Annotated in this window: 200 protein-coding genes, 6 tRNA genes, 1 pseudogene and 1 riboswitch (2 of these 208 cut by a window edge); of the genes and pseudogenes, 80 read left to right on the forward strand and 127 right to left on the reverse strand. The window is 39.9% G+C overall.

Translation table 11 applies throughout. The annotated features are described in order from the left end of the window. Nucleotides 1-959, reverse strand: the start of a protein-coding gene (locus FK004_RS01065) for a TonB-dependent receptor (RefSeq protein WP_108735576.1). It extends 1,438 nt beyond the left edge of the window; only the first 959 of its 2,397 coding nucleotides appear in the window; the start codon lies at nt 957-959; its stop codon lies beyond the left edge, outside the window. 299 nt (nt 960-1,258) lie between these two features. Between FK004_RS01065 and FK004_RS01070 the strand changes: the two genes are divergently transcribed. The 4 genes from FK004_RS01070 to FK004_RS01085 all read left to right on the forward strand — a co-directional run bounded on the left by FK004_RS01070 (nt 1,259) and on the right by FK004_RS01085 (nt 4,498). Continuing rightward, on the forward strand, nt 1,259-2,620 hold the full coding sequence (locus tag FK004_RS01070; protein WP_108735577.1) for a sensor histidine kinase: 1,362 nt from the start codon (nt 1,259-1,261) through the stop codon (nt 2,618-2,620). Then, complete coding sequence (locus FK004_RS01075; protein WP_108735578.1) at nt 2,617-3,306, forward strand: response regulator transcription factor; 690 nt, start codon at nt 2,617-2,619, stop codon at nt 3,304-3,306. Before FK004_RS01070 ends, FK004_RS01075 begins: the two co-directional genes overlap by 4 nt. 12 nt (nt 3,307-3,318) lie before the next feature. Beyond that, entirely contained in the window at nt 3,319-3,846 is a 528-nt protein-coding gene (locus FK004_RS01080; RefSeq protein WP_108735579.1) for a hypothetical protein, read from the forward strand. A gap of 232 nt (nt 3,847-4,078) precedes the next feature. Then, nucleotides 4,079-4,498 carry a hypothetical protein gene (locus FK004_RS01085; protein ID WP_108735580.1) on the forward strand — a complete coding sequence of 140 codons (420 nt, stop codon included), beginning with the start codon at nt 4,079-4,081 and terminating at the stop codon, nt 4,496-4,498. Between the two features lie 165 nt (nt 4,499-4,663). Here the strand turns inward: FK004_RS01085 and FK004_RS01090 are convergent, their stop codons facing one another. After that, nucleotides 4,664-5,875 carry an IS256 family transposase gene (locus FK004_RS01090; RefSeq protein WP_108735429.1) on the reverse strand — a complete coding sequence of 404 codons (1,212 nt, stop codon included), beginning with the start codon at nt 5,873-5,875 and terminating at the stop codon, nt 4,664-4,666. Between the two features lie 124 nt (nt 5,876-5,999). After that, nucleotides 6,000-6,365, reverse strand: a complete 366-nt coding sequence (locus FK004_RS01095; protein WP_108735581.1) for a hypothetical protein — start codon at nt 6,363-6,365, stop codon at nt 6,000-6,002. 293 nt (nt 6,366-6,658) lie between these two features. On the opposite strand from FK004_RS01095, the gene FK004_RS01100 reads away from it, so the two are divergent. Beyond that, a complete protein-coding gene (locus FK004_RS01100; protein ID WP_108735582.1) occupies nt 6,659-7,087 on the forward strand; it encodes a helix-turn-helix domain-containing protein in 429 nt (142 codons plus the stop codon). A gap of 358 nt (nt 7,088-7,445) precedes the next feature. Next, complete coding sequence (locus FK004_RS01105; RefSeq protein WP_108735583.1) at nt 7,446-7,880, forward strand: helix-turn-helix domain-containing protein; 435 nt, start codon at nt 7,446-7,448, stop codon at nt 7,878-7,880. Nucleotides 7,881-8,027: 147 nt separating this feature from the next. Here the strand turns inward: FK004_RS01105 and FK004_RS01110 are convergent, their stop codons facing one another. The 16 genes from FK004_RS01110 to mraZ all read right to left on the reverse strand — a co-directional run bounded on the left by FK004_RS01110 (nt 8,028) and on the right by mraZ (nt 25,665). Continuing rightward, complete coding sequence (locus tag FK004_RS01110) at nt 8,028-8,831, reverse strand: zinc-dependent peptidase (protein WP_108735584.1); 804 nt, start codon at nt 8,829-8,831, stop codon at nt 8,028-8,030. Between the two features lie 242 nt (nt 8,832-9,073). Further along, nucleotides 9,074-9,147: transfer RNA gene (locus FK004_RS01115), tRNA-Arg, on the reverse strand. 45 nt (nt 9,148-9,192) lie between these two features. Next, nucleotides 9,193-9,642 (reverse strand): GatB/YqeY domain-containing protein, encoded by a 450-nt coding sequence (locus FK004_RS01120; protein ID WP_108735585.1) that lies wholly within the window; start codon nt 9,640-9,642, stop codon nt 9,193-9,195. Between the two features lie 208 nt (nt 9,643-9,850). After that, entirely contained in the window at nt 9,851-11,785 is a 1,935-nt protein-coding gene (gene ftsZ / locus FK004_RS01125; RefSeq protein ID WP_108735586.1) for a cell division protein FtsZ, read from the reverse strand. Between the two features lie 88 nt (nt 11,786-11,873). Beyond that, nucleotides 11,874-13,277, reverse strand: a complete 1,404-nt coding sequence (ftsA, locus tag FK004_RS01130) for a cell division protein FtsA (RefSeq protein WP_108735587.1) — start codon at nt 13,275-13,277, stop codon at nt 11,874-11,876. Between the two features lie 3 nt (nt 13,278-13,280). After that, nucleotides 13,281-14,006 (reverse strand): cell division protein FtsQ/DivIB, encoded by a 726-nt coding sequence (locus FK004_RS01135; RefSeq protein ID WP_108735588.1) that lies wholly within the window; start codon nt 14,004-14,006, stop codon nt 13,281-13,283. Then, nucleotides 13,993-15,342: a UDP-N-acetylmuramate--L-alanine ligase gene (gene murC, locus FK004_RS01140; RefSeq protein WP_108735589.1), complete on the reverse strand. Its 1,350-nt coding sequence runs from the start codon at nt 15,340-15,342 to the stop codon at nt 13,993-13,995. Before murC ends, FK004_RS01135 begins: the two co-directional genes overlap by 14 nt. A 42-nt stretch (nt 15,343-15,384) precedes the next feature. Further along, the gene (gene murG / locus FK004_RS01145) at nt 15,385-16,476 is read right to left on the reverse strand and encodes an undecaprenyldiphospho-muramoylpentapeptide beta-N-acetylglucosaminyltransferase (protein ID WP_108735590.1); all 1,092 of its coding nucleotides are present in this window, start codon (nt 16,474-16,476) and stop codon (nt 15,385-15,387) included. A gap of 27 nt (nt 16,477-16,503) precedes the next feature. Then, nucleotides 16,504-17,841: an FtsW/RodA/SpoVE family cell cycle protein gene (locus FK004_RS01150; protein ID WP_108735591.1), complete on the reverse strand. Its 1,338-nt coding sequence runs from the start codon at nt 17,839-17,841 to the stop codon at nt 16,504-16,506. Between the two features lie 43 nt (nt 17,842-17,884). Next, a complete protein-coding gene (murD, locus tag FK004_RS01155; RefSeq protein ID WP_108735592.1) occupies nt 17,885-19,216 on the reverse strand; it encodes a UDP-N-acetylmuramoyl-L-alanine--D-glutamate ligase in 1,332 nt (443 codons plus the stop codon). Between the two features lie 2 nt (nt 19,217-19,218). After that, a complete protein-coding gene (gene mraY / locus FK004_RS01160; protein ID WP_108735593.1) occupies nt 19,219-20,448 on the reverse strand; it encodes a phospho-N-acetylmuramoyl-pentapeptide-transferase in 1,230 nt (409 codons plus the stop codon). 6 nt (nt 20,449-20,454) lie between these two features. After that, entirely contained in the window at nt 20,455-21,918 is a 1,464-nt protein-coding gene (locus FK004_RS01165) for a UDP-N-acetylmuramoyl-L-alanyl-D-glutamate--2,6-diaminopimelate ligase (protein ID WP_170108534.1), read from the reverse strand. Continuing rightward, on the reverse strand, nt 21,915-23,921 hold the full coding sequence (locus FK004_RS01170; RefSeq protein ID WP_108735594.1) for a penicillin-binding protein: 2,007 nt from the start codon (nt 23,919-23,921) through the stop codon (nt 21,915-21,917). The genes FK004_RS01165 and FK004_RS01170 overlap by 4 nt, the downstream gene beginning before the upstream one ends. After that, the gene (locus FK004_RS01175) at nt 23,915-24,259 is read right to left on the reverse strand and encodes an FtsL-like putative cell division protein (RefSeq protein WP_108738708.1); all 345 of its coding nucleotides are present in this window, start codon (nt 24,257-24,259) and stop codon (nt 23,915-23,917) included. Before FK004_RS01175 ends, FK004_RS01170 begins: the two co-directional genes overlap by 7 nt. 46 nt (nt 24,260-24,305) lie before the next feature. Beyond that, complete coding sequence (gene rsmH / locus FK004_RS01180; RefSeq protein ID WP_193844346.1) at nt 24,306-25,217, reverse strand: 16S rRNA (cytosine(1402)-N(4))-methyltransferase RsmH; 912 nt, start codon at nt 25,215-25,217, stop codon at nt 24,306-24,308. Beyond that, nucleotides 25,192-25,665, reverse strand: coding sequence for a division/cell wall cluster transcriptional repressor MraZ (gene mraZ / locus FK004_RS01185; RefSeq protein ID WP_108735596.1), 474 nt, complete (start codon nt 25,663-25,665; stop codon nt 25,192-25,194). The genes rsmH and mraZ overlap by 26 nt, the downstream gene beginning before the upstream one ends. Before the next feature lie 428 nt (nt 25,666-26,093). Here mraZ and FK004_RS01190 point away from each other — a divergent pair, with 428 nt between their 5' ends. Continuing rightward, nucleotides 26,094-26,858, forward strand: coding sequence for an alpha/beta fold hydrolase (locus tag FK004_RS01190; protein WP_108735597.1), 765 nt, complete (start codon nt 26,094-26,096; stop codon nt 26,856-26,858). Between the two features lie 132 nt (nt 26,859-26,990). Next, a complete protein-coding gene (yihA, locus tag FK004_RS01195) occupies nt 26,991-27,611 on the forward strand; it encodes a ribosome biogenesis GTP-binding protein YihA/YsxC (protein ID WP_108735598.1) in 621 nt (206 codons plus the stop codon). 82 nt (nt 27,612-27,693) lie between these two features. Here yihA and gldC read toward each other — a convergent pair whose 3' ends face one another. Then, entirely contained in the window at nt 27,694-28,029 is a 336-nt protein-coding gene (gene gldC, locus FK004_RS01200; RefSeq protein ID WP_108735599.1) for a gliding motility protein GldC, read from the reverse strand. After that, nucleotides 28,029-28,985, reverse strand: a complete 957-nt coding sequence (gene gldB / locus FK004_RS01205; protein ID WP_108738709.1) for a gliding motility lipoprotein GldB — start codon at nt 28,983-28,985, stop codon at nt 28,029-28,031. The genes gldC and gldB overlap by 1 nt, the downstream gene beginning before the upstream one ends. A 236-nt stretch (nt 28,986-29,221) precedes the next feature. Between gldB and nadE the strand changes: the two genes are divergently transcribed. Further along, entirely contained in the window at nt 29,222-30,031 is an 810-nt protein-coding gene (nadE, locus tag FK004_RS01210) for an NAD(+) synthase (protein WP_108735600.1), read from the forward strand. Between the two features lie 89 nt (nt 30,032-30,120). Further along, complete coding sequence (locus FK004_RS01215; RefSeq protein ID WP_108735601.1) at nt 30,121-30,750, forward strand: LuxR C-terminal-related transcriptional regulator; 630 nt, start codon at nt 30,121-30,123, stop codon at nt 30,748-30,750. A 3-nt stretch (nt 30,751-30,753) separates the two neighbouring features. Here FK004_RS01215 and dnaG read toward each other — a convergent pair whose 3' ends face one another. The 6 genes from dnaG to rlmN all read right to left on the reverse strand — a co-directional run bounded on the left by dnaG (nt 30,754) and on the right by rlmN (nt 37,806). Beyond that, nucleotides 30,754-32,733: a DNA primase gene (gene dnaG / locus FK004_RS01220; RefSeq protein WP_108735602.1), complete on the reverse strand. Its 1,980-nt coding sequence runs from the start codon at nt 32,731-32,733 to the stop codon at nt 30,754-30,756. A gap of 235 nt (nt 32,734-32,968) precedes the next feature. Further along, nucleotides 32,969-33,997: a hypothetical protein gene (locus FK004_RS01225; protein ID WP_108735603.1), complete on the reverse strand. Its 1,029-nt coding sequence runs from the start codon at nt 33,995-33,997 to the stop codon at nt 32,969-32,971. Between the two features lie 43 nt (nt 33,998-34,040). Beyond that, a complete protein-coding gene (locus FK004_RS01230) occupies nt 34,041-34,706 on the reverse strand; it encodes a hypothetical protein (RefSeq protein WP_170108535.1) in 666 nt (221 codons plus the stop codon). Next, nucleotides 34,693-35,253: an RNA polymerase sigma factor gene (locus FK004_RS01235; RefSeq protein WP_108735605.1), complete on the reverse strand. Its 561-nt coding sequence runs from the start codon at nt 35,251-35,253 to the stop codon at nt 34,693-34,695. Before FK004_RS01235 ends, FK004_RS01230 begins: the two co-directional genes overlap by 14 nt. Before the next feature lie 450 nt (nt 35,254-35,703). Next, entirely contained in the window at nt 35,704-36,681 is a 978-nt protein-coding gene (locus FK004_RS01240) for a polyprenyl synthetase family protein (RefSeq protein ID WP_108735606.1), read from the reverse strand. A 75-nt stretch (nt 36,682-36,756) separates the two neighbouring features. Beyond that, nucleotides 36,757-37,806, reverse strand: coding sequence for a dual-specificity RNA methyltransferase RlmN (gene rlmN / locus FK004_RS01245; RefSeq protein ID WP_108735607.1), 1,050 nt, complete (start codon nt 37,804-37,806; stop codon nt 36,757-36,759). Between the two features lie 114 nt (nt 37,807-37,920). Here rlmN and FK004_RS01250 point away from each other — a divergent pair, with 114 nt between their 5' ends. Beyond that, nucleotides 37,921-38,562, forward strand: coding sequence for an O-methyltransferase (locus FK004_RS01250; RefSeq protein ID WP_108735608.1), 642 nt, complete (start codon nt 37,921-37,923; stop codon nt 38,560-38,562). Here FK004_RS01250 and FK004_RS01255 read toward each other — a convergent pair. The 9 genes from FK004_RS01255 to FK004_RS19135 form a co-directional block, all read right to left on the reverse strand. Next, entirely contained in the window at nt 38,539-39,135 is a 597-nt protein-coding gene (locus FK004_RS01255; RefSeq protein ID WP_108735609.1) for a phosphatase PAP2 family protein, read from the reverse strand. The genes FK004_RS01250 and FK004_RS01255 overlap by 24 nt on opposite strands. A 1-nt stretch (nt 39,136) precedes the next feature. Continuing rightward, nucleotides 39,137-39,436, reverse strand: coding sequence for a Sec-independent protein translocase subunit TatA/TatB (locus tag FK004_RS01260; protein ID WP_193844347.1), 300 nt, complete (start codon nt 39,434-39,436; stop codon nt 39,137-39,139). Nucleotides 39,437-39,545: 109 nt separating this feature from the next. Next, the gene (locus FK004_RS01265; RefSeq protein WP_108735610.1) at nt 39,546-41,816 is read right to left on the reverse strand and encodes a M1 family metallopeptidase; all 2,271 of its coding nucleotides are present in this window, start codon (nt 41,814-41,816) and stop codon (nt 39,546-39,548) included. A 61-nt stretch (nt 41,817-41,877) separates the two neighbouring features. Continuing rightward, nucleotides 41,878-42,381, reverse strand: coding sequence for a DUF6702 family protein (locus FK004_RS01270; protein ID WP_227871651.1), 504 nt, complete (start codon nt 42,379-42,381; stop codon nt 41,878-41,880). A gap of 59 nt (nt 42,382-42,440) precedes the next feature. Beyond that, nucleotides 42,441-43,241, reverse strand: a complete 801-nt coding sequence (locus tag FK004_RS01275) for a hypothetical protein (protein WP_157955995.1) — start codon at nt 43,239-43,241, stop codon at nt 42,441-42,443. A gap of 120 nt (nt 43,242-43,361) precedes the next feature. Beyond that, entirely contained in the window at nt 43,362-44,066 is a 705-nt protein-coding gene (locus FK004_RS01280; protein WP_108735612.1) for a hypothetical protein, read from the reverse strand. Then, nucleotides 44,067-44,789 carry a hypothetical protein gene (locus FK004_RS01285; RefSeq protein ID WP_108735613.1) on the reverse strand — a complete coding sequence of 241 codons (723 nt, stop codon included), beginning with the start codon at nt 44,787-44,789 and terminating at the stop codon, nt 44,067-44,069. Next, the gene (locus FK004_RS01290; protein ID WP_157955996.1) at nt 44,782-45,429 is read right to left on the reverse strand and encodes a carboxypeptidase-like regulatory domain-containing protein; all 648 of its coding nucleotides are present in this window, start codon (nt 45,427-45,429) and stop codon (nt 44,782-44,784) included. The genes FK004_RS01285 and FK004_RS01290 overlap by 8 nt, the downstream gene beginning before the upstream one ends. Next, a complete protein-coding gene (locus FK004_RS19135) occupies nt 45,419-46,177 on the reverse strand; it encodes a hypothetical protein (RefSeq protein WP_157955997.1) in 759 nt (252 codons plus the stop codon). Before FK004_RS19135 ends, FK004_RS01290 begins: the two co-directional genes overlap by 11 nt. 264 nt (nt 46,178-46,441) lie before the next feature. Between FK004_RS19135 and pepE the strand changes: the two genes are divergently transcribed. Further along, complete coding sequence (gene pepE / locus FK004_RS01295; protein WP_108735615.1) at nt 46,442-47,152, forward strand: dipeptidase PepE; 711 nt, start codon at nt 46,442-46,444, stop codon at nt 47,150-47,152. A 92-nt stretch (nt 47,153-47,244) separates the two neighbouring features. Here the strand turns inward: pepE and FK004_RS01300 are convergent, their stop codons facing one another. Together FK004_RS01300 and FK004_RS01305 are read right to left on the reverse strand one after the other, a co-directional pair. Beyond that, nucleotides 47,245-48,105: a hypothetical protein gene (locus tag FK004_RS01300; protein WP_108735616.1), complete on the reverse strand. Its 861-nt coding sequence runs from the start codon at nt 48,103-48,105 to the stop codon at nt 47,245-47,247. A 90-nt stretch (nt 48,106-48,195) separates the two neighbouring features. Next, nucleotides 48,196-48,268, reverse strand: a tRNA-Gly gene (locus FK004_RS01305). Nucleotides 48,269-48,477: 209 nt separating this feature from the next. Here FK004_RS01305 and FK004_RS19365 point away from each other — a divergent pair. From FK004_RS19365 to FK004_RS01315, 3 genes are all read left to right on the forward strand, one after another. Beyond that, nucleotides 48,478-48,630, forward strand: a complete 153-nt coding sequence (locus tag FK004_RS19365; RefSeq protein WP_227871652.1) for a hypothetical protein — start codon at nt 48,478-48,480, stop codon at nt 48,628-48,630. Beyond that, nucleotides 48,630-48,920 carry a GNAT family N-acetyltransferase gene (locus FK004_RS01310; RefSeq protein ID WP_262497660.1) on the forward strand — a complete coding sequence of 97 codons (291 nt, stop codon included), beginning with the start codon at nt 48,630-48,632 and terminating at the stop codon, nt 48,918-48,920. The genes FK004_RS19365 and FK004_RS01310 overlap by 1 nt, the downstream gene beginning before the upstream one ends. 124 nt (nt 48,921-49,044) lie before the next feature. Next, nucleotides 49,045-50,628: a L,D-transpeptidase family protein gene (locus tag FK004_RS01315; protein ID WP_108735617.1), complete on the forward strand. Its 1,584-nt coding sequence runs from the start codon at nt 49,045-49,047 to the stop codon at nt 50,626-50,628. Here the strand turns inward: FK004_RS01315 and FK004_RS01320 are convergent. Further along, on the reverse strand, nt 50,617-51,387 hold the full coding sequence (locus tag FK004_RS01320) for a murein L,D-transpeptidase catalytic domain family protein (protein ID WP_317046961.1): 771 nt from the start codon (nt 51,385-51,387) through the stop codon (nt 50,617-50,619). The genes FK004_RS01315 and FK004_RS01320 overlap by 12 nt on opposite strands. A gap of 337 nt (nt 51,388-51,724) precedes the next feature. On the opposite strand from FK004_RS01320, the gene gpmI reads away from it, so the two are divergent. The 6 genes from gpmI (at nt 51,725) to apaG (ending at nt 57,406) form a co-directional block, all read left to right on the forward strand. Continuing rightward, nucleotides 51,725-53,245 (forward strand): 2,3-bisphosphoglycerate-independent phosphoglycerate mutase, encoded by a 1,521-nt coding sequence (gene gpmI, locus FK004_RS01325; RefSeq protein ID WP_108735618.1) that lies wholly within the window; start codon nt 51,725-51,727, stop codon nt 53,243-53,245. 106 nt (nt 53,246-53,351) lie between these two features. Further along, nucleotides 53,352-53,783 carry a thioredoxin family protein gene (locus FK004_RS01330; RefSeq protein WP_108735619.1) on the forward strand — a complete coding sequence of 144 codons (432 nt, stop codon included), beginning with the start codon at nt 53,352-53,354 and terminating at the stop codon, nt 53,781-53,783. Nucleotides 53,784-53,889: 106 nt separating this feature from the next. Further along, nucleotides 53,890-54,708 (forward strand): type I methionyl aminopeptidase, encoded by an 819-nt coding sequence (gene map, locus FK004_RS01335; protein ID WP_108735620.1) that lies wholly within the window; start codon nt 53,890-53,892, stop codon nt 54,706-54,708. A gap of 23 nt (nt 54,709-54,731) precedes the next feature. Next, nucleotides 54,732-55,496 (forward strand): class I SAM-dependent methyltransferase, encoded by a 765-nt coding sequence (locus FK004_RS01340; RefSeq protein WP_108735621.1) that lies wholly within the window; start codon nt 54,732-54,734, stop codon nt 55,494-55,496. Nucleotides 55,497-55,598: 102 nt separating this feature from the next. Further along, nucleotides 55,599-56,864, forward strand: coding sequence for a type IX secretion system plug protein (locus FK004_RS01345; RefSeq protein ID WP_108735622.1), 1,266 nt, complete (start codon nt 55,599-55,601; stop codon nt 56,862-56,864). 155 nt (nt 56,865-57,019) lie between these two features. Further along, nucleotides 57,020-57,406 (forward strand): Co2+/Mg2+ efflux protein ApaG, encoded by a 387-nt coding sequence (gene apaG / locus FK004_RS01350; protein WP_108735623.1) that lies wholly within the window; start codon nt 57,020-57,022, stop codon nt 57,404-57,406. A gap of 1 nt (nt 57,407) precedes the next feature. Here the strand turns inward: apaG and pdeM are convergent, their stop codons facing one another. From pdeM to FK004_RS01370, 4 genes are read right to left on the reverse strand one after another with little or no spacing between them, the layout of a single operon-like run. After that, nucleotides 57,408-58,046: a ligase-associated DNA damage response endonuclease PdeM gene (gene pdeM, locus FK004_RS01355; RefSeq protein ID WP_108735624.1), complete on the reverse strand. Its 639-nt coding sequence runs from the start codon at nt 58,044-58,046 to the stop codon at nt 57,408-57,410. Next, the gene (locus FK004_RS01360) at nt 58,046-60,514 is read right to left on the reverse strand and encodes a ligase-associated DNA damage response DEXH box helicase (protein WP_108735625.1); all 2,469 of its coding nucleotides are present in this window, start codon (nt 60,512-60,514) and stop codon (nt 58,046-58,048) included. Before FK004_RS01360 ends, pdeM begins: the two co-directional genes overlap by 1 nt. After that, nucleotides 60,515-62,116: an ATP-dependent DNA ligase gene (locus tag FK004_RS01365; RefSeq protein WP_108735626.1), complete on the reverse strand. Its 1,602-nt coding sequence runs from the start codon at nt 62,114-62,116 to the stop codon at nt 60,515-60,517. Next, the gene (locus FK004_RS01370) at nt 62,113-63,138 is read right to left on the reverse strand and encodes a ligase-associated DNA damage response exonuclease (protein ID WP_108735627.1); all 1,026 of its coding nucleotides are present in this window, start codon (nt 63,136-63,138) and stop codon (nt 62,113-62,115) included. The genes FK004_RS01365 and FK004_RS01370 overlap by 4 nt, the downstream gene beginning before the upstream one ends. 281 nt (nt 63,139-63,419) lie before the next feature. Between FK004_RS01370 and pruA the strand changes: the two genes are divergently transcribed. Then, nucleotides 63,420-65,054, forward strand: a complete 1,635-nt coding sequence (gene pruA, locus FK004_RS01375) for an L-glutamate gamma-semialdehyde dehydrogenase (RefSeq protein WP_108735628.1) — start codon at nt 63,420-63,422, stop codon at nt 65,052-65,054. Between the two features lie 75 nt (nt 65,055-65,129). On the opposite strand, the gene rsmG is transcribed toward pruA, so the two are convergent. Then, nucleotides 65,130-65,759 (reverse strand): 16S rRNA (guanine(527)-N(7))-methyltransferase RsmG, encoded by a 630-nt coding sequence (gene rsmG / locus FK004_RS01380; protein WP_108735629.1) that lies wholly within the window; start codon nt 65,757-65,759, stop codon nt 65,130-65,132. A 111-nt stretch (nt 65,760-65,870) separates the two neighbouring features. On the opposite strand from rsmG, the gene FK004_RS01385 reads away from it, so the two are divergent. From FK004_RS01385 to FK004_RS01415, 7 genes are all read left to right on the forward strand, one after another. After that, entirely contained in the window at nt 65,871-66,965 is a 1,095-nt protein-coding gene (locus FK004_RS01385) for a fatty acid desaturase family protein (RefSeq protein WP_108735630.1), read from the forward strand. Nucleotides 66,966-67,001: 36 nt separating this feature from the next. Beyond that, a complete protein-coding gene (locus FK004_RS01390; RefSeq protein ID WP_108735631.1) occupies nt 67,002-68,186 on the forward strand; it encodes a pyridoxal phosphate-dependent aminotransferase in 1,185 nt (394 codons plus the stop codon). Between the two features lie 84 nt (nt 68,187-68,270). Continuing rightward, nucleotides 68,271-69,434, forward strand: a complete 1,164-nt coding sequence (purT, locus tag FK004_RS01395; protein WP_108735632.1) for a formate-dependent phosphoribosylglycinamide formyltransferase — start codon at nt 68,271-68,273, stop codon at nt 69,432-69,434. 160 nt (nt 69,435-69,594) lie between these two features. Further along, nucleotides 69,595-70,269 carry a response regulator transcription factor gene (locus tag FK004_RS01400; protein WP_108735633.1) on the forward strand — a complete coding sequence of 225 codons (675 nt, stop codon included), beginning with the start codon at nt 69,595-69,597 and terminating at the stop codon, nt 70,267-70,269. A gap of 3 nt (nt 70,270-70,272) precedes the next feature. Further along, nucleotides 70,273-71,661 (forward strand): HAMP domain-containing sensor histidine kinase, encoded by a 1,389-nt coding sequence (locus FK004_RS01405; RefSeq protein ID WP_108735634.1) that lies wholly within the window; start codon nt 70,273-70,275, stop codon nt 71,659-71,661. Nucleotides 71,662-71,740: 79 nt separating this feature from the next. Next, nucleotides 71,741-72,466, forward strand: a complete 726-nt coding sequence (locus tag FK004_RS01410; protein ID WP_108735635.1) for a hypothetical protein — start codon at nt 71,741-71,743, stop codon at nt 72,464-72,466. 68 nt (nt 72,467-72,534) lie between these two features. Continuing rightward, nucleotides 72,535-73,458 (forward strand): bestrophin family protein, encoded by a 924-nt coding sequence (locus tag FK004_RS01415; protein ID WP_227871653.1) that lies wholly within the window; start codon nt 72,535-72,537, stop codon nt 73,456-73,458. A 103-nt stretch (nt 73,459-73,561) separates the two neighbouring features. Here the strand turns inward: FK004_RS01415 and FK004_RS01420 are convergent, their stop codons facing one another. Then, on the reverse strand, nt 73,562-75,190 hold the full coding sequence (locus tag FK004_RS01420) for a hypothetical protein (protein WP_108735637.1): 1,629 nt from the start codon (nt 75,188-75,190) through the stop codon (nt 73,562-73,564). 130 nt (nt 75,191-75,320) lie between these two features. Here FK004_RS01420 and fabD point away from each other — a divergent pair, with 130 nt between their 5' ends. Next, nucleotides 75,321-76,196 carry an ACP S-malonyltransferase gene (fabD, locus tag FK004_RS01425; protein WP_108735638.1) on the forward strand — a complete coding sequence of 292 codons (876 nt, stop codon included), beginning with the start codon at nt 75,321-75,323 and terminating at the stop codon, nt 76,194-76,196. A 51-nt stretch (nt 76,197-76,247) separates the two neighbouring features. On the opposite strand, the gene galE is transcribed toward fabD, so the two are convergent. Both galE and FK004_RS01435 read right to left on the reverse strand, forming a co-directional pair. Continuing rightward, nucleotides 76,248-77,270 (reverse strand): UDP-glucose 4-epimerase GalE, encoded by a 1,023-nt coding sequence (gene galE, locus FK004_RS01430; RefSeq protein WP_108735639.1) that lies wholly within the window; start codon nt 77,268-77,270, stop codon nt 76,248-76,250. Between the two features lie 53 nt (nt 77,271-77,323). Beyond that, complete coding sequence (locus FK004_RS01435; RefSeq protein ID WP_108735640.1) at nt 77,324-78,454, reverse strand: DegT/DnrJ/EryC1/StrS family aminotransferase; 1,131 nt, start codon at nt 78,452-78,454, stop codon at nt 77,324-77,326. A gap of 100 nt (nt 78,455-78,554) precedes the next feature. Here FK004_RS01435 and FK004_RS01440 point away from each other — a divergent pair, with 100 nt between their 5' ends. The 4 genes from FK004_RS01440 to FK004_RS01455 all read left to right on the forward strand — a co-directional run bounded on the left by FK004_RS01440 (nt 78,555) and on the right by FK004_RS01455 (nt 83,006). Further along, a complete protein-coding gene (locus FK004_RS01440; protein WP_108735641.1) occupies nt 78,555-79,796 on the forward strand; it encodes a 3-deoxy-D-manno-octulosonic acid transferase in 1,242 nt (413 codons plus the stop codon). A gap of 12 nt (nt 79,797-79,808) precedes the next feature. Further along, nucleotides 79,809-80,252, forward strand: a complete 444-nt coding sequence (locus FK004_RS01445; RefSeq protein WP_227871654.1) for a GNAT family N-acetyltransferase — start codon at nt 79,809-79,811, stop codon at nt 80,250-80,252. Between the two features lie 162 nt (nt 80,253-80,414). After that, nucleotides 80,415-82,547: a S46 family peptidase gene (locus FK004_RS01450; RefSeq protein ID WP_108735642.1), complete on the forward strand. Its 2,133-nt coding sequence runs from the start codon at nt 80,415-80,417 to the stop codon at nt 82,545-82,547. 249 nt (nt 82,548-82,796) lie between these two features. Then, nucleotides 82,797-83,006: a hypothetical protein gene (locus FK004_RS01455; protein ID WP_108735643.1), complete on the forward strand. Its 210-nt coding sequence runs from the start codon at nt 82,797-82,799 to the stop codon at nt 83,004-83,006. Nucleotides 83,007-83,194: 188 nt separating this feature from the next. On the opposite strand, the gene FK004_RS01460 is transcribed toward FK004_RS01455, so the two are convergent. From FK004_RS01460 to FK004_RS01480, 5 genes are all read right to left on the reverse strand, one after another. Next, on the reverse strand, nt 83,195-83,539 hold the full coding sequence (locus tag FK004_RS01460) for a YegP family protein (RefSeq protein WP_108735644.1): 345 nt from the start codon (nt 83,537-83,539) through the stop codon (nt 83,195-83,197). Between the two features lie 63 nt (nt 83,540-83,602). Next, nucleotides 83,603-83,688 (reverse strand) — tRNA-Leu (locus FK004_RS01465). Between the two features lie 3 nt (nt 83,689-83,691). Continuing rightward, nucleotides 83,692-83,767: transfer RNA gene (locus FK004_RS01470), tRNA-Gly, on the reverse strand. Between the two features lie 150 nt (nt 83,768-83,917). Then, nucleotides 83,918-86,485 carry a DNA mismatch repair protein MutS gene (mutS, locus tag FK004_RS01475; protein ID WP_108738714.1) on the reverse strand — a complete coding sequence of 856 codons (2,568 nt, stop codon included), beginning with the start codon at nt 86,483-86,485 and terminating at the stop codon, nt 83,918-83,920. Between the two features lie 199 nt (nt 86,486-86,684). After that, a complete protein-coding gene (locus FK004_RS01480; RefSeq protein WP_227871655.1) occupies nt 86,685-87,512 on the reverse strand; it encodes a tetratricopeptide repeat protein in 828 nt (275 codons plus the stop codon). 165 nt (nt 87,513-87,677) lie between these two features. On the opposite strand from FK004_RS01480, the gene FK004_RS01485 reads away from it, so the two are divergent. Next, nucleotides 87,678-88,217, forward strand: a complete 540-nt coding sequence (locus FK004_RS01485) for an RNA methyltransferase (protein WP_108735646.1) — start codon at nt 87,678-87,680, stop codon at nt 88,215-88,217. Between the two features lie 12 nt (nt 88,218-88,229). Here FK004_RS01485 and folK read toward each other — a convergent pair whose 3' ends face one another. Then, nucleotides 88,230-89,360 carry a 2-amino-4-hydroxy-6-hydroxymethyldihydropteridine diphosphokinase gene (folK, locus tag FK004_RS01490; protein WP_108735647.1) on the reverse strand — a complete coding sequence of 377 codons (1,131 nt, stop codon included), beginning with the start codon at nt 89,358-89,360 and terminating at the stop codon, nt 88,230-88,232. 163 nt (nt 89,361-89,523) lie between these two features. On the opposite strand from folK, the gene sppA reads away from it, so the two are divergent. Both sppA and FK004_RS01500 read left to right on the forward strand, forming a co-directional pair. Further along, complete coding sequence (gene sppA, locus FK004_RS01495) at nt 89,524-91,281, forward strand: signal peptide peptidase SppA (protein WP_108738715.1); 1,758 nt, start codon at nt 89,524-89,526, stop codon at nt 91,279-91,281. A gap of 147 nt (nt 91,282-91,428) precedes the next feature. Continuing rightward, nucleotides 91,429-94,053 carry an AsmA family protein gene (locus FK004_RS01500; RefSeq protein WP_108735648.1) on the forward strand — a complete coding sequence of 875 codons (2,625 nt, stop codon included), beginning with the start codon at nt 91,429-91,431 and terminating at the stop codon, nt 94,051-94,053. 409 nt (nt 94,054-94,462) lie between these two features. Here the strand turns inward: FK004_RS01500 and FK004_RS01505 are convergent, their stop codons facing one another. Next, nucleotides 94,463-95,257, reverse strand: a complete 795-nt coding sequence (locus FK004_RS01505; RefSeq protein WP_108735649.1) for a DUF2797 domain-containing protein — start codon at nt 95,255-95,257, stop codon at nt 94,463-94,465. 41 nt (nt 95,258-95,298) lie between these two features. On the opposite strand from FK004_RS01505, the gene FK004_RS01510 reads away from it, so the two are divergent. After that, entirely contained in the window at nt 95,299-96,828 is a 1,530-nt protein-coding gene (locus FK004_RS01510; RefSeq protein ID WP_108735650.1) for a GH3 auxin-responsive promoter family protein, read from the forward strand. A gap of 57 nt (nt 96,829-96,885) precedes the next feature. On the opposite strand, the gene clpX is transcribed toward FK004_RS01510, so the two are convergent. The 8 genes from clpX to FK004_RS01550 form a co-directional block, all read right to left on the reverse strand. After that, nucleotides 96,886-98,118 (reverse strand): ATP-dependent Clp protease ATP-binding subunit ClpX, encoded by a 1,233-nt coding sequence (clpX, locus tag FK004_RS01515; protein WP_108735651.1) that lies wholly within the window; start codon nt 98,116-98,118, stop codon nt 96,886-96,888. Between the two features lie 66 nt (nt 98,119-98,184). After that, nucleotides 98,185-98,865 (reverse strand): ATP-dependent Clp endopeptidase proteolytic subunit ClpP, encoded by a 681-nt coding sequence (gene clpP, locus FK004_RS01520; protein ID WP_108735652.1) that lies wholly within the window; start codon nt 98,863-98,865, stop codon nt 98,185-98,187. Nucleotides 98,866-99,015: 150 nt separating this feature from the next. Continuing rightward, a complete protein-coding gene (gene tig, locus FK004_RS01525; protein WP_108738716.1) occupies nt 99,016-100,341 on the reverse strand; it encodes a trigger factor in 1,326 nt (441 codons plus the stop codon). A 126-nt stretch (nt 100,342-100,467) separates the two neighbouring features. Next, on the reverse strand, nt 100,468-100,809 hold the full coding sequence (locus FK004_RS01530) for a phage holin family protein (RefSeq protein WP_108735653.1): 342 nt from the start codon (nt 100,807-100,809) through the stop codon (nt 100,468-100,470). A gap of 85 nt (nt 100,810-100,894) precedes the next feature. Continuing rightward, nucleotides 100,895-102,469, reverse strand: coding sequence for a G-D-S-L family lipolytic protein (locus tag FK004_RS01535; protein WP_108735654.1), 1,575 nt, complete (start codon nt 102,467-102,469; stop codon nt 100,895-100,897). Nucleotides 102,470-102,489: 20 nt separating this feature from the next. Next, a complete protein-coding gene (locus FK004_RS01540; protein ID WP_193844348.1) occupies nt 102,490-103,734 on the reverse strand; it encodes an OmpP1/FadL family transporter in 1,245 nt (414 codons plus the stop codon). Between the two features lie 288 nt (nt 103,735-104,022). After that, nucleotides 104,023-104,790, reverse strand: a complete 768-nt coding sequence (locus FK004_RS01545) for an alpha/beta fold hydrolase (protein WP_108735656.1) — start codon at nt 104,788-104,790, stop codon at nt 104,023-104,025. Between the two features lie 56 nt (nt 104,791-104,846). Further along, nucleotides 104,847-105,560, reverse strand: coding sequence for a pyridoxine 5'-phosphate synthase (locus FK004_RS01550; protein WP_108735657.1), 714 nt, complete (start codon nt 105,558-105,560; stop codon nt 104,847-104,849). A gap of 125 nt (nt 105,561-105,685) precedes the next feature. Here FK004_RS01550 and FK004_RS01555 point away from each other — a divergent pair, with 125 nt between their 5' ends. The 8 genes from FK004_RS01555 (at nt 105,686) to murI (ending at nt 113,969) form a co-directional block, all read left to right on the forward strand. Continuing rightward, nucleotides 105,686-106,345: a CBS domain-containing protein gene (locus FK004_RS01555; protein WP_108735658.1), complete on the forward strand. Its 660-nt coding sequence runs from the start codon at nt 105,686-105,688 to the stop codon at nt 106,343-106,345. Between the two features lie 46 nt (nt 106,346-106,391). Beyond that, entirely contained in the window at nt 106,392-107,273 is an 882-nt protein-coding gene (locus FK004_RS01560; RefSeq protein ID WP_108735659.1) for an NAD kinase, read from the forward strand. Nucleotides 107,274-107,417: 144 nt separating this feature from the next. Next, the gene (gene porG, locus FK004_RS01565) at nt 107,418-108,101 is read left to right on the forward strand and encodes a type IX secretion system protein PorG (protein WP_108735660.1); all 684 of its coding nucleotides are present in this window, start codon (nt 107,418-107,420) and stop codon (nt 108,099-108,101) included. Nucleotides 108,102-108,105: 4 nt separating this feature from the next. Next, complete coding sequence (locus FK004_RS01570; RefSeq protein WP_108735661.1) at nt 108,106-108,846, forward strand: isoprenyl transferase; 741 nt, start codon at nt 108,106-108,108, stop codon at nt 108,844-108,846. 10 nt (nt 108,847-108,856) lie between these two features. Further along, on the forward strand, nt 108,857-111,502 hold the full coding sequence (locus FK004_RS01575) for a BamA/OMP85 family outer membrane protein (RefSeq protein WP_420358884.1): 2,646 nt from the start codon (nt 108,857-108,859) through the stop codon (nt 111,500-111,502). 38 nt (nt 111,503-111,540) lie between these two features. Beyond that, nucleotides 111,541-112,584 (forward strand): OmpH/Skp family outer membrane protein, encoded by a 1,044-nt coding sequence (locus tag FK004_RS01580; RefSeq protein ID WP_108735663.1) that lies wholly within the window; start codon nt 111,541-111,543, stop codon nt 112,582-112,584. A gap of 26 nt (nt 112,585-112,610) precedes the next feature. Then, entirely contained in the window at nt 112,611-113,120 is a 510-nt protein-coding gene (locus tag FK004_RS01585) for an OmpH/Skp family outer membrane protein (RefSeq protein WP_108738717.1), read from the forward strand. Between the two features lie 66 nt (nt 113,121-113,186). Further along, nucleotides 113,187-113,969 carry a glutamate racemase gene (gene murI / locus FK004_RS01590; RefSeq protein WP_108735664.1) on the forward strand — a complete coding sequence of 261 codons (783 nt, stop codon included), beginning with the start codon at nt 113,187-113,189 and terminating at the stop codon, nt 113,967-113,969. A gap of 133 nt (nt 113,970-114,102) precedes the next feature. On the opposite strand, the gene FK004_RS01595 is transcribed toward murI, so the two are convergent. The 3 genes from FK004_RS01595 to FK004_RS01605 form a co-directional block, all read right to left on the reverse strand. After that, entirely contained in the window at nt 114,103-114,618 is a 516-nt protein-coding gene (locus FK004_RS01595) for a gamma carbonic anhydrase family protein (protein ID WP_108735665.1), read from the reverse strand. Between the two features lie 62 nt (nt 114,619-114,680). Beyond that, nucleotides 114,681-115,670, reverse strand: coding sequence for a PorP/SprF family type IX secretion system membrane protein (locus FK004_RS01600; RefSeq protein WP_108735666.1), 990 nt, complete (start codon nt 115,668-115,670; stop codon nt 114,681-114,683). Between the two features lie 3 nt (nt 115,671-115,673). Beyond that, entirely contained in the window at nt 115,674-121,619 is a 5,946-nt protein-coding gene (locus tag FK004_RS01605) for a T9SS type B sorting domain-containing protein (RefSeq protein WP_108735667.1), read from the reverse strand. 152 nt (nt 121,620-121,771) lie between these two features. On the opposite strand from FK004_RS01605, the gene FK004_RS01610 reads away from it, so the two are divergent. From FK004_RS01610 to FK004_RS01625, 4 genes are read left to right on the forward strand one after another with little or no spacing between them, the layout of a single operon-like run. Further along, nucleotides 121,772-122,671 (forward strand): NifU family protein, encoded by a 900-nt coding sequence (locus FK004_RS01610; RefSeq protein WP_108735668.1) that lies wholly within the window; start codon nt 121,772-121,774, stop codon nt 122,669-122,671. Between the two features lie 56 nt (nt 122,672-122,727). Then, nucleotides 122,728-124,755 carry a thioredoxin domain-containing protein gene (locus FK004_RS01615; RefSeq protein ID WP_108735669.1) on the forward strand — a complete coding sequence of 676 codons (2,028 nt, stop codon included), beginning with the start codon at nt 122,728-122,730 and terminating at the stop codon, nt 124,753-124,755. Nucleotides 124,756-124,759: 4 nt separating this feature from the next. Further along, nucleotides 124,760-125,578: a mechanosensitive ion channel family protein gene (locus FK004_RS01620; RefSeq protein ID WP_108735670.1), complete on the forward strand. Its 819-nt coding sequence runs from the start codon at nt 124,760-124,762 to the stop codon at nt 125,576-125,578. 41 nt (nt 125,579-125,619) lie between these two features. Next, entirely contained in the window at nt 125,620-126,315 is a 696-nt protein-coding gene (locus tag FK004_RS01625) for a hypothetical protein (protein WP_108735671.1), read from the forward strand. Here FK004_RS01625 and tsaB read toward each other — a convergent pair. The 7 genes from tsaB to FK004_RS01660 all read right to left on the reverse strand — a co-directional run bounded on the left by tsaB (nt 126,237) and on the right by FK004_RS01660 (nt 134,101). Next, entirely contained in the window at nt 126,237-126,974 is a 738-nt protein-coding gene (gene tsaB, locus FK004_RS01630) for a tRNA (adenosine(37)-N6)-threonylcarbamoyltransferase complex dimerization subunit type 1 TsaB (RefSeq protein ID WP_108735672.1), read from the reverse strand. The two genes, FK004_RS01625 and tsaB, sit on opposite strands and share 79 nt — an antisense overlap. A gap of 20 nt (nt 126,975-126,994) precedes the next feature. Beyond that, nucleotides 126,995-128,296 (reverse strand): efflux RND transporter periplasmic adaptor subunit, encoded by a 1,302-nt coding sequence (locus tag FK004_RS01635; protein ID WP_108735673.1) that lies wholly within the window; start codon nt 128,294-128,296, stop codon nt 126,995-126,997. Between the two features lie 7 nt (nt 128,297-128,303). Continuing rightward, nucleotides 128,304-129,677, reverse strand: coding sequence for a TolC family protein (locus tag FK004_RS01640; protein WP_108738718.1), 1,374 nt, complete (start codon nt 129,675-129,677; stop codon nt 128,304-128,306). Nucleotides 129,678-129,724: 47 nt separating this feature from the next. Further along, nucleotides 129,725-130,822, reverse strand: a complete 1,098-nt coding sequence (locus tag FK004_RS01645) for an efflux RND transporter periplasmic adaptor subunit (RefSeq protein WP_108735674.1) — start codon at nt 130,820-130,822, stop codon at nt 129,725-129,727. Nucleotides 130,823-130,888: 66 nt separating this feature from the next. Continuing rightward, a complete protein-coding gene (locus FK004_RS01650) occupies nt 130,889-132,157 on the reverse strand; it encodes an ABC transporter permease (protein WP_108735675.1) in 1,269 nt (422 codons plus the stop codon). A gap of 2 nt (nt 132,158-132,159) precedes the next feature. Then, a complete protein-coding gene (locus FK004_RS01655; protein WP_108735676.1) occupies nt 132,160-133,407 on the reverse strand; it encodes an ABC transporter permease in 1,248 nt (415 codons plus the stop codon). Continuing rightward, nucleotides 133,400-134,101 (reverse strand): ABC transporter ATP-binding protein, encoded by a 702-nt coding sequence (locus tag FK004_RS01660; protein ID WP_108735677.1) that lies wholly within the window; start codon nt 134,099-134,101, stop codon nt 133,400-133,402. Before FK004_RS01660 ends, FK004_RS01655 begins: the two co-directional genes overlap by 8 nt. A gap of 273 nt (nt 134,102-134,374) precedes the next feature. On the opposite strand from FK004_RS01660, the gene FK004_RS01665 reads away from it, so the two are divergent. Continuing rightward, a complete protein-coding gene (locus tag FK004_RS01665; protein WP_108735678.1) occupies nt 134,375-135,760 on the forward strand; it encodes a DUF4403 family protein in 1,386 nt (461 codons plus the stop codon). A gap of 65 nt (nt 135,761-135,825) precedes the next feature. Here the strand turns inward: FK004_RS01665 and FK004_RS01670 are convergent, their stop codons facing one another. The 19 genes from FK004_RS01670 to FK004_RS01760 all read right to left on the reverse strand — a co-directional run bounded on the left by FK004_RS01670 (nt 135,826) and on the right by FK004_RS01760 (nt 158,069). Further along, nucleotides 135,826-136,035, reverse strand: coding sequence for a hypothetical protein (locus tag FK004_RS01670; RefSeq protein ID WP_193844349.1), 210 nt, complete (start codon nt 136,033-136,035; stop codon nt 135,826-135,828). A gap of 28 nt (nt 136,036-136,063) precedes the next feature. After that, nucleotides 136,064-136,606: a DUF420 domain-containing protein gene (locus FK004_RS01675; protein WP_108735680.1), complete on the reverse strand. Its 543-nt coding sequence runs from the start codon at nt 136,604-136,606 to the stop codon at nt 136,064-136,066. 1 nt (nt 136,607) lies between these two features. Beyond that, the gene (locus tag FK004_RS01680; protein ID WP_170108573.1) at nt 136,608-137,303 is read right to left on the reverse strand and encodes an SCO family protein; all 696 of its coding nucleotides are present in this window, start codon (nt 137,301-137,303) and stop codon (nt 136,608-136,610) included. A gap of 7 nt (nt 137,304-137,310) precedes the next feature. Next, nucleotides 137,311-137,952 carry a hypothetical protein gene (locus tag FK004_RS01685; RefSeq protein ID WP_108735682.1) on the reverse strand — a complete coding sequence of 214 codons (642 nt, stop codon included), beginning with the start codon at nt 137,950-137,952 and terminating at the stop codon, nt 137,311-137,313. A gap of 77 nt (nt 137,953-138,029) precedes the next feature. Continuing rightward, nucleotides 138,030-138,380 (reverse strand): cytochrome C oxidase subunit IV family protein, encoded by a 351-nt coding sequence (locus FK004_RS01690; protein WP_108735683.1) that lies wholly within the window; start codon nt 138,378-138,380, stop codon nt 138,030-138,032. 20 nt (nt 138,381-138,400) lie between these two features. Beyond that, a complete protein-coding gene (locus tag FK004_RS01695; protein WP_108735684.1) occupies nt 138,401-139,381 on the reverse strand; it encodes a cytochrome c oxidase subunit 3 in 981 nt (326 codons plus the stop codon). A gap of 41 nt (nt 139,382-139,422) precedes the next feature. Then, nucleotides 139,423-140,004, reverse strand: coding sequence for a cytochrome c oxidase subunit 3 (locus FK004_RS01700; RefSeq protein ID WP_108735685.1), 582 nt, complete (start codon nt 140,002-140,004; stop codon nt 139,423-139,425). 2 nt (nt 140,005-140,006) lie between these two features. Continuing rightward, complete coding sequence (gene cyoE / locus FK004_RS01705; protein ID WP_108735686.1) at nt 140,007-140,921, reverse strand: heme o synthase; 915 nt, start codon at nt 140,919-140,921, stop codon at nt 140,007-140,009. Nucleotides 140,922-141,063: 142 nt separating this feature from the next. Next, the gene (locus FK004_RS01710; RefSeq protein WP_108735687.1) at nt 141,064-143,172 is read right to left on the reverse strand and encodes a gliding motility protein RemB; all 2,109 of its coding nucleotides are present in this window, start codon (nt 143,170-143,172) and stop codon (nt 141,064-141,066) included. Nucleotides 143,173-143,194: 22 nt separating this feature from the next. Next, on the reverse strand, nt 143,195-143,938 hold the full coding sequence (gene deoC, locus FK004_RS01715; RefSeq protein ID WP_108738719.1) for a deoxyribose-phosphate aldolase: 744 nt from the start codon (nt 143,936-143,938) through the stop codon (nt 143,195-143,197). A gap of 92 nt (nt 143,939-144,030) precedes the next feature. After that, entirely contained in the window at nt 144,031-144,396 is a 366-nt protein-coding gene (locus FK004_RS01720; RefSeq protein WP_157955998.1) for a VanZ family protein, read from the reverse strand. After that, nucleotides 144,389-144,769: a glycine cleavage system protein GcvH gene (gcvH, locus tag FK004_RS01725; RefSeq protein WP_108735688.1), complete on the reverse strand. Its 381-nt coding sequence runs from the start codon at nt 144,767-144,769 to the stop codon at nt 144,389-144,391. Before gcvH ends, FK004_RS01720 begins: the two co-directional genes overlap by 8 nt. Nucleotides 144,770-144,827: 58 nt before the next feature. Next, on the reverse strand, nt 144,828-152,102 hold the full coding sequence (gene sov / locus FK004_RS01730) for a T9SS outer membrane translocon Sov/SprA (RefSeq protein ID WP_108735689.1): 7,275 nt from the start codon (nt 152,100-152,102) through the stop codon (nt 144,828-144,830). A gap of 18 nt (nt 152,103-152,120) precedes the next feature. Further along, a complete protein-coding gene (gene ruvA / locus FK004_RS01735; protein WP_108735690.1) occupies nt 152,121-152,702 on the reverse strand; it encodes a Holliday junction branch migration protein RuvA in 582 nt (193 codons plus the stop codon). Between the two features lie 94 nt (nt 152,703-152,796). Continuing rightward, nucleotides 152,797-155,091, reverse strand: a complete 2,295-nt coding sequence (locus FK004_RS01740) for an NADP-dependent malic enzyme (RefSeq protein WP_108735691.1) — start codon at nt 155,089-155,091, stop codon at nt 152,797-152,799. Between the two features lie 245 nt (nt 155,092-155,336). After that, the gene (gene queG / locus FK004_RS01745) at nt 155,337-156,263 is read right to left on the reverse strand and encodes a tRNA epoxyqueuosine(34) reductase QueG (protein WP_108735692.1); all 927 of its coding nucleotides are present in this window, start codon (nt 156,261-156,263) and stop codon (nt 155,337-155,339) included. Nucleotides 156,264-156,349: 86 nt separating this feature from the next. Beyond that, nucleotides 156,350-157,372, reverse strand: coding sequence for a Holliday junction branch migration DNA helicase RuvB (ruvB, locus tag FK004_RS01750; protein WP_108735693.1), 1,023 nt, complete (start codon nt 157,370-157,372; stop codon nt 156,350-156,352). Nucleotides 157,373-157,438: 66 nt separating this feature from the next. After that, nucleotides 157,439-157,747: a GNAT family N-acetyltransferase gene (locus FK004_RS01755; protein WP_108735694.1), complete on the reverse strand. Its 309-nt coding sequence runs from the start codon at nt 157,745-157,747 to the stop codon at nt 157,439-157,441. 16 nt (nt 157,748-157,763) lie between these two features. Then, nucleotides 157,764-158,069, reverse strand: a complete 306-nt coding sequence (locus FK004_RS01760) for a GNAT family N-acetyltransferase (RefSeq protein ID WP_108735695.1) — start codon at nt 158,067-158,069, stop codon at nt 157,764-157,766. 164 nt (nt 158,070-158,233) lie between these two features. Here FK004_RS01760 and FK004_RS01765 point away from each other — a divergent pair, with 164 nt between their 5' ends. Further along, nucleotides 158,234-159,655: an APC family permease gene (locus FK004_RS01765; protein WP_108735696.1), complete on the forward strand. Its 1,422-nt coding sequence runs from the start codon at nt 158,234-158,236 to the stop codon at nt 159,653-159,655. A gap of 413 nt (nt 159,656-160,068) precedes the next feature. Then, nucleotides 160,069-161,280, forward strand: coding sequence for an IS256 family transposase (locus tag FK004_RS01770; protein WP_108735429.1), 1,212 nt, complete (start codon nt 160,069-160,071; stop codon nt 161,278-161,280). Between the two features lie 186 nt (nt 161,281-161,466). On the opposite strand, the gene FK004_RS01775 is transcribed toward FK004_RS01770, so the two are convergent. The 8 genes from FK004_RS01775 to FK004_RS01810 are packed head-to-tail and all read right to left on the reverse strand — an operon-like array spanning nt 161,467 to nt 172,895. Then, nucleotides 161,467-163,269: a cytochrome c oxidase subunit I gene (locus FK004_RS01775; RefSeq protein WP_108735697.1), complete on the reverse strand. Its 1,803-nt coding sequence runs from the start codon at nt 163,267-163,269 to the stop codon at nt 161,467-161,469. Between the two features lie 30 nt (nt 163,270-163,299). Continuing rightward, nucleotides 163,300-164,427 carry a cytochrome c oxidase subunit II gene (locus tag FK004_RS01780; RefSeq protein WP_108735698.1) on the reverse strand — a complete coding sequence of 376 codons (1,128 nt, stop codon included), beginning with the start codon at nt 164,425-164,427 and terminating at the stop codon, nt 163,300-163,302. A gap of 18 nt (nt 164,428-164,445) precedes the next feature. After that, a complete protein-coding gene (locus FK004_RS01785) occupies nt 164,446-165,936 on the reverse strand; it encodes a quinol:cytochrome C oxidoreductase (protein WP_108735699.1) in 1,491 nt (496 codons plus the stop codon). A 27-nt stretch (nt 165,937-165,963) separates the two neighbouring features. Further along, a complete protein-coding gene (locus FK004_RS01790; RefSeq protein ID WP_108735700.1) occupies nt 165,964-166,509 on the reverse strand; it encodes a c-type cytochrome in 546 nt (181 codons plus the stop codon). 9 nt (nt 166,510-166,518) lie between these two features. After that, nucleotides 166,519-167,043, reverse strand: coding sequence for a DUF3341 domain-containing protein (locus FK004_RS01795; protein WP_108735701.1), 525 nt, complete (start codon nt 167,041-167,043; stop codon nt 166,519-166,521). Next, nucleotides 167,036-168,439: an NrfD/PsrC family molybdoenzyme membrane anchor subunit gene (gene nrfD / locus FK004_RS01800; protein ID WP_108735702.1), complete on the reverse strand. Its 1,404-nt coding sequence runs from the start codon at nt 168,437-168,439 to the stop codon at nt 167,036-167,038. Before nrfD ends, FK004_RS01795 begins: the two co-directional genes overlap by 8 nt. 35 nt (nt 168,440-168,474) lie before the next feature. After that, nucleotides 168,475-171,540 (reverse strand): TAT-variant-translocated molybdopterin oxidoreductase, encoded by a 3,066-nt coding sequence (locus FK004_RS01805; RefSeq protein WP_108735703.1) that lies wholly within the window; start codon nt 171,538-171,540, stop codon nt 168,475-168,477. Nucleotides 171,541-171,572: 32 nt separating this feature from the next. Then, a complete protein-coding gene (locus FK004_RS01810; protein WP_108735704.1) occupies nt 171,573-172,895 on the reverse strand; it encodes a cytochrome c3 family protein in 1,323 nt (440 codons plus the stop codon). 216 nt (nt 172,896-173,111) lie between these two features. Between FK004_RS01810 and FK004_RS01815 the strand changes: the two genes are divergently transcribed. Further along, nucleotides 173,112-173,501 (forward strand): SPOR domain-containing protein, encoded by a 390-nt coding sequence (locus FK004_RS01815; protein WP_108735705.1) that lies wholly within the window; start codon nt 173,112-173,114, stop codon nt 173,499-173,501. A 177-nt stretch (nt 173,502-173,678) separates the two neighbouring features. On the opposite strand, the pseudogene FK004_RS19655 reads toward FK004_RS01815, so the two are convergent. Next, a pseudogene (locus FK004_RS19655) lies at nt 173,679-173,801 on the reverse strand (transposase); the annotation flags it as partial. Between the two features lie 192 nt (nt 173,802-173,993). On the opposite strand from FK004_RS19655, the gene istA reads away from it, so the two are divergent. Beyond that, nucleotides 173,994-175,541, forward strand: a complete 1,548-nt coding sequence (gene istA / locus FK004_RS01825; protein ID WP_108735486.1) for an IS21 family transposase — start codon at nt 173,994-173,996, stop codon at nt 175,539-175,541. Nucleotides 175,542-175,557: 16 nt separating this feature from the next. Continuing rightward, nucleotides 175,558-176,295, forward strand: a complete 738-nt coding sequence (gene istB / locus FK004_RS01830; protein WP_056251131.1) for an IS21-like element helper ATPase IstB — start codon at nt 175,558-175,560, stop codon at nt 176,293-176,295. Between the two features lie 139 nt (nt 176,296-176,434). Here the strand turns inward: istB and FK004_RS01835 are convergent, their stop codons facing one another. From FK004_RS01835 to rimP, 4 genes are all read right to left on the reverse strand, one after another. Then, a complete protein-coding gene (locus FK004_RS01835) occupies nt 176,435-177,865 on the reverse strand; it encodes an IS1182 family transposase (RefSeq protein WP_108735706.1) in 1,431 nt (476 codons plus the stop codon). Nucleotides 177,866-177,983: 118 nt separating this feature from the next. Then, complete coding sequence (infB, locus tag FK004_RS01840) at nt 177,984-180,911, reverse strand: translation initiation factor IF-2 (protein ID WP_108735707.1); 2,928 nt, start codon at nt 180,909-180,911, stop codon at nt 177,984-177,986. Nucleotides 180,912-180,945: 34 nt separating this feature from the next. Further along, entirely contained in the window at nt 180,946-182,187 is a 1,242-nt protein-coding gene (gene nusA / locus FK004_RS01845) for a transcription termination factor NusA (RefSeq protein ID WP_108735708.1), read from the reverse strand. 12 nt (nt 182,188-182,199) lie between these two features. Further along, the gene (rimP, locus tag FK004_RS01850) at nt 182,200-182,664 is read right to left on the reverse strand and encodes a ribosome assembly cofactor RimP (protein WP_108738721.1); all 465 of its coding nucleotides are present in this window, start codon (nt 182,662-182,664) and stop codon (nt 182,200-182,202) included. Between the two features lie 173 nt (nt 182,665-182,837). Here rimP and FK004_RS01855 point away from each other — a divergent pair, with 173 nt between their 5' ends. Further along, entirely contained in the window at nt 182,838-183,662 is an 825-nt protein-coding gene (locus FK004_RS01855; RefSeq protein ID WP_108735709.1) for a universal stress protein, read from the forward strand. 91 nt (nt 183,663-183,753) lie between these two features. On the opposite strand, the gene FK004_RS01860 is transcribed toward FK004_RS01855, so the two are convergent. Both FK004_RS01860 and FK004_RS01865 read right to left on the reverse strand, forming a co-directional pair. Then, a tRNA-Gln gene (locus FK004_RS01860) sits at nt 183,754-183,824 on the reverse strand. A gap of 56 nt (nt 183,825-183,880) precedes the next feature. Beyond that, a tRNA-Gln gene (locus FK004_RS01865) sits at nt 183,881-183,951 on the reverse strand. Nucleotides 183,952-184,103: 152 nt separating this feature from the next. Between FK004_RS01865 and FK004_RS01870 the strand changes: the two genes are divergently transcribed. Both FK004_RS01870 and FK004_RS01880 read left to right on the forward strand, forming a co-directional pair. Further along, nucleotides 184,104-187,319 (forward strand): DUF2723 domain-containing protein, encoded by a 3,216-nt coding sequence (locus tag FK004_RS01870; RefSeq protein ID WP_108735710.1) that lies wholly within the window; start codon nt 184,104-184,106, stop codon nt 187,317-187,319. A gap of 73 nt (nt 187,320-187,392) precedes the next feature. After that, nucleotides 187,393-188,052 carry a polysaccharide deacetylase family protein gene (locus FK004_RS01880; RefSeq protein ID WP_108735711.1) on the forward strand — a complete coding sequence of 220 codons (660 nt, stop codon included), beginning with the start codon at nt 187,393-187,395 and terminating at the stop codon, nt 188,050-188,052. Nucleotides 188,053-188,072: 20 nt separating this feature from the next. On the opposite strand, the gene FK004_RS01885 is transcribed toward FK004_RS01880, so the two are convergent. Then, nucleotides 188,073-188,369, reverse strand: a complete 297-nt coding sequence (locus FK004_RS01885) for a thioredoxin family protein (protein ID WP_108735712.1) — start codon at nt 188,367-188,369, stop codon at nt 188,073-188,075. A gap of 75 nt (nt 188,370-188,444) precedes the next feature. After that, nucleotides 188,445-189,677 (reverse strand): metallophosphoesterase, encoded by a 1,233-nt coding sequence (locus FK004_RS01890; RefSeq protein WP_108735713.1) that lies wholly within the window; start codon nt 189,675-189,677, stop codon nt 188,445-188,447. A 285-nt stretch (nt 189,678-189,962) separates the two neighbouring features. Between FK004_RS01890 and FK004_RS01895 the strand changes: the two genes are divergently transcribed. From FK004_RS01895 to FK004_RS01905, 3 genes are all read left to right on the forward strand, one after another. Continuing rightward, complete coding sequence (locus tag FK004_RS01895; protein WP_170108537.1) at nt 189,963-192,551, forward strand: T9SS type A sorting domain-containing protein; 2,589 nt, start codon at nt 189,963-189,965, stop codon at nt 192,549-192,551. A 130-nt stretch (nt 192,552-192,681) separates the two neighbouring features. Next, nucleotides 192,682-195,519, forward strand: coding sequence for a DNA polymerase I (gene polA, locus FK004_RS01900; protein WP_108735715.1), 2,838 nt, complete (start codon nt 192,682-192,684; stop codon nt 195,517-195,519). Nucleotides 195,520-195,548: 29 nt separating this feature from the next. Continuing rightward, on the forward strand, nt 195,549-196,865 hold the full coding sequence (locus FK004_RS01905; RefSeq protein ID WP_108735716.1) for a serine hydrolase domain-containing protein: 1,317 nt from the start codon (nt 195,549-195,551) through the stop codon (nt 196,863-196,865). 66 nt (nt 196,866-196,931) lie between these two features. On the opposite strand, the gene FK004_RS01910 is transcribed toward FK004_RS01905, so the two are convergent. After that, nucleotides 196,932-197,954: a LacI family DNA-binding transcriptional regulator gene (locus FK004_RS01910; RefSeq protein WP_108735717.1), complete on the reverse strand. Its 1,023-nt coding sequence runs from the start codon at nt 197,952-197,954 to the stop codon at nt 196,932-196,934. Nucleotides 197,955-198,299: 345 nt separating this feature from the next. Here FK004_RS01910 and FK004_RS01915 point away from each other — a divergent pair, with 345 nt between their 5' ends. The 15 genes from FK004_RS01915 (at nt 198,300) to FK004_RS01985 (ending at nt 210,368) form a co-directional block, all read left to right on the forward strand. Then, nucleotides 198,300-199,049, forward strand: coding sequence for a ferritin-like domain-containing protein (locus FK004_RS01915; protein ID WP_108735718.1), 750 nt, complete (start codon nt 198,300-198,302; stop codon nt 199,047-199,049). A gap of 27 nt (nt 199,050-199,076) precedes the next feature. Next, nucleotides 199,077-199,895, forward strand: coding sequence for a ferritin-like domain-containing protein (locus tag FK004_RS01920; RefSeq protein WP_108735719.1), 819 nt, complete (start codon nt 199,077-199,079; stop codon nt 199,893-199,895). 247 nt (nt 199,896-200,142) lie between these two features. Then, nucleotides 200,143-200,598 carry a 50S ribosomal protein L13 gene (gene rplM, locus FK004_RS01925; protein WP_108735720.1) on the forward strand — a complete coding sequence of 152 codons (456 nt, stop codon included), beginning with the start codon at nt 200,143-200,145 and terminating at the stop codon, nt 200,596-200,598. Then, nucleotides 200,598-200,984: a 30S ribosomal protein S9 gene (gene rpsI, locus FK004_RS01930; protein WP_108735721.1), complete on the forward strand. Its 387-nt coding sequence runs from the start codon at nt 200,598-200,600 to the stop codon at nt 200,982-200,984. The genes rplM and rpsI overlap by 1 nt, the downstream gene beginning before the upstream one ends. 179 nt (nt 200,985-201,163) lie before the next feature. Beyond that, entirely contained in the window at nt 201,164-201,928 is a 765-nt protein-coding gene (rpsB, locus tag FK004_RS01935) for a 30S ribosomal protein S2 (RefSeq protein ID WP_108735722.1), read from the forward strand. Nucleotides 201,929-202,032: 104 nt separating this feature from the next. Then, a complete protein-coding gene (gene tsf / locus FK004_RS01940; protein WP_108735723.1) occupies nt 202,033-202,857 on the forward strand; it encodes a translation elongation factor Ts in 825 nt (274 codons plus the stop codon). Nucleotides 202,858-202,948: 91 nt separating this feature from the next. Next, nucleotides 202,949-203,512, forward strand: coding sequence for a DNA-3-methyladenine glycosylase I (locus FK004_RS01945; protein ID WP_108735724.1), 564 nt, complete (start codon nt 202,949-202,951; stop codon nt 203,510-203,512). Between the two features lie 75 nt (nt 203,513-203,587). Continuing rightward, nucleotides 203,588-203,685: riboswitch (TPP riboswitch) on the forward strand. A gap of 44 nt (nt 203,686-203,729) precedes the next feature. Next, nucleotides 203,730-203,933, forward strand: a complete 204-nt coding sequence (gene thiS / locus FK004_RS01950; protein WP_108735725.1) for a sulfur carrier protein ThiS — start codon at nt 203,730-203,732, stop codon at nt 203,931-203,933. Nucleotides 203,934-203,962: 29 nt separating this feature from the next. Then, on the forward strand, nt 203,963-205,783 hold the full coding sequence (gene thiC / locus FK004_RS01955) for a phosphomethylpyrimidine synthase ThiC (protein WP_108735726.1): 1,821 nt from the start codon (nt 203,963-203,965) through the stop codon (nt 205,781-205,783). 10 nt (nt 205,784-205,793) lie between these two features. Then, nucleotides 205,794-206,402: a thiamine phosphate synthase gene (locus FK004_RS01960; protein WP_157955999.1), complete on the forward strand. Its 609-nt coding sequence runs from the start codon at nt 205,794-205,796 to the stop codon at nt 206,400-206,402. Then, a complete protein-coding gene (locus FK004_RS01965) occupies nt 206,375-207,130 on the forward strand; it encodes a hydroxymethylpyrimidine/phosphomethylpyrimidine kinase (protein ID WP_108735727.1) in 756 nt (251 codons plus the stop codon). Before FK004_RS01960 ends, FK004_RS01965 begins: the two co-directional genes overlap by 28 nt. After that, on the forward strand, nt 207,120-207,743 hold the full coding sequence (thiE, locus tag FK004_RS01970) for a thiamine phosphate synthase (protein WP_108735728.1): 624 nt from the start codon (nt 207,120-207,122) through the stop codon (nt 207,741-207,743). Before FK004_RS01965 ends, thiE begins: the two co-directional genes overlap by 11 nt. Beyond that, the gene (locus FK004_RS01975; protein ID WP_108735729.1) at nt 207,730-208,500 is read left to right on the forward strand and encodes a thiazole synthase; all 771 of its coding nucleotides are present in this window, start codon (nt 207,730-207,732) and stop codon (nt 208,498-208,500) included. The genes thiE and FK004_RS01975 overlap by 14 nt, the downstream gene beginning before the upstream one ends. Before the next feature lie 21 nt (nt 208,501-208,521). Then, nucleotides 208,522-209,640: a 2-iminoacetate synthase ThiH gene (gene thiH, locus FK004_RS01980; RefSeq protein WP_108735730.1), complete on the forward strand. Its 1,119-nt coding sequence runs from the start codon at nt 208,522-208,524 to the stop codon at nt 209,638-209,640. Nucleotides 209,641-209,657: 17 nt separating this feature from the next. Further along, nucleotides 209,658-210,368 carry a HesA/MoeB/ThiF family protein gene (locus FK004_RS01985; protein WP_108735731.1) on the forward strand — a complete coding sequence of 237 codons (711 nt, stop codon included), beginning with the start codon at nt 209,658-209,660 and terminating at the stop codon, nt 210,366-210,368. Here the strand turns inward: FK004_RS01985 and aat are convergent. The 3 genes from aat to FK004_RS02000 form a co-directional block, all read right to left on the reverse strand. Then, complete coding sequence (gene aat, locus FK004_RS01990; RefSeq protein WP_108735732.1) at nt 210,352-210,993, reverse strand: leucyl/phenylalanyl-tRNA--protein transferase; 642 nt, start codon at nt 210,991-210,993, stop codon at nt 210,352-210,354. The genes FK004_RS01985 and aat overlap by 17 nt on opposite strands. 68 nt (nt 210,994-211,061) lie before the next feature. Further along, complete coding sequence (locus FK004_RS01995) at nt 211,062-211,439, reverse strand: DUF3127 domain-containing protein (RefSeq protein ID WP_108735733.1); 378 nt, start codon at nt 211,437-211,439, stop codon at nt 211,062-211,064. Between the two features lie 36 nt (nt 211,440-211,475). Then, the gene (locus FK004_RS02000) at nt 211,476-212,351 is read right to left on the reverse strand and encodes a flavin reductase family protein (RefSeq protein WP_108735734.1); all 876 of its coding nucleotides are present in this window, start codon (nt 212,349-212,351) and stop codon (nt 211,476-211,478) included. 184 nt (nt 212,352-212,535) lie between these two features. Here FK004_RS02000 and FK004_RS02005 point away from each other — a divergent pair, with 184 nt between their 5' ends. After that, nucleotides 212,536-213,681 (forward strand): sensor histidine kinase, encoded by a 1,146-nt coding sequence (locus FK004_RS02005; protein ID WP_108735735.1) that lies wholly within the window; start codon nt 212,536-212,538, stop codon nt 213,679-213,681. 47 nt (nt 213,682-213,728) lie between these two features. Here FK004_RS02005 and FK004_RS02010 read toward each other — a convergent pair whose 3' ends face one another. Beyond that, nucleotides 213,729-214,118 (reverse strand): HIT family protein, encoded by a 390-nt coding sequence (locus FK004_RS02010; protein ID WP_108735736.1) that lies wholly within the window; start codon nt 214,116-214,118, stop codon nt 213,729-213,731. Between the two features lie 54 nt (nt 214,119-214,172). Beyond that, nucleotides 214,173-214,649 carry a transcription elongation factor GreA gene (greA, locus tag FK004_RS02015; protein ID WP_108735737.1) on the reverse strand — a complete coding sequence of 159 codons (477 nt, stop codon included), beginning with the start codon at nt 214,647-214,649 and terminating at the stop codon, nt 214,173-214,175. Nucleotides 214,650-214,810: 161 nt separating this feature from the next. Between greA and FK004_RS02020 the strand changes: the two genes are divergently transcribed. After that, nucleotides 214,811-215,242, forward strand: coding sequence for a Rieske (2Fe-2S) protein (locus tag FK004_RS02020; protein ID WP_108735738.1), 432 nt, complete (start codon nt 214,811-214,813; stop codon nt 215,240-215,242). Nucleotides 215,243-215,285: 43 nt separating this feature from the next. Here the strand turns inward: FK004_RS02020 and FK004_RS02025 are convergent, their stop codons facing one another. From FK004_RS02025 to FK004_RS02050, 6 genes are all read right to left on the reverse strand, one after another. Beyond that, complete coding sequence (locus FK004_RS02025) at nt 215,286-217,475, reverse strand: TonB-dependent receptor (protein ID WP_108735739.1); 2,190 nt, start codon at nt 217,473-217,475, stop codon at nt 215,286-215,288. Nucleotides 217,476-217,724: 249 nt separating this feature from the next. After that, complete coding sequence (gene arfB, locus FK004_RS02030; protein WP_108735740.1) at nt 217,725-218,126, reverse strand: alternative ribosome rescue aminoacyl-tRNA hydrolase ArfB; 402 nt, start codon at nt 218,124-218,126, stop codon at nt 217,725-217,727. Nucleotides 218,127-218,135: 9 nt separating this feature from the next. Further along, nucleotides 218,136-220,247 carry a DUF4301 family protein gene (locus FK004_RS02035; RefSeq protein WP_108735741.1) on the reverse strand — a complete coding sequence of 704 codons (2,112 nt, stop codon included), beginning with the start codon at nt 220,245-220,247 and terminating at the stop codon, nt 218,136-218,138. Next, nucleotides 220,208-220,831 (reverse strand): nicotinamide riboside transporter PnuC, encoded by a 624-nt coding sequence (gene pnuC / locus FK004_RS02040; RefSeq protein WP_108735742.1) that lies wholly within the window; start codon nt 220,829-220,831, stop codon nt 220,208-220,210. The genes FK004_RS02035 and pnuC overlap by 40 nt, the downstream gene beginning before the upstream one ends. A gap of 2 nt (nt 220,832-220,833) precedes the next feature. Then, on the reverse strand, nt 220,834-221,559 hold the full coding sequence (locus tag FK004_RS02045) for a phosphoglycerol geranylgeranyltransferase (protein ID WP_108735743.1): 726 nt from the start codon (nt 221,557-221,559) through the stop codon (nt 220,834-220,836). A 1-nt stretch (nt 221,560) separates the two neighbouring features. Further along, complete coding sequence (locus FK004_RS02050) at nt 221,561-222,187, reverse strand: 4'-phosphopantetheinyl transferase family protein (protein ID WP_108735744.1); 627 nt, start codon at nt 222,185-222,187, stop codon at nt 221,561-221,563. Nucleotides 222,188-222,349: 162 nt separating this feature from the next. Between FK004_RS02050 and ahcY the strand changes: the two genes are divergently transcribed. After that, the gene (ahcY, locus tag FK004_RS02055; RefSeq protein WP_108735745.1) at nt 222,350-223,666 is read left to right on the forward strand and encodes an adenosylhomocysteinase; all 1,317 of its coding nucleotides are present in this window, start codon (nt 222,350-222,352) and stop codon (nt 223,664-223,666) included. A gap of 102 nt (nt 223,667-223,768) precedes the next feature. On the opposite strand, the gene FK004_RS02060 is transcribed toward ahcY, so the two are convergent. The 7 genes from FK004_RS02060 to FK004_RS02090 all read right to left on the reverse strand — a co-directional run. Further along, nucleotides 223,769-224,380 carry a hypothetical protein gene (locus tag FK004_RS02060; RefSeq protein WP_108735746.1) on the reverse strand — a complete coding sequence of 204 codons (612 nt, stop codon included), beginning with the start codon at nt 224,378-224,380 and terminating at the stop codon, nt 223,769-223,771. Beyond that, a complete protein-coding gene (locus FK004_RS02065; RefSeq protein ID WP_108735747.1) occupies nt 224,365-225,432 on the reverse strand; it encodes a hypothetical protein in 1,068 nt (355 codons plus the stop codon). Before FK004_RS02065 ends, FK004_RS02060 begins: the two co-directional genes overlap by 16 nt. Before the next feature lie 41 nt (nt 225,433-225,473). Further along, on the reverse strand, nt 225,474-226,256 hold the full coding sequence (locus FK004_RS02070; protein ID WP_108735748.1) for a DUF4280 domain-containing protein: 783 nt from the start codon (nt 226,254-226,256) through the stop codon (nt 225,474-225,476). Nucleotides 226,257-226,320: 64 nt separating this feature from the next. Further along, complete coding sequence (locus tag FK004_RS02075; protein ID WP_108735749.1) at nt 226,321-227,010, reverse strand: hypothetical protein; 690 nt, start codon at nt 227,008-227,010, stop codon at nt 226,321-226,323. Nucleotides 227,011-227,046: 36 nt separating this feature from the next. After that, nucleotides 227,047-228,678, reverse strand: coding sequence for a DUF4280 domain-containing protein (locus FK004_RS02080; RefSeq protein WP_108735750.1), 1,632 nt, complete (start codon nt 228,676-228,678; stop codon nt 227,047-227,049). Nucleotides 228,679-228,750: 72 nt separating this feature from the next. Beyond that, the gene (locus FK004_RS02085) at nt 228,751-229,353 is read right to left on the reverse strand and encodes a hypothetical protein (protein ID WP_157956000.1); all 603 of its coding nucleotides are present in this window, start codon (nt 229,351-229,353) and stop codon (nt 228,751-228,753) included. Next, nucleotides 229,295-230,686 carry the 3' portion of a PAAR-like protein gene (locus FK004_RS02090; RefSeq protein ID WP_108735752.1) on the reverse strand. 282 nt of this gene lie beyond the right edge of the window, so the window shows 1,392 of its 1,674 coding nt (coding positions 283-1,674); its start codon lies beyond the right edge, outside the window — the gene reads right to left on this strand; the stop codon is at nt 229,295-229,297. The genes FK004_RS02085 and FK004_RS02090 overlap by 59 nt, the downstream gene beginning before the upstream one ends.

Consider the following 230,686-nt stretch of genomic DNA (forward strand, 5'->3'; position numbering starts at 1 on the left):
ACCGTATTCAGGCTGTCAATCTCATAGGTAAGATTGAGCCGGTAATTGTTTTGTGCCAGGGCTTTGTTTTTACGGTTCATAATACTTTTCCACTCGGAATCCGGCTGCCCTTCGGCATTCAGGTAATAGACCACATCTTCCCCCTGGCGGTAATAGGTACCACTACCAAAACTGTAATTCCCGGAAACGGATAACTTCTCCCCTTTGTAATAGTGGCTGGTAGCCACAATGCCTTTAGGATACATGGACTGTACATAGGCGGCACTGGCGGTTCCTTTATACCCCCGCATATTGTTTTTCTTCATTTTGATATTCAGGACTGCACTACCCTGCGCTTCATATTTTGCAGGCGGATTGGTAATCACTTCTACGGACTGTATGTCTTCCCCACTCGTGTTTTCCAGGAACTGCTTCAGTTCTTCTCCGCTCAGGTATACTTTTTTATCATTGATCGTTACCAGTATGCTCGTACTCCCCCGGACAGCAATAGCCCCAGTGCCTCCCGCTATAACTCCCGGGGTTTTCTTTAGGATCTCCCAGGCATTGCTGGACGAAAGGATACTATTGGCAACCGTAAATTCAAGGCGGTCGATTTTGCGCTTTACGATAGGCCGTTTGGAATTGATCTCTACGTTATCCAGCATTTCTGCCTGTTGTTTGAGTACAATCACCGGTAATACGAGGGATTGCTGTAAGTCAATTTGTTCATAATAATCATCATAACCGATCGTAGTCACACGCAACAGGTAGGCTCCGGCAGGAATTTCGTCCAGGACGAATGTACCCTCTTCGGTAGCGGTAACCACTTTTACCACCAGGGAATCAGAAGGCTGCAATAAGGCAACTTCGGTAAAGGCTACAGGCTTTTTTGCCGTATCGGCTATCTTTCCCGAAAGGGTTACTTGTTGCCCAAAAACAGCAACGGGAAAGAGTACTAAAAAAAGGATATATTTATTCATGGTTAGGGTTTTGTTGGGAACAAATTTCCATAAAGCCTTTGTACCTGCGGGTTAATGATGGGTTAATGATGGGTTAAACCCAAATGAAACAAGGACAGCAGTCTTCCTTACAAAATAACAGTCGATGGAAATTTCGTGTAAAATCAGCCTTTCGCAAAGTGTACCCCGATCCTATTCGGTTAACGGAGGGTTAATCCTTTTTTATTTCACGCTCAGTATTCTGGAATCTGTTAGCTTTGTCACTGCTAGTATTCCTTAGCCTATTCCGGCAACTGTAGGGTTGTCCAAAAACAAAAACAATGAAGAAGAAAATTTTAGCCTTAAGCATCGGATGCATTATCACTGTAGCGGCACTGGCCACTATACAGGGGTACTTTATCTATAATACCTATAAGCTAAAAGAAAAAGAAGCCAATACTGTCGTCAAAGAACAGCTGCAGGAATTGGAGAACACGGAAGAATGGGATTCTATCCTGGAGATTTCCGAATCGGCTTCAGAGCGTTTTATAGAAGCCTATAAGAAAAATAAGACTACCAAAGCAGATTATATACGCCTGATTGAAAAGAATCGGGATACGTTATCCCAACTCATGGCAGCCTATATCGAAAAGAATAAAACCGAAAAGAAATATGCAATAGATTATTCTATCTATATGGTTTCGGCCACTGTACGGCAGGATGGAAAAATGGACACCCTCCTGAACGGAAAAGTATTGCTGCTGGGCGGCGCGGGAAAGGAAAAAGATGAAATCTATTCCGGTCAAGGCCGGTGGGAAACGGCTTTTACAACTCGTGACGATACGCTCAAGGGTATAAAAAAACATTATAATATTGAAATAAAAACCAAACGCTATTACAGTATTGAAGACTGGGAGAAAAAGATCATCAACCAAATGGCAGGATTGCTTGTCTTTTCGATAGTGTTGGTACTCATTGTCATTTGCCTGTTCTATATGTCGATTAAAAGCCTGATTTCCCAGAAGAAAATTGCCGACATCAAAACGGACTTCATCAATAACATCACCCATGAATTCCAGACACCACTGGCTACCATGGATATTGCGATAAAAACAGTAACCCGAAAAAAGAGCGAAATGTCCAAAACCGATTTTGAGCATACGCTTTCACTGATCGAGCGCCAGAATGAACGCCTCCAGAAGTTGTTCCGCCAGGTAGCAGAGGTATCGGTAACCCGAACCCCATCGGCAACAGCAGAGAGCCTCATTACAGATGAAAACAGCCTAAAACAGATTATCGAGGACTTTCAGTTTTCCCGTCCCGATATCCAGATTAACTATACTCCTGTTCCCCCTGTACCGGAACTTCCTATTGAGTTATTCCACCTGAGCACGATGGTGATCAACCTGCTGGACAATGCGGTAAAATATGGGGCTACACAAATTAATGTTGGTATCCATACGTCCGGTCCTGCTTTTCACATTACGGTACAGGATAATGGGATTGGCATTAACAAAAAGGAGCAATCGGCTATATTTGATAAATTCTACCGGGTCGAAAAAGGAAACATCCACATGACGAAAGGCCTCGGGCTGGGCTTATTTTACATCCACCAGATTGCCACTTCCTACCACGGAACGGTCACTGTAAGCAGTGAAGAAAGCAAAGGTGCTTTATTTACCCTCTCAATCCCATTACCATGAAACACATACTTTTAGCCGAAGATGATTTTGACTATGCCTCTGTACTGAAGCAATACCTCCAGATCTCGGGATTCCAGGTAAGCTGGGCGAAGGATGGACGCGAAGCGCTTTCGATGTTTGGCACTGCCCATCCGGATATTTGCGTCTTTGATGTGATGATGCCCCATTTGGATGGTTTTACCCTGGCGGAGAAGATCATTGCCGAAAATCCGGATACGCCTATCATTTTCCTAACCGCCAAAGGGATGAAGGAAGACAAGATAAAAGGGCTAAAGCTGGGTGCCGATGATTATGTGGTCAAGCCTTTTGAAGTCGACGAGCTGATTTTACGGATTACGAATATCCTGAAACGCAGCCAGAAGACTACTCCTGTGAAGGATATCGAAAGCCCGATGCCCATTGGCAGTTATCTGTTCAATCCGGCCAATCACACGCTCGTACACGAAAAAATAACCCACCGGATTACAGACAAAGAAGTGCAATTGATCCGATACCTGTATGCCAATAAAAATCAACTGGTAAAACGGGATGAGATCCTGCGCGAAATATGGGGCAGCGATGATTTCTTTTCCGGACGCAGCATGGATGTTTTTATCAGCCGCTTGCGGAAATATTTTAATGAAGACCCTACGATTTCCATTCCCAGTGTCAGGGGGATTGGTTTTGAATTTAATATTAATCACTAAATACAGTGTATCATGAGATTTTTTATCCTCCTTACTTTTTTGGTATTCAGTATGCTGGTGAGTGCGCAGTATAAAACACCCAATACGCCCACCCCACCTACACCGCCGAATGTAACTGGTGTAACGATGCCTCCCCCATCCAGTGCGGATGGTGCCGCATCGGGAAGGACGACTTCCACCACCAGGACTTCGTCCTCTTCTTCTTCGCACGTTAGCACCAGCCGTAGCCGTAGTTCAAGAAGTACGATTTCTGTCCATGAATCGGATTTGTCCTATAGCCTGAAAGCGGAATTTGATTCCAACAAATGGCATGAACTGCAGGAATTCCTGACAGATACTATGGACAATACCTACAAAATAGAATCGAACAAGAGCCTGCAATGGTGGAAAAAAGGGAATGGGGATAGTGTTGCCTACAGTTTCCTGCTTACTACCAATTCGCTTAAGATCACTATCGATAAAAAATTAAATTCGAAAGCGGCAACAGAACGCTTAGTCGAAGTCGCCGAAACCCTTTCCAATACTATTTCATCCCACTAATACAGAACAATATTCCCTGTACATAATCCATATACCTTACCTGTAATTTTGCCCCGCGTGAGGGATGGCAGCAAGCTGCCCCGCAGCGCGAACAGCCCGACGCTTTTGGAATAGCAGCCCCCTGACGCCAATCTTATTTTGGGCTGCTGTTCCAAAAGGGACACGCCCCATTATAGGGTAAATTCTGGAAAATGAAACGAAATTCAATTACTAATTTTAAACTATAATTATTATGAAAACAATTCTTTTAAGCGCATTTCTATTGGCCAGCATGGCTATGAGCGCACAGACCAGCTCTAAAAGCTCTACAAATGTAGCGACTACGACCAAAAAGGATGGCCAGAGGACCTCACACAATTCGGTATCAATAGCGGATTCCAATGGTTCGTATGCCCTTAGTGCGCAATTTGATGCCAACAAAATGGAGCAGGTAAAAAAGATTTTGCTCAAAGGCCTGGGCTCCAATTATGAAAAAACAGCTACCGGGCTACAGTGGAATAGCGAAGGTAACAAATCAAATCCTAACGTGTCCCTTACTGGAACTATGGTGAACATGGCATTTGATGCTGACGAGTATAAAGGATCGGATGTGAAACACTTTAAGGCTATCGGGCAGGAAATTTCGGATTTGCTTTCTAATAACAAGCAATAAAAGAGGGAATCTATATGTGAACGATTGAAGGTAAAAGGCTGTAGGCCCGTAGTATTACTGCGGGCCTACAGGCGTATTTAGTATCTGTAGAAAAAAAGTAAAATGGGGGCCGTAAACGGTCGCCATAATACGGTGAGACTGGTCGAAATTTTGTGTAAACAGTTCTTAGTGTTTAATATTACACCTTTCTCCAAATATGACCAAGAACTGATTCATGATTAATCCCCAGCTTGGTATTGCATTTATCCAGCTTTTTTCACAATTTTGTATTGCTAAATAGACTGATTTCTTGACGCTTTTTTCATCTGGGAACTGCACTTTTGTTTTGGTATATTTTCTAATTCCCCTGTTTAAGTTTTCTATTGTATTTGTGGTGTACATTATTTTCCTGATTTCAGCAGGATAGGCCAAAAAAGGCATGAGATTTTCCCAATTCTTTTCCCAGGAGCAAACGGCATATTTATATTTTGCTTCCCAGTTTTTTTTAAATTCAGCCAGAGCTAAAACGGCTTCTTCCTGATTTATTGCAGTATATACTTCTTTCATTGCACTGCAAAATGCTTTTCTATCCTTAACTACTACAAACTTAAGGCTATTCCTTATTTGATGAACAATGCAAAGCTGGGATTCTGTATTTGGAAAAACACCTCTGATAGCTTTTGTAAATCCGGTAAGGTTATCTGTACAGGCAATGAGAATATCCTTTACTCCACGAGATTTTATGTCAGAGAGTACAGTCATCCAAAATGAAGCCGACTCTTCTTTATTTAGCCACATTCCTAATACTTCTTTCTTACCATCTGTTTTTAGTCCGATTACAATGTAAATTGCATGGTTTTCATATTTCCCATCTGTTCTTACTTTCATATGCACAGCATCCATCCAAACAATCAGATACTGTGGTTCTAAAGCCCTTTTAGTCCATAAATCAACATCAGCCAGTATTCTATCAGAGATGGTCGAAATCGTGGACTCACTTACTGATATCCCATAAACTTCTTTAACTTGTTCTACAATATCACTACGGGTCATTCCACGACTGTACATTCCTAAAATAGCATCTTCAATCTTTTCACTCATCGATTGGCCTTTTCCGATGACCTGAGGCTCGAATTCACCATTTCTATCCCGGGGAATAGCCAGGACCATATTGCCCAAAGTCTCTGATTTTATATTCTTTGAGAAAGAACCATTACGGCTATTGCCTGTATTGTATCCGTCAATATTATGCTTCTCATATCCCAGATGAGCATCCAATTCTCCCTGGAGTAGCTGTTCAATGCCTTGTTTATACAGGTCTTGAAAAAAAGTATGGAAGTCTTCTTTGTTTTTAAATTGCTTTGCAAAATCTTTGGGTAATTTACCATCTTCGATCATAATCCGCTCTTTTTAAATTATTTAAATGTAGTTCTTTTAAATTCTATACTTAATGATCTGTTGTTTTTTGGCTAAGCCTTAAAATCTCAAATCAAATTAAAATCAATTTCTACGTTTACACAATCTAACGACTACTCCCCTGTGCGGTTTCATTTGCCACGCCTTCTACGCCTCTTGTCACGTCTTCTACGCTTCTTGCCACGCCTTCTTTGCTTCTTGTCACGCACTCTTTACCTCTTGTCACGCCTTCTTTACCTCTTGTCACGCACTCTTTGCTTCTTGCCACGCCTTCTTTGCTTCTTGCCACGCATTCTTTGCTTTTGGTCACGCCTTCTTTGCTTCTTGTCACGCCTTCTTTACCTCTTGTCACGCCTTCTTTGCTTCTGGACACTGGAGTAAAAGGTAAAAAGTAAAAGGTAAAATCTATTTTGGTCGAAATAGCTTGCGGCGATTCGGAACCATTTGTCGCGTTGCCTAAGCTTCTGGTCACGTCATCTTTGCTTCTTGTTACTGATCTACAAGGTAAAATCTTTGTGGGGTCCGTTGCAACGCAACGGGCCTACGGCCATTTCACCTTTTACGTTTTACCGCTTACTTCTCACTTCTCCCCTCTTACTTTTTATTCCGCTACTAACTTTTACTTCCCATCTCCTACTTTTTTCACACAGGCTACATTAAAAAGTGTATTTTTGTAATTCCCCTACAAGTAAATAGTATTTTTATTGTGTAAACTACCCCAAGTTATGAGTGGCTTATACATCCCAAATTTTTAATTTATTTATCATGACAAATCCCGTAACACCACCACACTACATTGGCCGTAAAATCAGTCGTATCCGAGAAATGCGAGGAATAAACCAGGACACTTTGGCTATTAAACTGGGAACAAGCCAACAATCTGTGAGCCGAATGGAACAAAGTGAAGAGATTGACGAAGAAAAATTGGTGGAAATTGCAAAAATATTAGGCGTAACCCCGGAAGCTATCAAAAATTACTCGGAGGAAGCTGCAATCAATTACTTTAACGATATTCATGACATTACCATAACAGACAGTGATGGTACCAATATCGGAACTGATAACAATAGTACTTTTAATCCGTTGGAGAAACTTGTTGAAATGGTGGACGAAAACAAGAAGTTATACGAACGCCTGCTGCAATCGGAACAGGACAAAATTGCCTACTTGGAACAATTGCTTAAAAATAAATAAGGGAAGCCAAATTCCCTATCCTTCTTCTATATTTCCCGACAGTAAGCTGTCGGGATTTTTTTTGATGTATTGGGAACATATGTGTGTGAATCCAAGTGGGTCTGTTGTTGTGGGGCCGTTGCAGTGCAACGGGCCTACGGCTATTTCACCTTTTACGTTTTACCGCTTCCTTCTCACTTCTCCCCTCTTACTTTTTATTCCGCTACTAACTTTTACTTCCCATCTCCTACTTTTTTCACACAGGCTACATTAAAAAGTGTATTTTTGTAATTCCCCTACGAGTAAATAGTATTTTTATTGTGTAAACTACCCCAAGTTATGAGTGGCTTATACATCCCAAATTTTTAATTTATTTATCATGACAAATCCCGTAACACCACCACATTACATTGGCCGTAAAATCAGTCGTATCCGAGAAATGCGAGGAATAAACCAGGACACTTTGGCTATTAAACTGGGAACAAGCCAACAATCTGTGAGCCGAATGGAACAAAGTGAAGAGATTGACGAAGAAAAATTGGTGGAAATTGCAAAAATATTAGGCGTAACCCCGGAAGCTATCAAAAATTACTCGGAGGAAGCTGCAATCAATTACTTTAACGATATTCATGACAATACCGTAACTGGCGGCAGTAGCAATGCTTGGAACATCGGAACAGCTAACAATAGCACTTTTAATCCGTTGGAGAAACTTATTGAAATGGTGGACGAAAACAAGAAGTTATACGAACGCCTGCTGCAATCGGAACAGGACAAAATTGCCTACTTGGAACAATTGCTTAAAAATAAATAAGGGAAGCCAAATTCCCTATCCTTCTTCTATATTTCCCGACAGTAAGCTGTCGGGATTTTTTTTGATGTATTGGGAACATATGCGTGTGAATCCAAGTGGGTCCGTTGTTGTGGGTCCGTTGTTGTGCAACGGACCCACGGGGGAATTTCATTCCCCCTCATAATTGATCATGGTCTTTACATTGTGGTATAGCTCAGGAAAGGTACTTTTGAAGGTGTCGGGAGTTTCAAAGAAATGTTCCAGCAGGACAGCGAGGAATTCGAATTGGTTTTCGTAGGCATATTCCCGAAAATAATTCTTGCTTACTAATTGGCGTTGCAGTTCGTGATCTTTGTAGTATTGGAGTATTTTATTGAATTCGTCGGTGAATATAGCGGCGGATGTATCATTGCTTTTTAGGGCATTCAGGTGTAGTGCATGACCAAATTCGTGCAGCCCGAGGTTAATATTGTCGTTGGAGTTCCGGAGTCCGGACAGGAAATCGGCCCAGGAAAGAACAACGGCCTTGTTTTTAGGGCTGTATTCGCCTTTGTGGTACTGTTGGGTGTTTACGGAATAATACGTCCCCGGATAGAGGATGATATAACGGAAGACATTGATCAGGTACCGCCGCATGCCAAAGGAAAGCATGATATAGGTCGCGGCAACCAGAATTTTCATTTCCTGGGTCACCACAAGGTTTTCGCGCCCTACAAACCGGTAGTGCAACAGGAACGCTTTTACTCGGTGTTCGAAATAGACTTTGTTCTTATCGGAAAGCTTCCTATAAAAAGGAAATTCACGTAGCAGTATCTGGCGTTGCTCGTGGCGCAGTTTGTTTATAAAAGGATACCAGTGCAGGAACAATGGTTTTTTGAAAATCAGTGCATAGAGTGGGTCAATTACCATACTCACCATAAAAGTGACCACCACAGCGGCGATAATAAGTAATACAACAGTAATAATATTCATAAGCAGTTGCAGGCTTTTTAAGTAAGGGATACTGCAATATACTATAAAAGGCTTAAAAGTGATGGATAGGTATTAGAAATTGGTGCGTAATTATTGATAATTCTAACTTTTGTAGAAAAAAGGAATATACTTTAACTAAAAAACATAGCCTTCAGTTTTTTTGAACTTATACATTTTAAGTACAGCTTGAGTTAAACCAAATAAAAATGGGACAAAGAAGAAAACTTCTTTATCCCATTTTGTGACCGCGGAGGGGTTCGAACCCCCAACCCTCAGAGCCGAAATCTGATATTCTATCCAGTTGAACTACGCAGCCATTTATGTATTGTGCTTTACCGTTACCGGTGGAAGCCTCTTTATTTTATGTCAATAATTTCTTTACGATAGTAGAGATGGTTTTACCATCTGCTTTTCCTGCTAATTCTGCAGAAGCCAATCCCATCACTTTACCCATAGCTGCCATACCAGCAGCGCCATTGTCAGCGATAATTTTAGCAACTATTGTTTCAACTTCTGCTTCTGATAACTGAGCTGGAAGGAATTTTTCAATTACTGCAGCCTGTGCTATTTCCGGTTCAGCAAGATCAGGACGTCCTTGCTCAATGTAAATTGCAGCACTGTCTTTTCTTTGTTTTACCAAACGCTGAAGCAATTTGATTTCATCTTCTTCAGAAACTTCTTCTTTCGCACCACTTTCTGTTTGCGCCAGCAATAAAGCAGATTTTACCGCTCTTAACGATTCCAAAGTTACGGTATCTTTTGCTTTCATCGCTGTTTTGATATCGTCCATTATTCGTACTTGCAGGCTCATATAATTATAGGTGTTACGTTAGTATTATGTACACAACATTTTTTTCCGGGTTGCCTTCTGCATCAATCGGGGCTCATTCTTAAACTGCACGAGGCCGTTTTTGACACCCTGCCCAAAAGCATTTGTGTTATGTGAGTGCGAAGATAAAAAAATAACCCGAAAATTTCAAGGAAATTTTCGGGTTATCGGGTTTTTTGGTTGGGATAGTCTAATCTACATTGTCATGCAGATAAGAATTATTTGAACGCAGTTGTAAATCATCATTGCTGTCTGTACCCAAAGACATTCTTGATTTTGCGCTAGTTGGCTGATTGTTAGAAAGATCTATACCCATCCTTTTGTACGCTGGTTCTTTTTCGAACTCATCGACGCGGGAAGCGTTGTTGTGGAATTTATAATTAAATTCTTTCATCTTTCTTCTTCTTTCGTCGGCTCTCATCCTTAAAGTATCCTCAATTGTCATTTCAACTGGTGATATTTCTTCAAAAACGGTAGCTGATTGTGCCGCAGGCTCCACTTTTTTAATGGTGATGTTTAATTCTTCTGCGATTGGCTCTTCTACTTTAGCCGCTGGTTTGGACGAAACAAGTTCGTTTTCCACTTCCATATATTCTTCCAGGGAATAGCGTACGATACCATTTTGGTTCAGTTCGGTCATTGGGACTACCTGTACCGGTTCGTTAACTTTGATATCTCTGGTTTCCTGAGTCAGTTCAAAAAGTAATTTTTCTTCCTGTCTCGCTACCGGTTCCTGTTTTACAATTGGCAGGTCAAAAGAAAAAGTAACTTGTTCTTCCTGTACAATTGTCTGCTGCGGCTTGGCAACTTCCGCTTCTCTTACTTCCGGCGTAGTGATAAAAAACTGAGTCTCTCTTACAGGGGATACAATTTCAAATGTCACATCAAGGTTCTTGATAAATTCAGATGTAGGAACAAGATTCATTTCGAATTTTGGTTTCTCTTCAACTACATCTTCTTCAAGGGAAAAAATGATTTTTTCCTCAATTTTTGGTTCTTCAGCCGGAGTATTTTCCGATTTAGCAGAAAAATCAAACGCAGGGACTACGTTTCTATGTGATAATTCGTGAACGATTTTCTGTTCATCTTCCAGGGAGTGGATGATTTTCTTAGGTTCTGTATTCACGATACCATTTTGTTGCTCCACGTTAAAACCTGTTGCAATGATAGTAACCGCTACGGCATCTCCTAAAGACTCATCTTCTCCAACCCCCATAATGATATTGGCATTAAAGCCCGCTTCATTCTGGATGTGGTCATTGATCTCTCCCATTTCGTCCATGGTGATCTCGCTGGTTCCTGAAACGATAAGCAACAATACGTTCTTGGCACCTGTAATCTTATTGTCATTCAGCAATGGCGAATCCAAAGCACTTACGATAGCCTCTTTAGCTCTGTTTTCACCAGAAGCTGTGGCAGATCCCATGATTGCCGTTCCGCTGTTGGACAATACTGTCTTAGCGTCACGTAAATCGATGTTCAGTGCGTAGTGGTTCGTAATTACTTCGGCAATACCCCTGGAGGCAGTGGCCAAAACTTCATCGGCTTTGGAGAATCCGGATTTGAATCCCAGGTTTCCATACACCTCTCTTAATTTATTGTTGTTGATTACAATTAAGGAATCTACCTGTTTTCTCAATCGTTCTACACCCAGTAAAGCCTGCTCCTGGCGTACTTTACCTTCGAACTGGAAAGGAATGGTCACGATCCCTACGGTAAGGATATCGCGTTCTTTAGCCAGTTGTGCAATTACGGGAGCTGCACCGGTTCCGGTTCCGCCGCCCATACCTGCCGTAATGAATACCATTTTGGTATTCGTATCCAGCATTTTCTCAATTTCAGCTATGCTTTCAATCGCAGACTGCTGTCCTACTTCAGGATTAGCACCTGCTCCGAGCCCTTCGGTAAGGCTCACACCCAATTGTATCTTGTTTGGTACTGAACTACTTTGTAATGCCTGAGAATCGGTATTGCAGACGATAAAGTCTACTCCTTTGATTCCCTGCTTAAACATGTGATTAATCGCGTTGCTTCCGCCCCCGCCTACACCAATTACTTTGATCACATTTGATTGATTTTTGGGTAAATCAAATGAGATGCTTCCAAATTCTGAGTTGCCTGTCATAATATTGGTTTTTAAATTACTTTTTCAATTTTTTTTTCCTTTTCATTTGCCGTTTCCGGGGAATTGGCCTGCTGCTTTTTATAAACGCTTATTCCGCGTTATCCAAAAAGTCTTTTATTTTGTCAATATACTTGTCAAAGAATGACCTGCGTACCTTTTTCTCCGTCGATTCGGAATCATTCCTAACACTGGCAGTTGTTGTTGCCACGGCTACTTTTACTTCTTCATAGACTTCCACTGGAGGCGCTACCGGCTCCGGCTGTCTTGGCTGCTGGTACACTACTTTCTCCGGAACAACTACTGTTTCATGCATCGGGATAGCACTTCGGGTATTATTTCGGATGCTGTTCATCACCAATCCTACTGCAGTTGCATACAATGGGCTACTGATCTCTTCGCTGGAATTCCCTGCCAGATGCTCGTTTGGATATCCGATACGGGTATCCATTCCGGTGATGTATTCTACCAGTTGCTTGATGTGCATTAACTGCGCACCACCTCCGGTGAGTACGATCCCTGCAATTAATTTCTTGCGGGGGTCTTCGTGTCCGTATGCTTTGATTTCAGAAAATACCTGCTCAATAATTTCCACCACACGGGCATGGATAATTTTCGAAAGGTTTTTCAGCGAAATCTCTTTCGGCTCTCTTCCTCTTAATCCTGGAATAGAAACGATTTCATTGTCTTTATTTTCTCCTGGCCATGCTGATCCAAATTTTACTTTAAGCAATTCTGCCTGTTTTTCAATTATGGAACATCCTTCCTTGATATCTTCAGTAATTACATTGCCTCCAAAAGGAATAACCGCCGTATGACGGATAATACCGTCTTTAAAAATAGCCAGGTCTGTAGTACCGCCACCGATATCGATAAGGGCTACACCTGCTTCTTTTTCTTCCTGGCTCAATACAGCATCTGCCGAAGCAAGGGGCTCCAAAGTGAGTCCTGATAAATCAAGGCCTGCACTTTTAATACATCTTCCTACATTCCTGATAGAAGATGCCTGTCCCACAACTACGTGAAAACTACTTTCCAGTCGTCCGCCATACATACCAATAGGCTCACTAATCTCGGATTGCCCGTCGATTTTGAATTCCTGTGGCAATACATGGATGATTTCCTCTCCTGGCAGCATCGCCAGTTTGTGCACCTGGTTGATCAACAGGTCGATATCATTATCGCCAATAACCTCTTCAGGATTACTCCTGCTGATGTAGTCACTGTGCTGGATGCTTCTGATATGCTGTCCTGCGATTCCCACAACAACATCTTTAATCTGGTAACCTGAATTAGCTTCCGCCTCTACAATTGCCTGTTGGATGGATTGGATGGTTTGTGTGATATTATTCACCACGCCCCGGGCTACACCTAAACTTTTAGATTTACCGATACCCAAAATCTCCAATTTTCCATACTCATTTTTCTTGCCTATCATGGCGACAATCTTCGTTGTGCCAATGTCAAGACCTACTGCAATACTTTCTTTTTCCATATTCTAATTTTTGGTACACACTACTTGTTGCGTAAACTTCAAATTCACTTTTTTATAATCATAAATCAGACTGTCCTGGACAGCTTTCTGAAAAAACGCTTTATAGTTGTTGAACTTCTTCTCTATATTCACGGTTTTCCCGAATTCTATTTCATAATCATAATTCCTGTTCATCATTTTTACGCTTCCACTCGGCAGAATCTGAATGCCAATGATGTTTTGGTGTAAAAATTTATCCTCAAAAATGTATTTCAATAATGTATTGAAACCCGCCTGATTTTCGGGCTTAATTTCTCCCGAAACCAGGAGCACCCGCGCAGCATAATTGTTTGACAAAGGCATTCTATTTCCTTCTGAATCAATATAAAACGAATCTTCCCCACCCGACACACGGGCAATAGGAGTCTTCTGTTTTACTTCGGCTTTCAGGATACCATCAACCGTAACGAATACTTCAGCTTTCTGAATCATTTCGTTAGTATCAAGGGCTTTTTCTAATCTATTCAAATCTAATTTATCTTTAGCAATTGTTTTTGAACCACCAAAATTTTGTATTAACAAGTTATCAACCGTTTCACGGGTCACAAAAAGCTTCTCCTGATTGGTAAAACTGATCACCGGACCAGTCACTTTCCGGTGTTCATTCCGGTTTGAAGTGAATGAATACAGAAAAATAACCACGCCAAAAAGAGCGATTAATTTTACGTTTATCCAGTTAAATTTTTTCATTTAATGCTTTTTTTATACCACTTACCATTTCTCCAATATCGCCTGCCCCGATCGTAATAATTACACTCGCATCACTGGCTAAAATGGCAGCCGTCAATTCTTCTTTTCCGACTAATTTTTTATTCTCCATCTGGATTTTATCCAAAAGCCATTGTGAATCTACTCCTTTAATCGGAAGCTCCCGGGCCGGATAGATATCCAATAGGATCACTTCATCAAAAGCGGCAAGGCTTTCGGCAAAACCATCGATAAAATCACGGGTCCTGCTGAATAAATGAGGCTGGAATATTGCCAGTTTTTTCTGGTTGGGATACAACTCCGAAACCGCCTGGTGTACCGCATTTATTTCCGTGGGATGGTGTGCATAATCATCAATATATACCAAACCCCCTGTTTTAATCTGATAGGAAAATCGCCTTCTGACGCCCTTGAAAGAGGCGAGTGCCGCGATACAATCCTTATTTTCAATACCGTAGCTTTTCGCCATAGCCAAAGCTAGTAGCGCATTGGTAAGATTGTGCCTGCCCGGAAGCGCAAACCGGATATCGGCTATGGTTTCCGTTGGCGTTTTTACATCAAAAACATAACTGCCGTTTTCAATTTTTATATTGAGTGCTGTAAAATCAGCCGACTCTCCAACAGCAACCGTCAGGCCTTCCAATGGAAGTTCTTTGGTAATGAACAAATTCTTTTTATCTGTAATCTTATCGGCAAACTCTACAAATGAAGCCTGTATGGATGCTGCGTCGCCATAGATGTCCAAATGATCGGAATCCATTGACGTAATGCACGCAATATTAGGATGCAAATGCAGGAAGGAGCGATCAAATTCATCTGCTTCTACGACAGTTACCGATTTACCATTTCCGATCAGGTTAGAGTTGTAATTTTCTACAATCCCACCTACAAAAGCGGTAACATCCACACCACTCTGAAACAAGATATGCCCCAAAATACTGGAAGTGGTTGTTTTGCCATGCGTTCCCGCTACAGCAAAACAAAAGGTATCCTGGGTAATAATGCCCAGCACTTCTGCTCTTTTACGGATCTGGTAGTCTCTTTCAATGAAGAAATTCCACTCCGAATGGGTCACCGGTACCGCAGGGGTAATAATGACGATTGTATCTTCTTTATAGAACGTCTCCGGAATTAAGTCAATACGATCTTCAAAATGAATTGAAATCCCGGATTCCTGCAACTCCCGTGTCAGGGCGGTTTCCGTTTTATCGTATCCAGATACGTTTTTGCCCAGGGTTTTGAAATACCGTGCCAACGCACTCATCCCAATCCCTCCGATGCCTATAAAATAAACGTTATGTATCTGACTTAAATTCATGTTCTTTTCTTTTTATTACCGTTAAAAGCGGTTTACTGTATGCTATTTTATTAATTTCTCAATCTCGTCGACAATGTCTTTTGTCGCATGAACCTTAGCCAGTTTTCTGAGATTGTTGCTCAATTCCTGCTGCTGCCCTTTATCCTCCAGCAACTTGGTAAAGGAAGGCCCAAACTGGGTATCCAATTCCGATTCCCGGATCATCAGCGCCCCTTTCTTATCGACTACTGCCTGAGCATTCTTCGTCTGATGGTCTTCTGCAACATTGGGTGACGGGATAAAGATCACTGGTTTCCCTACAATACTGAGTTCGGAAACCGAGGATGCCCCAGCGCGTGAAATAATCACATCTGCTGCTGCATATACCAAATCCATACGGTCGATAAAAGCGACCACCTGGACATTCTCAGTATCATTGAAATGGCTGTATTCTTCAAAATACAGTTTCCCACATTGCCAGATCACCTGTATGCCCTGTGCTTTAAAATTGACCATTTCTTTTGCCACCAATTGGTTTACCCTCCGGGCTCCGAGGCTACCGCCCAGGACCAATAGTGTTTTCTTTTCCGGATCCAGCTTGAAATAGTCCAGTGCTTCCGCTCTTTTTGAATCGATTGCCAATAAATCCTGGCGCACCGGATTACCGGTAAAAACGATTTTATACGCTGGAAAAAAACGCTCCAGATTTTCATAAGCTACGCATATTTTGCTGGCTACCCTACTTAATATTTTATTAGTAATCCCCGGAAACGAATTCTGTTCCTGGATTACAATAGGCACATCGGCCATAGCAGCGACACGCAACAGCGGCCCACTGGCAAATCCACCCGTACCAATTACGACATCAGGTTTGAATTCGCGGATTATCGTTCTTGATTTCAACAGGCTGTCCAGCAATTTCACCGGGAATAAGGTATTATCCAGGGTCAGTTTGCGTTGCAATCCTGCAATCCACAATCCTTTTATTTTATAGCCGGCCTGGGGCACCTTTTGCATCTCCATTTTATCCTTGGCTCCCACAAAAAGAATTTCACAGTCGGGAAAACGTACTTTCAATTCATTGGCAATAGAAATTGCAGGATAGATATGCCCTCCTGTTCCTCCGCCGCTTAATATGAATTTCAATGTCCTCATCCTGTTCCTTTTTTATTATCTGCTATATTATTTGTGCAACACCGCATTCATCGGGTTGTCTATACTCTTATCTTCAATTGTAAAATCATTCTCGAAAGTCTCAAATTTGCGATCGGCACCTTCCAGTACATTCGGCACCAGCGTTTCATCCGTTTCGGCAAGCTGCTTATCAATAAGTTCCTGCAAAGCGGCTTCTCTTTTGGCTTTCTCTGCTTCTTCCTCTGCAATCTCCTCTTCTTTTTTGGTCACACTGATGATAATCCCCAGGGAGACACAGGTCATCCAAATGGAACTTCCCCCGCTACTCACCAAAGGCAACGTTTGTCCGGTAACTGGCAATAACTCTACGGCAACCGCCATATTGATTAATGCCTGGAATACTATTGGAAACCCTAATCCGACGACCAAGAGCTTTCCAAACATTGTTGGGGACTTATGTGCCGCAACCAGGAACCGGATGAATAACATCATGTACAAAAACATGATAGAGAATCCTCCCAAAAGCCCGTATTCTTCAATGATTATCGCGAATATAAAATCCGAGGAAGACTGGGGTAGAAAATTCCGCTGCACACTTTTCCCCGGCCCTAAACCGTATATACCACCGGTGGCAATTGCAATTTTAGCTTTTTCAATCTGGTAATCATCTTCATCCGGATTATCGCTTGTGAAGTTATCCACCCTGCTGATCCAGGTATCTACCCTATTGGGAAAGGCATCCGGAAACGCTTTGGCTACCAGGATGAAAAATGTCAACCCTACAATCCCGGCACCAATGATGATTCCGAGGTATTTCAGGGGATATTTCCCTATAAAAACCAACATAACGACCATGGAGAATATCAACGCGGCAGTAGAAAAGTTGGCTGGCAAAATCAGCATAATAATCAGGAAAACCGGTAACCACAATTCCAATACAGAGGACTGGAATGTCATTTCCTTATCCCTCATTTTTGCGAGATAGCGGGAAACATACATCATCAATATCAAGGAAGCCAGTGTAGAGGTCTGGAATGAAATACCAGTAAACGGCACTTCGATCCAACGGCTGGCATTGGCGCCTCCTATGGTTTTACCCTGAAAGAGCGTGTACAATAACAGCAATCCTACCAAAGGCAACAACATAATTGATATCCCTTTGAAATAATGATATGGAATCTTATGCACGATATAGATAATACAGAAACCAATGCCCACATGTGCAAAATGCTTTAGCAAAAAGCTAATGGTATTGCCACTTCCGTGTGCCCCGTAGGCCAGGTTGCTACTCGCGCTGTAAACAGGCATAAAAGAAATTAATGCCAGCAAAGCCACGAATGACCAGATAACCTTGTCCCCTTTCAAATTGTTTAACAGCTCTTTCATATCTCTTTTTCTTATAATTTTAACCTACTGTATTCTTAAAGAATTACAGGTTTTGTACCGCCAGTTTAAACTGTCGCCCACGATCTTCATAACTTTCAAAAAGGTCAAAACTGGCACAGGCTGGTGACAGCAATACCGTATCTCCTTTTTCAGCTAATTTCTGCGCTACTTTAACCGCCTCATCCATTGCAGCAACTTCTACCACAACATCCACCACATTGGCAAAAGCATCGATGATCTTATGGTTGTCTACACCCAGGCAAACAATGGCTTTTACTTTTTCACGTACCAAAGCCATCAGCTCGGTATAATCATTTCCTTTATCCACACCACCTACGATCCATACGGTTGGTGTATTCATGCTATCCAGTGCATAAAATGTCGCATTGACATTTGTCGCTTTTGAATCGTTGATATATTGTACATTCTGGATTTTCAGCACTTTTTCCAAACGGTGTTCTACCCCCTGGAAGTCCGACAGACTTTCTCTGATCGTAGCTTTTCTGATTCGCATTAACTGAGCAACTGTAGTAGCTGCCATTGCGTTTTTAACATTGTGTTTTCCTTCTAAAGCTAAGTTGTCTGTTGGCATAACAAATTTTTCGTTATTGATGTTGGTAATAATAGTGTTGTTTTCTAAATAAGCGCCTTTTTCGAGTTTCTTCGTCAGCGAAAAAGGTATTAATTGTGCTTTTACGGTATTCTTTTCGAGCCATTTATTGATGGCCTCATCATCTGCATCATAAATCAGGTAATCCTCTTCCGTCTGGTTCATGGTAATCCGGAACTTGGCGTCAATATAATTCTGGTATTCGTAATTGTAGCGATCCAAATGATCCGGGCTTAAATTCGTAACTACAGCAATATGTGGCCTGTAATCGATAATCCCATCCAACTGAAAGCTACTCAGCTCCAAAACATAACTGTCGTATTTATCCTCTGCTACCTGCCAGGCAAAACTTTTACCGATATTCCCGGCAATCCCCACATTCAGCCCACCGGATTTTAAAAGATGGTGTGTCAGTAATGTCGTTGTTGTTTTCCCGTTGCTTCCGGTAATTCCAATAGTAACTGCCTTGGTAAAACGGGATGCCAGTTCAATTTCTGAAAGGACACTGATTCCTTTTTCTTTCAATTGCACCACAATGGGTGATTTGTCGGGTATCCCAGGACTTTTCATCACGATGTCCGCATTGAAAAGCAGTTCAGGAGTATGTTTTTCTTCTTCCCACTCAATCTTATTGATCAGGAGGATTTCTTTGTAATTGTTCTTTATTTTCCCGAAATCGGACAGAAAGACATCATATCCTAATTTCTTTCCCAGGATCGCGGTTCCTACGCCGCTTTCGCCTCCACCTAAAATTACTAATCTCATAATTATCTTAATTTTAGGGTTACTATTGAAACAATGGCCAATAAAATACCTACAATCCAAAAACGGGTTACGATTTTACTTTCGTGGTATCCTTTTTTCTGATAATGGTGGTGCAAAGGAGACATCAGGAAAATCCTGCGGCCTTCGCCAAAACGTTTTTTGGTATATTTAAAATAACTCACCTGCAGGATTACTGAAAAATTCTCTGCCAGGAAGACTCCGCATAAAACAGGAATCAGCATTTCTTTACGCACTGCAATGGCCAGCACCGCAATAATTCCCCCGATGGTAAGGCTTCCGGTATCTCCCATAAAAACCGAGGCCGGATAGGTATTGTACCACAGGAACCCCACGAGTGCCCCTACAAAAGCAGCTATATAAACGGTCATCTCCCCCGAGTTGGGGATATACATAATATTCAGGTAATTGGAAAATATAATATTCCCCGAAACAAAGGCAAAAAGCCCAAGTGTGAGCACCGATATCGCCGATGTCCCGGCAGCGAGCCCATCAATTCCATCCGTTAGGTTGGCTCCATTGGAAACCGCCGTAATAATAAAAATCACGATCGGGATAAAGATCAGCCACGCATAACTGCGGTAGTCATCTCCGGTCCAGGCCAATAATTCGGCATAATCAAATTCATTATTTTTAAAGAACGGAATCGTTGTTGCTGTAGACTTCTCTTCAACTGGCGCTTTGAAATAAGCATTTTCTACCGGCGCTGCGAAAATATTCATCTTCTCTGTATCGGTTCTTACTGTTACCGAGGGATGGAAATACAATACCGACCCTACAATAATCCCAAGCCCTACCTGGCCAATGACCTTAAACTTGCCTTTCAGCCCGTCTTTATCCTTTTTGAAAATCTTAATATAATCATCTATAAAACCAATGGTTCCCATCCAAAGCGTAGTCACGATAAGCAGCATGATATAGATATTATGCAGCTTGGCAAAAAGCAATACCGGTACCAGTGTAGCAATGATGATAATCAGTCCACCCATCGTAGGTGTCCCTGCTTTTTCTACTTGTCCTTCCAGACCCAGCTCCCGAACCGTTTCCCCTACTTGTTGCTTTTTCAGGAAGTTGATAATCTTTTTACCAAATACAGTCGATATAAATAGCGACATTAAAATCGCCAATGCTGATCTGAAAGTGATGTACTGGAAAACTCCGGTTCCCGGAATATCCAGTGTCTTGTCAAAATATTCAAATAGGTAGTACAGCATATATTCTTATTTACTCAATTGGTCTAAAATTTCTTTTACGATTTTCATATCATCAAAATCGTGTTTCACTCCTTCTATTTCCTGATAGGTCTCATGCCCTTTTCCGGCAATCAATATGATATCATTCGGCTGTGCCAACTGGCAAGCGATTTTGATAGCCTGTTTCCTGTCGGTAATTGCTACCATCTTTTTAAAGTTTTGTGGCTCAACTCCCGCTTCCATTTCAGCAATAATCGTTTCAGGATTCTCATTCCTTGGATTATCTGAAGTCAGGACTACCTTATCACTCAGGGTAGTTGCGATATTGGCCATAACCGGACGTTTCGCCTTATCCCGGTTACCACCACAACCTACAACAGTAATTAACTGCTCGTTTTTTGTACGGATATCATTAATGGTCTTCAGCACATTATCCAGCGCATCCGGTGTGTGTGCATAATCTACAATAGCTGTAATATTCTGGCTGGAAACAATAAACTGGAATCGTCCTGAAACACTTTCCAATTCGCTCAATAAGCGTAATACTTCCAGGTTATCCAATCCGAGCTGTACGGCAGTTCCGTAAATTGCCAACAGGTTGTAAGCATTAAATGTCCCTATCAAACGTACCCATACTTCCTGCTCATTGATCTTCAGCAATAATCCGGACAATTGATTTTCCAGTATGAATGCTTTATAATCGGCATAGGTTTTTAAGGCGTATGTCAACTTTGTGGCTTTGGTATTTTGCAACATCACCACACCATTTTTATCATCTACATTGGACAAGGCAAATGCATTTTTAGGCAAATTGTCAAAGAATGATTTTTTTACATCCCGGTATTCTGCAAACGTTGCATGATAGTCCAAATGATCATGAGACAGGTTGGTAAACACCCCACCTGCGAATTCAAGACCTTCTGTCCTGGACTGATGAATTCCGTGAGAACTCACTTCCATGAAGCAAAATTCTACTCCTACATCATTCATCTCTCTCAGGTACCGGTTGATTGTAATGGAATCCGGCGTGGTATGTGTCGCAGGATATTCAACCTCATCTACCAGAATTTTCACGGTAGACAATAATCCTACTTTGTATCCTGCTTTTTTAAACAGCTGGTATAACAATGACGCAACTGTAGTTTTACCATTGGTTCCGGTAATCCCCACAAGCTTTAAATTCCGGGAAGGATTCTCGTAATAATTAGCAGCCATCAATGCCAGTGCCTTCTTAGTATCTTTTACCACTACATAGGTCACTCCATTCACCAGGATTTCCGGAAACTTATCACAAACGATAACAATAGCCCCAAGGTTTATTGCTTTTTCGATATACTCATGCCCATCGGAAAGCGTTCCGCGTATGGCCACAAAAACATCATTGAATTCAATATGCCTGGAGTCAAATTCGATTTTATTAATATCAAATTCGGTCGTCCCATGAACGGCTTCAATAGCTACTTTATATAATATGTCTTTTAAAACAATCACGATAATTCAAGTATTATAGTTTGGGTCTTATCTAATCGCTGTCCGGCGCCAATGGATTGTTTTTTCACTTTCCCTACACCTACCGCTTTTACTTTTAATCCTAAATTTTCCAACAATGCGACCGCATCCATTCCGGAGAGCCCACATACATTTGGAATTATATTTGTTTTATTTTCAACCTGGGCAAAATAACTATTGTAATTCGCTTCTTGCTTGGCATTTTTCTTATTCAGCGTTTTGATCTCATTCGTAGAAGGAGAATCTGTATAAATCTTTTGGGCAATCCTTTTAAACACCGGCCCGGAAACATCGCCTCCAAAATAGCCCTGTGCCACATTAGGCTTGTGCACTACAATAATGCAGGAATACTTTGGATTATCTGCCGGAAAATAGCCTACAAAAGAAGACGTATAATACATCTCCGTCCCTGCCCCTTTTCCTTTTCCATAATTTGCCTGAGCCGTTCCTGTTTTCCCCGCCATGGAGAAATTCTTATTGTATAATTTTTTACCGGTTCCTTTGACAATCACATTTTCCAGCACTTTCTGAACTTTCGCCAGCGTTTCATCAGAACATATTTTAGGATTAATTACCTCTTTATCATATCGCTTAATCACTTTATTCCATTCTTTCACTTCTTTCACGAACTTAGGCTTCACCATTTCTCCATTATTCGCTACTGCATTGTATAATGTGAGTGTTTGCAATGGCGTTACCGAAACTCCGTAACCAAAAGCCATCCATGGCAGTGTAATACCCGACCAGTCTTTGTCTTTTCGCTGTGGAATCCTTGGAATCCCTTCTCCTTTGAAAGGCAATCCTAAAGGCTTGTTCAATCCAAAAGCATTGATATGGTCTATAAACTGCTGCGGATTATCTTTATAATTATCATATACCGCCTGTACCATCACGGTATTAGAAGAAAGCTCAAAACCTCTTGCTAACGATATTTTACCATATCCGCCCCTATGCGAATCACGCACATGACTTCCCCTGTATACCACATCACCACCTTTACTATCAAATACAGCACTAGTATCTATTTTTTTATCGTCCAGTAACGCAATAAGATCAACCAGTTTAAATGTTGATCCTGGCTCATGGGATTCTCCAACGGCATAATTGATCGTTTCATAATAAGAACCATCAGTGGCACGCCCAAGATTGGATATCGCCTTTACATCTCCGGTATGCGTTTCCATTACGACCACACAACCGTGATCTGCCTCATATTTTTCCAATTGTTTGAGCAACGCATGATGGGCAATATCCTGGATGTATACATCGATAGTAGAAATCACATCATAACCGTCCTGAGGCTCTACTTCGTTATTATCACTAATAGGTTTCCATTGGTTCTTGGCAATTTTCTGTTTCAGGATTTTACCATCTTTACCAGTCAGGTAATTGCTGAAAGCCCCTTCAATCCCTACTTCAAGGTTTTCGCCTTCATGATCAATCCGCTCATAACCAATGGTACGTTCTGCAATCTTTCCTATCGGATGTTCCCGTATGGTTTTCTGTTCTGTGATGATACCGCCTTTGTAAGGACCGAGATTAAAAAGCGGAAAACTTTTGATTCTCATGTACTGGGTATAACTCAGGTCACGTGCTACTAAAAAATAGCGGTTTTTATGTTTTTTCGCTTTCGTCAGTTCGTTCTGGTAATAACCAGAAGATTTCCCAAACATCACGGCAAGGGAATCGGAAAGCGCATTAATATTATTTTTAAAATCCTCCTCTTTGGGCGCTACAGCATCAAAGCGTATTTTGTAGCTCGGTATCGAAATCGCCAATAAGCTACCATCAGCAGAATAGATATTCCCTTTATTTGCAGGGATTACGAAATTCTTAACCGTTCTTTCTTTCGCCAGGTTACGATAAAAATCACCCTCTACCCACTGAATGTTAGTGAGTTTAATGACGATCCCTATTGCCATTACCAGAATGAAGGCAGCAACAATAAAAATCCTGTAGGAAATATTTTTATCTTCGTTTACCATAAGTTGCTGAACATTGTTTTCTTTTCTTCTTTCTTTACCATAATCTTAACCGGAGGAACACAGGAAGGAACAATTCCTTTGGACTCCATTTTCGCCGAGATAGTGGATTCCATTTTTAGCTTCATCAGTTCCGAACGAACATCTGCAAACTCTGAACGCAATTCCTTCACCTCGGTACCCAGCTCATTTATCCGAAATACTTTCTCTTCAAAACTATGTGTATTCGCAATCATTACTATCGCAAGCAAAATCACAAAGACGATAAACCGCCAATTCTTTAGCGCATCGTCATTCAGTAAGAATTTTGCTTTTAATATTCCGTAAACCCCGTTCTTCATCATGCTCTTAGATTTTTAAAAACCGTATAGCCTTCCTATCTTGATATTATTTCTTTTCTGCTATTCTCAACTTGGCACTGCGTGCGCGGTTGTTTATTTTTATTTCCGCATCCGAAGGGACAATCAGCTTTCCAATAGTTTTAAAAGGCACGGAGAAATTCCCGAAGAAATCACGTTCCGGCTCTCCCACAAACATCCCATTCTTCACAAAACGCTTTACCAGCCTGTCCTCGAGTGAATGGTACGAAATCACACTCAGCCTTCCACCTTCCGGCTTCAGGATTTCGAGACTTTGCTCCAAAAATTCCTTTAAGACATCCATCTCCTGATTTACCTCAATCCGTATGGCCTGATAAATCTGAGCCAGGATCTTATGGCTTTTATGATTTGGAAGAAAACGGCTCAACGCCAGTTTCAACTGTTCTGTATTTTTAATCGGTGCTTCTTCACGTGTTTCTACGATTACTTTAGCAATAGCAGCACTATTACTCAACTCACCGTATTCTGAAAACATCCTTTTTAAGTCAGCCTCCGAATATTCATTTACTACCTTATAAGCATTCAGGTCATTCTTTTGACTCATCCGCATGTCCAGCAATGCATCGAACCGGGTTGAAAAACCACGTTCCGCTACATCAAACTGATGGGACGAAACACCAAGATCTGCCAAAATCCCATCCACCTGTTTTACATTATTAAATCGTAAGAACCGCTTCAGGAACCTGAAATTCTCATTAATCAATACGAACCGTTCATCCGGAAGCGCATTCGCCAGTGCATCTTCATCCTGATCAAAAGCAAACAAACGCCCATCAGGACCCAATCTGCTCAAAATCTCTTTTGAATGCCCGCCACCGCCAAAAGTCACATCCACATATATTCCGTCCGGTTTGATATCCAAACCATCAACCGTTTCTTTCAGCAAAACCGGATTATGATATTCCATTGTCATCATCATTTAAATTACCCATTACGTCCTCTGCCAAATCAGCAAAATCGATATCATCGCCAGAAATTGATTTCTCATACAAGTCCTTATCCCAGATTTCGATTATATTCACTGCCGAAGACAAGACTACATCTTTATCAACCTGTGCAAAAACCACCAAATCCTTTGGGATCAGCAATCTTCCGGTAGCATCAATTTCTACCACTTTCACACCTGCAGTAAATCTTCTGATAAAATCATTGTTCTTTTTCACAAAACGATTCAACTTGTTGATTTTCTGCATCATTAAATTCCATTCTGCCATTGGATACAATTCCAGGCACTGTTGAAAAACGGAACGCTTTAAAACAAAACCATCGTTGAGCGAATCCATAAGTTGCTTCTTCAAAGGGGCAGGCACCATCAGCCTTCCCTTGGAATCAACTTTACATTCATATGCTCCTACTATGGTATTCAATGAGTTAGGTTTTTAATGGATTTATAGCAAATGTAGAAAATATTTTACCACAATTTACCACAATCTACCACTTTGTTGATAAGTTTTACCACTCACAGCTCTGTTTTTAGCCTTTAATGACCTAAATCTTACAAAGAAATTCCAACTAATTATCCGGTATTAAAGGCACAACCCTACTAATCTGCAACAAAGTCCCTACTTTGTACCCTAAACCTGCGGATTTACAAAAAAGCTATCTACCTGATTTAAAGCACTAAAAATGAAACAGGTAATTCACAATAGTGTACCACAAAAAAGCATTTATCGCTTTTTCCGTATCATTTTAACAATTATTTAATGTTGGTTTTCCTCGAAAAAAAGAAGCTAAAAATGCATTTTCATGTTTAATATCTTATATTTGTCGGAATTTGAAATGCCAGATAAACTAAATGGAAGAACAGTTAAAAAAGGAAGGTAAATACAAATATCTTGAAATTGGGGAAGGCATTCCCATCATCATTCTACATGGACTGATGGGCGGTTTAAGCAATTTTGACGGTGTTGCAAACTATTTTCCTGAGAAAGGGTATAAAATTGTTATTCCTGAATTACCGATTTACACTCAAAACATCTTAAAAACCAATGTCAAGGCTTTTGCAAAATATGTAAAAGACTTCATCACTTATAAAGGATACGACCGTGTCATTCTTTTAGGAAACTCCTTAGGCGGACATATCGGGCTTTACCATACTAAAATGTATCCTGAAAAAATGCTCGGACTTATTATTACCGGAAGTTCTGGTTTATATGAAAGTGCAATGGGAGACAGTTATCCGCGAAGAGGCGATTATGAATACATCAAAAAGAAAGCAGAAGATGTTTTTTATGATCCCGCGATTGCAACCAAAGAAATCATCGACGAAGTATACACCATGGCAAACGACAGGATTAAGCTAATTAAAACCCTGACCATCGCCAAAAGTGCTATTCGCCATAATATGGCTAAAGATTTAGCCAAAATGCACGTTCCTACCTGCATCATCTGGGGAAAAAATGACAAGGTAACACCTCCGGATGTTGCCGAAGAATTCCACAGGCTTCTACCCAATTCCGACCTGTACTGGATCGACAAATGTGGACATGCAGCCATGATGGAACATCCGGACGAGTTTAATGAAATTATGTATGCCTGGCTGAAAAAATCCAATTTATAGCCTTCATTCAACAAATTCTGACCACAAAGAGACTAAGAACACTACAGCGACTTACCAATAGGTATTCCCTGTCATCTTAATCTCTTTGTGGTTATTTTTTTTAACTACCTTTGCACAAATTAAAATTTTATCATGAAAATCAATACCGCTGAATTTATTATAAGTAATTCCGAAGTAAGCAAATGTCCCAAAGACTTTTTGCCGGAATATGCTTTTATCGGACGATCTAATGTGGGAAAATCATCATTAATCAACATGCTGACCAACCATAAAAATCTGGCCAAAACTTCAGGAAGACCTGGTAAAACACAATTGATCAATCATTTTAAAATCAACAACAACTGGTTTCTTGTCGATTTGCCCGGCTATGGCTATGCTAAAGTTTCAAAAAAGACCAAATCTGTTTTCCAGCAATTTATCACTGATTATTTTGAAAAAAGAGAACAATTAGTTTGTGCCTTTGTCTTAATTGACATTCGCCATGAAGCGCAGAATATCGATTTGGAATTTCTGGAATATCTTGGAGAAAGTGAAATTCCTTTTTGCATTATCTTCACCAAAGCGGATAAAATCAGTAAAACAAAAATTGACTCACACATTTCGGCTTATCGAAAACAAATGTTTGCTAATAACTGGGCAGAAATGCCACAATACTTCGTTACCTCTTCTACCGAAACCACAGGAAAAGAAGTACTCTTGGAGTATATTGGTGCCGTAAATGAAGAAGTTTTTAAAAACGATAATAAATTCTAAGAGCAACTTCCTCGCTACTATAAAACAAAAAAAATCCCGAAGTTACCTTCGGGATTTTTTTGTTTTTGATGCGGATCTGATTTTATTTATTCAACTCCAGTTTTTCTGCAAAATAGTCACAAAAATCTTTCATCGTATCGGACATTTTTTCGTCATTGGTCGCTCTTTTAAAGGTATCAGACATCGCCACCAGGGTTTGGTGAAAGAATACTTTCATCTCGTCAACCGGCATATCTTTCGTCCACAGATCAATCCTAAGGCTTTCCTGTGTATTGCTATCCCATACCGAAAGAAGCAATGCTTTAGCTTCTTCTTTTTGAACACCACCATCACGGGCAGACCAGAATAATTTTTCCGGAACACGGTTTTCATCCAGCTCCACAAGCACATTTATCTCTGAGGTAATCTTTTTAGTCATTACTTTTTAGGTTTGTATTTTGAATTTTCGAATAGTTCTTTTGCATCCATTTGCAATAATTGCTGCAAAGATACATCATTATTCTTCATATAAGAACGTACAATCTGCCAACCGATCCAAGCCCCAGCCTTTCCGGGTGAAGCATTATCGATATCCAATCCAAATTTTGTAAAAGGTGCCGGATCAATAAAACGCGCTGCCATCCTCGGATTATTGTCAAACAGGATGTCTTTATCGACCAGGAAGCGCCACATTTGCGCTTCGTTGGATTGTACCCATTTCACCTGTTCGCTGGTATAGGCGATTTTTTCTGCATCGGAATAATCCGGCAATAATACATCTTTCAGATACAGGAGCTTGCCTTCATGTATCATCAATGCTAAAAGTGTCTTATTAGCTGCAGGCTGCAGGTAGCGCTGAGAGAAAGAGGTTACCAAATCCGGCATCATCTGCCGTGGCTCGAAAGTGATCTTTAAATATTCCGGAAGCTCATAGAAACGATGCTCTTTCCCTAAGTAAAGGTCCAAAGCAATCAAGACCAGCCCCTTTTCATAAATTACACGACTCTCCAGGTCCATTTCCGAGACCAGTGTAATCACCCGCGGTGTTTGTTCCTCAGGAAAATAGTACCGGATGTGCTGGACTACTTTTTCCAACTCTTCTTTTACAAGCGAAATATCGGAGTATTTTTTCTGCACTTCATCGTAAAGCTCTTTCATGATCGGATCATGTTTCTTCTCCAGCCATACTGCATCGTCAAATTGTTTTGGAAACAAAAACGGATACTGTCTTTCAAGATCCGGCAATCCTGCATCGGGTGCTTCAAAGAATAACTTATCGAACCGCTCAATCTTTAATGTTACAGGAATTGCAGCCACAGCCTGCTCCGTTTCGCTTTTTTCCTTACACGAAACCAAAAACAACGTTAAAAATGTAAGGATAAGAATTTTCTTCATTAATGAATTATTAAATTTACTATGCATTCAGAATGTTTTTTATAATTTTATGCTGTACTATGCGATGTCATACCCTACTACTACGTTTCTGATCCCAAATGACGACTCCAAAAATAGAAAATCTCATCGATAAGAACAGCTCAAAATGATTCTATTTCGTAATAAAAGACCTTTAAATACGCATTATTATTTTTGCAAATATACAGTTCCCATTTTAAAAATATCATAAAAACACAATGACTCCAAAAACTACTTTCCCCGCTGAAAAAATAAACGAACACATTGTGCACTGGCTTAAGGATTATGCCCTTACCGCCAAAGTGAATGGTTTTGTTGTAGGAATTTCAGGCGGCATCGATTCTGCCGTTACCTCTACCCTCTGCGCACAAACCGGCTTACCAACACTCTGTGTGGAAATGCCTATTCATCAGGCCGAAAGCCATGTGAGCCGTGCTAAAGAACATGTGGCACAATTGAAAAAAAGATTCCCGAATGTGAGCAGTGCTGAAACCAACCTGACTTCGGTATTTGAGCTATTCACTACCGTAGTACCAACAGAAGGTGCTGACGAAGCCAAACTGCATTTATCACTGGCCAATACCAGAGCCCGCCTTAGAATGACTACCTTGTACTATTACGCAGGCATACACGGATTATTGGTTGCTGGAACTGGCAATAAAGTTGAAGATTTTGGAGTTGGTTTTTATACAAAATACGGCGATGGCGGTGTCGATCTTAGCCCGATAGCCGATTTGATGAAATCGGAAGTCTATGCTTTGGCACAGTACCTAGACGTACCCAATGCCATCCAGGCTGCAGCACCTACAGATGGATTATTTGGCGATGACCGTTCTGACGAAGCCCAGTTGGGTGCGAGTTATGACGAACTCGAGCAGGCGATGCGCTATGATGAAAGCGGAAAAAACGAAACAGCACTAACCGGGCGTGAAGCTGAGGTTTTTAAGATATATAAACGACTGAACCGGATTAATCAGCACAAAATGAATCCAATACCGGTTTGCTTAATACCAGAAAATTTGAGATAATTTAACATAATTAATTGCTTTATATTAATTAACTTTACATAATAGGTGTGTTTTTTTTTAATAATATTGTCTAACTAAAATTTCATATGATGATTAAAGTATTTTTAGCCGATAATCAGCCCGTTGTCCGATATGGGGTAAAATCATTTTTTGAAGGCCATAGTGAAATTAAGATTTCTGATACGGCTTCAAATTTTGAAGAAGTCACTTCCACCCTTCCCAAGAAGAATTTCGACATCCTCGTTATTGACCTGGAACTGGAAGGGCTCGCGAGCATCAACTATATTAAGTCCCTGATTAAGGACTATCCAAAGGTAAAATTTATCATTTATACCAATTTATCCGAACAGATGTTTGCCCCAAATGCACTCAAAACAGGCGTATCCGCTTATGTGCATAAAAATGCAGAGCTGCAGGCACTTGAGTCAGCGATTCTAAAAGTAAATGAAGGAGAAATTGTATATAGTGACCTCGTAAAGAAAAATTTGGCACTGATTACGAAACAGCGTAAAAATGAACGCCTGTACCGTAAACTTTCCACACGCGAAATTGAGGTTTTACGCTATTTGAGTGAAGGACGCAAAAACAAGGAAATTGCAAAAACGCTGAACCTCAACGAAAAAACGATCAGTACGTACAAATTACGCTTATTGACAAAATTGCATGTTACCAACTTAGTTGACCTCGTCAACAAAGCCAAAACACTGGATATTGTCTAATCGTTAATTGCTATAACGCGACATCACACGCCCCAGTTTTGAAGAAAAGGAATTGATGAGTTTATGATAATCCATTGCCATGATTAATATTTCCGAATTATCGGAATCAGGCTCTGCAGAAAGCGAACTTTTGAGCTCGTCGATAATCTTGTCCACCAAATACCAACGCATTGTCAAAATTGTTTCTGACACATATTGTGCTGTATTCTCACTTTTATAAATCGGGATAATATTTTGCCCTTCCCAGTTGTGCAATTTATAAAGCTCATCTTCCATTAGGATATCGGTAACTTCCTGAGCCAACTCTACCGGAAGATGCATCAGATATTGTTCTATATTGAATACCTCATTCTGATGATAAAAAGCCACCAGGTCATTATAAATAGCACGGAATAGCCCATTGGCCAATTCCACTTCATCTTCCTGGAGACTAAGGTAAATCCGTTGAAAAACCTTGTAATTATTTTTCTCGGAAACCTCCATCGGTTCCCCATATTCGTTGGTTTTAATCAATACGTCTTCAAACTCCTCTTCTACATTGCCATACAATAATAAAATCTCTATAATTTTACGTTCCAGCTGGTAGAGGATGTCAATTTTTGAAGTTTGCGATTCCGGCTCTTTAACAACTTCCATCGGTTTTTGATAGGGTTGCTTGCCTTTCTTATCGGTTTCTACGCTATCTTTTTCAACCAATTGCGCCAGTGTATTCACCAATACCTGCTCTGAGATATCCATGATCCTCGCAGTTTCCTGAATGTAAACTTCGCGCTGAATCCTATCCGGTATCTTCGCAATACTAGTCACCATATCCCGGATTAATCCTGCTTTTTTCACAGGATCATTTTTGGATTCATCCATTAACATCGAAGCTTTGAACTGGATAAAATCCTTTGCATTATGCTCTAAGTAATGCACCAGGTCATCGTAGGAATTCTTTTTGGCAAAACTATCCGGATCTTCCCCGTCTGGAAAAGTACAAACCTTCACATTCATCCCTTCTTCCAGGATAAGGTCAATCCCACGGATTGATGCTCGCAAACCTGCAGCATCACCATCAAACAGAACCGTAATATTCTTAGTCAGCCTATTGATCAATCGGATTTGGTCCGGAGTTAAAGCTGTTCCCGACGATGCTACTACGTTTTCAATTCCTGCCTGATGAAACTGGATCACATCCGTATATCCTTCTACCAGGTAACAGTTGTCTAACTTGGCTATTGATTGTTTTGCATGATAAATACCATACAAAACTTTACTCTTATGGTAAATATCGCTCTCCGGAGAGTTCAGGTATTTTGCCGCTTTTTTATCATTGGTCAGGATTCGTCCTCCAAAACCCAATACCCTGCCGGACATGCTCTGGATCGGAAACATCACACGGCCTTTAAAACGATCAAATTGTTTATCCTCTTTTACAATGGTCAAACCTGTTTTATCCAAATATTGCAATTGGTAACCTTTCCCGAGTGCCTCTTTAGTCAGGGCATCCCAGGATTCCGGTGAATAACCCAACTCAAACTTTTTGATGGTCTCTGCTGTGAATCCCCTTTCTTTAAAATAAGTATACCCGATCGCCTTTCCTTCTTCCGAATTAAGGAGTGTAGTGTGGAAGTATTTTTTAGCAAATTCAGAGACCAGATACATGGACTCCCTTTCGTTAGTCTGTTCTTTTTCCTCATTGCTTTGTTCCGTTTCCTCGATTTCGATATTGTATTTTCGGGCGAGGTACCGAATCGCTTCAGGATAGGTAAAATGTTCGTGCTCCATGATAAAAGCGATCGCATTCCCGCCTTTCCCGGAACTGAAATCCTTCCAGATTTGCTTTACCGGTGATACCATAAAGGAAGGGGAGCGCTCATCCGAAAACGGGCTCAGTCCCTTAAAATTGCTTCCTGCACGCTTGAGCTGCACGAAATCTCCAATGACCTCTTCTACTCTTGCGGTTTCAAAAACTTTATCTATGGTATTCTTTGTAATCAATGTACTGGATTTGGATTTTATAACTTGTACAAAGATACAAAGGAATAACGAGCTTCAAAATTGGTCCACAACAAAGTTACCAACGTTTTAAGCCCTGTTTACCTCCTTACACTCACAAGACGCTTCCTTACACTCATGCTATCTTATAATCGCCCTATTTACACTATGGTAAAAACAAGAAAGGCATTTCACTACTGAAATGCCTTTTCTGGACAAACTAACAACTTTAACTAAATCAATTGAAATCAAATCGTAATCCTAATGAGATATTGTTCTGATCTACTGTATTATTTTCAAACAATGGATTCAGATCATATTTTAAATATAAACTTGTTGATTTATATCCAACATAAGCACCAAGCCCATATACAAAATCATTGGTATTAAAACTGCCACGGGTACGTTCTTCCACGTCATTCCCATTGATTTCATAATCCAGGATTTGTTTTGTTTTGATGTTGGCTCCTGCAAATCCTCCTAATCCCAATCGGAATCCTTGCTGAATCTTGAAGTAGGTTTTGTCTCCTTTTACTTCTTTTTTACCAAAGTCAAACTCCAAATATACCGGCACTACAAGGTTCACATTTCTAAGTCTTGAATCTTTCAAATGGATTGCCGAAGTTTCCAGGTTAGTCTGATCTCCATTTTCTACAAAAAAACGATTATCTGTAGCTCTCAGGTTATTGTACTGTAGGGAAAGTCCGTATTTAACATGCAGCAGGTTATTGTTTTTCAGCAATCGGGTGTTGTAAGATATTCCCCATTCGTAGAAGTGAGACCCCCAATACCTGAAATCGGAATTGGCAATAGCGCCGTCAGTAGCCAGGTTATTTGCCCCTAAAGCAAACACCAGTTGGGAAGTAGTTCTGGAATACACTCTTACACTATCTTTTTTCTTGGAATCATAATTAAACGTAAAGCTGTGTTTTTTGGATTTGGTAGAATCCACCAGTGTACCATCGACTTTATTTTTTACCAGAGCTGTCAGTTTTGACTCTTCCAGTGCTACTCTTCGCTCGATGCTCTCGGCTCTTTTTACAGCTGCATCTTTTTTGGATTGTTCTGCAGCCTGCGCAGTTATCTTTCCACTTTCTAATTGCTGGTTGATGGCATCAATTTCCTCTTTCAGGGCAGCTTTCTCTTCTTTGGTAATACTCTCTATTTTATCACCAATAGTTTTGGCTCTGGTTTCGAAATCCTGTGCATAGATTTTGGTTAGAAAAAGGCACAAGAAGATTGATAAGTAAACGGTCAGGTTTCTCATGATAGTAATGTTTTAAATGTTATGGATTGTTTTTAAGTTTCTATTAATTGTAATTTCGATTCACTACTGCAGTTTTCACTGTATTAAAGTTCTTACCTACAGAATGGATTACTTTTTCCCGGAAGGTTTCATCGAGCTCGCCTTCAACTTCAGAAAGCATTTTGGCAGGATCAACCTTTACGGTCACTTTTGGGGATTTGACACTTGGCTGGCCAGTTGTCATTACAGCAGCCAGAAGTTCATCAGCAGATATATATTTTCCTTTTACATCCTGTGGCTTATCTGTTATATCCCCGAGACCGGCATGTTCCTCTTTCGCTGCATTGTTTTCTTTTTGTATTTCAGGCTTCTGTAGTGGCTTTCGCACTATTGCAGCAACAGCTTTTTCATTTTTTTGCAGGATGATTGCCGCTTCCGGTGCTACAGTACTCTTTTCTTCCGGTTGTGCTGCTTTTTCAATAGGGCTGTCTTTTACGACTACCGTTTTCTCTATTGTTGTATTATCGTTCATGGTCAGGAAAACGGTACCCAAAAAAAGAAAACCCAGCAAACCCGCAGCAATGTATAACCATTTGAAATTTCGCTTTGGTTTTTTCCCTTCTGCAACACTCAACATCGCATCCAGTCTATCCCATGCATTTTCAGAGGGAGCCAACGTCCTTTGACCCAGCTTTTCCCTAAACTGTTGCTCTATATTATTCTGTTCCATTTTCATAATTCTTTGCCTTATTAATTTGTTGCTGCAGCACTTTACGTGCATGTGACAATTGCGATTTCGAAGTTCCTTCACTAATACCCAACATCTCCCCAATTTCCTTGTGCATATACCCTTCAATCGCATACAGGTTAAACACCATTTTATAGCCTTCCGGCAAAGCATCAATCAGGTATTGGATATCTGCCACACTCAGCTCACTTTCAATACCATTAAATCCTTCTTCTTTATAATATTCGTCTTCGGAATAACTCACCTTTTTATGTACCCGGATATATGAAATACATTCATTCACCATGATCCTTCTGATCCATCCTTCAAAACTCCCTTTGTTTTCGAAATTTTTCAGGTTGGTAAACACTTTCATAAAAGCCGTAATCATCAAATCTTCGGCATGATGCAAATCTTTTATGTACTGCCGGCACACGCCTAACATCTTAGGTGCAAACTGCGTATAAATCTTCTGCTGTGCCTGTCGGTTGTTGTCGACGGCCATCCGGATTAAATCGCTTTCCTGTTGATGTAGTTTGATTACTTTCAAAATAATGCTTTGGGGTTATTATTACGGTTTAAAATTACAACAAGTAAAATTAATAACCGACTTCTATTAGCATAGACGAGGATCGTTTCGAAAAGGTTGCATCAGGGTTGTATTTTTTTTAAATTTATTTCAAAAAATAATACCGTAACAGACCAAAAAATAAATAACAACCTTATTTACAGCTATTTAAAACCAAATTAAATTTGCTTTGCATTATTTTAAAAAATGCCTTTTCTTTATTTGTAGGAAATAAATAGCCCATAATAAAACAGACAATGCCATAGCTAATGCACAAATACTGGCTTCACAACATATACAAGCTATTAAAGGCAACAACAATTTCTAAGTGTGTGTCCGAACTTTTGGAAGTTCTGATATAGGTTGAATAAAGAAATCTCTTTGAATACTGGTAGAAAATTTCAAAGAAGGTATTGGTGGATAGCGGTGCAGTTACTTTTTTCGCTCAATTACATAATTCACCATCAACACGAGGGCGTCTTTGTATACCGAGTCCGGATAATGCTGCAAAAGCACTAATGCTTCCTGCTGAAAAGCAGCCATTTTTTGTTCGGCATACTGCAATCCGTTTTTTTCTTTGACGAATGCAATGACCTCACGAACCCTTTTCTTGTCTTTGTTATGGTTCTTTATGGAATTGATAGTCCATTTTTTTTCGGAAGGCGAACAGTTGTTCAGGGCATAAATCAAAGGCAATGTCATTTTCTGCTCCTTAATATCAATTCCGGTAGGTTTACCGATAGCATCATCGGTATAATCGAATAAGTCATCTTTAATTTGGAAAGCCATTCCGATCAGTTCCCCAAACTTGCGCATATTCTCTACCTGCACTTCATCTTCAATCATCGATTTTGCCCCTAACGCACAACAGGCAGCGATAAGTGTTGCTGTTTTTTGGCGGATGATTTCGTAATAAATCGCTTCTGTAATATCAAGCCGTCTGGCTTTTTCAATCTGGAGCAGTTCGCCTTCGCTCATTTCACGAACGGCGACGGAGATAATTTTGAGTAAATCAAAATCACCATTATCAATAGAAAGCAGTAGTCCTTTTGATAGCAGGTAATCCCCAACAAGAACGGCGATTTTATTTTTCCAGAGTGCATTTATGGAGAAAAAACCCCTTCTTCGATTGCTGTCATCAACGACATCATCATGTACAAGGGTAGCAGTATGGATCAATTCGATTACAGAAGCACCGCGATAGGTCCTTTCATTCACTGATCCCTGAGAAACCATCTTAGCCGTTAGGAAGACAAACATCGGGCGCATTTGTTTTCCCTTACGGTTGACTATATAATAGGTAATCCTGTTAAGAAGCGCCACTTTGGAGGACATCGACTGATGAAACTTTTTCTCAAAAAGTTCCATTTCATCATATATTGGCTGCTTGATCTGTTCTACTATTTTCATCGATGTTCAAAGATAGCATTTCTTTAATGAGATGCAAAATAAACTGTTTAAGTTAAGCTTGATACTATTTTTACATTATGCATCGGCTTCTTTATTGGCCAATTGCCCACAAGCGGCATCAATATCCTTACCACGGCTTCGTCGTACTTTTGCTACAATCCCGTTGTTTTCGAGCGCACGGATATAGGCATCAATCGCTTCCGGATCAGCCTGTTGAAATTCGCCGTCATCGATTGGGTTGTATTCAATCAAATTGACTTTGCAGGGTACATATTTACAAAATTTCACCAAAGCATCTATGGCTTCTTTTGTATCATTAATCCCTTTCCAGACTACATATTCATAGGTAATCTTACTTTGGGTTTTTCGATACCAGTATTCCAGCGACTCCCGCAATTCTGCCAGGGGAAAATTAGCACTAAATGGCATAATCCTGGAACGCACAGCATCAATCGCGGAATGCAATGAAACCGCAAGCCTGAATTTCACTTCATCATCAGCTAATTTCTTGATCATTTTTGGCACACCGGAAGTAGAAACGGTTATTCTTTTAGGCGACATACCCAGTCCTTCCGGAGCGGTTATTTTTTCTATGGCTTTGAGGACATTATTGTAATTCATTAAAGGTTCGCCCATTCCCATAAATACGATATTTGACAAAGGCCTATTATAATAGAGCTTGCTTTCATTATCAATAGCCAACACCTGATCGTAAATTTCATCCGGATTCAGGTTACGCATCCTTTTAAGTTTTGCAGTAGCACAGAAATTACAATCCAGGCTACACCCCACCTGACTGGACACACAGGCAGTAGTCCGGGTATTCGTAGGAATCAACACAGATTCCACCACCAGTCCGTCATGAAGACGCACTGCATTTTTGACCGTACCGTCAGAGCTGCGCTGCATCTGGTCGACCTTGATATGGTTGATCACAAAATTATCCTCCAGCATCTGGCGGGTACTTTTGGCAACATTGGTCATATCCCCGAATTGGTGTGCTCCTTTGCTCCAAAGCCATTCATAGACCTGATTTCCGCGAAATGCCTTATCGCCATTGGCGGTAAAAAAATCACGCAATTGGTCTTTTGTCAGAGCTCGTATATCTTTCTTTTCCGTTTGCATGGTGCAAATTTAGATATTAGTATTGACAAGTTCACAATCGGAGTTAATATTTTAAGTTTTAGCGCCCTCAAAAACAGCACTATTTTCTTTACTTTTGCACAAAACTTTTACAAAATGCACTTTATCTCTCCTGAATTAGAATTATATGCTGAAAAAAATTCCGAGCAAGAACCGGAATTACTGGCCCGCCTGAACAAAGAAACGCACCAGAAAGTATTACAGCCAAGGATGCTGAGCGGCCATTTTCAGGGAAGGGTATTGAGTATGCTGTCGAAGATCATCCGTCCTGCTGCAATATTAGAAATCGGCACCTTTACGGGATATGCTACATTATGCCTTGCAGAAGGGCTTGCACCCAATGGCGTATTACACACCATCGATATTAAGGAAGAACTTGTTGATTTTCAGCGTAAATATTTTGATCTTTCCCCGTGGGGCGGGCAAATACACCAGCATTTAGGAGAGGCCCTGGCTATTATTCCTAAACTGGATACGCGGTTTGATCTTGTTTTTATTGATGCTGACAAAGAGAATTACCTCAATTATTTTAACCTTATTGTCCCGATGATGAATCCGGGCGGGATCCTATTATCAGACAATGTATTATGGAGTGGCAAAGTACTGGAAGCTGTTGACCCTAAAGACAAAAGCACCGTTAGCCTTCTGGAATACAATACTGTCATTAACAATGACCCCAGAGTAGCAACGGTACTTCTACCTATTCGTGATGGATTAACGGTTAGTCGGGTGATCTAAATTTTCCTTCTGTAATGGAAAAAAGTGATTACGGGCATATTTATAAACCTGCCACATAATCAGGGACATTGAAATCCCCCACACATACCCACACAATATATCGCCCGGATAATGCAGCCCTAAATAAATACGGCTATAGGCAAATATCAAAGGCCATAGAAAAATAAAGCCCATGTATTTCAAATACGGTTTCATTACGAGATACAGGAATAGGGCTACTGCCATTGAGTTGGAGGCATGCCCGGAGACGAAACTAAAGGAGCTTCTTTTTTGTACAATGCGTATAAAGTGACTGATTTCGGGATTATTGCCCGGACGTAGCCGCTCGAAGCCTCTTTTAAAAATATTGGTTGTCTGGTCGGTGAGCGTAATTAAAAGGGCAATAATAACCACTACCAATAGGGCATGCTTCCATCCAAGGTGTTTGAACACCAGGTAAAATATTATAGCAAATATGGGAATCCAATTGAACTGTTTGGTAATAAAAAGCCATAATGGATCAAATGTTTCGGATCCCATGCCATTCAGAAAAACAAAAAGATTTTTATCGAGTTCTAATAAGTATTCCAGCATATTACATGTTTCGTTTAATCGGTCCTGTTATATCACCTGCAACATCAGTTACATCTTCCTTGATTTTATCAATTTCAGCGGTAAAATTACGGGTCAGGTTTTCTTTAGAAAATTCATTGGTAAACGAAGTATCAATACCGCTACTCTCGGCACTTTTCTGGATCTCGCTCTTAATTTCGTTAGTTGCATCTTTTAGTTGACGCATTCCTTTACCCATCATACGTGCGATTTCCGGCAATTTATCAGAGCCAAAAAACATCACAACGACAAATAAAATAAAAGCAATTTCAGACATTCCCATAAGACGAATATGTTTTAGATTGTACGCTCGCAAAGTTACAAAGTAGTTCATGTTTATTGTCTCTCAACAAACAAATTAACACAATTTTTAAAACTTGCAGCGCTTAGTATTATTCAAACTGATCAAATTTAGACTTTACCGCCGTCTGAGGCCATACATTATTTGTTATATCAATATCCGCTGTAAGCTGTTTCGGATCTACTTCAATTTTTGTTATTTTTTTTGCCACTGCAAAAACACGGGATACCCTAAGGTCGTTCATCCTCCAGACCTGAGCCGGAAAAGTCTGTGTTTCTGTAGTCCCATCTTCAAATGTAAGCGCGACAATGATGGGCATTGGCATTCCTCCCGGTTTTTCAAAAGTCACTTCATAGAAATATTTAGGTGCTTTTAACTGGGCTTTTTCATCGGCATTAAAATTCTCATTTACATAGTCTGCCAGCGTTTTGTTATCAGAGACCTGAAAAGGTTTTTCGAGTTTCTTATCAAAATCTTTTCCATCATCCGGAAGTAGGTAAACCATTGGTACTTCCTGTTCTTTGCTTTTGCGCACGCTCTTTTCTTTTGCGCCTGCTTTTTCTTCCACTACCAGTGCAGTCGGGCTAACATAATATCGTTTTACTTCTTTAATTCCTATATCCACGTAATCCGTAGTATAGAACCATCCCCTCCAAAACCAGTCAAGGTCTACTGCCGAAGCATCCTCCATTGTCCTGAAGAAATCTTCGGGGGTAGGATGTTTGAATTTCCAACGCTGAGCATAGGTTTTAAAGGCATAGTCAAATAATTCATGGCCCATTATAATTTCACGCAATATATTAAGTCCTGTTGCTGGTTTAGCATAGGCATTACTTCCAAACTGGACAATATTCTCCGAATTGGACATGATCGGCTCTAAAAATTTCTGGTCACCACTCATGTAGGGGACTATTTTTGCCGCCGGCCCACGTCGTGATGGATAGCCCGGCATGTAATCCTGTTCTGCCAGGTATTGCATAAAAGTATTAAACCCTTCGTCCATCCAGGTCCATTGGCGCTCATCACTATTGACAATCATAGGGAAAAAATTATGCCCTACTTCATGCACCACCACACTGATCATTCCATTTTTAAGCCCTTCGCTTACAAATCCATTTTCATCCGGGCGTCCGAAATTAAAACAGATCATCGGATATTCCATTCCCTGGTCATCGGCATTTACGGAAATGGCTTTAGGATAAGGATAATCAAAAGTGCGGGAAGAATACGACTTCAGAGTACTTGCTACCACACGTGTTGAATATTGTTCCCAAAGCGGATTTCCTTCTTTAGGATAGAGTGAAATAGCCATTACTGTTTTTCCACCCAACTTTACCGCCATAGCATCATAGATAAATTTACGGGAGGTGGCAAAGGCAAAATCCCGAACGTTTTCGGCTTTGAATTTCCAGGTTTTTTTTTGGTCAGAAAAACCCTTTTCAGCTTTTTCGGCCTCTGCCTGTGTCACAACTATCACAGGATTATCAAAGGTCTTTTCAGCCAACTGATAACGTTTCAATTGTTCCGCCGTCAATACCTGTTTACGGTTTTGCAATTCCCCGGTAGCATCCATAATATGATCGGCCGGTACGGTAATATTCACTTCATAATTCCCAAAAGGCAAAGCAAATTCACCAGCGCCCCAAAACTGCATGTTCTGCCATCCTTCAACATCATTATAAACGGCCATACGTGGAAAAAACTGCGCAATTACATACAGCTTATTGCCTTCTTTTGGAAAATTCTCATATCCGGAACGAAATCCTTCTGCCCGGTAATCGATGATATTGTGCCACCACTTGATATTGAATGTTATTTTCTCGCCACCATTCAGCGGTTTTGGAAGGTCAATACGCATCATGGTATGGTTGATGGTATAGGATATTGGATTTCCCTTGCTGTCCCGGACATGCTCAATATGAAATCCACGATCCGGTTGTTCCTGAAGGTATTCTTTTGCGAAAGCATTTACCTCTTTTGAGGTTGCCATCCGTTGATTATTGACCAACGGTGACTGCGATGTTTTGGCTTTTTGGTTTTGATCCAGCTGTACCCACAAATAATCCAGTCTGTCTTTGGAATTATTATGGTAGGTGATGGTTTCTTCTCCGTAAATCTTAGCATTTTTATCATCCAACTCAATATTCATCTTATAATCTGCCTGCTGCTGGTAATAGGCAGGTCCCGGTGCTCCGGAAGCGGTTCTGTACATATTGGGTGTTGCCATTTCGGAATACATCTGACGGAATTTATTCGTCTCTCCATGACCTTGTTCGCGTACTACCGCCGGCTTGGCATCCTGAGCATTACTTCCGACAGGAAATAACAGGGACACCATCATAAGTGAAATTATTCTTTTCATATACTGAATTGCTCTTTTACTCTAATTATCTATACGGGAATCCGTATGCTTTAGTTTCATTTTAAAATTTTAAACTGCCTTTTGTTGTATCCTCTGTCAAAAGCAGGCTCGTGCGTACACCGGCAACATTGGCATGGATGATGTTCTGCTGCTCAGAAATATAATCCAGCAGCAATGTACATTTTACGTCGAGTGTCCTGGGCTGCTCCACATCCTTTATGGAATAATAACAAATTAGGACATCGTCTTCCATTTCTTTCCCCAAATAACGTATATTTTTTTCTTGCCCATTGATTTTTACCGCTAATTTTTCAAGCAGGTACTGCTGCATGGCAAGCACCTCTTCATTGGATTCTTTTGAAGTCCCGAGATAATATTTCTTCTTATATTTTTTACCTAATGCTGCATTGAAATCATCGATGAAAATGCGGGAAGTAATATGAAGTGCTTTTTTCTCCGGGCTATAATCCATCTGATACACCGCTACATAAAACTTGTGCACGTCCATTGCAGTCAATCCAATGAGCATCAGAAACAGAAACAGGACGGTCGCTATTTTTTTCATTTACCAAAAATAGGTATTTTACCAAAAAAAAGCACAACGGTTTGTTGTGCTTTAGTATATTATTCCTGTTTTTTAAATTCTTTGCGTTTGTCAATCAGAAAATCAATAAGCTCAAACTCTTTATCGGGAGCTAAAAGCGGCTTTGCTTTGGGATCTGATTCTGCAAATGCAAGAAAAAGTGCGGTTTCATTAGTATCTTTCAATTGGAGGACATCCATAAAAAAGTAGGTTGTGAATTTTTCTTTCACTGCTTCCGGAAATATCTTAGGGCTCACATATTCTTTTGTTTTCTTTTTATCATTCTTGCCAATTCCTAAAGCCTTACCGGCGGTCTTGAATATACGTACAAAGTCTAAACCGTCTTCAATACTCCCATCCGCAGGCATCGTTCGGTTTTTAACTGATGACTGCTGATCACCAATATATTTCTTGTCGATAATGGTCTGGTTATTATTTCCTAAAATATTATTATTGATGGTTTTAACTTTCATCCTTTTACTGTCTTTTTCCAGATTCCCGGATAAGGAGTTCACCACTACTTCATCCAGTTCTTCCACAGAAAGATTGAGTTGTATGGTCATCGTCTCCACATCCATATCGAGTTGCTTCACGACCAAGACACCGGGTTTAAAGTTTACTCCGGAAAGGAGGAGCGTATCATTGGCACGTGCCGCAATGGTGAAATAGCCTAGTTCATCAGAAATGGAACTGAGGTTGGTATTTAAGTTTTTTACATTTACATTTTCGGTAATCATACCATCAGAGACTAATTTGCCACGAATCATTTCCCGTGGCTTTTGCTGGGCAGACATTATAAATGTTAGTAAAAAAAAGAGGCATGTAAGTGTAGTTTTTTTCATGGGGCTAAAGATCACAGAAAGTAAGTATTAAAAAATTAAGGTCTTTCGTTTGAGTGTTCAATTTAAGGATTTTAGCCGAAAGCGAAATGCCCTTTTAGGGAAATTTAGCATATTAAACCATTAGTTCCCTACTGTTCTGATTGTATTGTACTTATCGGCAAGCCCACCCATCAAAAAGATCATCATATTTTTATTATTGGCTTTTAGTACCCGTACAAATTCCTGGTCTTCAATACAAAAATGTTTAAACCCAGCAATATACTCTGCCGGTATGTGTAGTTTTTCAATATAGAATTCATCTTCAAACAGGTATTGGAATTTTTCATAGACCACTTCCTGTTTTTCAATTTCAGCTTGTTTTTTCAGTTTTCGGGTCTGCCCTGTGATAGCATTAATAATGGCATCTGTTCCACTGTTTGAAGTTTTCACTTTGCGTTCTGCAGGCGTATATACCTTTTGACCTTTAGCAACAAGCCCAAGATCTTCCGGATTAATGGATGTTTTTTTATCAACCACTACTTCATCGAGCTGATTTAGTGCAGCTTCCATTTTTACAGAAAATACCTGCTGGAAATCAAAATCCTGGACACGGATCCGCTTTTCCCGGAACTGGACTGCCGTCAAAACCAGTACATCTCCTGTTTTTGCCATGATGCTAAAATTACCACCGGCATCCGTTTGTGTTTCTTTTCCAGCAGTCAGGTTGACCACAAGGATACTCTCTACTCCAAGTCGGTCGGAAACTAATTTACCTTTAAGCAGTTGTTGTGAGGATACCGAATTCGCCATAAAGAGGAGAAGCAGTAGTATAATCTTATTCGGCATTTACTGTTTTTTATTATATTCCAGCGCCAACTCCATAATAATGAAAGAGGCGAGTGTTTTATTTTTCATCTGCATCGCTTCTGCAAATTTACTGTTTTCAATACTGTAATATTTAAAAGCGTCTACGTAATCTTTCTGTATTTTGAGCCTTTCCTGAATATACTCATCACTAAAATAGACTTCCAATTTTCTCAGCAGCAACTCTTTGCGTTCAACCACAAGTTTACTTTTAAGCATAGCGGTTCTTCCAGAAATCAGGTTCAGCAAGGGATCCAGACCAATTGAGAAACCGGTTCCTACTGTAATCACATTTCCTGTCGCCACCAGCAATCGCCTTTCTGCCGGAGTATATGTTTTTTGCCCTCTTGGCACCAGCCCCAAATCTTCGGGATTAATACGGGTATTATTCACCTCAACTTCATCGAGTTGATTGGCATATACCTCAACCTGGATTTCCAGTACCTTTCCAAAATCAGACTGATCTACTACCAATCTTGTTTTCCGGAATTGTGGTGCCGTAAAAATCAGCAAATCCCCTTCGGAAGCCGTTATGGCAAAATTTCCGTCGGCATCTGTCTGCGTCTCCTTCTGAACACTCAGGTTAACGACCATAATTTGTCCGATCCCAGCCTTATTAGCCACAACTTTACCTTTGATCTGCTGTTGGGAAAACGCAGTGCCAAAACTGAGCAGCAATAACATAAAGACAATCTGACTATTCATCGGCAAGCATTTTTTTATATTTTTCAGCGAGACGGAGCACGCATGTGTTAATAGTTACACTATTGTTATTATTCATTGCCTGTACAAATTCCGGATTCTCTATAATAAAATATTTATAGCCTTCCACATATTCTTTAGGGATTCCAAGATTCTGTATGATCATGCTATCTTTAAAATAGCTTTCGAATTTGGCTCGAAGTTTGTCTTTTCTTTCAACAATCAATGCATCCCCATTTCCACGTAATGCTTTTCGTTCGCCCGGCGTATAGACCTTTTGCCCTTTTGGTACCAGCCCCAGATCTTCAGGATTGATCCGGTAGCGTTCCACCACAACTTCTTCGAGTTGGTTCGGATTGGTTTCCATCACTATCTCTAAGGTTTTTTCAAAGTCCGTTTCCTCCAGCACAATCCTTTTTTTATACAGTTCATAGGAAAACAATATCAGGAGATCACCTGGTTTTGCCCTGATCGTAAAATCACCCTGCAGATTTGTTTTTGTTTCCTTTTCGGTCGTTAGGTTTACAACCAACACCCCTTCGGCAGCGGAATTTTCGGCAATCACCTTTCCTTTCAGAAGTTGCTGCGCCAATACGTCGCTAAAACTAAGACAAAATAAGATAAGGGTAAATTTATTTAACATCGGCAAGCACTTTTTTATACTCTTCTGCGAGTTCTCCCATAACAAATGCTGCTGTTGTTTTGTCTTTTTTGCCCATGGCTTCCACAAATTTAGGATCATCCACAATGTAATATTTGAAACCATCCACAAATGCTTCTTCGATCTGAAGTTTTTCCCGGATGAATTCATCGCTGAAATAGGCTTCAATTTTACGCAATAACTTGTCTTTCTTTTCTACTACCAAAGCTTTCTCTAACATTTTCGTCCTTCCGGAAAAAACATTAAATAAAGGATCCAATGAGAATGAGGTATTTAGTCCCAAGGTAGCGTCATATCCTGATGCTGCTTTGAGTTTGCGTTCTGCCGGTGTATATTTTTTTTGATTTTTGGGCACAATTCCCAGGCTTTCAGGATTAATATGATCATAACGCATGACCATAACTTCATCCAGATAATGCACAATTATTTCCATTTGTACCAACAAAAGATCCTTCTCCAGATCTTCTTCGGTCACTACAATCCGTTTGCCTTTAAACTGAAAAGCAGAAAACATGAGTGTGTCATTTACCCTGACCTTAATATCGAAATAACCACCTGCGATAGTCTTTACTCCTTTTTCGGTATTTAAATTGATTACATCCATACCTTCTAAATGAGAATACTGGGATACAATCTTTCCTTTTAAGTGTGTACGCTCTTTCTGCTGCGCTAATAATGAAGCTGTTGTTGTCAGAAAAAAGAATGGGAGAATAAGCATAATCCTTTGCATAATGGTGGTTTTGGGAAAACGTCCCAATGGCTTGTTATTTGTTTATGAAAACTCCCAATTCCTGCGTTATCCTTAAACTTTTAAAATAGTAAAGACAAACAATTAAACTTTAAGAAGATTTTGTAAATATATCTTTAGTGTTTCCAAAATTAATCCTAATGACCTTATAATATTATGTTAATATAATTCAGACCCTTACTCTTTCTATTTTTTGGCGCTAAAAAAGAAGGAAGATTTGTAATTTTACCCCTCAAAAAGCAATCCATGAGAAATATCATTATTGCCAGTACTTCTACACTACATGATGGAAGTTACCTGGAATACCTGCTCCCTACATTACAATCGCATTTTGAAAATGCCAAAACAATATTATTTATTCCTTATGCACGCCCAGGTGGTATTTCGCATGAAGACTACACACAAAAAGTACGCCAGGCATTTAGCCCACTTGGAATTTCCGTAACCGGAATCCATGAATATGACAATCCTGCTGAAGCCATAACGAATGCCGAAGCCTTATTTACCGGAGGCGGAAACACCTTTGTATTGGTCACCCAACTGTACAAAAACAATTGTATGGAAGCCCTCGAAATAACAGTAAAAAATGGAACCCCTTATTTAGGAACCAGTGCCGGCAGTAATATTTGCGGCCTTAGCATGCAAACCACCAACGATATGCCAATTGTATATCCACCGAGCTTTAAAACCTTAGGATTCGTTCCGTTTAACATCAACCCTCATTATTTGGATCCTATTGCAGGTTCTACACACATGGGCGAAACCCGCGAAACCCGCATCCTGGAGTTCCATGCTTACAATAACATCCCGGTAGTAGGGCTGCGTGAAGGAAGCTGGCTTGAAGTAAAAGGAAATCACGTCACCCTGAAAGGTAGTTTACCTGCACGGATTTTCACAGCACAACACCTCCCTGAAGAAATAGCACCGGAAAGCGACTTAAGCACATTAGGCCGATAAACCACCGGTAGTCCAAAACAAAAAAGTTTCCCGAATCTTGTAGTATCCGGGAAACTTTTTTATTCTAAAATCATGCAGTATGCTGCTTAATATTATAATGGGGCAGTATAACGGTAGGCCTTTTTCACAGTGACCAATTTCCCATTTTCTTCTTTCAGGTACTCGACAGTGGTTCCTTCGGCTCCAGCCCAATCGGTGACCATCTCAAAGCTGCCTTTATTTTCAAAAATAGTACTGATCGTAAACCATTCAAAACCAAAATCACCGCCATCATCTACCCCCCAGGTACTCATCTCATCATATTCAGCAGGGAAATCTTTATAACTGATTTTAGTTGGCGTTATTGCTGCCAGGACTACCAATGCCTGGTTACCTTTCATTTCAAACTCGACCAGGGCAATTTTTACTTTTTCTTTTACAGTAGCAATTACTGCACTCCTTTTTATCGTTCGTCCTTTATCCCGCTCTATTTTAGATCGCAAATCATTCGCTAATGTACCCTTCGTCTTGGAATCAAATTGCAAAGCCTGATGTTGTTTTAGAAATGCATCAGTACAAAGCACAACGGTCTGATCATTTGGCAATGTAGCTTTTTCAACCTCATAGCGATGCCCACCGCTATTACTGAAATTAAAATAATTCTGCCTTCCGCTATCCTGATCGTTGGCTTTTTGGGTTCCTGTAAAAGCAACATGGAGCACCACACCCGCAGCGGAGAGGACATTCTTTATGTGTTTGGGTTGCTGGATACTATCGGAATCCAATAGCAGGATAACAGTACCCGGCTCATTGGTATAGCCAAAAAAGAGGCCATCTTCCATTGTATTTATTACTGTAGCAGGCTGTTCTTTTTCTGTTTTTTGCCCTGAAGGCACTTCGGTAGTTTTTTTATTAGTTTCTGATCCACAAGCGATGCTTATTACAGCCAAGAGTAATCCTATAAATTGTTTCATTCTAATCGAGTATTAGGTGGTACAATATGATGAAGAAAGTGTTCTGTTTTGGACAAAAAAAAACCTCAAACTTTCGTTTGAGGTTTGCAGAGCGGAAGACGAGGCTCGAACTCGCGACAACCAGCTTGGAAGGCTGGAGCTCTACCAACTGAGCTACTTCCGCTTATCAACGGTGCAAATATACGCAATGTTTTTACTTTCCTGCAAGCTTTTTTTGAAAAAAAATTAATTTTTATCCGCTTTTCTGTCTTACAAAATTGTAATTTATTTAATATGAAATATTTACGTTTTTATATTTTTTATCAGGTTTTATCTTTTTTTTCCATTGTTAAAAGAAAAGCTTAACTTTAAACCATAAAGCGTTCAAAAAATATGTCCAAAACGATTAAAAAAATAACCAGCGAAGCTACTTATGCAGTACGCCAACCTGTTTTACGAGCCGGTATGCCTCTTGAAAGTTGTATTTTTGATGGTGATGACCTCAATACAACAGAACATTTCGGATATTTGAAACGGAGGCCCTAATGGGAATCATTTCACTATTCGAAAATAACAATACAGCCTTTGACCTACCCAAGCAATTTCAGATCCGTGGTATGGCCGTTTTGGAGCAATTTCAGAAGCGGGGCCTGGGAGAAGAATTGATACGATATACTGAAAATAGGGTGCGTCAAAAAAATGGGCAGCTAATTTGGTTTAATGCACGGGAAACCGCAGTAGGATTTTATCAAAAATTAGGCTACGCCATAACCGGCGAAGCTTTCGAAATCCCAACAGCAGGCACTCATTATATTATGAGCAAAAAAGTGGCTTAACTACTCATCGGTTGATCAAAAAACCGGGACAACAGGATTGTCACTATAATATACAGGCAAGGCATTGGAAAAAAAACAGTGCCCTGCCCTTTTCTGAGAAATACTACTATTAAAACATGTTGCTATGAATGTATTGTATTCCCTCGCTATCGTCATCAGCCTTTCCGGAAGCCTTACACCGGTCCAGGCCAGCCCAAGCGTTGCACCAACAATCGCGATCAGCATTCCACAGGACCTCCAAAGCATTCCAATTGACACTACTCTCATTTATGCTACTGCAAATGATAGCCTTATTGCACTTTATCGCAAAGCAGGCAATAAAACGATCTGGAACACCACCTCCAACCGGGAAGCCTATATCGCAGCCTTACGGACTCTTTCGACGGAAGGCCTGCAACCGGATGATTTTTGGATGGCTCAAATTATGGAGACAGAAACCCGAAATACACCCCTGGACACTACCGAACAGATGATCTACGATGTGTTATTAAGCCAGAGCTTTTACAGCTATATTGGACAAATTTCGAATGGCAAAGCAGATCCTAAAGAACTCTACACCGATTGGGACCTTAAACCGAATTCCGGATATTCTGCCATCTTATTATTAGATACCCTAAGCCACAATACGATCACAAAAACAATTGAAGACCATAAGCAAAAACACCCGATCTACCTGCAGCTCCAAAGAGCATTACAATTATTAGACGGTTATCCGGAAGACCATACAAAAACAATAGTCCTTAAAACCCGAAAAATCCTCCCTAAGGAATCAAATGCTGCTTTAATTACCATCAAAAAGAAATTAGTATACTGGCATGACCTCAACACAACAGATACCACCAGCAACTACTATGACAATACCACAGCGAAGGCCGTAAAACAATTTCAAAAGCGGCATGGGTTAAAAGCAGATGGCATCATTGGCAATAATACCGTAGTAGCCCTGAATATTTCAAAAGCAACACGGCGGGAACAGCTTATCGCCAATCTGGAACGCTGGCGTTGGTATCCGAGATCGATGGGGCAAAATTACCTGATCATTAATATTCCAGACTACTCCCTGTATGCGATAAAAAACGAGGATACCCTTCGGATACATAAAGTCATCGTAGGAAAACCAGAGCGTAAAACTCCGATCCTATCTTCAAAGCTCAATTATATCGTCTACAATCCTACCTGGACTGTACCACCCACTATCCTCAATGAAGATATCATTCCGGCTACTTCCCGTAATTTTTATTATTTGCAACAGAAAAACATTAAGGTCTATGACCAAAACAACAACCGGATTACAGCTTCAACCTGGAAGAAAGATCAGGCAAAAAATTACCGCTATGTCCAAAGCCCCGGAGATTTCAATTCATTAGGCAGAATGAAGATCAATTTCCCGAATCCTTATATGGTCTACCTGCATGATACCAATCACCGCAGTAGTTTTGGGAATAGCTATCGCGCCTTAAGTTCAGGCTGCGTGCGTGTGGAAGATCCAATCGCACTTTCGGAATATCTATTGGACACTAAAAACTGGAGTAAAGAAAAAATACAGAGCACACTGGATACCCATAAAACCAAAAACGCCAGTATAACAGATGACATTTATGTACATCAGTTATACTGGACGGCCTGGATGGATGATTCGGAAAAATTGCAATTTCGTGAAGATATTTACAATCTGGATTCCGAACTATTCCATTATCTAAACCATTGAATGGCTTTCATTCGACACTAATTTGGTAGATGCCTCATAACTTTTTGAAGGGTGGTAGATAAAAAGACATGATTTTCCTTTTATCGCCTTAATAATATCATCCCTCATACTCATCGGAATGGCTGGACAGCCCTGGCTTCTTCCTAATCTTCCATGAGCTTTAATAAAGCTTTCATCGGCATAATCAGCCCCATGAATAACAATAGCTCTGGATTTGGCCCTGTCATTAATCCCTTTTTCAAGGCCTTCTAATTGTAATGACATTCCGTGTTTTCCGGTATAAGTATTACCAGTTGCGTAAAAACCTAAACTACTTTGATACGATTCGGGAACATTAGAGAATTTTTCAGCAAATTCATCCCCAGAATTTCTTCCGTGCGAAACTAAAGATTGATACAGAATGGTATTGGTTGCGAGATCGATTACCCACATCCGTTTTTTGTTCGACGAAAGGCTAAAATCTACCAAGGTTAAAATATCCTTGGTTACTACCCCCTTTGCTTTAAGCAGGTAAAATCCTTCAAGAGCTTTTTTAAAACTCTCCAATCTTGGAAGTGCAAAATTTTGCGTGTGTAAGCTGTTGTAAACATTTTCAACGACCATAGCGTTGTTTGTTGTTGATGTTTTAACAATTTCTTTTACATTGTTTGTTTTTGGAGCATTCGTTGAGAACGACAATAAAAAAAATACTACAAGCGGCATAAATCTGTAAATCATTGAATTTCTTTCTGTTGTGTGGTTAATAATCAAGGTTGCCAAAAATATAAAATTAAACTTCTTATACAAATTCAAAAATCATAAAAATCAGAATTTTAACACATTAGCTGACTTTAACATTAAGATCAGCAGGTATAGTACTAACGCTTCATTTTAGCATTTGTTGTGTAAAAAAGCAAAAAATATATTTTTTAACAATACAGTCTGTTGCGCTTATAAACAATCTTCGTGCCAAAAAAAGAGATCAAAAACATGATTTACAATATATTAACACATCATCATTGTGAATTGTTTAACATACGCTATCAGAAAAGTTAGCAGGACAATACTATTTTAAAACCTTAAAAATTGTATTTTTACATTACTTTAAATTAAAATCATGAACAAGAAAGTAATCCTAATGATCCTTGACGGCTGGGGTAAATCTCCAGACCCAAAAGTATCTGCCATTGACAATGCCAATACGCCTTTCATTGACAGCCTGTATACTAAATACCCCAATGCTTCCCTACGAACGGACGGCTTAAATGTTGGACTTCCCGAAGGGCAAATGGGAAATTCTGAAGTAGGACATATGAATCTTGGTGCCGGAAGAATTATCTACCAGGATCTTGCCAAGATCAACCTTGCAGTAGCCAACAAAACCCTGAACACCGAAAAAGTGCTTGTTGATGCTTTCCAATATGCGAAAGACAACAATAAGGATGTCCATTTTCTCGGCCTGGTTTCGGATGGTGGCGTGCATTCCCATATTGACCACCTAAAAGGGCTTATAGACGCTACTCAGGATTTTGGCCTTAAAAAAGTTTTCGTCCATGCCTTTACTGATGGCCGTGACGTCGATCCTAAATCCGGCGGATTCTTTATTTCTTCTCTTGAAAACCACATCAAAAACACTTCTGCAAAACTAGCTTCGATTATCGGTCGCTACTATGCAATGGATCGGGACAAACGCTGGGAAAGAGTAAAATTAGCCTATGACCTGCTCGTAAATGGAGAAGGTACTCACGCTACTAATGCATTGGATGCTATTCATAACAATTACAATGCAGACATTACGGACGAATTTATCAAACCTATTGTTATGGTCGATGAAAATGACCAGCCGGTAGCCAAGATCAAACCGGATGATGTCGTGATTTTCTTCAATTTCAGAACCGATCGCGGAAGACAGCTAACGGAAGTCCTTACACAAGAAGACCACCACGAACAGAACATGCACAAACTCAAACTGTATTTTGTGACCTTAACGAATTACGACGAGAGCTATAAAAACATTAAAGTGGTTTACAACAAAGACAACATCTCAGAAACCCTTGGTGAAGTCCTGGAGAAAAACCATAAAAAACAAATCAGGATTGCCGAAACCGAAAAGTACCCGCACGTTACGTTCTTCTTTTCGGGTGGACGCGAAGTACCTTTTGAAGGAGAAACAAGACTTCTTTGCCCTTCCCCAAAAGTGGCTACTTACGACCTGAAACCTGAAATGAGTGCTTTTGATTTAAAAGACGCACTGATTCCCGAACTCCAAAAAGGTGAGGTTGATTTTGTATGCCTTAATTTTGCCAATGGCGACATGGTAGGACATACCGGTGTTATGGCAGCAGCTATCAAAGCCTGTGAGGCGGTAGACACCTGTGCGAAAGCCGTAATCGAAACAGCCTTAGCCAATGGCTACACAACCATTGTAATTGCAGATCACGGTAATTGTGAAACGATGATCAATCCAGACGGAAGCCCAAATACAGCACACACCACCAATCCGGTGCCAATCATATTGGTTGACAATGACATAAAACATATCAAGGATGGCATCCTGGGCGATATCGCTCCAACTATCCTGGATTTAATGGGCATCCCACAACCGGAAGTCATGACACAACATTCGTTGATTTCATAATTTTACATTACATCCATTATCCATAAAAGGGAGCAATCAACAGTGTTGATGGCTCCTTTTTTAAATTCCGAAAACACATTCATTATCATCCTTTCATTTTAATCTTATGGGCACTAAAATGTTCCTGGGTAAAATTTCCCGTCACGACCTTCAGGCCGATCCGGATGCCAACTGGTTTATCCCCACCTATCGGGATTATACACCAGATGCCGCAACCGTCACACTACTCCAACAGTATATCCATACTATACAAATTGTAATTTATATGGGAAACTGGTGCCAGGATTGCCGGGAACAGGTACCTGCGTTTTACAAAATCCTTGACGGTATTTCATTTGAAGAGGGCAAGCTGTTGGTAGTTGGAATGGATCGTGATAAAAATATTCCCGGTAAGGAAATACCACTTCCGGACATTCAGCGCATCCCTACATTTATCGTCCTTCAGCAAGGAAAAGAAATCGGCCGTATTGTTGAAAAACCAGTTATTAGCCTTGAAAATGACCTTTTGAACATCCTGGTGCCGAATCGTATGGTTTAAAGCGCTAAAAAACACATTTTTAAAACGAGCTGTCCCCAACAATTATGATAGTTTTAATCCTGATAATTAAAAAAATCGTATTTTTGCACTTCGAAAAAAATTGATTATGATAATTCCGAAAACCCGCGAACAAATTGAATTAATGCGTGAAAGCGCCCTGATTGTTTCCAAAACATTAGGAATGATTGCCAGGGAAATTAAACCGGGGATCACCACACAATACTTAGATAAACTAGCAGAAGAATTTATACGCGATCATGGTGCTGAACCAGGATTTTTAGGGCTATACGATTGCCCATGTACTTTATTAGCCAGTGTTAATGAAGCTATCGTACATGGCCTTCCTACCAATCGCCCTCTTGAAGAAGGTGATATTGTTTCTGCAGATTGTGGTGCTTTTAAAAATGGTTTCTATGGAGATCATGCCTATACATTTGAAGTGGGCGAAGTAGCTCCTGAAGTAAAAAAATTACTTCAGATCACCAAAGAATCACTTTATACCGGTATCCGCGAATTCAAAGCTGGAAACCGTGTTGAAGATGTAGGCAGCGCGATTCAAAAATATACCGAAGCCCATGGCTATGGTGTTGTTCGGGAACTTGTAGGACATGGCCTTGGCCAAAAAATGCATGAAGAACCTGAAATGCCTAACTATGGAAAACGGGGTCGTGGAAAATTATTCGTAGAAGGAATGGTTGTCGCTATCGAACCTATGATTAACCTGGGTACCAAAAACATCAAACAACTGAATGATGGGTGGACGATCGTAACCCGTGATGGCAAACCGAGCGCACACTTCGAGCATGATGTGGCACTCGTTGATGGAAAACCAGAATTGCTTTCTACTTTTGCTTACGTATATGAAGCACTGGGAATCGTTTCTAATGAAGAAGACGAATTCCGGAAACTGCCTTTCGTACTTTAATCCGGTTTATTGGCCACTTCCGAATGAAGAAAATTTTCAGGTTTATCCTAAATACTATTCCCCGTCCCTTGCTGATACGGCTGAGCTATGTAGCCCGACCGGTTTTGGCATTGGCCCTGAAGGGAACTAATTATACCGATCCTATAGACGGCAGGAGTTTCAAAAGCTTCCTGCCGTATGGATATGGTACACAGCGCTCCAATGTACTTTCACCAAGCACACTTTCACTGGAAAGACACCGATTGCTTTGGCTTTACCTGAACAACGAGACCGATTTTTTTACCGCTCCCAAAAAAGTGTTGCATTTTGCACCGGAACAGGCATTTTATAAACTATTCCGCAAGCAAAAAAACCTGGACTATACCACTACCGATTTATTCTCACCGTTAGCGGATGTAAAAGCCGACATTTGTAATCTTCCGTTTGAAGACAATACCTACGATCTTATTTTGTGCAACCATGTACTGGAACACATCCCGGATGATACCAAAGCCATGGAAGAATTATACCGTGTACTCAAACCCGGAGGGATGGGGATCTTCCAGATCCCACAGGATTTAAAGCGGGAAACTACCTTTGAAGACAACTCTATTACCGATCCGAAAGAGCGGGCAAAAATATTTGGGCAATACGACCATGTGCGCGTTTATGGAAGAGATTATTTCACCAAATTACGAAGCATTGGCTTTACCGTTATTGAAGAAGATTACACCCGGAAATTATCGGCCGAAAGTGTGGAAAAATATTGTCTTGCCAAAGGAGAAATCATTCCCATATGTTATAAATAAATCCGGATTTAGTGCAAATTCTACCCAAAAGGTAATTTAAAGTTTAAAACACTGGAAGTTAAGCATATTTATTTTATTTTTGGAAAAAGAATCTTTCCCGATATGATAAACAACTATAGAATCCCCTTAGTATTTCTATTCGTCCTTTTCATCCACCAGATCTCACAGGCACAGGCAGAAACTGAAACGCCACCGCCTTATAATATAAAAACTATTTCGTTCGTACAAAACAACCAAAATATCATTCCACTGATTCAGTTAGGAGACTCATTCCAACTTCAGTTTGATGATCTTTTCGGAAATGAAGCCAACTATTATTATGTGATTCAGCATTGCGATTACGACTGGAAACCTTCACAACTTTCTAAAGGAGAATACTTGCAGGGATTCGATAATCAAAGGATACGGACGTATGAGAATTCTTTCAATACACTCCAACTTTATTCCCATTACACCCTGAGCATCCCCAATCCACAAACTCAGGGGCTGATCGTTACCGGAAACTATGTTATAAAAATCCTTAACGAAGACCAGACAGTCGTCTTCTCCAGAAAATTTATTGTTTTTCAGGATGAAGTGTCGGTTCCGGTACAGGTGAAACGCTCGCGGACTATTGAAAATATCAATGAAATGCAAAACCTGGATTTCGCAGTAAAATCACAAACACTCCAATTTCAAACGCCGCTCACCAATGTGAAAGTACTATTGATGAAAAACGGCCAGATCAGCACAGGCATTACCAATATCAGGCCCCAATATACAATCGGCAATGACCTCATTTACAAATACAATACCGAAACCCAGTTTTTTGGAGGCAATGAATACCTGTACGTAGAAACAAAAGATATCCGTAGCCCTAACAGCACTGTAAGTTATGTGACTGCCGGGGAAATTTACGTTTCCAATTTGTACACGAATGAAGCACGCGCCAATAAGCCTTACACCTATTTCCCGGACATTGATGGTAATTTTTTGGTCAACCTGACCAATGTCACTGCCAATGTAAACCTGGAAGCAGACTATACCTGGGTTGCTTTCAGCTTAAGCGCTCCAGCCTATTTCGGTAAAAAAGACATTTATGTGTCCGGAATGTTTAACAACTATTCCCTGACACCCGAATTCAAAATGGACTATAATGCCGATAAAGCACTTTATGAAAAATCCATCCTGATAAAACAGGGATTCACTAACTTCTGTTATACCATAGCAGATAAAAACGGCCGTATTGACGAGAAGAATGCGGTAGATGGTAACTTCTACCAAACCGAAAATAATTATTTTGTAGTGGTATATTATAGAGCAAACAACGAGCGCTATGATCGTGTAATTGGTAAAGGAGTCGCGAGCTCTGTGGATATAATTAACTGATAACGAATACTTTTTAACACATTTTAAAAAATATTTTTTTTCAGTACTTTGTTATTTCAAACAAAAAAATTGTAATTTTGAATAAATCTAACTTTGTAAAATAAATTTCTTTTCTTTACAAAATTATATATTACTTTATTTTTTAGAATCAGCCTATGGTTTCTCAAATAACAAGTGGCATAAAAATCACCGTACTTACTAGTTTTGAAGGCACCTACTTCAAGAACTACAAACTGCACTTTGCTTTTAGTTATGAAATCACCATTGAAAACCAAAGTAAAGATTCCGTACAGCTTACCTCACGGCATTGGGAAATCTATGATTCCCTAAATGATCTTGAAACTGTTGATGGCGAAGGTGTCATTGGAAAAAAACCCGTTTTAAAACCGGGAGAAAAACACAGCTATAGCTCAGGATGCCTTTTGTCTTCGCCTTTTGGAGCGATGCGAGGTTACTTTAATATGGTAAATTTCACTTCTACGAAAAGTTTCCGGGTGATTGTACCTACTTTTAAACTAAGCACCCCTTTCGCCCTGAATTAAGCTACACTACAAGTATCACCGCATCTTTAGTGACTGCATATACCACATCTGTTTCAGATGGGGCTAAGATGTGTTTGCCTGTGAATGCCCCAAAAGCTGGTAATATAATCTGATGTTCTTTTCGGAAAAAACACGGCAAATTTAGAAATTGCCGACCTATTCCTTTTAACTGGACACCGGGATGGACATGACCGGAAAAATTATAATAGCCCAGCCTTTCTTCGGGATGGTGCGTTAGTAAAAAACCATCAATGATCATTTCGTCACAGACACGAATTTCTATGGCTTCGTAATGGATTCTATCGATAATATCATGATTTCCGGCAATGAGGATACAATCAGCCGGACAATTCGCTGTCCAGTTCCGGAATAAATTCCATTCACGGTTCAGGCTGCTGTGAAATAAATCGCCTAAAAACAATATCGTACCGGGATTAAAATAGGCAACCACAGCAGTCAATTGTTCAAAATTCTTACCAATCGCTTCTTCGGGCACTGCGACGCCATGTTTTCTAAAATGGCTTATTTTACCAAAATGGACATCCGAAATCAGAAGCAGCCCGTAGGCCTTCCAAAATACTGCCCCAGAAGGATGTAATATAAAGTTGTGATTTTTAATTTTTATCTCAAGTGTCGTCATCAATTTTCATTTTTCATATAGGAAGCTGTCATCTTCCTGATTCGTTCTGCCAGGCTTTCACTGGATAGTTTTTCCCGCAGTCGGTCGGTAATAATTGGAAAACTAAACGGTGTTGGTTTTTGGCATCGTTTCCAGACAATTTCCTGCCCTTCGATCCGTTCCAATGCCATCAGCAAACGGCCTTCTTCCAACTGGTGCTCAAACGTTTCCCGATAGGCCTGTTGAAACAATAGATTATCGGGCTCATAATCCCGGAATACCTCAAACAGCAATTGAGAACTGCTTTGCAGGTGCTTCGTTTTAATAATCTTTCCGGGAAAACCTGTAAAAACAAGCCCCGCAATTACAGCAATATCCCGGAATTTTCTTCGTGCCATTTCGGTAGCATTCAGGCTCGCCTGCAGATCCTGATGGACATACGCCGTGGTAAACAGATTGTTATCCAGCACTTCAATCATATTAATCTCCTGATCCGAAAGCAATTCAAACCCGTAATCATTATAGGCCAGCGAAAATGTAATTGGCGATAGCAAACTAATCCTGTAGGCCAATAAACTGGCTAATGCCTCATGCACAAACCGTCCTTCGAAAGGATAGAAAATAGCATGAAAGCCCTCCCTTGTTTTAAACGTTTCAATCAGGAACTCATTGGCATTGGGCACTATGGATTCTTTACGCTGCCGCTTAAAAACCGGAGCTAACGCTTTTAATTCTGGGGTTAATTTTTCAGTGTTCGCAGCATATAATTCCTGACGTAACAATTCGCTCATTTGTGCCGATAAGGTCATACGGCCTCCCATCCAGCTGGCAAACTTTGAAGTTTTTCCGGATTCAGCCTTTTTAACAAGCACCTGCATGTTTTTTACACGGTACAATTCCAGTTTTTTACCTGCAAAAGTAAAGACATCACCGGGTTTGAGCTTGGAAATAAACCATTCTTCAATACTGCCGATATAACCGCCTGTAAGGTATTTCACATTGAGTACCGCATCACCGACAATGGTACCAATTTGCATCCTGTGGTGCATGGCAATCGAACGGCTGTTAATCTTATAGCAGCCATCCTCCATAATTTCTACTTTTTTATATTCATCATAAGCCCTCAGGCTCTGGCTCCCTTTTGTGATAAAATTCAAAATCCATTGCCAGTTCTCCGGTGTCATATCCTGATAGCAAAAGGTACTTTTCACTTCTTTATAAATGTCATCGGAAAAAAAACCATCGGAAACTGCAAGCGTATTGAGGTATTGCACTAATACATCCCAGCTGTTGAGGTAAGGCGTCCGGTCTTCAACTACCGTTTCTGCCACGGCTTTTTTCAGGGCGGAAGCTTCGACCAGCTCTATCGCATGTGTAGCCAGGAAATAGATTACACTTTCTTTACCGGGCTGATGGCCGCTTCTTCCGGCGCGCTGCAGAAAACGGGCCACTCCTTTGGGACCGCCTACCTGAATAATGGTTTCTACTGGGGCAAAATCCACTCCTAAATCAAGGCTGGAAGTACAGACGACCACTTTCAATTCTTCGTTTCGGATGGCCTGTTCCACCCAAAGCCGGGTTTCCCGGTTGATACTCCCATGATGCATGGCCATTTCCCCGGCAAATTCGGGATAGCGTTCCAATAAGCGCTGGTACCAGATTTCACAGGCAGACCGGACATTCGTAAACAATAATGTTGTTTTACTGTTGCGGATGATTTGCGCGACGTCATCAATTAGGTGAAGCCCCATGTGTCCCCGCCACGGATAACTTTCCATTTTTTCAGGAATAATCGAGATCACTTTTATCTTTTTATGGATATTGGCGCGTATCAGGACGGAATTCTCCAATGCTTTGGAATCCATCCCCAATAACACTTGCTGTGCCTGTTCCAGATTGCCAATTGTAGCGGAAATTCCCCAGATGCGCATTTTAGCCGCTACAGTCTTTAGCCTGGACAGTGCCAATTCCATCTGCACACCCCTTTTGGTTCCCAGCAATTCGTGCCATTCATCTACAACAATCGCTGTACAACTTTTAAATATCTTATCATATCCTTTGGAAGCAAGCAGCAGCTGAAGGCTTTCCGGGGTTGTAATCAGCAGGTCCGGCATTTTTGTCTTTTGTTGTGCCCGTTCTTTATTACTGGTATCCCCAGATCGTATCCCCACCGTCATTTTAAGTCCCATATCCTGCACAACACGCTCTGCAGCCTGCTTAATTTCTACTGATAAAGCCCGTAACGGTGTAATCCAAATGGCTTTAATACCGGGTTTATGGCGGGTTGCATAATCGGGATTGTTTTTGATATAATCCAACACGATCGGAGCCCAGAGCGCGTAGGTCTTTCCACTGCCGGTGGGCGCATTCAGCAGGCCATTTTTACCCTGCAGAAAAGCCGTCCACGTTTGCGTCTGAAAGGGAAAAGCCTTCCAGCCTTGCTTGTGGAACCAATTTTCAGCTACTTCAAAAAGTTGGGTTCTGTTCATTTACACAATCATGTTTTTTAAGTCCTCAATAGAATTCGCCTCTTCCATTTTTTTGTCCTGCCGCCAGCGTAATATGCGGGGAAATCGTGTCGCGATTCCGCTTTTATGCCTTTTTGAAAGTGCAATTCCTTCAAAGCCAATTTCAAAAACGAGCTGTGGCGTAACACTGCGTACAGGGCCAAAGCGTTCCAGCGTATTTTTTTTGATCCAGTCGTCTACTTTTCGGAATTCTGCATCGGTAAGCCCGGAATAGGCCTTTGCAAATGTCACCAACTCCCGATTGCCGTTTTCATCTGTTTGCCACAAGGCAAAAGTATAATCGGTAAAGAGGTTGGATCTCCGCCCATGCCCTCGCATCGCATAGGTCAATACCGCGTCGATTACCAGAGGTTCAATTTTCCATTTCCACCAATCGCCTTTTTTACGCCCCACCTGATAGGAGGAATCTTTGCGTTTGATCATCAGGCCTTCACTTTTGACTTCGCGGGCACGCATTCGTTCTGTAGCCACGGTATCCCAGCCTGAAAATGAAAAGCGCTCCGAAAGCAGTAATGGCAGATTTTCGTCCTTTACATTTTGATACATTTCCTCTAATAAAAATCGTCTTTCAATAAAGGGAAGATTCCGAATATCCTGCCCTTTCCATTCCAGCAAGTCATAGGCCATAAGGAGCACCGGTGTTTTCTTAAGCAATGCCGCACTAACTGTTTTGCGTCCAATACGCGTCTGCAAATCATTGAAAGTACCAATTGCCCCCTCAGGATAAGGAAGAATCTCCCCGTCAATCACTGTCCCATCCGGGATCTTTCCCAGGAAAGCCGTAAATTCCGGATATTTATCTGTCACCAGTTCTTCCCCACGACTCCAGACATAGAGTTCATTTTCACGTATAATCGTCTGGGAACGGATACCATCCCATTTATGCTCTACACTCCAATCCTCCGGATTGCCTAACCCTGAAACATCCCCTTCTATCGGATAGGCCAAATAGAACGGATAGGGCTTGGAAAGGAAATCCTGACTTCTTTCATCTACAATCAATTCCTGGAATGATATTGTATTGGGATCCCAATCCCCCATAAGCTTATAAGCCAAAATATCCTCATCGATATCCTCCGCTTTGGAAAGCGCCCGAGTCATTAGCTTTTGGCTGACTCCAATCCGGAAACTGCCGGTAATTAATTTGGTAAACACAAAACGCTCATAGTAATTGAGTGCCAGCCAATTTTGCTGTAGGTATTCTTTTTTTTCTTCTTCCGTTTTTTTCTTTAGGGCAATAATTTCTTCGAGGTATTCCGTGAGGCTCTTATCTGAATGCTCCTTAGTCGTCGGGATTATCAGCGCAATAGTTTCCGCCAAATCTCCAACAATATGATAACTCTCTTCAAACAACCATACGGGAATACCCGCTAATTCATTGGCCCAAAGCCGTAGCAAGGTTGTATTCACAGGTCGCGGTGGCCTTCGATGAGATAAAATGGCGATCGTCCATACTTTATCTTCGGGACTGGCATGCTGGAAGTAACTGGTCAGTGCGGCTACTTTCACAGAGGTTTTATTGGAACTGTCCAGCGTTTTGATAAGTTCAGCAAAATTTCTCATACTTCGTCCTCACTTTCCTTTTTAGCATCCATTTCTCCCAATTCCCCTTCATATTGTGTATGTTCGGTACGCGCATCATATCCCTGTTCCCGGAGGTATCTCGAAAATATATCGGCATAACCATGGGTACAAATTATCTTTTCGGCTCCGGTAGCTTTGATACTTTCCAAAAGCCCGGCCCAGTCACAATGGTCGCTGAGTACAAAACCACGATCTACCGCCCTGCGCCTGCGTGCACCTCGAAAAGCCATCCAGCCGCTGGCCGAACCGGTTACAAAAGGTGCCATCTTACGAATCCAGACACTTCCATGCGCACTTGGCGGCGCCAATACAATATTGCCTATGAGTTCCTCTTTTTTGGTTTCCCGTGTAATGAGCGTTGTCGGTGGAAAATCTACCATCGGGCGTAATACCTCAGTCATGTTTTCAATTGCGCCATGGGTATAAATTTTACCATTATCGGTATCCAAATATTTTAATAACCGCTGTGCTTTACCCAGTGAATACCCGAAGAGTACTGACGTTTTTCCATCGGCTTTGTTTTCGGCCCACCAATTATTAATATCGGTCATCACTTCCGCCTGTGGCAACCATTTAAAAGCAGGCAACCCAAAGGTACATTCGGTAATAAAGGCATCACATTTTACCACATCATAAGGCACTGAAATGCCATCATCTTCTGTTTTATAATCTCCTGTAAATACCCAAACTTCCCCTTTGTACTCGACTCGGATTTGGGCACTCCCGATAATATGCCCGGCCGGATGCAGTGAAAATTTGACTCCATTAATTGTAAAAGTCTCATTCCAGTCTTTTCCGGTGACATTTATAGGCCCAAGCCGGTGCCGGATAATCGGGACGTTAGTATGATGGGTAATGTAATTCTGGTGCCCCCAACGGGAATGGTCGGCATGGCCGTGGGTAATGATGGCATTTGTAACAGGACGCCACGGATCAAGGTAGACATCTGCCTGCTGGCAATAAATGCCTTTATCATTAAAAGCCAAAAGTGGTATTTTCATATTTTTTTACGGGTATAAAAAATAATTAGCAGCAGTAACTTCTCTTATAAATTTACAATCCGATCGATACATTCAAAAAGCAATTGTAAGAAGTTTAACGTTTTAACAGCAATACCACCAAGAATCAAAAAGACAAAAAAATCCCTGTAAATTCCATTTTTATTATTTTATACCGCCTTGAAGTTGTAATAGTTATCAAATCCTTAATATCCTATAATATCCCGTTACATTTTGTATCTTTGCAGCGCAAAAAATTGATTATTCATTAAAAATAAATCGTCATGCCAAAAGGAATTTTTCACGTACCTACACCTATCAATGAACCGGTAAAAACGTACGCCCCTAATAGCCCGGAAAGAAAAGCGGTTCAAGAAGCATATAAAGCCATGTGGAATTCACAAATTGAAGTCCCTCTTTATATCGGAAGCGAAGAAATAAAAACCGGAACGACTAAAAACCTGACGTCTCCTCATGATCACAAACATGTGGTTGGAACGTACCATTTAGCAGAAAAAGCCCATGTTGAGAAAGCGATCTCAAGTGCTTTGGAAGCGCGTAAAAAATGGGCAGCTTTACACTGGGAGCAAAGAGCAGCAATTTTCCTGAAAGCGGCTGAATTAATTGCAGGCCCTTACCGTGCAAAAATCAATGCGGCCACTATGATTGGCCAATCCAAAAATATCCATCAGGCAGAAATTGATTCTGCATGTGAACTTATTGACTTCCTGCGTTTCAACGTAGCTTTCATGACCCAAATCTATAACGATCAGCCAAAATCGGACGCTACTATGTGGAACCGTGTGGAATATCGTCCATTGGAAGGTTTTGTCTATGCAGTAACACCATTCAACTTTACGGCTATTGCGGGTAACCTTCCTGCAAGTGCTGCTTTAATGGGAAATGTGGTGGTATGGAAACCAAGTTTCAGCCAGATTTATTCGGCAAAAGTAATCATCGATGTTTTCAAAGAAGCAGGAGTTCCTGCCGGAGTAATCAATGTTGTTTTAGGAGATGCTAAAATGATTACTGATACCCTTTTGGACAGCCCTGATTTTGCAGGAATCCACTTTACAGGATCTACCGGTGTATTCCGTGATATCTGGACAAAAATTGGTGCTAACATTGGAATCTACAAAACCTATCCTCGTATCGTAGGAGAAACTGGCGGAAAAGATTTTATCGTAGCACACCCAAGCGCCAATCCAAAACAAGTGGCTACAGGAATTGTTCGTGGCGCTTTTGAATTCCAGGGACAAAAATGTTCTGCTGCTTCTAGAGCTTATATCCCACAAAGCATCTGGAACACTGTAAAAGAGCAGGTCATTGCTGATGTTAAATCCTTTAAAATGGGATCTCCGGAAGACTTTGGTAATTTCGTTACTGCTGTTATCCACGAAGGATCATTTGACAAATTGGCCCGTTTTATCGACCAGGCTAAAAAAGATACAGATGCTGAAATCATCGTTGGAGGAAATTATGACAAATCTGTTGGTTACTTTATTGAGCCTACGGTTATCGTAACATCCAATCCACATTATATCACCATGAAAGAAGAATTGTTCGGGCCTGTTATGACCATTTTCGTATATGAAGATGCTAAATGGAACGAAACACTTCACTTAGTTGATGAAACTTCAGAATACGCATTAACCGGAGCTATTTTCAGCCAGGATCGTTATGCTATCCAGGAGGCTACTACCGTTTTGGAAAATGCTGCAGGTAACTTCTACATCAATGACAAACCTACCGGAGCTATTGTGGGCATGCAGCCTTTTGGCGGTGCAAGAGGATCAGGCACTAATGACAAGGCAGGTTCTGCATTAAACTTAATGCGTTGGGTTTCTGCCCGTACCATTAAAGAAACTTTTATTCCTGCAGAGGACTACAGGTATCCATTTTTATCAGAAGAGAAATAATATTCCGTTACGGTCTATATAAAAAGCCGGACTAACACAAAGTTAGTCCGGCTTTCTTTTTTACTATCCAAAATCTTACGCCTTGAACTTCAATGGAAGGTACACGACTTTTTTAGTTTCAAAAAACTCATTGCTGAAAAAATCAGCTATATTATATTCTGTTGCTTTTGGAAAATCCTGCAATTCTTCGGTCAGATCACCGCCTTTGAGGTATAAAATTCCATTTTTCAATGCATGTTTTTGCTGTTTTTTAATTTTGGTTTTCACCCATAACACAAAATCCGGCATGTTGGTCACTGCACGACTGACAATAAAATCAAAGTCGCCTTTTACATTTTCTGCACGAATTTGTTCTGCTTTTACATTTTTAAGCTCCAGCGCTTCAGCAACTGCCTCAACCACTTTTATCTTTTTTGCAATTACATCAATCAGGTAAAATCGGGTCTCTGGAAATAGAATGGCAAGCGGGATTCCGGGGAAACCACCACCAGTGCCCACATCCAGTATAAAAGTCCCGGGCTCAAAGGGTTGCACTTTTGCAATCGCCAGAGAATGAAGTACATGCTTCGTATATAACTCCTCTATATCCTTTCGGGATATTACATTAATTTTCGCATTCCAATCCTCATATAATTCTTTTAGTTTTTGAAACTGTTCTTTCTGATTATCAGACAGGTTAGGAAAATGCGTAAGGATTTCTTCCATTTTTTAAATTTTCACAAAAGTAATCATTTTGGGAATGAAATTTTTAATGATTTTCCACGTTTATATAGTTAATAAATTTTTATCTTTGAATCTCTAATTTAGAATGATTATATGAATAATGCACCCACCTTTTCAAGGCAGGATACTCTAAAGTTCTTTCGAACTCTGAATACCCGCGTAAATAACTACTTTAAAGAAAATAACATACAAAAAACCGGAAACTGGAAACTACACCTCAAAGCGATTGTAATGTTTACCATTTTCCTTACGCCTTATTTTTTAATATTGACCCTTAATCTTCCGGTTTGGCTGTACCTTTTACTTTCGATTGTTATCGGGGTGGGAATGGCGGGAGTGGGAATGAACGTAATGCATGATGGGAACCACGGCTCCTATTCGAATCGTTCCTGGCTGAATAAATTTATGGGCGGAAGCATTTATATCCTGGCAGGAAATGTATACAATTGGCAGGTTCAGCACAACGTGCTTCATCATACGTATACTAACATCCACGGCCATGATGAAGATCTTGATGCCGGTAGGATTATCCGTTTCACCAAAGAAGCGCAATGGTATCGATTTCACAAATTCCAGCATTATTATTCCGTATTCCTGTATGGATTGCTGACATTTAACTGGGCGATCACTACGGATTTCAAACAAATGAAAAGTTACCTGAAACGAAAATTATCGTACGGAGAACCTCAAAGCCCAGCGCGTTTATGGACCGTATTGGTGATTACTAAAGTCATCTATATTTCAATCTGGTTAGTTCTTCCTATGATTATCGGAATTGCATGGTGGAAAGTTTTACTGGGCTTCTTTATCATGCACTATACCGCGGGCTTGATCCTGAGCATTGTTTTCCAATTGGCGCATGTGGTAGAAGACACTACCAATCCTATTCCAGATGAAAATGGAGAGATTGAAAATACGTGGGCCATTCACCAATTGTATACTACCGCTAATTTTGCCCCTAAAAATAAGATTGTAAATTGGTTTACCGGAGGCTTAAATCATCAGATTGAGCACCATATTTTCCCAAACATCAGCCATGTGCATTATGGCAAAATTGCAGAGATCGTAAAAGCGACAGCCAAAGAGTGTAATTTGCCTTACCATGAGTTTGATACTATGAGAGGGGCTGTAATTGCGCACTTCAAGCACCTGAAAGAATTAGGCATGAATCCGGCACTTACCGTTTAACCAAACTAAAATAACTACAAACATTAAATACATACAATGAACCAATTATCGGATAGAATTAACAATTTATCTACTTCTCAAACCCTGGCTATGGCAGCATTGGCAAGAGAATTAAAAGCACAGGGAAAAGATATTATCAGTTTAAGCTTGGGAGAACCCGATTTTAATACTCCCGATTTCATAAAAGAAGCCGCAAAAAAAGCAATTGACGAAAATTACAGCACCTATTCTCCTGTAGATGGTTATGCTGACCTAAAAGAAGCCATTTGTCGAAAATTCAAAAGAGATAATAATTTAGACTATACTCCGGCAAACGTAGTAGTTTCTACAGGTGCAAAACAGTCTTTATACAATATTGCACAAGTGATGCTAAATGAAGGAGACGAAGTAATCCTTCCTGCTCCTTACTGGGTAAGTTATTTTGAAATCATCAAAATGTCCGGTGGTATTCCTGTTGAGGTAGCTACAAGCGTAGATACTGATTTTAAAATCACCGCTGCACAACTGGAAAAAGCCATTACCCCAAAAACAAAAATGATCTGGTACAGCTCTCCTTGTAATCCAAGTGGTTCTGTATACAGCCGTGAAGAGTTAACTGCTTTAGCTGAAGTTTTGGCAAAGCATCCCAATATTTATGTGGTTGCTGATGAGATCTATGAGCACATAAATTTCTCAGGGACTTTTTGCAGCATCGCTTCCATCCCGGGAATGTTCGAAAGAACCATCACCGTTAATGGTGTTGCCAAGGCTTTTGCTATGACAGGCTGGAGAATAGGTTATATTGGAGCACCAGAATTTATTGCAAAAGCCTGTACTAAAATGCAGGGACAGGTAACGAGTGGTGCCAATTCTATTGCACAGCGCGCTACTATTGCAGCGGTAGATGCCGATCCGAAAGTACTACACCACATGGTGGAAGCCTTCCATAAAAGAAGGGATTTAGTAGTAGGATTGATCAAAGCGATCCCCGGATTAAAAATTAATGTACCGGAAGGTGCTTTTTATGTATTCCCGGACGTTTCTTCTTTCTTCGGAAAGACGTTACGTGGCACAGAGATCAAAAATGCTGATGACTTCTCCATGTACCTTTTATCTGAAGCTAATGTCGCTACAGTGACCGGAGATGCATTTGGAAACCCTGACTGTATCCGTTTCTCCTATGCCACCAGCGAAGAACAGCTGACAGAAGCACTCAAAAGAATCAAAGAAGCCCTGGCTTAAAAAATACTGCCCCAAGTTTTTCTTGGGGCTTTTTTAATAGTAAACAGTATTAGCAATAATACGGTCAAAAAACGCAACACTACAATGTCAAAAATAGTATTACTCGGTTCCGGAGAACTCGGAAAAGAATTTGTGATTGCCGCACAGCGCATCGGGCAAACCGTTATCGCAGTGGACAGCTATGAAAACGCTCCTGCCATGCAGGTTGCCCACGGATTTGAAGTCATCAATATGATGGATGGTGCCGCACTGGACGCTGTCATAGCAAAACACCAACCCGATTTTATTGTACCTGAAATTGAAGCGATACGGACGGAACGCTTTTATGAGTATGAAAAACAGGGTATCGTTGTTGTTCCTTCGGCCAAAGCAGCAAATTTTACCATGAACCGGAAAGCCATACGCGATCTTGCCGCTCAGGAGCTGGGATTAAAAACGGCCAACTACCGTTATGCGACCTCAGCGGAAACACTACAGGAAGCTGTTGCCATAGTAGGGATGCCGTGCGTGGTTAAACCTTTAATGTCATCTTCCGGAAAAGGGCAATCTACCATAAAAACAACTGAAGATATTGCAAAAGCCTGGGACTATGCTGTGGCAGGATCCCGTGGTGATGTGGTTGAGTTAATCGTGGAAGCATTCGTAAAATTCAATTCCGAAATAACGCTGCTTACAGTGACCCAAAATAACCAACCTACCCTGTTTTGTGCCCCAATTGGTCACCGTCAGGAACGTGGCGATTACCAGGAAAGCTGGCAACCGGCACGGGTTTCCGATAAGGATCTTTTTGAAGCACAGGATATGGCCGAAAAAGTAACGGAAGCATTGGGTGGCGCAGGCCTATTTGGTGTGGAATTTTTCTTAGCCGATGATGGGGTTTATTTCTCCGAATTATCGCCAAGACCTCACGATACCGGTATGGTTACATTGGCCAACACTCAAAACTTCAATGAATTTGAGCTACACCTCCGGGCTATCTTAAGCCTGCCAATTGCGGAAATCACTTTAGAAAAAGCAGGAGCCAGTGCTGTAATTGCCGCTACTGCAGACAGTACAGCGCCTACCTACAGCGGAATTGAAAAAATAGCTGCACTTCCAAAAACCGATTTCAGAATTTTCGGCAAGCCTACTTCAAGGCCCTACCGCAGGATGGGCGTTGCTTTGGTCACAGAGTCACTCGAAACACCTATAGAATCCGTTATCGAGAAAGCAAAAGCAGCTGCGAAGCTGGTCACCGTACATCCATAATTCCTATATAAAAGCGGTTTTCATAAACCGCTTTTCTTTTTTGTTGCAAATCGGTTTTTTAAACTGCTAAATCCTATCATTTTCATAATTAAATCATAGCGTGTTTCTTTTTTAAAATTCTATCAGTATTTTTGCAGTACTGCCAATAGAACAGCCACCCATGAAATTATTAATCATAGAAGACGAACCCCATCTTTTGTCGATAATCCGAAAAGGTTTTTCGGAGAACAACCATGAGGTTAGTGCTGCGATGGATGGTACGACAGGACTGGATATGATTGCCGCCCATCCTTTTGATGTGATCATCCTGGATATCATGTTACCGGATATCAATGGCATCGAAATCTGCAGACGGCTAAGGGCTGCCAAAAATTTCGTACCTGTCCTCTTGCTCACTGCATTAGGAAGCACCGAAAATATCGTCAATGGCCTCAATTCCGGCGCTGATGACTACATGGTCAAGCCATTCAAGTTTTCAGAACTCGATGCACGGGTCAATGCACTCGCACGTCGTGCCGGCCAGGAACACAAACAACAGGATACCATCACAATCGATGACCTGGTCATCAACCGAAAAACAAAATCGGTACAACGCAGCGGCGATACCATTCTTCTTACGGCAAAAGAATTTAAACTACTGTATTACCTCGCTAAAAATTCAGGGATTATCTTATCGCGGGAACAGATTTTAGACAATGTCTGGGATATTAATTTTGACATGAATACAAATGTCATTGACGTCTATATCAATTACCTCCGTAAAAAGATCGATAAACCTTACGAGCAAAAGCTCATTCATACCATAAAAGGATTAGGCTACACCATCAAGCCTTAATATATGCAAATCAGAAAAAAAATAACCATTACCTATATCGGGCTTTCCAGCTTGAGTACACTGCTATTGTGCCTTGTGGTTTTTTTCCTGTTCCGAAAAAACAATCAATATTATTTCCTGAAAAGACTGGAAGACCGTGCTAAAATCGTGGCCTCCATCCATTACCAAAATGATCCTGAAAAAGCACGCTACTATCGGGAACTGAAGAAAAATGGCCTGGAAGAACTTGTTGACGAGAATGATTTTGTACTTAAAATCAGCGGTACCAATACCTTTGAATACAATACCAGCCTGAGCCTTCCTCCTGAATTTTACAGTGGCGTAATGAAAAGCGGTACCGGGTGGATCGAAAAAGACCACAAATATTACTATGCCCAGGTTTTCAAAGAAGCAGACCAGGAATATATGGTGATTATAACGGCCAAAGACCGCCGTGGCGATGTAAGTACAATTTACATCACCCGCATTCTCGTTTTTGGCGGATTAGGATTCATACTATTAGCCTATCTGTTTGGTAGTTTCCTGGCACGCCGGGTAATCAATCCTGTATCACGGATTACAAATGAGGTAAAACGCATTAGCGCTTCCAACCTCAACAACCGGCTTCCGTACACGGACAGTTCTGATGAAATTTCCGACCTTAACCGTACCTTTAATGATATGCTGGACCGATTGGAAACTTCGTTCGAGATACAGGCTAATTTCATCAATAATGCCTCGCATGAATTAAAAACCCCAATCACCACTATCATCGCAGAAACTGAAATTATGCTCCTTAAAGAACGGGAGACTTCAGAATACATTACAACGCTGCAGAATATCCATACGCAGGCTTCCCGCCTGGGCAATCTTACAGAAAGCATGCTAAAACTTACCCAAACCGGTTATGATGGCAAAAAACAGGTATTGGATATTGCCCGTATGGATGAATTATTAATGGAAGCCAAATGTGATTTGGACAAATTGTATCCCAATAATCGCGTCACCATCAAGTTGAACAATATTCCAGAAGATGATTCACTATTAATGATTCCGTGTAATCGCCCTTTACTGGAACTTGCCCTGACCAATATTATTACAAATGGCGTCAAGTATTCTGACAACAATGAAGTTTTTGTAACCCTCACCGCTGACCGCTCCACCATTAAAATTCTAATTACCGATATTGGTATTGGAATACCCCCGGAAGATATCCCATACCTCTACGAACCCTTTTTCAGGGGTAAAAAAGCGTCTAAGTATACTGGATATGGACTTGGACTACCATTGGCCATGAAAATCATCCGCATGCATGATGGCGAACTCCTCATCCAGTCAGAACCGGACAAAGGAACTGTAGTCACAATAGTATTTAAGAAAAACAACATTAGAAATTCTAATCTTAATTCTTAGAATATTTTAATTTTAGTTTAAGTTCCCTATTAGATTGCAGTAGTTCTTTTGTAAGTATAAAATCAATACGATTATACTTATGAAAAACATACTCATCCCCACACAGCTACAACAGGATACGATCAGCGCCGTTAAAACTGCCGCTGGCTATTCCGGAGGTAAAAAATGTGACATCATATTACTGCTGGTATCAGAAGTTCCAGAATCGTATTCCAGTGCTTATATGCTTCGGAAAATGAAACATGAACTTGCTCCTTCACAAGCAAAAGTACTCCAAAACTGCAGGTCGATCGCTGCAGAATTCAAAAACTGCACGCTGAAAGTCCACAATCAATATGGTATTTCGGCTCCGCTACTGCGTAATCTGACAGAGCATTTTTCTATTGGGCTGACCATATTAGCCCCCAGCTATAAAACTTCCCAGAATAAAATGCACAGTTACCTGCTGCAACTTCTTTTGAATTCCAAATGCCCCATATTACACCTGGGCACGAGTGAGACCTACCAGGATTTTAATAAGGCACTGTATTTAGAACATACTTCCTCCCGGATACAGGTCGAAGATTTACAATCGTTGGTAAAGGAGCAATTTTCCTTCCGGATCGTAAGCCAGGCCAAAGTTCACAACGAACTCAGCGCTGAAGCACTAAATCCTATGCTTACTGAAGCGATATCAAAAAACAATATCGATATCCTGATTGAAACCCGGAAACCGGAAAAAATAAAATTACGCCGAAAAGAAGGCAACACCTCACACTTATCTCTTGGATTACCTGTGCTTTCCTTATATGAAGAAGCTATCTAATCCTTACAAGATTAAAACGATTTCTGAATTTAATTCCACACACTATGCTACTGAAAAAGAAAATACCCATGAAATATGTCCTGGGAAAAATAAAAGTTGAACTGTTACTGGTGATCATCTATGCGACTACTTTTTCGTTGATCCATCAATATTACCAGACCATTTCTATTAATATTCCCATCGCGCTACCTACTATTATAGGTACGATTATCTCTTTGCTACTGGCTTTCAAATCCAATCAGGCTTATGATCGCTGGTGGGAAGCCCGAATTGTATGGGGCGCTATTGTAAATGATTCCCGAACGCTGATCCGTCAGGTAATCTCTTTCTACAAAGACCCTGATTTTTCGGTAGAAGCAAATAACTTCAAAGAAAATTTTGCACGCCGACAAGCCTCCTGGTGTTATAGCCTTGGACAATCGTTACGGGACAAAGACCCTATAAAACCAATAAAACATCTATTACAGGAAGAAGAATTGCGTTTTGTAAAGAAACACAAGCACGTACCGAATGCCATTTTATCGTTGCATGCCAAAGAATTGACCAAAGCGACTTTGAGTGGAAAAATAAATGTATACCAACAGGTAGAAATTGACAATACCATTACACGCCTATGTGATTCTATGGGAAAATGCGAGCGTATTAAAAATACCATTTTCCCAACTACCTACAGTATGTACATCCGATTCACGCTTTGCCTCTTCATCCTAATGTTGCCATTTGGCCTTATCGATTACCTCGGATGGCTGCAGGTTCCCTTGGTGACTACTATGGCAGCAGCATTTTTCCTGATTGAAAAAATGGCCATCCATTTACAGGATCCATTTGAAAACAGACCAACGGATACTCCGGTTACTGCTATTGCGAATAATATTGAGAGAAACCTAATGCAAATGGTGAATGAGTACCGCGATGAATTTGCAGAAGAAGCTAATTCTTTAGCCGAAGCTCAACATATTGTTCCGGTCAAAAACACCTATTTTGTATTATAATAAGTAGTTTGTTTTGTTTGTGGCTGTTCCTCTGAGATCAGTCAATATTAAAAATCCCCTGAATGATCTGGTTTCAGGGGATTTTATTTTTTGTATACCGGATTTATTTGGTGATATTCCGGTTATCAAAAGTAGACACATCAATCACCTGTTCCAAATCGACATCAAAAGCAATCCGAACACTATCCCCTACCCTTGTTACCGGTAATTCATTCGACAATTGCGAAGAGCCGACAAAAACATTCGGGTAGTCTTTTACCGTAAAATAATAAAAGCTATTTCCGTTTTTGACATCAATTCCTATTCGTGTTACTATGGAATTGACGGTCTTTTTGGAAGTAATACTTTCCGGATTAATTCCATTATCTGCCATATTATATACGTTTTTATAAGCCATGAGCGTTTCCCGCATGGTATTACCAACTCCAACAATAGTATAGTCACTAATATCAACCATCGCAAACATCTTTACCAGCCCACCATCATCTTTTAATGTCATCACATAAGTCGGTATATTGTTGATAATATACGGAATCGGTAACGAGGCATAATAACCTTTTTCCTGGACTTTACCCTGTGCGGAACTTTGGGCTGCAAATTCCGTTGCCCCACTTTGCTTGTAATACGTAGTTTCTTTTGTACGTGTATCCACCAGGACAAATCCTACAGTCGATTCTTCTTTCCCAACAGACGACAGTCCGGTATACCAATAGGATTTATGATTTTCTCCATATACCAGCGTTAGCCCTTCCGTAATCTGCAATTTATTTTCATTGGAGAAATTCCAGAATCCATGTACATATTCTCCCCAGTCATTCAACTGAGACTCGATAAAGCTAATGGGCTGTATACGATCGACCCAAAGCGGCGTATCGGCAACACCATATTCTTTAATCTCTCCGGTTTGGGCATTTACCGTCAGTATTCCTGTAGCATCATTTCCCGCAAAACCAATTTCCTTTTTATATCGGGTAACAATCCAATAAGGTATTCCGGCATCATCAATTTCAAAGTTATAATCAGCCAGGCCAGTAGTACTATAACCGTTCAGATAAACATACCGTTCAATTTCTTCATTAAAAAAAGCTGCAGGCTGGTATTTGATCCGTATGGGTTTTCCATCCACATGCTGGATTAATTTCACATCTCTTTCATTCGTAGCAGAAACCATAACATAACCCGATGTACCTTCGGTATTACTGATCCATTTAAAAAAACCGGTATGCAGTAAAGGAGCAACCCAATACAATTCATTATTTACTTTTTGAATGGTAAATTCCCCAATTTCTACCTGGCTCCCCAAAGCAGGTTGCGATCCCAGGATTTTTTCTCCCAGCAACATGGCAAGACTTTCATCCACGACCCGGATTTCATCGAGGGAAATAGGCGCCATATGATTGGACAATTTATTCCCGTTTTCCACTTTTCCAATCAACGCCCTGTAAGCTTTATTACGAAAAACGGGCAAGCTCGTCAATAATGGTCCCAGGGTCATGTAAGCAAAAATCAAAAATGCCGTGATCACCAATAAACGATTGGGTTTGGACAACACTTTTACTTTTTTATACTGATCCGAAAATTCCAGCTTAAAGCTTAGCACAATGGCTACAACAGCCAGAAGAAACAACACAAATGGCAAACCCATAAAACCGAAATTCAAAACAGGCTGCACAAAATAAAACAGTAGAAATGCAAGAACAAAAAGCACTACAACAATGGTAATTTTTTTCATAGTAAATAAAAGTGATTACCATATAAGTCATTAAATTGATAAATTGTTACAGCCAAAGGGATAATAATTTTGAAATAAAATTCCAAAAAAAGGTTATTTTTGTACCCGATTCAATTTTTAAAGAACACTTATGAAAGCATACATATTCCCGGGCCAGGGAGCTCAATTCACCGGAATGGGGAAAGATTTATACGAAAACTCCGCATTGGCAAAAGAGCTATTTGAAAAAGCCAATACTATTTTAGGATTCAGGATTACCGATATTATGTTTGAAGGCACTGCCGAAGCCCTGAAAGAAACAAAAGTAACCCAGCCAGCAGTATTCCTACATTCGGTAATACTTGCTAAGACATTAGGTGAAGACTTTAAGCCTGAAATGGTAGCCGGTCATTCACTGGGTGAATTTTCAGCACTGGTAGCCAATGGGACATTATCTTTTGAAGATGGACTAACATTAGTCTCAAAAAGAGCATTGGCCATGCAAAAAGCCTGTGAAATTAAACCTTCTACTATGGCGGCAGTTTTAGGCCTGGAGGACAAAATTGTGGAAGAGGTATGTGCTTCTATTGATGGTATTGTAGTCGCTGCAAATTATAACTGTCCGGGGCAGCTTGTAATTTCCGGTGAAACATCTGCAGTAGAAAAAGCCTGTGAAGCGATGAAAGCAGCAGGAGCCAAACGTGCCCTGATTCTTCCTGTAGGAGGTGCTTTCCACTCTCCTATGATGGAGCCTGCAAGGGAAGAACTGGCAACAGCTATTGAAAATACTGCATTTTCAGAACCCCTTTGTCCGGTATATCAAAATGTAACGGCAGCTGCAGTATCTGATCCTGCAGAAATCAAAAAAAACCTGATCACACAACTTACGGCTCCCGTTCGATGGACGCAATCGGTACAACAAATGATCGCGGATGGCGCGACTTCATTTACCGAAGTAGGACCTGGTAAAGTCCTGATTGGATTAGTCGGTAAAATTGATAAAAATGCAGCTACTTTCTCAGCATAAGCAATAATTATAAAACAAAAAAATCCCCGTAAATAATTTACGGGGATTTTTTTATACTGTCACTTGTCTGATTTTCTGTTCCCATTTCCAGGCATCGTCCATAGCATCCTGTAATGAATATAACGCCTGCCATCCTAAAACCGTATTGGCTTTTTCGGTATCCGCAAAGGCCTCGATAACATCACCATCCCTTCGTTCAGTCAATCTATAAGGTAATTTTTGACCGCTGGCTTTTTCAAATGCATGAATGACCTCCAATACAGTACTTCCCGTTCCGGTACCAATATTAAACGTTTCTACTTTTTCTGTATTATTCCCATCAATAAGACGCTGTAATGCTACAACATGAGCCTTCGCTAAATCCATTACATGAATGTAATCCCGGACACAGGTACCATCAGAAGTAGGATAATCCGATCCGAAAACAGCAAGCTCTTTCCGCAATCCCATTCCGGTCTGGGTGATAAAAGGCACCAGGTTTTGGGGAACCCCATTAGGCAACTCACCGATATAGGCAGAAGGATGCGCACCAATCGGATTAAAGTAACGCAATAATATTGAATTGATATTGGAAACATTAGCAATATCCATAATAATTTCCTCTCCAATTTGTTTGGTATTCCCATAAGGGGAAGAGGCTGGCTGTATCGGTGCGTTTTCTGTAATAGGCATTGACGCAGCTTGTCCGTATACGGTACAAGAAGAACTGAAAATAAAATTCATCCGTTCTTTTTTCTGCAAATGCTGTAACAGATAGATTAATGTAGTCAGGTTGTTTTCATAGTACAATAAAGGATCTTTTACGCTTTCCCCTACCGCTTTGGAAGCAGCAAAGTGAATTACTCCTCCAATATCAGTATATCTTTGAAAAAAATCCGCAACAACAGCTTTCTCTCTTAGGTCAACATTTTCAAATACCGGTTCTTTCCCTGTAATGGCGGCAATACCTTTTAGTACTTCTTCTGAAGCATTGGAAAGATTGTCTATTATTACAACTTCGAAGCCTTCATTCTGAAGTTCCACAACGGTATGTGACCCTATAAATCCTAAACCACCTGTTACAACTATTTTCATATTATACTAATCTACTGATTCTTAATTAAAAACATTTTACACTATCGATACGCCTATTTTAAAAAATCCAAAATAGCATCCGTAATAAACTTGATTTGCTCCTCATCCAGTTCCGTATGCATCGGTAAAGAAAGTACTTCTTTTACCAATTGGTTGGTCACTGGGAAATCGGATTCTTTATAACGTTCATCGCGATAGGCTTTCTGGCTGTGTAAAGGAATTGGGTAATAGATTGCACATGGAATGCCTTTATCCAGTAAATGTTGCATTAATCCATTGCGATCAGCGTCCACAATCCTGAGGGTATACTGATGGAAGACATGGCTGTCTTTATCTCCAGCAATAAAAGGAGTGATAATATTTTTATGTCCGGCCAGTGCAGCGGAATATTGTGCAGCAGCAGCCTGGCGTGCATCATTATAAGTATCCAGAAGTGGTAATTTTGCGTTCAGGACAGCTGCCTGAATACTATCCAAACGGGAATTGACCCCAACAACATCATGGTGGTACCGTTCATACATCCCATGATTTACAACCCCTCTTAAAGTATGTGCCAATTCATCATCATTCGTAAAAATAGCCCCACCGTCCCCATAACAACCTAAATTCTTAGAAGGAAAGAAAGAAGTAGAAGCAACATGACCAATTACCCCAGCTTTCGTTTTAGTACCATCGGCCCATTTGTAATTGGCTCCAATAGCCTGTGCATTGTCTTCAATCACATATAGGTTATGCGCCTCCGCCAATTGCATGATTGCTTCCATATTAGCCGCCTGTCCAAAGAGGTGTACCGGCACTATCGCTTTTGTTTTGGGCGTAATGGCTTTTTCTATTGCAGCTATGGAGATATTAAAAGTATCTTCTTCTACATCTACCAATACCGGAGTCAATTGCAGCAGTGCAATCACTTCCACCGTCGCAGCAAAAGTAAAATCGGCCGTAATTACTTCATCGCCTGGCTTTAAGTTGAGTCCCATCATGGCAATTTGCAACGCATCAGTACCATTAGCACATGGGATTACATGCTTGGCATCGAGGTATTGCTCCAGGGAAGCCTGGAATTTATGAACCTCAGGCCCATTAATATAAGCATTCGTATCCAATACATTTTGGATGGAATGATTAACCGTTTCTTTTATATTTTCGTATTGCCCTTTCAGGTCAACCATTTGTATTTTTTTCATCTAAATAAAAATTTAAAACAGGCAAAATTACTAATAAATTGGTCCACGACCAATGAAATTCCTACAAACTAACGTATTTTAGCCATTCAAAATATATGTTATGCTTTATGTCTATAATCTACTGGTAATCACAGCTGGTTTTCTATTGAAAATCGTTGCTTTTTTCAGTCCAAAAATAAAACTTTTCGTAGACGGCCGAAAAACTGTTTTCAGGGCGTTAGCCCATAGAATAAAGCCTTCCGACAAAACGATATGGTTTCATGCTGCTTCGCTTGGCGAATACGAACAGGGCCTTCCTGTAATGGAAAAAATGAAAAAGAAATTCCCCGACCACAAAATCATACTTACTTTTTTCTCACCCTCAGGATATGAAGTGCGTAAAAATGCAGCCATTGCCGATGTGGTGGTTTACCTTCCCCTGGACACCCACAGCAATGCCAAACAATTCCTGAAACTGGCACATCCCGAAATGGCTTTTTTTATCAAATATGAATACTGGCCCAACTACCTCAATGAACTCAAAAAATCAGGTATTCCCACTTACCTTATTTCCGGTATTTTCAGGAAAACGCAATCCTTTTTCAAGTGGTATGGTGGATTTTACAGAAATGCCCTAAAAGCCTTTAATTATTTCTTTGTACAAAACGAATCATCGAAGTTATTATTGCAAAAAATTGGTTATCAAAACGTAAAAATAAGTGGCGATACGCGTTTCGATCGCGTCTCCGGGATTTTAAAACGGGACAACACTTTGAATTTTATTGCGAAATTCAAAGGCAGTAAGCCTGTAATTGTCGTAGGGAGTTCCTGGCCTAAGGATGAATTATTGCTGAGCACTTATATCAATTCCGCTACTTCAGCTGTAAAATTCATCATCGCCCCGCACAATATCAAGCCAGAACAATTACACGAACTCAATAAAAGTATCCGAAAAAAAGTGGTTTTCTTTTCTGAAATGAAAAATAAAAACCTGGCTGATTTTGATGTTTTCGTCATCGATACTGTAGGGATACTGACTAAGATTTATGCGTATGCAGATATTGCCTATGTGGGAGGGGGATTCGGAAACCCGGGTATCCATAATATTCTGGAACCAGCCGCATTTGGCATTCCAATTGTAATTGGCCCCAACTACAGCCATTTTGCCGAGGCAGAAGCCTTAGTACACATGGGTGGGTGTACCAGTATCAACACCCAAAAAGAACTGAACGAAGCCTTCGATCTATTGCTTCAAAATGAAGACGTACGTTATGAAAAAGGACACATCTGCAGCACATTTGTACAGATGAATCAAAATGCCACCGCTATCATTATAAATCACATTTGCCCGGAAAACGATTAATCTCTCCTTACTATGATCACATTCCAACCTTTAGAAAGCGCCGATATTGAAACAATTGTTCCGATGATGCAGGATTTTTATGCCATTGACAATTACCCTATTGACGTTGCCATTTCCAAGGCCCTGTTCCTGGAGTTTTTAGAAAATGAACACCTCGGTAGAGCATGGCTTATTTATTTCGATAACGAAGTGGTCGGGTATATCATCCTGACTTTTATATTCAGTTTTGAATACAAAGGCACAATTGCTTTTCTGGATGAATTATATCTTTCTGAAAAAGCCCGTGGAAAAGGCATCGGAAAAGCGGCCGTTGATTTTATACAGTCGGAAGCCCGAAACCTTTCCCTAAAAATCATTTACCTTGAAGTCGAGGGACACAACCAGAATGCACAACAACTTTACTTATCCAAAGACTTCACGGTACACAACAGAAAGCTGATGAAATTCATTCTCTGATACAACTTCTACCTGCCCGAATGAAATGATTTGAATTCTTACAGTATTAAATTTCTTCGGGCCGGAACACCACCAATACCGCAATTTTTTTAATCGAAAATTGTATCTTGCCAACGATTTCGCAATCGCGCGTAATTTTTTATTAAACTTAAATTGACTGATATGAAATTTTTAAAACTGCTTGTACTATTGTTTGCCCTGCCAATGGCCGCACAACAAGGTGGCATGTGGATCCCTTCTTTGCTAAAAGGGATGAACGAAAAAGAAATGAAGAGTTTGGGCATGAAAATGTCAGCTTCCGATATTTACGATGTAAATAAATCGAGCCTCAAAGATGCTGTACCACAATTTAATGGCGGTTGTACTTCTGAGGTTATTTCTTCAAAAGGGCTTTTGCTTACCAACCACCATTGTGGATTCGGCGAAATTCAATCCCACTCCACAGTAGAACACGACTACCTGACCAATGGATTCTGGGCGATGAACCAGGCAGAAGAATTGCCAAACCCGGGATTGGAAGTGACCTTCATTGTAAAAATTGAAGATGTGTCTGCCAAAGTTTTGGACGGTACTACTTCTTTAACTTCAGAAGCAGAAAAACAAAAGAAAATTGCCAGCAATATCGCTTCCCTGACCAATACACTTCCAAAAGAAGCATGGCAGGAAAACAGGATCCGTACTTTTTATGAAGGCAACCAGTATATTCTTTTCGTAATCGAAAGTTATAAGGATGTACGTTTGGTAGGAGCACCACCTTCCTCTATTGGTAAATTCGGATCGGATACCGACAACTGGGTATGGCCAAGACATACCGGAGATTTTTCATTATTCCGCATCTATGCCGATAAAAACAACAGGCCTGCAGAATATTCTAAGGACAATGTACCCTACACCCCGAAACATTTCTTCCCGGTTTCCCTGAAAGGAATTGAAGAGGATGACTTTACCTTGGTATTTGGATATCCTGGAAGAACCACAGAATACCTTCCTTCTATTGCTGTCGAACAAATTGTAAACAGCCTGAACCCAGCCAAAATTGAAGTACGCGATCGCGCATTAAAAGTAGCGGATGGTTTTATGCGAAAAGACAACGCTATCAAAATTCAATACGCTTCTAAATATGCCAGCATTGCCAACTATTGGAAAAAATGGATTGGTGAAACTCAGGGATTAAAAAAATCGAATGCGATTGAAGTAAAGCAAAAATTTGAAAAGAACTTCCTCGATCAGGTTCAGAAAGCACATAAAGAAGAGGAATACGGACAACTATTCGAAGACTTCCAAAAAAACTATACTGAAATAGCGCCTTATGCATTAAGCAGAGATTATTTTATGGAAGTAGTACTGAGAAATACCGAATTATTAAGCATTGGCTACAAACTGTTCCAACTGGAACAGGTATACAACAGCAAAGGCGAACAATCGTTCACAGACCGTAAAAACAATACGCTGGAAAACCTGAAAGAAACGTATAAGGATTTCAATAAAAATGTAGACGAGAAAGTTTTTGAACAGTTAATAGAACTGTACGCAACAAAATCTCCACAACAATTCCTTCCGGAACAAATCCTGAAAAAGGACTATAAGAAAATGACCGCGGAGATCTACAGCCAATCTGACCTTACAAGCTACAAAGGCATGGAAAGCCTGTTAACCGGAAATCCAAAAGCGGTAATTGCAAAATTAAACAAAGACAAAGGTTACCAATTAGTAAAAGTATTGGCAGAAGCCTACCTTAAAAATGTAAATCCGAAATACGACGAAATCAATTTAAAGATTTCTGCGCTGCAACGCACTTACATGAAAGGCATCTTAGAACTTAGCCCTAAAGACGCACGCATCTTCCCGGACGCCAACAGTACACTACGTGTTACTTACGGAAAAGTAAAAGGATATGAGCCTGCTGACGCAGTATCTTATGGCTACGGTACGTATTTGGATGGCGTCATGGAAAAGTATATCCCGGGCGACTATGAATTCGATGTACCACAAAAATTAATTGACCTCTACAATACCAAAGATTACGGCCCTTATGACATGAAAGGAAAAATGCCGGTTTGCTTCATAGGCACTAACCACACTACAGGAGGAAATTCCGGTAGCCCTGCTATTGATGCCAAAGGAAATCTTATCGGCCTTAATTTTGACCGCGTATGGGAAGGTACTATGAGCGATATCTACTATGACCCTGCTATTTGCAGAAATATTATGGTTGACATCCGTTATGTATTGTTCATTATAGACAAATATGCCGGTGCGAAACATTTGGTGGACGAAATGAAGATTGTCAAATAACAAAAAAATAAAGAAAATTTCTGTTTTTATGCTGCTCAAAGCCTAAAATTTGTAAGGAAAACATAATTACAAAGCAATTTAGAGCCTAACAGATTTTTTTACGGTGATGAAAAACGCTGTAAAGCCTTGATTTACAAAGGATTTTTGGTCGAAAAAAAATATTTAAAAAAAACATTAGATTTTTTTAAACATATCAAAAATTGTATATCTTTGCCTCGAATTAATAATTAACCTTTATAATTTAGTAAGATGAAAAAAGTTGTATTAAGCTTAGCACTTGTTGCTACTATGGCATTCGTTTCTTGTAAAGATGCTGCTACTGAGCCTGCAGTTGAAGAAACTACAGTTGAAACTCCAGCTGAAGAAGTAGCACCAGTTGCTGCTGACACTACAGTTGTTACAGAAACTACTACTACTACTGAGACTCCAGCTGCTACACCAGCTGCACCAGCTCACTAATATTTAGTAAGTAAGTACACTAAGCCACGCATTGCGTGGCTTTTTTATTTATATCACTTTTTTCAAAAGGCCTAAAATCGGTATTTCCCAAATCAATACCACAAAAAAAATCAACCTTTCCAGGATATAAAATCCAGAAAGATTGACACTATAATAAAGCTGCATTAAATCAGCACCACATCTTTTTCTTAATCTAAAAAGATCGCATCGGAAGAAAAATCCAGGAGTTCCGCCACTGACGCACTTCGCACCACCTCATCTATTCCTTTTTGCACCCGCAATGCCGTAGTATATTTCCTGCTGATCGCCAGCACTTCGTTTTCAAAAACCAATTTAAAAAAGAACTTCCCACTTGGCGTCTTAAACTTCAGGTAACCGATGTTTTCTGCATTGATTTTAACGACCCCTACGCCCTTTTCACACGCTTCCTTATCCTCGTAGCTCGGACTAAGAAAAATCGTCTTACCGCGTCTGGAAGTGAATTCAAATTTATATTTTCCGTTATCTCTTTTGCTGATCACAAATGCACCCATAAAATTCTGCTGTAGTTTTGAAAAGTATTAAAAACAAAAAAGCCCGTAAATTACGGGCTTTTGTACTCAGAGCGGGACTTGAACCCGCACGAACATTACTGTTCACTGGATTTTAAGTCCAGCGTGTCTACCAATTTCACCATCCGAGCGAATGGAGCGAAAAACGGGATTCGAACCCGCGACCTCGACCTTGGCAAGGTCGCGCTCTACCAACTGAGCTATTTTCGCATATTTTCTTCTAAAGAACGTCGCAGTACTGCTGTATTGCGGATGCAAATGTAGCACTTTTATTTACTTCTGCAAACGTTTTTTAGAAAAAAATCCAATAAAAAACCTAACCTTCTGATAACGTTAGTTTTAATTTTTAGATTATTCCAGTTATTTTTTAACCAGCATCCTTTTGATCTCGTTCAGCTTCATCAGTGCTTCTACCGGAGTTAGCGTATTGATGTCCAAACCGAGTATTTCCTCCTTGATTTCTTCCAGTAACGGATCGTCTAAATTAAAAATATTAAGCTGCATCTCATCTTTCGCCTGCCGGATTCCGTTCAGGGCTTCTCCCGAATGATCCTTCTCTAATTTCTTCAACAGCTTTTGTGCTTTCTGGATTACCGTTTGTGGCATGCCGGCCATTTTAGCCACATGAATACCAAAACTATGCGCACTGCCGCCTTCTACCAGCTTCCGGATAAAAAGCACATTGTCTTTTAATTCTTTGACTGACACATTATAATTCCGGATACGCTCCAGGATGTCCGTCATTTCATTCAGCTCATGGTAATGGGTCGCAAATAAGGTTTTCGGCCGCCCCGGATGCTCATGCAGGTATTCTGCAATCGCCCAAGCAATCGAAATTCCATCATACGTACTCGTTCCCCTGCCAATCTCATCCAGAAGCACCAGACTTCGGTCGGAAAGGTTATTCAGGATGGAAGCTGTTTCATTCATTTCAACCATAAATGTAGATTCTCCCATCGAAATATTATCAGAAGCTCCTACCCTGGTAAAAATCTTATCGATAATTCCCATTCTTGCGCTATCTGCGGGAACAAAACTACCCATCTGGGCCAGGAGCACAATCAGCGCTGTTTGGCGCAGTATAGCCGACTTACCGGACATATTGGGTCCGGTAATCATGATCAGCTGTTGTTTTTCCCGATCCAAGAAAACATCATTCGCAATATATGGCACACCCAATGGAAGTTGTTTTTCAATTACCGGGTGGCGCCCATTTTTAATATCCAGTTCAAAAGTATCATCCAATTCTGGGCATACATAGTTATTTTCAATCGCCAGTTGCGCAAATGATGTTAGGCAATCGAGTTGTGCTACTAAATTCGCATTAATCTGCACGGGCTTAATATACGTCCCAATCCAACTTACCAACTGTTCGAATAACTGCACTTCCAACTGATGGATTTTTTCTTCCGCCCCAAGGATCTTCGCTTCATATTCTTCTAATTCTTCGGTAATATAACGTTCCGCATTCACCAGGGTCTGTTTCCGGATCCATTCCGCCGGAACTTTATCCTTATGGCTGTTTCGCACTTCAATATAATATCCGAAAACATTATTAAAAGAAATTTTCAAAGACGAAATACCAGTACGCTCCGATTCTCTTTTTTCAATCCCATCGAGGTATTCTTTTCCGGTATTCGAAATATCACGCAGTTCGTCGAGCTCTGCATGGATACCCCGCGCAATAGCATTCCCTTTATTTACCGACACCGGAGCCTCGGGGTGCAATGTGGTTTTTATTTTTTCCCGTAAAAGATCACAACTGTGCAGGCTATCCCCAATTGTCTTCACCGCAGCATTGGTACTTTCCAGCGCCAGTGTTTTAATTGGGATAATAGCATCCAGCGAATCTTTCAGGTACATCACCTCTCTTGGACTTACTTTTCCAGCTGCAATTTTAGAGATCAGTCGTTCCAGATCGGAAATTTGCTTGATCTGGTACTGAACCGCCCGCAACACTTCCGTTTCTGTTTTCAGGTAAGTCACCACCTGGTGCCGCCCTTTGATCTTTTCCGCATCTTTCAACGGCAAAGCCAGCCAGCGTTTCAGCAATCGGCCACCCATAGGCGAAAGCGTCCTGTCAATAACATCCAGCAGGGTAACTGCATTCGGATTATAGCTGTGGTACAATTCCAGGTTCCGGATTGTAAAACGGTCCATCCACACATATGCATCTTCTGCAATACGCTGGATATGGGTAATGTGCTGCACCCGGTTGTGTTGTGTTTCGGACAGGTAATACAATACCGCACCGGAAGCAATAATCCCTTCTGGACAATCCTCAATACCAAATCCTTTCAGGGAATTGGTCTGGAAATGCCCCGTTAGGACCTCCAAAGCATAATCTTCTTTGTAAAGCCAGTCCTCCAGGTAGAATACATGGTGGTCCTCGCCAAAAGTAGCTTTGAAATTTGCCTTTTCATTCTTAGGCACCAGTACTTCACTCGGGCTGAAATTCTGCAATAATTTATCAATATATTCCGCATTCCCCTGGGCAGCCAGGAATTCTCCTGTGGAAACATCCAGAAACGAAATACCTATATTTTTTTTACCAAAATAAACAGAAGCCAAAAAGTTATTCGACTTGGACTGCAATACCTCATCATTCATAGAAACCCCAGGCGTTACCAATTCCGTCACGCCGCGCTTCACAATCGTTTTGGTCATTTTTGGATCTTCCAGCTGGTCACAGATCGCCACACGAAGTCCGGCTTTCACCAATTTAGGAAGGTACGTATTCAGCGAATGGTGTGGAAATCCGGCTAAGGCAGTTTCGGTTTCAGAACCTGCGCCTCTTTTTGTCAGGACAATTCCAAGAATTTTGGAAGCCCGAACGGCATCTTCCCCAAAAGTCTCATAAAAATCACCTACCCTAAACAGCAGGCAGGCATCCGGATATTTCCTTTTAATATCGTTGTATTGCTTCATTAACGGGGTTTCCTTTGGAGTTTTCCCCGCTTTCGAAGTAGATTCTTTAGTCAAAATATTATTTTTTAGGCTTTGTTATATACTAACGCGAAGTTACAGAAATTTGTTGAAAAAAGAGTTTGCAAAAAAACAACCGGCCAATGACTCTTATCCTGCCACCAAAAATACAGACACATCCTAAACTTATGTTCTTTGAAACCTATTTCCATCGGATCTGGTATGGATATAATTCATATACGGCATTGTCTTCATTAATCGTATAGCCTTTTTCAGCATTAGCCTTGGCTTTCTCAAACAAAGTTTTCGCTTCTTCGGCCTTTCCCAAACGATGCAGGCAAACCGCCTTATAATAGGCTGCATCTGAAAATTCAGGATATGCTGCCAAAGCCCGATCCAAAATGGTTATGGCTTCTGTCCATTGTTGTTGCTCGTATTTACTAATTCCGTAATAAAACAGATCCAGGTGATGCGCCCAATCAGGTCTCTGCTTTGCTACCCGCTCTGCAATTTCTTTTTCAAATATCGCCTCAGCTTTAGCATATTCATTCAGCTGAAGATAGCTCAATCCAATATAAAAATCATACGTATGATCCATTTCATATTGATTCCCCAAACGGACTTTACAAGCTTCGAAATCGACAATTGCCGCACGATAGGTTTTGGCAAAAACACATTTAATAAAGGCCCGGTAGGGTTGCATCCCATCAGCATCATACTGCACGGCCTTATCGATAAAAACCATTCCGGTTTCATATTTCCGGGCTTTGAAAAGTGGCATTGCTTTTTGCTGCCACAAATAGGCACTCGTACTGTCCTTTTGCAATCCAGCATCCAGACATTCCTGCCATTCGCGGGTATTTAAATTGTATTTGTGGGCACATCCCTCCGCAAACTCAGCGATGATTAGCTGTTGTGCCTCCGCGCGGGAAATATCTTTTTTGGTTCGTTGTGCGTGGCAATTAAAGCAAAACACCAATAACAGAACACCCATACTATTGAGGCTATTTTTCAAATGCAAACTTCTCATACGTGTTTTTATAAAATTAGTCCTAAGCATCATATCTTTAAAAAACTTTACGCACTAAATGTAGAAAAAAATGGCCATAGCCAAGAATAGAGTCTGTCCATTTAATTTACTTTTATTAATCCACAAACATTTTCATTAGCGGTATTGATTTTTTACTTTTGCACTATGAGAAAACTTGCCAATAGCGAATTAGATCGCAAAAACACCGACGAATTTAAGGAAGCAGCCAAAACACCTATTATTATCATCCTCGACGATATCAGGAGCCTTCACAATATTGGTTCGGTATTTCGTACGGCAGATGCATTCCTCATCGAAAAAATATACCTCTGTGGCATTACCGCAACCCCTCCAAATAAGGAGATCCATAAAACAGCTTTAGGGGCTACCGAAACCGTAACCTGGGAACACGAACAAGATGTTTTGACGGTTATTGAGAACCTGAAAAAAGAAGCCGTAACGGTATTAGCCATCGAACAGGTAGAAAACTCCGTTTTCCTGCAGGATTTCAATCCGGTAAAAGGACAGAAGTATGCCCTCGTGTTTGGCAACGAAGTGAAAGGTGTCGCACAGAAAGCCATACAGCTTTGTGACGGGACAATTGAAATTCCACAATTGGGCACCAAACATTCCCTGAACATTTCGGTAAGTGCCGGAATAGTCGTTTGGGATGTCTTCCAGAAAATGCAACAACTGGCCCAATAAAAAGTCTTTTACTTATAATTTACGCTGGATTTCTTCCAGGATCATCAGGTAGTCTTCCTGGTTTTTGACAAAATCCTTATCGGAAACATCAATTACCAGGACATTCAGGTCCGTTTGCGATTTGATGTAATCCAAATACCCCCGATTGATTTTATCCAAATACTCCGCCGTAATATCCTGCTCATAAGCACGGCCGCGAAGTTTGATATTCGATAGCAGGCGTTCAGTATTCTGGTAGAGGTAAATATAAAGATCCGGCTTCTTCATCTCTTTATAAATGATATCAAAAAGCGTTTTGTAGAGGCGATACTCGTCTTCACCCAAAGTCACTTTGGCAAAAATGAGCGATTTAAAAATATGGTAATCAGCTACAATAAAATCCTTGAACAAATCAAATTGTGACAGGTCATTGGACAACTGTTGGTACCGATCGGCCAGGAAAGACATTTCCAGCGGAAAAGCATAACGGTTCTGGTCTTTGTAGAATTTCGGCAGGAATGGATTATCTGCAAAACCTTCCAAAACCATTTTCGCATTAAAATCTTCCGCTATCTTGTGTACCAGCGTGGTTTTCCCCGCACCAATATTCCCTTCAATAGCTATATAGTTCAGCCGGTCGAGGTGAAATCCTGACATGGGTGCCTGCAGCTCCGATACAATAGTACACTGGCTTGTGTCGCCAGTCGACTGAATAAGTTCCTTTACATTTTTATGCAGTACCGGATGGATCCATTGCAATTGCAAGTCCTGGAATGGCAGCAGGACAAAAAGCCGTTCTTGCATTTGCGGATGCGGTACCTGCAATGTTTCCGTTGCGATGACCGTATCATTACAAGCAATGATATCAATATCAATAATCCGGGCCTGGTAGCCTTCGCTTTCCGAACGTACCCGGCCAATTTGTTGCTCTACAGCAAGCAATTCCGCCAATAGCTCTGCTGCCGGTTTATGGGTATGCAGCAACAAAGCACAATTGTAAAACGCATCGCTTTCAAAACCCCACGCAGGCGTTTCATACAACCTTGATACTTTTACTACTGTTCCCGTATGCCTGTTCAGCATGCGGATACAGGCTTCAATATTCTCGAGCCTGTTGCCCTGATTACTCCCTAACGATAAAACGACCTGATTCTGTACACTCATATTAATGGCAAATTAACTAAAAGAATTTTAGAATAGAAGTATATTTGCAATGGCTGTTGATAAATTTTATGGATCGCATCCGGGATTTTGGACGCTTCCAAAAATTCCTTGCGACAACTGTAACATTAATAGCCTTTTGATCACTTATATAAGAAAAGCTACTATGAAATTTTTAGGAAATGTTTTGTCAACCGTTATCGGGATTTTTGTCTTTTTAATGTTGACTTTTTTTGGAATCGTAATACTTGCAGCCGTTTTTGGAGGAAATTCCGAGAAGGTCAGCCTCCAAAGCAACTCCGTTATTGAACTGGATCTGGAAAAAATCACGAATGATTATGCCGGTAAATTCAATTACAAAGATATTGGTTACTACGAAGCGGCACACAACGGCCTCTCCGATGTTATCCTCGCCATCAAAAATGCGAAGACCGACAAAAATATCAAAGGGATATCCATCCTCAACTCCATGTCCTCTTTAGGCATGGCACAAAGCAAAGCCCTCCGCGATGCCCTGGAGGATTTCAAAAAATCAAAGAAATTTATCGTGTCCTATTCCAACGGTTACAGCCAGAAAGAATATTACCTGAATTCCATAGCCGATACCATCTACCTGAATCCGGTAGGCCAACTCGACTTTAAAGGACTTTCTTCCGAAGTGATGTTCTACAAAGACTTCCAGGAAAAAACAGGCCTCAAAATGGAAGTCATCCGTCATGGAAAATATAAAAGTGCGGTAGAGCCTTACCTGGCCAATGAAATGAGTGAAGCCAATCGCGAACAGATCACAGCATTGCTGAATTCTGTATGGAACTCTGTGGTGAAAGACATTTCCATTAGCCGAAAAATTCCAATCGACAGCCTGAATGCTATCGCGGATAACCTGGGTGCCCGGACTCCGGAAATGGCCAAAGCCAAACACCTGATCGACAAAATTGCCTACGAAGACGAATACCATGCCGGAATCCGAAAAGCATTAAATGTTGATGCCAAGGAAGAATACAATAAAATCAGTATTGCAGATTATGCCGAAAAAGTAGCTACCACAGCAAATGTAGGCAGCTCCAAAGATATCATCGCTATTATCTACGCACAGGGAACAATTGTAGGTGGTGAAGGCGACCTTAATATTATCGGCGAAGGTTCGATGCGCAGGGCACTGGAAGAAGCCCGGAACAATGACAAAGTAAAAGCAATCGTATTGCGTATTGATAGCCCGGGTGGTAGCGCCCTGACTTCCGACCTGATCTGGAGGGAAATCGAAATCACCAAAAAAGTAAAACCTGTAGTTGTGTCTATGGGGAACCTTGCAGCTTCAGGAGGCTACTATATTGCCTGTAATGCCAACAAAATTTTCGCAGAAGAAAATACAATTACCGGGTCTATCGGCGTTTTTGGGACATTACCGAATTTCTCGCAACTAACCAATAAAATCGGAATCCATACCCAACAGGTCAGCACCCATAAAAATGCTGCCGGATATAGCGTTTTCTCTCCATTGACCGAAAACTACAGGGCGATAACCCAGGAAGGTGTAGAACACATTTACAATGTTTTTGTAAACCGTGTAGCTGCCGGACGAAAAATGACTTTTGACCAGGTCGATGCTATTGCACAAGGCCGTGTATGGACTGGAGCCGAAGCATTAAAAATTGGACTGGTCGATAAAATTGGCGGTATGGATGAAGCCCTGAAAGAAGCGGCATCATTGGCTAAAATCAAAAAATACAAAACGGAAAACTATCCGGAATATGAAAAAAACATTTCTGATATGTTCGGTAGCCTTCCTTTCATGCAATCCCGTGAAAGCCTGATCAAACAGGAAGTGGGTGATGAGAACTACAGAATCATTGAGCAAATCCGAAGAATGAGTACACAAACAGGTGCTCAGGCAGTTATGCCCTTCGAATTAAATATTAATTAATTGTTATAGCCTTGGGTCTTCCTTTGTTACAATTATATTTGTATCTTCAGCAGGGTCTTCGGGCCTTGCTTTTGTTTTATACAAATCCGTAATTTTAGAATCACCCCGGTTTTAAAATACACCTATAACTACTGAAAAAACAGACTTATGTTAAAGAAAATCCTAAAAGGAATCGGTATTTTTTTACTGGTTGTTATCATCGCTTTAGCCGCTGCCCCTTTTTTGTTCAAGGACAAAATCAAGGCTATGATCGTCAAAACCATCAATGATAATCTCGATGCCAAAGTAGCCTTTGAAGCCGTCGACCTGAGCCTCTTCCGCAACTTCCCGAAAGCCAGTGTCAATATCCAAAAGCTAAGCATCATCAACAAAGCACCTTTTGCAGGCGATACTTTAGTATATATGGGAGAACTGAATCTGAATATGTCGGTAAAAGAATTATTCAAAGGCGAGACCGAACCGATGAACATTGACGCCATAACTTCTAAAAATGCTAAAATCAATATCCTCTTCAATAAGGATGGCCTGGGTAATTTTGACATCGCCCTGAAAAAAGACGATACCAAATCGGGGGATACTTCCGAAAGCAAACCTTTTGCGATGCGTATTAAAAATTACGATATCGAAAACCTACACTTTCGGTATTACGATGCACGTTCCAAAATCAACCTGGTCATTGATAGCCTGAACCATAAGGGAACCGGAGATTTTGCCGCCTCCAAACTGGACCTGATTACCACCTCTACCGCCAAAATATCCCTGGACATGGACAAGATGAATTACATGAAAAATGTAGCCCTTTCTTTAGATGCTGTCCTGGCTATAGACCTGGAAAACAACAAATATACCTTCAAGGAAAACAAAGCCCTGATCAACCAATTGCCGTTGGAGTTCGATGGTTTTATACAACTGCTTGAAACCGGGCAGCAATACGACCTGGCATTTAAAACACCAACTTCTTCTTTCAAAAACTTCCTGGGGCTTGTGCCTGCAGCCTATGCCGGAAACCTGAATACGGTAAAAACAACCGGTGACTTTACCATCAACGGAAAGGTCAACGGTACATTGACCGATACCACTATCCCGAAATTCAATGTAGCCATTGCGTCCAACAATGCTTCTTTCCAATATCCGGACCTTCCAAAATCGGTCAACAATATTGTGATTGACACCAAAATCATCAACGAAACCGGACTGATGAATGACACTTATATCAACCTCGACAAGCTATCCTTCCGTATTGACCAGGATGTTTTCAATGCAAAAGCAAGCATCAGGAATGTAGCCGAAAATGCATTGGTCGATGCCAACCTCAACGGAACGATTAACCTGGCCAATGTCACCAAAGCCTATCCGCTAAAATTAGACACCCCACTTTCCGGGATACTAAAAGCCAATATCGTGACCAAGTTTGATATGAAGTCTGTAGAAACCAGCCAGTACCAAAACATGCAGAACTCCGGAAACCTGACCCTTACCGGTTTCAACTATTCCGGTCCTGAACTGGCAAAACCCATCCAGATCACACAAGCCGCGATTCAGTTCAATCCCAACCAGGTACGCCTGAACCAGTTTGATGCCAAAACCGGACAATCCGACATGGCTATTACCGGGACACTGGACAATTTCTATGGCTTCCTGTTCAAAAAACAAATCCTGAAAGGGAATTTTAACCTGAATGCGAACCAATTGCTGATTGCTGATTTTATGGCTCCTACCCCGGTCCCTGTAGCGACAACCACCAAAGGATCGGAAAAACAGGCCCCAAAAGCCACAACAGCAACCAAAGAAGCCGTTAAGATTCCAGCTTTCCTCGATTGTACCATTACAGCAAAAGCCAACACAGTCGTATACGACAACCTGACGTTAAAAGACGTATCCGGAAAAATGATCATCCGGGATGAAGCTGTGAAACTTGAAAACATCAAAACTTCCATTTTCGGAGGAAAAATAACGGCCGATGGCCTGGTATCCACCAAAAACAAAGTCCCTACATTTACTATGGATTTAGGGCTCAATACCGTCGATATCGCACAATCCTTTACACAACTGGACATGTTGAAATCCATCGCGCCTATTGCCGGGATTATCAACGGGAAACTGAACTCGACGATCAAAGTCAATGGTACACTGGACGCTAAGGAAATGACCCCGGACCTGAAAACGCTCTCCGGAGACCTGATCGGGCAATTGTTATCCACGACTATAAATTCCAGCAATTCGGATGTGCTTACCGCTTTGACCAGTAAAATAAAATTCATCGATCCCAACAAGATCAACCTGAATGACATCAAAACCCACCTGACTTTTCATGATGGTAAAGTCGATGTCAAACCTTTCGATATCAAATACCAGGATATCAAAGTTACCGTTGGCGGGCAACACGGTTTTGACCAGACGATGAACTACAACCTTAAATTTGACGTTCCGGCAAAATACCTGGGAACAGAAGCCAATAAGGTATTATCCTCCTTGAGTGCAGCAGATGCCGGTAAATTGCAGAACATTCCGGTCAATGCTATCGTAACCGGTAATTTCAAAAGCCCGAAAATCACCACTGATATCCAGACTGCAGTGACCAATCTGGCCAACCAGCTCGTAAAACAACAAAAAGACAAGCTGATCAACCAGGGTACTTCAGCTTTAAGCAACCTGCTGAATAACACCAAAAAAGACACCGCAAAAACCACTACCACAACCCCAAAAGAAGATGTTAAAACAAAAGCCGCAGAAGCGATAAAAGGATTATTCGGTAAAAAGAAAAAAGAATAATCTGCTGTTAAAAAGTCAATAGAATAAAAATGGACTGTAACACAAAATGTTACAGGCCAACTTATAGTTACTTCATACGTATACTCCGAAATATGATCCACACCTACAGAAAATAAAAACACACCTATAGCAACTGAATCCACACCTATAGAAGGTTAAAACACACCTATAGCAACTGAATCCACACCTATAGAAGGTTAAAACACGCCTATAGCAATTGAATCCACACCTGTAGAAGATTAAAACACGCCTATAGAAAAGGCTGGCACTATTTTAATAGGCAGGAGCAAAAGGCTGGCGTTTTTGGATTGAGGTAATTCCCGCTACCTTTCCAAATCTCCCGGAAAAGCCGGGAGGATTTTCCCTTGCATCGGGGCTATTGTGAAAAGGTCGTGTGGTGAAATTATGATTAAACTGAAATCGTCACCACATATCCCTCGGCATTACGGACATTAAAGACAGTCCCATCTTCAAATAGCAGGTATTGTCCTTTGATGCCTTTCAGTTTACCTGTAAAAACATTCGTTTTCTCTAAATTCAGGCTAGTCACTTTTTTAGGATATTGCAAAACCGGATAATCAAAAACATAATGATCCTGATGTGCCAAATCAAAGAATTCTTTAACCTCATCCGGAATCAGTTCTTCCAATCGCGCTTTTTCATCCGGAAGGTGGATACACAAAATATCATTGGTCAGCATCTTACGCCAGTTGGTCTTATCGGAAAAATGCTCCTTTAGAGCCACCTCGGTAATCCCCGCCAGATAACGATTGGGCAGTTCCAGCACCGTAATGGCCTCCGAAGCTCCCTGGTCAATCCATCGCGTGGGTACCTGGGTTTTGCGCGTCACCCCTACTTTCACTTCACAGGACAATGCCAGATAGACAATATGCGGTTGCAGCTGTACCCTGGATTCATAGTCCAGGTCACGGTCGGCAATGCCTAAATGTGCCGTACTCAGTTCCGGTCGCATAATCCAGTCTCCCACTGCAGGGCTGCTGTAAAAACAATCATAACAAAACCCCTGACGGAATATTTTTTTCTTCTTATTACAGTTCAGGCACTGATAGCCGGAAAAACTAATCTCAATCGTTTTGTCCAATAGCTGATTCACATTTAAAAAGCTATTTTCAAAAATCATATAATATTGGATCGGGGATCCGAATTCAGTTTGCATTTTTGTGAGTACACCTTCGTATTGCATCGGGAAATTTTCTTATTTTTATAGCCAACAAAGATACTAAAATGGCATTACCTATCATCAATTCGATTGCATCCTGGATTTTAAAAAAACGAATTCATCAAATCGAATTGTTTCAGAAATATCCGAATGAAGTACAGGAAGAACTACTGTTCAGCCTGATACGAATTGCCGAAAACACGGACTTGGGAAAGGAATATGACTTTAGTTCCATTAAAACCTACCAGACTTTCTCAGAACGGCTGCCCATAGCGACCTATGAAGACCTGGAACCGCTGATTGAAAGAACCCGAAAAGGGGAACAAAATGTCATCTGGCCCACATCCATTAAATGGTTTGCCAAATCAAGCGGCACTACCAATGCCAAAAGCAAGTTTATCCCGGTAAGCATGGAAGCCCTTGAAGACTGCCATTACAAGGCTGCAAAAGACCTGCTTTCCCTTTACCTGAACAATAATGAGAACTCCCAACTGTTCACCGGGAAAAGTTTACGCCTTGGCGGCAGCAAACAGCTCTATGAAGACAATAACAGTTTCTTTGGGGACCTGTCTGCCATATTGATCGAAAACATGCCGATATGGGCCGAATTTAGCAGCACGCCCAGCAATAAGGTTTCCCTGATGAGCGATTGGGAGATTAAACTCGGTGCTATTGTACGGGAAACGATACAGGAAAATGTGACCAGCTTTGCCGGAGTCCCTTCCTGGATGATGGTATTACTGAATAAAGCACTCGAAGAAACCGGAAAAGGTGATTTGCTGGAAATATGGCCCAATGCCGAAGTTTACTTTCATGGTGGCGTAAGCTTTAATCCCTACCGCGAGCAATACAAAAAGATTATCCCAAGCAGCAGTTTCAATTATTATGAAATCTATAATGCTTCCGAAGGCTTTTTCGCAATTCAGGATCTTAACAATTCCGACGAATTATTACTGATGCTGGACTATGGTATCTTTTACGAATTCATCCCTATGGATTCCTTTGGCACACCCGAACAAGTGGTTGTGCGTTTATCCGAAGTACAGGTGAACCGCAACTATGCCGTAGTCATCACTACCAATGCCGGGCTTTGGCGTTACCTGATTGGAGATACCGTACGCTTTACCTCTGTCGATCCCTACCGCATTAAGGTCACCGGAAGAACCAAACACCATATCAACGTCTTTGGGGAAGAGCTTATGATCGAAAATACCGATAAAGCCATCGCCAAAGCCTGTAAGGAAACCAATACCGAAGTGCTGGATTATACCGTAGCGCCTATTTTTATGGAAGGCCGGGAAAAAGGGGCTCACGAATGGATGATTGAATTCCGTAAAGTTCCGGAAGACATTGCTATTTTTCACCACGTCCTGGACGAAAACCTAAAAGCCCATAATTCCGATTATGAAGCAAAACGCACCAACAACATGACCTTAAATCCGCCCATCATCAATATTGCCCGAAAAGATTTATTCTATGACTGGCTAAAAAACCAGGGAAAACTCGGAGGTCAGCATAAAATACCAAGGCTTTCCAATGAAAGGCATTACCTGGATCAGCTGAAAGAATTACAGCATTCCACAGAAACTATTTAAACAAAAAAAGAGGCTGTCAAATGACAGCCCCTTTTTTTTATACTACATAAACCTGATTTAAGAAACGGCTTTCAGCCTTTTCAACAGGTTTTTATTAAGATGATCTTCGACATAATTCCTATCGATAAATAACTCTTTATCCTCAGAACTTGGCAGTTCATACATTGCTTCATTCAGGATTGCTTCACATAGCGAACGCAGTCCACGGGCTCCCAGTTTATATTCTAATGCTTTATCTACAATATAGTCTAATGCATCATTGGAAATTGTAAAATCAACATCATCCATGGCAAACAGTTTCTTATACTGCTTGATCAATGCATTTTTAGGTTCCGTAAGTATCGCTCTCAGGGTCTCTTTATCCAAAGGATCCATGTGGGTTAATACCGGTAGACGTCCAATAATTTCAGGAATCAGTCCAAAGTCCTTCACGTCTTTTGGCGTGATGTATTGCAACAGGTTGTCTTTGTCTATGGAATCATTGTTTTTAGAAGAGCTGTATCCTACCGCCTGACGGTTCAGTCGTTTGGAAATAACGCGTTCGATACCATCAAAAGCACCACCGGCTATGAACAGGATATCCTGTGTATTCACCTCAATGAACTTTTGGTCCGGATGCTTGCGCCCTCCCTTAGGTGGTACGTTAACAACAGTTCCCTCAAGCAATTTCAGCAATGCCTGCTGCACTCCTTCTCCGGATACGTCACGTGTGATAGAAGGGTTGTCGCTCTTACGGGCAATTTTATCAATTTCATCAATAAAAACAATTCCTCTTTCTGCCTTTTCGACATCATAATCGGCAACCTGCAGTAATCGTGTCAGTATGCTTTCCACATCTTCTCCTACATAACCTGCTTCAGTAAGCACGGTAGCATCTACGATAGTAAGCGGTACATTCAGCATTTTCGCTATGGTTTTAGCCACAAGCGTTTTACCGGTTCCCGTTTGCCCTACCATCAGGATATTACTTTTTTCAATCTCTACCTCATCATCATGCTTTTGCTGCATCAGACGTTTGTAATGATTGTACACCGCAACAGACAGTACTTTTTTAGTTTGGTCCTGCCCAATTACATACTGATCCAGGAAAGCCCTGATTTCTTTTGGTTTTTTAAGATCAAAATCCAAAGCCAAATCCGCATTACCGGATTGCTTCAGTTCTTCCAGCACAATACCATGCGCCTGCTCGATACAACGATCACAAATGTGGGTATTATTTCCTGCAATCAACAAATTGGTCTCTGGCTTTTTTCTTCCACAAAATGAACACTCTAAAACTTCTTTAGCCATATATTCTTTTTTGACAAAAACACAATCGGAGCTACAGTAATTGCAATGCCCCGATAGTGGTTTCCTTTATTTTTTTTCTCTTCTTAAAACTTCATCAATCATTCCGTATTCTTTTGCTTCATCAGAGATCATCCAGTAATCTCTTTCGCTATCCTTGTGTACTCTTTCAAAAGTTTGTCCGGAATGTTTTGCAATAATTTCGTACAATTCATTTTTCAGTTTCAACATCTCACGCAGGTTAATTTCCATATCGGTAGCTACCCCTTGCGCACCTCCTGAAGGCTGGTGGATCATTACTCTGGAATGTGGTAATGCAGAACGTTTCCCTTCGGCACCTGCGCACAATAATACCGCTCCCATAGAAGCTGCCATACCGGTACAGATTGTCGCTACATCCGGTTTGATATACTGCATGGTATCATAGATTCCCAAACCAGCATATACACTTCCACCCGGGGAGTTAATATAGATCTGAATGTCTTTGGAAGCATCTGTACTTTCCAGGAATAACAATTGCGCCTGAACGATATTAGCAATCTGGTCATCAATACCCGTTCCCAGGAAAATAATCCTGTCCATCATCAATCTGGAAAAAACATCCAGTTGCGAAACATTCATCTGACGTTCTTCCATAATGTAAGGCGTCATCCCCATTGGAGTTACAGCATTGACGATTTTATCATAATAGAGATTGTTTATTCCGTGATGCTTAGTAGCATATTTTTTAAATTCTTTACCGTAATTCATGTTTTTTGGTTTTAAAATTAAAGTGCAAAAGTTAGTCGTTTCAAAGCGATAATCTTATTAAAGATATATTAAAATCATCTTATCTTTTAAACAGAAATGAGCGTCTGTACCCAGGGGTCAGACGCTCAAATATACAGATTTTTTTATTGATTATTCTCCGTAGGATTCTTTAATAAAATTCTGATAAGTAACTTCTTTTGTTTTCGCTTTTAGTTTTTCTTTAAAAAGAGAAAGCATTTTTTCGCTCATTACCTGCTCTGAAAGTCTTTTAACTTCTTCCTGATTAGACAAAACCCGTGCCACAATACCTTCTACTTCTTCCGGTGTCGGGTTCAGCTGTCCGAATTGTACCATTTGCTTTTTAATCACTTCAGAAGTAAAAGCTTTAAGGTCTTCAAAAGTAATCTGAAGGTTATTATCTGCCATTACTCTTCCTTCGATCAATTGGTAACGCAATCCATTTTCAGATCTTGCATATTCTGCTTCCGCCTGCTCTGGAGTTAATGGTGCCTCACCTACTGTTTGTATCCATTTTTTTAGGAATTCAGAAGGAAGGTCAAATTTTGTATTGCTTAATAAATGCTCTGTTGCATCGTTCAGGAATTTCTGATCTGCCTGTGTTGCGAACTGATTTTCAGCATCTTCCTTGATTTTAGCTTTCAATTCTTCTAAAGAAGCTACATTGCCTTCACCGAATAATTTATCAAACAATTCCTGGTTTAGTTCTGCTTTTTCAGAAGTGTTGATTTCTTCAATTGTAAAGTCTACTTCAACATCCAGTCCGTGAACATCGTCGTGGGATACTTTAAGATAATCCATCAATTTATGATCATCATCAAAAAGACCTTTGGTTTTTAATGTCACTACATCACCTACTTTTTTCCCGATGAATTTTTTAGCTGCCTTTTTGTCTTTAAAAATATCCAGAGTGATATTTGCTTCTGCATTTATCCCTTTTTCTTCATTGGAGAAAACACCTCTGATATCATCTTCCTGCTCTACTGCATCTTTAGAGATCAGTTTTCCAAATTGTTTTTGGATACGGGCTACCTGCTCATCAATAAGTGTATCGTCAGCAACTATCTTATAGTGGGTAATTTTATTTTTAGCATCAAGATCTACTTTGAATTCCGGAGCCAGTCCTAATTCAAACTGAAAGCTGAAGTTCTCAGCATCCCAATTGAAGTTCTCATCAATTTTAGGAAGCGGATTCCCTAATATATCTAATTTTTCCTCAGCAAGGTAACGGTTCAGGGAGGATTGAAGCACTTTGTTTACTTCTTCCAAAAGAACTGTTTTACCATATTGTTTTTGTATCAAACTCATTGGCACAGCCCCTTTTCTAAAACCAGGAATATTCGCTGTCTTAGCATAGGCCTGTAATGCTTTATCTACCTGAGGTGCATAATCTTCTTTTGCAACATTTACTGTAACAACTGCATTTAATGCGTCTATTTGTTCTTTTGTAATATTCATTTTTATTTTTTTTATTGCATAAAATTGGGTTGCAAAATTATAAATTTTTTGCAACCCAACCAAGTTTTTAATTTATTGAATTTCAATGTCATTTTATTGTTTATGGCGCTTACCCAATGGCGCTTATTATTTTTCGTCTGTAACCGAAAAAAGGATGGATTGAAAAACAGAAAGTATCACACTGAATAACAAAGCCGTCAGCCAGCCATTTACATGGAAACCATCAACAAGTTCAGCACATAAAAGTATGATTAGCGCATTGATCACCAGCAGGAAAAGCCCAAAGGTTAAAATTGTTACCGGAAGCGTAAAAAGCACCAGGATCGGCTTTATAAAAATATTGAGCAATCCCAACACTATAGCGACAATGACAGACGTTTTAAAACCATCGACAACAACACCCGGTAAAAAATTAGCCAATACATAGACTAAAACCGCACTGAGCAATATTCTGATAATTAATCTCATAATCTTTGTTTTTAAATTTTATTAAAAATAAAAAAAAGCACTGAATGAACAGTGCTTTTTTAAGTTTATTTTGGATTCGCCTGTATTAATTGCTTGGCAAAATCGTAGCTCCAGGATAATTCCCGGCACTTACTAATGGCAAATGTGCTTTGTAAAAACTATTGATTACTTTAATCACTTCATTCGCAATAACGGCATATCCTCTTGCATTAGGATGCACCCCATCCAAAGAGAACAACACAGTACTCGCAGAAGCCACACTAAAATAGTCACTGGTATAAATCTGGCCATCTTCTACTTTTAATCCGCTGGACAATTGTGCCAAAATGGCATTCATATCTGCTACAGCAAGATTTTTAGAAGCCGCGATTGATTTAATAGCTGCATTATACGCTGCCGTAGCATCAGCTACCGCTTGTTTTTCTGAAGCAATCAGGATGTGCTGATCCTCTAATGGATATGTAATCCCGAATTTTTTCAAATCGTCCGGCACTGCGCCTGGCAAATCAGCAGGTGTTGTCCCGATTACGGTACGTGTAGTCAGCAACACCAAATCATTGGAAGTTGCCTGTCTTGCCTGTCCGTAGGTTGCTCCCAAATAAGCCGCCAATGGCGCTAACTGAGGGATTGTTGCCGCTACAGCAGCAATTTGTGCTCCTTTGTTTTCTAACGTCTCATCTTTAATCAATAAAGGATTAGGCTGAGTTGCAGACAAAAGATTGATTCGGTCTCCCACACCAATAGCTGTGAAAATTTGTTTTAAAGGACCATAAAGATTTGTATTCAGCGCCTGAACAGTACCGGCACCCGTTGGGTCACCTGCGCTGGCCAAAAGAGCCGCTGTGATAGGATTGTAAGGCACAGTTGTAAAAAACGGAATAGAAACTACATCCGGAATCGTTGCTACAACTCCTTTTGCTCCATTAGCTGTAAGTTGCGCTGTTATTGCAGTGTATACTCCGGCAAAAGCCGTTGGATCTGTAATATCATCAGGGCCATAGGAAGTAAAGTCAGGATTTCCCGTCTGATCTACTCCAGTTCCTCCTGAAGTTGCATAAGCCAATACATCATTATTCCCAATCCAGTTGGTAAAGAAAGTTGGTGATTTGGATAAAGCATCTGCTAAAACAGTGGTTGTTGGAGAAGTTGCATGTCGTACAAAATAAGGATTTGCTACACCAGCAAGATTACCATATCCTGGTACCAGCAAGTCAAATGATTTTGCTCCGGGAACTCCCATATTATTATAGGCTTTTGCCTGTAAATTAGAAACCTCAATGGTCGGCAGACCTGCAAGTGGCTCCGGACCTCCGGCTGATGCATCAATAATCAGTCGTGTCGCCCCAATCTGTGTGCCTCCTAAAAGAAGGCCACCACGGTTATTTACGTCATCAGCGTAAGAAGGCTGTGTAAATTCCCCTCCTCCTACAAGACGAAACTGTCCTGCCAGGATATTTGGAAAAGAATACCCCTGACCTACTCTGGAAACGGTTCCGTCCATATAGCCTGAAGTAAGTGAATTTCCTACCGCAACGTACGTACTAAAATTTGCTTCCCCTGCAGAATAAGAACCATCGGTAACATCATTATCGAATTCCGGTTGGCATGACACAACAAAACCAGCAGCCAACAATCCTAAATATATAAATTTATTTTTCATTTGAATATCGTTTTAAAAAATTAGAAACCGTATGTTATCCCTACACCAGGTGAAAATACAGCAGATTTATACGTTCCACCAAAAGATACTTCATTACCGCCTTCCACGAAGTGGTCGTAAGAACTATTCGTTTGTTTGAAATGCAGGTATAATAATGAAAGGTCTACACCGAATCTTTTATTAAACTGGTATGTCATACCAGCAGTATATCCTCTTGAATCATTACGTGGTGTTTCAGGAGCAAAGTAACCAGCCTGAACCGGGCTCTCATCAATATAGTATCCACCGCGAACCACTACTTTATCAGTAGCTTTATACTGTGCACCAAAACGGTATGCATTAGAATCCTTGTAGTTTCTTGGATTTACAGAAGTCCCGACTGCATTATGGAATTGCACGGTAAGGTCTTTGTAAACACCCCATTGTGTTCTGTTATAATCAAAAGCTACTAATAATTTATTGGTAAATTCATAAGACAAACCTACAGTGATTTCTGCCGGTAAAGGAAGATTTGCATCAAATGTTGTATTGGTCAGTGTTCCCTGTGCATAAGCCGGAACATCATTAAAAGTTGCATCTCCACCACGGGCTTCCATAGTAATTTCAGAACGGTAATTAAATCCTATTCTTAAATGATCTGTTGGATTGAACATCAAGCCAGCATTCCATCCCCAGGCGGTAACGCCTTTCGCTTCTATAGATACATCGGTACGATTTCCATTTTCATCCGACATGCTTCGGTCAATATTTTTATTCAGTTTCACATGTCCTGTAACAAAAATAGGCCCTCCGGCAATACTCATCTTATCGTTAATTTTTATCGCTATTGTAGGCTGCACATAAATCGCTTCAAGATCAATATTGTTCACCAAATGTGATCCTTGCCAATCCTGATCCCAATCTACTGCACTTCCATAAGGTGTATATACGGCAAGACCTACAGACAACCAATCGGTCACTTTATAGGTAGCATAAACACTAAAAGGCGTACCTACGTTTTTGGATTCGGCATTCCAGTTATAGGTTTCATTTTGAAATTTAACGTTTGCAAAAAGTGCATTTCCACCAACTGAAACATTAAATTTATTCTCAAGAAAAGATATACCTGCCGGGTTAAAGAACAATGATTCCGCACTATTTACTACTGCCACACCGGTGTGACCCATAGCTAATTGTTTCTGTCCTTGTAAGCTGACACGATATCCACCTGCAAAAACGGACGATGTTGCCAAAGCCATTAATGATAAAGATAACAGTTTTCTCATAATGTTAAAATTTGTTAGTTTTTTAATTTAAAACGATATACCAAAATTAATATAAAATATGAATTACACAATTTTTTTGACTATTATATTATGCGTTCATAATATAATTATTGATTAAATAGGAAATATGAAATTATCATACTCCCATTTTCTTTTGCAAACTGTATTAATTTTAACATTTGCCCCCTATAATCCACCATCAATAGTAAAGCGCTCCATTGATGAAATAAAAAAGCCTGTTACTTTAACAGCAACAGGCTTTTCATACTATACTATCCCAATTTAAACTTAATCGGCCAGTAGATACGCTATGGAATATTCAAAAAATTCTTTTGGATTTTCAGCATGCAGCCAATGTCCTGCATTACTTACTGTTTTTATTTCCATGTTTGGAAAGTGGTATTTAATACCTTCGTAATCTTCATCCAAAATATACCGGGACTTGTCTCCTCTTAGAAACAATGTTGGTTTTTCAAATACGGCATCCTCTGGCAAGGCTTCTCCTATACTATCAATTTTAGCAGTTAATACAGGAAGGTTCATGCGAAAAGCAAGTTTTTCCGGAGTTTCACGATATACATTTTTCATTAAAAACTGACGGGTTCCAAAGTCGGAAACGTATTCTTTCAGGGTCTCTTCAATTTGCCCTCGGTCGGGGCTATTTGAAAAATCGACTGCCTGCAACCCTTCCAGGATATCCTGATGGTGGGGCGGATAATATTTCACTCCAATATCTGCTACAATAAGCTTTTCTACTTTTTCGGGATAGGCAGTCGCAAAAAACATCACTACTTTCCCTCCCATAGAATGTCCGATCAGATCGACCGTTTGCAAATTGTGGCTTTCACAATATTCAAGCACATCACTGACCATAGCCGCATAGCTAAACTCATCCGAATGAAAGCTCCTTCCATGATTTCGCAAATCCAGCATGTGAACCTCAAAACCCTGAGCCGCGAACTGCGTCCCTAATGTTTTCCAATTATCGGACATTCCCAGAAAACCATGCAAAATCAACAATGGCTTTCCCTGTCCTTCAATTCTTGAATAGAGCATGTTCTTTTATATTATATTAATTTATCCTTATAGTTCAGATCAAACTGGCATTTGTATTATTTCAGTCGGTGCAGGTAGCCATTAATTACATTATCCAATCCGAGATAGAGTGCTTCTGCAATTAAGGCATGCCCAATGGACACTTCCAACAGGCCAGGGACATTTTGTTTAAAAAACCGGATATTATCCAAACTCAGATCGTGCCCGGCATTTACCCCAAGCCCTAACGAAGTCGCTAAAGCTGCAGCTTCACTATACGGTAAAATTGCTTTTTGATTTCCCAAACCATATTGATGCGCAAAACTTTCGGTATACAGTTCTATCCTGTCTGCCCCTATTTCTTTTGCCCCTTCTACCATTGCAAGATCAGGATCTACAAAAACCGAAGTCCTGATATTATGCCTTTTGAATTCCTGAATAATTTCAGTTAGGAATGCTTTGTTTTTTACAGTATCCCAACCGGCATTGGATGTAATTGCATCATCAGCATCAGGAACAAGTGTTACCTGTTCGGGCTTCACTTCCAGGACGAGGTCAATAAATTTTAGCGCCGGATTTCCCTCAATATTAAATTCTGTATAGACAACCGATTTTAAATCACGGGCATCCTGGTACCGAATATGACGTTCGTCCGGACGGGGATGAATGGTGATTCCCTGCGCACCAAATTCCTGAATATCCGCTGCTACTTTTAGTAAATCAGGAACATTTCCACCCCTGGCATTTCGTAGTGTGGCAATTTTATTGATATTTACACTTAACTTTGTCATTTTTTCGTATATTATTTTAGATCAAAAAATTATTTCTCAGGAAGTCTTACGCAAAAATACAAAGTTAAACAGGTTGATTACTGCTAAATTTTGATTATTTTGCAATCAATTAGAGCGATACCATTATGACAGAAATTACTGATTACATCAACCAGGACTTTAAACCTATTGACAGCAGTGCCACTATCGAAACCATACAGGACTTCTTTAGTGATCTTGATTTTTCTCATTTCCCTGTCTTAGAAGAAGGTGTCTACCAGGGCAGCATTGCCGCTGAAGATGTAGAGACTTTCGATGCTGATAAAAAAGTAAGCGAATACCGCTACATTCTCGAAGGATTTCTTGTCCGCAATACTACAGCCTGGCTCGATGTACTGGAAGGTTTTGCCCGACACCACACGAATGTAATGCCTGTGTTGGATCAAAACAATACTTATTTAGGATATTATGAAATCAATGACATCATTAAGTTCCTCTATGAGACTCCTTTCCTAAAAGAACAAGGCGGTGTTATTGTCGTAGAAAAAGGAATATTAGATTTTTCCATGAGTGAAGTAGCGCAAATTATCGAAACTAACGGTGGGAAAATATTAGGGCTTTTTATTTCAAACAGTACTTCCGAAACTGTAGAGATTACTGTAAAGATCAGTATCGGCAGTATTAACGAGATCATACAGACTTTCAGAAGATATAATTATGATATTATCTCCGAGCACATGGAAGACAACTATATCAACAGCCTGAAGGAACGCTCCGACTATCTCGACAAATACCTGAACATTTAAAAAAAAAACAACTCCGCGTTGTACACACCTCTCCAATCTTATTAAAATGAAAGTTGCTATTTACGGATATTACCTTAGCGTCACAGAATCTATTTTAAATGAAATCCTGAGTTTTCTACAGGCTCATAATGTCGAATTTGTTTTTGAAAAAAAACTATACGATAATTTATCTGATGGTATCCTGCTGGCCAAAAACGCTGCAACTTTTTCTTCCAATAAAGACCTCGACAAAAGTTTTGACTTACTCATTAGTATTGGCGGTGATGGCACCATACTGCGGGCCGCTACATTTGTACGCGATTCCGGCATTCCTATCTTAGGGATTAATGCAGGACGACTGGGATTTCTGGCCACAGTACAAAAGGAAAATATCGAAAAATACCTGACCCTTGTTTTAGCAAAGGAATACACAACCTCTTCCAGGACGATACTGAATCTCAATCTTAGTCCCAAAAAACCAAATTTAAAAAATCTGAATTTTGCCCTAAACGAAGTTACCATCAATAGGAAAGATACCACTTCGATGATCTCCATAGAAACCTATTTAAATGGCGAATACCTGAATTCCTACTGGGCAGACGGACTCATCATCTCAACCCCTACCGGTTCTACCGGATATTCTTTGAGCTGTGGCGGCCCTGTGGTGACACCTGATGCCAAAGTACTCATCATTACGCCTATTGCACCGCACAACCTGAATGCCAGACCGTTGGTCATTCCTGAGAACACGGAAGTACGGCTAAAAGTTTCGGGCCGTGAAGAAAATTACCTTGTCTCGCTCGATTCCAGGATCAATACTGTAAGCAACGACACCATCCTGACGATAAAAAAAGCGCCTTTCAAAATCAATATGATTGAATTTAAGGATGAAAGTTTCCTAAAAACCATCCGAAATAAATTACTTTGGGGAGAAGACAAAAGAAATTAGGCTTTTTATGGGTACTCCTATACTATCTATAGTAAAACTTCCGTTAACTCTAAACTCACAGAAACACAGGACATAGTGTCTTTTAACTAAAAACCGGTTAATCTGCAGTAAGAATTATTATATTTGCACCCAATTTCCATCTAAATGACGAAGATTTTATCATTCCTTTTTTGCCTTGTTAGCTTTAGTTTTGCCAGTGCGCAAATCCACGAAATAGGAATTTTTGCCGGTGGTAGTAATTATGTAGGCGACGTAGGACCTACGACTTACATTGCCCCTAAAGATCTTGCAATAGGGCTTTTATACAAATGGAACAGAAGCCCACGCCATGCCTGGAGAGCCTCCTTCACCCAGGCCAATATCATTTCCAATGACATCGATTCCGAAGCGGCCAACCGTAACCAAAGAGGCTATAAGTTCAAAAATTCAATAAAAGAACTATCATTAGGGTTGGAATTTAATTTTTTTGACTTTAATTTGCATAATTCAGGATTCCTGATTACTCCCTATGTCTACACCGGCCTTAGCTATTTTAGTTACGACCAATTATATGTAATTGACGGCGAAACAAAAGTCAGCGATGACGACAAAAGTTTAGCCATACCAATGACAGTGGGGATTAAAGCAAGGATTTCTGATAATTTTGTACTCGGTGTTGAATCAGGAGTACGCTATACGTTTACCGATAATCTGGACGGTAGCAATCCGGATAACGATGCCTATAAAAGCTTGCGGTTTGGAAACCTCAATAGCAATGATTGGTACATTTTTACCGGATTTACATTAACCTATACCTTCGGTAACAAACCCTGTTATTGTTCATATTAAAGAAATGGATTTAAAAAATACGATTAATAAAGAGCGCTTACCCAAACACCTGGCCATTATTATGGACGGAAATGGCAGATGGGCCAAGCAACAAGGATTACTTCGTGCTCTGGGGCATGAGAGCGGCACGAAAGCTGTTCGCGAAGTGGTAGAATCATGTGCCAAGTTGGGAATTGAAAATCTTACCTTATATGCTTTCTCTACAGAGAACTGGAACAGGCCCAAATTAGAAGTAGATACCCTAATGCGATTATTGATCAAATCGCTGAAAAGCGAATTGCCCACATTAATCAATAATGACATTCGACTGAACTCGATTGGGAATCTTGAAAAATTGCCAAATTCTGCCAAAAAAGAGCTTTTGGAAGTGATTGAGAAGACCAAAAACAACAGCAGAATGACCCTTACTTTAGCCCTGAGCTACGGGTCTCGCGAGGAGTTAGTATCGGCAATAAAGAACATTTGCAGTAAAGTTAAAAATAATATAATTTCTATAGACGCTATTGACGAATTAATTATTAATCAGCATCTTTACACGCAAAATTTACCAGAAGTAGATTTATTAATCAGAACCAGTGGCGAACATAGAATCAGTAATTTCCTATTATGGCAGATCGCCTATGCAGAATTATATTTCACGGATGTTTTATGGCCAGACTTTAGAGAACAAGATTTATATGAGGCTATCATTAGTTATCAAAAACGAGAACGTCGATTCGGAAAAACAAGTGAACAAATTAAATAATTACTTTTTAATGTTAAACAAAAGCATAAAACTATTACTCACCATTGTAGTTTTAGGGAATTTTTTCCAATCACACGCTCAAGAGGATCAATCCTTTGATAACGGCAGGCAATATATTTTAGGTAACGTAGCCGTTACCGGAAAAGTCAGCTACAATGAACAAACCATAATTACCTTCGCCGGTCTTGAAAAAGGACAACATATTACGGTACCCGGAGAAGAAATCACAAATGCCATTAAGAAGCTATGGAAATTAGGCCTTTTTAATGACATCAACTTTTATGTTGACCGCGTTCAGGGAGATACTATATTCCTGGAACTTAACATCATCGAGCTCCCAAAGCTGAGCGACACCAAAATCACCGGTGTTAAAAAATCAAAAATAGAACCGCTTATTAAAGAAAACAACCTTACTAAAGGTAAAATTGTTAATGAGAACCTTATTACGACTACACGTAATTATATCGAAAACAAATACAAAAAGGATGGTTTTTACAAAACCAAAGTTGTCATTACCACTATTCCCGATACTACAAGTGGGAATGAGGTAAAAATGCTTGTTAATATTGACAAGGGAGACAAGGTTAAAATCCGTAAAATTGAATTTACTGGCAACACAACTTTCAATGCTGCAAAGCTGAAAAGTGCCATGAAAAATACAAAGGAGAAAAATCCTTTCCGTATATTTAAATTAGACTTCAAATCTTCCAAATTTGTAAAAGATAAATACAAGGAAGACTTAACAACCCTTATCGATAAATACAAGGAAAAAGGATACCGTGATGCCCGTATTGTATCGGATTCCGTTAGCTATGATAAAAAAAGCGATAAACTTGATATCAAAATCAACCTTGAAGAAGGAAACAAATATTACGTAGGAAACATCAAATTCCTTGGAAATACCGTTTATACCGATCAAGGTCTGAATCGTCTTTTAGGTATTAAAAAAGGGGATGTATACAACGGCGTATTATTACAAAAAAGAATTGCAGATCCAACCAAACCAGACGGGGAAGATTTAACGAATTTATACCAGAATAACGGTTACCTGTTCTCTAATATCAATGCCGTTGAAGTACGTACTGCAAACGATACTATTGATTTCGAAATCCGTATCACAGAAGGCCCTATTGCTTACTTTAATAAAATTACTGTAGTAGGTAACGACAAGACTAATGACCATGTAATATACAGGGAACTACGAACCAAACCTGGACAGAAATACAACAAAGAACTTTTGGTACGAACTATTCGTGAGCTTGGACAATTGAGCTTCTTTGATCCACAAACCATACGTCCTGATTTCAAAAATGTAGATCCAGCTGCCGGAACGGTAGATATCGAATACAGTCTTGTAGAAAAAGGATCCAGCCAGGTAGAATTACAAGGTGGTTATGGTGGCGGTGGTTTTATCGGTACCTTAGGATTATCGTTCAATAATTTCTCCTTCCGTAATATCTTCAAAAAAGAAGCATACCACCCATTACCAATGGGAGATGGTCAGAAATTATCGTTACGACTTCAGGGAAGTACCTATTTCCAAACCTATAGCCTTTCGTTTTCCGAGCCTTGGTTTGGAGGAAAGAAACCGGTTCAGTTCTCTACATCCTTATCACACAGTAGACAGTTCTTATATAACTATTCGAGCAGAGATGTTGATAAGAGCAGAAGTTTCAACATTACATCCTTGTCCGTTGGTATCGCAAAAAAATTGACTGTGCCAGATGATTACTTCATCTTATCCCAATCGGTAAGTTTCCAATATTATGATTTGCAAAACTATAATACCGGACTATTTACCTTTGGAAATGGTAACTCTAAAAACCTTGCTTATACTGTTGGGTTATCCCGGAACAGTAAAGGTTTCGACCCTATCTTCCCAACCTATGGTTCTGAATTTAGTGTAAGTGCAAAAATGACATTACCATACTCTTTATTCAATGGTGTCAATTATGGGGACTTACAGAACCAGGCAGAATATAAGTTAAAAAGTGTAGAGAACACCCCTTACCAGGATTCAAATAACAATATCGTAAATCCAGGTGATTATATTGACAGTAACAAAAACAAAGTATTCAACGTTGCTGATGCTGCTCCTGATCAGGCTAAAATTGACCAGAAAAAATTCAACTGGCTTGAATATTATAAAATAAAATTCAAAGCTGATAATTATACCAAACTTTTTGGTAAATTAGTCTTGCGTACTTTAGGAGAATTCGGTTATATGGGTGCTTACAACCACAATAGAGGATTAGTCCCATTTGAACGATTCTTCGTTGGTGGTGATGGTCTGGCAAACTACTCCCTTGATGGTAGAGAGGTTATCCAGCTTAGAGGGTATCCAAATCAATCCCTGTCCTCTCAGGATGGTGGAACGATTTACAACAAATATTCCTTAGAATTACGTTACCCGATTACCTTGAAACCGGCTGCATCGATTTATGCATTGGCGTTCCTGGAAGCTGGTAATTCATTTGACACTTTTAAAACCTACAACCCATTTGATCTGAAACGATCTGCCGGAGTTGGATTAAGAGTATTTATGCCAGCATTTGGACTATTGGGTATTGACTTCGGACATGGTTTCGATGCGGTGCCAGGAGAAACACAAAAAAGCGGATGGCAGACGCATTTTATCATTGGACAACAATTTTAAAAAGATTTGGCACGATATTTTCTAAAGAGATTTAAGTCATGAAGAAACAATTATTATTTCTGCTTTTATTGATCAGTGTGGCTACTGTCAAAGCTCAGACAAGAGGCGTCAGGCTCGGATATATCGATATGGAATATATCCTCCAGAATGTTCCCGATTATACTGATGCTAAAAACCAATTAGAGTTAAAAGCTCAAAAGTGGAAACAAGAAATTGAACTGAAAAGAAATGAAGTCAATAAACTAAAAGAATCCCTGAAGACTGAAAAAGTGCTTTTGACAAAAGAATTGATTCTTGAAAAAGAAGAAGAGATTACTTTTCAGGAGACTGAATTATTAGAATACCAACAAAAACGATTTGGCCCTACCGGCGATTTGATCATTCAAAAAGCAGCATTGGTAAAACCGATTCAGGACCAGATATTCACCATTGTTCAGGATATCGCAGAAAACAAATATGATTTTATATTTGATAAATCATCCGACCTGACCATGTTGTTTGCAGGAAAACGATTCGACATAAGCGACCAGGTAATCCGCCGTCTTACCAGAGCTTCCAAAAGAGACCAGCTGAGCAAAAAACAGCTTAAAGAACTGGACGAAAAAGAAGCCAAAGAAGATATGCTGGACGAAAGCCCTGAAATGGCGGAAAGACAGAAATTGCTGGATGAGAAAAAGAATGCACGAGAACTTCTTTTAGAAGAGCGCAAAGCAGCAAGAGAAGCCAAGAAGAAAGAATATGAAGATCGAAAACAGCAACTGATTGATGAGCGAAATGCTAAAAAGAATGGCACGACGGTAACACCTACTGCAGATTCTAAAGAAGTAACAGACACTCCAAAAGCAGAAAGCAAAGAAAAAGCAAAAGAAGCTGATCCTGAAAAAGCAGCAAAGGAAACAGAAAAAGCAGTTGAAAAACAGCAAGCCCAGGAAGCTAAAAATGAGTCTTTAGAAGCCCGGAAGAAGAAACAAGAAGAGCGTAAACAACAAATTTTAGAGACAAGAGAAGCCGCTAAAAAAGCAAGAGAAGATAAGATTAAAGAAGCGCAGGACAAAAAAGAACAAAACAAAACCGAAAATTAATTAATACTTTTAAAATTAAAATGATGATGAAACAACTGAAAACTTTATTAATCGCAGCTATATTATTTGTTGGAGCAAGCCATACCGCTAATGCACAAGCCAAAATAGCCCATATTGATGTTAGTGATTTAATGTCAAAATACCCTGCTATGCTGAATGCTGATAAGCAACTGGAAACAGTAGGTAAAACTTACGATACACAATACAAAGGCCTTGTAGATGAGTATCAGGCAAAACTGAAAAAATATGAAGCTGAGTCTGCTACTGTAGGTGATAAAGTAAATGAAGAGCGTACTGTAGAAGTACAGGCGTTGCAAAAAAGAATTGTTGATTACAGAGACAATGCACAAAAAGAATTGCAACAAAAAGAAATGGATCTTAAAAAGCCAATCGTAGAAAAAGTACGTTTAGCGATTCAAAAAGTTGCTAAAGCAAAAGGATACCAGTATGTACTTGATGCATCTACAGGCGGAGGTTTGTTATTAGCAGACGGTCCAAATTTATTAGACGATGTAAAGAAAGAATTAGGATTCTAATCTGATTCTAACATTATTTAAAAACTGCTCAATTAAATTGAGCAGTTTTTTTTTATATTTGTTTTTATGAGTAACACTACCCCAATAGGATTATTTGATTCCGGAATCGGTGGCACTTCAATATGGGCTGCCATTAATGATCTCCTTCCCCATGAAAATACTATTTATCTTGCTGACAGCAAAAATGCACCCTATGGCCAACGGTCTAAAGAAGAGATAATCGCCTTAAGCTGCAAAAACACCGAATACCTACTGAATCAAAATGCAAAGCTTATTGTAGTAGCCTGCAATACTGCGACCACCAATGCCATAACCGAATTACGGACCTTATACGACGTTCCTTTCATTGGTATTGAACCGGCAATTAAACCTGCAGCAACACACACCAAAACACAAATTATAGGTGTATTGGCTACTAAAGGAACCATTAACAGCCAATTATTCAATGCCGCTGTGGCGAAATATAAAAATGTAAAGATCATTGAACAGATTGGATTTGGATTGGTTCAGTTAATTGAGAATGGAGACCTGCATTCCCCTGAGATGACGGAATTGCTACAAACCTATTTGGCCCCTATGATCAAAGCCAATATCGATTATTTAGTACTGGGCTGCACCCACTATCCATACCTGATTCCACAAATCAGGAAGATCATTCCGGAACACGTGAAAATTATTGATTCTGGTGAAGCCGTAGCACGACAAACCTCATCCATACTCACAGTAAACAATGCTCTAAATTCAGACCCAACCAAAGGCGCTGCATTATTTTATACCAATGCTTCGAAAAAAGTCCTTTCAGAAATCCTCAATGATTATGAGGCAACAATTTCAGAAAAGGAATTTTAAAAAAAAAGCAGTCAGAAAAATCTCCTGACTGCTTTTTTAATTTTATAGGCATTTTAATCAAATAGTTATCCTAATCTATTATTTCATCTCCACTCTCCAGTACAACTATATAAGAGGTGATTTAAGCGGCTTTCTATTCCTCCTTTAGCCAACTTGAATACATCACGTAATTGTTCGAAATACGCTCTATTTCACCTGCAAAATCTGATCGGTCAATGTCTTTCACTTTCTTCGCTGGTACCCCTGCGTAAATTGTTCCGGATTCTACTATCGTATTTTGTGTAACAACTGCTCCGGCGGCTATTATAGAATTGCTTTCGATAACACAATTATCCATTACAATTGCCCCCATCCCTATCAATACATTATCCTTAATCGTACAACCGTGAACGATGGCATTATGCCCTATTGAAACATTATTTCCAATCACAGTCGGGTGTTTAAGATAGGTACAATGGATTACTGCACCATCCTGTATATTTACCTTATTTCCAATTTTTATAAAATGTACATCTCCGCGTATAACAGCGTTGAACCATACACTACAGGAATCACCAAAGGTTACATCCCCAATAATTGTAGCATTTTCTGCTACATAACAGTCCTGTGGTATTACAGGCGTTTTTCCGTTTACAGTTTTTATCAGCATAATTTTTTTAAATAAAAACGTCCCGGCACAAAGCCAGGACGGAATTAATAGTAACCTTAAAATTAATTAACTGCAGGGCAGTTACAATCAAACTTTTCTTTCTTGCAAAACAGATTGATACCCAAAGTGATTTGGTGGAATCCTCCTGTATCAAACTTCACATTTCCTGTAACATGTGAATAAGTGTATGCAAACATGAAATTTTTATAATTGATCCCCACTATAGGAGTAATATATTGCATTTTTTGGTCTGCCACTCCATTACCATCAAGGTATTGAGCTCCATCTAAACTTCTCCGGTAGGATAATCCTCCCCATAGTTTTCCAAAGTCCATATCCTTATACAGTTTCAAATTGATATCGAATGATTTTTCTTTCGTTTTGTCAGTGTATTGGAATAAAACGGAAGGTTCCCATTGCAGGCTTTTGCCATATCCAAAAACATAACCAGCACTAAAAAGGTATTTTCTTAAATTATCAGATTCAAAATCGGAATAGATTTCTCTCTTATTGGATGCGATATTCTTAACTGTGAAATGAGTATAAAAATCAAGGTAGTTATATGAAGCACCAACATCAATATTGAAATAAGAATCTTTTTGGATCGAACCATAAATATTAGGATCAAAATCAGGACCAAAACTGGACTCATCCAATTGACTTTGCACCAAACCTGCACTCATACCGAAAGACAACTGATTTAAATCATAATCTCCTCTTGAAAACTTAATATGGTGGGCATAGGTAATTTTCCCTCCTTTTTGAGAATGATACCCATTTTTATCATTAAACAGGATAACACCAATTCCGGACTGCTCCCCCACTCTCGCATTGAAACTCAATGTCTGAAGCTGTGGCGCATCATCCTGCCCAAACCATTGCTGCCGGGCTGTTAATCTAATTTTTGCGCAATTTGCGGCACCCGCCATCGATGGGTGGATCAAGTAATAATTATCGGATAGATAATCAGAGTATACGGCTATACCTTCTTGTGAAAATGACAGTTGTGATAAAAATAGTAATATAACTAAATACCTCTTTTTAAAATTCATGGGTTATCGTTTTAATGAGAAATGTGCTTTAAATTCTTTTGTTTGTCCATCTTCTTCAAATGTCACAGTGAACCAGTAATCTGTTGATGGAAGTAGTTGACCGTTGTAGGTTCCATTCCATCCTTCTGAGGTGCTGCTGATTTGTTTTAGTAATTTGCCGTATCGGTCAAATATATAAATTTTTGCGTTAGGTTGGTTCTCCAGTCCTATAATATTCCAGGTATCGTGGTAACCGTCTCCATTAGGGGTAAAGTAATGCGGATAGTTGATGGCAATAACCTCTACCGGAGCATTAAAGTCACATCCATTCTGGTCAATTACCTTCACATTATGAACTCCTGGTGTTACGTTAGTAAACACATTGCTCGTCTGTGGTGTACCTTCATCCAACTGGAATACATAGTCGCCATAACCGCCTGTTACATTCACTGTAAGGGTTTGCTCATCAGAGAACGCTCCGCTTACCGTAGTAGTGAATACTGCCGGGCCGGATTGTCCTACTACTGAAACTGGTGACATTAAAGAAACACATCCTGTAGCGGTATCTGTTACCTGTACCGTGTAGTCTCCAATTTCACTTGCGGAGTAGGTATTCCCTGTAGCTCCTACAATTGCTATTGTTCCTAAATACCATTGAAAACTATGAGTAGCCGTAGTATAACTCGCAGGCTCAATTGTCAATAGTAATTCAGACAATACATTACCATTGGTAGAATCCACACAAATCACTCCCTTACCATTATTGATAATCGGTTCCGGTAGTTTATTGATGGTAAATACTATCGAAGTAGTAGCCACACATGGAGTCGTAGTCTGACCGTTTACAATACGGATCCAGATCGTAGTCAAAGGACCAACCATATGCGCTGTTGCATCGGTAATGGCATTCACACCTGCTATAGCATCGGACTCAGAAGTGTGATAGCTTACCGGGAAGTCTGCTGCCGGAGTTTGTGTACCCCGAACAATAGCATCAAGAGTAGTCAGGTCATAAGCAATCTGGCCATCATTGGTACCGTCTTCATCACACTGGGTAACATCTGCCGGTTTAGTAGCTACGGCTGCATCTTCAACCAATAAGATCAGGTCTTCAATGCGGATACAACCCGTAGCGTTGTTTACCACTTTTACAGCAATAGTCTGTTGCGGGATAGTCACATTCTGGTACATATTCGGCAATGCGCCAACACTATTTTGTGCATCTGTAGCATTCAGGTAATACGTTACGGTATAATCTGCAGGATCCTGAGGCGGGTCATTCGATCCTAAAATCGTTGGCACATGTCCTGCAAGGTCAAATACCTCCTGCCCATTGCCATCGGTTTCACACATTACAAAGTTCGAGTTATGAACTGTCGGAAGCGGATTCACTTTCAGAACCAGTTCCACTACTACACCACATCGCCCTGGGCTTAGTGAATTCGTAGCACGAACATAGATCGTAGTCAATGGTCCTGCCGGATATGCTGTAATCTGAGCTGTTGGGATGGCATTGGTTTCGGCCAAAGCATCTTCCGGTGTCAGGTAGTAACCGAAGGTAAGATTCACTTCTGAACCTGCAATAACAGGTTCGTAAGAGGTAAGGTCAAATTCTTCAATACCATCTCCAGGGTTATTGTTATCACACAATTCAAATGGGGCTACTGTGGTAGCTACATTTGGAAGTGGAAGGATTACGTAAGTTAAAGTCGTAAAACTGAAACATCCTGTTGCGTTATTGATCACTTTTACGCCAAATGTATGTGGCCCTAAAGGATAAGCTGCATTATCAAAATGTTGTGGATCGGTAATCAGTCCTGTTCCTGCCTGAGCATCTGCCGGGGTCGGATAGAATTCAAAAGTATACAAGGATACATCGTTTCCTGCTCCTATGATTTCCTGGTTTTTAACCGTGATATCAAAAATCGCACGCCCATTATCATCACAAACATACAATCGTGTTGGGGCTGTAACTACCGGTGGCAGGTTAACTTTAACATTGAATGTACCGATGTCGAAACAGCCTGTAGCAGTATCTTCAATACGCACCCAGATCGGTTGTGGATTTACAGAGTTGATAAAAGCTCCAGGGCTACTGATAGCTGGAACACCTTGTTCCGCATTGGCTAACGAAACATAATAACGGATCGTATAGGTACCACCCGGATTAGCGGCCTGTATGATTGGTGTCTGAAGGTTCAGGTTAAATGGAGCAAATCCATCCTGATTGGTATCACAAACGGTAAGATCAGATAAAGTTGGAACTACCGGAGCAGCTTTCACTTCCAATACAATTGGGAATATACGGAAACAACCGGTATCATCATTTTCGATACGCACCCAGATCGTTTGCATAAAAGCAACTGAATTCTGGAATGTAGTCTCATCTAAAATACCTGTATTGCCATTTTGGGCATTGGTTTCTGTCTCATAATAGGTAACACTTACTCCTGGAGCACCATCGATGATGTCCTGGGTTAAAGTCGTAAGGTCAAAAAATGCATATCCATCGCCATCAGCATCACAAACAGTATAGTTTTCTGTCGGTGGCATTGGTGTTGGGATTGGGCTTACCCTTAAATCTAAGAAGGTACGTGATACACATCCTGTAGCAGGATTGGTAACTACGGCTACTATCGTTTGGGCATAAGGCACCTGATTGGTATAGATATAAGGTAGTGGCGCCGTTCCTGCATTGGCAGCAGCTTCATCAAAGAAGAATGTAACCACCATGCCTATTTGGGTACCTACGACCTCAGGAACTTTGGTTCCAAGATCAAAAACCTCTACTCCATCTCCAGAAACATCATCACAAAGCACATAAAGGCTTGGTAAAGTAGCCACCGGAAGTGGATTAACTCTTAAAATAAGTTGTACAATATCAAAACATCCGGTAGTGTTATGCTCTACACGCACATAAAGCGTCTGAGGATTACTGGTATTTGGATAGGATAGAACATTAAGGATCGGGCTGATATTTCCTACGGCATTCGCCTGGGAAGTAAAATAGCTAACGGTATGCTGCGCCGGATCTAAAGCCCCAAGAATCTCTGGGGTTTTAGTGGTCAGGTTAAACAGGTGTACCCCGTCAATAGTACCATCATCATCACAAAGCTCATAAGGTGTAGGATCTGTAGCAATTGGTGTAGGATATACGATCAGTTGCAATTCCACGATATCATAACAAGGGGTCAGCGTAGAATGTACATTCACATAGATGGTCTGAAGCCATGGTGTTACGTTATTGTAAGGTAAAGTCGTATTGATCGGGTTGATCGAGTTATCAGCATCTTCCGGTGTTTCATGAAAGGTTACGGTTACTCCGGTGGCTCCACCAGTTACAGCAGCAATTACATCGGCAAGGTTGAACATACCATAACCGTCACTGTTAGGATCACAATAGGTCAGCGGCTCCGGGGTGATGGCTACCGGACCCGGGATGATCTCCAGTTGTAAGGTCGTTGTATCATAACAGGTAGTGGCATCATTTTGCACCCGTACATAAATGGTCTGTGGGTTATTACCATCGCTGGTATATAGTAATGGTAATGGGGAAGTCGCACTATCGGCATCGGCCTGGGTGTAGTAATAACTTACTGTCACTCCGGTAGCTCCGCCTGTAATCTCATTATTTTTTGTGGACAGGTTAAATACGGAAACGTTAGGGTTGATTCCATCGCTACACGCAAATAAAGTTGTTGGCTGCACTACTGTTGGTAGTGGATTAACAATAATATGGAATGATCCTACAGAGAAACATCCTGTAGCAGTATTCTCTACCCGGAACCAGATAATATCATCCGGACCACCAACATGTGCTGTGGGTACCGCAATAACATTGGTTGCTCCCGTAGCATTAGCCTGGCTCGTATAATACGTAATCACCATGCCGGTAGCATTTACGATTAACTCTGCATTTTTAGTGGTAAGGTCAAAAACCTCGGTACCATCCCCTGGATTGTCATAATCGCAAAGTGCATAATTGGAAACGTTAGTATTGATCAGTGGTCGTGGATCAACTACTAGTACCAAAGTGGTAAATGCCGGACATTGTGGTCCTGTTGGTGGTGCATTTACATTCACTACACGAACATAAACCGTTTGTGTATTAGGCACAATGTTAGGATATGGTGACGGTAAGGCTAATGATGGGGCTCCCAAAGCCGCATCGGCCTGGGTAGCATAATAAGACACTACAAGATCTGGGTTACCTCCCGTGATTGCAGCATTGTTATTCGTTAGCATAAACGTTGAGAATCCGTCATAATTCAGGTTCTCATCACAAACATGCATTGGAGCAGGATCGAAAATAACGGAAGTAGGGATTACAAAAAGGGTAAAGCTGCTGGTAGCAAAACAGGTAGGTGTTGAGCCTACTACTCTTACATAGATTACCTCATTGTTGTTTCCGGTATAAGTAGCCGGAGTTCCAATTGCATTGAGCCCAGCATCTGCATCCGCTTGGTTGTTATAATAAGAAACCGTATAATTCGCTGGATTTTGCCCATTTAATGCCGCAGCATTTTGGCTTGTTAAATTGAAAACACCAATACCATCATTCGGATTCTCATCACAAATACTTAAATTCGGTAAAGTACCGATTGTTGTCACTGCGCCGAATATGATTTGGAAACTGCGTGTCGTATGACAGGAGTTCATAAAATCTTCAATTCGTACATAAATTGTTTCTGTGCCTGGACTCACATAAGTATCATCCGGAAATATTGGGCTAAAGTTGTCGTCGGCATTGGCCTGAGTATGGAAATAGCTTACTAAATAATCCCCTGGATTTAATGTTCCCAAAACTACAGGAGTATTTTGCGTTAAGTCAACAGGTGCCGGAGCGGGGGTACAAAACAAAATATCATTAGGTTCTGATGCCTGTACTTCTGGATAATATTCTATCGTTACAGAATCTTCCATTTGGCAGGTAGTCCCCGTTTTTACCGCAATTACAGAATAAACACCTTCTATTGTAACGGTATATGTCATTCCTGTTTCAGCTGTCATAAGGACACCATCTTTAAACCATTGGTAAGTGTAATCTGCTCCCAATCCCGGATCTAAAACAGTCGTTTCACCATAGCACAATGCAGATCCCATACTTGGATCCGTTGGATTTAATACCAAATCATTCCCTAAATTGGCGTGTCCAATATTAAAAGTTCCAGCACCTAAAAAGATCGCTGAATTGTATCCTGAATCTCTTAAATCGGCAACTACTAATTTTATATGGTATTGATGCCCGGGGACGACAAGTCCTTTTGCCTTCAGCATTTTCATTTGACCGTCAAAACTTATGGCAGATCCTGCACCATTATATTGTTCAAAATATTGGGGATTTGCACCACCACAACTTGCCCCGTTATCCCGATGTACGTTGGTTACCAAAATTGGAATATTGGTATTTGGTAAAACGGCCAGGTTAACAGTTGTATTCGGGACACCCGGCGTCATATCGGTAAGCAAAAATGCAAAAGCATCGGAATAATTACATTCGAAGCTTCCCTGATCATACTCTTCTGAAGCAAAAACGAAATCAAAGCTTAAGCTATCTGTCATTGGAACAAAATCAAATTCAATCAAACTGGCATTATAAGAGGAATAACTCGTTCCTGCATAATTATTAACCAGTGTCGCTAACGCATTATCTCCTAACCAGGAATCAGGGTCGGTACTTGAATAATTGGTTCCGGGACCAGGGACACTTGTCAAGGCACCAGTTGTCAGCACTACTCCGGAAGCCATCGGAAATCCCGGATTTGTATTCGTAAAATAGCCAATACCGTTATGGCTGCCATAATTTGTACCTGTCCTTGAGGTAATATTGCTTACAACTGCACAAGGTGTATCGATCAATACGTCTTCAACGAGTTGAGGCACCGTATATGTAGTTGAATTTACATTCATCACCTGAGCGAATCCTTGAGCAAAAAAGAAGAACAAAACAACAAGTAATATTTTTTTCATAAACGAATGATTAAAAATGTCAGTAAAAACAGGGCATTAAATAAAATTATCGAACCACAATGATAAGGTAATATTAATTTATTCTATAAAAAAACCAAATATAGATATTCGCAGAAAATATCTTTGTTAAATTTGTAAAAAAAACAAAATAAATGATCACTGTTAAAATAAATACGACACAAAACCCTGCTATACTTAAGTTCGAACTTCCAGACTTCATTACCAAAAATGAAAACTTTGAATTCAAAAATATTGACGAAGCTGGAGATTCTCCCCTTGCCAAACAACTCTTTTACCTTCCTTTTGTAAAGACCGTTTATATCTCTGGTAATTTTATTGCTATCGAACGTTACAGTATCGTGGAATGGGAAGATGTTCAGGAAGCTGTTGCAGAACAAATAGAGAAATTCGTGAATGATGGCGGACAGATTATCACTAAGAAAGAAACGGAAACTAAAAAATCCCCTATTACAATTTACGCAGAAAGCACGCCGAACCCATCAGTAATGAAATTTGTCGCCAGTAAAATGCTGACTAAAAATGCTGTGGAATACAAAAATATCGACGAAACCAAATCGTCTCCATTAGCTGCAGAACTTTTCAAATTTCCTTTTGTAAAAGAAATTTTTATAGATGAAAATTACATTTCTATTTCTAAATATGCGGTTAGCGAATGGAGTGAAATCACATTGGAACTGCGCAGTTTTATCAAACAGTTTATCGAAGATGGAAAAACGGTGATTGATGAAACTTTATATGTAAAGACACCACAACAGGAAAAACAAGTAGAACACAACTTTGATAACCTGGATGTCACATCTCAGCAGATCATAAATATACTGGAAGAATATGTAAAACCTGCGGTTGCTGCCGATGGTGGGAACATTATTTTTGATTCTTATGACGAAAGTGATAAAAGAGTGAAAGTAGTATTACAAGGTGCTTGTAGCGGTTGTCCTTCTTCTACATTCACCTTAAAAAGTGGTATTGAGAACATGTTAAAGGATATGCTTAATGACAATGATATCAAAGTTGAAGCAATAAACGGATAAATTCCCAACATTAAAGCTAAGCGTTTGGACTTCCGTTCAGACGCTTTTTTTATACTATGAAAAACCAAAATGAACTTTCAGCAGAAACCAGTCCGTATCTTTTACAGCATGCACAAAATCCTGTACATTGGAAAGCCTGGAATACAACATCCCTCACCCAGGCTAAAGAGCAGAATAAGTTACTGATTATCAGCATTGGCTATTCTGCTTGTCATTGGTGTCATGTAATGGAGCATGAAACTTTTGAACAAGAAGATGCCGCAAGTATTATGAATACTAATTTTATAAACATCAAAGTCGACCGGGAAGAGCGGCCGGATGTAGATGCTGTCTATATGAAATCAGTTCAAATTATGACGGGTCGCGGCGGGTGGCCAATGAATGTCGTTTGCCTTCCCGATGGCCGGCCAGTTTGGGGTGGAACGTATTTCAAAAAAGAAAATTGGATTGAAACTCTCGAACAACTGGCAGCAATGTATGCCGAGGCTCCGGAAAAAATGGAAGATTATGCGGAACGGTTACATTTAGGAATGCAGGAAAATCTCCTCATACCGGAAAAAGAAAATTCCAATGTACCTGAAACCTTTTTCCAGGATGCACTTACGTTGTGGTCCAAAAGTTTTGATTTGGAATTTGGTGGTTATTCCCGCGCCCCAAAATTCATGATGCCCAACAACTATCGTTTTTTATTGCGTTATGCTTATGAAACACAAGATCACAAATTAATGGATTTTGTTAACCTCACCCTTACCAAAATGGCCTGGGGAGGTATTTTTGATACTGTTGACGGTGGATTTTCCCGATATGCTGTCGATTTTAAATGGCACATTCCCCATTTTGAAAAAATGCTCTATGACAATGGACAGCTTGTGAGTCTCTATGCCGATGCTTACAAACAAACTAAAAACCCACTCTATAAAACCGTAATTGAAAAAACACTTGCTTTTGTTGAACGCGAATGGCTGACAGATGAGGGTAGTTTTTATAGTGCATTAGATGCTGATAGCCTGAATTCCGAAAAGCATTTGGAAGAAGGTGCTTTTTATGTTTGGGATATAGCAACATTGAAAAGATTATTACAAAATGACTTCCCCCTATTTAGTACACTATATAATATTAATTCCTTTGGGCATTGGAAAGAAGATCATTATGTCCTCATCCAGAACAATTCCCTTGAAAACATAAGTGCATCCTTTGGAATTACACTCTCCGATTTGATCCTGAAAAAACAGGAATTTGAAAAAATACTCTATCAGGAAAGAGAAAAAAGAAATAAACCACGACTGGACGACAAATGCCTGACATCGTGGAATGCATTAATGCTAAAAGGATACATTGATGCTTATAAAGCACTTGGTGATATTCATTACCTCGAAATTATCCATAAGAATGCTGATTTTTTACTCACTAAAATATGGTCATCCGACGGTCATCTCTACCATACTTATAAAAACAATACTGCTTCTATTAATGGCTATCTGGAAGATTATTGTTTTGTGATTGATACCTTCATTGGCCTCTATGAAATAACATTAGACGAACAATGGTTAGGCTATTCCAAACAGCTTACAGATTATTGCTTTGATCATTTTTATGATGCCGAAAAATCATTTTTCAGATTCACTTCCGATATTGATAAGGCACTGATAATTCCTAATTATGAAATTGAAGATAATGTAATTCCCGCCTCTAATTCTGTAATGTCGGAAAACTTATACCGTCTTTCTATTTATTTTGACAATTCGTTTTATCGGGATACAGTCACTAAGATGATCGCTGTTCTTTCACCCAATATCGCCTATCCATCCGCCTATTCCAATTGGCTGTATGTAATGCTGTATACTTCTAAATCCAGTATGGAATTAGTTGTTTCCGGCCCAACTGCCCAGGAAGAGATTAAAAAAATAAATCGGGAATACCTTCCTAATGTTATCATTGCAGGAATGCCAAAAGAATCTGAAATGCCATTATTACAAAATCGGTTTATTAAAGATCGGTTACAGTTTTTTGTATGCCAGAATAAGAGTTGTAATTTACCCGTATCTTCTTCCGAAGAAGCCTTAAAAGAACTTAAAATAAACTAAGACTATGGATTTTTATAGCATTGATTTTTACGTAGAGCGAACAATCAAATTCTTAATTGCCTACTCCCCAAAAGTTATTGCAGCGCTATTAACGCTCATCATTGGATTGTTCATTATCAAAATGTTCCGTAAACTCATGACGACGCTCATGACAAAACGGGAAATGGAACCTACTCTTTTAAAATTCTTAACGGATCTTTTTACGTGGGTAATGCGAATTCTGCTTTTCGTAAGTGTGGTTACAAAATTAGGGGTAGAAACTTCTTCATTTGTTGCCATTATTGGTGCTGCCAGTTTAGCTGTTGGTCTTTCCCTTCAGGGATCGCTGTCGAATTTCGCCGGAGGAATGCTGATTATATTATTTAAGCCTTTTAAGGTAGGACATACTATTGAAGCACAGGGCGTCAATGGTACCGTGATGGAAATTCAAATTTTTGTAACCCGCATATTAACTGGCAACGGACAAACTGTTTTTGTACCTAATGGTGCTTTATCGAATGGCGTGATTACTAATTTTACGTATCAGGGCAACCGACGCGCCGAGCTTACAATTAGCATTAGCTATAGCTCAGACATAACGGTAGCTATGAAAATAATACAACACACCATGGAGGAAAACCCATTAATACTTAAAGAGCCTGCACCAGCAGTAGCGATAAAAGAATTAGGAGCCAATGTAATCCTTGTAATGCGTCCCTGGGCAAAAAATGCTGATTTCGGAAACATGACTTCCGAAATCCTTCGCCAATGCAAAGAAGCATTGCAAAGTGGTGGAATTGAAATCCCCAATGGGGTATCTGAAATCAAAATCAAAAATGATTAGTCACAATAAATTATTATATTTATAACCTAAATTAAAACAACATGAAAAAAACATTTTTTACAATTCTATTTTTAGGATTATCTGTTTATTCTTCACAAGCTCAATTTTTGTTGGATAAACTTGATCCTTCTGGAGCTTCAGGAGGTGCCCTAAGAAATAAATATTCCAATGCAAAAAAAGAAGGAATTGAAGGTAGCCCTTACCCTCATCCGAATTTTAGTTTAGCTAATATTGAAGGTATCCCAAACAATATCATGATGCGGTATAATGGAGGGAAAGATGAACTTGAATATATCATTGAGAACGAAGGCAAAAGGGATACACTGGTATTACGAAAAGTAGATCCATTAAAGACTGTAGTATTTAAAAACAATACAACTTATAAATACTTACCTTATGTTGATCATAAAGGGGTTGCTACTGAAGGCTATTTAATTCTTGTGAATGAAAAAAATAATGTTGGACTGTATAAAAAAGAATCAATATCATTATTACCTGCACGAAAAGCGTCAAACTCATATCAGGCCAGCACACCTGCAAAATATGCTAGAACAGAAGATCGATATTTCTTAAAAACAGAGAATGGCACTTCACCATTCCCAGACAGCAAGAAAAAACTATTGGCTTTATATCCGGATAAAAAATCAGCTATTGAAACTTACCTAAAAGAAAATAAAATATCTTTCAGTAAAGAAAGTGACCTGATCAAACTTACTGCTTTTATTGCTACGATGTAAGTTTTTTTTGTCATCATAAAATCCTTTAAATAATAAGGTTCAAAATAAGCGACATCAACAGTGTCGCTTATTTTGTATTTGGCATAGCTGAGTGCACTCATTTCATTTGCTGAAGGATATACAATAGCGTCATTATAGACAAAATGATCCGCATTGAGTACTGCTTTGCATTTTGCGGCTCCATCACCGATAAGATAGGCTTTGGTCGTTATTTCTGAAAAGGAATTTTCCTCAATAATCTCCGCTTTAATTTCCCGTATTTTTTGCTGGTTTGCATCAAAAACGGCACTAAATACTTCCATACGTCGGGCATCGATCATTGGAATTACCAGACCATCTTTCTCTTTCACCTGTGCCGCCAGTACCTGAAGTGTATCAACAGCGATCAAAGGGATATCCAGTGCATAGCATAATCCTTTTGCTGCAGAAACCCCGATACGCAGTCCTGTATAAGAACCCGGTCCCTGACTTACGGCTATCGCGCTTAGATCAGTTAGTTTAATATGGGAAGCTTCCATAATTTCTCCGATAAAAACATGAAGCTTTTCGGCATGCGAATACCCTTGTTCTGCAATTTCCATGCATTTTATCGTCTGTCCGTCTTTTGCAAGTGCCACAGAACAATTCTTCGTGGCAGTTTCAATATTAAGAATATACATTTATTCGTATTTTAATCCAGCTATTTTTTTTTGTCCAGTTCTGATTTCGTAAACACTAAATCATTCGGTTTAAGTTCTTTTGTAACCATAGTATAAGGGCCAACGATCACCGTTTCTCCTTTTTTAAGGCCTTCTGTAATTTCGATATTGGTATCATCCTGAATCCCTGTTTTTACAACCCGTAATTGTGCCTTATCGCCAACTTTAATAAAAATACATTCAAATTTTTTATCATTTTTAGCGGCTATATTATTCCCCTCTCCGGCTATATTGCCACTAATGGCTTTCGATTGGGATACTGAAGTCGTATCCGTTTTGATCACCACAGCACTAATCGGTACGGCAATAACATTTTCTTTTCTTTTGGTTATGATATCTACGGTCGCAGTCATCCCTGGGCGGAATGGAGAATAACTATCCGGTTTTCCAACCAGCAAATCCTCATACGATTCCTTCAAAATCCTAACTTTAACTTTAAAATTTGTTACCTGGTCTGCGGTTAAAGCAGCGCTGGCTGAATTGGAAATACTGGTAACAATGCCTTTAAATTCTTTTTTCAGGTAAGCATCGACTTCCACAACCGCCGAATCACCAACACTTACTTTGACAATATCATTTTCATTCACATCCACTTCCACTTCCATATTGTTTAGGTTGGCAACACGCAGGATTTCGGTCCCTGTCATTTGTTGTGTCCCTAATACACGTTCACCTAATTCTACCCCAAGGCTGGATATTGTACCATCTGCCGGAGCAAAAATACTTGTACGTCCCAAATTATCACGGGCTTCACTAACAGTTGCGGTAGCGCTCTGCACATTAAAATAAGCGGACTCTTTACTGGCTCTGGCAACTTCATAGGTTGAAATGGCTTTGTCCCATTCTGAACGGGATATAATACCTTTATCAAATAAGACCTTACTTCTGTCATAACTTGCCTTTGCTTCTTTAAACTGGGCATCGGCCTGGCTTAAACCGGCTTTGGTCCCCGAAAGGCTGGCTACAGAACGGTTCAGTCCGGAAGTATATAAATCAGGATTTATTTTAACCAGTAACTGACCTTTTTTAACCACCTGCCCTTCTTTGACAGGCAATTCTATAATTTCACCTGAAACCTCAGATGAAATTTTTACCTCAATTTCCGGTTGAATTTTTCCGGTGGCTGAAACCGTTTCAATAACAGTAATCGCGTTTGATTGTGCTACCTCTACTTCTTTACCTTTGTCTTTATTCCCGATTACTCCTTTTTTTGAAAGGACCAACAAGGCAATAATTACAACGATAATAACTCCGGATAAAATGAAAATTGATTTTTTTGACATAACTTCTTTATTTTTGAATAATAGGGATTCCGAAATAAAATTCTAATATTTTTACCCGGAACATGTAATCATATTTCGTTCTCAAAACTTCAGACTGCGCATTTGCGTACAAGGTTTGGGACTGGTTGAGATCAAGCGTATTGATCAATCCTACTTCATAGCGTTCGGTGGCATAACGGAATGCTTCTTTTCTGGCTTCCACAGCCACTTCGGCAGCCTCATATGATTTCAAAGCTCCCTGTGCATCTGTAAAAGCAGTATATACATTGCGCTCCAGATCTAATTCTGATTGCTCATAGGCTATTTTAGAGCGTTCTAATGCCACTTTAGCACGTTGCACGTTATTGCGTACAGAGAAGCCATTTAAGATCGGTACGCTAAGTTGTACTCCAAAGGTATGCCCTTTATTATCTACAAACTGATCCCAGAAACGGGGTGCCGGAATAGTTGTAAATTGATTATTCCCTAAACTCACCGGAATATCGGAATAGGAGATACGGGTATTAAAATTATAAAATCCCTGTAAGGAAGGCTGGTAACCTCCTCGTGCAATTGTCACATCTTTTTCGGCAACTTCCAAATTTGCTTTGGCAATTTTCAGTTCTGTACGTTGTTCTTTTGCTTTGGCATAAATTGCAGAAGGCAACTCCATCATCACTGCATTTTCTTTGGAATCATAGTCTTCATCTGCCACATCAAAATTCTGGAAATCGTCCAGTTGTAATAATTGTGCTAAACTTAATTTAGAGATTAGCAATTGGTTTTCAGCCGCAATTTTCTTTTGGTTGTCACCCGAAACTGTTGCTTTTATATCTAAAAGATCACCTCTCGGTAATGTCCCTGCATCAACGAGTTGCCCTGTACGGTTCATTTGTATGCTATCCAGATGTAATAATTCTTTCTGTACTTTTAAATTCTCCCGGTTAAATAAGACCTGAAGATACGCATTTGCTACGTTTAAAGCGACATCCTCCTGCATTTTTAATAGCTGGTATTGTGATGCAATCAGTGCCAGTTTAGACCTACGGAAAGTATTCTGGTGCTGGAGTCCTTTATAAATATCAATTCCTACGGTCCCGTTAAAAGAACTGTTTTGGGTCGTCTGGATCTCCAAAATACCGGTTGTGACATTTTGTGTAAGACCATTGATCCAGTTGTGCTGACCAGAGGCATTGATCGTTGGAAGGAAATTCCCACGTGCTACTTTTTTATCAATTTGTGACGACTCATAGTCCAGCTTTGACTGTCGGATTGAAATATTTTTCTCCAATGCATAATTTACGCATTCATTGAGCGTCCACTTCTTCACTTGCGAATATGCCGCATGATTCCCTAAGCCCAGCAGAATACAACTAAAAACAGTAAAAATTAATCTCTTCATTTTTATATTATTATCGGCATCCAAAGATGCAAAGTTATTGACTTTTATTATTGCTTAACCTGGTTCCAGACTTTTATTTTATCATTTTTAGAAATCCCTTTCTTAATTTCTACATAAATTCCATCACTGATTCCAAGTTCTACGTCTCTGCGTTCAAATTGCTGAGCCCCTTTTTCGACTTCAACAAATGGTTTTTGGGTCTTTCCATCAAACTGCAACAACGCTTCTTTAATGGCAATTACATTTTCAGCTTTGCCCAGAATAATAGAAGCATTGGCACTCAATCCCGCACGGATAAAAGTTGCATCCCGATTCTTTAGTGTCCCTTTGATAGCAAACTGCACCGCACCGTTTTCTGCTACACCTTTTGGCGCTATATAATCCAGCACCGCATCAAATTTTTTATCTTCAACGGCTCCAATAGTGATCTCCAGCGGCAACCCCAATTTAATCTTTCCCACTTCAGATTCATCCAGTTTACCCTGAAAAATCATATTATTCACATCCGCAAGGCTCACAATAGTTGTCCCTTCATTAAAGTTATTACTTTCGATAATCTGATTCCCTACTTTAATAGGCACTTCCAGCACCATTCCCGAAACCGTAGAACGAATCATGGTATTCGCGACATTATCAAATCCTTTTGAGGTTCCTGTGCGGACAATTTCCACACTTTGGCGTGCAGCATTGTACGATTGTTGCGCTTGTTTGTAAGCGGCTTCTGCAGTATCATAATCATTTGCTGAAATTACCCCTTTATCAAAAAGCGTTTTTTGCCTGTTATATAATTTCGTTTCATTGTCCAGTGCAATTTTAGCAGTAACCAGTTGATTCTGGGCACCACTCAGGTTGGATATATTAGGTACTACCCGGACTTTCGCAATCGGGTCACCGGATTTAACATCATCTCCCGCTTCCACATAAATTTCCTCTACAATCCCGGATATATTTGGTTTGATTAATACCTCTTCTTTTGGAACGATACTCCCGGTGGCCACTGTATTTTTGATAATCGTTTTGGTTTCCGGTTGCTCTGTAGCATAAATGACGGGAGACTGGCTGTTTTTTTGAAATAAATAATACAGCGATGCCCCAAAAATCAGCACCAGAAAAAGTAAGATAAGAAAGGTTGTTCTTTTTTTCATTGTAATAAGATGTTTATAGTGTATGTGCCCAATCCTGTACCTGGACTATTTTTTTTTAAAAATTTGTTATTCTGTTCGTAATGCATCAATTGGTTTCACGCGTATTGCTGTTTGTGCCGGTATAAAACCAGCCAGCAGTCCGGCCCCTATCAAAATCATAAGTGCAACAAAAACGACCCAAAGATTTACAGTCGGGTTAGCAAACATTACTTCGTTTTTATTCACAATTCCATCGAGTTGTTTATTGGCAATCCATATAATTCCTGTTGCAAAAGCAATCCCTGTCATTCCTGCTAATGTGGTAAGCACTACCGATTCTGTCAGTATCTGTGCACGGATCACCCAGGGCGTAGCCCCCAAAGCCCTTCGTATACCAATCTCCCGGGTACGTTCTTTTACTACAATCAGCATGATATTTACAATACCAATAACCCCAGAAAAAAGGATTAAAATCCCGACCAAATAAGAAACGGCTTTCAATATTGTAAAGAGCCCATTGATTTTACTATATTCCTGATAGAGGTCAAAATTACCAATTGCACGATCGTCCAATGGGTTAATCTTGTGCCTTTGTTTGAGCAAGGCTGTTATTTTTTCCTTCAATACCGTAATCGATTCATCATCATTGGCCGTAATAACCATCCAGCCCACTACATCTCCATAATTAAAAACCTGTTGAAATGTGGTAACAGGAATAAAGGCTTGCTTCTGTTGTGCTTCGGCATTCCCTCCCATGGTAGAATTACTATGGTATACTCCAACCACCATAAAATTAACCCCACTGAGCTTTATATAAGAACCCAGTATTTCTTCTCCTTTAGTATACAGCTCATCCACAAGTGCCTGCCCGATTATTACTACTTTTCTTTTTTGCTCAATATCCGTTTGATTGATGAATCGCCCTTTCAGGATATCCATCGGCTGCTGAAGTATAAACTCCGGACTGTCCCCATAAATCGTATAAGCACCTGTTTTGGTTCCTCGTACCACATTATTTTTACCTCTAAAATCTCCAAATTCATTCCGTGGAGAGACATACTTCAATCCTTTTATCTCCCTTTTCAGGGCTGCAACATCGTCATTTTTAAAATTAAAAGACCGGCCTTGTGGCAATCCCTGATAAGGTTTGGATGTCGAATTCGTCCAGATAAACATCGAATTCGTTGACATTCCGCCGAACCCCCTTTTCACACCATTCTCAAGTCCAGTGCTGGCCGCAAGTAAGATCACCAGGATGAAGATGCCCCAAAAAACCCCAAATGCGGTCAAAAAAGTCCGAAAGGGATTACTGGTCAATGCTTCCATGACCTCTGACCATTTATCTCTACTAAACATACTTATTCATCTCTTAATGCGATTATCGGTTTAATTTTTGCGGCGCGATATGCCGGAATAAATCCTGCAAACGCTCCCGCAATTACCAGAATCAACAACGTTGTTATGGCAATATTAAAATCTACTTCAGGATGGTAGAAAAAATCACTTTGTACCATTGGCCCAATGAACTCCCAAACGAGCATGCCCAAAAGCAAACCTGTAAATCCTGCAATAGTAGTCACGAAAACAGATTCCTGTAAGATCATCGTGATAATAGATAATGGCGGTGCGCCTAATGCTTTTCGGATACCAATTTCCTTTGTGCGCTCTTTGACAATAATTAGCATAATATTCCCAACACCTACCACGCCGGCAATAATAGTTAAAATCCCGACGGTCCAAAAGAAATACCGTATAATATCGGTCATCATATATACTTTTTTCGCCTCTTCCAATGAACTGTGAATTGTTATTGCCCCTTCATCATCCGGTGCTACAGTGTGGTTTTTACGTAACATGACACCCAATTGTTTTGCAAAAGCATCCGATTCGGCTACAGCCTGGTCGAACGAAGCCCTTTTCTCAAGTGTGTACGCAAGGCTACGGATGGTATCGCCAGCGCTAAATGCTTTCTGTGCTGTTGAAATGGGCAGAAACACCCTGCTTTCTTCCCGTTCCCCTCCCGGATCGGTAAATACACCAACAACGGTATACATCCCTCCAGCAATATTAATTTTTTGGCCTAAAGGCTGTTCTCCTTTTTTAAAGATATCATTGGAGACTTTATTTCCGATTACGGCCGATTTTTCAAAATTCTTTAAATCGGAATAATTGATAAAACGGCCTTTTAGCATTCCTGCATTTTCGATAAACTGATAATCAGGATGTACCCCTTCCACACGATACGTTCCGGTTTCTTTACCGAATACTACATTACCACTCCAGATACTGTATACGGAAGATTTATTCTCCAGATTTTCTCCAAACTGGCGTACGGAGTTATCGAAATCGAGGTTATGCAATTGGATTCGCCTTCCCAAATTAAGGCCTTTGTATTCTTTTGTCGTTACATTCGTCCATACCGAAATCCGGTTAACGGCATCCTGCTCGAACTGTTTTTGAATTCCGTTTTCAATTCCCTTACCGGCACCTAATAAAATCACGAGGATAAAAATCCCGGACGCAACCGAAACCCCCGTAAGGATTGTACGAAGTTTATTTTTAGATATGGCTTCAAAGATTTCCTGCCAGCGTTCAAGGTTAAACATAGTTTGAGGCTCTGATTTGGGTTACAGGTTTATCTTCTATAATCAGTCCATCTTTGAGGTTGACAATTCGTTTGGTCATTTCTGCAATATCGGGCTCATGGGTAACGATAAGAATGGTCTTTCCTTCATCATTAATCCCCTGTATCAGATCCATAACCTCATAGGAAGTCTTGGTGTCCAATGCCCCTGTAGGCTCATCAGCCAGCAAGACCTTAGGGTTTGAAGCCAGCGCACGGGCAATAGCTACCCGTTGTTTCTGCCCACCCGACATTTCATTTGGTAAATGATGCGACCATTGTGCGAGCCCTACTTTTTCGAGATAATGCATCGCAATGTCATTTCTTTCTGCTCTTTTAACGCCTTGATAATATAAGGGCAGTGCAACATTATCTAATGCACTTTTATAATTGATCAAATTAAACGACTGGAAAATAAAACCTAAAAACTGGTTTCGGTATCGGGAAGCAATGGTTTCATTCAGATTTTTTATGGGAACATTATCGAGTATATAGCTGCCACTATCTGCTTCGTCCAATATACCAATGATATTCAATAAGGTAGATTTACCCGATCCCGAAGATCCCATGATTGAAACCAGCTCTCCTTCTTTTACCGAAAAATTAATCCCCTTTAAAACATGGAGTTCTGTAGTGCCTGTCGTATAAGACTTGTGCAAATCTTTAATTTCAATCATATTTGCTAATTTAGAGAGCTTCTATATTGGGATAAAAATAAAAAAATTTAATCATATTAAAGTTTAATATTGCGCTTAAATTGGTAGTCCTCTTCTTATGAACTATTAATTCTTCATATTAGTATCTTTGGCTAACGAATTGTTACAAGACCAACAGTATAAAATGCAAAAAAAATAAAATTAACCGATTCATTGATTATTAAAATTATTTTTGGAGACCGCGCATATTATTCAAACTTCTTCTGCTACTTTTGCGCTATCAAATCCTTTCAAATGAAATGCATAGCGCTCTTATTTACAGTCCTGCTATTTTCAGGCTGTTCTGTTACACAAAAAATTGATACGGTAAAACCCGAACCCGATACTACGGGTGTGATTGCTTATGAAACTGAAACGTCCTTTATCAACATGCCAGTTTCTATCAAACTCAAAGACATCGCATTCCAGACCAACAAAATCCTAAATGGCCTCATCTATGAAGATAATAACATTACTGATGATGCCCTGGAACTTAAAATCTGGAAGCAGGCACCTATAGAAATCAAAGAAGAAAATGGAAAGATAAAAACCATTTTACCACTGAAAATACTCGCTAAATACCGTTATGGCACCCAGGCATTTGGTGTTTCAATGTATGACACACGTGAATTCAATATGAATGGAGTGATAACTCTGGTTAGTGACATCAATCTGAGCAACTGGAAAGTCCAGACCACAACTTCCTTAAAGACGCTGGACTGGAAAGAAAGCCCTTCCATAAACATTGCCGGAAAAAGTGTTGCCATTACCTACCTGATGAATCCAGCGATACGCATTTTTAAATCAAAATTGGAAAAGACAATCGATGACGCCATGAAAAAATCCATGGATTTCAAACCCAATGTCATGGATGCTTTGGCAAAAATTTCAAACCCGGTAGAAATGAGTGCCGCTTATGAATCCTGGTTACGCCTTGTACCCCTGGAACTCTATTCCACTGATGCCGTATTAAAAAAAGATGTGATCACCATGGAAATGGGGCTCAAATGCAATATGGAAACGTTTATTGGCCAGCAGCCAAAGAACAATTTCGACAAAGACAAAATTATATTGAAGCCTGTAACAAAAATGCCTAATGAGATTACTGCCAATATTGCTGCTATTTCTACTTATGCAGATGCGGCAAAAATCATGAACAAGAACTTCCAGGGACAGGAGTTTGGTTCCGGAAGCAAAAAAGTAAAAGTCTTAAATGTTGATTTATGGCAGAAAGACAGCAAGATGATTATTGCGCTTCAATTATCAGGCTCGTTGAACGGAACCATTTACCTCGCCGGATACCCACAATACAACAGCCTTACGAAAGAAATTTATTTTGATCAGCTGGACTATGTAGTCGACACCAAAAGCCGCCTGATTAAAACAGCAAACTGGCTGGCACAAGGAATGATTTTACGAAAAATGCAGGAGAGCTGCCGTTATTCTATACAACCCAACCTGGAAGAAGGAAAGGCGAATATGATGAAGTACCTATCCAACTATTCCCCTATGCCTGGTGTTTTCATCAATGGAAAATCAGACGGAATCGAATTCAAAAAAATCAAGCTTACTTCCAATGCGATCATTGCATTCCTTTCGATCAAAGGAAAAATAAATGTCAGTATTGATGGGTTGCAATAATCCATCAGGCATAAAAAAAGGGCGAATTTTATAAATTCGCCCCTTTTTTATGTGGTCATTTCAGTTTATACTTTTGCCTTTCTTATCCTGTAGATTACAAAACCAATCAAGCCTACGAGTATATAAGGAAAAGCCATCAGGTATACTATTCCGTCATTAACCGATTCTGCTTTCACACCGCCTTCTTCCGTTTCCAATACAGCACGGCACATGGCACATTGGGCATTGGAAGTCATTGAAATCAGATACAGGGCTACTATATAGAGATACTTCATGATAGATAAATGCTTTTAAAATTTCTATTTATTGTATGTAATACGGTGAAATCATCAAATACACAATTACACCTGTGATAGCAACATAAAGCCAAATTGGAAAGGTGATACGTGCTATTTTACGGTGCCTGTCAAAACGTTGTGCCAAAGCCCTCACATAACTGATCAGGACCAATGGAATAATGATAATAGATAAAATGATATGGGTAATCAGGATCAGAAAATACACTAAGCGCATCGTTCCTTCTCCACCATATTTGGTTGATTCCGATGTCATGTGGTAAGCAACATACATCCCGAGAAAAGCTACAGATAGCGCGATAGCCGTTTTCATCAGATTTTGATGCAACTGCACCTTTTTATTTTTAATTGCCCAAAATGCCAGCAGCAACACCACTGCAGTAATCCCGTTTATCGTTGCGTATATTGGAGGCAGAAAGGTCAATGGTTTTACATCAAAACCAAAGTCTTTTAACTTTACAAAGAAAAGAATGGCAACTACTACCGGAATTGCAATCGATAAGACTGCGATCCAAACATTATACTTTTTTTCAATTGCTGAATTTTCCATATTATTCTGCTAATAATTTTCTGATATCTTCTTTAATCATGGCAAGGCCTTTCTTTTCAATCCCATCATAATACACTATAGGATTGCCAAATTCGTCTTTGCGGCATCGGATATTGCCTTTTTTATCAACCAAAGCAAACAGTCCCGAGTGTTCGAATCCACCTGCTACTTTCGAATTCTGACCGGTATAAATATTAAATCCTTTGTTGGATAAATCATGAATGTACTCCTGATCACCCGTCAGGAAATTCCAGTCTTTGGATTTCACTCCTAAATCCTGAGCATGTTTTTTCAAAACTTCCGGAGTATCAAATTCAGGATTAATGGTAATGGACACAATTCCAAATTGTGGGTTGTTATAAAACAAATCATCAATCACCCTCATATTCTGGTTCATAATCGGGCAAATGGTCGGACAGGTCGAAAAGAAAAATTCTACTAAAAACACTTTACCCTGGTAGTCTTTATTGGATATACGCTGGTTGTCCTGATTGGTCAGTATAAACTGAGGTACTGGACCTACAGTATATAAATCACTGGCTTTATTGACTGATTTTTCATCCGGTCCAATTTTATTCAACCGATCGCCCTGAACCACTTCATGATTCTGGAGCCTGCTTATAATTTTAGGGATGGCATAAATTCCAAAAATCAATATGATAAATGAAATTCCGATGTATGATTTATTCTTCATAATACATTATTTAAATCTGTCTGTCTGCATTATTTTTTTTCAATGCCAATCGGTATTCCGCCAGAATGATTTTCACATCATCCATCATAACATTGTTTAATTCGGAAGGATAAAAGCTATTGTAGCCTTCAAGATAGTTTGTAGCTTCTTTCCTGCCTCTTAGGTTTCGGTCTTTATCTACAATATAAACGTTGGGAGTACCGGTTTTGGAATCCAGCACATCCTTTTTAAGATTCAGGCTCTTATAATAGGCCTGGATTTCTTCGGGGCTGGCAAATACAAAATTCCATTTGGAAGTATCGGTAAAAGCACCTAATTCCGTCAGTAACTGCTTTGCCTGGGCTTCAGTACCTATAGGAGCTACCATTACAAATTGAAAATCCTTAAACTCATAATAATTTTTATAGATCTTCTGATTGAGGTTAAAAGAATTGCCTTTATTGTGTATGAGGTCCTGTCCTAAAAATCCCAAAATGGTAATCTTCTTATCAAGGGTTACCGGATTACCCGACAGGGAAGCCCATTGGTTAACATCTGCAATTTTAGGGGTGATAGTCGGCAATTTACCGAAGTTATTGACACCGGAAGCAAAAAAAAGATAGGCGACAATAGGAAGTACAAACAATATAAAAAGGACAAAAAACTTTTTCATTTGAAGGTGTAAAAAATATAGTGCAAAAATAAAAAAAGACGGTGAGATACCGTCTTTTTTTGTGATTTAATATGTAGTTAAAAAACCCACTTAAACTGTGAATTATGATACACACCAAAAATATAATTACCTTCAACTAGTAAGATGAACACTAAATAGATAATTAAGAATACCAAAGGGGCCACAACGGACCATCTGAAACTACTTTTTTCTCCTTCTAAGTGCATAAATGCCCACATAATATAATATGCTTTAACCACTGTCAGGATAATGAATATCCAGTTCAACAGGTGGAGATGAAGAAAGTCTGTGTTATGTAAAAATGGAGGTTTAACAATCCCCAGGAAAACTTCAACGATAGTGATCACAGATAAAATTGCGAAAACATACCAAATTCTTTTTGTATTAGAAACGTGCTCGTGTGCCATGATTATTACTTTTCAAATAATTAAACTAAATAGAAGAATGTGAATACGAATACCCATACTAAATCCACAAAGTGCCAGTATAGTCCTACTTTTTCAACCATCTCATAACTCCTTCTTTTCTCATATGTTCCTACAAGAACATTAAAGAAAATAATAATATTGATCATAACTCCTGTAAATACGTGGAATCCGTGAAATCCAGTAATGAAGAAAAAGAAGTTAGCGAACGTTTTATTACCATATTCATTTCGGATCAGGTTTGCACCTTCCACCACATATTTCGCATCTTTCAATTTCTCAATTGATTCAGCTCTGCTCAATACTGTTTTTTTCTTGTCTTTATTCAAAACCTCAGTACGGATCAAAACGTCTGGATGTGCTTTGAATCCTTCCACTACTTCTGCAATGGTATACGAAGGTAAAGTACCGCTTTCGCTGGTAAACCAAAGTCCTTTATCACGGGTATCCTGTACACGCTCATGAGGAATGGAAGCTGCGAAATCAGCTAATGCTACTCTTTTGCCATTCGTATCTACGAATTGAAGGATAGCCCCACCTTTAGTTTCAATAGCACCATATTCTCCTTTGATAAAGTTTTTCCACTCCCAGGCTTGTGACCCTAAGAATATCAAACCACCAATAATGGTAAGAAACATGTAAATTACTACTTTATTCTTTTTCATATGATGACCTGCATCAACGGCCAAAACCATTGTTACAGACGAAAATATCAGAATAAAAGTCATCAATGCCACATAGTACATCGGTGCATCTGTTCCGTGCATGAACGGAAAGTGATTAAACACCTCGTCGGCAATAGGCCAGGTTCCAATGAATTTAAATCTTGTAAATCCGTATGCAGCTAAAAATCCTGCGAAGGTTAATGCATCTGTTACGATGAAAAACCACATCATCATTTTACCATAGCTTGCTCCTAACGGCTCGTTTCCGCCGCCCCAAGTTTTGCCTTCAGCACTTATTGTAGTAACTGTCGCTCCCATAAAAGTTATTAATTTAAAGTTTTCAAATTTACGTTTTTTTCTTATTTAATAAAATATAAAAATAAAAACAAATATACCCACAATATATCCAGAAAGTGCCAAAAGATCGCACCAAGCTCAATACCAAGCGTTTGACGCGAGTTGTATTTTTGTTTAAAATGATTATAAATTATAACTAAAAGCGAAATCAATCCCCCAAAAAGGTGTAAAAAATGCACAATTACAAATATATAAAGGAAAGAAATCTTCACATTACTGGTGGTACCGGTAAGATTATAGCCATTTGCCACTAGCTGGCTAAATCCCATAAGTTGCAGGTACACAAACGACAGCCCAAGTCCCAGGGTCAATAACAGGTAAGTTGTCGTAAGACTGCGCTTATCCTGTTTGATGGCTTTTTTAGCCAACATAAAAGTAACACTACTAATAATAATAACAATAGTACTCGCCAGGAATGCAGAAGGCATTTCCAGGTCTTTAAGCCAGTCCGGCCTTGATTTACTCACAACATAAGCACTCGTCAAGCCTGCAAAAAGCATTGACATACTCATAATACCGAACCACAAAATCATTTTTAATGAGCTATTCTTTCTATCGTTATGCTCTTTAATTGTCATCTCCATAATTATCGTAAAAATTTATCCAACACATATACAATCTGCAACAAGGTGATATAGGAAACACTCACCAGCATTAACGTCCTTGCAGCTTTTGCGTCCCTAAGCTTATATAACCTGAAAGCATAAAACAACATCCACATTCCCAATAAAAATACGATTACTGCAGATATCGGTGTAATATACAACTGCCCTGTATACCCAAAAGCAGGAAAAACAGAAGCAATTACCAGCCAAATCGTATATAAAATAACCTGCAATGCTGTCGATTTATCTCTCTTACCAGTTGGCAGCATAAAGAATCCGCCTTTTTCATAATCTTCAAAAAGGAACCATCCAATAGCCCAAAAGTGCGGGAATTGCCAAAAGAACTGTACCATAAACAAAGTACCCGCTTCAATACCGAAATCACCGGTAGCCGCAACCCATCCTAACATAAACGGAATGGCACCCGGAATAGCACCCACAAATACCGCCAAAGGCGTTACTGTTTTCAAAGGCGTATAAATACTGGTATATAAAAAAATAGAAACGGCACCAAACATGGCCGTTTTAGGATTGATGCTATATAAAATGCCCAATCCGATAAGTGTTAATACAATTGCAATAACAAATGCTGTGGTAACAGTCATACGCCCTGCAGGAACAGGCCGGTTTTTCGTACGATCCATAAGGACGTCCAGGTCTTTTTCAATAATCTGGTTGTACGCATTTGAAGCACCTACCATACAATACCCACCAACAGCCAGCATAATCAAAACCTTATAATCAAAGGGGTGATTTGCATCAAAGCCCAAAAGATAGCCCGCTATAGATGAGAACACAACACTGACGGCAAGCCGCGCCTTTGTGATTTCTTTAAAATCAGTAAAGATTGATTTAAATGAAATAGTATTTTCTGTAGTGCTCAATGCTGTTTTCATTAGGTTTTTAAAAACTTGTGCAAAGATACTTGTTCCAATGCAATATGGCAAATCCAATCCCGGATATTACGGTAAGATTTAAAATTAAATGCTTTTTTAACAATCCGGGGGCATCAAAAACACTCCACAAGAATCCAATGCCTTAGAAATCATAGTACATATTAAAAATATCTGCACGGATTCCCAACGAAAACCAGGTCGTCGTTTCTTTGAAATTCAACGGATTGTTGGCCAACGGATCAAAATTCCTGTAGATCAGGCTCGCAAACACTTTGATATTTGTAGTCGGATTGATCAGGTAAGCCGTTTGCAAATCGGCGATAAAGACATTGGTGGTATTCCCCTGCCCTACTTTTACTCCGGTATCATAAGGCCTGTTATCATTATAATTCTTATACGGGTTTCCGCCATAATTCAGGCTATCCGTCGCGGTATCAAAATCAAGCCCGCGCTTCCCTACTGTAAATTTAGCATCAGCCGACCATCGCCCTTTATGATAACGCGCAATCGCTACCAATTCTTTAAAGTTCCCGCCCCATTGATGCCCAAGGCTTTGGTTGTTATGCCCGTAGTTGGTCAGTATATTACTGTGCTGGTACACATAAGGCCGCACATGATTGTATTCCAATTGCAACAATAGATTTTTCACCCGGAATGCATCATAATATTTTGCCCCAAGCTGATAGCCATATTTATTCTTCCAGCTCTGCTGCCCTCCGGTAATATCACCTACCGAAAATTCATCCAACAGGAACTGGCCGTATACATTCATCTGATTATTGATCTTATATTTCCCCGTCATCCCCAGCAATGCATTACCGGATTTTGAAGACGATGAGAACTCCACACTTCTGTAAAATATAATCGGATTCACAAAATTCACATCAAATCCCCTGTCATTACTATTCGACCATACCACCGATTCAAAAAAGCCCAGATTCAGCCTTTTTGTCACATTCCAGCTCAGGTAATGGTTGGCAGAAAACTTAGTCGCATAGGTACGATCTGTTGTAACCTCATTTCGAACATCCTTCAGCCACATATAAGTGTTCGTATATTTTACTTTCCAAAAGGTCGTGTTGATTTTAAAATAAGGATACGGACTTGCCCCATCGCTTTCCAGCAGCGAACGATAACCGTCCCCTATAAAATTCCGCCCATAGCCCAACTGGAGATTAAAAAACCTACTGGGTGTATAGGTCAGGTTAGCATCGGCAGAAGGAAAATCATAACCATCAGTTTTAAACTCCTTGGCAATACCGATCCCGGGAATTATAGCCGGATTCCCACCACTGGGTTTTATCGAATTGGCATAACGGTTGTAATAATCGGCAAACCGCCCCTGGCTTTCATAAATAGTCGTGGTAAAAGTCAATTCCTTTCCAATAGCGCCCTGAACCTGTATTCCGCGAGTGTTTTGATAGGTATAACTCACATCACTCGGGCTGCTTTTACCGATCCTCACATCAAAAATTGGATTAATGGTCAGCCAGTACCCTTCACCCTGGATGGCTACGAGGTTTTCATTCCAGAATTTCCTGCCCCACCAGCCGGTTTTATTTTTCATGATTTGCTGGTTTGCTTTCTCCAAATCATAGTATTTCCCTACCTCAGTATAGGTGTATGGTTTTGACCCGGTGTGGTTATTGGCTCCTACCTGATTCATTGCGGCGTCAAAAGTGGCATAATAACTATGGGGAAATGGGATATTCAATTGGCTTTTGAGTTGTGGATTCTCAAATTTCCTACTGATTATACTATCAAATTCCGTCAATTCCTTATTGCGGTCAATCAGCAAATTGCTATCCTGAATCGTCACTGCAGGCTGCCTGGAAAAAGGAACCGGAGCCACCAGCGGAATTGCAATTTTTATAGTATATTTTGCATACGTAGCAGTGCCATTATAAGTCGGCGGTGCCACTTTAGGCAGTTGTCCAAAGACTCTTTTCGTCTCTGCAATAAGTTCGGGATACAGGGCATCTACATACAACACCCTAAAAACACCGGCAGTATCAACTTCAAATAGTGCCGTTACCACACCTTTAAAATCGTTTTCGGCTACGGTGGCCGGGACTTTGAAATTTGTATATACAAAATCCTGAATCCTATTATAAAAACAAGCTTCGGTTGCAGTGCCATCCAAATTTTTGCAATCAGGAAAAACCGGAAATAATTCACGGTCCTTATTATTTTGAGCATTACTATATTGAAAGCCAAAAATGATCAGCAAAAACAGGACACTATTCTTCATTAAAATGGGGGAAATTGATTTTTTAATACTCGCCGGAAGCTTCTTTATGATGAGCAATGGCTTTTGCAGCAGAGGTTCCGATTCGTTTTACGCCCAACCGCACCATTTCTATAGCTTCTTCATAGGTACGCACGCCACCCGCGGCTTTTACAGGAAGTGGAGAAGCATTTTCCAGCATCAGGATAATAGCAGGAACAGTAGCCCCGTTAGGAAGGCCATCGGCGGTCTTGTAGAAACCCGTGGAGGATTTTACGAAGATATCGGCGAAGTTAGTTTCTTTGAAATGAGCAATTACCGTATTTTTTACTAATGCGGATAACTGCACAATTTGTTCCGGCCGAAGTGCTGCCACCTCGATAATCCACTTAACGACCTTATGATGGGACAATCCAAATTCGGTACAACGGATTACTTCTTCTCTCACCTTATCACTGTTACCACTTTTGAAAGCTTCGTAATCAATCACAAAATCCAATTCATCCGCACCATCAGTTACAGCCTTAGCCGCTTCATCCAGTTTTTCAGACACTGTAGACTTTCCTTCCGGAAAATCAATCACCGTACCTACCAGTACCATGGATTCTGCCGCCATAACCATCTTCTTCGCCACCGACACAACATCGGGACGGATCATGATCAATTTGAATTGCTCGTCAATGGCTTCTTTAACGAAACCTAAGGCAACTTCAAAGTTCTTTTCATAACTAACTCCCGCTTGTTCAGCAGTTTTCAAATAGGTCGAATCTAAATAATGTCTGATATCCATACCGTAAAAATAAAAAAAACCCATCGAAACGGGATCTTTTTTTGTTTATTTTTTAAATGTTGCTGGCAGCGATCGAAATCCCAACCCTCGGTTTACTTATTATGATACATCCGGTACAAAATAAGAGAAGCCGCGAGACTTCCTGTAGTATTTGCCAAAGCATCCATAATATCTGCCGACCGGTTTACCGTAAGCAGCCCCTGCAACACTTCCATTAGCGCCCCATAGGCTACAGCCAAAAAGAAGCAAACTATTATATTTTTTACTATTCGGGCTTTAGGACTAGTACTCCTTAAAAACAAAAACCAGGCAGTTGTAAATACAAAATAAAATGTAAAATGAACATATTTATCAGCATTCGAAATACCGCCATCAGAAACTTTGAGGGTAACCAGGCTTAGAATTGTTATTGCAACAGTCCACAGTATAGCCGCCCCAAGCAGTATGTTTTTATGCACCAATCAGTTTTTTATACTCTTCATCAGATAATAAAGAAGCTACCTCTGAAGCATCAGAAATTTTCAGCTTTACCATCCATCCGTCTCCATAAGGATCAGAATTTACTTTTTCCGGTGTGCTCTCCAACGTATCGTTAAAAGCGATAACCTCTCCAGATAATGGCAGGAATAAATCGGAAACTGTTTTTACAGCTTCAACAGTACCAAAAACCTCGTCTTTAGCAAGTGACTGGTCCAGTGTTTCCACTTCAACATAAACGATATCTCCCAATTCGCTTTGTGCAAATTCAGTAATCCCTACAGTTGCGATATCGCCATCAATACTAACCCATTCGTGGTCTTTAGTATATTTTAAATTTGCTGGTATGTTCATTGTTTTTTAGTTTTTGGCAAATGTATAGCATCTTTCGAGAACTATAAAATGTTTTTGATTAATTTCCGAAATTATATCGCAGCGTAAACCCGGAGCGTATATTCGTTATTGGGAAAGAGGTTGATATTACCGCTTTCGAGAACGAATGATCATAATAGAAAATAGCCGTCAGGTTTTTACTGAAAGAATAATCGGCCGTGAATTTTATCGACCAGATATTCTGTCCTCCTGCTAACTGATTATTGTCATAATCCAGGTAACGCACTATGGTCTGGTTATTACGATAAGAGAAATCTGCTTTTATATTAATATCACTCTTAATGGTATTCATTGGATTATCGGCAAGACGGGAACTCATGGTCACATCTTTGATACGGTATCCTAATCCCAATACATATTCATATCCTTTTACCTCGGTCAGCAGGTTGTTGTCAAAACTCATCGATAAGGCACGGTCCTTCTTCATCTCCGCCAGGAATTTGAAGGCATTTTTCATTTCAAAATCGATTCGGATCAACGGGTTAAACTGCTCCACAAGGTTGATATTGGAAATAATCATCTTATTGAAGAAGTTACCATTCCCTGCATTATCCCTACCTCCCGGATTCTGATCGTACTCGAAATTCGATCGATACGAGTTGATGGTATAAGAAGCACGGTAATTGTGCTGTAGTGAAAAACGCTTGAATTTATCTTTGAAAAACTTATAACGCATCAATCCGGTATACTTCACACTCCAGTTCGGAATTGGAAAACTACGCATCGCATCCGTTGAAATTCCAGAAGCATCAGAACCTGTATAGGCGGCCAGGAAAGAAGGCAATAATACCGCCTGGCTGTTCTTTCCAAATCCTACTGGATACCCCACATTCTGGTCTCCCGGCTGGTCTCCCGGAGCATAAACCGGGAAGTTGCTCGTGCCGTAACGTTCTGTCGCCAAACGGTTCGCAATGATAAGGCGGTTTGTCCTGAAATCATCAAAAGCGGCCGATGAAACCTCGTCACTCTTAGAGAATGATGTTTTGATCAATACTGTAGAGATCGAAAAGTTACCATAGGTATACGGTGATCTTGAATTATACACCCCATCCATTACATCATATTGCTCTGAATAATTTTTAGAGAACGTACGATCGGCATTCAGGTCAATTTTAAAATCCGGGAATAGATCTACTGCTGCTGTAATGTTCAGCAATTTATTCGTCACCTGTGTATAATTCTGGTTGAATTCCTGGTAATTGGTCAGCCATCCGTTTTTAGCAGCTTCATAACGCACATCATCCTGGCTTCCCAAAATGAACCCTAAAGAAGGCTTAGTCGTTCCAAGGAATCCGACACGTGGCAGGAAACCTGGCAATGCCGTTCCGTTTGTTTCGCTATAGTTCACCTGTATGTTTTTCACACTCGTCACTACCCCGATCAGTCCGTCCATGAATACATTACCTTCATTCGCCACTGGTGCAGCTCCGGTGATTTTTTGTCCTGGTTTCGGTGGTGCAGCGGCTCTTGTGATCGCTTTTTTAGGTTTTTTCGTCAATCCGATGTACTTATAAAAACTATCCATATTCAACGTTGTATTCAATCGGTGAATATTCCCATTCTGAATCGTATTCCCTAACCTGTAAGTAGTACCATCTTCCAGTTCTATAGTAGATAATGCATCTGAAGAACGCTGCCAGTTATAATCTGCCGTATAGGAATAGGTTGATTTCACAAAACTGAAAACCGGAATTTTATTGATCGGCAATTCATAATTCACGATAATCTGCTGAATGTGCTGATTCGGATCTCCAATATTCCAATAGTCATCCCAAATACTAAAATCATCAATTGGAATATTATTCTCATCCAGGTAATTGCGAACGATATTACTTGTCGATGCGGTATAGTTAATTTTTAGTGCTTTGGTCAGGTTGTAATTGAAACTATATTGATAATTAAAGAAATAATTTCTTCGGTACAACGGGTCAATCTGGATACCCTGCACTTCCACCTGGCGGAACTGCTGTTTATTATACTGTCGGATAATGTTGGTACTAAACGAAAAGTTCGTTGGCAAATAATTAAAGTTGAAATCACTCAACAATTTCCAATAGCTGCTTTTCTTCATGAAAGCTGTTTTCTTGAAAGGCTCTACTGGCTTGGACTGGAAATTATAATTATAGTCCACTGACGTCCGCACCTGTTGATCCAGAAGGTTTTGCACTTCATAATCATGGTGTTCCGTTTCATTAAATGAATAAGAGAAGGTAAAATTCTCCGGATCATAAACCCGTTGTTTTTGTTCCGGCCCACGCTCTTTACGAACCCCAATAAAGTTGATGCTTTTCGTTTTGGTATAATCGATAGCACGGTTTTTCAGGTTGTCTTTTTCTGCCTGGTCTGCTGTAATATCAATCAGGTCTTTCAGCCTTATATCCTGGTTGAACGGGTCATATTCCGGTGTAATCGTTTGCTCCCCTACCGCATAATTGAAGGGTAAATTTACTCCCCATTTCTTAGGCAGTAATTTCCCAAGGTTTACGTTACTCACAATACTATATTGCTGGGTATCTTCCCGACTTCGTTCATTTGGCGTCTGTTCCAGGCTACCAAATCCAATCGTACTCATATTTCCGGTTGCGGAAATAGTGGCGAAATCAGCTAAATTAGTATCCATACTGGCTACTGCTGCCATACCGCCTTTGTTGTCCATATCGGCAAGGCGAAGCTCATTGAACCATACCTCTCCACGAACTGCACTCACCGGAGTCTCGATTAAAGTATTGTTTTTTAACCCGACCATGATATTCCGTACATAACCGAAATTTGGGTTTCCTTTGATACCAATCCTCATTTTTCGGGGTAACGAAGGATCCAGGTCATTATCATACAGGTAATAAATTCCATTATCCTGTGTTGGGATGGAAGCAGGCAATATTGACATTGCTAAAATTTTCAGCTTGGTCAATAAAGAAAGCTGCACATCCATATTATTATCTTCCGGCCATATATCCGTATCTACTGTCGCACCTTCTGCCGTTACTTTCAACGGTACCTCAATCTGGTAGAAATTCTGTGTATAGTCATTACCAAAACGCAGGAATGCCACCATTTGATCAGAACGCAGGCCATTTCCGGCTGCTACATCTTCTGTCAAAGCTTCCGCATGCAGGAACATTTTTAATTTCTTATACTGACGCATGTCCACGTTCACACTTTTGAAAACAGCCCTGGAATCTCCCGGCTCCAAACCATCTGTAGTCGATGATGTATTGCCGTCTTTACTGTATACTCTCAAAGCAAGTGACTGCTCATTCTGGTTGATCAAAGTATTGTTATTGTACAATTGCTCGCGGGCTACTCCTGGCGGCACCACATATTTAATTGGCAATCTTGATTCTCCGTTTTCCTGGATATTCACAGCCAATACATCAAATCCTGTATTGTCCAGTGCGTCAACCGGATCCGTTTCATTCGGGTCAAGGCTGTTTACATAACGTCTCCATTCGCCACGTACCAAGTCCAAAGCCCCAAAACGCAACGTAATACGATCACTGAATCCGGTTAGGAACATCCTCATAAAGCTGATGGAACGGAAATCGGAAATTTCACCCTGGGCATCTGCCGGGGTTACTTCCTGGATTGGAATTTTAAACTGGATCCATCGGGTAGCAGTTGTTCCTCCTGACGGAAGGCTCGCTACGGTTTCACGGATATCAGTTACATAACGATCGGCTACGGTTAAGTTAGGACGGATCGCAATATTGAATTTATAATACGCATCAATAGTATTCATGGTATTATCGCGGTTGATATCTTCTGTATCCGGTAAGGTAGTCGATCCCCGCGTATTGTTATTCAGGTTTACCGGCGAGTTGCCTTCTACCCCATTGTATCTTTTATATCGATCAATAATATTACCCTGTGCACTCAGGTAAAATTCATAATTATCCTGTGAAGGGTCATCCCCGGCAAAAGCGGGAAACTTAGCCGATTCTTCGGCATCATTCAGTCCGTCAAAACCAACATCCTGCGCCACACGGTTTCCTTCATTGGTATCAAAAGCATAAATCAGGGATTGAGATGCCGGCACTTTACCCCAAATTGTAGGAATGGTAGCCTGGTTGGATCCCGCTTCCGGCAATCCATTTTCATACATCTTTTGTCCGTCTTTCAATATATCTTCCGAAATCTTACCAAGGTTAAAGGTCAGGGTCCCACTATCTGTAGGATTGTCCGCTGTTAAATCGGTGGAGTAAAATGGGTCCATCATCCAAAACTGGATGTATTCCACATTCGCCTGTTCAAAGTTGGTCGAATTGACCGCCCGCATAATACCTGCCCAGTTATTCTGTGGATTCGCAGCATAGGCCGTATTGTAATTATAAGGGCCTCGCTCCGCAGGATAATAGGTAAGGTCTAACGTTGGGATTACCGTAGTCTGTCCCTGAGCGATATCAACATTTGGAAATAATTCCTGGCTGTAAATTCTTCGGGTACGGTTTTGGGAGATATCAGAATCAGAGATACCACTTGGCCTTTGCCCTGCATAAAAGGTAGGATCAATCGTATACCAGGATAACTTTCCACGACGGAATCCATCTTCGATACCGTAATTTCCTTCCGCTACACCAAAACCAATCGGTGTACTGGCAAGGCTCCAGGCATTCGGGGAACGCATGTCAATAGTCGTCTGTGATCCTTCAAAGTCATCTACATATACTGTCGCTTCCCCTTCAAATTTATCCGCTTTTGGCGTATTCGGTTTCAGGTAGGCTACTTCCCCACGGATGGAGAAATTCGATGGCACATCAGTATCAATGTTCGGCAGTTTATTTACCAGTCTGGTTAAAAAAGGAACTTCGGTAGAATAGTTCATATTGAACCCGTAAATCGTATTGTTAACCGATTCCTGCCCGTAGTTTGATTTTTGGGTAAATGGTTTTTCAGTCATTTTCAGGAAAGTCGCCCCAATAAGGAACTTATCCGAAAATTTATGCTCAATATTGAATCCGGCAAATCTACGTGTCTGCTGACCAAAAGTAGAATTATTTTCCAGGGATACTTCAATAGGCGTGTTGGAATTTTGCAATGACGGATCCAAAATCTGCACTTTACCCAATTGGTAATTTACAGTATAGTCTACTCCTTCAATCAATACCCTTCCGCCTGTCGTCACCACAACAGATCCCTGTGGCACATTAAAAGCACCAATCGAGATTCCATCGCCTCCGGAAGATTTATACTTTCCTTTTAACTGGAACTTGTTTTTATCACTATCCTGCAAAGCAGCAGTCTGCGTATCGCGGTATAATTTCTTGTATACATATTTTGCCTGGTTGGCATTATAAGACACCGTATTCTCATAATCCTCTGAAGTGGCTGTCGAAGGATCGGATAATTTATCAAACAAATGCTCTCCAAATGGTTCTACAGTCGTAAATATAATCCGCCCGTTTTGTACGTCAACCGTCAGGCCCGGCACAAAATCGAAGAAACCATCCCCGTTATACTGAGGGTCATTGGTATAATTCAAACGGTCTACATTAAATACTTTCAACAGTGGCGTATTGTAACGGGTTTCGATATTTGGCGAAACCGGAGGCGTTACGATACTTCCTGCTACCGGGGTAATATAATTCAACGGTGAAGGATCGGTGTAAAGGATATTGAATTTAAAATCTTCCCGTTCCAACTGGTAAGCGTTTGGAATCTGGTAGATATTTTTCATCATCAAATTCCAGGTCGGCTGCACAAACATATTATTGGCTCCGGCCTGTCTTACACTGGTCAGGTTACTTTTTAGCATTTTCAGGATCAAACTCTGCGTCAGTGGAATGTCTGTTCCTGGAGTCACTTGTGTAGCATCGATACCGTCAGTACCAAATTCCCCAACCTGGTAGACATCACCACCAATAGTATACTGATAGGCTACTGCCAGTACTTCATCATTCGACAACCTTTGGGTTAACGAAAGGTACCCTAACTGTGGATGGTAGGTATATTCATTCGGTGACAGTTTTCGGGCGTTTTCAAGCTTGGCATAATCGATCCCTTCACTGGCGGTAACCCCATTGGTAAAACCGGCACCTGCTGTTGCAATTTGACGTACGGCTGAACTCAGGATACCATTCCCTGTTGTGATTAATGCCGGGTCATATTTGTTATTGCTATTTTTTGTCGGCGTATCGGCCTGAACACCTGGGGTAAAAAACCCACCTCCGGCATTCAGTGAAGCATACCCCACTACTTGCCTGTTGTCTGTAGCACTGGATAAAGGCGATTCCCCTAAATCCTGGATCGCCACAATATTTCTTAAACTGTTATCGGTAGTGCTCACCCGGTTCTGGCGGTTGGTTACCCAAACTTCCATACGCGTGATTTGTACCCTGCTGTCGATCAGTGGATAATTCTTTAATGAAGCATCATATTTATCCCGGAAGTACTGGGATAAGAAGTAGTGCCTGTCAGCATCGTATTCCAACGCAAAAAGCTCAAACTCCTGGATTGCGCCACCACCTTGTGCCGTTACGGTCTTCGTTTGTGATTTCTGTTCAGAGAAAACACCCGTAATGGTCGTTTTACCAAACTGGAATTGTGCTTTTACCCCAAACAAACTTTGCGCTCCACGGATCAGGGCGCTGTTTAAGGGAAGGCTTACGTTACCTACCTCTATCTTTTGCAGTATGTTATCCTCAGTAGGCGCATATTCCATCTTAATCAGGTTCTGGAAGGCAAATGTAGATTCGGTATCATAATTGGCATTCACTTTCAGGCGGGTACCTACTTTACCCATAAGGCTCATACTGATCCTCTGGTCAAAGTCAAATGCGGTATTGGTCCTGTTTCTGGGTGATAATGCCGGGTTATCCTGTTTGGTATAGCGGACACCAAGATCGAGCTCTACCGATCCGGTTGGCTTCACATCAATAGTATTACTTCCAAAAATGCTTTCGAAAAATCCGGAATTGATATAATACCGGGGCAAGAGGTCCTTTTTTGTATCGGCAGTACCTTCTTTCTTACCGTCGATAGCATCGGATTTTTTACGGTAATAGTCCCGCATCGATTCCCGCATCACCAGCTCTTCATATTCAGCAGGTGTTAAAATAATCGGGTAGTTGATGTTAAAACCATCAACGGTATTCGTGTAGATATAACGGTTGGTCACCGGATCATAAGTATAAGCTTCAATGATACTGGCCGGGTTTTTAATTTCCACCTTACCGGTATCATACCCTGTTTTAATTGAATCCTTTTCTTCTTCGTCCACCTGCGCCTGGGCAGTAAGATTAAACAATAGAAACAGGAGGAACAGGCTGTATTTCTTTAAGTTTTCAAGGCTATCCATGTAATATTTTTTCAAAAACTATAAATTTTTTAATGCTTGTTTGATGATGGTTTCTACAGTAGCAGTCGGGTTTTCTTTAACAAATTTTTCTACGAATTTTTCGGATAATTTTTTGTTAAACCCTAAAACCTCCAAGGCAGATAACGCTTCATCTCGGTTAGTATTGTTGTGGAATGACGAAACTTCATCCAAATCATAAACTTTTAACACTTTATCCTTCAAATCGAGGATAACACGTTGTGCTATTTTGCTGCCAATTCCCTTAATGGACTGGATAGTAGCGACATCGGCAACTGCAATTGCCTGTATAATTTGCTGGGGAGCAATAGAAGAAAGCATGGTACGTGCAATATTGGCACCAATACCCGAAACGGATAACAAGAGCTTAAAGATCTCCCGTTCGGATTTTTCCATAAAACCAAAAAGTGTATGCGCATCTTCTTTAATTTGAAGATGCGTATACAATTTTATACTTTCTGAATCGGGGAGTAACGAATACGTATGTAATGAAATATTAATCTGATATCCTACTCCATTGCAGTCAATTACGACGTCGGTAGGTGTTTTTTCTATTAATCTTCCTTGTAGGTGTGCAATCATCGTGTTTTTATCTGGTCATCAAAAGTAACAAAAAGTTTTAATGAAAACACGTATAACGATGATTTACATAATTATTCGTTAAAATAGTTTTTATTTACGTTAAAGAGACTTGTTTACTGCGTTTCTCTTTTTCCTGGGCATCTACAACCGCTACTGCAGCCATATTTACCATTTCTTCCACACTGGCACCCAGTTGGAAAATATGAACCGGTTTATTCATACCCAGCATAATTGGCCCGATAGAATCTACCTTATTCAATTCTTTTAGCATTTTATAGGTAATATTCGCCGATTCTAAATTCGGGAATATCAGTGTGTTTACTTTTTTACCGGCCAGTTTCGAAAATGGGAATTTCGATTTCAGCATGTCCGGGTTCAATGCAAAATCGGTTTGGATCTCACCATCAATAACCAGGTCCGGATAATATTTGTGCAGGTATGAAACAGCTTCACTTACTTTTTTGGCACTTGGGTCACTGGATGATCCAAAGTTCGAGAAGGACACCATTGCGATCACAGGCTCCATACCAAACATCTTCACCGTTTTAGCAGTCATCAGGGCAATTTTTGCCAGGTCATCTGCAGAAGGATTCGGGTTGATTGCCGTATCGGACAAGAACATAGGCCCTCTTTGCGTCATCATCATATTGGTCGTTGCAATCCTGGAAATTCCGGATGCTTTCCCGATCAGCTGCATCATTGGTTTTACTACTGAAGGATAACTACGGGAATACCCGGTTACCAAAGCATCGGCTTCTCCTTCGTTTACCATCATCGCAGCAAAATAATTCCGCTCCCGCATCCATTTTTGGGCATCCAGCAGGGATATTCCGTTACGTTTCCTGGATTCCCAGTACGTATCGGCATACCGCAGCCTTCTTTCGTCTTCTTCTTTTGTTTTAGGGTCAATAATCGGCACTTCGGCATCAAATCCTAATTCTTCCATGAGTTCCAGGATCACTTCCCTGTTACCTAAAAGAATTGGAAAGCCGATTCGTTCTTCCATCACGATCTGTGCTGCTTTCAATACGTCCAGATGGTCCGCTTCTGCAAATACAATCCGTTTTGGGTCAGTTTTCGCCCTGTTGGTCAACAGGCGCACCATTTTATTATCATTACCCAATCGCTCGAGTAATTCCTCTTCATATTTATGCCAGTCCGAAATCGGCTGTAAAGCCACACCGGAATCCATTGCTGCTTTAGCCACTGCCGGTGCTACAATAGCAATCAGTCGGGGATCAAAAGGTTTTGGAATGATGTATTCACGACCGAAAATAAGTTTGGTTTCGCCATAAGCGATGTTCACCTGTTCCGGCACTGATTCTTTCGCCAGCGACGCCAGCGCTTTTACTGCGGCCATTTTCATCGCCTCATTGATCTTGGTAGCACGCACATCCAGGGCACCTCTAAAAATATACGGGAAGCCCAGTACATTATTTACCTGGTTTGGATGATCGGATCTACCAGTCGCCATAATGATATCTTTACGTGTAGCCATTGCCACATCATAATCGATTTCAGGAACGGGGTTGGCCATGGCAAAAACGATAGGGTTATCGGCCATTGTCAACAGCATTTCCGGGCTCAGTACATTCGGTGCAGAAAGCCCTAAAAACACATCGGCATTCACCAGTGTGCTACTCAGTGTTTCGCCATCACAGTCTTTGGCATATTTTAGTTGTAGTGGCGACAGGTCTGTTCGGGAAAGGCTAAGGATACCATCTTTGTCAAACATGATGATGTTTTCGACTTGTACCCCAAGCAAAACATACAGGTTAGCACAGGCCAAAGCTGCCGAACCGGCTCCTGATACTACTATGCGTACCTCTTCAATTTTTTTATCGGCCAGTTCCAAAGCATTCAGCAAAGCGGCTGACGAAATGATCGCCGTACCATGCTGGTCATCATGCATTACCGGAATATTCAATTCTTCCACCAATCGTCTTTCAATTTCGAAAGATTCCGGTGCTTTAATATCTTCCAGGTTGATCCCACCAAAAGTAGGTGCGATCGCTTTTACCGTTTCTACGAATTTATCAATATCCTTTGCGTCTACTTCAATGTCAAAAACATCGATATCAGCAAATATTTTAAACAAAAGCCCCTTCCCTTCCATTACTGGCTTTGAAGCTTCCGGGCCAATATCACCAAGGCCTAAAACCGCAGTCCCGTTGGTAATTACGGCAACTAAGTTTCCCTTAGCAGTATATTTGTATACATTATTAATATCTTTTGCAATCTCCAGGCAAGGCTCGGCCACACCGGGCGAATAAGCGAGAGATAAATCCCGTTGCGTCGCATATTTTTTAGTTGGTACTACTTGAATTTTACCAGGCGTAGGTTTGGCATGATACAATAAAGCTTCTCTTCTTTTGCTTTGCTTATTCATTTTGTTCTATTTTTCTTAGGCTGCAAAGGTAAAAGTCTCAAGCCAACTGGGAAACAATTATAGTATTTCTTTTATTTATTGCCCAAGATTTGCACTATTTACAGATTAGCAAACTATAATTTTAATATCTGATTAAAATACCGGTAAAAAAGAATAGTATCTCGTCATATATTCTTTTTTTCGCATTGTTTTACGCATTATCTTCTAAAAAAGAGCTTTTTTAGCAGTGTTAGTAAAAAGCAGTATTATTCTTTCAGGAATTCAATATTACGTTGTAGCCCTTCAAATTTTGCACGTTTCACTGGGGATTTTTTGAAAATATCCTGAAATACATCCCGGGTAATTTCTGCCCAGTCGGATTTTGTCAGGGAGAGCAATTCCGGATTGGGATCAAAAAGCGGTTCACTGTGGGGTTTGGAAAACCGGTTCCACGGACATACATCCTGGCATACATCACAACCAAATACCCAGTCGTCAAACCTGCCTTTCATTTCCTGGGGAATATTCTCTTTGAGTTCGATGGTAAAATACGAAATACATTTACTGCCATCTACCTGATAGGGAGCGATAATCGCCTGAGTGGGACAGGCATCGATACATTTGGTACACGATCCGCAATGGTCGGTTACCGCATGGTCGTACTCCAAGTCCAGGTCTACAATAAGTTCTGCGATAAAAAAGAAAGATCCGGCTTTTTTGGACAACAGGTTGCTGTTTTTACCGATCCACCCCAGGCCACTCTTAGCTGCCCAGGCTTTATCCAGCACTGGTGCCGAATCGACAAAAGCACGGCCTTCCACCGCTCCAATAGTGGATTCTATGGAAAAAACCAACTCTTTCAACTTTTCTTTAATGACAAAATGGTAATCCTGCCCGTAAGCATATTTGGAAATCTTGAAGCTGTCGTCCTGCTGGGTTTCCGTTGGGTAATAATTCAGCAACAGGGAGATCACGCTTTTTGAGCCTTCCACCAGCAGTGTGGGATCGAGGCGCTTGTCAAAGTGGTTTTCCATGTAGGCCATCTGCCCGTTGCGATTCTCCTTCAGCCAGTTTTCAAGCCTTGGCGCTTCCGTTTCCAGGAAACCTGCTTTGGAGATGCCACAAGACATAAATCCGAGGCGAAGGGCCTCGGATTTAATAAATGCTGTATGTTTTTCTTTATTGGAAATCATCTGATTGTCGAATGATTTGATCCGTATCGTGTAGAAAATCCAGGGCTACACTAAAGTGTGTACCGGATTGTGTTTTCCAGACCGGATTAAAACAATCCGCCCTGAACATTCATTTTTATTTTACCCAAATGCGTATATGCTTTTTCGGTTACTTCACGGCCTCTTGGCGTACGCATGATAAAACCTTCCTGGATCAGGAAAGGCTCGTAGACCTCTTCAATGGTTTCACTGCTTTCGGATACTGCCGTAGCCAAGGTGGATAATCCTACCGGGCCACCTTTGAACTTATCAATAATAGTCGTCAGGATTTTATTATCCATCTCATCCAGTCCATGGGCATCGACATGCAGGGCTTTCAATGAAAAACGCGCAATCTCGATATCGATGGTACCATTGCCTTTAATCTGGGCAAAGTCACGTACCCGGCGCAATAATGCGTTGGCAATCCTTGGCGTACCCCGGCTTCGGCCTGCGATTTCTATCGCCGCTTCCATCGAAATGGGCATTTTGAGTATCGCAGAACTGCGTTCTACAATGGTCGTTAGCAATTCTGTGGTATAATATTGTAAACGGCTGGAAATTCCAAAACGTGCCCGCATCGGTGCGGTAAGCAATCCGGAACGTGTTGTCGCCCCAACCAGCGTAAAGGGATTCAGGTTAATTTGTACCGTACGTGCATTAGGGCCGGATTCGATCATAATATCAATCTTAAAATCCTCCATAGCAGAATACAGGTATTCTTCTACAATAGGACTCAGTCGATGGATTTCATCGATAAAAAGCACATCGCGCTCTTCCAGGTTGGTCAGTAGTCCGGCGAGATCACCAGGCTTGTCCAACACCGGGCCGGAAGTGATTTTAATACCTACCCCCAACTCATTCGCCAGGATATTGGCCAATGTGGTTTTACCCAATCCGGGAGGTCCGTGAAACAGCGTATGGTCCAGGGCTTCGCCCCTTTGGTTCGCGGCTTCCACAAAAACTTTCAGATTATCGAGTACCTGGTCCTGGCCTGCAAAATCATCAAAACTCAGCGGCCTTAATTTTTTCTCCAGATCCAGTTCGTCGGAATTGTAATTTTCGTTTGTCGGATTTAAATTTTCATTCATAGCTGCAAAGATACTTAAAGATGCCTCACAAAAGAAAAAATCAGAAAGACAAAATAGCGCCCTCTTTTAGACGTGGTATCCTTTTGCCAGCAACGACTGCCATTCGGGATGCTTTTTCAGGTAAGCCGCCACAAAAGGACATAACGGTGCCAGGGTGTAGCCTTTCTCTTTGATATAATTTAGTGTTTTAAAAACAATACTCCCGCCTACGCCTTTACCTTCCAGGGCTACCGGAACTTCGGTATGGGTCAGGTACATCACGTTTTCAGTAGTGAGTATGTATTCGATATAAGCAACTTCGTTTGCTACGGTAAGTTCAAATCTTTTTTGGCTTTCATTCAGCACCAGTTCGGTTTCAGGATATCTATCGTTCATCTTTTTTGTTTTAAAATTACATTTGGTATCCTTCAGATAGCAGGGAGTGCCATTCGGGATGTGTATCGATATAGTGTGCTACAAAGGAACAGGATGGCACTACTGTAAGGTGATTGTCTTTGATGTATTCCAGTGTTTTTTTGACTATCGCACTACCAATCCCTTTACCATTTAAGGCTTCCGGTACTTCGGTGTGGGTCAGGTAGACTTTATCGTCTTTCGTCGAAAATTCGATAAAAGCGGTAGCACCTTCCACTTCCATTTCAAACTGTTGTGCTGCTTTATTTATTTTAAACGGGGTATTTTCATAAGTAGAACTCATAGGGTGTAGGCTTTAATGAAAGCTAAAGGTAAGTAAATTTAGGTAAAATCGCATGCAACCCCACTCCTGTGTTTACCGTATCATTTTTTTAATATCTTTAACACCAACAATAAAACAACTGTAACGCATGCAGGCAATTACCTGTACCATTAACTCCTTCGTTTATGCAAGAAAACCCTGAAAATGAAAATCTAAAAAGAGAATTAGGCCTGTTGGACGGTACCATGCTTGTGGTAGGTTCCATGATTGGATCCGGAATATTTATTGTCAGTGCCGATATTACCCGCCAGGTAGGCTCTGCCGGATGGCTCTTATTGATATGGCTCCTCTCGGGACTCATCACCGTAATTGCGGCAGTCAGTTATGGCGAACTGAGCTCGATGTTTCCCAAAGCTGGCGGACAATATGTGTACCTGAAAATCGCTTACAACAAACTCATTGCCTTCTTGTACGGCTGGAGTTTCTTTGCGGTGATACAAACGGGGACGATCGCAGCTGTTGGAGTTGCCTTTTCCAAATTTGCCGCCTATTTATACCCGCCGGTAAGTGATGAGAACATCCTTTGGGACATCGGTTGGTTCCAACTCAATGCAGCACAGCTGGTCTCTATTTGTACCATTATCATCCTCACCTACATCAACAGCCGTGGCGTAAAAAACGGCAAGATGTTACAAACCGTACTCACTATCATTAAAATAGCGTCCCTATTAGGCCTGATTGTTTTTGGGCTTTTACTGGCTGCCAAAGCTGAAACCTGGGATGCCAACTGGACCAATGCCTGGACTACACGCACTTTTGACAGTGCCTCCGGTTCCTGGCTTCCAATTAGCGGTACGGCACTTATTACCGGAATCTCCGCCGCGATGGTAGGCTCCCTTTTTTCCAGTGATGCCTGGGTAGGGGTTACCTTTATCGCTGGAGAGATCAAGAATCCACAGCGTAACGTGGGCCTGAGCCTTTTCCTGGGAACATTTATCGTTAGTATTATTTATGTATTGGCCAATGTGATGTATATCGCCGTTATCCCGCTCGAAGAGATTGCTTTTGCAAAATCTGACCGGGTAGCTGTCGTGGCTTCCAATTATATTTTCGGGAACATCGGGACCCTTATCATTGCTATTATGATCATGGTTTCAACTTTTGCCTGTAATAACGGATTAATTATGGCCGGGGCACGTGTGTATTATACTATGGCTAAAGATGGCTTATTCTTCAAAAAAGCAGCCTTACTGAACCACGCCAGTGTTCCTTCCTGGGCTTTATGGATGCAGTGCATTTGGGCTTCTGCCCTATGCCTTACCGGAAAATACAATGCCCTGCTGGATTTTGTCATCATCATCGTCCTGATCTTTTATATCCTGACGATTTATGGGATTTTTATATTACGCCGTAAAATGCCGGATGTGGAACGTCCTTACAAAGCTTTCGGCTATCCTTTCCTACCGATGGTTTATATTGTACTGGCAAGTGCTATATGTATTTCACTACTCTTCACTAAGTTTTCGACCTGTGGCTGGGGTGTATTGATCATGCTGATGGGCATACCGGTCTACTACCTTACCAAACCGAAGGGCGACAAGTCCTGATAAGATAAAAAACAACCTCTTACAAACAGTATAGATTCCCGTGATATCCATGATATCACGGGATTTTTTTTTCTCCTAAACCCTGTTTACTGCATTCCTGTATTGTACAAGCAAAACGTGGGTTATGATGTAAAGATGGTGCGACAAGAAGCAAAGAGTGCGCGACCAGGAGTAAAGAAGGCGTGACAAGAAGCAAAGAGTGCGTGACCAGGAGCAAAGAAGGCGCGACAAGAAGCAAAGAAGGCGTGACAAGAAGCGTAGAAGGCGCAAAAGGGGGAGTAGTCGTTAGATTGTGTAAACGTAGAAATTGATTTTAATTTGATTTGAGATTTTAAGGCTTAGCCAAAAAACAACAGATCATTAAGTATAGAATTTAAAAGAACTACATTTAAATAATTTAAAAAGAGCGGATTATGATCGAAGATGGTAAATTACCCAAAGATTTTGCAAAGCAATTTAAAAACAAAGAAGACTTCCATACTTTTTTTCAAGACCTGTATAAACAAGGCATTGAACAACTACTCCAGGGAGAATTGGATGCTCATCTGGGATATGAGAAGCATAATATTGACGGATACAATACAGGCAATAGCCGTAATGGTTCTTTCTCAAAGAATATAAAATCAGAGACTTTGGGCAATATGGTCCTGGCTATTCCCCGGGATAGAAATGGTGAATTCGAGCCTCAGGTCATCGGAAAAGGCCAATCGATGAGTGAAAAGATTGAAGATGCTATTTTAGGAATGTACAGTCGTGGAATGACCCGTAGTGATATTGTAGAACAAGTTAAAGAAGTTTATGGGATATCAGTAAGTGAGTCCACGATTTCGACCATCTCTGATAGAATACTGGCTGATGTTGATTTATGGACTAAAAGGGCTTTAGAACCACAGTATCTGATTGTTTGGATGGATGCTGTGCATATGAAAGTAAGAACAGATGGGAAATATGAAAACCATGCAATTTACATTGTAATCGGACTAAAAACAGATGGTAAGAAAGAAGTATTAGGAATGTGGCTAAATAAAGAAGAGTCGGCTTCATTTTGGATGACTGTACTCTCTGACATAAAATCTCGTGGAGTAAAGGATATTCTCATTGCCTGTACAGATAACCTTACCGGATTTACAAAAGCTATCAGAGGTGTTTTTCCAAATACAGAATCCCAGCTTTGCATTGTTCATCAAATAAGGAATAGCCTTAAGTTTGTAGTAGTTAAGGATAGAAAAGCATTTTGCAGTGCAATGAAAGAAGTATATACTGCAATAAATCAGGAAGAAGCCGTTTTAGCTCTGGCTGAATTTAAAAAAAACTGGGAAGCAAAATATAAATATGCCGTTTGCTCCTGGGAAAAGAATTGGGAAAATCTCATGCCTTTTTTGGCCTATCCTGCTGAAATCAGGAAAATAATGTACACCACAAATACAATAGAAAACTTAAACAGGGGAATTAGAAAATATACCAAAACAAAAGTGCAGTTCCCAGATGAAAAAAGCGTCAAGAAATCAGTCTATTTAGCAATACAAAATTGTGAAAAAAGCTGGATAAATGCAATACCAAGCTGGGGATTAATCATGAATCAGTTCTTGGTCATATTTGGAGAAAGGTGTAATATTAAACACTAATAACTGTTTACACAAAATTTCGACCAGTCTCGCGTAGAAGGCGTGGCAAGAAGCGTAGAAGGCGTGGCAAATGAAACCATACAATCCAAAAGCAGAGAAGCTATAACGAAGCCCTATACTAACAGGTATAAAAAAAGGCCTTTCCGAATTGGAAAGGCCTTTTTTTATATAATATGATACTGAATCTTAGTGATTTAAAACTTCTTCACCTTCTTTCATTGGAACCGTCTGAGGAACGTAATCCAGTTCATGCCCTGGCTTACTGTAATCGTAAGGCCATCTGTGCACTTCAGGAATCTCTCCAGGCCAGTTACCGTGGATATGTTCTACTGGAGTAGTCCATTCTAAGGTATTGGATTTCCATGGATTCTGCGTTGCTTTTTGTCCGTAGAAAATACTGTAGATAAAGTTCCATAAGAAAACCAATTGGAATGCAGCACCGATCAATGCGAACATTGTAATCAGAACGTTTACATCCTGCAAGTCATCAAATAATGGGAAGTTGGTATTGGTATAGTAACGTCTTGGAAGACCTGCCATACCGATAAAGTGCATTGGGAAGAATACTCCGTAAGCACATATTGCCGTTACCCAGAAGTGAATGTACCCTAAGTTTTTGTTTAACATTCTTCCGAACATTTTTGGGAACCAGTGATAGATTCCGGCAAACATACCGTAAAGAGCAGATATACCCATTACAAGGTGGAAGTGAGCGATTACGAAATACGTATCGTGTACATTAATATCCAGTGTACTGTCTCCAAGGATAATCCCTGTCAAACCACCACTGATGAATGTAGATACCATCCCGATAGAGAAAAGCATAGCAGGGTTAAGCTGCAGGTTACCTTTCCAAAGTGTCGTGATCCAGTTGAAAGCTTTTACCGCAGACGGGATAGCGATCAATAATGTTGTAAATGTAAATACAGATCCAAGGAATGGATTCATACCGGAAACGAACATATGGTGACCCCATACGATAGTCGATAAGAATGCAATAGCAAGGATAGAAGTAATCATCGCTCTGTAACCGAAAATTGGTTTACGGGAATTCGTAGCCATAACTTCAGAAACGATACCCATTGCAGGTAAGATTACAATATATACTTCAGGGTGTCCTAAGAACCAGAATAAGTGTTCGAATAATACCGGGGAACCTCCCTGGTTGTGTAAAACTTCACCAGAAATAAAGATATCCGATAAGAAGAATGAAGTACCGAAACTTCTGTCAAAGATCAATAATAATGCAGCAGATAATAATACCGGGAACGATACAATACCAATTACAGCAGTAATGAAGAATGTCCATATTGTTAAAGGAAGACGGGTCATTGTCATACCTTTTGTACGCAGGTTAAGAACGGTTACTACGTAGTTCAGGGATCCCATTGCAGAAGATGCGATAAAGATAGCCATAGAAACCAACCATAGTGTCATACCCATCCCAGAACCTGGAATTGCCTGTGGCAATGCACTCAAAGGAGGATAAATTGTCCATCCTGCAGAAGCAGGGCCTGACTCTACAAATAAGGAACTGATCATGATTACAGACGACAGGAAGAACATCCAGAACGAAAGCATGTTCATGAAACCTGATGCCATATCCCTTGCTCCAATCTGAAGGGGAATAAGTAGGTTACTAAATGTACCACTTAATCCTTGTGTCAATACAAAGAATACCATGATGGTACCGTGTATGGTTACCAACGCCAGATAAGCGTCATTTTTCATTACACCACCCGGAGCCATTTTGTCTCCTAAGAAGATTTGGAAAACTTTAAAAGATTCTTCCGGCCATGCCAATTGAATCCTGAAAAGCAACGACATTCCAATCCCAATAATACCCATAACCAAAGCGGTGATCAGGTATTGTTTGGAGATCATTTTATGATCATAACTAAAGATATATTTACTGATAAATGTATCTTTATGGTGATGTTCTTGTTCGTGATCGTGTGAAAGATCGTGATCGTGAGCTACTGCTGACATATTCTTAATTTATAAGTATTAAAGATATAATTATTTCTGTATAACCTGTGCTACAACCGCAGTAGTATCTTTTGCGTTTTTAGCATCAGCTTCTTCTTTGAGCACTTTACCTAAAGTAGGTTTTTCTGCCAGCCATTTTTTGAAATCAGCCGGAGTGTCTACCACCACTTTCATTTGCATGTTATAGTGCGAAGCACCACAAATTTTATTACAAAGCAGTAAATAATCAAAAGTATACGGATCTAAAGCCGTTTGACCTTTGGCCACAAGCTCTGCACTTTTCTTAGCACGGATCTTGTTGATGTTTGCTACTTTTTTCACCATCTCTTCATCTTCACGCATTTCAGCAGTAGTAACGGTTGGTGTGAAAGCAAATTGCGTCACCATACCTGGCACTACGTTCATCTGTGCTCTAAAGTGTGGCATATAAGCAGAGTGTAAAACGTCCTGAGAACGCATTTTGAACACTACTTTTTTACCTTTAGGAATGTGAAGTTCACTTACTACTTTATCATCCTGTGCATACGGGTCAGCAGCGTCAACACCCATAGTGTTGATTCCTTCGATATAACGTACGTTGGCTTTCCCTAATACATTATCTTCTCCAGCATAACGAGCTTCCCAGCTGAACTGTTTTCCGTAGATTTCTACATAAATTACATCTTCGTCTTCATCAACGAACATGATGTTGGTCCATGCATACAATCCGTAAAGGATTAATACAGCCAAAACAATTACCGGGATAATAGTCCAGATGAACTCTAATTTATCATTATCCGCAAAATATAATGCGGTGTTTCCTTCTTTACCTCTGTATTTATAAGAGAAGTAAAATAATAATGCCTGTGTAAGAAACTGGACGATGAAGATCAATACCATAGAAATGGTCATCAGGTTGTCCACATCGGTACCGTGCTCGGAAGCCGGAGTACCCAAAACTAAGTGTCCCCATTTGAATAGGCCATAGATCATAAAGATATACATGAACGCTAAAAAGCCGAACATGAGGTATCCCTGGACATTGTTATCCGCATCATTTGCCACACCGGAATTATTTCTTCTGGAAGCGCCAATCTGCGTCAAATCGAATATTTTAGTCATCTGCCATACAGCAATGGCTAATAAAACTAAAACTATAATAACCAACAAACTTGTCATCTGTATTTACTTTAAATATTAGTAATGAAAATGTTTACTTTCTCCTATAAATGGATTTCTTTTTGCTAAAAGCGATTCTTTCGTCAATGCTGTAAAAGCAACAAAGATGAATAATCCTAAAAAGAATAGTACTGATCCTATTTCAGAGACTCCGATAAACCATCTGTCACCAACAGTTGCAGGCATGATCATATTGAAGAAGTCTAAATAATGTCCACATAAAATTACAGTACCGGCCATTACGATCAACCATGGAATTCTCTTGAAATCGGTATTTAATAATAACAATACAGGGAACAGGAAGTTCATGGCAACCATTCCGAAGAAAGGCAGGTTATAATGCTCAATTCGCGTTACGAAGTAGGTTACCTCTTCCGGAATATCAGCATACCAGATCAACATGAATTGTGAAAACCAAAGGTACGTCCAGAAAATACTGATACCGAACATGAATTTCGCTAAATCATGGAAGTGGCTTGTGTTTACATATTCTAAATGCCCTTTAGATTTTAAGTATAAAGTAAAGAATGCAATTACGGTGATCCCACTTACAAAGAAACTTGCAAATACATACCATCCAAATAATGTACTGTACCAGTGTGGGTCAACAGACATGATCCAGTCCCAGGACATAATAGATTCAGAAACGATAAAGAATACTAAGAATGCCGCCGAAGCTTTAAAGGATTTCTTGTAGTACAAATCATCATTGGCACCATCCTGCAATAGTGAATATTTTCGGGAATAGTGTCTGTATAAGTTCCAACCAATCAGGAATATTGCAGCTCTGATCAGGAAGAAAGGTACGTTCAGGTAACCTGATTTTCCCTGGATCAATCGATCTACTTTTACTACTTCCGGATCCATCCACACAAATAGGTGGTTGAAGTGGAAACCGCATAACAATAATAGGATAAAGAATATTACAGAACCTGGAAGCAGGTAACTTGTAATCCCTTCCATTACTCTGAATAATACTGGAGACCATCCTGCCTGAGCAGCATATTGGATCGCATAGAATGCCAATACTCCAAGAGCGATTAACATAAAAAAGATACATGCTACATATAAGGCAGCCCAAGGCTTGTTTTGCAATTGGTGCAATACATGCTCCAAATGTTCTTCATGCTCTTTGTGGTGATCCGCTTCTGAAACGGTGTGTTTGTCTGCATCGGCATGAACATCATGCTGTGGCACTTCTGCTACGGCATGTACTGAGTCTGCAGCCGGAAAGGCAGCAGCAGTTGTTGTAGCATCGGTTGCAGCTGGAACTACAGCGTTTTGTTCTGTTCCATGAGGCGCTTCAACAGCAGTTGCAGCTTCGTGGTGTGGTTCATGTCCTGCTTCAGCAGTAGCATGCCCTCCATGATGTTGCTCTTCTGCGGCTAAAATCTTCTCTACATCTTGTGTATTTTTAGGTGCAGTCCAAAAACCATATCCAATTCCTAAAACGCCGAGAGCCATCAGGATGAAAGAAAATGTTTTTAATTTGCTTGAAAATGTGTACATATCTAAATAAATCAGTGTGTTCTACAATTATAATTTTCCTTTTAGCTCCATCACATATGTTGCTACCTGCCAACGTTCGTGAGCGTTCAGCTGATTTGCATGAGAACCCATAGCATTTAAACCATACGTTGCAACATGAAAAACACTACCAACAGTAATATCTCTGTCGGCATAACTCGGAACTCCAAGGAATTTTTCTCTCTGGACTAATTTTCCTTTACCATCACCTTTATCACCGTGGCAGATTGCACAGTAAACTGTGAAAAGCGCAGCAGCTTTAGGGGCATCATAAGAAAGAGAATCTAATGGTGATTTTGAGTTGGCTTTAGCAGCATTATACCCTTCCGTAGTGTTAGGATAGTCATACGGTTCAAATCCTCTTGGGATTGACCCCTCTGCAGGCAGCTGACCTTCTTTTCCATTAGCGAATGCTTTGGACTCAGAGTAGGTTTCATACCCTACCGATTCGTACATATTCGGAAAATACTGATAGTTTGGTTTTGATTTATCAAAGCAAGAAGTAACTACTGCTGATAAACATACCAATAGGGCTATTTTATATAAGCTTTTCATATCTGTTTTTTAATGCTTTTCAATTACTTTAACTTCAACTGCACCGGTATTTTGGAAAAATGTTACCATTTCATCTTCGTTACCATGTACTGCCACTTCCATTAAGAAGTGATCATCCGTTGTTCTTACATCCGGGTTCTCCGCTGTTTTAAATGGCCATAATCTACTTCTCATATAAAAAGTGATAACCATAAGGTGGGCTGCAAAAAATACAGTCAACTCAAACATAATTGGAACGAAAGCCGGCATATTCTGGATGTAACTGAAACTTGGCTTACCACCAATATCCTGTGGCCAGTCTTCGATCATTACATAATTCATCAGCGCAGTTGCAACTGACAAACCTACCAGTCCGTAAAGAAAAGCACAAATGGCAATTCTTGTTGGGGCTAACCCCATTGCTTTATCCAATCCGTGAACCGGGAAAGGTGTAAATACCTCCTCAATGTGATGATGTGCAGCACGGGTCTGTTTAACAGCGTCCATCAGGACATCGTCATCATTATAAATAGCATATATAACTTTGTTACTCATGATCTGAATGATTATGTTCTTCTCTTAATTTTTTATAGTTTTCCCCTGAACCTTTTAATATAGTCTTAACCTCGGCCTGTGCAATTACAGGGAATGTTCTTGAATATAATAAAAACAATACAAAGAAGAATCCAATAGTACCGATATAGAAACCGATATCCACAAACGTCGGCTGGAACATAGTCCAAGAAGACGGAAGGTAATCCCTGTGTAATGAAGTTACGATAATTACGAAACGCTCGAACCACATACCAATGTTTACAACAATAGAGATGATGAAAGAGAACATGATACTTGTTCTTAATTTCTTAGACCACATGAACTGTGGAGAGAAAACGTTACAAGTCATCATTAACCAGTACGACCACCAGTAAGGTCCGGTTGCTCTGTTAAGGAAAGCGTATTGCTCATATTCCACTCCGGAATACCAGGCTACGAAAAGTTCTGTGATATAAGCAGTACCTACGATAGAACCTGTAATCATGATTACGATGTTCATCAATTCGATATGCTGTACAGTAATATAGTCTTCAAGATTAGAGACCTTTCTCATAATGATCAGCAGGGTATTTACCATTGCAAATCCGGAGAAGATCGCTCCTGCCACGAAATATGGAGGAAGAATTGTAGTATGCCATCCCGGAATTACGGAAGTAGCAAAGTCAAAAGATACGATGGTGTGTACTGAAAGTACTAAAGGTGTTGCTAAACCGGCCAGTACCAAAGATACTTCTTCAAAACGCTGCCAGTCTTTTGCTCTACCGCTCCATCCGAAACTTAATGTAGAATAAACTCTTTTTGTAAAAGGTGTAATTGCCCTGTCTCTAAGCATTGCAAAATCAGGAAGCAAACCAGTCCACCAGAAAACCAGCGATACAGAAAGATACGTTGAAATTGCAAATACGTCCCAAAGTAATGGGGAGTTGAAATTCACCCATAAGGAACCAAATTGATTCGGGATTGGAAGTACCCAGTAGGCTAACCATGGGCGACCCATGTGGAATACCGGGAACAAACCTGCCTGAACTACAGAGAAAATGGTCATTGCTTCTGCAGAACGGTTAATGGCCATTCTCCATTTTTGACGGAATAATAAAAGTACTGCTGAAATCAATGTTCCTGCGTGACCGATACCAACCCACCAAACGAAGTTGGTGATATCCCAGGCCCATCCGACTGTTTTATTTAATCCCCATGTACCAATACCTGTAGACACAGTATATATAATACAACCGACTCCCCACAGGAAAGCGGTTAAAGCAATTGAAAATACAATCCACCATTGCTTATTGGCCCTACCTTCTACAGGTCGGGCTACATCTACTGTTATATCGTGATAAGATTTATCACCAATAACTAAAGGTTTTCTAATGGGTGCTTCGTAGTGAGACGACATAATCCTTTATATTGTTACTTATTATTATTAATTGACTAGGTATTTCTTACTTTAACGTGGTAGAATACATTTGGTTTTGTTCCAATGTGCTCTAATAAATGATACATTCTATCATCCTCTACCAGTTGCGCTACTTCGCTTTCTTTATCGTTAACATCTCCAAAGACCATAGCACCACTGCTACAAGCTGCTGAACATGCACAAGCGTTGTTAAACTCATCTTTAGCCACTACTCTGCCTTCGCGTTTCGCTTTTAAGATTACTGCCTGAGTAGACTGGATACAGAAAGAACATTTTTCCATAACCCCTCTGGAACGAACAACTACATCTGGATTCAATACCATACGACCTAAATCATCGTTCATATGATAATCGAATTCACTGTTTTTGTTGTAAAGGAACCAGTTGAAACGACGTACTTTATAAGGACAGTTATTTGCACAGTAACGGGTACCTACACAACGGTTATACGCCATATGGTTTTGTCCCTGACGACCGTGAGAAGTTGCAGCCACAGGACATACCGTTTCACAAGGTGCGTGGTTACAGTGCTGACACATTACCGGTTGGAATGCCACCTGAGGGTTATCAGAAGGATGCTCAAGACCCTGGAAAGTATCGATAGAATTCATTAATCCTGATGCCTTATCCTTAGTAATACCATCGCCTTCGAATGTCTCTTCAGAAGAATAATACCTGTCAATACGCAACCAGTGCATATCACGGCTTCTTCTTACCTCTGACTTACCAACTACAGGAACGTTGTTTTCAGCATGGCAGGCGATAACGCACGCACCACAACCTGTACAAGAGTTCAAGTCGATTGACAAGTTAAAGTGATGCCCTACAGAACGGTCAAATTCCGTCCATAAGTCCACTTTTGTAGAAGGTGTTTCTTTGTGATCCAGAGATACCATTGGAACTGGGTTCCAGATTTCTGCATCTTTTGTATTGAAGATATTCAGTGTTGTTTCTTTCACGATATCACCTCTTCCCATCAGGGTTCTTTGCAGCTGTACGCAGGCAAATTCATGATCAGATCCGGATTCTTTCGTGATTTTCACAGCCTGAACGCCATTAAAATCTTTGTATAATGAGTAAGCATTAACACCTACCTGCATTTCTGTTTTCAAGGCCGCTTTACGTCCGTATCCTAAAGCAAGACCTACAGTCCCTTTAGCTTGTCCCGGCTGAATGATTACAGGCACTTTTTCAAGTTTAGTCCCTCCAACTTCAAGCGTTACATAACTTCCGTTCAAACCACCATTAGCAACATTGTAGTTTTTCAATCCTAAATTGTCAGCATCAACTCTGGAAATGGTCAGGTAGTTATCCCAGGATACTCTTGTAATAGGATCCGGAAACTCCTGTAACCATGGGTTGTTAGCCTGCTGACCATCACCCATACCAGTTTTAGTATACAAAACAAGCTCTAAAGCTCCTGCTGGTTTAGACTGGCTTAATGCTGTAGCTGCCGCTGCAATACCTGCAACTGACCCAGCTCCACCACCAGAAACCGTACCTACGAAGAAACCGTCATGTACTGCCTGGTTCCATGTTTTTCCTGAAAGCACTGAAGCATTCCAGTACCCTTTCAGGTAATCATAGTAGGAAGTTGAGTTTCCTGCCCAGGTCAATAAAGCTTCCTGAAATTGTTTGGTCTCAAATAAAGGACGAATCGTAGGCTGCATAAGGCTATAATGCCCTTTCACGATGGTAACATCGCCCCATGATTCTAAATAGTGTGGTGCAGCAGCTGCAATAGTAGAAGCTAAAACGGTCTCATCTTCTTTTAAAGAGAATGTTACACTGGTTTTAACTTTTTTCAGCGCTTCACCGAATTCTTTACCGTTTGGCAAAGTATACACAGGATTTACACCACTCATAATAAGTGTATGTACATTTCCTGCTTTAATATCGTTTAGTAATTCCAGCACCTGAGCACTGTTACCTTTTCTTATTTGTCTTGTCTGAGTAGTATTGAAAGCCTCACTACCCAAAGCCTGATTGATTGCCAACACTAAAAGCTGAGCGTTTTTATCCTGAAGACCAGAAACTAAAACTCCTTTACTTCCCGCAGCTTTCAATTGGGCGGCAGCATTATTTACCGCTTCCTCATTGGCAAATTTACCAACAGCTACTGCATTACCAGTAACAATGCCGTAAATTTTTGCTAAGGCTAATTTTTGATCTGTAACAGTCATTGGATAACGCTTGTCAGCATTTGCACCCGTTAAAGACATGTTTGATTCAAATTGAATATGACGGGACATTTTTCCGTTTTTCGGAACTCTGCCTTTACCATAATTACAATCAAATCCACCACCTTGCCAGTCTCCAAGGAAATCGGCACCTACTGAAACAATAGTAGCTGCTTTACCAAAATCGTAATCTACTAAAGCACGCTCTCCGTAAACTTCCTGGAAAGCATCCAACGCCTCAGAAGAAGAAACTGCATCATATACCACATGCTTAGCACCTGGATATTTTGCAATGAATTCCGCAATAAGCTTATCTGTAGATGGACTTGCAGTGGTATTCGTTAATACTACGATTTGTTTTCCTGTTGCTTTTGCTTCTGCTAAAGAAGCTGCAACATTAGCATTAACCGCATCCCATGATTCTGATTTACCAGCGATCTTTGGATTTTTCAAACGCATACTGTCATACATTGACAATACAGACGCATGAACCCTTGCATTAGGGGCTATTTTTGAACCGGCTAAATTATTAGCTTCAACTTTAATAGGACGACCTTCTCTGGTTTTGATTAAGATATTAGCAAAATCAAATCCATCTGCAATTGTAGTTGCATAAAAATCGGCAACACCTGGAATAATTTCTTCTGGCTGAACAACATAAGGAATCGACTTCATCACCGGACCTTCACATGATGCTAAAGTTGCCGCCGCAGTACTAAAACCAACGTACTTCAAAAAGTCACGACGTGTTGTAGATGACGCACCCAATGCTTCTTTATCTCCTAAAAATTCATCAGTAGGTATTGCTTCAACAAATTCGTTATTTCTAAGCGTCTCAACAATAGAACTATTATCGTTTAGTTCTTCAACACTTTTCCAGTATTTTTTGTTTGATGACATTGTATATAAATATTAGCTTCTTAATAATTTGATTAATAGTGACACTTACCGCATTCCAAACCTCCCATTTGTGCCGCAGTCAATTTGTCAACACCATATTTCTTAGAAAGTTCTTCATGGATTTTCTTGTAGTACTCGTTACCTTCCACTTTTACATTCGTTTCACGGTGACAATTAATACACCACCCCATTGTCAATGGAGAATGTTGTTCCATAATTTCCATAGTTTCAACACTACCGTGACAAGTCTGACACTCTAAACCTGCAACAGAAACGTGTTGTGAGTGATTAAAGTAAACAAAGTCAGGAAGATTATGAATTCTGATCCATTTTACCGGCTTGGATTTTCCAGTATATTTCTGAGCGGTTTTATCCCATCCTACTGCATCATACAGTTTCTGGATTTCACCTGTGTAGTAATCTTTAGAGTAATCTACATAAGTAGAGTCTTTATCCCCCTGGAAATCGGCAATATTCTTATGACAGTTCATACAAACATTCAAAGAAGGAATACCAGACGTCTTACTTACCCTTGCAGAAGAGTGACAGTATTTACAATCAATACCGTTATCCCCAGCATGGATCTTATGAGAGAAGTGAATTGGCTGAATTGGCTGATACCCCTGATCTACACCTACCTGCATCAGGTAACCGTAAACAAAGTACCCACTACCTAACAATAGGAAAATAGCTGTAACCAAAATCAAAAACTGATTTCTTGCAAATGCTACCCAGATTGGAGTAGTTGGCTCTTTTTTAGCCACTTCCACACCATTTGCTTTAGCGATATTTGTCAAAACCCTGTTTACCATAAACAGCATCACAACTAAAATAGCCATCACAAGACCTAAAGCAAGCAGTACGATTTGATTCGAAACACCACCTTCATTAGAACCCTGAGCACCTGGCAAAGCAGCAACCGCAGCGGGTTTCTCTTCTACCATTGATGTATACGCTATAATATTATCGATATCAGCAGTAGACAATTGTGGAAATGCAGTCATGTTAGCCTTTCCATTTTCTTCAAAAAGCTTTACCGCAGCAGCATCACCAGACTTAATCATCTCGCTACTGTTGTGGATCCACTTATAAAGCCACTCTTTATCGTGTTTTTCAGCAACTCCCCTAAGTGCAGGACCTGTAGATTTTGCATCCAGCTTGTGACAAGCTGCACAATTGGAATTAAACAATGCCTTACCCTTTACCGGATCTGCTGTACCCCCCGGAGCTGCTACTGCTGCCACCGGCTCTGCTGCTGCTCCCTGAGCATAGGAAGCAATTGAGAAATTTAACACAAGTGCTAAACTGAATAATAAAATTCTTGAAATCGAATTATGGCTACCCACCTTTTTCATATTTAAAACGGTTATCGACTAATTTGGTATGATTTTTTCTATATAAAAATTATAGAAAATTTCACACGTTTTTTTAAAACTTCCACAAAAATACGACTTATGAGTTATTCTCAAAAACCTAATTAAGCCTTATTTTCAATTTATAATTATTCTAAATAATATTTTTAATTTTGATTAATTTGAGAAATAGTACATTTGCATAAAACACAGTTCATTATGAGAATTTTAAGACCTACAAAAACGCTTCTACCCTTGTTATTTATCGCATTCACATCCACTGCTTTATATTCACAGGAAAGCAATATAACGATACAACAAGACCCCAAATTCGATCAATTACTCAAAGAAAAGCGCAAAATCAATTCATCTATAACCGTTAATGACCGCTATAAAATCCAAATCTTCTACGGTGATAATGACGGGGCCCGAAAAGCCCTTACAGACTTTAAAAGAGACTTTAAAGAGCTGGACGGTACGATCATCTTTAACTCGCCAAGTTACAAAGTATGGGTCGGGAACTTTAAGACCAAATTAGAGGCTGAAAGAAACCTTTTAGACCTTAAAAAGAAATATCCAGGCGCTCTTTTAATCAAGCCAAACAAATAAAAAAATAAAAAAATCCCGATAAATTCGGGATTTTTTTTGATCCAACAGCAAGAAAGTAATTCTTAAAAAAGACCACAAAAAAGAAGCCGTCTCAAAACAAATTTTGAGACGGTTTTTTTATTTGATACAATTTTGGATTTTAACTATCTAGATTTTAACGGGAGTAAAAAATTGCCTTTATGCTGCAATTTTCTTTCTTAAGTTGTGACCTAAAGCCATTAATCCGAATTCTAATTCTACTTTTTGAAGTCCTTTTAAAGAAAACCGTCTAAAACCGTTATTATGCTTGAGTTGAGCGAATACAGGCTCTACTGGAAAAACCGGTCAATTTGACCACCTAATTCCGGAGTAAATTGACCACCCGTTCCGGAGCAAACTGACCACCTAATTCCGGAGCAAATTGACCACCAAGTTTTGTGGTGAATTAAGTATTAAAAACTATTGATTTTTTCATGTTGTTAGAACCATACATTCGTTAAAAATTTACGGATTATGGCAAACAAAATAACAGACATGAGTAAAATTAGAAAAGTAATTAAATTCTATTGTAATGGAAAGAGTAAGTTATTTATAAGTAGCTACTTATCCCTTTCAAGAAATACGGTAAAGAAATATATTTCTTTATTTGAAGTTCTCGAATTAAGCTTTGAATTAATCGACCAAAAAACCGATGCAGAGCTGGAACTTTTATTCTCCCAGACTAGTGTAGAGGCCATTAGCCCGAGATTACAGACACTTTATGATTTTTTTCCTAAAATGGAACGTGAACTAAAAAAAGTTGGCGTTACCGTACAGCATATGTGGGAACAATATATTGCTGTAAATCCTGATGGTTATCGAACTTCACAATTTCATTATCATTACAATATATGGGGCAAACGAGTTAATCCGGTCATGCATATGAACCATAAGGCTGGTGATAAAATGTATGTTGATTATGCCGGAAAGACACTCTCAATTATTGATATAGATACTGGAGAAGTCAAAGAAGTACAATTTTTTGTAGCAATATTGGGCGCTAGCCAATACACGTATGCTGAAGCTTCCATGAGCCAGCAAAAGGAAAACTTTGTTGACTCGGTAGAAAATGCCATGCGCTTTTTTGAAGGCACTCCTGCCGCCATTGTTCCAGATAATTTAAAATCTGCCGTAATAAAAAGCAGTCGTTTTGAACCGACAATCAATGAAACCCTGGCTGATTTAGCAGAACATTACGAAACCACAATTTTACCTGCCAGAGCTTACAGGCCCAGAGACAAGTCACTAGTTGAAGGAGCTGTTAAGATATTATATCGAAGGATTTATGTAACCATAAAAGAAACTAAGTTCTTTTCTCTGGAAGAATTAAACCAGCAGATCTGGGATTTACTTGACTCTCACAATAACAGAAAACTGACAGGACGCCCTTATTCCCGCTTTGAATTATTTTTAGAAGACGAGAAAGAAAAACTGCGTCCACTCCCACAAGATCGTTTTGAAATTAAATACCAGTCTTTTGCAACAGTAATGCAAAACGGTCATGTTCAATTAAGCCAGGACAAAAACTATTACAGCGTTCCGTATCAATATGTAAAGAAGAAAGCCAAGCTGTTATATACCAAATCAACAGTAGAGATTTATTATAAATACAATCGAATAGCTGTACATCCAAGAAACTACAAACCTTATGTCTATACAACAACTCCTGAGCATTTAGCCAGTACACATCAATTTGTAGCCCAATGGAGTGCTGCCCGCTTCATTGAATGGGCTAATAATATTGATGAGTCAGTAGGAGAATATATAATGCAGATAATCGAAAGCAGAAATCATCCAGAACAGGCTTATAAAAGCTGTTTAGGAATACTGAATTTTGAAAAAAAGGTAGGCAGACAGCGATTAATAAATGCCTGCAGGCGGGCACTTGATTTTAAAATTTACAATTTTAAGACCATACAAAACATTTTAGAAAACAACTTGGATCATATTGATTTTGATCAAGAACCTGAGCAGGAACTTCCCGATCACAGTAACATAAGAGGAAAACACTATTATAACTAAATTAAATCTTGAAAAAATGAATGAATCCACAGTAACCAAAATGAAACAAATGAAGCTTTATGGCATGTTTAATGCTTTTAAAACAGCCATTGAAAGCGGGAAAACAGATCATTATACCCTTGACCAGTTTGTATCGATGATTATTGATGCAGAATGGGATGAAAGGTACAATCGTCGTATTGAACGAAGTATCACTAATGCCAAATTCCATTACAAATCAAATATTGAAAGTATCAATTTTGATGTATCACGTAACCTGGACCGAAACATGGTACTGCGTCTGGCAGAATGCGAATTTATAGAGAAAAACGAAAACATTTTAATCACTGGAAGCACCGGTGTCGGTAAAAGTTATTTAGGTACTGCATTAGGTTATCAAGCCTGTATACAGGGTTTTAAGGTAAGTTATTTTAATACCTCAAAATTGTTCGCTAGACTAAAAATGGCTAAAGCAGATGGTACTTATCTACGGGAACTTACCAAAATACAAAGACAGGATGTTATAATACTTGATGATTTTGGACTCCAGGCACTTGACAGCCATAACCGAATTACTCTTTTAGAGATCATAGAGGACAGGCATAATAACGGCTCTATAATCGTGACATCACAAATACCAGTTCAAGGCTGGTATGATATAATTGGAGAAAAAACGATAGCCGATGCAATATTAGACAGACTTATACACCAATCTCATAGGCTTGAATTACATGGAGAATCCATGAGAAAGAAAAGAGGAATAAACAAAGAGTGATATTTTATTATATTTGAATACTAATTAACAGATGAAAAAATATAGTTTTTAATCAAAACGGAGGTGCTCACTTTGCACCGGAATTAGGTGGTCATTTTGAACTGGAATCAGGTGCTCACTTTAAAACGGAATGGGGTGATCAATATAACCGGAATTTGCACTCTACATCGGCAGAGCGTTGCTTTCTTCTTTGTATTCCTATTTCACTTAGTAGTAATTCCCTTGCTTGTTGTTTATGTCTTTCAAGGTTGTGGTTTCGCTCGATGCTTCTGTTTCCCTGAGCTTTAAAACATTGACCTCGAAGTGAACAGCCTTCACAGTTTTTGGCCTGATAATGCGATAAGGTTTGGGTGTATCCTGTAGTTGTTGTTTTCTGGTTTTGATATGTTTTATGCATTTTTTGTCCCATTGGACATACATAATAGTCTTCTTCTGGATTGTAATAGAGATTTTCCTTGCTAAAAGCCTTGTGTTTCTTTTGGTAGTTTTGATCTTGTTCTTTTTCAAAAGTATTATACTTCACAAAAGCTTTGAGTTTCTTCTGTTTCAGATAATCGTAGTTTTCTTCACTTCCATAACCTGCGTCAGTAGTTATTTCTTTTATCTTTTTAAATACTTTTTTACCAAAGGTTTGTTCCAAATTTTCTAAATGAGGCTGGAGTGTTTTAGTATCGGTCGGATTTTGGTGGATGGTATAATGAACAATGATCTGATTTTGTGTAGATATTTGAGTATTATAAGCTGGTTTGAGCTGTCCGTTTAACATATGGTCTTCTTTCATGCGCATAAAAGTAGCCTGGGTGTCAGTTTTGCTGTAACTGTTTCTTTCTCCCAGAATAGCTTCTTGCTTTTCATACTTTTCAAGATTGGAAGTAAAATTATTTTTTATGTAGCGTAATTTAGCTTTTGCTTTAGAACTGGTCTTTTCATTACCAGAGAGTTTGGCATCTATTTTAGCTACAGTTTTCTCAATTACCTCTTTGCTGATTTCTTTGAACTCTGTTGGTTCCGGGTTGGGGTCATCTTCATTGTCGATACTTTGGGCATAGTTCCATAATTCTTCCAACTGGGTGAGCATTTTTGCTTTATTGGTTTTTATGCTCTTACCCCACACAAAAGTGTACCTGCCGGCCTGAGCTTCTATTTTTGTTCCGTCGGTATAAATTTGTTTTAGATTCACCAGTCCTTCTGAGGCCAACATCAAAACTACCTGCTTGAAGATTTCTTTAAAACTCTCTTTTAGTTTATCACTTCTAAATCTATTAATTGTATTATGATCAACAATAGTCATAGAAGTAAGCCACATAAAATTGATATTCTCACGAAGTGCAAGTTCTATCTTTCTCGAAGAATAGATATTAGTCATATAAGCATACAACATCACTTTGAGTAACATCTTTGGATGATATCCAGGATTACCTTCTTTACTGTACGCTTTTAAAAGAGGCTGGATATTAAGGGATTCCACAACTTGATCAACTATTCGAACCGCATGTGTATGTGGAATTAAATCATCAAACGAATAAGGTAGAAGCATCGTTTGTTGTTGGTTATAATGTTTGAATCTCATATATAATCAGCTGTTTATCACTGATTAAATTTACAAAATTGCATATAAAAATACAAACTAAAAAAAAAGAAGCTGACTCAGTTTTGAGACAGCTTCTTTTTCAGCATAAGGCTGTATCTTATTTCAGTTTTTTCTTCACCGCAACTTCCTGGAAAGCTTCGATTACGTCATACTGCTGAATATCGTTGTAATTCTTAATTTGAATACCACAGTCATATCCTTTAGAAACTTCTTTCACATCATCTTTAAATCGTTTTAAAGCGGTCAGTTCACCAGTGAAGATGACTACACTTTCACGGATCAATCTGATTCTTGATGATCTGAATATTTTACCATCGGTAACCATACATCCTGCAATCGTACCCACTTTAGAGATTTTAAATGTTTCTCTGATTTCTGCAGTACCGGTAACTTCTTCCTTCATTTCCGGAGAAAGCATTCCTTCCATTGCATCTTTCAGGTCGTCAATCGCATCATAGATAATCGAGTAATTACGGATATCAATTTCTTCTTTATCCGCCAATTGTTTCGCATTACCTGCAGGGCGCACATTAAATCCGATAATAATCGCATCTGAAGCAGAAGCAAGCATTACATCCGTTTCGGTAATTGCACCTACTCCTTTATGGATAATGTTAATTTGAATTTCTTCAGTTGATAATTTAGAGAACGAATCAGATAATGCTTCAACAGAACCATCCACATCCCCTTTCAAGATAATATTAAGCTCTTTAAACTGTCCTAAAGCAATACGTCTTCCAATTTCAGCCAAAGTAATGTGTCGTTGTGTACGAACAGATTGCTCTCTCATTAATTGAGTACGCTTAGCCGCAATTTGTTTTGCTTCTTTTTCGTCTTCAAATACATTGAACTTATCACCCGCAGTTGACGCACCATCAAGTCCTAAAACAGAGATTGGTGTAGACGGACCTGCAATTTTAATCACATTCCCTCTTTCATCATGCATCGCCTTGATCTTACCGTGATGTTTACCAGCAAGCATATAATCACCTACCCGTAATGTACCATCCTGAACAAGAACCGTAGAAATATACCCTCTACCTTTATCAAGGAAAGCCTCAACCACAGTTCCGATCGCCGGTTTGTTTGGGTTCGCTTTAAGATCTAAAAGCTCTGCTTCCAGTAAAACTTTCTCCAACAATTCCTTAACTCCCAAACCTGTTTTGGCTGATATATCATGCGACTGGATTTTTCCACCCCAGTCTTCTACCAGTAAATTCATACTGGCCAATCTTTCTTTAATTTTTTCCGGATTAGCAGTTTGCTTATCTACTTTATTGATCGCAAAGATAATCGGCACATTAGCTGCCTGAGCATGGCTGATAGCCTCTTTGGTTTGTGGCATGATATCATCATCCGCCGCCACAACAATAATAGCGATATCCGTTACCTGAGCACCACGTGCACGCATCGCCGTAAAGGCCTCGTGACCCGGTGTATCCAGGAATGCAATTTTTTGACCATTCTCAAGAGTTACCCCATAAGCACCAATGTGCTGTGTAATACCTCCTGACTCACCAGCGATAACATTTTCTTTACGGATATAATCCAATAAAGAGGTTTTACCGTGGTCAACGTGACCCATTACCGTAACAATAGGCGCACGGAACACTAAATCTTCCGGTTTGTCTTCTACTACCTGGATCGCTTCTTCAATATCTGTAGTAATAAATTCTACATCATATCCAAATTCATCCGCAACAATAGTCAACGTTTCCGCATCCAGACGCTGGTTCATGGTTACCATGATTCCCAATGACATACACGTTCCAATTACTTTTGTAATCGGCACATCCATCATGATTGCAATCTCACCAACGGTTACAAATTCAGTAACCTTGATAGTCTTACTACCTTCATCCAATAAACGTTGTTCATCATCGGATTTCTGACGGTGCGTATCACGCTTGTCTCTTCTGTATTTAGCCGCTTTAGATTTACTTCCTTTTCCTTGAAGTTTCTCTAAAGTCTCTCTAATTTGATTTTTAACTTCCTCTTCCGTAGGCTCCACTTTTGCAACAATAGCAGGGCGGTTTCCTTTAACAAAACCTGGACGTGAACTTCTGTTGGCATTGTTACCTCCAGTGTTTGGCGTAATCTTATTCGGATTATTCCCTGTTCCTGTCCCTGCTGCACCTGGTGGTCTTGGAGCTCCTGGTTTCGGCGCAATTCTCTTGCGTTTATTTTTATTCGCGTTCGCATTTGCAGCAGCATTAGCCCCTGGTTTGTTCGGCGTAATTTTAGGCTCTTCTTTTTTCTTCTTAGGCTTATTGAACTGCGACAAGTCAATTGTCTGACCAGTAAAAGTCGTCCCAGAAAGTTTTTGATACTGCGTCGTAATGGTTTCTTCCACTGGAGCAGCAGCTATTTCAGCAACCGGCGTTTCTGCTTTTACCACTTTTTCAGTTTTAGCAACTTTTTCTTCTTTCTCTACAGCTGGAGCTGGTTTGTCCTCTTTCGCTTTCGCTTCAGGCTGTACCGGCACCTCTTTTACCTCTGCAGGTTGTTCCACTTTCGGTTCTGCCACTGGCTTAACCGGAGCTTCTTTCGTTTCTTTTATTTGTGGCTTTTCCGCCTCAACAGGTTTTTCGACCTTCGGTTCAGATTCAACAACTGGCTTTACTTCGTCTTGCTTAGAAGGGGCAACAGCAGGTTTTTTAGGCTGATTCAGATCAATGTTTCCTACAAGTTTCGGAGAGGAAAGAACAGCTTTAGCCCGGATGACTTCTTGTCTTTGACGTTCTTCATCCTGTTTGCGTTTCTCTTCAATTTCTTTTTCTCTCTCAACCCGAAGCGCTTCTTTCTCTTTTCTTTTCTCTTCTCCTACTTCAATAGAAGCTTCCTTTTTCCCTTTATCGCCAGCAAATTGACTTTGCAGAATACCATACTCCTTGTCCGATATTTTAGCGTTCGGATTTGCATCGATAGCAATTCCCTTATCTTTAAGATAATCCACAGCTCTATCTAACGAAATATTTAATTCCCTTAAAACCTTGTTAATTCTTATTACTCTTTCTTCAGACATAAAACCTTTAATATTTTTTTAGTATTGGAAAGAATTAGTCCTCGAACTCTTCTTTCAAAATTCTTATCACATCAAGAATTGTTTCTTCTTCAAGATCTGTTCTTCGTACCAGATCCTCTACATCTTGTTTTAGAATACTTCTTGCTGTATCTAAACCAATTTTGGCAAACTCTTCAATTACCCAAGCTTCGATTTCATCAGAGAATTCAGTTAATTCAACATCTTCGTCTTCTACTAAATTACCTTCCCTGATTACATCCAGTTCATAACCTGTCAGCTGACCGGCTAATTTTATATTATGTCCACCTCTACCGATGGCTTTTGATACTTCTTCCAATTTAAGAAAAACTTCTGCCCGCATCGTCACTTCATTAATCTTAATAGAAGATACTTTCGCAGGGCTAAGTGCTCTTGTGATAAACAACTGGGTATTGGTCGTGTAATTAATCACGTCAATATTCTCATTCCCAAGCTCTCTTACGATCCCATGGATACGGGATCCTTTCATCCCCACACAAGCTCCTACAGGATCAATCCTATCATCATACGAATCTACGGCAACTTTTGCTTTTTCCCCAGGAATTCGCACTACTTTTTTAATAGTAATCAAACCATCAAAAACTTCCGGGATTTCCTGTTCAAATAATTTCTCCAAAAACTTCTCTGAAGTTCGGGACATTATAATCTGAGGCTTATTGCCTTTCAATTCCACATTTTCAATAATACCTCTTACATTGTCTCCTTTTCTAAAAAAGTCAGAAGGAATCTGTTTTTCTTTAGGAAGTACAATCTCATTTCCTTCATCATCCACCAAAATTACAGCTCTTGGGCGTACGTGGTGTACTTCCGCAGTGTAAATATCACCGATTAAATCTTTGAATTGCTTGTATAAGTTCGTATTATCGTGTTCGTGTATTTTGGAAATCAGGTTTTGACGCAAAGCCAAAATAGCCCTTCTTCCCAAATCAATTAATTTCACTTCTTCAGAAACCTCTTCACCTATTTCAAAATCCGGTTCAATTTTACGAGCTTCAGTCAGGGTAATTTCTTCATTTTCAAAATCAAGATCTTCATCTGCTACAATAACCCTTCTTCTCCAGATTTCCATGTCTCCCTTATCAGGATTTATAATGATATCGAAATTATCATCTGAACCATATTTCTTTTTCAATGCATTTCTAAATACATCTTCTAAAATCGCCATAAGCGTTACACGATCAATTAACTTGTCGTCTTTAAATTCTGAAAATGACTCTATTAACGCGATATTCTCCATGCCAATCTTTTATTAAAATGTTACTGTAACAATTGCTTCTTTAATTTTGCTGTAAGGAAGTTCCAGTCGTTTTTCTACTGTCTCTTTTCCTTTTCCTATTTTTTTCGGCTCTCTTGCCGTCCATTCCAAAACGATATAATCATCATTTACTGCTGATAAAGTCGCTTCGATTTTTTCGTCTTCGGTTTTAACAATCAATGTTCTTCCGATACTTTTCTGATACTGCCTTACCAATTTCAAAGGAGTGGAAAGTCCGGCCGAAGCAACTTCAAGCGAAAAATCCTGTTCTTCCCTGTCAAGGTTATGTTCAATGGCCCTGCTGATATCAATACAATCCTGAAGTGTAACCCCATTGTCACCATCAAGGGTAACAATAATTTTATTAGCATCGGTAATGGTAAGATCGATCAAAAAAAGTGCGCTTTTCTCTTCCAGTCCTGCATTGAGCAGATTGATAACTTTTTCTTTAAATGTCATATTTTTATAAAAAGAGGGGACCTCTAGCCCCCTCATTATTTAAGTTTTAATAAATAACGATGCAAATATAGTGTTTTTTTTATAAAATCGAAATCATTGTGTTATGTTAAATTTATTCCTACCTTTATAAAACCAATTAATAACCAAACAAATAATCTTTACAAACTCCTATTATGAAAAGAATCTTAGTGCCTACCGATTTTTCTGAACATGCTGAATATGCCCTAAAAGTCGCTGCCCAAATCGCACGAAAAACCGACGCAGAAATCTATTTACTCCATATGCTTGAGCTTCCAAATCAAACAGTCGATGCTGTTGCTCCGGGGAGCGAGGTTCCGGAAGTAATGTTCTATATGAAAAAAGCACACGAACGATTTGAAGAACTAAAACAACAGGATTACTTATCCGGAATTCCCGTAACTGAAGCCGTTCAATTTGACCGAGCTTTTGAAGGTATCCTCAAAATAAGCAAAAAACACGAAATCGACATCATCATCATGGGCTCTCACGGCGCCAGTGGTTTCGAAGAGATCTTCATCGGCTCCAACACTGAAAAAGTAGTCCGCACCTCTGACATTCCTGTATTGGTCATCAAAAAAGGCGACGAAAATTTCAATATAAAAAATATCGTATTTGCTTCCGACTTTACCGACGAAATCAAAAAACCTTTTGAAAAAGCGGTAGAATTCGCAGCTTTATTTGGAGCACACATCCATCTGCTGATGGTCAACACGCCAAACGATTTCAAATCCACCAGCGCTGCCGAAAAAATAATGACTGACTTTGTCCGTAATTACCCAATAGGCACCTATTCCACACACGTCTACAACGAAACGAATGTCGAAAAAGGAATTCTGAAATTCTCCAAAAGCATCAATGCCGACCTAATCGGAGTGAGCACACACGGCAGAAAAGGACTGAATCACTTTTTCAACGGCAGCATCAGCGAAGACATCGTCAATCACGCTTCCCGCAATGTAATCACATTCAAAATATAATCTTTCGCAAGACACTTAAAACGCCTCCATAAGGAGGCGTTTTTTTTGCTATAAAAAAAAGTCTCCCAATTGAAATCGGAAGACTTTTCTGTTGGTCTACTAGGACTCGAACCTAGAAAGACGGCACCAAAAACCGTTGTGTTACCATTACACCATAGACCAGCGAATGTGGAAAATTAAATGAAAAAGCCTCCTGACATTCATCAGGAGACTTGAAGTTGGTCTACTAGGACTCGAACCTAGAAAGACGGCACCAAAAACCGTTGTGTTACCATTACACCATAGACCAATTCTATCATTAATTCGGGTGCAAATGTAATATCTTTTTTCCGTTTTCCAAACGTTTTCCAAAAAAAAATTAAAAAAAAATATTATACATTTCTTTAACCAAAAAAAACATTTTCTTTGTAGAATATTATTTTAATAACCGAAAAAGTTAATATGGTCACATTCAACTTCAACAAATGGAATACGATCCTTGGATGGTTTACATTTGCTATCGCATTAATTACCTATTCACTCACTGTTGAACCAACATTAAGTTTCTGGGATTGTGGAGAATACATAGCCACTTCGGCAAAATTAGAGGTAGGACATCCACCGGGAGCCCCTTTATTTCAGATGCTTGGCGCTTTTTTCGCCATGTTTGCTACCGAAGCCAGTAAAGTTGCCTTAATGGTAAATATGCTTTCTGTTTTTTCCAGTGCGTTTACGATTCTTTTCATGTTTTGGTCCCTGACCCTACTGCTCCGAAAAGTGATTGGGCAATTTTCAGAAATCACAACCAGTAATGCTATTGTTATTTTAGGAAGTGCTTTTGTCGGCTCTTTAGCTTTTACTTTTTCAGACAGTTTTTGGTATAGCGCAACTGAAGCTGAAGTATATGCCATGGCATCCTTATTAATTGCCCTATTATTCTGGCTTGGCCTTCGCTGGGAACAGGAAATGGACACTCCAAGAGGCAATAAATGGTTCTTAATCATCTCTTTGGTTCTCGGACTTTCGTTTGGTGTACACTTTATGGCCCTATTGACAATTCCTTCTTTGGGATTATTATATTACTTCAAACATTTCAAAAAAATAACGATTAAGAATTTCATAGTAGCCAATGTGGTTATTGTAGCCATCTTATTCTTTGTCTTTAAATTTTTACTTCCGTATACGTTAGGATTCTTTGGTAAAATGGAAATCTTCATGGTAAACAGCCTGGGATTACCATTTAACTCAGGAACTATCTTTGCCGGACTCATTATCATTGCATTCTTTTACTTTGGCTTACGATACACGACTAAAAAGAACCTGGTTCAGGCGAACACTTTATTATTAAGTGTTCTTTTTATCCTGATTGGTTTTTCTACCTGGTTAATGCTTCCGATACGCTCGAATGCCAATGTAGTGATCAATGAAAACAGGCCTTCGGATGCTGCCGAAGTTTTAGCATATTACAACCGGGAACAATACGGAGAACAAAAAACATTCTACGGACCACAATTCTCAGAAACCTATACCGGATTGGACCCTGTGAATCCATATACGGATGACAAACCCAATTACCAAAGGGATTACAAAAGCGGAAAATATATCATTGTAAATAATTATAAAAACGCGAAACAAAACACAAACGACAGTCAAAAAGCGTTTTTACCACGGATGTGGAGTCCGGACCATGCCGAAAATTATATGAGATTCACCAATGTTCTGAATTTCACCATAAACTATGATGCGCTACCCGAAGATGCTGACCCACAACAATTGGTGGACCTGGTTTCGGAATTCCGCAAAGCTTACAATTCCCATCAGATTGGTGTGGAAGAGTACAATACTTTCCTTAAAACGTATGGCGACTACCTGACCATCCAAAAACCAACTACTGCCGACAATATCAAATTCATGTTTGAGTACCAGTTCGGTTACATGTACTGGAGGTATTTGATGTGGAATTTTACCGGCCGCCAGAACGACATACAGGGAAAATATGACAATCTTAACGGAAACTGGATTAGCGGCATTAAATTCATTGATGAAGCCCGTCTGGGATCACAGGACAATTTACCTTCTGATGCATTAAACAATAAAGCAAGAAACACGTATTTCTTCCTGCCATTTATTATTGGATTAATTGGATTCTTCTTCCATGCCAAGAAAGACCTGAAAAGTTTTTATGTATTATTGGCTTTATTTTTATTCACCAGTATCGCTTTAAAGATATTCCTAAACGAACGCCCATTTGAACCGCGCGAAAGGGATTATGCTGTAGTAGGTTCATTCTATGTATTTGGAATATGGATTGGCTTTGGCGTGTATGCCATTTATGATTTCATCAAGAACTACCTGAAACCAAAAATTGCAGGACCGGTAGTGATTGGGGTTACATTACTTGCTGCACCGGTATTAATGGCTTCCCAAAACTGGGACGATCACGACCGTTCAGGTAAATATACTGCTATTGCAATGGCAAAAGCATATTTGAGCTCCTGTGATCCGAATGCTATCTTATTTACTATTGGTGATAATGATACGTTCCCATTATGGTATGCCCAGGAAATCGAGCATTTCCGTACCGATGTAAGAATCGTAAATACACAGCTGATCATGACCGACTGGTATATTGACCAGATGAAAGCGAAGGCATATAAATCCGAACCGCTTCCTATTTCGTTTAAAAACGATCAGTATATCGGCGGTAAACGTGATTATTCCATCTTCCGAAAAACAACTGAAGGGCGTCTTGACATTAAAGATTTCTTAGATTTTATAAAATCGGATGATGCCAGAACATTATTGGAATTGCAAAATGGACAAAAAGTACACTACTACCCTACCAACAAAATTAGAATTCCGGTAGACCGCAATGCGGTTATTGCGAACAAAGTAGTGAGCCCTAAATATTATGATTCGATTGTTCCCTACATAGACATCGATATTTCCGGCGGATCATTACTCATAAACAGACTAATAATGCTGGATATTGTAGCCAATAATAACTGGAAAAGGCCAATCTATTTCACCGGAGGCAGCTTCGGAAATGACGACTATATCTGGATGAAGGATTACCTTCAACTGGAAGGTATGACCTATAAACTGGTACCGGTTAAAACACCAATACCAAAAGATGGCAGCCCATTGGATATGGGCCAGATTGATGCGGATAAAATGTATGATATCGTAATGAAATGGGACTGGGGGAATAGCGAAAGCCAAAAAATATACCACGACCCGGAGACCCGTAAAAACAGTATCTCGTACAGAACCAACCTAGCGCGTTTGATGGAACAACTCATCAATGAGGGTAAAAAAGACAAGGCTAAGAAAATCATTGATCTTGCCATGACAAAAATGCCTATTGATTATTTTGGGTATTACACTTTAGTAGAACCATTCGCTGCCGGCTACTATGAAATCGGAGAAAAAGAGAAGGCTCGTGAAACGCTAACCAAACTGATTGGTAAATACCAGGAAGACCTGAATTATTTCGGCGGCCTAAAACCTTCAGAGCAGGAAGCCAATTATATGGACATTGCCACTGATATCGAGCGCTACAGAAGTCTGCTGATCATCATGCAGGACCGCGGCGACCTTGATTTCTACGAGAAGAGCCGTAAAGAATTCAATACGATCAATGAACGTTTCAAACGTTTCGGACGTAAAAACCAATAGCATAAAATCTATTTTTGTAAATGCAGCATCGCACTTCGCTTTGCTGCATTTTTTTTATTCGTAATTTTACCTCATGGACTTACTTTGGATAAAAACAAATGCTTTTATTAAAGCGATCTTCTTCCGCTACACCTGGTCAATCCCCGTTTCCGGCACTAACAAGCCCGTTTACCTTACTTTTGATGACGGCCCCACACCCGAAATCACCAACTGGGTTTGCGATCAGCTCAAAGCTTATAATGCCAAAGCAACTTTTTTTTGTATCGGGAACAACATTGAGAAAAACCCACAACTTTTCGATCGCCTTATTGCTGAAAAACATACTATCGGAAACCACACCTATTCGCATCGAAAAGGCTGGCAAACTCCAACATCAATCTATCTGGAAGAAGTACTAAAAACGGAAGAAATCATTCGGGAACGGCTTGGATTGTATAACGCTCATTCTTTGCAAAAGTTATTTCGTCCGCCGTATGGCAAAATAAAATTCAGCCAATCGTCGAAAATACGAAAAGCCGGCTATAAAATTATTATGTGGGATGTATTGAGTGTGGATTATGATCGTACAACGACTCCGGAAAAGTGCCTGCAAAATGTACTGCAAAATGTAGCGCCAGGAAGTATTATTGTTTTCCATGACAGCATAAAAGCATTTAAAAACTTAGAATATGTGCTGCCGGAAACTTTAAAATTCCTGAAAGAGAATAACTATGAAATGCTGGAAATAGGGTAATTAATTAAAAGCCAGGTTCTTTATACCTGCTCTTTCAAAATACCAATGATAGAATTTGCATCCAATTCTCCGGATTGCCTCCAGATCATTTGACCTTCTTTATAAATCATTAAAGTAGGGAGGCCTTTAATGCGCAATGCCTCTGCTAATTCCTGATTTTTGTCTACATCAATTTTAATGACTTTAGCCCGGTCTCCCAATGCAGCGGCCACATCACGGATTACCGGATGCATCGCAATGGACGGCTCGTTCCATTCTGTATAGAAATCAATCAGAACAGGAATATTGGCATTTATAATTTCTCCAAATTTTGACATACTAGAAAATTTTAATAGCTGTATTTTTAACTCAGGTGTAATGTAAAACTATACAAATGTAATATAATTCACGAATTACACTATTTTTTTACCTTTTTTTAGTTCTAAAACGGTTATTTCAGGCCAGATTCCCACACGACCAGGATAGGCGTGAAACCCAAATCCACGATTCACGTAAATATAGCGGCCAAATTCCTCATACAATCCAGCCCATTGCTTATACACATACTGAACCGGACTCCACTTAAAGACACCTGGTATTTCAATACCAAACTGCATTCCGTGTGTATGACCACTTAAAGTCAGCTGGAAATTTTTTGCTGCTTTCTTAACCTCATATTCCCAATGGGAAGGATCATGGCTCATCAGTACTTTAAAATCCTGTGCGGTCAATCCCTCAGATGCTTTTCCCAAATCACCAGCCTGTTTGAAATTATGGCCCCAGTTTTCTACGCCCACCAAAGCAATTTTATCAGCTCCTTTGGTAATAAAACGATGTTCATTCAGCAATAATTCAAAGTCAATTTGGCGGTGCAGGTCTTTGATGGCTGCAAAATTCGCATCTTTCGCCTCCAGGGAAGGCCAAGTGAGGTATTCCCCGTAATCGTGATTTCCCAAAACCGAATATTTTCCAAATGCAGGTGTATTGATCTTTTTAAAGGTTTCAATCCACGGGAGCATTTCATCAGCATGTGCATTTACAATATCTCCGGTAAAAAGAACCATATCTGATCCCTGTTCATTAATAAGGTCTATCGCGTAACTGATTTTCTCCGGATTATCAAAACTCCCACTATGGACATCGGAGATTTGCGTGATCGTAAAACCATCGAAACTATCCGGGAGATCATCGAAAAAAATAGTCTGCTTAATTACCTTAAAATTATATTTCCCCTCAAATATCCCATAGATGAGTGACAAAAAAGGAATCGCTGCAATTCCCAGCGCAATCTGGCTCACAAACTTACGACGGGCCGGAATAGCACTTTCCGTGACACTGGCCTGCGTGAAATATTGGATCGCAGTTACACACAACCGGTATATATCTTCCCCGAACAAAAACAAAGTGATAATCAGCTTTGGAATAAAAACAAGCAATAACAATCCCATAGCGGTCATAGACTGGCTCGTTTGTCCCACACTCCGGTCAAACTTCAGAAAAGAATATAAAATAAACAGCAATACCACCAAACTGATTAGCGCATAGCCAATTAAAATGCCACGAGTCTTAAAAAGGGTTTTAAATGCCTGAAAAGCATACAACTCGACTAATAGCACGACAAAAACAACAACAATCCAACGTATCATTCAAAAATAATTTGAAAACAAATAAACAAATTATGGAAACGTCGTAAATTTAATTGGATAAACTTTAACTTTTTAGAGGAGCAAGCCCCAGTTCAAAAAAATCGATATAGAATTCTTACTAATTTCTTTCGTTATAAAAGTTTTTTACAAAAATATAATTGTTAAATACTTTAAAATTCCATTGCAATTACCGCTAAAATTAAGAATATACTGCAAAAATCGTATTTCGTTATTTTTATTTAATCTAAATAAATAGATTTGCATCAGCAATAATAAATCATGCTCATGAAAAAAATCTACTTCATACTCACAGCACTGATCAGCTGTAGCCAAATGCAAAGCCAACTTTTTGAGGCAGTTCCCAATTCAGGGTTCCAGGGTGTATTTTTTGGCGACTGTGCCACCGCTGATTTCAATAATGACGGAAAAACAGATTTTATAATTTCTGGTGCAAAACCCGGTTATACTGGTTTTACAGCAATTTACGAAAACAATAACGGCAGTTTTGCGGCAAACACAATTGCACAACTGGATCAGCTGATGTATTCTGCCATAGCAGTGGCCGACCTTAACGGAGACAACCGTAATGACATCATTGTTACGGGAACGACTACAACCGGGACAGCAGAAACCGTTTTTGTAATTTATTACAACAATGGGGACGGTAGTTTCAGCAAAGATAACACGACGGGAATCGTAGGGGTTAACTTTGGATCGCTACAGGTCGCTGATTTTGATGGCGACGGACGGAAAGATATCTTGGTAAACGGAAATCCAGGTACTGAATATTCGACAAAAATTTACCGTCAGGGTATCAACGGCACTTTTACTGATATGAACGCCAATTTAATGGGTACTTATTTTAGTGCTACAAAAGTATTTGATGCCAATGGGGATGGGCACCCGGATATCTTAGTTACAGGTTATAATACTGCCGGAATACCGGACTCCAAAATATACCTCAATTCCGGTGACGGAACGTTTACTGAAAAACAGACCACACTTGCAGGTGTTTATTTTTCTTCGATCGATGTTGCTGACATCAATAATGACGGCCATCCGGATCTTCTAATTTCCGGCACTGATACAACACCAAAACAAACGCTTATTATATATATGAATGACGGCACCGGGAATTTTACCGAAATGGAAAATAATTTCATCGGTACTTATAATGGCAGTTCAAAATTTGTAGACTATAATAATGACGGCCTAATCGATGTTTTCTCTATTGGCAGTAATGCAGCAGGACAAAATACCACTCTATTATACAAAAACAACGGGAACGGCACTTTTACAGAAGATACCGCTGCAGCCGCCAGCATAGCCGGACTTAACATGTCCCGTGCACAATGGTTCGACTATGATGGGGATGGGGATCTTGATGTGCTGACTATCGGTTTTGAAGGAGGAAATATAGCCCATACCACACTATACAAGAATACTACGATTAATCCGGTAACGTGTTCAGAACCGGGAAATACTACGGGGGATACGGGATGTGTAACCTTTACCTACCTTGGTAGCCCGGTGACCTACACTACTGTAAGAGGTAGCGATGGCAACATTTGGCTGCAACAAAACTTAGGCAGCAGCAAAGTGGCAGAAACTGTAAATGATGCTGATGCGTATGGGGATCTTTTCCAATGGGGACGTCATGATGATGGCCACCAAAAAAGAAACTCCACCACTGCGGCAATTCCAACACCTAACAATCCTTCTGGCATTATTAACAGCAGTACAGCAGCAGAATTTTATGTTGGATCGCCAGGATGGTGGTCACCGAATGCCTTAACTGACAAATGGGTCGGAAGTACACCTGCCGAAGCCTCTGATGTTAATGGCTGTGATCCTTGTAAAGCTTTAGGGAACGGATGGAAAATGCCAACCGAAACAGAATGGGAAGCCATTATTGAATCCCAAAATATAGCAAATCCCGCAACGGCTTTTACCAGCGTATTAAAATTACCAGCCTCAGGATACCGAAGCGCTTCAGGCGCATTAACCTTTGTAGGAACCAGAGGGTACTATTCCAGTGCCACAACGAGTTCATCTGGTTCGAAGTATCTATATGTAGGAACAACAATTGCCAATCCATCCGCAGGAGGACCAAGAGGACAAGCTTCAGCCGTACGTTGCTTAAAATATCCTTCCGCTGTAGAGTCTCCTTATTGCAATGTAACGGTAGATTATGATGTAGAGCCTATTACCCGCGTTAGTTTTGCCGGAATCAACAATACCAGTTCAGCAACTGTAAACGGAAGCCCAGCTTATGAAAATTTCACTGCAATTTCAGGAACGGTCCATGCAGGCCAATCGTATGAAATCATAGTTGAAGGGAATACTGCCGGAGCATTTGAACATGACATCCGCGTATTTATTGACTGGAATAAGAATGGTGTTTTCGATATGGATTCCGAATATTATGGATTCTCATTGAATCCATCCACAGGAGCAGATGGCGTACAGGCGACAGGTACCATTGCCGTTCCATCCAATGCATTAATGGGCAACACCAGAATGCGAATCATAAAAGACCAGTGGAATGTCTATGAAGAAGGTGAATTTCACGGATGTTTAAATGCCTATTACGGACAGGTGGAAGACTATACCTTAGATGTACAGCAAACACTCGGAGTAATTGATGTCATTAAAAACACCTTTGAGATCTATCCGAACCCAACGCACAATACTGTGACAATAGCAACTGAATCTATCCTAAAATCGGCTCGTGTATACAATCAGCTTGGACAATTAATTGTAGACCAGACCCAACCGGTGATTAACCTATCCCAGGCTCCAACCGGAATTTACATGATTCAGATTGAATTTGAAAACGGCCAGACTGCTGTCCGTAAACTTATCAAAAAGTAATTTTTAGTTAGTTTTTTATCCATTTTTATTTTTTTTGTTTAGGGGAAACCGCTGCATTATCTTTTTTGCAGCGGTTTTTTATTGATACTAATATTAAGTTTGTAATTTTGGAAACCTTTAAAAAAGAATTATGTCACAACAAAAACGCCTTTTCCTCTTAGATGCCTATGCCTTAATTTTTCGTGGCTATTATGCTTTTATAAAAAATCCAAGAATTAATTCAAAAGGACTGGATACTTCTGCCATTATGGGATTCATGAATTCCTTATTGGATGTTATCAAGCGTGAGAAACCCGATCATTTGGCTGTAGCTTTTGATAAGGGAGGCAGCCACGTCCGATCTGAAATGTATACCGAGTACAAAGCCAATCGGGACGCCACACCCGAAGCCATACAAATTGCCATACCTTATATTCAGGAGATCCTGAAAGCAATGCATATTCCCATCATAGAATTTGCCGGTTGTGAAGCAGATGATTTAATTGGAACTATTGCCAAACAGGCGGAAAAGCAAAATTACCAGGTGTTCATGGTAACGCCGGATAAAGATTTCGCCCAATTAGTTTCCGAAAACATATTCATGTACCGCCCTGCCCGAATGGGAAATGGAATTGAGATTTGGGGGGTACCGGAAGTATTGGCCAAATTTGAAATAGAAAGGCCCGAACAGGTGGTTGACTTTCTGGGAATGATGGGTGATGCTGTAGATAATATTCCTGGCCTTCCCGGTGTCGGTGAAGTAACCGCCAAAAAACTCCTCAAGCAGTTTGGTACCATGGAAAACCTGCTGGAGAATACTCATTTGCTAAAAGGCAAAATGAAAGAAAACATTGAGGCTAACAAAGAAAAAGGTATTTTGTCTAAAAAACTGGCCACAATATTACTTGACTGTGAGGTGACATTTAATGAAAATGACTACGAGCTTACCCGCCCAGATAAAGAAAAAGTAGAAACATTATTCCATGAGCTTGAATTCCGGAGGATGGCAGAACAGTTTGACCGCCTTTTTGGACATGGAGAAGAATATGATGAAATCAATACCGGAACAGCTCCTGCCACCGCTAAAAGCCTTGCCAAGAAAAACCAGGATCAATTTGATCTTTTCGCAGTAAATACTGAAATCGCAGCAGGCGAAAATCCAGAAAATTTCTATAAAACGTTAGAAAACACGGAACACTTTTATCAGCTCATCCAGGGCGATATGGCCGTAAAACTATTACTACAAAGCTTATTAAAACAGCCGAGCGTCAGTTTTGATACTGAAACCACCGGAATCGATGCCCTAAATGCCGAATTGGTAGGCCTCTCTTTTTCCTGGAAAAAAGGGGAAGGTTTTTATGTACCGGTACCGGAAAACCGCGATGAAGCCCAAACATTGATCAATAAATTCATTCCTTTTTTTGATAGTGAGGAGATTGAAAAAATCGGGCAAAACCTGAAATATGATTTAAAAATATTATCCAATTATGGGATTGTAGTCAAAGGCAAACTTTTCGACACTATGATCGCGCATTACCTGATCAATCCGGATATGCGCCACAACATGGATATATTAGCCGAAACCTACCTGCAATATTCCCCAAAATCAATTGAAACACTGATTGGCAAAAAAGGGAAAAACCAGAAAACCATGCGCGATGTCCCTTTGGAAGATGTGAAAGAATATGCTGCTGAGGATGCTGATGTCACGCTACAACTGAAAGAATTATTTGCAGTAGAAATCGAAAATACGGGAACAAAAGCCTTATTTGAAAATATAGAAGTGCCTTTGGTTTCGGTACTGGCCGATATGGAAAAAGAAGGGATCAATCTCGATGTTGCTTTCCTCCGGTCGCTTTCGGAAGAATTGCGAAATGATATTCAGACACTCGAGAATCAGATTTTTGAAAATGCGGGTGAAAAATTTAATCTTGCCTCGCCAAAACAACTGGGAGAAATTTTATTTGACAAGTTAAAAATAGGCGGAGCAAAACAGAAAAAAACAAAAACCGGCCAATATGCTACAGGAGAAGAAGTATTATCCTATCTGGCCTTAACCAGTCCCTTCGTGCAGGATATCCTGGACTGGCGACAATTGATGAAATTGCAAAATACCTATGTTGAGGCATTACCGCTACAGGTGAACCCCAAAACGGGCAGGGTGCATACCGAATACATGCAGGCCGTTGCAGCTACAGGCCGACTGAGCTCCAACAATCCCAACCTCCAGAATATTCCAATCCGGACCCTTCGCGGGCGCCAGATCCGAAAGGCATTCATTGCACGTGACGAAAACTACACCTTAGTATCTGCCGATTACTCCCAGATTGAATTGCGGATTATCGCAGCATTAAGCGGCGATCCCGAAATGATAAAGTCATTCCGTAATGGAGAGGATATCCATGCCGCAACAGCATCAAAAGTTTTTAACGTTACATTGGAGGAAGTGACCCGGGAACAACGTAGCCATGCCAAAACGGTAAATTTCGGGATCATATATGGCGTTTCAGCATTTGGACTGAGCAACCAGACCTCACTTTCGCGCACCGAATCAAAAGACCTGATCGATGCCTATTACGCTACTTATCCCAGACTAAAAGCGTATATCCAGGAACAAATTGAGCTGGCACGCGAACAAGGTTATGTGCAAACGATATTGGGCAGAAGACGTTATTTAAAAGACATTAATTCTCAGAATGCGGTCGTTCGTGGTGCTGCAGAACGAAATGCGGTTAACGCACCCATACAGGGAAGTGCTGCCGACATTATTAAAATTGCGATGATCAATATTCACAACCGCCTGATTGCCGAAAACTGGAAAAGCAAAATGCTGCTTCAGGTACATGATGAGCTTGTGTTTGATGTACACACTACGGAACTCGAAAAAATACAGCCGATGATCAAAGAAGAAATGCAAAATGCATTCACTTTGGAAGTGCCTTTAATTGTCGATTTAGGTTTTGGTAAAGACTGGCTGGAAGCCCATTGATTTTAATTTCACTTAACCCCTATTGTACCATGAAAAAATTAATTTTAGCATTATGTCTTATCGGCTTTTCTATGATTGGAACAGCACAAAAAAACACAAAGTTTGCAAAAATCGATAGCCTGCTAACGTATTTTACCGAAAACAATAAGTTCATGGGGTCGCTTTCTATTATGGAAAATGGAGAGGTCTTGTTTGACAAAGCCTACGGTTATAGTGATGTGGATAAAAAAATAAAAGCGACTACTACCACAAAATATAAAATAGGATCTATAACCAAAATGTTTACGGCTGTCGTTGCGTTTCAGTTGGTCGACGAGGGTAAACTGCGTCTTGAAACGAAACTTTCCCGTTACTACCCAAAAGTGCCAAATGCCGATAAAATCACGATCGGGAACCTGATGAATCACCGCAGTGGAATTTTTAATTTTACTGATGATGCAAAATTCATGCAGACCAATGGCACAACAATTACCAAAGAGCAAATGATTGCAGATATCAGCTCACATCCCTCAATTTTTGAACCGAATTCTAAATCAGAATATTCCAATTCGAATTATATTTTATTAGGGTACATCATTGAGGATATCACGAAAAAAAATTATGCTGAAAATATTCAGGAGCGCATTATTTCAAAACTTAATTTAGAGCACACACAGTATTATACCACTATTGATCCTTCAAAAAATGAAGCCTACTCCTATAATTTTGAAAATAACAAATGGGTACAGTATCCAGAATGGAATAATACACATGTATTTGCTGCAGGCGCGATACAGTCGACACCAAATGACCTGAATGTTTTCATACAGGCTTTGTTTAGTGGCCAGTTGTTAAAACCGAAGTCCTTCCAGGAAATGATACGATTAGAGGATAACTACGGAAAAGGGATTCTTACATTTCCTTTTGGAGAGCGTCGTTTTTTTGGCCATAATGGAGGTATTGAAGCATTCAGTTCGGCATTGGGCTATTATCCTGCCGAGAAATTAAGTTTTGCCCTAACGATAAATGGCAGTAACTATAATAGTAATGATATTGTTTTGGGTATTTTGAGTACACTCTATAAAATGCCTTACCGCTTTCCCAACCTTAAAACAGTAGCCGTAGACAAAGCTATCCTAGCAAAATATTCCGGTGTCTACAGTACCGAAAGCTTCCCTTTAAAAATTACGATTAAAGAAGAAAAGGGCGTATTAGTCGCACAGGCTACCGGACAATCTGCTTTTCCACTAAATGCCATCAGCACTACTGAGTTTGTCTTTGATGAAGCCGGGATTCAATTGGACTTTAGTCAAAACACCATGACCTTGAAACAGGGCGGCATGGTATACAAACTAAAAAAAGAATAAACATATTATGTACAAAAAAGGGCCAATTTGATAATTTCAAATTGGCCCTTTTTTTATTAGTTGCTTTTATAACTTCTTAGTAGATTCTCTTTGACGCAGTTCCGTTTTTATAATTTTGGTCTTATAACTGTTGGTTTCTTCTTTCTCTTCTAATTTTTCAATCAGCAATTGTGCTGCTGCTTCGCCAATTTCGATACCGTGCTGGCTTACTGTGGAAAGGCTTGGCGTTAACCTTCTGGACCAAACCCCATCGGCAAAACCAATAATGGATAACTGTTCCGGAATTTTGTAGCCCCTTTTAATCGCAAATTTCATAGCAGTAACAGCCGCATGCTCATCTAAGGCAAAAACACCATCAATCTCTTTGGAATTGAATAAGGCGTCCAGTAAAAAATCAAATTGATTTTCGTCATCGGTACGGATCACCAACTCCCGCTCCACTTTCATATTATTATCTTCAAAAGCCTTAAGATAGCCTTTAAAACGCAGTTTACCCACACTCAGATTATCGATAGTCGAAAGCATCGCAATGTGTTTGCATCCGGTACTGATCAGGTGTTGAGTTGCATTTACTGCAGAATCAAAATCGTCTACAATTACTTTATCACAAATCACTTCTTCCGTAATCCTGTCAAACATTACGATCGGCGTACCCTGATTTATAATTTCGGTAAAATGGCTGAAATCCTGTTTTTTTTGCGTTTCCTCTGCGATAGAAAGGATAAATCCGTCAATAGTTCCGTTACTCAACAGTTCCAGCGTATAGAGTTCTTTCTCGTAAGATTCATTGGAAATACACGTAATTACATTGTATCCTTTTTCATTGGCTGCTTTTTCAACACCGGTAAAAACCTTAGCAAAAAAAGGATTCAGTATGTTCGGAATGATCACGCCAATATTCTTCGTCCGCTTGTTCTTAAGGTTAATAGCCATGTTATTAGGCTTATAATTCTTAAGTTTTGCAAATTCCTGAATTTTTATTTTGGTAGGCTCACTGATTTCTGGACTATTACTTAACGCTTTGGAAACAGTAGAAATAGAAACATTAAGCTCTTTGGCAATTTGTTTTAAAGTGGCTTTAGACTTCATAATATTTCAAAAAATTAATTTTAGAATGGAAATGTAAAGTAATAAAAAAAAGCAACACCTAACTACTATAATGCAGTATAATTAAAAATTTTGTAAACATCACATGTGAATTTTGTAAGATTAACATAAAATTACACAAAAGCATTAACGCATTAAATCATCAATTTTACTATTCAAATCATTTTTTACAAGCCACACGACTGATTTCTACGCAATTATACTGTTAAAATACATTATTTTTTGCATTTCAGAAAACCATATCCTCCCATTACCCGTACCTACTGTAATATACGATGCAATACGTATACAATCCATAACCTGAATATCAACCCAAATTGTTTAATTATGAAAAATGTAGTAACTGTACAAGAACAGATCACTTCCGGGACGAACCGAAGAAGCTTTCTGAAAGTCAGCGGATTGGCCGTAGCCGCTACGGGATTAATTCTCGCAGGCTGTAACAATGATGATGACAGCACTGTCATCGAAAATGGCCCTTATGCCCCTGGTATAAGAAATGGTATTTTTGATTTAGGAAGTGGCGACCTTGGAGTCTTAACATATGCCTATGCCTTAGAACAGCTTGAAGCCGACTTCTATACCCGCGTAGTAAACCTAAACAACTTCGGTTCTTTATTCAATTCGGAAGAGCGCCAAGTACTTTCTGATCTGTATGCGCACGAAGTAATCCACAGGGAGTTTTTCAAAACAGCCCTTACCGGAGCTTTAAGCAATCCTGCTACACAGCTCCTTCCTACACTTGCTTTCAATTACAGCAGTGTGAACTTCAACAGCCGTGATTCGATTTTAGGGACAGCAAAAGCATTAGAAGATACTGGAGTAGGTGCTTACAATGGTGCTGGAAAACTAATTACCAGTGCAGATTACCTGCTGATTGCTGGTAAAATTGTATCGGTAGAAGCACGTCATGCCTCTGCTATCCGAAGCCTGATCAATCCAAATTCAGCTGACTTTGCAGGTGATGATATCGTATCTGCAAGCAATGGACTGGATACTGCCAAAAACCCATCACAGGTTCTTCCTGTAGCCGGTACATTCATTACTACACAGTTTTCAGCAATTTACCTTCCTTAATCCAACCACCACTAAATCTTAGAAATTATGAATATATTAAAATTTATAGAGTCCTTTACTGACGAGAATTTTCTGAAAAGTACGGGCTCCAGAAGAGATAATTTAACTCAGTTCAGCCAGATCGGGAAAAATTTCGCCTTAGCTTCAGTTCCGCTGGGACTATCGGCACTGGCATTTGCTCCACAAAAATCATATGGTGCTACCGCAGCAGCAGACACACCAACTTCTGCACTGCAATTGGCCTTGACACTGGAATATCTTGAAGATGAATTTTACCAAACGGCATTAGACACTATTGGACTTATTCCAGCCGGAAGAGACCAGTTGGTATTTGCCAAAATATCCCAACACGAAGCATCACACGTTGCCTTCCTGAAAGCGGGTCTTGGCCCAAATGTAATTGCAAAACCAAATTTCGATTTTACTGTAGGCGGGGCTTTTGATCCCTTTGGAGACTACCCTACTTTCTTAGCTTTAGCCCAGGCGTTTGAAGACACTGGAGTAAGAGCTTATAAAGGACAGGCCGGGAACCTGATTTCTACTCCAGACCTGTTAACTGCAGCGCTACAGATTCACTCTGTTGAAGCAAGACATGCTTCTGAAGTACGAAGAATCCGTGGATTAAAAGGTTGGATTACCGGAAATGAAAGAGGACCAGGGATGCCATCACAAACTCAAGCAGTCTATGATGGTGAAGAAAACGTAAACCAGGCCGGATTTAACACCAGCACTGTAAATAACGGATCCCTTGGACCAGCCATTCCTGGTTTAGCCGGATCAGAATCATTTGACGAAGCCATTACCGGAGCACAAGCTGTGAGTATTGCAAGTTTGTTTATTGTATAAATTATTTGTTCTCTTAATACCTGAACCACCTTATTCCTATAAGGTGGTTTTTTTATATCTTTGCCCCTGCAATCCCTCAAAACCTGTTAAAAATTAAAAAGCAGGACACTCCTCTATTTTTACTGCTAAGATTTTCAATTATTTACCTCCAAATAAAATAATCTTTTTGGGTTTGTATTATAAATAAATATTTGTACTTTTGCAACCCCTTTATTGGGGATGGAATGTTTAATTAAAATAAATTATTGTGAACACATTAAGCTACAAGACAATTTCAGCTAACAAAGCCACTGTATCAAAAGAGTGGATTGTGGTAGATGCTGAAGGTCATAACTTAGGTCGTCTTGCTTCAAAGGTCGCTATGATCTTAAGAGGTAAATACAAACCAAGTTATACACCGCACGTGGACTGTGGTGATAACGTAATCGTTATCAACGCAGAAAAAATCAACCTAACTGGTAACAAACTGGAGGATAAGACTTATATCCGTCACACAGGGTACCCAGGAGGACAAAGAAGTTTAACTGCTAAAGTAATGCAACAGAAAAACCCTGCATTATTAGTAGAAAAGGCTGTAAAAGGAATGTTACCTAAAAACAAATTAGGAGCAGAACTTTTCAGAAATTTAAATGTGGTAGTAGGTTCTGAGCACAAACAAGGCGCTCAAAAACCTAAAACCGTTAATCTAAACGATCTTAAGTAATGGCTACAATTCACAAAATCGGCAGAAGAAAAACTGCTGTTGCACGTGTATATGTTACAGAAGGAACTGGAAACATTACCGTAAACAAAAAAGAATTCAAAACTTACTTCCCAACAGCTACTTTACAGTACAAAGTATTGCAACCTCTTTCTATGACTGAGAATGTTTCTAACTTTGATGTAAAAGTAAATGTATACGGTGGTGGTTCAACTGGTCAGGCTGAGGCTGTTAGAATGGCACTTGCACGCGTTATGTGTGAAGTAGATGCTGAAAACAGAGCAATCCTTAAACCAGAAGGTTTATTAACAAGAGATCCAAGAATGGTTGAACGTAAGAAATTCGGTCAGAAGAAAGCTCGTAAGAGATTCCAGTTCTCTAAACGTTAATATTACCGGTCTTCGCTTATCGCAAGACCTTATTATTCATTTATTATTGAATTTAAAACAAAGTTATTGTTGCTCTCCCGCTGAGGTGGGATTTAGTTTAGCATCTAAATGGCTGAGACCGGAACTCCCGCTACTCAGGCATTGCTAATTCAACAGAACGTAAACTAGTACAAAAAAAAATGGCAAACAAAGTAGAAGTAAAAGAATTACTAGAAGCAGGTGTTCACTTCGGACACATGACTAGAAAATGGGATCCAAACATGGCTCCTTACATCTATATGGAGCGTAATGGAATACACATTATCAATCTATATAAAACTGCAGCAAAAATCGAAGAGGCTAGTGAAGCCATGAAGAAAATCGCTGCATCAGGTAGAAAAATATTATTTGTAGCTACCAAAAAACAAGCAAAAGATATCGTAGCTGAAAAAGCAGCTGCAGCAAACATGCCGTACATCACTGAAAGATGGCCTGGTGGTATGCTGACTAACTTCGTAACAATCCGTAAAGCTGTTAAAAAAATGGCTTCTATCGATCGTATGAAGAAAGACGGTACTTTCATGACTTTATCTAAAAAAGAACGTTTACAAGTTGATCGTCTTCGTGCAAAATTAGAGAAGAACTTAGGTTCTATCGCTGATATGTCAAGACTTCCTGCTGCATTGTTCGTTGTAGACATTAAAGCTGAACACATCGCAATTAAAGAAGCTCAAAAATTAAACATTCCAGTTTTCGCAATGGTGGATACAAACTCTGACCCAAGAGAGGTTGATTATGTAATCCCATCCAATGATGATGCTTCTAAATCAATCGATAAAATTTTATCTTTAGTTACTGCTGCTGTTATCGAAGGTCTTTCTGATAGAAATTCTGACAATAAAGATGCACAACCAGCTGCTGAAGAAGTAACAGTTGAGGCTGATGCTACTTCATCTGAAGAATAAATAATAACATTGTAATAAAGTCGTTGTGCTGACTAATAGCTATTTTTATAGCCGTTGTCACTATAACGACTTCATTTTTTTAACCTATTAATATATTACGAAAAATGGCAAATATAACTGCTGCAGAAATTAATAAATTAAGAACAGCTACAGGTGCAGGAATGATGGACTGCAAAAAAGCACTAACTGAAGCTGAAGGGGATTTCGATTTAGCAATTGAAAACCTAAGAAAAAAAGGACAAAAAGTTGCAGCTAACAGATCCGACAGAGAATCTACTGAAGGTGCTGTTATCGCTGTAGTAAATGCAGATAAAACTGCTGGAGTTGTTATTTCACTAAACTGTGAAACTGACTTCGTAGGTAAAAACGAATCTTTCGTAAAATTAGCTCAGGATTTAGCAAACCTTGCCATCCAGTTCAACACTAAAGAAGAATTCCTTGCAACTGACTTTAACGGTCTTACCGTTGCGGATAAATTGATCGAACAAACCGGAGTAATCGGTGAAAAAATCGAAATCGGTTCTTTCGAAAGATTAGAAGGTAACTTCATAGGATCTTACATCCATGCTGGTAACAGAATCGCTACTTTAACTGCATTATCTGCAAATGTTGAAGGTGCTGAGGAAGTTTCAAGAAACGTTTCTATGCAAGCTGCTGCAATGGCACCTATCGCATTAAACGAAGAAGGTGTTGATGCTGATACTATCGCTAAAGAAATTGAAATCGCTAAAGATTTATTGCGTCAGGAAGGTAAACCAGAAGCTATGTTGGAAAACATCTCTAAAGGAAAACTTCAAAGATTCTTTAAAGACAATACTTTAGTAAACCAGGATTACATCAAAGACAACAAATTAAGCGTTGCTCAATATGTACAGTCTTTAGACAAATCTCTGACAATTACAGGATACAAAAGAGTAGCATTAGGATAATCAAAATCCTGCTCTACAGTATAAAAACCCCAAATCATCACTGGTTTGGGGTTTTTTCTTTTAGTATATTTGAAAACCTAAACCTGTAACTATGGACAACAAAATCAGATGCAGCTGGTGCAATGGGGATACCCTCTATGAAAAATACCACGATGAAGAATGGGGCGTTCCCGTCTTTGACGACCAGAAATTATACGAATTTCTACTTCTCGAAACTTTTCAGGCCGGTTTAAGCTGGATTATCATCCTTCGTAAAAGAGAAAATTTCAAACAAGCATTTGACCATTTTGACTACCGTAAGATCGCATTGTACGATGAAGCCAAAATACAGGACCTGCTTAATGATGCGGGTATTATCCGAAATCAATTAAAAATACGGGCCGCGATTTCCAATGCGATCCAGTTCATAGCCATCCAAAATGAATTTGGCAGCTTTTCCAACTATATCTGGGAATTCACATCAGGCAAAGTGATTGATCACCACCCACAAACCCGTGCCAATGTTCCGGCAACTTCTCCCCTTTCCGACGCCATCAGTAAAGCACTAAAAAAGCGAGGCTTTAAGTTTGTCGGATCCACCGTTATTTATGCGCAAATGCAGGCCACAGGAATGATTAATGACCATGTGGCAGAATGCTGGACCAGAAAACCATAATACCGCTTTAAATCGCTTTTAAATGTTAAATTTAAAATTTAAAATTCCAGATTTAAAATAATACAATACATTTGTCGCACACTTTAGGGGTGTCTGCTATTTTAGCAGGCTGAGATTTACCCTTTGAACCTGATGCAGTTCATACTGCCGTAGGGAAAAGTACGATGACTCCATTTTATGCAGCCATTCCTAAAGTAGTATACCTATATCTCAAGGAATGGAACTCAGAATCAACAATCAGACAAAACAATTTCCAACCGGACTTACTGTCCAGGAACTGCTTCATTTGGAATTCCCAAACAAGCAGAATGGCATTGCCATCGCCATCAACAATAGGGTTATCCCTAAATCGGAATGGGCGACCCATATCCTTACCCTTTACGATGAACTTCTCATTATTACCGCAACGCAAGGCGGATAATCACTTCTGATCACAACATAAAAAATACCATGGAAAGCACTACAAGCACAATTACCCGAAAACCATTCCCGAATTCTACCAAAGTACACGTAGAAGGTACGTTATACCCAATACGCGTAGCCATGCGGGAAATTGCATTGGGCGACACCAAACGCTCCAACGGGACGATAGAAAAAAACCCTCCGGTAACCGTGTATGACACCAGTGGCCCCTACACCGATCCAAATCATGAAATCGACATCCGAAAGGGGCTACCAAGACTACGGGAGCAATGGATTCTCGATCGTGGCGATGTCGAAAGTCTGGATACCATCAGTTCTGACTATGGTAAAAAACGGCTAATGGATCCTAAATTGGATGCATTACGATTTGAGTACCTGCATCAGCCGGTACGTGCAAAGTCAGGTGCGAATGTAACGCAACTGTATTACGCAAAACAGGGAATCATTACTCCGGAAATGGAATACATTGCGATCCGGGAAAACCAGCGTAATGCATTATTGTCCAATCAAACTGAAGCGATGCAGCAACAGCATACAGGAAATAGTTTTGGTGCCCGAACCCCAATAAAAATGATTACCCCGGAATTTGTACGGGAGAAAGTGGCCGCTGGCCGCGCTATAATACCCAATAATATCAATCACCCGGAAAGCGAACCCATGATTGTAGGCCGTAACTTCCTGGTAAAAATTAATGCCAATATCGGCAACAGCGCTGTAACTTCCTCCATAGAAGAAGAGGTTGAAAAAGCGGTTTGGGCCTGCCGTTGGGGAGCCGATACTATTATGGACCTTTCCACCGGTAAAAACATACATGAAACCCGCGAATGGATCATTCGCAATTCTCCTGTCCCGATCGGTACCGTCCCAATCTACCAGGCACTGGAAAAGGTAAAAGGAATTGCCGAAGACCTTACCTGGGAAATTTTCAGGGATACACTTATCGAACAAGCAGAACAGGGCGTTTCCTATTTTACCATACATGCGGGAGTGTTACTGCGCTACATCCATCTAACAGCCAATCGGGTAACAGGAATTGTATCCCGGGGTGGATCGATCATGGCAAAATGGTGCCTGTTTCATCATAAAGAAAATTTTCTATACACCCACTTTGAAGAAATCTGCGAAATCATGAAAAGTTATGATGTTGCTTTTTCCCTGGGTGATGGCCTCCGCCCTGGATCTATAGCTGATGCCAATGATGCAGCCCAGTTTGCCGAACTGGAAACATTGGGGGAACTGACAAAAATCTCCTGGAAACACGATGTTCAGGTATTTGTAGAAGGGCCCGGCCATGTACCCATGCACCTGATCAAAGAAAACATGGAAAAACAACTGGAATATTGTGCAGAAGCACCATTTTACACTCTGGGACCACTCACTACTGATATCGCTCCGGGCTACGACCACATTACATCTGCCATAGGAGCAGCAATGATCGGGTGGTACGGCACCGCGATGTTATGCTATGTAACACCAAAAGAACATTTGGGATTGCCCAATAAAAAAGATGTCAAAGATGGGGTGATCACCTATAAGATCGCTGCCCACGCTGCCGATCTTGCCAAAGGCCATCCTGGATCACAATACCGGGACAATGCACTAAGCAAAGCCCGTTTTGAATTCCGCTGGGAAGATCAGTTTAACCTGGCACTGGATCCCGACACAGCCCGGGAGTACCATGATGAAACACTACCGGCAGAAGGCGCCAAAGTCGCCCATTTCTGCTCCATGTGTGGCCCAAAATTCTGCTCGATGAAAATTTCACAGGAAATCCGGGATGTCGCCGAAAAAGGCATGTTGGAGAAGTCGGCGGAATTCAAAGAAAATGGTAAAGAAATCTATAGTTAACATCATTGCTATGAATACGATCACTATAATCACCCATCCAGAGCAGATTGCCAATGAAAGCAGCATACTACAGACTCTTTTTGAAAATGGGCTGGAGCGCCTTCACATCCGAAAACCGGATTATACTCCCGCTCAGATACAAAAATACCTGGATGGAATTGCTCCGGAATACAGATGGAAAACGGTAGTGCACCAGCATCATTTTCTCGCAGTTGACTATGATTGCTCCGGCGTTCATTTCTCTGTAGAAAAAAGGATGGCAACGAAACCTGAAATATTTGCAAAACACAAGGCTGATAATTTCACGATAAGCACGTCTGTACACAATGTCGCAGAGGCTGCATCAGTATCGGATGCCATCGATTATAGTTTTATCGGCCCCGTATTTCATTCCATTTCAAAACCGGGATACAGCCCAAAAATAGATTTTAGCAGCCTTGAATTCAAACAATTACTCCATACTACTGCATTAGTAGCAGTTGGCGGAATTAGTCCGGAAACCATCGATCAAGCTTTGGATTATGGTTTCAACTCTTTCGCTTTATTAGGAACTATCTGGAACAGTCACACACCACTTCAAAATTTCATCGCATGTCAGAAAAGCGTCCATTTGCACTAACAATTGGGGGATTAGATCCCAGTGGTGGTGCAGGCCTGTTAGCCGATATCAAGACCATGGAACTCCACAAGGCGCAGGGGCTTGCCATCTGTACCGGCATTACAGTACAAACTGAAAATATATTTTACGAAATGCACTGGACTCCTATTGATCTTGTTTTGCGCTCGCTTGAAGTGATGCTGAAAAGTTATCCGGTACAGGCCATAAAAATCGGAGTCATCCCTTCATTGGATTATTTGTTTCAGATCACAACTGCCATCCGGGAACGACAGCCCCATGTACCGATAATATGGGATACCGTTCTTAAATCAAGCTCCCAATTCGACTTTACCAGTATTACAGATAAAAACAAGATAGCCCGAATTCTTCAGCAGGTAGATTTGATCACACCCAATTACAACGAAATCAATCAATTGGGTACGGGTAAAAGTCCCGAAGCTATTGCTTTAAAATTAAGAGGCTTCTGTAATATCCTATTGAAAGGGGGCCATAATCCTATTGCCCCCGGACATGACTTTTTATATACCCAAAACGAGATTCATCCTATCCACCCGATTCACAAATCCGTAATATCAAAACATGGTTCGGGCTGCGTATTAGCTGCCGCTATAGCATCACATATAGCATTAGGACAATCCTGGGAAGCAGCATGCCGACAAGCAAAATTATATGTCGAAAACTATTTAAATTCCAACACTACCTTAATTGGCCATCATTATGTATCATAAACTACAGTATATTTCACAAGGTCAAACGGCCAAAGAACAACTGGAAAATATTCAAAGAGTACTTGATAGTGGCTGTCTGTGGATACAACTCCGTATCAAAGAAGGTGGTCCTAAAGAAATACAACAACTTGCTGAAAAGGTGAAGCACTATTGCTCCGAGTACAACGCAACATATATTATCAATGACAATACAATGCTGGCAAAAGACATTGATGCCGATGGTGTTCATCTGGGATTAGACGATATGCCTGTTTCGGAAGCCCGAAAATTATTAGGCGACAAAATTATTGGTGGGACAGCGAACACGGCGAATGATTTGCAAAAACGCATTACAGAGAGCTGTGACTATATAGGCCTTGGCCCTTTACGCTATACTACAACCAAAAAAAAACTAAGCCCCCTACTCGGATTGGAAGGTTACAACACGTTACTACAAAACAATCATGCTACTTCAGTTCCGGTATATGCTATCGGCGGAATACAACCCAATGATATTGATCAATTGTTACAGTATGGTGTACACGGAATTTGTGTGTCAGGCCTATTGACTCACCAAAACAATTTACAGCAGCTTATTACAACCCTTAATACAAAATTATATGCCATTACTTAAAATCGCCGACCGTACTTTTGAATCCCGATTGTTTCTGGGAACTGGAAAATTTGGATCACCTGAGCTCATGGAACAAACCATCTTGGCTTCCGCCAGTGAATTGGTTACTGTTGCGCTACGAAGGATTGATCCTGAAGCCCCAAGTGATGCACTACTGAACCGCCTGAACCATCCGGGAATCCATTTGTTGCCCAACACTTCCGGAGCACGGAATGCCAAAGAAGCGATATTAGCGGCACAATTGGCACGGGAAGCAATGGAAACCAACTGGCTAAAATTAGAAATCCATCCCGATCCAAAATACCTGATGCCTGATCCTATAGAAACACTAAAAGCTACAGAAGCCTTAGCCAAATTAGGGTTTATCATACTGCCCTATATCCATGCCGATCCGGTTCTTTGCAAACATCTTGAAGCCGCAGGAACGGCAGCAGTTATGCCGTTAGGAGCCCCCATAGGAACCAATAAAGGTTTAAAAACTATTGATTTTTTAGAAATCATAATCGAACAAAGCCATGTACCAGTAATTGTGGATGCCGGAATCGGAGCTCCTTCGGATGCCTGTAAGGCAATGGAAATCGGAGCCGATGCTGTATTAGTAAATACAGCTATCGCAGTAGCCCGAAATCCAGTACTGATGGCTACTGCATTTAAAGAAGCCATAATGTCAGGAAGAAAAGCCTATGAAGCCGGACTTGCAGGAACTATAAACATTGCTGCTCCGTCCAGTCCATTGACTTCTTTCCTTTATGAATAGCAGCTATTAAATCTAAATGAAATGAACACTTTTAAAACCATTTTCGAAAAATACGACTGGCAAACCATACAGGATCGTATTTATAGTGTCACCGAACAGGACGTACTACAATCCCTTGCGAAAGAGAAGCGGTCAATTGATGATTTTCTGGTCCTGATTGCTCCCGCAGCATTACCGCATTTAGAACGTATGGCCCAACTCAGCCATGTCCTAACCCAAAAGCGATTTGGGAAAACGATACAATTGTATGCACCGCTTTACCTCAGTAATGAATGCCAAAACATTTGTACCTATTGTGGTTTTAGCCTCGATAATAAAATCAGGCGTAAGACACTGAATGAACACGAAATACAACAGGAGACAAAAGCATTAAAAGCAGCTGGATTTGATTATGTGCTATTGGTCACCGGCGAGGCTAACGCGACTGTTCATATTGATTATTTCCTGAAAGCGATTGCAGAGATCCGAAAAGATTTTACAACTATCGCTGTAGAAGTACAGCCATTGGCTACCGAAGAATACAAACAATTGCATGAAGCGGGCGTACATACCGTTTTAGTCTATCAGGAAACTTACCATCAGGAAGTGTACAAAGAATACCATCCGAAGGGGAAAAAATCCAATTTTGATTTTCGTTTAGCCACCCCAGATCGTGTGGCAACAGCAGGCATTCATAAAATAGGATTGGGTGTATTATTGGGACTGGAAGACTGGAGAACGGATAGTTTTTTCAATGCCTTACATTTAGAATACCTTCAAAAAACCTATTGGCAAAGTAAGTATTCCGTTTCTTTTCCAAGATTACGTCCTGCTGAGGGGATCATCGAGCCTAATTTCATCATGGACGACAAAGACCTCACCCAGTTAATTTGCGCATACCGTCTTTGGAATGAAGACTTGGAACTTTCCATTTCCACCCGGGAAAACAACCGATTCCGGGATAATATTATTCCGCTTGGCATTACCAGCATGAGTGCCGGATCCAAAACAAATCCAGGAGGCTATGTTGTTGATCCACAATCTCTGGAACAGTTTGAAATCAGTGATGAGCGCTCCGCCTCTGAAATTGCTTCAATTATTACAAAAAAAGGATATGAGCCGGTATGGAAAGACTGGCATACCGCCTATAATACCTTTTAACCGATCAAATTTATCTTATGGTTTCCCTTACTGATTTTCTACGCTATAACCGTCAAATTATGCTTCCTGAGATTGGAGAATCCGGGCAGGAAAAAATAAATACTGCGCGAGTACTCGTTATTGGCGCTGGCGGCCTCGGCTGTCCTGTACTGCAATACCTTGCCGCTGCCGGTGTAGGTACATTAGGTATTATTGATTTCGATCAGGTTGAACTACACAACCTGCACCGGCAAATTTTATATACTGACGAACATATCGGAATGCCAAAAGCTACAACGGCAGGAATGATATTGGAAAAATTAAATCCGAATCTCAAATATATCGTTCATACTGAAAAACTACAACTTTCCAATGCTGAAATGATACTAAGCAATTTTAATTTTATAATTGACGGCAGTGATAATTTTGACACCCGCTACCTGGTAAATGATACCTGCACCCGATTGAAAAAACCTTTGATCTATGGCAGTATTTTAAACTATGAAGGGCAAATGGCGGTATTTGTACATAATGGCGGGAAAAACTTACGCCATCTGTTTCCAGAACCTCCAAATGCAGCAGATGTTCCTAATTGTAACCTGAATGGGGTAATGGGCACTTTACCGGGAATTATTGGGAGCATGATGGCCCATGAAACACTAAAAATAATCACGGGCTTACCCACACTTCACAATGAATTAATCCTCTTAAACACATTATACTGGTCGTGGACTAAACTATCTTTTTAAGAAGTGCCATAAAATCCGTTCTGTCAATCTCCCGTGCACCCAGGCTTGCTAAATGATCGTTATAAACCTGGCAATCCAGCAATTGGTATTTATTCTTTTTGAGATGGTCTACCAAAGCGATAAAAGCGACTTTGGAAGCATTGGAAACTTTGGAAAACATACTTTCTCCACAAAAAACATGTCCCATATCGATTCCGTACAAACCACCTACTATTTTATCATCCTGCCATACTTCAACCGATTGGGCGATCCCTTCTTCATGAAGCCTGCAGTAAGCCTCTACCATATCATTGGTAATCCAGGTTCCCCGCTGCCCGTCCCTGGTAATTTGTTTACAATTGGCTATCACTTCCCGGAAGTTCTGATTAAATGTCACCCGAAAGGTATTACGGTTCAATATATTCCGCATGCTCTTCGACACGATCAGTTCATTGGGAAACAAAACCATCCTGGGGTCTGGCGCCCACCACATAATGGGCTCGTCATCTTCAAACCATGGAAATATCCCACTCCGATAAGCCAGCTTGAGCCGTTCGGAAGTTAAATCACCACCGATTGCCAGAATCCCACTTTCATCGGCTTCTGTAACGGGCGGAAAAAATAAATCTTTTAATAAATAGTACATTTTGAATTCTCATTAAAAAAAGAAAACCCGGCAGAGTATTATCTGCCGGGTCTATTTCCTACTCTTTTTTAGAAAGGTAAATCATCGTGATCTTCTTCCTTGAAATTATTGCTTGGCTCAAATGCCTGTGCTGGTGGCACTGGAGGCATGTTGTTTGAAGATGGTGCATCTGCCTGTACTTTCTCTATTCTCCATCCCTGGATACTGTTGAAATATTTGGTTTCACCTTGTGGGTTCACCCATTCGCGACCTCTTAAGTTAATAGAAACTTTTACAGGTTCTCCTGACTGATAATTATTCAGCAAATCACATTTGTCCTGAGTAAATTCAATCATAATATGCTGTGGATATTGTTCTTCAGTAGTTACTACTAATTCTCTTTTCTTAAAAGAGGCACTCACCTGCTGTTCCGCATTAATAACTTTAATTTTCCCTGTAACTTCCATTTTCTCTATAATTAATGATTTGTATTTTTTTTTATTTTATTGAAAAGCCAACAATACTTTCCAGGCGGAAAGAACTTCCTCCTTATCAATATATGCTTTGGCTTTACGATGAACGGTTTCCTGATCGTCTGAACTCAGTGCGCCTTTGACGGAGAAATTTTCTTTGACAAAGATATCAATTTCTTCTTTAGAAGGCAATGCCTCTATATTACCTAATATTCCCAGATCATTCCCATCAAAGTAAGGGCTTTTTTTAATAAATTCCGGAATGGCATCAACACCGATCCCCAAAGTAGTCAATGGTTTTGGCACTTCAAACAGCCCTTTGTTGGCTCTGGAATACCAATTCCCACCCATTCGCGATACGAGGTCAATCTTGTGCTGATCGATAGCGCCATTTTCATCTAATATCTTTTCGTCGATATGTAATTTTACGACTTCACAAATAATAAGGTTTCCGGCACCGCCTTCGGTTCCCAACTTTATAATTTCATTTACCTTACATTCAAATTGTACCGGACTTTCAGCGACCCGGAAAGGACGTACCAAATCCGATGGTAAAGCTGTCAATCCTGATTTTATGAACTCATTCACTCCGTCCGGATATTCCGTACTGGATAGTGAAGCCTGCTGCACGATATCAAAATTCACAATATTAATCACGACTTCCCGTGTGGCTTCGACATTGAGCAATGTGTGTTTTACCGTGTTATCCCTCACCCTGCGTGCCGGGGAAAAAATCAATATAGGAGGATTGGCACTGAATACATTGAAAAAACTGAAAGGCGATAAATTCGGATTTCCGTCTGCATCAACGGTACTCGCAAATGCAATAGGCCTTGGCCCAATGGCACCCAACAGGTAACCGTGAAGTTTGGCAACAGCAATTTCTTTAGGCTCAATGCTAATCATAAGATCTATTATTTCCAACAAAGATAATTGACCGGGAAAGAAATTAAAAATATATTTTCCCCCAATTGAAAGTAAAATACAAAATTGGCAACTACTTTCTAAAAACATAGCAACGGACCTCATAAAATGTGTCACGGTAAAAACTCAACTAATTTTACTACATTTAAGTTTTCAAATACAGCATATGCAATTTTCAGAAAAAAAGAGCGGAACCCGATGGTTTATCATCTTTTCCTCCTTTATCATTGTTACCTTAATTTTATGGAATACCTATAACTTTTTCCAGCTTTTTAAAGATGATGAGCGATTGAAGGTCGAATTATGGGCAACGGCACAAAAAACAATCATGAATGCCAATGCCAATACGGAACTCGATCTGCCACTGCAAATCCTGAGCAACAGCAATTCCATCCCGATGATCCTTACCACCGAAAAAGACAGCATCATTGGCATGAGTAATATTGATGAGCATGTCCAGCAGGATTCGATTAAAATAAAATCGCTACTCCTGCAGTTAAAAAAGGAAAACCAGCCTATTATTATGGAATACGTACCGGGGGAATTCCGGCACATCTACTATGGTAACTCCTCCCTGCTTAACCAGCTCAAATATTACCCTATTGCGCTTGCACTGATTATTTTCTTGTTCGGATTGTTGGTCTTTATTTTTTACAGAGCGAGTAAAATGGCTACTCAAAATAAATTATGGGCGGGTATGGCGAAAGAAACAGCACATCAGATTGGAACACCACTATCCTCACTCATAGGCTGGGTGGAAATCATGAAGGCTGATAATGTGGATGAAACCACTGTAACGGAGATTGAAAAAGACATTGCACGCCTGCAGACCATTACAGACCGATTTTCAAAAGTAGGTTCTGAACCTGTATTGGAAAAACTGGATATTATCCAGGAAACGGCTGTAACTTTTGATTACCTAAAATCCCGCTTTTCAAAACAAATTGAATTTTCCTTTACCGCACCGGACTATGCTATCCCAATACTCCTAAATCCCGCATTGCATAGCTGGACTATTGAAAACCTCGTCAAAAATGCAATTGACGCTATGAAAGGAAGGGGAAAAATGAGTATTACCATTGTAGATGACCCTAAATTTATAAAAATAAAGGTACAGGATTCCGGAAAGGGAATTCCTAAAAATCAGTTCAAGAGTATTTTTGAACCTGGATTCACAACGAAAAAAAGAGGTTGGGGATTGGGACTATCGCTGACCAAACGAATTGTGGAAGAATATCACAAGGGAAAAATAAAAGTACTCCATTCTGAAATTGGCAATGGCACCTGTATGCAGATCAGCTATAAAAAATGAGACAACCCATAACGGAATCGAATTGCGTTATGGGGTCGCCACCTAACTTATAAATTAGCTTTTATTGCGAGTGCTAAAGCTTCAAATTCTTCTTTTGCCATACTGACTTTATGCTGAAAACGCATTTCGTCCATTTCATTTAAAGGGATAAGGTGAACATGTACGTGCGGCACTTCAAGCCCCACTACTGCAACACCTACTCTTTTACAAGCTACCGTTTTCTCTAATGCTTTCGCCACTTTACGTGAAAATTTCATCAGTTCCAGATAGTGGCCTTCTTCCATATCAAAAAGTTTATTGATTTCCTGCTTTGGTACACAAAGTGTATGGCCTTTCGCATTCGGATTATTATCCAGGAAAGCAATAAAATGATTGTCTTCGGTGATTTTGTATGCTGGGATTTCCCCGTTGATTATTTTTGTAAAAATAGAACTCATCTCTTAAGCGATTAGATTACTAAAATGTGTGATATCATCTGGCAGTTACAGAAATTAGTCTCTTGAGACTTCCAGTATTTCAAACTTAATGGTACCATTAGGAATTGTAATTTCAGCTACTTCACCTACTGTTTTTCCCAAAAGTCCTTTTCCTATTGGGGAAGTCACCGAAATTTTGCCACTTTTCAGATCGGCTTCACTTTCTGCAACCAACATATAATCCAGTACCATTCCGTTGGCCTGGTTTTTAATTTTCACTTTAGAAAGCACTAATACTTTAGATACATCCAATTGCGACTCGTCAATCAAACGTGCATTGGAATGTACTTCTTCCAGTTTGGCAATTTTCAACTCCAGCAATCCCTGAGCTTCTTTGGCGGCATCATACTCTGCGTTCTCCGATAAATCTCCTTTGTCTCTTGCCTCAGCAATATCCTGAGATGCCTTTGGTCGCATAACGCTTTTCAGGTAATCCAGTTCTTCTCTTAATTTTTTTAATCCTTCTGCGGTATAATAAGATACGTTACTCATAATTTCATCGTTTATATAAATAGAAAAAATCCCATCTGGATGGGATTTCTTTCTACAAAGATACTATTTTTTATTTTCAGTCTATATTTATGTTTATTGCTATATTAAATCAAAGTTAATTAAATTATTTTTGTTTCCACAATTCTTACACAAAATTTTCCATGAAAAAGATCATCTTCATAATGTTCGCCTTTTTACTTTTTATCAATTGTTCCAAAGATGAGAATCGCAGGAATAATCCGTTTATACCAAATTATTCGTTTTCTATCGAAATCAATACTACCCTTCCGCTATACAGCAACCTGCAATTTCCGAGCAATGCTGTTATGGTCTACCAACAGGGTGCGGGTGCCAGTAATGCTGTCATTGTGTTCAATACCGGTTCCGGTTATATTGCTTTCGATGCAAGCTGCCCTAATCAAAGTCTTGGATCCTGCCCTATTATGGAAATTAATGGTATCAAGGCAATTTGTACCTGTAGCAATATCGAATACAACCTTTTTAACGGACTTCCGATTAATGGTGGCGGGGAATATTCGATGAAACAATATGCCGTTCAGGTAAATGGAAGCATCTTGCGCATTTATAATTAATCATTACATAAAAGCGGCGTAACAATGTTACACCGCTTTTTATTTAAAATTTCAGGGTCAATCCTGCTAAAAAATTAATTCCGGCCTGCGGATAATATCCTGCTCCATCAATAGTTTTCACAGTACCCGGTGTAGAATAATCATCGTCATAAGAATAGAAATATCCGTTTGATTCGTATTTGTAATCAAAGATATTATTCACTAATCCGGTAATGACAATGGCTTTAAAAATAGATTTTGGATGTATTTCATAGGAAACACTAAAATCGTTGACAAAATAACTCTGCAACTTTGAGCTTTCCACATCGATATTACTCATGTATTGGTCACCAACCACCTTAGACAGTAAAGACACCTGCATATTTCGGACAGGGAGGTATGTAAAAATAGTACCGGCTATTAAATTCGGTGAAAATGCAATATTTGTATTCCCCAGGTTTTTCAATTCACCATCACGGTGTGTATAAAAATCGAGGTTACGGTTCTGGCTGATTGTCAGGTTAGGGCGTACAATGAATTTATCTGAAATAAATACCGTAGCATCCAATTCGATACCCAATCGGTAGCTATCGCCGCTATTTTCACGAACGGGTGCGCCAACATCGTTTAAAGCTCCGGTGAGTACCAGTTGATCTTTGTAACGCATATAATAGACATTGGCATTAATTCGTGTACGATTGCCAGAATAACGCCATCCCAATTCAAAATCATTCATTTTTTCCGGCTTGGGAGTTCCCGATTCATAATCATTCCTGTTAGGTTCCCTGTTGGCTCTCGCATAGGAAAAATAAAAATTATTATCAGCATCCAGGTTAAAGGTAAGTCCGGCTTTAGGGTTGAAAAAATTAAATGTATCATCTACTTTTCCGGTTTCGGCACTATCCGCTTTGTATTTAACACCGCGATACTGCAGGTCTCCAAAAAGGTTCCAGCGTGCAGCAATTTGATAGTTTACTTTGGCAAAATAGTTTTGGTCGGTTTTAGTAGAGAAATCTTTATAATAACGGTAATCATATTCGGGAATGGCTACACTTTTAGCCCACAATACATTTCCATAATGATCTCCTTCATATTTATTCCAGCCGCCACCAAATACAACATTCAGGTTTTCATTTTTATAGTTTACAGAATACACCGTTCCATAAAAATCATTATCCAGCCATTTTCTGCGAATCAGGTCGGTAGCAGTAATCGTTTCTCCATTGATGACCACGGGCAGTAGTCCATACTCTTCAAGATCCTGGTTTTTTTTATAATTCTCATAATAGCCTTTGCCTTTTGTATAATGAAAAGCCAGATTGGTACTCCAGTGTTCTGAAATCTTTTCATTCCAGTGCAACTGATAATGATCCTGATTGTAATTGTCCGTTTCATTATTATAAAAACGGGTATTTCCCTGATCGTCTGTATATTCTCCAGCAGTATTATAGGTACGGTCATTTTTTAATTTTTCCGGATCTTCCAGGCCATTCCAGGACTGGTATGTTTTTTCAGTACCGCCAAAAACCAATGCTTTAATAAACGTTGTTTTGCCTACATAAGAAGCCTGCAGGAAATAAGATTTCAGGTCTGATGCTGCCCGATCGATAAATCCGTCTGATTTTAGGTTGGATAATCGTCCGGCAATCTCAAAATGATCGTTCATTTTTCCGGTGCTGAATTTTACCGTATGCTTATGCGTATTAAAACTCCCGAAAGAATTTGCAATTTCGCCATTGGCTTTATCCGCAGCGGCATCAGTCAGCATGTTTAGGCTGGCACCAAAAGCACCGGCTCCATTGGTTGAAGTTCCTACACCGCGCTGCAACTGAATATTTTCTACAGAAGAGACAAAGTCGGGCATGTTTACCCAAAATGTACCATGGGATTCGGAGTCATTGTACGGAATTCCATTGATGGTAACATTCACACGGGTAGCATCGGAACCCCTGACACGGATTCCGGTATAGCCAACACCATTTCCGGCATCGGTTGTGGTCACGACCGAAGGAAGATAGTTCAGCAATATTGGAATATCCTGCCCCAGATTACGCTTGGCGAGTTCTTCTTTACTTATATTGCTAAAAGTGACAGGAGTCATGCTGGTCGCCCTAACTGCGGTAACGAGTACCTCATCAAGGGATTCGGTTTTGGCTTTCAGGCTGTCCTGAACCGTTTTTTGCTGCGCCATTACAGACAGGCCGGATAACAGCGAAAATGCTGCTACAGAAGATAATTTGAATAAAGTTTTCATTCGTAAAAGATTTACAAATAAAAGGGGTAATTATTCTTTCTTAATATTAAATTGATAATTGCAATGAACTTTTCTGGTATAGAAAAGTTCATCTGTTCCCTTGGCAGCATTACCCGCCCAGGTTCTTTGGGTATAATCTCAGCTCGTTATTTGGAGCACCCCTTTGAGACGGGGCAAAGATAAAAAAGTATTTAGATATTTAGTCAATACCCCACAATTTTTAAAGCCGATCTAAAAATAAAATTCTCCTTAAAAATCCGGACGTTTTCGGAATTGCTTCTTTTCGGAATGATTGCGCTTCTCCTGAATCCTTTTCCGGATTACTGATTTTGGAATCTTTGTCGCCTTTCTTTCTTTGTCTACCAACAAATTTGTTTCTAAAAGATACAGAAAACGCTTAATAACCAATTCTTTATTTCGCAACTGGCTGCGATCCTCGTCACAATTCAATAATAAAACCCCGGCACTGGTCAATCGGGATGCCATTTTGAGGTGCAAGAGTTCTTTTTCGGCAGTGCTAAGCCCCTGCGACTGCAACAGGTCAAATGACAATACTGCTTTGGACGATACTTTATTGACATGCTGCCCGCCTGCCCCACTGCTTCGTACAGCTTTAATTTGTATTTCGCTAAGTATTTTTTGTTTGTCCATGAGAGTGCATTATTCTGGTTGGTGTGCCGGTTTTAAAAGGTCATTTACCGTCTTTACAGGATTAAATGTAATGATGGGTACTTCTACAAATACAGTAGTCCAGTTGGCCATAGCACCATTCCACAATCCCGGTAATTCATAAGCTTTAATATTCCTGCCATCTTTGGTCTTATGCACGATAAAACCACTTCCATAGTCAACAAACGCTTTTAAATCGAACATTTCTCCCTGATAATCTCGTATACCACACACCAGATCAACCGGATTGAAATGAGAAGCCTGAGCAAAAATGGCCATCTGTTCTGCATCCTGGCTATCTACCTGCGAACTCTCTACGATTTGAAGGGAAACACTCCCATCTTCGCTGGCAATCCAAAAAGGCCCACCACCAGGCTCGCCTTCATTTTTTACCATGCCGCATACGCGTATAGGCCGGTTTAGTATCTTTTGCAAAAATTTTACCTTTTCCAAATTTAATAATGCATCAAAATCCTCAACTATACCAATACTAAGCTCAAGGTTACAGAATTCTAAAATTTCATCTATTTTTTCTATTGAAACGGTACCGTCCAAATCCCGAAGGAAAGTAAAAATTTGTGACTGTAATTCAATCAGGATCCCTGCTAAAGCCTTTTTATAACGGGCAATTATAGCTACATGATTATGGATCACATTGTCAATATTTTTTATAAAAATGATATCCGATTGTAATGTATTGAGGTTTTCTATTAGTGCGCCGTGGCCTCCTGGACGGAAAACCAGCTGTCCCTTCTGATCCCTGAAAGGTTTATTATCGGATGTTACAGCGATAGTATCAGTAGCATTATGCTGATAGGAAAAATTAACCTCTAAACGAATACCGGATTCATTTTCGATTTTACTTTTTACCTCACTAATAATTTTTTCAAATCCCTCCTGGTGTTTTTTCGTTATGGTAAAATGCAATTGTGCTACACCATTTGAATTGGCATAAAAAACACTTTCATGCAGATGTTCCTCCAAAGGAGAAGCAATATGGTCATCATAATGATGAAAAGGCAAAATACCTTTAGGCTTATTGGCATAATCAAATGCGGGATCGTCCAGCATTGTTTTGATGAAATAATAACTTTCCAGATCTTTAGACCAAAGTTTCTGATCGCCATAACGTTCCCGAGCCACTTTTATAATACGTTTATAAAAAGGCAACTTTTCTTTTCCAATCAGGAAAACCTGAAGCTCTTTATCTTTTTTTCGGTTGATATAAGCATTGATGCTTTCCCGCTGTGGATTATACTCTACCAAAAATTCTGACAGGAATTTAAACATTCTACTGGCTGCACCGGAAGCGGGTACAAATTTCTTCAGTCGGAAATCGTCTTTACGCTTACCAAATAATTCTTCCAGATCTTTAGCATCATCTTCCGTTAAAAACTTAATACCGTCTTCAGGGGTAGCTGGCCGCATTAATGTTATCTTTCGGAATCCATGACGATAAGCTTCAAACTGTTTTTCGATATTGCTCACAGGAATACCATGATCGTAGATCGCGAAATAATCTTCCGAAGTAAAACCCAACGATTTGGCTTTCAGGAGTTCTATCACAATCGTTATTCCTTTTTCAAGGCGCTCTTCTATTGTTCCTGAAATAACAATGTAAGGTTTATTGTTACTGATCAGTGCTTCCCGGTAGCGGTTGAATAAAAACTGACGCTCGTTAGGGCGATCTCTCAGATCATCTTTTTCCCAGGGCACATCAATGTCTGTGAGTAGATACAGATCATAGGTATGCGCTACTGCTGTTGTATCCAAAAGCGGATCACAATGATTGTAATATATTTCCGAAAAGACCTTAGTTGTCATTAATGTAGTATCGGCAAACAGTAGTTCATTCGCTTCTGCCACTCCTTCATTTTCCAACTGGATCTGTCCGTACATAATAGGGATAAGATCTTCTGCTGCACACGTTGTCTGCGTATTATCCCATTTCTGCTGCAAAAAATTGCGGGCAAATTCCGGGATCCAGATTGTATTAAAATGTGCTGCTAATTGTTTCGCCAATGTGGTTTTACCCGAACTCTCCGGACCATATAGGGCAATTTTTATGACAGCTGTTGTTTCTTGTCTAAGATTTTCTTCCATTCGATATAAGCTAAAATTGCCAAAACAGTAAAAATGACATACTGCAGGGACAGGATTCCTAATCCCCTATAGGCATAAAGTGGTACGGCAATAAGATCTCCTATAATCCATAACGTCCAATTTTCGATTTTCTTGAGTGCCATGTACCACATTCCCGTAAAAAATATGCCTGAGGTGAAAATATCGATATAATTCTCGGGCCTGATTTTCTTCCCAAATAAATGGTAAATAGAATATGTGACCGCAATAGTAAGAAAAAATAGTAATACCCCAATAATTTTCTCATTGGTATTTGTTCTGGAAATAGGCACCAAATATTCATCATCCTTTTTTCGGGACCAATTGATCCAGCCGTATATACTCATGAACGAAAAATAGACATTCAGGGACATATCTGCAAAATAACTGGCTTTGTAGAGCAGGTAAACGGTAATAATTGTTGCAATAATCCCGGTAGGATAGACAAGGATATTTTCCTTTTTTGCATAATATACACTCAGGATTCCAAAAACAAAAACAATGATTTCTAATAAGATGTCCATCGCGGTAGCATCTTTATAAGCATCGAGAAAAAAATCAATCATAATTAAGCCTTTTTGTAATCAAAAAAATTATTGTCCTTTTCGAAAGCTGTTCCAATAACCACAAGGTCTGCTCCGGCTTCATAGGCTTCCTCCATTGCGCTACGGCTTCGTATGCCGCCACCTACTATCAATGGAACCTGGATATTGGAGGCAATAAGCCTGATTGTTTCAGGGTCGACTTTTCTTTCGGCACCGCTTCCGGCTTCAAGATATACCAGTTTATGCCCTATCATGGTTCCTGCCAATGCTGTTGCGAGCACAATTTCAGGTTTATCCGCAGGAATGGGAAGTGTGTTGCTCACATAGGAAACGGTAGTTTGCTTACCGCTTTCAATGAGTATATAGGCAGTTGAAATTATTTCAAGGCTTGTTTGTTGTAATATGGGTGCAGCCAATACCTGTTGTCCAATCAGATAATCCGGATTGCGGCCGGACAATAAGGAAAGGAATAAAATCCCATCTGCCCTGGGAGTAATCTGTGATACATTTCCAGGAAACAGCAGTATCGGCAAATCAAGTTGCTGTTTTAATAACGCAACCAATTGATCCAGGACATTCGTCAATAAAAGACTGCCTCCCACAAAGATATGTGTTGCTGGTGATTGTTTTATTTTTCTGATCAGGTGTTCCGTATGTTCCCAATCAATCTTATCAGGATCTAATAACACGGCCAGTTGTTTTTGCTTTTTTGCTTTTGCAGAAAGCAGGTCGGAATATATTGTTCCCATGTTAATCGTCAATTGTGTAAACCATAGTAAATTCTTCTATCTCTTCAAAAAAGACCTGGTAAATGCTATTAATTTCTTCAAATTTCACTTCTGTCCTGCCCTTTTTTTCTTCCATCGTAAAAGGCAATACATTCATATTCTGCTTAAAGCTGAGCCCGTTTCGGGAAAGCATTTTATAAATCGCTTCCTTAGCTCCCCAGATTACGATAAGCTTACGCACAAAATCATCTGCCTGATCCAAAAACTCAAATTCAGCATCTATAAATTTATCTGCGATACGGATTACTTTATCCCGCCTCAATTCAATATCGATCCCCACATTTTTATCGCTAATGATAATTGCCGAAAAACCATAGGAATGCGTTATAGAAATTTCTTTACCGTCCTTAAGGTGAGGCTTACCATCATCATTGTAATACAGGTCAAAATCGGTATAACCAGCGGTTTGCAGTAACATGCGCACACTGAGAAATCCCCTTTGGTGTGATTCCGACCGCATTCCTTCGAGACGCGCCATGCAAAAATCTTTTAGCTGCACTGCCCGAAAAAGGTCATTGTAGGATTCGGTTATTTTCCAAACCAGGATCTGAGTGTTTTTAGCGACGGTGAAAGATGTATATAAAGGCATTTGTTACCGGTAAAATATAATTGGAAATAGCACATTTTTATCAATTTGCTATTCAGGCAATTAAGGATTATAATAAAATTGTAAATTCCACCAAAAACTATTTTAATACAGGGGAATTACTTAAATTTGCACAAAATTGATAATACAAATATAGACAAATAGATGAGTACAACGACATTGCCATTTGTAGCTTACAAAGTGAAAGACATTTCACTTGCAGCTTGGGGAAGAAAAGAAATTGAATTAGCAGAAGCGGAAATGCCAGGATTAATGGCACTTCGCAGTGAATATAAAAATGAACAACCTTTAAAAGGAGCTCGTATTGCAGGATGTCTGCACATGACAATCCAAACTGCAGTTTTGATTGAAACATTGATTGCACTGGGTGCAGAAGTTACCTGGTCTTCTTGTAATATTTTCTCTACACAGGATCAGGCTGCAGCGGCTATTGCTGCTGCAGGAATCCAGGTTTATGCCTGGAAAGGCCTTAACGAAGAGGATTTCGACTGGTGTATTGAACAAACTTTATTCTTTGGTGAAGACAGACAACCATTGAATATGATTCTTGATGATGGTGGTGATTTGACCAATATGGTTATTGATCGTTACCCACATCTTGTAGAGGGAATCAAAGGATTATCTGAAGAGACAACTACAGGTGTACACAGATTGTACGAAAGAGTGAAAAACGGAACATTGCCAATGCCTGCAATCAACGTGAATGATTCTGTTACCAAATCTAAATTTGACAACAAATACGGCTGTAAAGAAAGTGCAGTGGATGCGATCCGTCGTGCTACTGACCTAATGTTAGCTGGAAAAAGAGTAATCGTTTGTGGTTATGGAGATGTTGGAAAAGGAACTGCTGCTTCTTTCAGAGGTGCCGGATCTATTGTAACAGTTACTGAGATCGATCCAATCTGTGCTTTACAGGCTGCTATGGACGGTTATGAAGTAAAAAGACTGGATACTGTGATTGCAACTGCTGATATCATTATCACAACAACAGGAAACAAAGATATCGTATTGGGAAGCCACTTCGAAAAAATGAAAGACAAAACCGTTGTTTGTAATATTGGTCACTTTGACAATGAAATCGACATGGCTTGGTTGAATAAGAATCATGGTGCTTCTAAAATTGAAATCAAACCGCAGGTTGACAAATATACTATTGCTGGAAAAGACATTATCATTTTGGCTGAAGGTCGTTTGGTAAACTTAGGCTGTGCTACAGGTCACCCAAGTTTTGTAATGAGTAACTCTTTTACAAACCAGACACTGGCTCAAATCGAATTATGGAAAAATAGTGCGGCATATAACAATGACGTTTATATGTTACCAAAACATTTAGATGAGAAAGTAGCTGCTTTACACCTTGCTAAATTAGGGGTAGAATTGGAAACTCTTAGAGAGGATCAGGCGGCATACATTGGTGTTGAAGTTGCAGGTCCATTTAAACCTGAATATTACAGATACTAATCTCTGATTATCATCATACTAAAAACGCCTTTGCAATACAAAGGCGTTTTTTTTATACTCTAATTTTAGGTCTCTGATCTTATTTCAATCTAAACCAACCTGTTATTCCCATTTGAATTTTTGCTTTTGCTTTTTCATTTCAAGGCATTTTTCCACAGTGAACTGCGTTGGACAATCAAAACAGCTAAAACTTTCTTTTTTCCCAAAAAGTTCGGTATACTTTATTGTATTCCCGGTTAATCGCTTATTAGTGCCATTATCATAACATATGATCGTAGCCGGATAATCGGTATAATCGTCCTTCCCTAATGCCACTTTAGCTGAACCATTACTCGAAGTCACTTTCTTTACAACTATCAAATCCTTTTTATTTCTTTTGAAGTAAACACTTTCTGAGGTAGCAGTAGCAGTATTGTTAAACGTCAATTTAGACTTGCCTTTCTCTTCTTTGACCACAACTAACACTAATCGGTCAAATATAGGGTTACTCTCCTCATTCCCACGTCTGACTATAGTTACGGGAGTCTGAACTAATAACGTCTGGCTTGCTATCTTTATGGTATCAATAATGATGCAATCCGTACATGTGCTTACTGCTTTTCCATATAAAAAGCCAATTTGTTGCTTCCCTTTAAAAACAGGAATACTGTCAGTTTGTGCCAGAGCAAAAAATGGCAGTAAAAATAAGGCGGTTATAATTATTTGTTTATGCATTCTGTATCGTATTTAAAAAACTCTTTTGTCCATTTCGTATAACTTTTTCGCTCCGCAATATTGGTCAGCCCTCCATTAATTGCAGTAGTTACCGCTTCTATATCAGCATCTGCCAAGCCACCATCCATAGCATTGATAGTGGCTGTTTTATATACCGTTGAAAACCAACCTGCCGAATTAAAGGAATGGAAGAGATTCTCTGATATATTTTTGGCAAACGTTTTTAATGTTTCATAAAAAGGAGCATCCAGCCCTTCACTATTTGCTTTGGCGCGTTTTTTTACACATTCCCCAACACTTTCATAACCGCTTCGGTGTTTGATATATACATCGTAAAGATTAGTACTGTTGACGTAATCGTAATAGGCTAAATAATTATAATCGTGTGTAATTTGTTTCATCCCACGTCCCTGAAAAGCCACTCCTCCCTTATAATTATCGGGCACTTCCGATCTGCTCTCATAAGTATATTGAAAACTAATCGTCTCCAGATACATTTGCCCTAAAAAATGTATTTTACGTTTACAGGTTTTAATGCTGAATTTTTTAAACATCGCATTCATCTCATCTGTAAACAATTTTATCTTATCCTTATTCTCAGTCAGGGTTCCGCTTTTCACCCGTATAGCGCTAATATATTCTCCTCCTCTATCAAAAAAGACCTCTCTTTTACTTTTATAATTCTGTTTATCCCGCAAATTATAAATAATATCCAGCATTTCATCTACTTCAATATCCCGGTTGCAATAACATGGTGTACCCAGTAATTCCAGGCGTTCATTATCTTTATTGATAAATTCATGTGTATTATCAGGATATTTTACTGTAGCTACTGTATTACTTACCTCTGCTTTTAAGTACAAGAAAGCATTATGATCCTTACGTTTATCAAACTTCACCAATTGGGCTTTCAGGTCTTCTGCTGATTTGGGCTGTAATGTGATCTCTTTGGCAAAAATATTAGGCTCTTCTATCTTATCTTTTGCAACATCAATCACGATAGTTGTCTTCTCGTCTTTATCAATAAGGAAAGGCACTGAACTATCATACACAGCTTCTGCATTTGTCAGTTTATTTTCTTTAATTTCAACAGCTATATTTCCTTTATCCCCATTGTAAACTGCAACAACCCAGACTTTCTTTTTGATTTGTATTTTTTTACTTTTTCAAAAGATACTATGTCTTTTGTTTTTTTGCGGTACTTGATTTTTATTGTCTCGCCGCCAACTGCGGTTTTAAATGCTTTATCTGGAATATAGGACAATACATGCTCCTTTTTAAGTTTCTGTTCCGATATAAAGCGTGCAGTTATCTTATCTTGATTTTCCCCTTTTTTAGCCGTAACTGTTTCTTCTGCTTCTTCATACAGTGGAGTCACCACTTTTTTACCAAAATAAACAGCAACCAGTTCGGCTGCCATTGTAGGTATTGGTGCCGCCGCAGTAGTTACATTGGAAGGCACACTACGCTGGCCTGAATCGGTAATCTCAATGGTACTCCCACCATAAAGGCATGGTATGGTACTTTGTTTTAGCAAAGGCGATTTATCCTGTACTAATAAGGTTCCTGTATTTTGCCATTCTCCAAGTTGCATCACGGAAGCACAAGGAAGTGCCATATTAGGGCTTTTTTTACAGTTACCCGTAAATATGAGGCTTTTCATATCCTTTTCAACAACTGTAGCCGTTTTCTTATCCTGGGTGGTAGGCGTATCAAAATTTACCTTCAGGACACCTTCAGGATTAACACAAAAATCACACTTTATCTTCGCCTGGTCGATGACCAGTTTTAAACCTTCAGCAACGGCTTCCTCCTCGTTCCTTTCTTCCTTTTTTGCTGCTATATCCTGCTTATTATTTTCTTTTATCGCTTCCATAGTATTTAATCCAGTTCTAAAATCTTTACATCCGCACTTATAATACTTTAGATGTTTACCTCTCTTACAACAAACGCTTTTTTATCGGAGTCATGATATATTTATTGATTTCACCCCATGAAACAAAAACCGGAAACTGCTGATAACCGCTATTCCGATATTCGGCCACTTCGGCCACTGAAAATTCCAGGCCTTTAATTTTAGCATGGTGATCATGAACTATTTTAAAATTGGCCAAATCTTCTGTTCTGGCTTTTATTTTAACTCCCTGCTGTTTGAGCTTCTTATTTATTATTTTCAAAACCTCAGCCGGATTATTAAAGAATTTCAAAGCAATATTTTTCCCTGTCTCCAGATCAAAACAAAAATATTGGATTGCTTCCCAGGGCGATCCGTAGGACTGTATTCCTACGGATACATTCAAAAGATCATTTTTATCATAATACACCTCATAATGTTCAAAGCCATAGTTTGCTTCCCGCAAGGTATTCTCTGTAATATGGGCCGATAAAGTATCTTTCTTTGCCTTTATCCTTTGTTCTGGTAAAGCAATATAAGGTTTATCAAATACATCGTAAGTGCTTTGAAGGGTTTTATAAATGGCTGTATTTGCAGTTGTATTTGCAGTATTAATTTTAAGCTCTTCTAATACATAAAAAGTGTTATCAATCCGCACAGAGTCCTTTAATATTATTGCATTCTGGCCTTTGACCGGAATTACAAAAACAAAAAACAATAGTAAAGATTGTATCATTATTTTTTCATGCTTCCATTTTTTTATCTGATGCACTTATTTTTTACCTACCGGAATCTTTTTTTCGTCTTCTTCCAGAATTTTTATAGCCTGGTCGTCCTTGAGCAATTTCCTTTTTTCAAGATATGCTTTTGCTTCTTTTTTCTGTTGTTCATTTCCATTTTCCAACATCAATTTGAAATGCCTGTTGATATCAAAAACATCTTCTTTCCTTGCTCTGATAAGATTGTTTTTTCGGCTTTTTTTACCTGATGCAAGATCATATTCATTGATACACTTAATAACAAGATCAATATTATCATTTTGTGCATGATCTTTTGCATACTTTTTTCCCTTTTTTGTACCTGAATTCCAAAAATATAATGCAGATTGCGTTGCATACATTGCATCGGAAGAGATCAGTAAATATTTCCCGCCTAAAGCCACCCCCGGTTTTTCTTCTGTAAAGTCTATAGCGCCTGAAGTATCACCAGGAAATGGATGTTTATTTCTATATTCTGCAAAACTTTTATAATTCCCTCTACCAGTCAATTGCTTTAACCCTCTTCCTTTAAATTTCCATCCATCACGCGTGAGTTCATCCCCATTTCCTAAGCCTCTTCTGTCGCCAGTATATGGTGCATAAGCGCGTGACAATAATGGCACTCCAAAATGAGTATGTGGTTTCAGATAAATTTTATAATCAACAGTTTTATCCGCTTTAAGGACTTCTTTAATTAATTTATCTACTTTTTTCTTTTTATCTTTAGGATCAGTCTCTCCAAGATATTTACAATAAAGTTGCTTGTCTACAATTGTGGGTTTGTCTTTCAATAAGAGCGTTTGCAATTCATCATTTGTTTTTGTTATTTCAACCCCTTTGTCATTAACAATCTTAAATATAGCTGTTAAATTATCTTTCAATGACTTTACAATCGTTTCATTTATTACTATCGGAGAAGAACTAAATATACCCGGAGGATTCGAGTTGCTTTCATATTCAGCAAAAGTATCAAAATTGGCGCTTTCGACGGCTATTTGGGCTACAAAATGTGCTTTCCTTAGGCAAGTATCCAATGCAAAATCTTTCCTGTATTTATTGAGATATGGAAGTATGGAGTCTATGATTTTTGTTTGAGTTGCCGATAGTTTTTTTAGTCCCATTGAACTTTGTAGCAAATCTGATGTGAACTCTTCGTCACAATGTGGGCATTTATAATCTTCTACTACAACCTTCGGCACAGGGGCTCCGGTCGCAGCAACATCTGAGGGAACGCTACGCTGGCCTGAATCGGTAATTTCAATGGTACTCCCACCATAAAGACATGGTATGGTACTTTGTTTTAGCAAAGGCGATTTATCCTGTACTAATAAGGTCCCCGTATTTTGCCATTCTCCAAGTTGCATCACGGAAGCACATGGAAGTGCCATATTAGGGCTCTTTTTACAGTTCCCCGTAAATATGAGGCTTTTCATATCCTTTTCGACAACTGTAGCCGTTTTCTTATCCTGGGTGGTAGGCGTATCAAAATTCACCTTCAGGATACCTTCTGGCTTAACACAAAGCTCACACTTTATTTTTGCTTGGTCAATGACTAATTTTAGCCCTTCGGCAACAGCTTCTTCCTGATCCCGTTCCTGTCGCTTTTCCGATACATCCTGCTTATTATTTCCCTTTGAATCTTCCATAACTACTCTTTCTAGACTTCCTGCATCTCGCTCCCTACTTAGAATTTCACCCGTTTATCCAAAACGCTATAACTAATTGAAATCCGAATATTTCTTATATTTCGACTTCAATGATTTTATGAAACTGTTCCGGAGTTCCGGTGATAATTCCTTAAGCTTGCCATTCAAGTTATCATTAACTTTACACGTACCATTTTCGGTGCAATGGAAATTAATATGATAGAGGTATTTTTTAGTATTATAAAAAATAATAAAAGAGGCCTTTATATCGCTATCGGAATTACCACAGTAAAAAAATGGAATAAAAACCGCTTTTATCTTATTGAATTCTTCTAACCAAATATCATTTTCCCGAAATAATATCATTTCCATCTGATAATCCTCATCATTATAAACCATTTCCTGGCTGCCTTTACCATTTTGGATTTTAGCTTCGATTTTTGTCTCATGCCCGTCAAATGGCGGCCGATCGGGATTGCATAATGCGTTTACCATTACAGTAAGTTTGTTTTTTCCATTTTTATCATTCCATGATTTATGGATCGTGACAGAATCAGGCAATATCGTTTGTGCCTGTAATGGAATATATAGTACCAGAAAAAAGAACAATCGCATTTTATGCCACTGTATCCGCTGTAAGTTCCCTGTAATAAATTGGTAATTCATAATCTTCATCTGCTATAGTATATTCAATTGGAAAAACGCTCGAATTCCGGACACTGTAAGGACTTACTTTCACCGCATCACCCTGATTCCCGCCCAAACCGTAAAAGTGTGTCCCATTTTTATCTTTAGCCACTGCAAACGTGACATGCTTTTTATTGTTTACAACACAAACAGACCCTACGGCAAGTTTGTTATTGTCCGTTTTTTTACCCCATACCGGGTCATCAAATTTTTCAGGCACAGGTACTCTTTTACCATTCACCGTTTTCGCCGAAGCCCGGTATCGGGTTTTTATTTCACCATAGGAAAAAGCCCCCGGATCTAACTGCGCAGAAAAATTATTCTGGCTAAGGCACCAGCCGACAAATGAAGCACACCATGCATTGGTAATTGTTGTGCACCCCGAAGGTTTATGTTCTCTGTTGATCTTATGGTATTCATCGATAATCCTGCTACAATGTGTGGCTTCTGTCACTCCCGTTTTTCGTTCCTGACGGGCAGTAATTAACCAGGGCTGTTCTTTGTATTTTAGTTCGAAATATTGTCCTTCTTCGTTCAGGAATGTATTGGTCAATCCTTCTGTCCCTGCTTTACCTTTATATTCCACTTCCTTTTCGTCCGATTTCACTTCGATGTACAGGAATGCTTTTTTATCAGCATCTGCCAGGATCAGTTCCGCCAATTCAAAGGAAAGATCATCCGTCCTGTGGTTTAACATGAGTGTGAGTATTGCTTTATTTTTAAAGTCTGCAGCATTTGAAATTTTCACATCATTGGCATAATTATCTACTGCTACTTCAAATTCTTCCTGGGGTTTTATAGTCTTATAGTTTGCCGCAGCTGTCACCACTTCAACATCTTTCATGTTGATTAGTTTCACCGTAGCGTCTACATCCGACACTACTTTTTTCTTCCCACTCCTAACCTTAATTTTTATTTTTTTACCGGAAAGCCCTTCTGTTTCTACGACTAAGGCAACCTGGTAGCTTAACCCACGTTCTGATATTTTTTCAAGGGTCATTTTTTGGGTGGTTACTTTTTTAATAACCTTAACTTTTTTCTTCAGGTTTTTATCATAAACTTCGGTCTCCTGATCTATTGGATCCCCGGCTTCTTTGGTTATTTTAGCAAAATAAGCCGAAAGGATTTTTACTTTAGTTTCTTCTTTTGGAGGTAATGCCGCTCCGACAGCCTGAAGATTTGCAGGTACACTACGCTGTCCTGAATCGGTAATTTCAATAGTACTTCCTCCATAAAGGCATGGGATCGTACTTTGTTTTAGCAAAGGCGATTTATCCTGTACTAATAAGGTTCCCGTATTTTGCCATTCTCCAAGTTGCAT

It is taken from the genome of Flavobacterium kingsejongi (assembly GCF_003076475.1).
In the GTDB taxonomy this organism is placed as follows: domain Bacteria; phylum Bacteroidota; class Bacteroidia; order Flavobacteriales; family Flavobacteriaceae; genus Flavobacterium; species Flavobacterium kingsejongi.

Coding starts and splice junctions, on each gene's coding strand:
- deoC (WP_108738719.1), bottom strand. CDS start 143,938: ATGGATATCAGACATTATTTAGATTCGACCTATTTGAAAACTGCTGAA.
- FK004_RS01895 (WP_170108537.1), top strand. CDS start 189,963: ATGAAAAAAATCTACTTCATACTCACAGCACTGATCAGCTGTAGCCAA.
- apaG (WP_108735623.1), top strand. CDS start 57,020: ATGGTTTCTCAAATAACAAGTGGCATAAAAATCACCGTACTTACTAGT.
- FK004_RS01285 (WP_108735613.1), bottom strand. CDS start 44,789: ATGAATAGTCAGATTGTCTTTATGTTATTGCTGCTCAGTTTTGGCACT.
- FK004_RS02050 (WP_108735744.1), bottom strand. CDS start 222,187: ATGCCTTTATATACATCTTTCACCGTCGCTAAAAACACTCAGATCCTG.
- FK004_RS01710 (WP_108735687.1), bottom strand. CDS start 143,172: ATGAAGAATAGTGTCCTGTTTTTGCTGATCATTTTTGGCTTTCAATAT.
- thiE (WP_108735728.1), top strand. CDS start 207,120: ATGTATCATAAACTACAGTATATTTCACAAGGTCAAACGGCCAAAGAA.
- FK004_RS01310 (WP_262497660.1), top strand. CDS start 48,630: ATGGGAATCATTTCACTATTCGAAAATAACAATACAGCCTTTGACCTA.
- rpsI (WP_108735721.1), top strand. CDS start 200,598: ATGGCTACAATTCACAAAATCGGCAGAAGAAAAACTGCTGTTGCACGT.
- FK004_RS01975 (WP_108735729.1), top strand. CDS start 207,730: ATGCCATTACTTAAAATCGCCGACCGTACTTTTGAATCCCGATTGTTT.
- FK004_RS01505 (WP_108735649.1), bottom strand. CDS start 95,257: ATGCAATACGAAGGTGTACTCACAAAAATGCAAACTGAATTCGGATCC.
- FK004_RS01805 (WP_108735703.1), bottom strand. CDS start 171,540: ATGTCATCAAACAAAAAATACTGGAAAAGTGTTGAAGAACTAAACGAT.
- FK004_RS01855 (WP_108735709.1), top strand. CDS start 182,838: ATGAAAAGAATCTTAGTGCCTACCGATTTTTCTGAACATGCTGAATAT.
- FK004_RS01815 (WP_108735705.1), top strand. CDS start 173,112: ATGAGAATTTTAAGACCTACAAAAACGCTTCTACCCTTGTTATTTATC.
- ahcY (WP_108735745.1), top strand. CDS start 222,350: ATGAGTACAACGACATTGCCATTTGTAGCTTACAAAGTGAAAGACATT.
- FK004_RS01410 (WP_108735635.1), top strand. CDS start 71,741: ATGAAAAACATACTCATCCCCACACAGCTACAACAGGATACGATCAGC.
- FK004_RS01315 (WP_108735617.1), top strand. CDS start 49,045: ATGAATGTATTGTATTCCCTCGCTATCGTCATCAGCCTTTCCGGAAGC.
- FK004_RS01915 (WP_108735718.1), top strand. CDS start 198,300: ATGAAAAATGTAGTAACTGTACAAGAACAGATCACTTCCGGGACGAAC.
- FK004_RS01110 (WP_108735584.1), bottom strand. CDS start 8,831: ATGAATATTATTACTGTTGTATTACTTATTATCGCCGCTGTGGTGGTC.
- FK004_RS01275 (WP_157955995.1), bottom strand. CDS start 43,241: ATGAAAAAAACTACACTTACATGCCTCTTTTTTTTACTAACATTTATA.
- rpsB (WP_108735722.1), top strand. CDS start 201,164: ATGGCAAACAAAGTAGAAGTAAAAGAATTACTAGAAGCAGGTGTTCAC.
- FK004_RS01105 (WP_108735583.1), top strand. CDS start 7,446: ATGACAAATCCCGTAACACCACCACATTACATTGGCCGTAAAATCAGT.
- FK004_RS01175 (WP_108738708.1), bottom strand. CDS start 24,259: ATGAAGAACGGGGTTTACGGAATATTAAAAGCAAAATTCTTACTGAAT.
- gldB (WP_108738709.1), bottom strand. CDS start 28,985: ATGAAGAAAATTCTTATCCTTACATTTTTAACGTTGTTTTTGGTTTCG.
- FK004_RS01870 (WP_108735710.1), top strand. CDS start 184,104: ATGGTCACATTCAACTTCAACAAATGGAATACGATCCTTGGATGGTTT.
- FK004_RS01300 (WP_108735616.1), bottom strand. CDS start 48,105: ATGAAACAATTTATAGGATTACTCTTGGCTGTAATAAGCATCGCTTGT.
- FK004_RS01080 (WP_108735579.1), top strand. CDS start 3,319: ATGAGATTTTTTATCCTCCTTACTTTTTTGGTATTCAGTATGCTGGTG.
- FK004_RS01755 (WP_108735694.1), bottom strand. CDS start 157,747: ATGAACGATAGATATCCTGAAACCGAACTGGTGCTGAATGAAAGCCAA.
- FK004_RS01250 (WP_108735608.1), top strand. CDS start 37,921: ATGCACTTTATCTCTCCTGAATTAGAATTATATGCTGAAAAAAATTCC.
- FK004_RS01365 (WP_108735626.1), bottom strand. CDS start 62,116: ATGAGAAATTTTGCTGAACTTATCAAAACGCTGGACAGTTCCAATAAA.
- queG (WP_108735692.1), bottom strand. CDS start 156,263: ATGATTTCCAATAAAGAAAAACATACAGCATTTATTAAATCCGAGGCC.
- nrfD (WP_108735702.1), bottom strand. CDS start 168,439: ATGTCGTCTCACTACGAAGCACCCATTAGAAAACCTTTAGTTATTGGT.
- FK004_RS01765 (WP_108735696.1), top strand. CDS start 158,234: ATGCAAGAAAACCCTGAAAATGAAAATCTAAAAAGAGAATTAGGCCTG.
- ruvA (WP_108735690.1), bottom strand. CDS start 152,702: ATGATTGCACACCTACAAGGAAGATTAATAGAAAAAACACCTACCGAC.
- FK004_RS01685 (WP_108735682.1), bottom strand. CDS start 137,952: ATGAAAAAGTTTTTTGTCCTTTTTATATTGTTTGTACTTCCTATTGTC.
- FK004_RS01370 (WP_108735627.1), bottom strand. CDS start 63,138: ATGAAAATACCACTTTTGGCTTTTAATGATAAAGGCATTTATTGCCAG.
- FK004_RS01070 (WP_108735577.1), top strand. CDS start 1,259: ATGAAGAAGAAAATTTTAGCCTTAAGCATCGGATGCATTATCACTGTA.
- pepE (WP_108735615.1), top strand. CDS start 46,442: ATGAGAAATATCATTATTGCCAGTACTTCTACACTACATGATGGAAGT.
- FK004_RS01290 (WP_157955996.1), bottom strand. CDS start 45,429: ATGTTAAATAAATTTACCCTTATCTTATTTTGTCTTAGTTTTAGCGAC.
- sppA (WP_108738715.1), top strand. CDS start 89,524: ATGAAATTTTTAGGAAATGTTTTGTCAACCGTTATCGGGATTTTTGTC.
- FK004_RS01545 (WP_108735656.1), bottom strand. CDS start 104,790: ATGCTCTATTCAAGAATTGAAGGACAGGGAAAGCCATTGTTGATTTTG.
- rimP (WP_108738721.1), bottom strand. CDS start 182,664: ATGACATTTAAAGAAAAAGTTATCAATCTGCTCAATGCAGGACTGGAA.
- infB (WP_108735707.1), bottom strand. CDS start 180,911: ATGTCTGAAGAAAGAGTAATAAGAATTAACAAGGTTTTAAGGGAATTA.
- FK004_RS01445 (WP_227871654.1), top strand. CDS start 79,809: ATGATCACATTCCAACCTTTAGAAAGCGCCGATATTGAAACAATTGTT.
- porG (WP_108735660.1), top strand. CDS start 107,418: ATGACGAAGATTTTATCATTCCTTTTTTGCCTTGTTAGCTTTAGTTTT.
- FK004_RS01595 (WP_108735665.1), bottom strand. CDS start 114,618: ATGCTGATAAAAACTGTAAACGGAAAAACGCCTGTAATACCACAGGAC.
- FK004_RS01690 (WP_108735683.1), bottom strand. CDS start 138,380: ATGGCACACGAGCACGTTTCTAATACAAAAAGAATTTGGTATGTTTTC.
- FK004_RS01090 (WP_108735429.1), bottom strand. CDS start 5,875: ATGATCGAAGATGGTAAATTACCCAAAGATTTTGCAAAGCAATTTAAA.
- FK004_RS01280 (WP_108735612.1), bottom strand. CDS start 44,066: ATGCCGAATAAGATTATACTACTGCTTCTCCTCTTTATGGCGAATTCG.
- FK004_RS01085 (WP_108735580.1), top strand. CDS start 4,079: ATGAAAACAATTCTTTTAAGCGCATTTCTATTGGCCAGCATGGCTATG.
- FK004_RS01675 (WP_108735680.1), bottom strand. CDS start 136,606: ATGGAAAATTCAGCAATTGAAAAAAAGTATAATGTTTGGATCGCAGTC.
- FK004_RS01960 (WP_157955999.1), top strand. CDS start 205,794: ATGAATACGATCACTATAATCACCCATCCAGAGCAGATTGCCAATGAA.
- FK004_RS02005 (WP_108735735.1), top strand. CDS start 212,536: ATGCAATTTTCAGAAAAAAAGAGCGGAACCCGATGGTTTATCATCTTT.
- mraY (WP_108735593.1), bottom strand. CDS start 20,448: ATGCTGTACTACCTATTTGAATATTTTGACAAGACACTGGATATTCCG.
- FK004_RS02080 (WP_108735750.1), bottom strand. CDS start 228,678: ATGGAAGATTCAAAGGGAAATAATAAGCAGGATGTATCGGAAAAGCGA.
- FK004_RS01415 (WP_227871653.1), top strand. CDS start 72,535: ATGAAATATGTCCTGGGAAAAATAAAAGTTGAACTGTTACTGGTGATC.
- FK004_RS01150 (WP_108735591.1), bottom strand. CDS start 17,841: ATGAAAGAGCTGTTAAACAATTTGAAAGGGGACAAGGTTATCTGGTCA.
- FK004_RS02075 (WP_108735749.1), bottom strand. CDS start 227,010: ATGATACAATCTTTACTATTGTTTTTTGTTTTTGTAATTCCGGTCAAA.
- FK004_RS02085 (WP_157956000.1), bottom strand. CDS start 229,353: ATGAAGATTATGAATTACCAATTTATTACAGGGAACTTACAGCGGATA.
- FK004_RS01225 (WP_108735603.1), bottom strand. CDS start 33,997: ATGAGAAACCTGACCGTTTACTTATCAATCTTCTTGTGCCTTTTTCTA.
- FK004_RS01985 (WP_108735731.1), top strand. CDS start 209,658: ATGGTTTCCCTTACTGATTTTCTACGCTATAACCGTCAAATTATGCTT.
- gcvH (WP_108735688.1), bottom strand. CDS start 144,769: ATGAACATACCAGCAAATTTAAAATATACTAAAGACCACGAATGGGTT.
- FK004_RS01700 (WP_108735685.1), bottom strand. CDS start 140,004: ATGGAGATGACAATTAAAGAGCATAACGATAGAAAGAATAGCTCATTA.
- murI (WP_108735664.1), top strand. CDS start 113,187: ATGAGTAACACTACCCCAATAGGATTATTTGATTCCGGAATCGGTGGC.
- FK004_RS01555 (WP_108735658.1), top strand. CDS start 105,686: ATGACAGAAATTACTGATTACATCAACCAGGACTTTAAACCTATTGAC.
- FK004_RS01575 (WP_420358884.1), top strand. CDS start 108,857: ATGTTAAACAAAAGCATAAAACTATTACTCACCATTGTAGTTTTAGGG.
- FK004_RS01460 (WP_108735644.1), bottom strand. CDS start 83,539: ATGGGTGCATTTGTGATCAGCAAAAGAGATAACGGAAAATATAAATTT.
- FK004_RS01995 (WP_108735733.1), bottom strand. CDS start 211,439: ATGGAAGTTACAGGGAAAATTAAAGTTATTAATGCGGAACAGCAGGTG.
- murC (WP_108735589.1), bottom strand. CDS start 15,342: ATGAATTTAAGTCAGATACATAACGTTTATTTTATAGGCATCGGAGGG.
- FK004_RS02035 (WP_108735741.1), bottom strand. CDS start 220,247: ATGGAAGAAAATCTTAGACAAGAAACAACAGCTGTCATAAAAATTGCC.
- FK004_RS01405 (WP_108735634.1), top strand. CDS start 70,273: ATGCAAATCAGAAAAAAAATAACCATTACCTATATCGGGCTTTCCAGC.
- pruA (WP_108735628.1), top strand. CDS start 63,420: ATGCCAAAAGGAATTTTTCACGTACCTACACCTATCAATGAACCGGTA.
- FK004_RS02060 (WP_108735746.1), bottom strand. CDS start 224,380: ATGCATAAACAAATAATTATAACCGCCTTATTTTTACTGCCATTTTTT.
- FK004_RS01610 (WP_108735668.1), top strand. CDS start 121,772: ATGATCACTGTTAAAATAAATACGACACAAAACCCTGCTATACTTAAG.
- FK004_RS01605 (WP_108735667.1), bottom strand. CDS start 121,619: ATGAAAAAAATATTACTTGTTGTTTTGTTCTTCTTTTTTGCTCAAGGA.
- FK004_RS01215 (WP_108735601.1), top strand. CDS start 30,121: ATGATTAAAGTATTTTTAGCCGATAATCAGCCCGTTGTCCGATATGGG.
- FK004_RS01920 (WP_108735719.1), top strand. CDS start 199,077: ATGAATATATTAAAATTTATAGAGTCCTTTACTGACGAGAATTTTCTG.
- sov (WP_108735689.1), bottom strand. CDS start 152,102: ATGGATAGCCTTGAAAACTTAAAGAAATACAGCCTGTTCCTCCTGTTT.
- FK004_RS01665 (WP_108735678.1), top strand. CDS start 134,375: ATGAAATGCATAGCGCTCTTATTTACAGTCCTGCTATTTTCAGGCTGT.
- FK004_RS02010 (WP_108735736.1), bottom strand. CDS start 214,118: ATGAGTTCTATTTTTACAAAAATAATCAACGGGGAAATCCCAGCATAC.
- istB (WP_056251131.1), top strand. CDS start 175,558: ATGAATGAATCCACAGTAACCAAAATGAAACAAATGAAGCTTTATGGC.
- FK004_RS01540 (WP_193844348.1), bottom strand. CDS start 103,734: ATGAGAAAACTGTTATCTTTATCATTAATGGCTTTGGCAACATCGTCC.
- FK004_RS02045 (WP_108735743.1), bottom strand. CDS start 221,559: ATGGGAACAATATATTCCGACCTGCTTTCTGCAAAAGCAAAAAAGCAA.
- yihA (WP_108735598.1), top strand. CDS start 26,991: ATGAAAATCAATACCGCTGAATTTATTATAAGTAATTCCGAAGTAAGC.
- FK004_RS01880 (WP_108735711.1), top strand. CDS start 187,393: ATGGACTTACTTTGGATAAAAACAAATGCTTTTATTAAAGCGATCTTC.
- FK004_RS01270 (WP_227871651.1), bottom strand. CDS start 42,381: ATGAAAAAAATAGCGACCGTCCTGTTTCTGTTTCTGATGCTCATTGGA.
- FK004_RS19365 (WP_227871652.1), top strand. CDS start 48,478: ATGTCCAAAACGATTAAAAAAATAACCAGCGAAGCTACTTATGCAGTA.
- FK004_RS01485 (WP_108735646.1), top strand. CDS start 87,678: ATGAGAAAACTTGCCAATAGCGAATTAGATCGCAAAAACACCGACGAA.
- FK004_RS01510 (WP_108735650.1), top strand. CDS start 95,299: ATGGCATTACCTATCATCAATTCGATTGCATCCTGGATTTTAAAAAAA.
- FK004_RS01420 (WP_108735637.1), bottom strand. CDS start 75,190: ATGAAAAAAATTACCATTGTTGTAGTGCTTTTTGTTCTTGCATTTCTA.
- FK004_RS01455 (WP_108735643.1), top strand. CDS start 82,797: ATGAAAAAAGTTGTATTAAGCTTAGCACTTGTTGCTACTATGGCATTC.
- pnuC (WP_108735742.1), bottom strand. CDS start 220,831: ATGATTGATTTTTTTCTCGATGCTTATAAAGATGCTACCGCGATGGAC.
- FK004_RS01265 (WP_108735610.1), bottom strand. CDS start 41,816: ATGAAAAGAATAATTTCACTTATGATGGTGTCCCTGTTATTTCCTGTC.
- greA (WP_108735737.1), bottom strand. CDS start 214,649: ATGAGTAACGTATCTTATTATACCGCAGAAGGATTAAAAAAATTAAGA.
- FK004_RS01835 (WP_108735706.1), bottom strand. CDS start 177,865: ATGAGATTCAAACATTATAACCAACAACAAACGATGCTTCTACCTTAT.
- FK004_RS01625 (WP_108735671.1), top strand. CDS start 125,620: ATGAAAAAAACATTTTTTACAATTCTATTTTTAGGATTATCTGTTTAT.
- FK004_RS01480 (WP_227871655.1), bottom strand. CDS start 87,512: ATGAGAAGTTTGCATTTGAAAAATAGCCTCAATAGTATGGGTGTTCTG.
- FK004_RS01345 (WP_108735622.1), top strand. CDS start 55,599: ATGATAAACAACTATAGAATCCCCTTAGTATTTCTATTCGTCCTTTTC.
- FK004_RS02020 (WP_108735738.1), top strand. CDS start 214,811: ATGAAAAAGATCATCTTCATAATGTTCGCCTTTTTACTTTTTATCAAT.
- FK004_RS01885 (WP_108735712.1), bottom strand. CDS start 188,369: ATGTCAAAATTTGGAGAAATTATAAATGCCAATATTCCTGTTCTGATT.
- fabD (WP_108735638.1), top strand. CDS start 75,321: ATGAAAGCATACATATTCCCGGGCCAGGGAGCTCAATTCACCGGAATG.
- FK004_RS01400 (WP_108735633.1), top strand. CDS start 69,595: ATGAAATTATTAATCATAGAAGACGAACCCCATCTTTTGTCGATAATC.
- FK004_RS19135 (WP_157955997.1), bottom strand. CDS start 46,177: ATGCAAAGGATTATGCTTATTCTCCCATTCTTTTTTCTGACAACAACA.
- FK004_RS01330 (WP_108735619.1), top strand. CDS start 53,352: ATGGGCACTAAAATGTTCCTGGGTAAAATTTCCCGTCACGACCTTCAG.
- FK004_RS01260 (WP_193844347.1), bottom strand. CDS start 39,436: ATGGGAATGTCTGAAATTGCTTTTATTTTATTTGTCGTTGTGATGTTT.
- mutS (WP_108738714.1), bottom strand. CDS start 86,485: ATGAAGCAATACAACGATATTAAAAGGAAATATCCGGATGCCTGCCTG.
- FK004_RS01530 (WP_108735653.1), bottom strand. CDS start 100,809: ATGAGATTAATTATCAGAATATTGCTCAGTGCGGTTTTAGTCTATGTA.
- FK004_RS01100 (WP_108735582.1), top strand. CDS start 6,659: ATGACAAATCCCGTAACACCACCACACTACATTGGCCGTAAAATCAGT.
- cyoE (WP_108735686.1), bottom strand. CDS start 140,921: ATGAAAACAGCATTGAGCACTACAGAAAATACTATTTCATTTAAATCA.
- FK004_RS01945 (WP_108735724.1), top strand. CDS start 202,949: ATGGACAACAAAATCAGATGCAGCTGGTGCAATGGGGATACCCTCTAT.
- FK004_RS02025 (WP_108735739.1), bottom strand. CDS start 217,475: ATGAAAACTTTATTCAAATTATCTTCTGTAGCAGCATTTTCGCTGTTA.
- FK004_RS01740 (WP_108735691.1), bottom strand. CDS start 155,091: ATGAATAAGCAAAGCAAAAGAAGAGAAGCTTTATTGTATCATGCCAAA.
- FK004_RS01760 (WP_108735695.1), bottom strand. CDS start 158,069: ATGAGTTCTACTTATGAAAATACCCCGTTTAAAATAAATAAAGCAGCA.
- FK004_RS01795 (WP_108735701.1), bottom strand. CDS start 167,043: ATGAGTAACAAAGTTATATATGCTATTTATAATGATGACGATGTCCTG.
- rsmH (WP_193844346.1), bottom strand. CDS start 25,217: ATGATGATGACAATGGAATATCATAATCCGGTTTTGCTGAAAGAAACG.
- FK004_RS01635 (WP_108735673.1), bottom strand. CDS start 128,296: ATGTCAAAAAAATCAATTTTCATTTTATCCGGAGTTATTATCGTTGTA.
- FK004_RS01965 (WP_108735727.1), top strand. CDS start 206,375: ATGTCAGAAAAGCGTCCATTTGCACTAACAATTGGGGGATTAGATCCC.
- FK004_RS01440 (WP_108735641.1), top strand. CDS start 78,555: ATGCTTTATGTCTATAATCTACTGGTAATCACAGCTGGTTTTCTATTG.
- FK004_RS01790 (WP_108735700.1), bottom strand. CDS start 166,509: ATGAAAAGCTTATATAAAATAGCCCTATTGGTATGTTTATCAGCAGTA.
- galE (WP_108735639.1), bottom strand. CDS start 77,270: ATGAAAATAGTTGTAACAGGTGGTTTAGGATTTATAGGGTCACATACC.
- FK004_RS01660 (WP_108735677.1), bottom strand. CDS start 134,101: ATGATTGAAATTAAAGATTTGCACAAGTCTTATACGACAGGCACTACA.
- ftsA (WP_108735587.1), bottom strand. CDS start 13,277: ATGGAAAAAGAAAGTATTGCAGTAGGTCTTGACATTGGCACAACGAAG.
- murG (WP_108735590.1), bottom strand. CDS start 16,476: ATGAGGACATTGAAATTCATATTAAGCGGCGGAGGAACAGGAGGGCAT.
- FK004_RS01340 (WP_108735621.1), top strand. CDS start 54,732: ATGAAGAAAATTTTCAGGTTTATCCTAAATACTATTCCCCGTCCCTTG.
- FK004_RS01775 (WP_108735697.1), bottom strand. CDS start 163,269: ATGTCAGCAGTAGCTCACGATCACGATCTTTCACACGATCACGAACAA.
- clpP (WP_108735652.1), bottom strand. CDS start 98,865: ATGAATTACGGTAAAGAATTTAAAAAATATGCTACTAAGCATCACGGA.
- FK004_RS01600 (WP_108735666.1), bottom strand. CDS start 115,670: ATGAATTTTAAAAAGAGGTATTTAGTTATATTACTATTTTTATCACAA.
- FK004_RS01655 (WP_108735676.1), bottom strand. CDS start 133,407: ATGTTTAACCTTGAACGCTGGCAGGAAATCTTTGAAGCCATATCTAAA.
- FK004_RS01255 (WP_108735609.1), bottom strand. CDS start 39,135: ATGCTGGAATACTTATTAGAACTCGATAAAAATCTTTTTGTTTTTCTG.
- FK004_RS01535 (WP_108735654.1), bottom strand. CDS start 102,469: ATGAAAAATAAATTTATATATTTAGGATTGTTGGCTGCTGGTTTTGTT.
- thiH (WP_108735730.1), top strand. CDS start 208,522: ATGAACACTTTTAAAACCATTTTCGAAAAATACGACTGGCAAACCATA.
- FK004_RS01550 (WP_108735657.1), bottom strand. CDS start 105,560: ATGACAAAGTTAAGTGTAAATATCAATAAAATTGCCACACTACGAAAT.
- FK004_RS01910 (WP_108735717.1), bottom strand. CDS start 197,954: ATGAAGTCTAAAGCCACTTTAAAACAAATTGCCAAAGAGCTTAATGTT.
- rsmG (WP_108735629.1), bottom strand. CDS start 65,759: ATGGAAGAAATCCTTACGCATTTTCCTAACCTGTCTGATAATCAGAAA.
- FK004_RS01580 (WP_108735663.1), top strand. CDS start 111,541: ATGAAGAAACAATTATTATTTCTGCTTTTATTGATCAGTGTGGCTACT.
- FK004_RS01170 (WP_108735594.1), bottom strand. CDS start 23,921: ATGGTAAACGAAGATAAAAATATTTCCTACAGGATTTTTATTGTTGCT.
- nadE (WP_108735600.1), top strand. CDS start 29,222: ATGACTCCAAAAACTACTTTCCCCGCTGAAAAAATAAACGAACACATT.
- FK004_RS01615 (WP_108735669.1), top strand. CDS start 122,728: ATGAAAAACCAAAATGAACTTTCAGCAGAAACCAGTCCGTATCTTTTA.
- FK004_RS01450 (WP_108735642.1), top strand. CDS start 80,415: ATGAAATTTTTAAAACTGCTTGTACTATTGTTTGCCCTGCCAATGGCC.
- tig (WP_108738716.1), bottom strand. CDS start 100,341: ATGAATATTACAAAAGAACAAATAGACGCATTAAATGCAGTTGTTACA.
- thiC (WP_108735726.1), top strand. CDS start 203,963: ATGGAAAGCACTACAAGCACAATTACCCGAAAACCATTCCCGAATTCT.
- ftsZ (WP_108735586.1), bottom strand. CDS start 11,785: ATGACAGGCAACTCAGAATTTGGAAGCATCTCATTTGATTTACCCAAA.
- murD (WP_108735592.1), bottom strand. CDS start 19,216: ATGAGATTAGTAATTTTAGGTGGAGGCGAAAGCGGCGTAGGAACCGCG.
- FK004_RS01360 (WP_108735625.1), bottom strand. CDS start 60,514: ATGAACAGAACCCAACTTTTTGAAGTAGCTGAAAATTGGTTCCACAAG.
- FK004_RS01075 (WP_108735578.1), top strand. CDS start 2,617: ATGAAACACATACTTTTAGCCGAAGATGATTTTGACTATGCCTCTGTA.
- FK004_RS01230 (WP_170108535.1), bottom strand. CDS start 34,706: ATGGAACAGAATAATATAGAGCAACAGTTTAGGGAAAAGCTGGGTCAA.
- purT (WP_108735632.1), top strand. CDS start 68,271: ATGTCAAAAATAGTATTACTCGGTTCCGGAGAACTCGGAAAAGAATTT.
- FK004_RS01500 (WP_108735648.1), top strand. CDS start 91,429: ATGTTAAAGAAAATCCTAAAAGGAATCGGTATTTTTTTACTGGTTGTT.
- FK004_RS02070 (WP_108735748.1), bottom strand. CDS start 226,256: ATGGAAGCGATAAAAGAAAATAATAAGCAGGATATAGCAGCAAAAAAG.
- FK004_RS01435 (WP_108735640.1), bottom strand. CDS start 78,454: ATGAAAAAAATACAAATGGTTGACCTGAAAGGGCAATACGAAAATATA.
- rlmN (WP_108735607.1), bottom strand. CDS start 37,806: ATGCAAACGGAAAAGAAAGATATACGAGCTCTGACAAAAGACCAATTG.
- FK004_RS01810 (WP_108735704.1), bottom strand. CDS start 172,895: ATGAAAAAGGTGGGTAGCCATAATTCGATTTCAAGAATTTTATTATTC.
- FK004_RS01640 (WP_108738718.1), bottom strand. CDS start 129,677: ATGAAGAGATTAATTTTTACTGTTTTTAGTTGTATTCTGCTGGGCTTA.
- FK004_RS01670 (WP_193844349.1), bottom strand. CDS start 136,035: ATGAAGTATCTCTATATAGTAGCCCTGTATCTGATTTCAATGACTTCC.
- istA (WP_108735486.1), top strand. CDS start 173,994: ATGGCAAACAAAATAACAGACATGAGTAAAATTAGAAAAGTAATTAAA.
- tsf (WP_108735723.1), top strand. CDS start 202,033: ATGGCAAATATAACTGCTGCAGAAATTAATAAATTAAGAACAGCTACA.
- FK004_RS01770 (WP_108735429.1), top strand. CDS start 160,069: ATGATCGAAGATGGTAAATTACCCAAAGATTTTGCAAAGCAATTTAAA.
- map (WP_108735620.1), top strand. CDS start 53,890: ATGATAATTCCGAAAACCCGCGAACAAATTGAATTAATGCGTGAAAGC.
- FK004_RS02000 (WP_108735734.1), bottom strand. CDS start 212,351: ATGATTAGCATTGAGCCTAAAGAAATTGCTGTTGCCAAACTTCACGGT.
- FK004_RS01390 (WP_108735631.1), top strand. CDS start 67,002: ATGAACCAATTATCGGATAGAATTAACAATTTATCTACTTCTCAAACC.
- gldC (WP_108735599.1), bottom strand. CDS start 28,029: ATGACTAAAAAGATTACCTCAGAGATAAATGTGCTTGTGGAGCTGGAT.
- FK004_RS01650 (WP_108735675.1), bottom strand. CDS start 132,157: ATGTTTAGTAGAGATAAATGGTCAGAGGTCATGGAAGCATTGACCAGT.
- ruvB (WP_108735693.1), bottom strand. CDS start 157,372: ATGAATGAAAATTTAAATCCGACAAACGAAAATTACAATTCCGACGAA.
- FK004_RS01890 (WP_108735713.1), bottom strand. CDS start 189,677: ATGATACGTTGGATTGTTGTTGTTTTTGTCGTGCTATTAGTCGAGTTG.
- FK004_RS01120 (WP_108735585.1), bottom strand. CDS start 9,642: ATGAGCCTGCAAGTACGAATAATGGACGATATCAAAACAGCGATGAAA.
- clpX (WP_108735651.1), bottom strand. CDS start 98,118: ATGGCTAAAGAAGTTTTAGAGTGTTCATTTTGTGGAAGAAAAAAGCCA.
- FK004_RS01240 (WP_108735606.1), bottom strand. CDS start 36,681: ATGAAAATAGTAGAACAGATCAAGCAGCCAATATATGATGAAATGGAA.
- FK004_RS01780 (WP_108735698.1), bottom strand. CDS start 164,427: ATGACAAGTTTGTTGGTTATTATAGTTTTAGTTTTATTAGCCATTGCT.
- FK004_RS01585 (WP_108738717.1), top strand. CDS start 112,611: ATGAAACAACTGAAAACTTTATTAATCGCAGCTATATTATTTGTTGGA.
- tsaB (WP_108735672.1), bottom strand. CDS start 126,974: ATGTATATTCTTAATATTGAAACTGCCACGAAGAATTGTTCTGTGGCA.
- FK004_RS01560 (WP_108735659.1), top strand. CDS start 106,392: ATGAAAGTTGCTATTTACGGATATTACCTTAGCGTCACAGAATCTATT.
- FK004_RS01785 (WP_108735699.1), bottom strand. CDS start 165,936: ATGTACACATTTTCAAGCAAATTAAAAACATTTTCTTTCATCCTGATG.
- nusA (WP_108735708.1), bottom strand. CDS start 182,187: ATGGAGAATATCGCGTTAATAGAGTCATTTTCAGAATTTAAAGACGAC.
- FK004_RS01620 (WP_108735670.1), top strand. CDS start 124,760: ATGGATTTTTATAGCATTGATTTTTACGTAGAGCGAACAATCAAATTC.
- FK004_RS01695 (WP_108735684.1), bottom strand. CDS start 139,381: ATGGGAGCGACAGTTACTACAATAAGTGCTGAAGGCAAAACTTGGGGC.
- FK004_RS01570 (WP_108735661.1), top strand. CDS start 108,106: ATGGATTTAAAAAATACGATTAATAAAGAGCGCTTACCCAAACACCTG.
- pdeM (WP_108735624.1), bottom strand. CDS start 58,046: ATGACGACACTTGAGATAAAAATTAAAAATCACAACTTTATATTACAT.
- FK004_RS01385 (WP_108735630.1), top strand. CDS start 65,871: ATGAATAATGCACCCACCTTTTCAAGGCAGGATACTCTAAAGTTCTTT.
- FK004_RS01135 (WP_108735588.1), bottom strand. CDS start 14,006: ATGAAAAAATTTAACTGGATAAACGTAAAATTAATCGCTCTTTTTGGC.
- arfB (WP_108735740.1), bottom strand. CDS start 218,126: ATGGACAAACAAAAAATACTTAGCGAAATACAAATTAAAGCTGTACGA.
- aat (WP_108735732.1), bottom strand. CDS start 210,993: ATGTACTATTTATTAAAAGATTTATTTTTTCCGCCCGTTACAGAAGCC.
- FK004_RS01905 (WP_108735716.1), top strand. CDS start 195,549: ATGAAAAAATTAATTTTAGCATTATGTCTTATCGGCTTTTCTATGATT.
- folK (WP_108735647.1), bottom strand. CDS start 89,360: ATGAGTGTACAGAATCAGGTCGTTTTATCGTTAGGGAGTAATCAGGGC.
- FK004_RS01645 (WP_108735674.1), bottom strand. CDS start 130,822: ATGAAAAAAAGAACAACCTTTCTTATCTTACTTTTTCTGGTGCTGATT.
- polA (WP_108735715.1), top strand. CDS start 192,682: ATGTCACAACAAAAACGCCTTTTCCTCTTAGATGCCTATGCCTTAATT.
- gpmI (WP_108735618.1), top strand. CDS start 51,725: ATGAACAAGAAAGTAATCCTAATGATCCTTGACGGCTGGGGTAAATCT.
- thiS (WP_108735725.1), top strand. CDS start 203,730: ATGGAACTCAGAATCAACAATCAGACAAAACAATTTCCAACCGGACTT.
- FK004_RS01190 (WP_108735597.1), top strand. CDS start 26,094: ATGGAAGAACAGTTAAAAAAGGAAGGTAAATACAAATATCTTGAAATT.